Annotated in this window: 220 protein-coding genes, 1 tRNA gene, 4 pseudogenes and 1 riboswitch (1 of these 226 only partly in view); of the genes and pseudogenes, 122 read left to right on the top strand and 103 right to left on the bottom strand. The window is 64.3% G+C overall.

All coding sequences use genetic code 11. From position 1 onward, the window contains the following. Positions 1-478, bottom strand: the start of a protein-coding gene (locus tag ABIC09_RS19855; RefSeq protein WP_354110286.1) for a DUF1800 domain-containing protein. Its footprint begins 1076 nt before the window's first position; 478 of the gene's 1554 nt are visible here — the first part of the coding sequence; the start codon lies at positions 476-478; its stop codon lies off the left edge, out of view. A 114-nt stretch (positions 479-592) separates the two neighbouring features. On the opposite strand from ABIC09_RS19855, the gene ABIC09_RS19850 reads away from it, so the two are divergent. After that, positions 593-796 carry a cysteine-rich CWC family protein gene (locus ABIC09_RS19850; protein ID WP_354033011.1) on the top strand — a complete coding sequence of 68 codons (204 nt, stop codon included), beginning with the start codon at positions 593-595 and terminating at the stop codon, positions 794-796. Positions 797-887: 91 nt separating this feature from the next. Here the strand turns inward: ABIC09_RS19850 and ABIC09_RS19845 are convergent, their stop codons facing one another. The 3 genes from ABIC09_RS19845 to ABIC09_RS19835 form a co-directional block, all read right to left on the bottom strand. Beyond that, a complete protein-coding gene (locus tag ABIC09_RS19845; protein WP_354110285.1) occupies positions 888-1583 on the bottom strand; it encodes a glutathione S-transferase family protein in 696 nt (231 codons plus the stop codon). Positions 1584-1682: 99 nt separating this feature from the next. Then, the gene (locus tag ABIC09_RS19840) at positions 1683-1913 is read right to left on the bottom strand and encodes a hypothetical protein (protein ID WP_148751146.1); all 231 of its coding nucleotides are present in this window, start codon (positions 1911-1913) and stop codon (positions 1683-1685) included. After that, the gene (locus tag ABIC09_RS19835; protein WP_354110284.1) at positions 1910-2689 is read right to left on the bottom strand and encodes a TSUP family transporter; all 780 of its coding nucleotides are present in this window, start codon (positions 2687-2689) and stop codon (positions 1910-1912) included. Before ABIC09_RS19835 ends, ABIC09_RS19840 begins: the two co-directional genes overlap by 4 nt. Positions 2690-2959: 270 nt before the next feature. Between ABIC09_RS19835 and ABIC09_RS19830 the strand changes: the two genes are divergently transcribed. The 4 genes from ABIC09_RS19830 to uvrB all read left to right on the top strand — a co-directional run bounded on the left by ABIC09_RS19830 (position 2960) and on the right by uvrB (position 7721). Next, positions 2960-3874: a LysR substrate-binding domain-containing protein gene (locus ABIC09_RS19830; protein WP_354110283.1), complete on the top strand. Its 915-nt coding sequence runs from the start codon at positions 2960-2962 to the stop codon at positions 3872-3874. Positions 3875-4048: 174 nt separating this feature from the next. Beyond that, entirely contained in the window at positions 4049-4276 is a 228-nt protein-coding gene (locus tag ABIC09_RS19825) for a hypothetical protein (RefSeq protein WP_354110282.1), read from the top strand. Between the two features lie 59 nt (positions 4277-4335). Beyond that, positions 4336-4566, top strand: a complete 231-nt coding sequence (locus ABIC09_RS19820) for a hypothetical protein (protein ID WP_354110281.1) — start codon at positions 4336-4338, stop codon at positions 4564-4566. A gap of 107 nt (positions 4567-4673) precedes the next feature. Beyond that, complete coding sequence (uvrB, locus tag ABIC09_RS19815) at positions 4674-7721, top strand: excinuclease ABC subunit UvrB (protein ID WP_354110280.1); 3048 nt, start codon at positions 4674-4676, stop codon at positions 7719-7721. 80 nt (positions 7722-7801) lie between these two features. Here the strand turns inward: uvrB and ABIC09_RS19810 are convergent, their stop codons facing one another. Then, entirely contained in the window at positions 7802-8038 is a 237-nt protein-coding gene (locus ABIC09_RS19810; protein ID WP_148751140.1) for a hypothetical protein, read from the bottom strand. Between the two features lie 274 nt (positions 8039-8312). Here ABIC09_RS19810 and ABIC09_RS19805 point away from each other — a divergent pair, with 274 nt between their 5' ends. The 4 genes from ABIC09_RS19805 to ABIC09_RS19790 all read left to right on the top strand — a co-directional run bounded on the left by ABIC09_RS19805 (position 8313) and on the right by ABIC09_RS19790 (position 10910). Further along, positions 8313-8753, top strand: coding sequence for a nuclear transport factor 2 family protein (locus ABIC09_RS19805; RefSeq protein WP_354110279.1), 441 nt, complete (start codon positions 8313-8315; stop codon positions 8751-8753). A gap of 213 nt (positions 8754-8966) precedes the next feature. Beyond that, the gene (locus tag ABIC09_RS19800) at positions 8967-9884 is read left to right on the top strand and encodes a hypothetical protein (RefSeq protein WP_354110278.1); all 918 of its coding nucleotides are present in this window, start codon (positions 8967-8969) and stop codon (positions 9882-9884) included. A 172-nt stretch (positions 9885-10056) separates the two neighbouring features. Continuing rightward, entirely contained in the window at positions 10057-10479 is a 423-nt protein-coding gene (locus ABIC09_RS19795; RefSeq protein ID WP_354033002.1) for a hypothetical protein, read from the top strand. 293 nt (positions 10480-10772) lie between these two features. After that, complete coding sequence (locus tag ABIC09_RS19790; RefSeq protein WP_354110277.1) at positions 10773-10910, top strand: hypothetical protein; 138 nt, start codon at positions 10773-10775, stop codon at positions 10908-10910. Positions 10911-10951: 41 nt separating this feature from the next. On the opposite strand, the gene ABIC09_RS19785 is transcribed toward ABIC09_RS19790, so the two are convergent. The 3 genes from ABIC09_RS19785 to ABIC09_RS19775 form a co-directional block, all read right to left on the bottom strand. Beyond that, complete coding sequence (locus ABIC09_RS19785) at positions 10952-11098, bottom strand: hypothetical protein (protein WP_314951336.1); 147 nt, start codon at positions 11096-11098, stop codon at positions 10952-10954. A gap of 201 nt (positions 11099-11299) precedes the next feature. Beyond that, positions 11300-11779, bottom strand: a complete 480-nt coding sequence (locus tag ABIC09_RS19780; protein WP_354110276.1) for a MaoC family dehydratase — start codon at positions 11777-11779, stop codon at positions 11300-11302. Beyond that, positions 11779-12231, bottom strand: coding sequence for a MaoC family dehydratase (locus ABIC09_RS19775; RefSeq protein ID WP_148751135.1), 453 nt, complete (start codon positions 12229-12231; stop codon positions 11779-11781). Before ABIC09_RS19775 ends, ABIC09_RS19780 begins: the two co-directional genes overlap by 1 nt. Before the next feature lie 159 nt (positions 12232-12390). On the opposite strand from ABIC09_RS19775, the gene ABIC09_RS19770 reads away from it, so the two are divergent. Further along, positions 12391-12687 (top strand): DUF4282 domain-containing protein, encoded by a 297-nt coding sequence (locus tag ABIC09_RS19770; protein ID WP_045003742.1) that lies wholly within the window; start codon positions 12391-12393, stop codon positions 12685-12687. A 143-nt stretch (positions 12688-12830) separates the two neighbouring features. Here ABIC09_RS19770 and ychF read toward each other — a convergent pair whose 3' ends face one another. From ychF to ABIC09_RS19750, 4 genes are all read right to left on the bottom strand, one after another. After that, positions 12831-13928 carry a redox-regulated ATPase YchF gene (ychF, locus tag ABIC09_RS19765; protein ID WP_354110275.1) on the bottom strand — a complete coding sequence of 366 codons (1098 nt, stop codon included), beginning with the start codon at positions 13926-13928 and terminating at the stop codon, positions 12831-12833. A 5-nt stretch (positions 13929-13933) separates the two neighbouring features. After that, complete coding sequence (pth, locus tag ABIC09_RS19760) at positions 13934-14539, bottom strand: aminoacyl-tRNA hydrolase (protein WP_354082406.1); 606 nt, start codon at positions 14537-14539, stop codon at positions 13934-13936. Between the two features lie 58 nt (positions 14540-14597). After that, a complete protein-coding gene (locus ABIC09_RS19755; RefSeq protein ID WP_354082407.1) occupies positions 14598-15323 on the bottom strand; it encodes a 50S ribosomal protein L25/general stress protein Ctc in 726 nt (241 codons plus the stop codon). 183 nt (positions 15324-15506) lie between these two features. Continuing rightward, entirely contained in the window at positions 15507-15758 is a 252-nt protein-coding gene (locus ABIC09_RS19750; RefSeq protein WP_128953911.1) for an accessory factor UbiK family protein, read from the bottom strand. Positions 15759-15942: 184 nt separating this feature from the next. On the opposite strand from ABIC09_RS19750, the gene ABIC09_RS19745 reads away from it, so the two are divergent. Genes ABIC09_RS19745 through pgeF form a run of 4 tightly spaced genes read left to right on the top strand, consistent with a single transcriptional unit; the run spans position 15943 to position 19441 of the window. Further along, complete coding sequence (locus tag ABIC09_RS19745; RefSeq protein WP_148751131.1) at positions 15943-16680, top strand: dienelactone hydrolase family protein; 738 nt, start codon at positions 15943-15945, stop codon at positions 16678-16680. Between the two features lie 8 nt (positions 16681-16688). Then, positions 16689-17534, top strand: coding sequence for a prolipoprotein diacylglyceryl transferase (gene lgt, locus ABIC09_RS19740; RefSeq protein WP_354032997.1), 846 nt, complete (start codon positions 16689-16691; stop codon positions 17532-17534). 21 nt (positions 17535-17555) lie between these two features. Then, positions 17556-18677: a class I SAM-dependent methyltransferase gene (locus tag ABIC09_RS19735; RefSeq protein WP_354110274.1), complete on the top strand. Its 1122-nt coding sequence runs from the start codon at positions 17556-17558 to the stop codon at positions 18675-18677. Then, positions 18674-19441 carry a peptidoglycan editing factor PgeF gene (pgeF, locus tag ABIC09_RS19730; RefSeq protein WP_354110273.1) on the top strand — a complete coding sequence of 256 codons (768 nt, stop codon included), beginning with the start codon at positions 18674-18676 and terminating at the stop codon, positions 19439-19441. Before ABIC09_RS19735 ends, pgeF begins: the two co-directional genes overlap by 4 nt. 3 nt (positions 19442-19444) lie before the next feature. Here the strand turns inward: pgeF and ABIC09_RS19725 are convergent, their stop codons facing one another. After that, positions 19445-20017 carry a hypothetical protein gene (locus ABIC09_RS19725; protein ID WP_354110272.1) on the bottom strand — a complete coding sequence of 191 codons (573 nt, stop codon included), beginning with the start codon at positions 20015-20017 and terminating at the stop codon, positions 19445-19447. A gap of 93 nt (positions 20018-20110) precedes the next feature. On the opposite strand from ABIC09_RS19725, the gene ABIC09_RS19720 reads away from it, so the two are divergent. After that, positions 20111-20749: a hypothetical protein gene (locus ABIC09_RS19720; protein ID WP_502917680.1), complete on the top strand. Its 639-nt coding sequence runs from the start codon at positions 20111-20113 to the stop codon at positions 20747-20749. Positions 20750-20943: 194 nt separating this feature from the next. Continuing rightward, complete coding sequence (locus tag ABIC09_RS19715) at positions 20944-21897, top strand: ribose-phosphate pyrophosphokinase (protein WP_187434825.1); 954 nt, start codon at positions 20944-20946, stop codon at positions 21895-21897. A gap of 118 nt (positions 21898-22015) precedes the next feature. Here the strand turns inward: ABIC09_RS19715 and ABIC09_RS19710 are convergent, their stop codons facing one another. Beyond that, positions 22016-23104 carry a serine hydrolase domain-containing protein gene (locus ABIC09_RS19710; protein ID WP_354110271.1) on the bottom strand — a complete coding sequence of 363 codons (1089 nt, stop codon included), beginning with the start codon at positions 23102-23104 and terminating at the stop codon, positions 22016-22018. Between the two features lie 97 nt (positions 23105-23201). On the opposite strand from ABIC09_RS19710, the gene ABIC09_RS19705 reads away from it, so the two are divergent. Both ABIC09_RS19705 and ABIC09_RS19700 read left to right on the top strand, forming a co-directional pair. After that, positions 23202-23531, top strand: coding sequence for a PadR family transcriptional regulator (locus tag ABIC09_RS19705; protein WP_354110270.1), 330 nt, complete (start codon positions 23202-23204; stop codon positions 23529-23531). Next, positions 23528-24100, top strand: a complete 573-nt coding sequence (locus ABIC09_RS19700; protein WP_148751123.1) for a DUF1700 domain-containing protein — start codon at positions 23528-23530, stop codon at positions 24098-24100. The genes ABIC09_RS19705 and ABIC09_RS19700 overlap by 4 nt, the downstream gene beginning before the upstream one ends. Positions 24101-24213: 113 nt before the next feature. Here ABIC09_RS19700 and ABIC09_RS19695 read toward each other — a convergent pair whose 3' ends face one another. After that, on the bottom strand, positions 24214-24771 hold the full coding sequence (locus ABIC09_RS19695; RefSeq protein WP_354110269.1) for a 6,7-dimethyl-8-ribityllumazine synthase: 558 nt from the start codon (positions 24769-24771) through the stop codon (positions 24214-24216). A gap of 76 nt (positions 24772-24847) precedes the next feature. Next, positions 24848-25007: riboswitch (FMN riboswitch) on the bottom strand. Between the two features lie 405 nt (positions 25008-25412). Here ABIC09_RS19695 and ABIC09_RS19690 point away from each other — a divergent pair. Together ABIC09_RS19690 and proC are read left to right on the top strand one after the other, a co-directional pair. Next, positions 25413-25913 (top strand): type III secretion system chaperone family protein, encoded by a 501-nt coding sequence (locus tag ABIC09_RS19690; RefSeq protein ID WP_148751121.1) that lies wholly within the window; start codon positions 25413-25415, stop codon positions 25911-25913. 196 nt (positions 25914-26109) lie between these two features. Further along, positions 26110-26949, top strand: a complete 840-nt coding sequence (proC, locus tag ABIC09_RS19685) for a pyrroline-5-carboxylate reductase (protein ID WP_354110268.1) — start codon at positions 26110-26112, stop codon at positions 26947-26949. Positions 26950-26963: 14 nt separating this feature from the next. On the opposite strand, the gene ABIC09_RS19680 is transcribed toward proC, so the two are convergent. From ABIC09_RS19680 to ABIC09_RS19665, 4 genes are all read right to left on the bottom strand, one after another. Beyond that, a complete protein-coding gene (locus ABIC09_RS19680; RefSeq protein WP_354082417.1) occupies positions 26964-27356 on the bottom strand; it encodes a thioesterase family protein in 393 nt (130 codons plus the stop codon). Positions 27357-27468: 112 nt separating this feature from the next. Beyond that, the gene (locus ABIC09_RS19675; RefSeq protein WP_008144861.1) at positions 27469-27672 is read right to left on the bottom strand and encodes a tautomerase family protein; all 204 of its coding nucleotides are present in this window, start codon (positions 27670-27672) and stop codon (positions 27469-27471) included. Positions 27673-27793: 121 nt separating this feature from the next. Then, on the bottom strand, positions 27794-29293 hold the full coding sequence (gene hisS / locus ABIC09_RS19670; protein ID WP_354110267.1) for a histidine--tRNA ligase: 1500 nt from the start codon (positions 29291-29293) through the stop codon (positions 27794-27796). A 188-nt stretch (positions 29294-29481) separates the two neighbouring features. Next, positions 29482-30564, bottom strand: a complete 1083-nt coding sequence (locus ABIC09_RS19665) for a branched-chain amino acid aminotransferase (RefSeq protein WP_354110266.1) — start codon at positions 30562-30564, stop codon at positions 29482-29484. Between the two features lie 338 nt (positions 30565-30902). Here ABIC09_RS19665 and ABIC09_RS19660 point away from each other — a divergent pair, with 338 nt between their 5' ends. The 3 genes from ABIC09_RS19660 to ABIC09_RS19650 are packed head-to-tail and all read left to right on the top strand — an operon-like array spanning position 30903 to position 33581. Next, positions 30903-31445 (top strand): MarR family winged helix-turn-helix transcriptional regulator, encoded by a 543-nt coding sequence (locus ABIC09_RS19660; RefSeq protein WP_187434824.1) that lies wholly within the window; start codon positions 30903-30905, stop codon positions 31443-31445. After that, complete coding sequence (locus ABIC09_RS19655; RefSeq protein WP_148751115.1) at positions 31442-32173, top strand: response regulator; 732 nt, start codon at positions 31442-31444, stop codon at positions 32171-32173. Before ABIC09_RS19660 ends, ABIC09_RS19655 begins: the two co-directional genes overlap by 4 nt. Before the next feature lie 19 nt (positions 32174-32192). Continuing rightward, positions 32193-33581, top strand: a complete 1389-nt coding sequence (locus ABIC09_RS19650; protein WP_148751114.1) for an ATP-binding protein — start codon at positions 32193-32195, stop codon at positions 33579-33581. Between the two features lie 17 nt (positions 33582-33598). Here the strand turns inward: ABIC09_RS19650 and ABIC09_RS19645 are convergent, their stop codons facing one another. Both ABIC09_RS19645 and ABIC09_RS19640 read right to left on the bottom strand, forming a co-directional pair. Continuing rightward, complete coding sequence (locus ABIC09_RS19645) at positions 33599-34129, bottom strand: DUF3617 domain-containing protein (protein ID WP_354110265.1); 531 nt, start codon at positions 34127-34129, stop codon at positions 33599-33601. Positions 34130-34182: 53 nt separating this feature from the next. Beyond that, positions 34183-34476, bottom strand: a complete 294-nt coding sequence (locus tag ABIC09_RS19640) for a hypothetical protein (protein ID WP_148751112.1) — start codon at positions 34474-34476, stop codon at positions 34183-34185. 182 nt (positions 34477-34658) lie between these two features. Here ABIC09_RS19640 and ABIC09_RS19635 point away from each other — a divergent pair, with 182 nt between their 5' ends. From ABIC09_RS19635 to ABIC09_RS19620, 4 genes are all read left to right on the top strand, one after another. Further along, a complete protein-coding gene (locus ABIC09_RS19635) occupies positions 34659-35123 on the top strand; it encodes a hypothetical protein (RefSeq protein WP_354110264.1) in 465 nt (154 codons plus the stop codon). 118 nt (positions 35124-35241) lie between these two features. After that, positions 35242-35943, top strand: coding sequence for a ribonuclease T2 family protein (locus ABIC09_RS19630; RefSeq protein ID WP_354110263.1), 702 nt, complete (start codon positions 35242-35244; stop codon positions 35941-35943). 53 nt (positions 35944-35996) lie between these two features. Then, positions 35997-36863, top strand: coding sequence for a 23S rRNA (adenine(2030)-N(6))-methyltransferase RlmJ (locus tag ABIC09_RS19625; RefSeq protein WP_354110262.1), 867 nt, complete (start codon positions 35997-35999; stop codon positions 36861-36863). A gap of 252 nt (positions 36864-37115) precedes the next feature. Next, the gene (locus ABIC09_RS19620) at positions 37116-37331 is read left to right on the top strand and encodes a cold-shock protein (protein WP_027534220.1); all 216 of its coding nucleotides are present in this window, start codon (positions 37116-37118) and stop codon (positions 37329-37331) included. A gap of 86 nt (positions 37332-37417) precedes the next feature. On the opposite strand, the gene ABIC09_RS19615 is transcribed toward ABIC09_RS19620, so the two are convergent. Continuing rightward, a complete protein-coding gene (locus ABIC09_RS19615; protein WP_148751108.1) occupies positions 37418-38041 on the bottom strand; it encodes an outer membrane protein in 624 nt (207 codons plus the stop codon). Between the two features lie 251 nt (positions 38042-38292). Between ABIC09_RS19615 and uvrC the strand changes: the two genes are divergently transcribed. The 9 genes from uvrC (at position 38293) to ABIC09_RS19570 (ending at position 47081) form a co-directional block, all read left to right on the top strand. Beyond that, a complete protein-coding gene (gene uvrC / locus ABIC09_RS19610; RefSeq protein ID WP_354110261.1) occupies positions 38293-40365 on the top strand; it encodes an excinuclease ABC subunit UvrC in 2073 nt (690 codons plus the stop codon). Positions 40366-40465: 100 nt separating this feature from the next. Next, on the top strand, positions 40466-41083 hold the full coding sequence (gene pgsA, locus ABIC09_RS19605; RefSeq protein ID WP_148751106.1) for a CDP-diacylglycerol--glycerol-3-phosphate 3-phosphatidyltransferase: 618 nt from the start codon (positions 40466-40468) through the stop codon (positions 41081-41083). After that, positions 41080-41331 carry a molybdopterin converting factor subunit 1 gene (moaD, locus tag ABIC09_RS19600; protein ID WP_354110260.1) on the top strand — a complete coding sequence of 84 codons (252 nt, stop codon included), beginning with the start codon at positions 41080-41082 and terminating at the stop codon, positions 41329-41331. Before pgsA ends, moaD begins: the two co-directional genes overlap by 4 nt. Before the next feature lie 3 nt (positions 41332-41334). After that, positions 41335-41817, top strand: coding sequence for a molybdenum cofactor biosynthesis protein MoaE (locus tag ABIC09_RS19595; RefSeq protein ID WP_148751104.1), 483 nt, complete (start codon positions 41335-41337; stop codon positions 41815-41817). Further along, complete coding sequence (prmB, locus tag ABIC09_RS19590; protein WP_354032979.1) at positions 41817-42776, top strand: 50S ribosomal protein L3 N(5)-glutamine methyltransferase; 960 nt, start codon at positions 41817-41819, stop codon at positions 42774-42776. Before ABIC09_RS19595 ends, prmB begins: the two co-directional genes overlap by 1 nt. A 78-nt stretch (positions 42777-42854) precedes the next feature. Then, positions 42855-43442, top strand: coding sequence for a phage holin family protein (locus tag ABIC09_RS19585; RefSeq protein ID WP_354110259.1), 588 nt, complete (start codon positions 42855-42857; stop codon positions 43440-43442). Then, positions 43442-44572, top strand: a complete 1131-nt coding sequence (locus ABIC09_RS19580; protein ID WP_354110258.1) for a YihY/virulence factor BrkB family protein — start codon at positions 43442-43444, stop codon at positions 44570-44572. Before ABIC09_RS19585 ends, ABIC09_RS19580 begins: the two co-directional genes overlap by 1 nt. Positions 44573-44723: 151 nt before the next feature. Next, positions 44724-46211, top strand: a complete 1488-nt coding sequence (locus tag ABIC09_RS19575; protein WP_354110257.1) for an EAL domain-containing protein — start codon at positions 44724-44726, stop codon at positions 46209-46211. A 15-nt stretch (positions 46212-46226) separates the two neighbouring features. Beyond that, entirely contained in the window at positions 46227-47081 is an 855-nt protein-coding gene (locus ABIC09_RS19570) for a TIGR01459 family HAD-type hydrolase (RefSeq protein WP_148751099.1), read from the top strand. A gap of 141 nt (positions 47082-47222) precedes the next feature. On the opposite strand, the gene ABIC09_RS19565 is transcribed toward ABIC09_RS19570, so the two are convergent. After that, positions 47223-47618 carry a response regulator gene (locus tag ABIC09_RS19565; protein WP_007596883.1) on the bottom strand — a complete coding sequence of 132 codons (396 nt, stop codon included), beginning with the start codon at positions 47616-47618 and terminating at the stop codon, positions 47223-47225. A 228-nt stretch (positions 47619-47846) separates the two neighbouring features. Between ABIC09_RS19565 and ABIC09_RS19560 the strand changes: the two genes are divergently transcribed. From ABIC09_RS19560 to arfB, 7 genes are all read left to right on the top strand, one after another. Beyond that, positions 47847-48818 (top strand): bifunctional riboflavin kinase/FAD synthetase, encoded by a 972-nt coding sequence (locus ABIC09_RS19560; protein WP_354110256.1) that lies wholly within the window; start codon positions 47847-47849, stop codon positions 48816-48818. 203 nt (positions 48819-49021) lie between these two features. After that, positions 49022-52030, top strand: a complete 3009-nt coding sequence (gene ileS / locus ABIC09_RS19555) for an isoleucine--tRNA ligase (protein ID WP_354110255.1) — start codon at positions 49022-49024, stop codon at positions 52028-52030. A 9-nt stretch (positions 52031-52039) separates the two neighbouring features. Continuing rightward, positions 52040-52534, top strand: coding sequence for a signal peptidase II (gene lspA / locus ABIC09_RS19550; protein ID WP_148751096.1), 495 nt, complete (start codon positions 52040-52042; stop codon positions 52532-52534). A 110-nt stretch (positions 52535-52644) separates the two neighbouring features. After that, positions 52645-53376, top strand: coding sequence for a hypothetical protein (locus ABIC09_RS19545; RefSeq protein ID WP_148751095.1), 732 nt, complete (start codon positions 52645-52647; stop codon positions 53374-53376). A 193-nt stretch (positions 53377-53569) separates the two neighbouring features. Then, positions 53570-54961, top strand: a complete 1392-nt coding sequence (locus ABIC09_RS19540; protein WP_354110254.1) for a M16 family metallopeptidase — start codon at positions 53570-53572, stop codon at positions 54959-54961. Next, complete coding sequence (locus tag ABIC09_RS19535; RefSeq protein WP_502917679.1) at positions 54958-56349, top strand: M16 family metallopeptidase; 1392 nt, start codon at positions 54958-54960, stop codon at positions 56347-56349. The genes ABIC09_RS19540 and ABIC09_RS19535 overlap by 4 nt, the downstream gene beginning before the upstream one ends. Positions 56350-56467: 118 nt before the next feature. Next, positions 56468-56890, top strand: a complete 423-nt coding sequence (gene arfB / locus ABIC09_RS19530; RefSeq protein WP_354110252.1) for an alternative ribosome rescue aminoacyl-tRNA hydrolase ArfB — start codon at positions 56468-56470, stop codon at positions 56888-56890. A 65-nt stretch (positions 56891-56955) separates the two neighbouring features. Here the strand turns inward: arfB and ABIC09_RS19525 are convergent, their stop codons facing one another. After that, on the bottom strand, positions 56956-57369 hold the full coding sequence (locus ABIC09_RS19525) for a hypothetical protein (protein ID WP_354110251.1): 414 nt from the start codon (positions 57367-57369) through the stop codon (positions 56956-56958). Positions 57370-57737: 368 nt separating this feature from the next. Between ABIC09_RS19525 and mutL the strand changes: the two genes are divergently transcribed. Beyond that, positions 57738-59549: a DNA mismatch repair endonuclease MutL gene (gene mutL, locus ABIC09_RS19520; protein WP_354082428.1), complete on the top strand. Its 1812-nt coding sequence runs from the start codon at positions 57738-57740 to the stop codon at positions 59547-59549. Between the two features lies 1 nt (position 59550). Here the strand turns inward: mutL and rsmD are convergent, their stop codons facing one another. After that, the gene (gene rsmD, locus ABIC09_RS19515) at positions 59551-60108 is read right to left on the bottom strand and encodes a 16S rRNA (guanine(966)-N(2))-methyltransferase RsmD (RefSeq protein ID WP_354110250.1); all 558 of its coding nucleotides are present in this window, start codon (positions 60106-60108) and stop codon (positions 59551-59553) included. A 1-nt stretch (position 60109) separates the two neighbouring features. Beyond that, the gene (locus ABIC09_RS19510; protein ID WP_354110249.1) at positions 60110-62203 is read right to left on the bottom strand and encodes a pseudouridine synthase; all 2094 of its coding nucleotides are present in this window, start codon (positions 62201-62203) and stop codon (positions 60110-60112) included. Positions 62204-62322: 119 nt separating this feature from the next. On the opposite strand from ABIC09_RS19510, the gene ABIC09_RS19505 reads away from it, so the two are divergent. Next, positions 62323-62781, top strand: coding sequence for a nucleoside deaminase (locus ABIC09_RS19505; protein WP_354110248.1), 459 nt, complete (start codon positions 62323-62325; stop codon positions 62779-62781). Here the strand turns inward: ABIC09_RS19505 and ABIC09_RS19500 are convergent. Next, on the bottom strand, positions 62778-63683 hold the full coding sequence (locus tag ABIC09_RS19500) for an alpha/beta fold hydrolase (RefSeq protein ID WP_354110247.1): 906 nt from the start codon (positions 63681-63683) through the stop codon (positions 62778-62780). The two genes, ABIC09_RS19505 and ABIC09_RS19500, sit on opposite strands and share 4 nt — an antisense overlap. Before the next feature lie 135 nt (positions 63684-63818). After that, the gene (purD, locus tag ABIC09_RS19495) at positions 63819-65102 is read right to left on the bottom strand and encodes a phosphoribosylamine--glycine ligase (protein WP_354110246.1); all 1284 of its coding nucleotides are present in this window, start codon (positions 65100-65102) and stop codon (positions 63819-63821) included. Between the two features lie 282 nt (positions 65103-65384). Here purD and ABIC09_RS19490 point away from each other — a divergent pair, with 282 nt between their 5' ends. After that, positions 65385-65978, top strand: coding sequence for a hypothetical protein (locus ABIC09_RS19490; protein ID WP_354110245.1), 594 nt, complete (start codon positions 65385-65387; stop codon positions 65976-65978). 109 nt (positions 65979-66087) lie between these two features. After that, positions 66088-66561, top strand: a complete 474-nt coding sequence (locus tag ABIC09_RS19485) for a hypothetical protein (RefSeq protein ID WP_354110244.1) — start codon at positions 66088-66090, stop codon at positions 66559-66561. Positions 66562-66730: 169 nt separating this feature from the next. Here ABIC09_RS19485 and ABIC09_RS19480 read toward each other — a convergent pair. The 3 genes and pseudogenes from ABIC09_RS19480 to ABIC09_RS19470 form a co-directional block, all read right to left on the bottom strand. Further along, positions 66731-66820, bottom strand: a pseudogene (locus ABIC09_RS19480) (transcriptional regulator); the annotation flags it as partial. Positions 66821-67152: 332 nt separating this feature from the next. Continuing rightward, positions 67153-67959: a DUF8608 domain-containing protein gene (locus ABIC09_RS19475; RefSeq protein WP_354110243.1), complete on the bottom strand. Its 807-nt coding sequence runs from the start codon at positions 67957-67959 to the stop codon at positions 67153-67155. A 38-nt stretch (positions 67960-67997) separates the two neighbouring features. Beyond that, on the bottom strand, positions 67998-68297 hold the full coding sequence (locus ABIC09_RS19470; protein WP_354110242.1) for a hypothetical protein: 300 nt from the start codon (positions 68295-68297) through the stop codon (positions 67998-68000). A 66-nt stretch (positions 68298-68363) separates the two neighbouring features. Here ABIC09_RS19470 and ABIC09_RS19465 point away from each other — a divergent pair, with 66 nt between their 5' ends. Continuing rightward, entirely contained in the window at positions 68364-68957 is a 594-nt protein-coding gene (locus ABIC09_RS19465) for a hypothetical protein (RefSeq protein ID WP_247430805.1), read from the top strand. 710 nt (positions 68958-69667) lie between these two features. Here the strand turns inward: ABIC09_RS19465 and ABIC09_RS19460 are convergent. From ABIC09_RS19460 to ABIC09_RS19445, 4 genes are all read right to left on the bottom strand, one after another. Continuing rightward, positions 69668-69802 carry a hypothetical protein gene (locus ABIC09_RS19460; protein ID WP_354110241.1) on the bottom strand — a complete coding sequence of 45 codons (135 nt, stop codon included), beginning with the start codon at positions 69800-69802 and terminating at the stop codon, positions 69668-69670. 136 nt (positions 69803-69938) lie between these two features. After that, the gene (locus ABIC09_RS19455) at positions 69939-70241 is read right to left on the bottom strand and encodes a winged helix-turn-helix domain-containing protein (protein WP_354110240.1); all 303 of its coding nucleotides are present in this window, start codon (positions 70239-70241) and stop codon (positions 69939-69941) included. Between the two features lie 4 nt (positions 70242-70245). Then, positions 70246-70800: a hypothetical protein gene (locus tag ABIC09_RS19450; protein WP_354110239.1), complete on the bottom strand. Its 555-nt coding sequence runs from the start codon at positions 70798-70800 to the stop codon at positions 70246-70248. Further along, entirely contained in the window at positions 70797-71807 is a 1011-nt protein-coding gene (locus ABIC09_RS19445; RefSeq protein ID WP_354110238.1) for an alpha/beta hydrolase, read from the bottom strand. Before ABIC09_RS19445 ends, ABIC09_RS19450 begins: the two co-directional genes overlap by 4 nt. A gap of 119 nt (positions 71808-71926) precedes the next feature. On the opposite strand from ABIC09_RS19445, the gene xseA reads away from it, so the two are divergent. After that, positions 71927-73564 (top strand): exodeoxyribonuclease VII large subunit, encoded by a 1638-nt coding sequence (gene xseA / locus ABIC09_RS19440; RefSeq protein WP_354110237.1) that lies wholly within the window; start codon positions 71927-71929, stop codon positions 73562-73564. Between the two features lie 272 nt (positions 73565-73836). Here xseA and ABIC09_RS19435 read toward each other — a convergent pair whose 3' ends face one another. Beyond that, a complete protein-coding gene (locus ABIC09_RS19435; protein WP_354032957.1) occupies positions 73837-73986 on the bottom strand; it encodes a hypothetical protein in 150 nt (49 codons plus the stop codon). 43 nt (positions 73987-74029) lie between these two features. Beyond that, positions 74030-74860: a dienelactone hydrolase family protein gene (locus ABIC09_RS19430; protein ID WP_354082437.1), complete on the bottom strand. Its 831-nt coding sequence runs from the start codon at positions 74858-74860 to the stop codon at positions 74030-74032. Positions 74861-75040: 180 nt separating this feature from the next. Between ABIC09_RS19430 and ABIC09_RS19425 the strand changes: the two genes are divergently transcribed. After that, positions 75041-75268, top strand: coding sequence for a DUF2093 domain-containing protein (locus ABIC09_RS19425; RefSeq protein ID WP_354032955.1), 228 nt, complete (start codon positions 75041-75043; stop codon positions 75266-75268). 16 nt (positions 75269-75284) lie between these two features. Here ABIC09_RS19425 and ABIC09_RS19420 read toward each other — a convergent pair whose 3' ends face one another. The 7 genes from ABIC09_RS19420 to ABIC09_RS19390 form a co-directional block, all read right to left on the bottom strand. Further along, positions 75285-75593 (bottom strand): hypothetical protein, encoded by a 309-nt coding sequence (locus ABIC09_RS19420; protein WP_354110236.1) that lies wholly within the window; start codon positions 75591-75593, stop codon positions 75285-75287. A gap of 178 nt (positions 75594-75771) precedes the next feature. Beyond that, positions 75772-76788: a tetraacyldisaccharide 4'-kinase gene (gene lpxK / locus ABIC09_RS19415; RefSeq protein ID WP_354110235.1), complete on the bottom strand. Its 1017-nt coding sequence runs from the start codon at positions 76786-76788 to the stop codon at positions 75772-75774. After that, positions 76781-78097: a 3-deoxy-D-manno-octulosonic acid transferase gene (locus ABIC09_RS19410; protein WP_354110234.1), complete on the bottom strand. Its 1317-nt coding sequence runs from the start codon at positions 78095-78097 to the stop codon at positions 76781-76783. Before ABIC09_RS19410 ends, lpxK begins: the two co-directional genes overlap by 8 nt. Then, positions 78090-78803: a lysophospholipid acyltransferase family protein gene (locus ABIC09_RS19405; RefSeq protein ID WP_148755094.1), complete on the bottom strand. Its 714-nt coding sequence runs from the start codon at positions 78801-78803 to the stop codon at positions 78090-78092. The genes ABIC09_RS19410 and ABIC09_RS19405 overlap by 8 nt, the downstream gene beginning before the upstream one ends. After that, positions 78800-79045: a DUF4170 domain-containing protein gene (locus ABIC09_RS19400; RefSeq protein WP_128953976.1), complete on the bottom strand. Its 246-nt coding sequence runs from the start codon at positions 79043-79045 to the stop codon at positions 78800-78802. Before ABIC09_RS19400 ends, ABIC09_RS19405 begins: the two co-directional genes overlap by 4 nt. A gap of 57 nt (positions 79046-79102) precedes the next feature. Then, a complete protein-coding gene (locus ABIC09_RS19395) occupies positions 79103-79915 on the bottom strand; it encodes an inositol monophosphatase family protein (RefSeq protein ID WP_354110233.1) in 813 nt (270 codons plus the stop codon). Further along, complete coding sequence (locus ABIC09_RS19390) at positions 79902-81305, bottom strand: TldD/PmbA family protein (RefSeq protein WP_148755092.1); 1404 nt, start codon at positions 81303-81305, stop codon at positions 79902-79904. The genes ABIC09_RS19395 and ABIC09_RS19390 overlap by 14 nt, the downstream gene beginning before the upstream one ends. 278 nt (positions 81306-81583) lie before the next feature. Here ABIC09_RS19390 and ABIC09_RS19385 point away from each other — a divergent pair, with 278 nt between their 5' ends. Then, positions 81584-82102 (top strand): DUF6101 family protein, encoded by a 519-nt coding sequence (locus ABIC09_RS19385; protein WP_354032950.1) that lies wholly within the window; start codon positions 81584-81586, stop codon positions 82100-82102. Here ABIC09_RS19385 and ubiA read toward each other — a convergent pair. After that, positions 82099-83031, bottom strand: coding sequence for a 4-hydroxybenzoate octaprenyltransferase (gene ubiA / locus ABIC09_RS19380; protein WP_354082442.1), 933 nt, complete (start codon positions 83029-83031; stop codon positions 82099-82101). The genes ABIC09_RS19385 and ubiA overlap by 4 nt on opposite strands. Beyond that, positions 83028-83687, bottom strand: a complete 660-nt coding sequence (locus tag ABIC09_RS19375) for a hypothetical protein (protein WP_354082443.1) — start codon at positions 83685-83687, stop codon at positions 83028-83030. Before ABIC09_RS19375 ends, ubiA begins: the two co-directional genes overlap by 4 nt. Before the next feature lie 211 nt (positions 83688-83898). Between ABIC09_RS19375 and ABIC09_RS19370 the strand changes: the two genes are divergently transcribed. Continuing rightward, positions 83899-84654, top strand: coding sequence for a 16S rRNA (uracil(1498)-N(3))-methyltransferase (locus ABIC09_RS19370; RefSeq protein WP_354110232.1), 756 nt, complete (start codon positions 83899-83901; stop codon positions 84652-84654). 15 nt (positions 84655-84669) lie between these two features. Here the strand turns inward: ABIC09_RS19370 and ABIC09_RS19365 are convergent, their stop codons facing one another. From ABIC09_RS19365 to ABIC09_RS19355, 3 genes are all read right to left on the bottom strand, one after another. Further along, positions 84670-85485: a helix-turn-helix domain-containing protein gene (locus ABIC09_RS19365; RefSeq protein WP_354110231.1), complete on the bottom strand. Its 816-nt coding sequence runs from the start codon at positions 85483-85485 to the stop codon at positions 84670-84672. Positions 85486-85687: 202 nt separating this feature from the next. Then, a complete protein-coding gene (locus tag ABIC09_RS19360; protein ID WP_148755086.1) occupies positions 85688-86194 on the bottom strand; it encodes a hypothetical protein in 507 nt (168 codons plus the stop codon). 180 nt (positions 86195-86374) lie between these two features. Beyond that, positions 86375-87082 (bottom strand): GntR family transcriptional regulator, encoded by a 708-nt coding sequence (locus tag ABIC09_RS19355; RefSeq protein ID WP_354110230.1) that lies wholly within the window; start codon positions 87080-87082, stop codon positions 86375-86377. Between the two features lie 237 nt (positions 87083-87319). Here ABIC09_RS19355 and ABIC09_RS19350 point away from each other — a divergent pair, with 237 nt between their 5' ends. From ABIC09_RS19350 to ABIC09_RS19310, 9 genes are all read left to right on the top strand, one after another. After that, positions 87320-88894: a sugar ABC transporter ATP-binding protein gene (locus ABIC09_RS19350; RefSeq protein ID WP_354110304.1), complete on the top strand. Its 1575-nt coding sequence runs from the start codon at positions 87320-87322 to the stop codon at positions 88892-88894. Next, a complete protein-coding gene (locus ABIC09_RS19345; RefSeq protein WP_354110229.1) occupies positions 88891-90228 on the top strand; it encodes an ABC transporter permease in 1338 nt (445 codons plus the stop codon). The genes ABIC09_RS19350 and ABIC09_RS19345 overlap by 4 nt, the downstream gene beginning before the upstream one ends. A gap of 37 nt (positions 90229-90265) precedes the next feature. Beyond that, positions 90266-91189 (top strand): substrate-binding domain-containing protein, encoded by a 924-nt coding sequence (locus ABIC09_RS19340; protein ID WP_502917682.1) that lies wholly within the window; start codon positions 90266-90268, stop codon positions 91187-91189. A gap of 134 nt (positions 91190-91323) precedes the next feature. Continuing rightward, the gene (locus ABIC09_RS19335; RefSeq protein ID WP_148755082.1) at positions 91324-91917 is read left to right on the top strand and encodes a DUF1349 domain-containing protein; all 594 of its coding nucleotides are present in this window, start codon (positions 91324-91326) and stop codon (positions 91915-91917) included. A 216-nt stretch (positions 91918-92133) separates the two neighbouring features. Then, complete coding sequence (locus tag ABIC09_RS19330; protein WP_354110228.1) at positions 92134-93285, top strand: ATP phosphoribosyltransferase regulatory subunit; 1152 nt, start codon at positions 92134-92136, stop codon at positions 93283-93285. Positions 93286-93288: 3 nt separating this feature from the next. Beyond that, positions 93289-94266 (top strand): ATP phosphoribosyltransferase, encoded by a 978-nt coding sequence (hisG, locus tag ABIC09_RS19325; protein WP_148755080.1) that lies wholly within the window; start codon positions 93289-93291, stop codon positions 94264-94266. 88 nt (positions 94267-94354) lie between these two features. Continuing rightward, positions 94355-95401 (top strand): glycosyltransferase family 2 protein, encoded by a 1047-nt coding sequence (locus ABIC09_RS19320; RefSeq protein ID WP_148755079.1) that lies wholly within the window; start codon positions 94355-94357, stop codon positions 95399-95401. Beyond that, positions 95398-96243 carry a ChbG/HpnK family deacetylase gene (locus ABIC09_RS19315; RefSeq protein ID WP_354110227.1) on the top strand — a complete coding sequence of 282 codons (846 nt, stop codon included), beginning with the start codon at positions 95398-95400 and terminating at the stop codon, positions 96241-96243. Before ABIC09_RS19320 ends, ABIC09_RS19315 begins: the two co-directional genes overlap by 4 nt. A 125-nt stretch (positions 96244-96368) precedes the next feature. Beyond that, on the top strand, positions 96369-97187 hold the full coding sequence (locus ABIC09_RS19310) for a DUF2076 domain-containing protein (protein WP_354110226.1): 819 nt from the start codon (positions 96369-96371) through the stop codon (positions 97185-97187). A gap of 65 nt (positions 97188-97252) precedes the next feature. Here ABIC09_RS19310 and ABIC09_RS19305 read toward each other — a convergent pair whose 3' ends face one another. Further along, positions 97253-98068, bottom strand: a complete 816-nt coding sequence (locus ABIC09_RS19305; RefSeq protein ID WP_148755076.1) for a L,D-transpeptidase — start codon at positions 98066-98068, stop codon at positions 97253-97255. Between the two features lie 312 nt (positions 98069-98380). Here ABIC09_RS19305 and ABIC09_RS19300 point away from each other — a divergent pair, with 312 nt between their 5' ends. Next, positions 98381-99160: a protein phosphatase CheZ gene (locus ABIC09_RS19300; RefSeq protein ID WP_354032941.1), complete on the top strand. Its 780-nt coding sequence runs from the start codon at positions 98381-98383 to the stop codon at positions 99158-99160. A gap of 188 nt (positions 99161-99348) precedes the next feature. On the opposite strand, the gene ABIC09_RS19295 is transcribed toward ABIC09_RS19300, so the two are convergent. Next, on the bottom strand, positions 99349-99870 hold the full coding sequence (locus ABIC09_RS19295) for a hypothetical protein (protein ID WP_354032940.1): 522 nt from the start codon (positions 99868-99870) through the stop codon (positions 99349-99351). A gap of 319 nt (positions 99871-100189) precedes the next feature. On the opposite strand from ABIC09_RS19295, the gene ABIC09_RS19290 reads away from it, so the two are divergent. From ABIC09_RS19290 to ABIC09_RS19280, 3 genes are all read left to right on the top strand, one after another. Beyond that, complete coding sequence (locus ABIC09_RS19290) at positions 100190-100486, top strand: co-chaperone GroES (RefSeq protein WP_014491914.1); 297 nt, start codon at positions 100190-100192, stop codon at positions 100484-100486. A gap of 117 nt (positions 100487-100603) precedes the next feature. Continuing rightward, a complete protein-coding gene (gene groL / locus ABIC09_RS19285; RefSeq protein WP_148755073.1) occupies positions 100604-102232 on the top strand; it encodes a chaperonin GroEL in 1629 nt (542 codons plus the stop codon). Positions 102233-102375: 143 nt separating this feature from the next. Beyond that, the gene (locus tag ABIC09_RS19280) at positions 102376-103587 is read left to right on the top strand and encodes a hypothetical protein (protein WP_354110225.1); all 1212 of its coding nucleotides are present in this window, start codon (positions 102376-102378) and stop codon (positions 103585-103587) included. Positions 103588-103719: 132 nt separating this feature from the next. Here the strand turns inward: ABIC09_RS19280 and ABIC09_RS19275 are convergent, their stop codons facing one another. Then, positions 103720-104118 (bottom strand): META domain-containing protein, encoded by a 399-nt coding sequence (locus ABIC09_RS19275; RefSeq protein ID WP_354082452.1) that lies wholly within the window; start codon positions 104116-104118, stop codon positions 103720-103722. Between the two features lie 135 nt (positions 104119-104253). Continuing rightward, complete coding sequence (locus ABIC09_RS19270) at positions 104254-105918, bottom strand: L-lactate permease (RefSeq protein ID WP_354082453.1); 1665 nt, start codon at positions 105916-105918, stop codon at positions 104254-104256. A 314-nt stretch (positions 105919-106232) separates the two neighbouring features. Between ABIC09_RS19270 and ABIC09_RS19265 the strand changes: the two genes are divergently transcribed. Beyond that, complete coding sequence (locus ABIC09_RS19265) at positions 106233-107996, top strand: ABC transporter ATP-binding protein/permease (RefSeq protein ID WP_354110224.1); 1764 nt, start codon at positions 106233-106235, stop codon at positions 107994-107996. A gap of 76 nt (positions 107997-108072) precedes the next feature. Here ABIC09_RS19265 and ABIC09_RS19260 read toward each other — a convergent pair whose 3' ends face one another. The 5 genes from ABIC09_RS19260 to ABIC09_RS19240 form a co-directional block, all read right to left on the bottom strand. After that, positions 108073-109098, bottom strand: a complete 1026-nt coding sequence (locus ABIC09_RS19260) for a TorF family putative porin (protein ID WP_187435301.1) — start codon at positions 109096-109098, stop codon at positions 108073-108075. Positions 109099-109528: 430 nt separating this feature from the next. Beyond that, the gene (locus ABIC09_RS19255) at positions 109529-109921 is read right to left on the bottom strand and encodes a histone (protein ID WP_354110223.1); all 393 of its coding nucleotides are present in this window, start codon (positions 109919-109921) and stop codon (positions 109529-109531) included. A gap of 70 nt (positions 109922-109991) precedes the next feature. After that, positions 109992-111314: a glycolate oxidase subunit GlcF gene (glcF, locus tag ABIC09_RS19250; protein WP_354110222.1), complete on the bottom strand. Its 1323-nt coding sequence runs from the start codon at positions 111312-111314 to the stop codon at positions 109992-109994. Further along, on the bottom strand, positions 111311-112549 hold the full coding sequence (locus ABIC09_RS19245) for an FAD-binding protein (protein WP_354082455.1): 1239 nt from the start codon (positions 112547-112549) through the stop codon (positions 111311-111313). Before ABIC09_RS19245 ends, glcF begins: the two co-directional genes overlap by 4 nt. Positions 112550-112582: 33 nt before the next feature. After that, positions 112583-113272, bottom strand: coding sequence for an ArsR/SmtB family transcription factor (locus tag ABIC09_RS19240; RefSeq protein ID WP_354032932.1), 690 nt, complete (start codon positions 113270-113272; stop codon positions 112583-112585). A 334-nt stretch (positions 113273-113606) separates the two neighbouring features. Between ABIC09_RS19240 and ABIC09_RS19235 the strand changes: the two genes are divergently transcribed. Then, positions 113607-113942, top strand: a complete 336-nt coding sequence (locus tag ABIC09_RS19235; protein WP_354032931.1) for a putative quinol monooxygenase — start codon at positions 113607-113609, stop codon at positions 113940-113942. A gap of 51 nt (positions 113943-113993) precedes the next feature. On the opposite strand, the gene ABIC09_RS19230 is transcribed toward ABIC09_RS19235, so the two are convergent. Then, entirely contained in the window at positions 113994-115487 is a 1494-nt protein-coding gene (locus ABIC09_RS19230) for an FAD-linked oxidase C-terminal domain-containing protein (RefSeq protein WP_354032930.1), read from the bottom strand. Between the two features lie 254 nt (positions 115488-115741). On the opposite strand from ABIC09_RS19230, the gene cycA reads away from it, so the two are divergent. Next, positions 115742-116137 (top strand): cytochrome c-550 CycA, encoded by a 396-nt coding sequence (gene cycA / locus ABIC09_RS19225; RefSeq protein WP_148755061.1) that lies wholly within the window; start codon positions 115742-115744, stop codon positions 116135-116137. An 18-nt stretch (positions 116138-116155) separates the two neighbouring features. Here cycA and ABIC09_RS19220 read toward each other — a convergent pair whose 3' ends face one another. After that, positions 116156-117112: an alpha/beta fold hydrolase gene (locus tag ABIC09_RS19220; RefSeq protein WP_354110221.1), complete on the bottom strand. Its 957-nt coding sequence runs from the start codon at positions 117110-117112 to the stop codon at positions 116156-116158. 331 nt (positions 117113-117443) lie between these two features. Here ABIC09_RS19220 and ABIC09_RS19215 point away from each other — a divergent pair, with 331 nt between their 5' ends. After that, positions 117444-117626 (top strand): hypothetical protein, encoded by a 183-nt coding sequence (locus ABIC09_RS19215; RefSeq protein ID WP_148755059.1) that lies wholly within the window; start codon positions 117444-117446, stop codon positions 117624-117626. A 2-nt stretch (positions 117627-117628) separates the two neighbouring features. On the opposite strand, the gene ABIC09_RS19210 is transcribed toward ABIC09_RS19215, so the two are convergent. The 3 genes from ABIC09_RS19210 to ykgO form a co-directional block, all read right to left on the bottom strand. Then, positions 117629-117889, bottom strand: a complete 261-nt coding sequence (locus tag ABIC09_RS19210) for a hypothetical protein (RefSeq protein ID WP_354032927.1) — start codon at positions 117887-117889, stop codon at positions 117629-117631. Between the two features lie 125 nt (positions 117890-118014). After that, positions 118015-118653 carry a tetratricopeptide repeat protein gene (locus ABIC09_RS19205; protein ID WP_354032926.1) on the bottom strand — a complete coding sequence of 213 codons (639 nt, stop codon included), beginning with the start codon at positions 118651-118653 and terminating at the stop codon, positions 118015-118017. 135 nt (positions 118654-118788) lie between these two features. Then, entirely contained in the window at positions 118789-118914 is a 126-nt protein-coding gene (gene ykgO / locus ABIC09_RS19200) for a type B 50S ribosomal protein L36 (RefSeq protein ID WP_006611362.1), read from the bottom strand. A 305-nt stretch (positions 118915-119219) separates the two neighbouring features. Here ykgO and ABIC09_RS19195 point away from each other — a divergent pair, with 305 nt between their 5' ends. After that, positions 119220-120104, top strand: a complete 885-nt coding sequence (locus ABIC09_RS19195) for an amidohydrolase family protein (RefSeq protein WP_354110220.1) — start codon at positions 119220-119222, stop codon at positions 120102-120104. Between the two features lie 79 nt (positions 120105-120183). On the opposite strand, the gene ABIC09_RS19190 is transcribed toward ABIC09_RS19195, so the two are convergent. Then, on the bottom strand, positions 120184-121314 hold the full coding sequence (locus tag ABIC09_RS19190) for an alpha/beta hydrolase (RefSeq protein WP_354110303.1): 1131 nt from the start codon (positions 121312-121314) through the stop codon (positions 120184-120186). A 257-nt stretch (positions 121315-121571) separates the two neighbouring features. Between ABIC09_RS19190 and ABIC09_RS19185 the strand changes: the two genes are divergently transcribed. The 4 genes from ABIC09_RS19185 (at position 121572) to ABIC09_RS19170 (ending at position 124411) form a co-directional block, all read left to right on the top strand. Further along, positions 121572-122153, top strand: a complete 582-nt coding sequence (locus tag ABIC09_RS19185) for a TetR/AcrR family transcriptional regulator (protein WP_148753262.1) — start codon at positions 121572-121574, stop codon at positions 122151-122153. A gap of 93 nt (positions 122154-122246) precedes the next feature. Then, positions 122247-122978, top strand: a complete 732-nt coding sequence (locus ABIC09_RS19180) for a haloacid dehalogenase type II (protein ID WP_354110219.1) — start codon at positions 122247-122249, stop codon at positions 122976-122978. A gap of 56 nt (positions 122979-123034) precedes the next feature. Beyond that, complete coding sequence (locus tag ABIC09_RS19175; protein ID WP_354110218.1) at positions 123035-123502, top strand: YbaK/EbsC family protein; 468 nt, start codon at positions 123035-123037, stop codon at positions 123500-123502. 63 nt (positions 123503-123565) lie between these two features. Beyond that, entirely contained in the window at positions 123566-124411 is an 846-nt protein-coding gene (locus ABIC09_RS19170) for an adenylate/guanylate cyclase domain-containing protein (protein ID WP_354110217.1), read from the top strand. 59 nt (positions 124412-124470) lie between these two features. Here ABIC09_RS19170 and ABIC09_RS19165 read toward each other — a convergent pair whose 3' ends face one another. Both ABIC09_RS19165 and ABIC09_RS19160 read right to left on the bottom strand, forming a co-directional pair. Next, positions 124471-124836: a hypothetical protein gene (locus tag ABIC09_RS19165; RefSeq protein WP_354110216.1), complete on the bottom strand. Its 366-nt coding sequence runs from the start codon at positions 124834-124836 to the stop codon at positions 124471-124473. A gap of 98 nt (positions 124837-124934) precedes the next feature. Continuing rightward, positions 124935-125921, bottom strand: coding sequence for a tripartite tricarboxylate transporter substrate binding protein (locus ABIC09_RS19160; RefSeq protein ID WP_354110215.1), 987 nt, complete (start codon positions 125919-125921; stop codon positions 124935-124937). Between the two features lie 156 nt (positions 125922-126077). Here ABIC09_RS19160 and ABIC09_RS19155 point away from each other — a divergent pair, with 156 nt between their 5' ends. After that, complete coding sequence (locus ABIC09_RS19155) at positions 126078-126335, top strand: hypothetical protein (protein WP_148753256.1); 258 nt, start codon at positions 126078-126080, stop codon at positions 126333-126335. 119 nt (positions 126336-126454) lie between these two features. On the opposite strand, the gene ABIC09_RS19150 is transcribed toward ABIC09_RS19155, so the two are convergent. Next, complete coding sequence (locus tag ABIC09_RS19150) at positions 126455-127387, bottom strand: LysR family transcriptional regulator (RefSeq protein WP_354110214.1); 933 nt, start codon at positions 127385-127387, stop codon at positions 126455-126457. 117 nt (positions 127388-127504) lie between these two features. On the opposite strand from ABIC09_RS19150, the gene ABIC09_RS19145 reads away from it, so the two are divergent. Genes ABIC09_RS19145 through wrbA form a run of 3 tightly spaced genes read left to right on the top strand, consistent with a single transcriptional unit; the run spans position 127505 to position 129639 of the window. Further along, positions 127505-128257, top strand: a complete 753-nt coding sequence (locus ABIC09_RS19145) for an SDR family NAD(P)-dependent oxidoreductase (RefSeq protein ID WP_354110213.1) — start codon at positions 127505-127507, stop codon at positions 128255-128257. Positions 128258-128293: 36 nt separating this feature from the next. Continuing rightward, positions 128294-128992: a pirin family protein gene (locus ABIC09_RS19140; RefSeq protein WP_354032916.1), complete on the top strand. Its 699-nt coding sequence runs from the start codon at positions 128294-128296 to the stop codon at positions 128990-128992. A 47-nt stretch (positions 128993-129039) separates the two neighbouring features. After that, positions 129040-129639 carry an NAD(P)H:quinone oxidoreductase gene (gene wrbA, locus ABIC09_RS19135; RefSeq protein WP_354110212.1) on the top strand — a complete coding sequence of 200 codons (600 nt, stop codon included), beginning with the start codon at positions 129040-129042 and terminating at the stop codon, positions 129637-129639. A gap of 64 nt (positions 129640-129703) precedes the next feature. On the opposite strand, the gene ABIC09_RS19130 is transcribed toward wrbA, so the two are convergent. The 4 genes from ABIC09_RS19130 to ABIC09_RS19115 all read right to left on the bottom strand — a co-directional run bounded on the left by ABIC09_RS19130 (position 129704) and on the right by ABIC09_RS19115 (position 134425). Continuing rightward, positions 129704-130588, bottom strand: a complete 885-nt coding sequence (locus tag ABIC09_RS19130) for a protein-L-isoaspartate O-methyltransferase family protein (RefSeq protein WP_354110211.1) — start codon at positions 130586-130588, stop codon at positions 129704-129706. A 79-nt stretch (positions 130589-130667) separates the two neighbouring features. After that, positions 130668-131813 (bottom strand): GNAT family N-acetyltransferase, encoded by a 1146-nt coding sequence (locus ABIC09_RS19125; RefSeq protein ID WP_354032914.1) that lies wholly within the window; start codon positions 131811-131813, stop codon positions 130668-130670. Between the two features lie 152 nt (positions 131814-131965). Further along, positions 131966-133318, bottom strand: a complete 1353-nt coding sequence (locus ABIC09_RS19120) for an O-antigen ligase family protein (protein ID WP_354110210.1) — start codon at positions 133316-133318, stop codon at positions 131966-131968. Between the two features lie 39 nt (positions 133319-133357). Continuing rightward, entirely contained in the window at positions 133358-134425 is a 1068-nt protein-coding gene (locus ABIC09_RS19115; protein WP_354110209.1) for a glycosyltransferase, read from the bottom strand. Between the two features lie 306 nt (positions 134426-134731). On the opposite strand from ABIC09_RS19115, the gene ABIC09_RS19110 reads away from it, so the two are divergent. Next, entirely contained in the window at positions 134732-135628 is an 897-nt protein-coding gene (locus ABIC09_RS19110) for a glycosyltransferase (protein WP_354110302.1), read from the top strand. Between the two features lie 18 nt (positions 135629-135646). Here the strand turns inward: ABIC09_RS19110 and ABIC09_RS19105 are convergent, their stop codons facing one another. Beyond that, positions 135647-136675 (bottom strand): glycosyltransferase family 2 protein, encoded by a 1029-nt coding sequence (locus tag ABIC09_RS19105; protein WP_354110208.1) that lies wholly within the window; start codon positions 136673-136675, stop codon positions 135647-135649. Positions 136676-137066: 391 nt separating this feature from the next. On the opposite strand from ABIC09_RS19105, the gene ABIC09_RS19100 reads away from it, so the two are divergent. From ABIC09_RS19100 to ABIC09_RS19080, 5 genes are all read left to right on the top strand, one after another. Beyond that, positions 137067-137867, top strand: a complete 801-nt coding sequence (locus ABIC09_RS19100; protein ID WP_354110207.1) for a class I SAM-dependent methyltransferase — start codon at positions 137067-137069, stop codon at positions 137865-137867. Positions 137868-138164: 297 nt separating this feature from the next. Next, positions 138165-140459: a GumC family protein gene (locus tag ABIC09_RS19095; RefSeq protein WP_354110206.1), complete on the top strand. Its 2295-nt coding sequence runs from the start codon at positions 138165-138167 to the stop codon at positions 140457-140459. Beyond that, on the top strand, positions 140452-141258 hold the full coding sequence (locus ABIC09_RS19090) for a WecB/TagA/CpsF family glycosyltransferase (protein WP_354082473.1): 807 nt from the start codon (positions 140452-140454) through the stop codon (positions 141256-141258). Before ABIC09_RS19095 ends, ABIC09_RS19090 begins: the two co-directional genes overlap by 8 nt. A gap of 14 nt (positions 141259-141272) precedes the next feature. Beyond that, positions 141273-142265, top strand: coding sequence for a UDP-glucose 4-epimerase GalE (gene galE, locus ABIC09_RS19085; RefSeq protein ID WP_148753244.1), 993 nt, complete (start codon positions 141273-141275; stop codon positions 142263-142265). Between the two features lie 204 nt (positions 142266-142469). Continuing rightward, the gene (locus tag ABIC09_RS19080) at positions 142470-142811 is read left to right on the top strand and encodes a hypothetical protein (protein WP_148753243.1); all 342 of its coding nucleotides are present in this window, start codon (positions 142470-142472) and stop codon (positions 142809-142811) included. On the opposite strand, the gene ABIC09_RS19075 is transcribed toward ABIC09_RS19080, so the two are convergent. After that, the gene (locus tag ABIC09_RS19075; RefSeq protein ID WP_354110205.1) at positions 142785-146351 is read right to left on the bottom strand and encodes a bifunctional diguanylate cyclase/phosphodiesterase; all 3567 of its coding nucleotides are present in this window, start codon (positions 146349-146351) and stop codon (positions 142785-142787) included. The two genes, ABIC09_RS19080 and ABIC09_RS19075, sit on opposite strands and share 27 nt — an antisense overlap. A gap of 366 nt (positions 146352-146717) precedes the next feature. On the opposite strand from ABIC09_RS19075, the gene ABIC09_RS19070 reads away from it, so the two are divergent. Together ABIC09_RS19070 and ABIC09_RS37450 are read left to right on the top strand one after the other, a co-directional pair. After that, positions 146718-148085 carry an LLM class flavin-dependent oxidoreductase gene (locus ABIC09_RS19070; protein ID WP_354110204.1) on the top strand — a complete coding sequence of 456 codons (1368 nt, stop codon included), beginning with the start codon at positions 146718-146720 and terminating at the stop codon, positions 148083-148085. A 15-nt stretch (positions 148086-148100) separates the two neighbouring features. Then, positions 148101-148193: pseudogene (locus tag ABIC09_RS37450) on the top strand (Rv2993c-like domain-containing protein); the annotation flags it as partial. 52 nt (positions 148194-148245) lie between these two features. Here the strand turns inward: ABIC09_RS37450 and ABIC09_RS19060 are convergent. Further along, positions 148246-149166, bottom strand: coding sequence for a LysR family transcriptional regulator (locus ABIC09_RS19060; RefSeq protein WP_354082477.1), 921 nt, complete (start codon positions 149164-149166; stop codon positions 148246-148248). Between the two features lie 130 nt (positions 149167-149296). Between ABIC09_RS19060 and ABIC09_RS19055 the strand changes: the two genes are divergently transcribed. The 3 genes from ABIC09_RS19055 (at position 149297) to ABIC09_RS19045 (ending at position 151195) form a co-directional block, all read left to right on the top strand. After that, positions 149297-149695: a hypothetical protein gene (locus ABIC09_RS19055; RefSeq protein ID WP_246230054.1), complete on the top strand. Its 399-nt coding sequence runs from the start codon at positions 149297-149299 to the stop codon at positions 149693-149695. A gap of 40 nt (positions 149696-149735) precedes the next feature. Further along, positions 149736-150266 (top strand): DUF8737 domain-containing protein, encoded by a 531-nt coding sequence (locus ABIC09_RS19050; protein WP_354110202.1) that lies wholly within the window; start codon positions 149736-149738, stop codon positions 150264-150266. 89 nt (positions 150267-150355) lie between these two features. Then, entirely contained in the window at positions 150356-151195 is an 840-nt protein-coding gene (locus ABIC09_RS19045; protein WP_354082479.1) for a DUF8737 domain-containing protein, read from the top strand. 9 nt (positions 151196-151204) lie between these two features. Here ABIC09_RS19045 and ABIC09_RS19040 read toward each other — a convergent pair whose 3' ends face one another. Continuing rightward, positions 151205-151660, bottom strand: a complete 456-nt coding sequence (locus ABIC09_RS19040) for an Lrp/AsnC family transcriptional regulator (RefSeq protein WP_148753238.1) — start codon at positions 151658-151660, stop codon at positions 151205-151207. A 154-nt stretch (positions 151661-151814) separates the two neighbouring features. Here ABIC09_RS19040 and ABIC09_RS19035 point away from each other — a divergent pair, with 154 nt between their 5' ends. Both ABIC09_RS19035 and iaaH read left to right on the top strand, forming a co-directional pair. Then, complete coding sequence (locus ABIC09_RS19035; protein WP_354110201.1) at positions 151815-155264, top strand: indolepyruvate ferredoxin oxidoreductase family protein; 3450 nt, start codon at positions 151815-151817, stop codon at positions 155262-155264. A gap of 76 nt (positions 155265-155340) precedes the next feature. Continuing rightward, positions 155341-156764 (top strand): annotated as a pseudogene (gene iaaH, locus ABIC09_RS19030) (indoleacetamide hydrolase). Between the two features lie 177 nt (positions 156765-156941). Here iaaH and ABIC09_RS19025 read toward each other — a convergent pair. Further along, positions 156942-157853 carry a LysR family transcriptional regulator gene (locus ABIC09_RS19025; RefSeq protein WP_354110200.1) on the bottom strand — a complete coding sequence of 304 codons (912 nt, stop codon included), beginning with the start codon at positions 157851-157853 and terminating at the stop codon, positions 156942-156944. A 140-nt stretch (positions 157854-157993) separates the two neighbouring features. Here ABIC09_RS19025 and ABIC09_RS19020 point away from each other — a divergent pair, with 140 nt between their 5' ends. From ABIC09_RS19020 to ABIC09_RS19010, 3 genes are read left to right on the top strand one after another with little or no spacing between them, the layout of a single operon-like run. Beyond that, positions 157994-159145, top strand: coding sequence for an HlyD family secretion protein (locus ABIC09_RS19020; RefSeq protein WP_354110199.1), 1152 nt, complete (start codon positions 157994-157996; stop codon positions 159143-159145). 60 nt (positions 159146-159205) lie between these two features. Beyond that, positions 159206-160825: an MDR family MFS transporter gene (locus tag ABIC09_RS19015; protein ID WP_354110198.1), complete on the top strand. Its 1620-nt coding sequence runs from the start codon at positions 159206-159208 to the stop codon at positions 160823-160825. 27 nt (positions 160826-160852) lie between these two features. Further along, positions 160853-161314 carry a carboxymuconolactone decarboxylase family protein gene (locus ABIC09_RS19010; RefSeq protein WP_354110197.1) on the top strand — a complete coding sequence of 154 codons (462 nt, stop codon included), beginning with the start codon at positions 160853-160855 and terminating at the stop codon, positions 161312-161314. 142 nt (positions 161315-161456) lie between these two features. Here ABIC09_RS19010 and ABIC09_RS19005 read toward each other — a convergent pair whose 3' ends face one another. From ABIC09_RS19005 to ABIC09_RS18980, 6 genes are all read right to left on the bottom strand, one after another. Then, entirely contained in the window at positions 161457-162317 is an 861-nt protein-coding gene (locus ABIC09_RS19005; protein WP_354110196.1) for a D-amino-acid transaminase, read from the bottom strand. Positions 162318-162505: 188 nt separating this feature from the next. Next, on the bottom strand, positions 162506-163237 hold the full coding sequence (locus tag ABIC09_RS19000) for an amino acid ABC transporter ATP-binding protein (RefSeq protein ID WP_354082483.1): 732 nt from the start codon (positions 163235-163237) through the stop codon (positions 162506-162508). Positions 163238-163249: 12 nt separating this feature from the next. Further along, positions 163250-163942 carry an amino acid ABC transporter permease gene (locus tag ABIC09_RS18995; protein ID WP_354110195.1) on the bottom strand — a complete coding sequence of 231 codons (693 nt, stop codon included), beginning with the start codon at positions 163940-163942 and terminating at the stop codon, positions 163250-163252. Between the two features lie 4 nt (positions 163943-163946). After that, on the bottom strand, positions 163947-164678 hold the full coding sequence (locus ABIC09_RS18990; protein ID WP_148753227.1) for an amino acid ABC transporter permease: 732 nt from the start codon (positions 164676-164678) through the stop codon (positions 163947-163949). A gap of 156 nt (positions 164679-164834) precedes the next feature. Further along, entirely contained in the window at positions 164835-165746 is a 912-nt protein-coding gene (locus ABIC09_RS18985) for an amino acid ABC transporter substrate-binding protein (RefSeq protein WP_148753226.1), read from the bottom strand. Between the two features lie 84 nt (positions 165747-165830). Continuing rightward, positions 165831-167231, bottom strand: a complete 1401-nt coding sequence (locus ABIC09_RS18980) for a M20 family metallopeptidase (protein WP_354110194.1) — start codon at positions 167229-167231, stop codon at positions 165831-165833. A 240-nt stretch (positions 167232-167471) separates the two neighbouring features. On the opposite strand from ABIC09_RS18980, the gene ABIC09_RS18975 reads away from it, so the two are divergent. Beyond that, the gene (locus tag ABIC09_RS18975; RefSeq protein WP_354110193.1) at positions 167472-168851 is read left to right on the top strand and encodes an LLM class flavin-dependent oxidoreductase; all 1380 of its coding nucleotides are present in this window, start codon (positions 167472-167474) and stop codon (positions 168849-168851) included. 13 nt (positions 168852-168864) lie between these two features. Here the strand turns inward: ABIC09_RS18975 and ABIC09_RS18970 are convergent, their stop codons facing one another. Beyond that, positions 168865-170526 (bottom strand): thiamine pyrophosphate-binding protein, encoded by a 1662-nt coding sequence (locus ABIC09_RS18970; RefSeq protein ID WP_354110192.1) that lies wholly within the window; start codon positions 170524-170526, stop codon positions 168865-168867. A 145-nt stretch (positions 170527-170671) separates the two neighbouring features. On the opposite strand from ABIC09_RS18970, the gene ABIC09_RS18965 reads away from it, so the two are divergent. Beyond that, positions 170672-171097 (top strand): TfoX/Sxy family protein, encoded by a 426-nt coding sequence (locus tag ABIC09_RS18965; RefSeq protein ID WP_354110191.1) that lies wholly within the window; start codon positions 170672-170674, stop codon positions 171095-171097. On the opposite strand, the gene ABIC09_RS18960 is transcribed toward ABIC09_RS18965, so the two are convergent. The 3 genes from ABIC09_RS18960 to ABIC09_RS18950 form a co-directional block, all read right to left on the bottom strand. After that, positions 171051-171557, bottom strand: a complete 507-nt coding sequence (locus ABIC09_RS18960; protein ID WP_354110190.1) for a GFA family protein — start codon at positions 171555-171557, stop codon at positions 171051-171053. The genes ABIC09_RS18965 and ABIC09_RS18960 overlap by 47 nt on opposite strands. A 243-nt stretch (positions 171558-171800) precedes the next feature. Then, positions 171801-172928: an alkene reductase gene (locus ABIC09_RS18955; RefSeq protein WP_354110189.1), complete on the bottom strand. Its 1128-nt coding sequence runs from the start codon at positions 172926-172928 to the stop codon at positions 171801-171803. 120 nt (positions 172929-173048) lie between these two features. Beyond that, positions 173049-174545 carry an aldehyde dehydrogenase family protein gene (locus ABIC09_RS18950; RefSeq protein ID WP_354110188.1) on the bottom strand — a complete coding sequence of 499 codons (1497 nt, stop codon included), beginning with the start codon at positions 174543-174545 and terminating at the stop codon, positions 173049-173051. 192 nt (positions 174546-174737) lie between these two features. Between ABIC09_RS18950 and ABIC09_RS18945 the strand changes: the two genes are divergently transcribed. Beyond that, positions 174738-175583, top strand: a complete 846-nt coding sequence (locus tag ABIC09_RS18945; protein ID WP_354110187.1) for an SDR family NAD(P)-dependent oxidoreductase — start codon at positions 174738-174740, stop codon at positions 175581-175583. A gap of 9 nt (positions 175584-175592) precedes the next feature. Here the strand turns inward: ABIC09_RS18945 and ABIC09_RS18940 are convergent, their stop codons facing one another. Then, positions 175593-177290, bottom strand: coding sequence for a S53 family peptidase (locus tag ABIC09_RS18940; protein ID WP_354032885.1), 1698 nt, complete (start codon positions 177288-177290; stop codon positions 175593-175595). Between the two features lie 166 nt (positions 177291-177456). On the opposite strand from ABIC09_RS18940, the gene ABIC09_RS18935 reads away from it, so the two are divergent. Next, positions 177457-179016 (top strand): flavin monoamine oxidase family protein, encoded by a 1560-nt coding sequence (locus ABIC09_RS18935; protein WP_354110186.1) that lies wholly within the window; start codon positions 177457-177459, stop codon positions 179014-179016. A 5-nt stretch (positions 179017-179021) separates the two neighbouring features. Here ABIC09_RS18935 and ABIC09_RS18930 read toward each other — a convergent pair whose 3' ends face one another. The 4 genes from ABIC09_RS18930 to ABIC09_RS18915 form a co-directional block, all read right to left on the bottom strand. Then, positions 179022-179228 (bottom strand): hypothetical protein, encoded by a 207-nt coding sequence (locus ABIC09_RS18930; protein ID WP_148753217.1) that lies wholly within the window; start codon positions 179226-179228, stop codon positions 179022-179024. A gap of 73 nt (positions 179229-179301) precedes the next feature. Then, positions 179302-179715: a Rieske (2Fe-2S) protein gene (locus ABIC09_RS18925; RefSeq protein ID WP_148753216.1), complete on the bottom strand. Its 414-nt coding sequence runs from the start codon at positions 179713-179715 to the stop codon at positions 179302-179304. Between the two features lie 5 nt (positions 179716-179720). After that, positions 179721-180833, bottom strand: coding sequence for an amidohydrolase family protein (locus tag ABIC09_RS18920; protein ID WP_354110185.1), 1113 nt, complete (start codon positions 180831-180833; stop codon positions 179721-179723). 14 nt (positions 180834-180847) lie between these two features. After that, positions 180848-181909 (bottom strand): amidohydrolase family protein, encoded by a 1062-nt coding sequence (locus ABIC09_RS18915; RefSeq protein ID WP_354110184.1) that lies wholly within the window; start codon positions 181907-181909, stop codon positions 180848-180850. Positions 181910-182198: 289 nt separating this feature from the next. On the opposite strand from ABIC09_RS18915, the gene hydA reads away from it, so the two are divergent. Then, positions 182199-183653: a dihydropyrimidinase gene (hydA, locus tag ABIC09_RS18910; RefSeq protein ID WP_354110183.1), complete on the top strand. Its 1455-nt coding sequence runs from the start codon at positions 182199-182201 to the stop codon at positions 183651-183653. Between the two features lie 21 nt (positions 183654-183674). Here hydA and ABIC09_RS18905 read toward each other — a convergent pair whose 3' ends face one another. Next, a complete protein-coding gene (locus ABIC09_RS18905) occupies positions 183675-183815 on the bottom strand; it encodes a hypothetical protein (protein WP_187435070.1) in 141 nt (46 codons plus the stop codon). A gap of 392 nt (positions 183816-184207) precedes the next feature. Here ABIC09_RS18905 and ABIC09_RS18900 point away from each other — a divergent pair, with 392 nt between their 5' ends. The 4 genes from ABIC09_RS18900 (at position 184208) to ABIC09_RS18885 (ending at position 190588) form a co-directional block, all read left to right on the top strand. Continuing rightward, the gene (locus ABIC09_RS18900; protein WP_354110182.1) at positions 184208-185857 is read left to right on the top strand and encodes a S53 family peptidase; all 1650 of its coding nucleotides are present in this window, start codon (positions 184208-184210) and stop codon (positions 185855-185857) included. Between the two features lie 439 nt (positions 185858-186296). Beyond that, positions 186297-187448: a fructose-1,6-bisphosphatase gene (locus tag ABIC09_RS18895; protein ID WP_354110181.1), complete on the top strand. Its 1152-nt coding sequence runs from the start codon at positions 186297-186299 to the stop codon at positions 187446-187448. A gap of 49 nt (positions 187449-187497) precedes the next feature. Next, positions 187498-188685, top strand: coding sequence for a 6-phosphofructokinase (locus tag ABIC09_RS18890; RefSeq protein WP_148753210.1), 1188 nt, complete (start codon positions 187498-187500; stop codon positions 188683-188685). A 112-nt stretch (positions 188686-188797) separates the two neighbouring features. Beyond that, positions 188798-190588, top strand: a complete 1791-nt coding sequence (locus tag ABIC09_RS18885) for an adenylate/guanylate cyclase domain-containing protein (protein ID WP_354110180.1) — start codon at positions 188798-188800, stop codon at positions 190586-190588. 136 nt (positions 190589-190724) lie between these two features. Here ABIC09_RS18885 and ABIC09_RS18880 read toward each other — a convergent pair whose 3' ends face one another. Next, positions 190725-191702, bottom strand: coding sequence for an SEC-C domain-containing protein (locus ABIC09_RS18880; RefSeq protein WP_354110179.1), 978 nt, complete (start codon positions 191700-191702; stop codon positions 190725-190727). A 306-nt stretch (positions 191703-192008) separates the two neighbouring features. Here ABIC09_RS18880 and ABIC09_RS18875 point away from each other — a divergent pair, with 306 nt between their 5' ends. The 5 genes from ABIC09_RS18875 (at position 192009) to ABIC09_RS18855 (ending at position 197853) form a co-directional block, all read left to right on the top strand. Beyond that, positions 192009-192506: a hypothetical protein gene (locus ABIC09_RS18875; protein ID WP_354110178.1), complete on the top strand. Its 498-nt coding sequence runs from the start codon at positions 192009-192011 to the stop codon at positions 192504-192506. Positions 192507-192644: 138 nt separating this feature from the next. Continuing rightward, the gene (locus ABIC09_RS18870) at positions 192645-193577 is read left to right on the top strand and encodes an alpha/beta hydrolase (RefSeq protein WP_354082584.1); all 933 of its coding nucleotides are present in this window, start codon (positions 192645-192647) and stop codon (positions 193575-193577) included. A 244-nt stretch (positions 193578-193821) separates the two neighbouring features. Next, positions 193822-195276 (top strand): FAD-dependent monooxygenase, encoded by a 1455-nt coding sequence (locus tag ABIC09_RS18865; RefSeq protein ID WP_354110177.1) that lies wholly within the window; start codon positions 193822-193824, stop codon positions 195274-195276. Positions 195277-195456: 180 nt separating this feature from the next. Next, complete coding sequence (locus ABIC09_RS18860) at positions 195457-196680, top strand: ABC transporter substrate-binding protein (protein ID WP_354110301.1); 1224 nt, start codon at positions 195457-195459, stop codon at positions 196678-196680. Between the two features lie 81 nt (positions 196681-196761). Continuing rightward, entirely contained in the window at positions 196762-197853 is a 1092-nt protein-coding gene (locus ABIC09_RS18855) for an enolase C-terminal domain-like protein (RefSeq protein ID WP_354110176.1), read from the top strand. Here ABIC09_RS18855 and ABIC09_RS18850 read toward each other — a convergent pair. Then, positions 197850-199124 carry a lipase family protein gene (locus tag ABIC09_RS18850; RefSeq protein ID WP_354110175.1) on the bottom strand — a complete coding sequence of 425 codons (1275 nt, stop codon included), beginning with the start codon at positions 199122-199124 and terminating at the stop codon, positions 197850-197852. The two genes, ABIC09_RS18855 and ABIC09_RS18850, sit on opposite strands and share 4 nt — an antisense overlap. A gap of 181 nt (positions 199125-199305) precedes the next feature. Continuing rightward, the gene (locus ABIC09_RS18845; RefSeq protein WP_354110174.1) at positions 199306-200733 is read right to left on the bottom strand and encodes a sulfatase family protein; all 1428 of its coding nucleotides are present in this window, start codon (positions 200731-200733) and stop codon (positions 199306-199308) included. Between the two features lie 170 nt (positions 200734-200903). On the opposite strand from ABIC09_RS18845, the gene ABIC09_RS18840 reads away from it, so the two are divergent. The 4 genes from ABIC09_RS18840 to ABIC09_RS18825 are packed head-to-tail and all read left to right on the top strand — an operon-like array spanning position 200904 to position 204764. Beyond that, positions 200904-201659 (top strand): FadR/GntR family transcriptional regulator, encoded by a 756-nt coding sequence (locus tag ABIC09_RS18840; protein ID WP_354032873.1) that lies wholly within the window; start codon positions 200904-200906, stop codon positions 201657-201659. A gap of 32 nt (positions 201660-201691) precedes the next feature. Then, a complete protein-coding gene (locus tag ABIC09_RS18835) occupies positions 201692-203047 on the top strand; it encodes an ABC transporter substrate-binding protein (protein WP_354110173.1) in 1356 nt (451 codons plus the stop codon). Further along, entirely contained in the window at positions 203044-203940 is an 897-nt protein-coding gene (locus tag ABIC09_RS18830; protein WP_148753202.1) for a carbohydrate ABC transporter permease, read from the top strand. Before ABIC09_RS18835 ends, ABIC09_RS18830 begins: the two co-directional genes overlap by 4 nt. After that, positions 203937-204764 (top strand): carbohydrate ABC transporter permease, encoded by an 828-nt coding sequence (locus ABIC09_RS18825; RefSeq protein ID WP_148753201.1) that lies wholly within the window; start codon positions 203937-203939, stop codon positions 204762-204764. The genes ABIC09_RS18830 and ABIC09_RS18825 overlap by 4 nt, the downstream gene beginning before the upstream one ends. 96 nt (positions 204765-204860) lie before the next feature. On the opposite strand, the gene ABIC09_RS18820 is transcribed toward ABIC09_RS18825, so the two are convergent. Then, the gene (locus ABIC09_RS18820) at positions 204861-205106 is read right to left on the bottom strand and encodes a hypothetical protein (protein WP_148753200.1); all 246 of its coding nucleotides are present in this window, start codon (positions 205104-205106) and stop codon (positions 204861-204863) included. 444 nt (positions 205107-205550) lie between these two features. Here ABIC09_RS18820 and ABIC09_RS18815 point away from each other — a divergent pair, with 444 nt between their 5' ends. Then, entirely contained in the window at positions 205551-206837 is a 1287-nt protein-coding gene (locus tag ABIC09_RS18815) for a heme-binding protein (RefSeq protein WP_148753199.1), read from the top strand. A gap of 21 nt (positions 206838-206858) precedes the next feature. On the opposite strand, the gene ABIC09_RS18810 is transcribed toward ABIC09_RS18815, so the two are convergent. The 3 genes from ABIC09_RS18810 to cpdR all read right to left on the bottom strand — a co-directional run bounded on the left by ABIC09_RS18810 (position 206859) and on the right by cpdR (position 207772). Then, positions 206859-207074 (bottom strand): hypervirulence associated TUDOR domain-containing protein, encoded by a 216-nt coding sequence (locus tag ABIC09_RS18810; protein ID WP_148753198.1) that lies wholly within the window; start codon positions 207072-207074, stop codon positions 206859-206861. Between the two features lie 188 nt (positions 207075-207262). Next, positions 207263-207337 (bottom strand) — tRNA-Val (locus ABIC09_RS18805). Between the two features lie 75 nt (positions 207338-207412). Continuing rightward, a complete protein-coding gene (cpdR, locus tag ABIC09_RS18800) occupies positions 207413-207772 on the bottom strand; it encodes a cell cycle two-component system response regulator CpdR (protein WP_007597092.1) in 360 nt (119 codons plus the stop codon). A 337-nt stretch (positions 207773-208109) separates the two neighbouring features. On the opposite strand from cpdR, the gene ABIC09_RS18795 reads away from it, so the two are divergent. The 3 genes from ABIC09_RS18795 (at position 208110) to ABIC09_RS18785 (ending at position 211320) form a co-directional block, all read left to right on the top strand. Further along, entirely contained in the window at positions 208110-209000 is an 891-nt protein-coding gene (locus tag ABIC09_RS18795; RefSeq protein WP_354110172.1) for an N-formylglutamate amidohydrolase, read from the top strand. Positions 209001-209525: 525 nt separating this feature from the next. Then, positions 209526-210308 carry a histidinol-phosphatase gene (gene hisN / locus ABIC09_RS18790; RefSeq protein WP_354032871.1) on the top strand — a complete coding sequence of 261 codons (783 nt, stop codon included), beginning with the start codon at positions 209526-209528 and terminating at the stop codon, positions 210306-210308. A gap of 22 nt (positions 210309-210330) precedes the next feature. Further along, a complete protein-coding gene (locus ABIC09_RS18785) occupies positions 210331-211320 on the top strand; it encodes a Bug family tripartite tricarboxylate transporter substrate binding protein (protein ID WP_354110171.1) in 990 nt (329 codons plus the stop codon). An 81-nt stretch (positions 211321-211401) separates the two neighbouring features. Here ABIC09_RS18785 and ABIC09_RS18780 read toward each other — a convergent pair whose 3' ends face one another. Then, a complete protein-coding gene (locus ABIC09_RS18780) occupies positions 211402-212292 on the bottom strand; it encodes a LysR substrate-binding domain-containing protein (protein ID WP_148751794.1) in 891 nt (296 codons plus the stop codon). Positions 212293-212388: 96 nt separating this feature from the next. Here ABIC09_RS18780 and ABIC09_RS18775 point away from each other — a divergent pair, with 96 nt between their 5' ends. Then, complete coding sequence (locus ABIC09_RS18775) at positions 212389-213141, top strand: sulfite exporter TauE/SafE family protein (RefSeq protein WP_354110170.1); 753 nt, start codon at positions 212389-212391, stop codon at positions 213139-213141. 29 nt (positions 213142-213170) lie between these two features. Here ABIC09_RS18775 and ABIC09_RS18770 read toward each other — a convergent pair whose 3' ends face one another. Continuing rightward, positions 213171-213803, bottom strand: coding sequence for a LysE family translocator (locus tag ABIC09_RS18770; protein WP_354110169.1), 633 nt, complete (start codon positions 213801-213803; stop codon positions 213171-213173). A 225-nt stretch (positions 213804-214028) separates the two neighbouring features. Between ABIC09_RS18770 and ABIC09_RS18765 the strand changes: the two genes are divergently transcribed. Together ABIC09_RS18765 and ABIC09_RS18760 are read left to right on the top strand one after the other, a co-directional pair. Further along, positions 214029-215825 carry an adenylate/guanylate cyclase domain-containing protein gene (locus ABIC09_RS18765; RefSeq protein WP_354110168.1) on the top strand — a complete coding sequence of 599 codons (1797 nt, stop codon included), beginning with the start codon at positions 214029-214031 and terminating at the stop codon, positions 215823-215825. Positions 215826-216001: 176 nt separating this feature from the next. Next, positions 216002-218809 (top strand): di-heme-cytochrome C peroxidase, encoded by a 2808-nt coding sequence (locus ABIC09_RS18760; RefSeq protein WP_354110167.1) that lies wholly within the window; start codon positions 216002-216004, stop codon positions 218807-218809. 143 nt (positions 218810-218952) lie between these two features. On the opposite strand, the gene ABIC09_RS18755 is transcribed toward ABIC09_RS18760, so the two are convergent. Beyond that, positions 218953-219900, bottom strand: a complete 948-nt coding sequence (locus ABIC09_RS18755) for an alpha/beta fold hydrolase (protein WP_354110166.1) — start codon at positions 219898-219900, stop codon at positions 218953-218955. A gap of 222 nt (positions 219901-220122) precedes the next feature. Here ABIC09_RS18755 and ABIC09_RS18750 point away from each other — a divergent pair, with 222 nt between their 5' ends. Together ABIC09_RS18750 and ABIC09_RS18745 are read left to right on the top strand one after the other, a co-directional pair. After that, the gene (locus ABIC09_RS18750) at positions 220123-220584 is read left to right on the top strand and encodes an Hsp20 family protein (RefSeq protein ID WP_354110165.1); all 462 of its coding nucleotides are present in this window, start codon (positions 220123-220125) and stop codon (positions 220582-220584) included. A 147-nt stretch (positions 220585-220731) separates the two neighbouring features. Further along, positions 220732-221502 (top strand): alpha/beta fold hydrolase, encoded by a 771-nt coding sequence (locus ABIC09_RS18745; protein WP_354110164.1) that lies wholly within the window; start codon positions 220732-220734, stop codon positions 221500-221502. Positions 221503-221599: 97 nt separating this feature from the next. On the opposite strand, the gene ABIC09_RS18740 is transcribed toward ABIC09_RS18745, so the two are convergent. Then, positions 221600-222352 (bottom strand): hypothetical protein, encoded by a 753-nt coding sequence (locus tag ABIC09_RS18740; RefSeq protein WP_354110163.1) that lies wholly within the window; start codon positions 222350-222352, stop codon positions 221600-221602. Positions 222353-222841: 489 nt separating this feature from the next. On the opposite strand from ABIC09_RS18740, the pseudogene ABIC09_RS18735 reads away from it, so the two are divergent. Continuing rightward, positions 222842-223878: pseudogene (locus ABIC09_RS18735) on the top strand (glutamate synthase subunit alpha); the annotation flags it as partial.

Here is a 223878-nt window from a genome sequence, read left to right as displayed (position 1 = left end):
CCAGCGCTTCGGCGCGAAAGGTCTTCTGGATGACGTTGAGCGGCTGCGCCGGTTTTGCAACAGCAGGCGCGGCGGCATTGGGCTGCATGCCGTCAGGCTTCATCGCACTGTCGGCCGGCTTCGCCTCGGCCATCTGGCCGGCGGCGATCTCGGTCGCGACCGTGTTCAGCGAGAGATTGCGACGCAGCTTCTGATCGGCCGGCGCCTGCGGCGGCGCTTCAGCCGGCGCGCCGGCCTTCGCCGCCGCCTCGCGCGCCTGCTTGACCTGGTCCTGATAGGCGAACGTGGCTTGGCCTAGTTGCGGCGTCGATTGCAGGCCCGGCGCCTCCAGCAGCGCGCCAAAGGGCCGCGCCAGTTCAGCCTTCACGAAGCCGCGCGGATCGGAGGCCGCATTGATGAGATCGCCGGAGGCCCCGCCGCGGGCGCCGAAGCCGAAGCGGTTCAGCGCGACGAGGGCGGCTTGCGAATCGCGGGCCATCGATTTGTCCTCCGCGCGGTGCCAACCGCTTCCTTGCTCTGTGCGCGGCGCCTAATATACCGCAGCCGGAGATGAACCCGACATGAAAATGACGGCAAAGCTTTTGCGTAAATCATGACAAATCCGAAAGAAATCACGCTGACGCCACCGGCCCCGCGCCGCCTCGCCTGTTCCCGCTGCGGCACCGAGTTCGGCTGCGACCTCTCGGGCAATTGCTGGTGCGCGGAGGAGACGGCAAGACTGCCGATGCCGGTCAAGGGCGAGGATTGCCTATGCCGGGAGTGTTTGCGCAAGGCGGCGGCAGAGGCGGTTTCGTAGGGTGGGCAAAGCGGAAGCGTGCCCACCACTTTCATTGCATGTGAAGAGATGGTGGGCACGGCGCTTTGCGCCTTTGCCCACCCTACGAAGCCTAGACCGGACACCCCGGCGACTTCCGCGCCATGCCGTCGAACGCATCGAGCAGCTTTTCGCGCCAGGCATAGACGGGATCGTCGGCCTCGAGCAGCCTGAACGGGCTCACCACACGCGCCCACTGAAAACCGCCGAACACGATGTAGTCGGCGTAGTTCGGCGCGCTGCCGCCGAGATAGGGCTGGTGCTTCAACGTCTGCCGCATCGCCTCCAGCGATTTGCGGAACGCGATGACGCCGGTGTCGCGGCTCGCCTGGACTTCCTCCAGGGGCTTGCCGAACCGCGCCTCGCGCGACTTGCGGAAATAGGCGGCATCGACCTCGGCGAGATTCTTCGGAATGTCGGCGATGATCAGCGGAAAGATGCCGCCAATGATGGCCATGTCGCCCCACGCGTTCAGCATGCGCGCCATGGCGCGGCCGCCCTCGCCGCCGAACAGCGATGGGCGATCCGGAAAATGGTCTTCGAGATAATTCGCGATCGTCCAGGAATCGACCACCGGCTTGTCGTCATGCAACAGCACCGGGACCTTCTCCGAGCCGTGAGGCGCGATCTCGCCCTTCTCGGTGAAGCGCCAGGGCAGCGATTCCGCCGTCAGCCCCTTATGCGCCAGCGCCATCCGCGTGCGCCAGCAGTAAGGGCTGAAGGGGCGCGAGGCGTCGGTGCCAACGAGTTCGTAGAGTTTGAGCGACATATTGGAGTTCCGTCATTGCGAGCGCAGCGACGCAATCCAGTCTGCCGCTGCGGAGACATTCTGGATTGCTTCGCTCGCGCTCGCAATGACGTTGTGGCGTCACCGCCCGTTGGTTCGCAGCAGCCTTTCGCCGTCTTCCGTCACCGCGATGATCAGGCCGATGCCGGGCAGCGTCTCGCGCGCGACGAAACCGCGGTCGGCGGCGTCCTCCCAGATCGTGAGCCGCGGGCACGAGGTCTTCCAGGTCGCGATCACCTCGGCATAGGCGCGCGGCTCGCGCGCGATCCATTCGACGAAGTCCAGCACCAGCGGATCGGCGGTTTCGCTCATTGTAAACCTCCCTTGTCGAAAGTCGCCAGCACCGGCGTGCGAACCAGCAGCCAGCCGCCATAGGCGATGTAGTAGCAGGCGATGGTGGAGATCAGCTTGTTCGACCAGGCCACGAACTGCTGGTCGGTCATGGCTTCGAGAATGCGCCGCGCCAGCGTGGTGCCGAGCATCGAGGCTGCGATCGCGACGCCCGCGAGCACGGGATCGAGCGTGGCGGCCTGGTCGATGACGCCGCCGAAATAGATCAGCTTGGTGAAGTGACTGACGAGCTGGCACATCGCCTTGGTCGCGACCTTCTCGCGCCGGCCGAAATCGCCGCCGAGAAAGAAGGTGTCGAGCAGCGGACCGGAGACGCCGGTCATCAGCATCAGGCCCATGCAGATCGTGCCGTAAACGCTACCCTGCCAGAGGCTATCAGGATCGGGCTTGATATTGGTCGGCAGCAACCGTGCCATGAACGGCGTGGCGCCGAGCATCAGCAGCGCCATCGGCTTGTCCGGCACGTAGCGGGTGAGCGACCAGGCCGCCAGCGCGATGGCGGCGCCGACCATGTAGTTCGCGACCGGCCGCCAGCGGATATGCGCGCGCCACAGCAGGGCGCGCCAGCCATTCGAGGCCATTTGCGTGATCGCATGCAGCACCATCGCGGTCGGCAGCGGCATCAAGGCCAGCAGCACGCCGATCAGGATCAGCCCGCCCGCCATGCCGAACAGCCCCGACAGGAACGCGGTGGCGACCATCAGCAATCCAAGGGCAGCGATCATGATGGGCGTCACGAAGGGGTTCTCCTGTGGTGGGCGAGTAAGGGACGCAAGCTGTTCGTCTCCCTCGCCCCGCTTGCGGGGAGAGGGTGGGGTGAGGGGGAGTCTCCGCAAGGGAGCTGCCAGCTGGACTCGCGGAGGCTCCCCCTCACCCGGAATTTGCTATGCAAATTCCGGCCTCTCCCCGCAGGCGGGGAGAGGCGAAGGAGAGCGTGCCTCGCTTGCCCCTCCTTCGCAAACTGAGTTATCTTGGCCTGGCATCAGCTTTCCTGAGGGTGTTTGCATTTGCGGCGGCTGCTCTTTCTCAACGGCATCAAGGCATTCGAGGCGGCGGCGCGGACCGGCAGCTTTGCCGCTGCCGGCGTCGAGCTGAGCGTGTCGGCGGCCGCCGTCAGCCGCATGGTGCATCTGCTGGAAGAGCGGCTCGGCGTCGCGCTGTTCGAGCGCAAGGCCAACAAGCTCGTGCTGACGCCGGCAGGCCGCGCCTATCAGAGCGGGCTGACGCCGATCTTCGATGCGCTTGCGAGCCTCACCGCGCAGGTCACGGCGCCCTCCGGCGTCCGCGTGCTCACGATCGGCGTCGGCCACACCTTCGCGATGCGCTGGCTGATCCCGCGGCTGTCGGAGTTTCGCAGCGAGGAGCCCGACATCGAGGTGCGTTTCACCACCGGCGGCGCCGAGGTCGCATTCGGCGAGGACTGGAGCTGCGGCATCAAGCTTGGCACCGGCGACTGGCCGGGGCTGGTCGCCGAGCCGCTGTTCGCCGGCGACCTCACGCCGGTCTGCGTGCCCCGCCTCGCCGCCAGCCTGAAGCGCCCCGCCGATCTCAAGGGCCCGAGCCTGATCCGCGTCACGCATTCGCCGGAGGACTGGCCGCTCTGGCTCAAGGCGGCCGCCCTCCCCCGCATCAACGCGCGCGGGCCGGAGTTCCAGTTTTACGGCCAGGCGCTCCAGGCCGCCGTTGACGGGCTCGGCATCGCCATGGGCATCCGGCCCTATATCGACGACGACCTCGCCGCCGGACGCCTGATCGCGCCATTCGACCTCTCGGTGCCCAAGGGCATGCGCTGGTATCTGCTCTACCGCAGCTTTCAGACCGAGCAGCGCGACTTTGCCGCGTTCCGCCGCTGGATCATGCGGGCGGCGGCGGAACCCGCGGCCCGGCCGCGGCGGGCCGGGCGCGCCGCCGGACGGGGCTAGATTCTTGTTTTGACGCGTTTTCTTTACGCGAACCGGTATCCACTTCGCTCGAAAACGCTCTGGCCCATCACCTTTTCGGATGAAAAAGCCGGCCGCTTGTGAACGGCTTCACATCTCAAAATCCGCAAACGTGGTCGTCTAACCCTCCGACAAGAGAGCATTTGGGGACTACCAATGACGACCCTTTACGACGGCTTTGACATCGAATCCTTCGAAGCTGGCAAGGGACTGTGGCACGCCCGGATCCGGCGCGCCGATTTCAGCCCGGTTGCCATCGACGGTGTGCTGTTTCCGGCCATGGAAGTCGGCTTCGCCTGGCCCGATCCCGACGCCGCAATCGCCGATGCCAAGCATCACATCGACCGTTTCCGCCGGCGCGCCGACGAGGGCGACGACGATTAGACCCAGCGAGACGGCAACAGGCTGAGCGACAGCGTGGCGTAACAGGGGGACACCGGTTCATGTCAGTCATCGACGTCGAAGGCGCGCCGCGGCCGCGAATTTATTCGCGCAAGGTGCTGGCGATATGCCCGGAATGTGACGGCGATCTCACGGTGCTCCGTGTGATCGGCGGCCGCGCCGGGTGCGAGTACTGGACCATGCGCTGCACCGATTGCGGCGGGATCCATCTCGACATCCTCGAGCCGCGTCTTCCGGTCGTGGACGGCGAAGGACCGCTGCCGGCGGCGTGAGGCGAAACCGCTGAACGATGGCCCTGCTGCCAACCTGCTGTCAGCAGCCTGCGCACGGACGGGCATTCGCTCTTTTCTGAGGGGCGGACTCGTCCCATATTCGCGGCATGGCGAAGAAACCTGCTCCCCCAAAATCTCCTAAATCCAAAGCTCCGAACTCGAAGGCTCATCGGCCCGACGTGCAGCCGATCGGGCCGGCCCTGGCCGAATTGCTCAATCCCGCGATCAATCGCGGCGATGCCGGGCTTGGATCCGGCACCGGCCTGCAGCCGCCGCCGGACAATTCGCGCGACCGTCGCGCCGGAGGCGAGGCCGCCGCGCATCGGGCGCGCGCCTCGACGCCCAAAGACCTTCAAAAGCAGTTTCCGCAGGACATCGCGTCGGGCAGCGCGACTCGTGGTTTACCCCCCTCCCCAACCAAGGGGGGAGGGAGCGGAGAGGCCGATGCGTTTGAAGAGGCGCCGCAGGCCAATTACGGAACCGCGGCCACGATCCCGACGCTCGATCCGGAACTGGCCCGCCAGCTCGGCCTTCCCACCGAGGAGGACGACGCCGAGGCGCTGGCGCGCCCGCCGCGCAACAAGATGGAGGCGCTCGGCGTCAAGGCGACCGCGGAAGCGCTGGAATCGCTGATCCGCGAGGGCCGGCCGGAGTTCCGCAGGGATGACGGCTCCACCAAAGTGTGGACCCCGCACCGGCCGCCGCGGCCGGAAAAGTCCGAAGGCGGCGTGCGCTTCGAGATCAAGTCGGAATACGAGCCGCGCGGCGACCAGCCGACCGCGATCGCCGAGCTCGTCGAAGGCATCCAGCGCAACGACCGTTCGCAGGTGCTGCTCGGCGTTACCGGCTCGGGCAAGACCTACACCATGGCCAAGGTGATCGAGGCGACGCAGCGGCCCGCCATCATCCTGGCGCCGAACAAGACGCTCGCCGCCCAGCTCTATGGCGAGTTCAAGAGCTTCTTCCCCGACAACGCGGTTGAATATTTCGTCTCGTATTATGACTACTACCAGCCGGAAGCGTATGTCCCGCGCACCGACACCTACATCGAGAAGGACTCCTCGATCAACGAGCAGATCGATCGCATGCGCCACTCGGCGACGCGCGCGCTGCTCGAACGCGACGATGTCATCATCGTCGCGTCGGTGTCCTGCATCTACGGTATCGGCTCGGTCGAGACCTACACCGCGATGACGTTTGCGCTGAAGAAGGGCGAGCGCATCGACCAGCGCCAGCTCATCGCCGATCTCGTCGCGCTCCAGTACAAGCGGACGCAAGCCGATTTCACCCGCGGCACGTTCCGGGTGCGCGGCGACGTCATCGACATCTTCCCGGCGCACTATGAGGACCGGGCCTGGCGCGTCAACCTGTTCGGCGACACCATCGAGAACATCGAGGAATTCGATCCGCTCACCGGCCACAAGCAGGACGAGCTCGAATTCATCAAGATGTACGCCAACTCGCATTATGTGACGCCGCGTCCGACGCTGGTGCAGGCGATCAAGTCGATCAAGTCCGAGCTGAAGCAGCGGCTCGACCAGCTGCACGACCAGGGACGCCTGCTGGAAGCGCAGCGGCTGGAGCAGCGCACCACCTTCGACCTCGAGATGATGGAGGCGACGGGAAGCTGCGCCGGCATCGAGAACTATTCGCGCTATCTCACCGGCCGCCTGCCCGGCGAGCCGCCGCCGACGCTGTTCGAATACGTCCCCGACAATGCGCTGGTGTTCGCCGACGAAAGCCACGTCACGGTGCCGCAGATCGGCGGCATGTTCCGCGGCGACTTCCGCCGCAAGGCGACGCTGGCCGAATACGGCTTCCGCCTGCCCTCCTGCATGGACAACCGCCCGCTGCGTTTCGAGGAATGGGACATGATGCGGCCGCAGACGGTCGCGGTGTCGGCCACGCCCAGCGCCTGGGAGATCAACGAGAGCGGCGGCGTGTTCGTCGAGCAGGTGATCCGCCCGACCGGGCTGATTGATCCTCCCGTTAATATTCGTCCGGCCCGCACCCAGGTCGACGATCTCGTCGGCGAGGTCCGCGCCACGGCGCAGGCCGGCTACCGCTCGCTGATCACGGTGTTGACCAAGCGCATGGCGGAGGACCTCACCGAATATCTGCATGAGCAGGGCATTCGCGTGCGCTACATGCACAGCGATATCGATACCATCGAGCGCATCGAGATCATCAGGGATTTGCGGCTCGGCGCGTTCGACGCGCTGGTCGGCATCAACCTCTTGCGCGAAGGCCTCGACATTCCCGAATGCGCGCTGGTCGCGATCCTGGACGCCGACAAGGAAGGTTTTTTGCGCAGCGAAACATCCTTGATTCAGACCATCGGCCGCGCTGCGCGCAACGTCGACGGCAAGGTGATCCTCTACGCCGACCAGATGACGGGCTCGATGGAGCGCGCCATCGCCGAAACCGACCGCCGCCGCGAGAAGCAGGTCGAGTACAACACGGCGCATGGCATCACGCCGGAGAGCATCAAGAAGTCGATCGGCGACATCATGAACAGCGTCTACGAGCGCGATCATGTGCTGGTCGAGATCGGCGGCCACGACATGACCGACGACGTCATCTCGATCGGCCACAATTTCGAAGCCGTGCTCGCCGATCTGGAAACCCGGATGCGCGAAGCCGCCGCCGATCTGAACTTCGAGGAAGCCGCGCGCCTGCGCGACGAAGTCAAGCGCCTGCGCGCCACCGAACTCGCCGTCGTCGACGACCCCACCGTCAAGCAGCGCGCCGTCGCCGGCAAGGCCGGCGCCTATGCCGGAGCGAAGAAATACGGCGACGCCGCCAACTTGCCGGTCAGCGCGATGAAGAAGAAAACTGTTTCCGCTGCACTCAAGGCCAGCAGCGGTGCCTCCTCCCCCTCTGCCCGTTCTTCACGGGGAGAGGGTCGGGGTGAGGGGCGGTCCACGGGTGGTGCCGGTGGTGGCTCGAGAGTCCACAAGCCGCATCTCGACGAGATGCACGGGCCGGAGTCGCTGCCGTATCGTGCAGACCGCGCGCTGCCGGCGAAGCCGTTCGGCCGCGAGAGCCGGATCATCCAGCCGACGGATTCACGGCAGTCTGGGCCGGAGTTCGGGCCGGCGCCGAAGTCGACCGGTGGGATGCCGGGGCGGCGCGGGGGGTGGAAGAAGAGGTAGGCGACGGAGTATCGTCCGCGCTTGGTCGTGGCGATGGATTCCGGGCTCGCCGCTTTGCGGCGCCCCGGAATGACAACGGTTTACAGCTTGCCCTGCCCGTTCGCCTGGCTCTGCTGTTGCTGCTGCCTCTCCTGCTCCTTCGCATGGTGCCTGCCGTAGAGGCAGCCGGCGGCGGCGCCGAGGACGCCGTGGTGGCCGGCATAATGACCGGCGACGCCGCCGACGACGGCGCCCTTGATGCAGCCCTTGGCGTTGGCGCCGGAGGTTGCGCCGAGCACGAGAAGCGCGGCAGTGATGGCGATGAGGGGGGATTTCATGAGCGATGTCTCCGGATGCGGTGTCGGCGTCTCAACTGACGTGGCGGGTTCGGGTTCCCGACACGAGGACTGACCCGACTCCCGGTAAAATTACGGGGTTCTATTGTAAATCTCACAATGTGCGCTCAATTGTGCATTGCAAAATCGTGATTTGCATTTTCGCAGATCAAGTCTATTTTGTTCGTACACGAATGAATTGAGCAGCCGCCTCGCACCTTACTGTGCATGGGGTTGTTTTCCGTTTTTCTGCAAGCCAGTTTCAGGACGCCCCAAAATGACAGAGCACAGCCTCTGGCGTTTCTCGCGTGCGTTGCACCGCGCGATCAACGACCGGCATTTCGAGGACATCAAGGCCCTGATCGACGAGGACGTCGAGTGGGCGATCTATGGCCCGATCGACATGTTTCCGTTCCTCGGCGCGCGCCAGGGCAAGGCGGCCGTGCTCCAGGTCATCCGCCAGCTCGCCGACAATTTCCGCGTCCGCCGCTTCGAGCGCGAGAGCATCATGCTGGGCGTCGATTCCGCCGCCTCGATGCTGCGCTATTCGCTCACCGCGCTCGACTCCGACAAGCCGATCAGCTTGCGCGTCGCGCAGTTCGCCCAGTTCAGGGCGGACCGGCTCATCAGCATGCGCGTGCTGGTCGACACCTTTGACCTGGTCGAGCAGGCACTCGGCCGCGCCATTCATCTGCCAAGGATGACCGGCGTCGGCTGAGGGAAACACCAACGGGCTCCGCAATGCGGGACCGGTCGATTGATGCTCCCGCGACGCGTTCCGGCCTCCAGCCCCGCCGGACGCCCTCGTGGAGATGCTCGTCATCGGGCGCGCGCGTCTTGTGCGCGGCCCGTTGGTTCGGCATTCTTGGCGCCACAATTTTGCGACGATAGCGCCGCATCCTGTGCGCGAACTGGGCTCGCGGGCAAGGTCATGGAATTCTCGACAGGTTTTGGCTGGATCCGGCTGCCGCTGGCGGCCGCGTTCATTTTCGGCTCGGTTCTGACAGCCCCGGCACAGATCATCCCGCCCTTCTCCCCTGCCCCCGCTGCGGCCGCGCCAGACGAGGAGGCCGACGCCGCCGAGACCGCCGATGTCAACGACCCCGACGTGCTCAAAGGCATCGATGTCGACAAGCTCGACTGGAGCCAGCTCGCCATCGACGCCGGCACGCTCAACGACCTCATCGCCGCCAAGAAGCGCGCGCAGGCCGCCGCCAACAACGGCATCAACTGGTCGACCAATGCCAACGCGAACGGCTCCTCGGCCGTGACCGTGAAGCAGTCGGTGTCCTCGTTCTGGGACACCCGGATCGGCGCCGACATGACGGTGGCGAAAGAGCCGACCACGATGTCGGAGCTGATGGCGCAGAAGGCCGCGAATGGCGGCAACCTGCCGCAATCCTCCGGCAGTGCCTGGGCCACCGCGACCGCGCCGGGCGCAGGCCCCGTCTGGGACAAGACCGCGGTCGAAGCCCGCGTCGATCCCGGCGCCGAGCAGAGCAAGCTTGGCGCGTCGCTGACCAAATCGGTGCCGCTGTCGGGCGATTATGCGCTCACGCTCCAGAACGGCTACAGCGTCAACCAGCAAGGCACCACGGCGCTGCCCGGCGTCGGCGGCCACATCACCCGCAATTACGAGACTGACCAGTCCGCCAAGGTCACGATCGTCGACACCGGTACCAGCATCACCGCCGGCCAGACCATGTCGACCACCGACGACAAATGGCTGCGCAAGTTCGGCGCCGAGCAGAAGCTGTTCGACAACGTCACCGTCTCCGGTTCGGTCGGCGAGACCTCGCAAGGCGCGATCAACAAGAGCCTGACCGCGGGCTTCAAGAAGAGCTGGTGAGCCTTCTTTAGAATCCCGTAACCATACGCCACGGCAAAACCCCCGAATGGTCCGCCCTTGCCGCATCTCGGCCCCGTTGCGGTCAAAATCGGACGCCCTCATGCACCGGCCTGACACCCATCGTCGTGCGGGGGACACTCGCGCTGCGCTCAACGCGAACAGGGGAATAACGATGAACGCCATGCGTCCGGAAAAGACCGAGACCACCGAGACCGAGACGGTCGACACCAACCTCGCCGCCGTGACGGAAGTCGAAGCCGGCATCCGCGATTTCGTCCGCAACGACATCGCCTATCTGCGCCGGCCGGCCGCGACCACCACCGACGCGCCACCGCTCGATCCGAGCGCGGAAGCCACCGTCACCAACGTCAACTCGCTGATCCAGCGCGTCGCCGGCACCTCGCTCGCCGAGATCGAGAACCTGATCTCCGAGCTCGAGAGCCTGCGCGACCTGCTGCATGCCGAAGGCCAGCGCGTCCAGCGCGAGATCTCCGGCTACGCCCAGCTCAGCCAGGCCGCGATGAAGTCGACCCGCATGATCGCCGACAACGTCTCCCAGTGGAAACGCGCCGCCGACGGCCTGCGCAACAGCTGATCAGCAGCACCAGTCATCACAGCCGCCGCGTTCCGGACGGGACGCGGCGGTTTTGATTCGGGGGTGCCGCTCTCGTGCCCCGGACGCGATGCGGCACGCAGTGACGCGTCGCAGAGCCGGGGCCCACGTTAATACGGAACGCGCGTCACGATGGGTCCCGGCTCTGCGCAGCAGCGCTAAGGCGCTGCTGCGCGTCCGGGACACGAGAGTGCGCTATTGAACCCTCCCCGCCCTCGCACCGACCAATGCCAAGCGCCCGCAGCCTTTGCGGCCGGGCCCGGGGATATTTTCAGATGGAAAGCATTCGGCCCGAAAACACGGACCCGATACCGCTGCGGCCCGCGCCGAACCAGTTCGGAACCATCATGGTGCGCTTTGTCGGATTGCTAGCGGTTGCGATCGCGATATTGGCGTTCGTCTATAGCCGCTGAGGGCGGAGGCCGTGTCGCGGCCCGCGAAAGTTAACCAGCTCTTAACGGCTCGCGTCGATGCTCGAGGCTTCCAGGGTGTAGGCGCCGTCGGCATAGCCCTTCACCACCATGCCGGCAACCAGCATCACGGCCAGTGTCGCGGTCGCGAAGATAAATCCAACCAGCTTGAGTGCGCCGCGGTCTGCCATCGTGCTCGTCCCCTGTACTCCGCCCAGTTCGTTCAAATAGACAGCGACAGGTTCATAATTGGTTAGCAACTCGATGGTTCCGGTAACTGCTTCGCAAGGACCGGCCATCTCGCCGAGGCTTATGGCAGCAGCCCAGAATCGCGTCCATAGCGCGCGGGCAACACTCGCGAGCCGATTTCGGCCGTTCATCCTGGAACTGGTCTAACCGCCCTGCCGCATCGGCACGAAGGCGCTGGCGGTGATGGAATAGACCTCTTCGCCACGCTGGTTGGTGCCGGTGGTGCGGGCCGTCAGGATGCCCCAGCCGGGGCGTGAGGCGGAGGTGCGCTTGTCGATGACGACATTGGAATAGCTGATGGTGTCGCCGGCCAGCACCGGCTTGATCCAGCGCAGGTCGCGAAAGCCTGGTGACGGCCCCCATACCGCGACCTCCTCGCCACGCGCTGCGGCTTCACGCGCCAGGCGCTGGCCGTCGGCGACAAGCAGGCTCATGCAAGCCGAGCCGACATGCCAGCCCGACGCCGCAAGCCCACCGAACAGCGAGTTCTTGCCTTCCTCCTCGTCGAGATGGAAGCGCTGCGGATCGAATTTCGCCGCGAACGTCTTGATGGACTCCGCCGTGAAAGTGTAGGCGCCGATGTCGCGGCGATGGCCGATCTCGATCTCCTCGAAGAATGGCATCAGACCGCTCCCGCGCGCCGCTCGATCAGGATCGGCGAGGTCATCTCGCACAGGGCTTCGCCCCTGCCGTTGCGCATCGTGCATTTGAACTTGACGATGCCGAGATTCGGCCTGCTCTTCGAGGTCCGGGCTTCCACGACGTCGACATCGAGCATGAGGTCGTCGCCGGGCCTCAAAGGAGACAGCCAGCGCACCTCGTCGACGCCGGGCGATCCGAGCGAGGCGGCGCGGGTGATGAAACCGTCGGCCATCATCCGCATCATCAGCGAGCAGAGGTGCCAGCCCGAGCCGGACAGGCCGCGCAGCATGCTTTTGCTGGCGGCCTCTTCGTCCAGATGCATCGGTTGCGGATCGAACTCGGCGGCGAAAGCCAGGATCTCGTCGCGGGTGACATGGCGCGGGCCGAACGTTCCATACCGGCCGGTCGGGAAATCTTCGAAGGTCAGGGTCATCTTGGGAAAGCTTTGCGGGAATGACAGATTGTGGCCGCACTTTGCGGCAATCTCAACCCGCCGGCCCGCATGGCTCGTGCTACATTCGGCGAGTCGGGCCGGACCTGCCTCATTGTCGGATTGACGCAGTCGGGGGCGCCATTTGCCCGGGGGAGAGAGATGTTTTCATTCAGCGACCTGTTTCAATGGGACCGCTTCATCACGCCGACGATCATCAAGACCTTCTACTGGCTGGTGATCGGCGTGATCTGCCTGTTCGGACTCTCCGGAATTTTTGCCGGTCTCACCGCGATGGCGATCAGCCCGTTCGCCGGCTTCCTGGTCGTGCTGGAGTCGATCGCGGGCGTCGTCGTCGGAATCGTGTTCTCGCGCATCGCCGCGGAACTGATCCTGATCGTGTTCCGCATCAACGAGCATCTCGGCGCGATCCGGGACCAGGGCGGCGGGGTGCGGTGAGGCTCTCGTGTCCCGGACGCGGCGCGGCATGAAATGACGCGACGCAGTGCCGGGACCCATGCATCCGCAATCAAGATTCCTGGGCCCCGGCTCTGCAGCGCACCGCAAGAGCGCTGCGCAGCGTCCGGGGCACGAAACCCGCGCTAAGTATTAAACCGGAAATGCATCACGTCGCCATCGGCGACAACGTATTCCTTGCCTTCGAGCCGCAGCTTGCCGGCATCGCGGGCGCCGGCTTCACCGTTCAGCGCGACGTAATCCTCATACGCAATCGTCTCGGCGCGGATGAAGCCCTTCTCGAAATCGGTGTGGATCACACCGGCGGCGCCCGGCGCCTTGGTGCCGCGATAGATGGTCCAGGCGCGCGCTTCCTTCGGTCCCACCGTGAAATAGGTGATGAGGTCGAGCAACGTGTAGCCGGCGCGGATCAGGCGATCGAGCCCGGCCTCTTCGAGACCCAGCGTCTCCAGGAAGTCGGCGCGTTCGTCACGCGAGATCGTGGCGATCTCGGATTCGATCTTGGCAGAGATGACGACGGCGACCGCGTCTTCCTTGGCGGCCTGGTCCTGCACCGCCTGCGAGAACGAATTGCCGGTGGCGGCCGAGCCTTCCTCGACGTTGCAGACATAGAGCACCGGCTTCGACGACAGCAGGCCGAGCATGCCGAAGGCGCGCTCCTCCTCCGCCTTGCGCTCGACCAGGCGCGCGGGCTTGCCTTCGCGCAACAGCACCAGCGTGCGGTTGACGAGGTCGAGCTGCTCCTTGGCATCCTTGTCGTTGCCCTTGGCCTTCTTGGTGAGGTTGTCGACGCGCTTCTCGAGACTGTCCAGATCGGCGAGCATCAGCTCGGTCTCGATGGTCTCGATGTCGGCGAGCGGAGCGATCTTGCCCTCGACATGGGTGATGTCGGAATCTTCAAAGCAGCGCACGACATGCGCGATGGCGTCGACCTCCCGGATGTTGGCCAGGAACTGGTTGCCGAGGCCTTCGCCCTTGGAGGCGCCGCGCACGAGGCCGGCGATGTCGACGAAGGTCAGCCGGGTCGGAATGATCTGTCCCGATTTGGCGATCGCCGCCAGCTTGTCGAGCCGCGGATCGGGCACGGCGACCTCGCCGACATTCGGCTCGATGGTGCAGAACGGATAGTTCGCGGCCTGCGCCGCGGCCGTCTCGGTCAGCGCATTGAACAAGGTCGACTTGCCGACATTGGGCAATCCGACGATTCCGCATTTGAATCCCACGAGCGTTATTCCTTGCCGTTCTCGTCCTTGGTCAAAAATCCCTTCGCCTGCATCGCGAGATGCACCCTGTTGGCGAAGGTCGCGTCCGTGCCCTTGACGATCAGTGCGGCATGCTCGGCCACCGCGTCGCAGAGCGTCGTCACCCAGTCGTTGTCGGCCTTGGCGAAGTCCGACAGCACATGGCCGTGCACCATGTCCTTGACGCCGGGATGACCGATGCCGAGCCTGACACGGCGATACTCGTTGCCGATATGGGCGGAGATCGAGCGCAGGCCGTTATGTCCGGCAATGCCGCCGCCGATCTTCACCCGCACCTTGCCCGGCGGCAGTTCGATCTCGTCGTGAAACACCGTGGTGTCGCCCGGCGCGATCTTGAAGAAGCTCGCCGCCTCCTGAACGCTGCGGCCGGACTCGTTCATATAGGTCGTCGGCTTGAGCAGGATCACGCGCTCGGTGCCGAGCGTGCCTTCCGAGGTCTCGCCCTGAAAACGACGGCGCCATGGTGCGAAACCATGACGCCGCGCAATCTCGTCGACGGCCATGAAGCCGATATTGTGCCGGTTACGTGCGTATTTCGCGCCGGGATTGCCGAGCCCAACAAAGAGTCGCATGACGCGGCGCGCCCCTCGCTCGGCGCGCGATCAGAGACCGCGCGCCAGCTATGAGAGATTACTTCTTCTTGTCGCCGCCGGCGGGAGCCTTGGCAGCGGCCGCCGGAGCAGCAGCACCCGCAGCCGGAGCAGCACCTGCCGCCGGAGCAGCTGCACCAGCCGCCGGAGCCGCGCCACCAGCAGCAGCCGCAGCCGCGGCCTTCTGCTCTTCGGCGTAGCCGGACGGCGGCACGATGGTGACGAGGGTCGCGTCCTCGCGGGTCAGCGCCTTCACGCCGGCCGGCAGCTTGATGTCTGCCAGATGCAGCGAGTGACCGATTTCGAGCGAGCCGACATCCGCCTCGATGTATTGCGGGATGCTCTCGACGCCGCATTCGAGCTCGATCGCATGGGCGACGATGTTGACGGCGCCGCCGCGCTTCACGCCGGGCGAGCCTTCCGCCTTCACCACATGCAGAGGCACGCTGATGCGGATGGTGGCGCCTTCGCCGAGCCGCATGAAGTCGACATGGATCGGGAAGTCCTTGACCGGATCGAGGTGGTAGTCGCGCGGAATCACGCGGTGCTTCTGGCCTTCGAGGTCGATATCGACCAGCGTGGTCAGGAACCGGCCGGCGAGGATGCGCTGACGCAGCTCGCGATCGTCAACCGAGATCGGGAGCGGGGGCTGCTTGTTGCCATAGATCACTCCGGGCACTTTCCCGGCGCGACGCTCAGCCCGGGCGGCCCCCTTGCCGCTCTTCGGACGTGCGGTCGCCTTCAATTCCTTGACGGTCGTCGCCATAGTCTAAGTCCTTGTTTTTGCAAAAGTTAATGGGCCGCAGCGCGGCCCATGGCATCGTTCGCAGCAAGCCTCCAGGGGTGCGGGGGCCACGAACTGCCGGGCTTTTACCCGGAAGATGCAGAAATGACAAGGAGAATGGGCTGCCCGCCCGGGTTCCCACCCTTCAGGGGAGGGTAAGCGACCTCACCCGCCGAGCTTGGCCTCCAGCGCCGCGATACGCGCCTTCAGGGCCTCGTTCTCCTCACGAGCGAGGCGGGCCATGTCCTTGACCGCCTCGAACTCCTCGCGCTTGACCAGATCCATGTCGCGCAGGAATTTTTCGGCCTGATTGCGCAGCACCGTATCGAACTCCCGCTTGGCGCCCTGAGCAGCTCCGGCGGCGTCGTTCATCAAGCGGCCGATCTCGTCGAAAAACCGGTTGGTGGTCTGGGTCATGTCGGTCTCCTGATCAGTCTCTTGGCTGCCTGCGATAAACTTTGCGCGAACGGCGGATAAGACAATGGCAATCCGCGGAGGCCGGTTCAAGGGCCGCACGGCGGTAACCTTGTCATGCCCCGGTTTCCTTGCAATCGTATTCAACGTCCCTGCATAACAAGAATCACAAAGCGGAACGCAAGACATGATCGAGCAGCAGATCGCAATTCCCACCAGGGACGGCCACACCGCGACCTTCATCGTTCATCCCGAGCGCGCCGGACCGTTCCCGGTCATCCTGTTCTACATGGACGCGCCGGCGATCCGCGAAGAGCTGCGCGACATGGCGCGCCGGCTCGCGACATCGGGCTATTACGTGATGCTGCCGAACCTCTATTACCGCTCCGGCGTGATGGAGCTCGGCGCGCTGCCGGCCGATCCGAACGCACCGGAGCGCAAGCGCATGTTCGCGCTGATGGGCTCGCTCACGATTCCCATGATCATGGACGACACGCGTGCGCTGCTCACCTATGCCGAGGGTCAGACGGCCGCGAACACTGAGATCATCGGCACCGTCGGCTACTGCATGAGCGGCCGTTACGCCGTCAACGCCGCCACGCATTTCCCCGATCGCGTCAAGGCGGCCGCCTCGGTCTACGGCACGCAGCTCGCGACCGATCAGGACGACAGCCCGCATCTCGCCGCGAGCAAGACCAAGGCCGAGCTCTATTTCGCCTGCGCCGAGACCGACATCTACGCGCCGACCGAGATCATCGAGAGGGTCAAGCAGGGCATGAGCGGCGCGAAAGCCGAGGTCGAGATCTATCCCGGCACCCATCACGGCTTCGCCTTTCCCAAGCGCCCGGTCTATGACCGCGACGCCGCCGAGCGGCATTGGGAGCGCCTGCTGGCGCTCTATCGCCGCAATCTCGTCCAGTCATAGAAGGCACGATGCCCTTTCTGCTCATCGACTTTCCGTCCTTTAACCCGATCGCGGTCGCGATCGGGCCGTTCGCGATCCGCTGGTACGCGCTGGCCTATATCGGCGGCATCGTCATCGGCTGGCTGTATGCGCGCTCGCTGCTGAAGAACGAGCGGCTGTGGGACGGCCCCGCGCCAATGTCGCTGGTGCAGATCGACGACTTCATTCTGTGGGTTACACTCGGCATCATCCTGGGCGGCCGCACCGGCTACGTGCTGTTCTACAATCTGCCCTTCTTCATCAATAACCCCGCCGCGATCTTCAAATTGTGGGAGGGCGGCATGTCCTTCCATGGCGGCTTCCTTGGCTGCGTCGTCGCGGTGATGTGGTTTGCCTATCGCAACGGCATCTCGATCCTGTCGCTCGGCGACATCACCACCGCGGTCGCTCCCGTAGGGCTGCTGCTCGGGCGCATCGCCAATTTCATCAACGGCGAATTATGGGGCCGTGCCACCGATGCGAGCCTGCCCTGGGCGATGATTTTTCCCCACGATCCGACCCACCTGCCCCGCCATCCGAGCCAGCTCTATGAAGCCGGCATGGAGGGCATCCTACTGTTCACGGTGCTCGCGATCATGATCCGCTTCGGCGCGCTGAAACGGCCGGGTATGATCCTCGGCAGCTTCATCCTAATCTATGGGCTGACGCGGATCGCCGGCGAGCATTTTCGCGAACCGGACGAGCAGCTCGGCTTCCTCTGGGGCGGGTTAACCATGGGTATGCTGCTGTCGATCCCGATGCTTATCGTCGGAGGTATACTTATTGTATGGGCTGTCAGGCGCGGTGCGCCGAAGGCGCTCGATCCCATTCGTTAATTCATTTCGAGAAGACAGATCGTGACCGAACAGCCATTGCTCAACGAGATCAAGGCGCTGATCAAATCCTCAGGCCCCATGCCGGTCTGGCGATACATGGAAACGTGCCTGATGCATCCGCGCCACGGATATTATGTCTCGCGCGATCCATTGGGACGAGAGGGCGACTTCACCACCGCGCCCGAAGTCAGCCAGATGTTCGGCGAATTGCTGGGATTGTGGTCCGCCTCGGTCTGGAAGCAGATGGGCTCGCCGCAATTCCTGCGGCTGATCGAGATCGGCCCCGGCCGCGGCACCATGATGGCGGACGCGCTGCGCGCACTGCGCGTGCTGCCGCCGCTCTATCAAGGGCTGAGCATTCATCTGGTCGAGGTCAATCCGGTCCTGCGCGAGCGGCAGAGTGCGACATTGTCGGGCGTGCGCAACAATATCGCCTGGCACGACAGCATCGATGACGTGCCTGAGGGACCGAGCATCATCCTCGCCAACGAATATTTCGACGTGCTGCCGATCCACCAGATGGTGAAGCGCGAGACCGGCTGGCACGAGCGTGTGGTCGAGATCGACCCCAACGGCAAGCTTCAGTTCGGCGCGGCCGCCGAGCCGACTCCACGCTTCGACGTGCTGCTGCCGCCCCTGGTGCGCGCGGCGCCGGTCGGCGCGGTGTTCGAATGGCGGCCCGATACCGAGATCATGAAGCTCGCCACGCGCGTGCGCGACCAGGATGGTGCGGCGCTGGTCATCGACTACGGCCATCTGCGCAGCGATGCCGGCGACACCTTTCAGGCCATCGCACGTCACTCCTTCACCGATCCCCTGAAGGCGCCGGGCCAGGCCGACCTCACCGCCCATGTCGACTTCCAGGCGCTCGCGCGCGCGGCCGAGGACGTCGGCGCTCGCGTGCACGGACCGGTGACGCAAGGCGATTTCCTCAAGCGTGTCGGCATCGACACCCGCGCAGCCGCGCTGATGCAGAAGGCGACGCCGGAGGTGGCGACCGACATTTCCGTGGCACTGAAGCGGCTGACCGACACCGGGCGTGGCGGCATGGGCGCGATGTTCAAGGTGCTCGGCATCTCCGAGCCGCGACTGACGGGCCTTGCGGGCCTCAGCGATCTCGATCGGGCCGGAGGCCGTTCATGACTCTCACTTCGTCGCTGCTGTCGGCGGTGCCGGGTCTGCGCCATTGCTTTTTCACGCGTGAAGGCGGCGTCTCCAACGGTATCTATGCCGCGCTGAACGGCGGGCTCGGCTCCAACGACAATCAGGCCCTCGTTGCAGAGAATCGCCGCCGCATGGCCGAGCATGTCGGCGTCGCGCCGGAGCGCTTCCTCAGCCTGCATCAGATCCATTCGCCCGACGTCCTCGTCGCCGACGCGCCTTGGCCAGGCGGCCCGCGGCCGAAGGGGGACGCACTGGTGACCAAGACGCCCGGCTTAGCGCTCGGCGTCTCCACCGCCGATTGCGGTCCGGTGCTGTTCGTCGATCCCCATGCGCGCGTAATCGGCGGCGCCCATGCCGGCTGGAAGGGCGCGCTCACGGGCGTGCTGGAATCCACGATTCTGGCGATGGAGACACTTGGCGCCACGCGCAGCGGCATCGTCGCCGCGATTGGCCCGCTGATCCGGCAGGACAGCTACGAGGTCGGTAACGAGTTCGTCGCACGCTTCATCGAGGCCGATGTGGACAACGCTGTGTTCTTCATCCCGTCGGTGCGCGAGGGCCACGCGATGTTCGACCTCGCCGGCTTCATCCGTAGGCGTTTGGAAGCCGCCGGCATTTTGATGATCGACGATCTTGGCCTGGACACGTATGCGGACGAGCGCTTCTTCAGCTATCGCCGTTCAGTTCATCGCAAGGAGCCGGACTACGGCCGCCACATTCACGCGATCGCGCTGGAGGGGTAAGTGTCAGTCGTTACACTTCTCGAATAGCGGTGTTTGCTGCTGGGTGCGATCCCATTGCGTCGGCAACTCCTCGTACTGCTTGGAAGGTGGGGGCGGCGGCGGAGGTCGGACGTAAAAGCCTTCTTCGACGTCAAACTTCTTCCTGTCCTCGCGATGCGCGGAAAATGTTCGATATTTCTCGCCAGCCTTCAGCAGGACAATCTCCCAGGGCTCGCCAGGCTGACGCCACCACACCGCCGCGACGGTCGGCGGAGGATCCTGAACCGACACGAACTTGATCTTGTCGTCCGCGATGCGCGTCGCCGCATAGATAGTGCTGATGAATGTCCGCACCTGCCCGGGTGAAAACGTTCCTATCACGTTCCTGATTGTCGGCGATCCCGAGGACGGCACAATGTATGTCATCCGCGCGCCGCAGCCGTTGCTCGTGCAAGCCTGATTTGGATCCCGCTTGCAATCGACCGACCACGTCCCAACCAAACCGAAGGACCGAATCACCTCGGCAGCGCTCTCTGCGGCGGCGGCCGGGCCTGCGGCAAGGCATGCGATGATCAAGCCAAAAGCCGGGCCCCTCATCGACCGCTCCCCATCCACATCGGCCTGATCGGTTAAGCCCTGTGTTCTGCCTGCCCTAGACGTTAAGCGATTTTAACGATATCGCAAGGCGCAATGAGGGAAGCGTCAACCCGCCTGCTCCAAACCCGGATAATAATGCGCGCCGCGATCGCCGCCGCATCGATCGTGATCGCTTGCGCGCTTGGCGGCTGCGCCGGGGGTGGCAGTGCTGCCAATTCCTACGCGATGGCGCCGAGCGCCGGCTCCGGGGCGACGGTCGCCTTCGAGTCGATCGACGGGCCGCCGCCGCAGGTGTTCGACCGCATGGTCGGCGTGCTCGACAGCGAATCCAAGCTTCGCAGTCTGTCCGTGGTCTCCCGCGAGGCGACGGCTGCCTACCGGGTGCGCAGCTACCTCTCCGCCCAGGTGGTGCGCGGCAAGACCGTCATCGCCTGGGTCTGGGACGTTTATGACGCCAACCAGCAGCGGGCGCTGCGCCTCTCCGGCGAGGAACCGACCGCGGCCAAGGGCGGCCGGGACACGGCGCGTGATCCCTGGCGGGCGGCCGACGACCTCGTGCTGCGGAAGATCGCCCAGGCCGGATTCAGCGGACTTTCCAATATGATCAACGGAGCGCCGGCGGACTCGCCGGGCTCGGTTCCGGGCCTGCGCGGACCCGCCGTGGCAAGCGTGGCACCCGATGCTGGGGCGCCGGAGAGGCAGGCCTCGGCGCTCGGCTATGCCCAGCAATAACCACCGCTAAACCACGGGCCCAAGTACCAGCCAAGCCGTTGGCCCGACTCAGGATTTTCAGAGGGAAAACGTAGCATCCCGGGTTGCCATTGCGGGCTTTGGCCTGATATTTCCTCGCCCGTCGTAACCGTGCTGCCAGTGGGTATTCTCTGATGTTGAACGTCGTATCCAGCAAAGCGCGGGAGGAAGCGTCCATGTCGGCCAAAAACGGCTCCATCAAGCTCGTCGCCGGCAACTCCAATCCGGCTCTCGCGCAGGCCATCGCGCAGGGCCTCGACATGGCGCTGACCAAAGCGGTGGTCCGGCGCTTCGCCGACATGGAGATCTTCGTCGAGGTCCAGGAGAACATCCGCGGCTCGGATGCCTTCATCATTCAGTCGACCTCGTTTCCGGCGAACGACAATCTGATGGAGTTGCTGATCATCACCGACGCGCTGCGCCGCTCCTCGGCGCGCCGCATCACCGCAGTGATCCCCTATTTCGGCTACGCCAGGCAAGACCGCCGCTCCGGCTCGCGCACGCCGATCTCGGCCAAGCTCGTCGCCAATCTGATCACCCATGCCGGTGTCGACCGCGTCATGACGCTCGACCTGCATGCGGGCCAGATCCAGGGCTTCTTCGATATCCCGACCGACAATTTGTTCGCTGCCCCCCTGATGGTGCGCGACATCCGCGAACGTTTCGATCTCGGCAAGGTGATGGTGGTATCGCCCGACGTCGGCGGCGTGGCCCGCGCCCGCGGCCTCGCCAAGCGCATCAACACCCCGCTTGCCATCGTCGACAAGCGCCGTGAGCGTCCGGGCGAGTCCGAGGTCATGAACGTGATCGGCGACGTCGCCGGTTACAGCTGTATCCTGGTCGACGACATCGTCGACTCCGGCGGCACGCTGGTGAACGCAGCCGATGCGCTGATCGCCAAGGGCGCGAAGGACGTCTCCGCATACATCACCCACGGCGTGCTCTCCGGCGGCGCGGCGGCCCGTATCGCCGGCTCGAAGCTGAAAGAGCTCGTCATCACCGACTCGATCCTGCCGACGGAAGCGGTGACCAAGGCCCCGAACATCCGGACGTTGCCGATCGCGAGCCTGATCTCCGACGCGATCGCGCGCACCGCGGCGGAAGAGTCGGTGTCGAGCCTGTTCGACTGACTTTTGTTCGCTCTGTCTCGTAGGGTGGGCAAAGGCGCAAAGCGACGTGCCCACCATCTCTCCGCGGTTGCGATAGAAAGTGGTGGGCACGCTTCGCTTTTGCCCACCCTACCGCCCCTCACGCCGCAAAGCCCGGCAGCACCACCTCCTTCATCAGCGCGAGCATCACGGCGGTCTGCTCCTGGCCGGATCGCTGATAGTTTCCGCAGTGGATCACCACGACGAGATCGCGCGCCGGCATCACGAACAGATATTGGCCGCCCCAGCCGACACCGCCGAACCAATGCAGGGGTTGCGCCGTGGCGAAATCGCCCATGTACCAGTGATAGCCGTAATCGCGGCCAACCCGGGTCGGGACGACCGGTGTGGTCACGCGCTTCACCCAGTCGGACGGAGCGACGGACTTTCCATTCCAGCTGCCGTCCGCCAGCATGAGCTGACCAATCTTGACGAGATCGCGCGGCAGGAGACGCGCCCCTGACGCCGCACGCGGTTCGCCGTCACGGCCAACGTTCCAGTCGGACGGACCAAAGCCGAGGGGATCGAACAGCACGCGGCGGCAATAGGCCGGCAGGGCTTCGCCGGTACCCCTGGCAATGAGCCGGCCCAGCAGCGCGGTCGCGCCGCCGCAATAAGTCCATTTCGCGCCTGGTTCGCCGACGATCGGTCGCTCGAGGATGAAGCGGTAGCGATCGGGCGCGGCTTCCATCGCCGTCTCGGCGTTGCGTGGATCGCCGTAAACAATCGCAAGCTCCTCCCATTCCAAGCCGAGCGTCATCGAGAGCACATGGTGGATCGTGATCTTGTCGCGGCCGGGCTGCGCGGCGAGATCGGCATATTCCGGAAACTGCGCGTAAAGCTTTGCGTCCGGCGGCGGCACCTTGCCTTCCGCGAGCGCAATGCCATAGGCGAGACCGACGACGCTCTTGGAGACAGAGCGCAGATCGTGCAGCACGTTGGGGCCAAAGACGGTGTCGCCAAGCGGAGCGCCCAAGCGCTCGTCCGCGCCCTGCCCGTAATGCTCGAACACGAGCTTGCCGCCCTGGCTGACCAGGAACGCATGCAGACCGGGCACCTTTCCGGTCTGCATAAGCCCGGCGAGGCGCGAGGCGGTGTCGGACGATGCGGCGATCGCAGGCATGGCCCCCGGAAGGACGATGCTCGCACCGAGGGCTGCCAGCAGATGACGACGGTTGAGATAAGCCATGGTCGATTTCCTCCGGAATGGGGTATACACAGGTACCTTGTAATACACAGTACCTTGCTATATAAGCTCCCCCGAAAGCGGTGTAGTCAAGGAGGAAATGGCCGACTCGTCGAATCAGGTTCAGCTCAAGAAGGGTGCGCTGGAGCTCTGCGTGCTCGCCCTGCTCGCACGCGGCGAGAGCTATGCCTATGAGATCGCGAGCACGCTGTCGGCCGGCGTCGGCATGGGTGAAGGAACGATCTATCCGCTTATGCGGCGGATGCAGGATGATGGGCTGGTCGACACCCGCCTCGAGGAATCCAATAGCGGCCCGCCGCGCAAATATTACCGGCTGACGGCCGCCGGCCGCGCCGCCTTCACCGCGCAGAAGCGCGAATGGCGAACCTTTTCGGATGCCGTGGACCGGTTGCTCGGAGACGCCAAATGAACCGCGCCGACTTCCTTCAGATGCTCGGCGATGGGCTCGCGGGACTGCCCGCGGCCGAGATCGACGACATCCTGGCCGACTACGCCGCCCATTTCGAGGAGGCCCGCGCCTCGGGGCGGACGGAGCAGGAGGTCGCCTCCGCGCTTGGCGACCCCAGACGGCTGGCACGCGAGCTGCGCGCCGAGACGGGATTGCGCCGGTGGGAGAACCATCACTCCTTCCGCAACTCCACGGCCGCGCTGTTCGCGCTCAGTGGCCTCGCCGTGGTCGACATCGTCCTGCTGCTGCCGCTGCTGCTCGCCGTGCTGCTGATCCTGCTCGTGATCGCCTTCGTGATGTGCGTGCTGGGAATCGTCGGCATCGGCTTGCTCATCAGCGTCTACAAGCATTCCGGCGACGGGCGGATTGTCGAGCTGATCTTGCGCGGGCTCGCAGGCGTCGCGCTGGTAACCACGGGCGCAGGGTTCGCTGCGTTGCTGGCGCTGGGACTCAATGCCGCCGTCCGGTGGCTCGGCGGTTATGCCCGGCTGCATTACCGGCTGCTCAAGCCGGACCGGACCGAGCCGTGAGTTTCAGCCGGCTTCCGATCTTGCCGGCCGCCCCGTCTCAACACGGCCTCCTCCCGCCGCCGACCTGATGGAACGGCGGCGGGACTGACGATCAGCGGCGTGTGAAGGGACAGTTACACAATTCCCGCCGCGACCTGGCCGCGCAGGCGCTCCAGGCCGTGCAACGTCTCCGCACAAGCGGCCGCGACCTCGACGCCCTTGATCGCAAAGTGCCTGCGGAAGAAATCGTAATGCACCTCAGTCTCGTGGAATTGCTGCGGCGTCAGCACGGCGGAGAACACCGGCACCTCGGTGCGAAGCTGCACGTCCATCAGCGCCTTGATCACGGTGTCGGCGACGAACTCGTGGCGATAGATGCCACCGTCAACGACAAGCCCCGCCGCGACGATCGCGGTGTAGCGCCGCGTCTTGGCGAGGACCTGCGCATGCAGCGGGATCTCGAACGAGCCCGGCACCTCGAACACGTCGACATGAGTGAGGTGGCGCGCCTCCGCCTCCTTCATGAAGGCGATGCGGGCCTCCGCGACCACGTCGCGGTGCCAGCAGGCCTGCACGAAGGCTACCCGCTGCGGTTTCGCAAAGCGCGGATGCTCGGTCGCGGGGTCCTGTGGAACCGGCGGCGGTTGTGTCTGGGAGGTTTCGGTTTGGGGATCTTGCAACATCTGATTCATGGCTTTCCTCAGTTAAGGACCAGAATCAGGGCACACGGAACGACAGACAGCCGCATCTTGCGACGCGTCTGCCACCGACCGTTCTCTTTCATCCGGACTTTAACCGTCGGCTTCGGAGTTGCACCGAATCTGCTGACCCTTCCCTTTGGACAAAAACCTTGGGGAAGGCGCTCGCGGGCTTGGGCCTTTCAACCCTTACCGCCGGTGGGGACTTTCACCCCGCCCTGAGAACATCGGCCGCTCGGGATTGAGCGACCTGAGGGAAATATGACGCCGGTCCGGCGCCGCAGCAAGCGTGTTCCGCATGGGAAAACCGCATGGTCCCATGCCGCCCATGGCGGACTGGCCCTCGCGGGGCGGAATTAACGGTACGCGGTCCGGGAGTCCGATTCCGGTTTGTTCTTTTCGTTAATAATTGTGGCCGAGATGAGCTGTGGACGAACGAGTCCTGGCTTGTGGACGGACTCGGCAGCCGGTTGCGCAGATTCCGCAAATCACATCAGTTGATCCGCGACAAGCCCGCGCTGATCCCGAGATCGCGAGAGCGACTCCGAAGGGATCGCCTTAACGACATTAAGGGAGCGCGCCGGACCAACCGCGTGCGTATCAAAGACAACAAGAAGGCAAGAGGTCGAGACGGCATGTCCCTGCTCGAAGGCACCATCGATTCCAAAAGCCATCCGCTCGCGGTGGTCGAGGATATCGCTGCCAGCAACAACTGGCCGTTCGAACGTTCCGGCGAAGACGAGCTGACCATTGTCTCGAAGGGGCAATGGACCGACTACCAGATCTCGTTCACCTGGATGGGCGAGATCGAGGCGCTGCATCTGGCTTGCGCTTTCGACATGAAGATTCCTGTTGCACGCAGAGGCGAGGTGCAGCGGCTCGTCGCCGCGGTCAACGAGCAATTGTGGATCGGCCATTTCGACCTGTGGACCAACACCGGCATGATCATGCACCGTCAGGCGCTGGTGCTGCCGGGCGGACTCACCGCCTCGACCGCGCAATGCGAAGCCATGCTCGCCGGCGCCATTCACGCCTGCGAACGCTATTTTCCGGCGTTCCAGTTCGTGGTGTGGGCTGGCAAGACGACCGCGCAGGCCATGGACGCCGCGATGTTCGATACGGCGGGTGAGGCGTAGGCCGCGCCCTTCCTCTCCACCGTCGTCCCGGACAAGCGCAGCGAAGCGGAGCGCCGATCCGGGACCCGTACCGCGTGATGCCCGTGTGGCACGCGGCTTGTTGCCAACACCTCGATCCACTAGAACCACTCGTGGGATATGGGTCCCGGCCCCCCATGCGCAATTGCGCACTAGGCCGGGGACGACACCTTTGTTCATGGTGACCGCAGTGGCCAGCAACAACACTCTCCAAAACATCACCGGCACCATCCTGCTCGCCGGCGCCGGCAAGATGGGCGGCGCGATGCTGACCGGATGGCTGGCGGGCGGGCTCGATCCGCGCCGCGTCGCGGTGGTCGAGCCGCACATCTCGCCCGAGATCAGCGCGCTGGCCGCCAAAGGCGTTGCGCTCAATCCCGACGTGAAGGCGGCGGGCCGCGTCGAGACGATGGTGGTCGCGGTGAAGCCGCAGATGTTCCGCGAGGCCGGCGCCAGGCTGAAATCGTTCGTCTCGGAAAACACCTCGGTGGTCTCGATCATGGCGGGAACCACGATTGCCTCGCTCGAGGAGGTCTGCGGCGGCGCCGTGGTGCGCGCGATGCCGAACACGCCGGCCGCGATCGGCCGCGGCATCACCGTGGCCGTCGCTGCGAAGAACGTCAGCGCCGCGCAGCGCGCGGTGGCCGATGCATTGCTGCGCGCCACCGGCTCGGTCGAATGGGTCGAGGATGAAAGCCTGATGGATGCCGTCACTGCCGTCTCCGGCTCCGGGCCCGCTTACGTGTTCCTGCTCGCCGAAGAGCTCGCACGCGCCGGCGTCGAAGCTGGCCTGCCCGAGGCGCTGGCGACAAAGCTCGCGCGGGAAACGGTCGCGGGCTCCGGCGAGCTGCTGCATCAGTCGGATCTTCCCTCCAGCACGCTGCGCCAGAACGTCACCTCACCCGGCGGCACCACCGCCGCGGCGCTCGGCGTGCTGATGGGCGAGCCAGGCTTGCGCGATCTGATGATCCGCGCGATTGCGGCGGCGACGAAGCGGTCGAAGGAATTGGCGAAGTAGCGCAGCGTTTGCCGCTACGCTCCCAACCGCTTGTTGAACATCGCGACATTGACGAGCCCGCGCGCATGGCGGCCTTCGCCGAGCTTGCGCGTGCCCTCGAATGCCTCGACCTCGAAGCGGATGACGCGGCGCTCCACCGCGGTCACTTTCGCGGTGGTCCGCACCGTCGCGCCGACGAGGGCGGCGGCGAGATGGCGGATATCGACCTCGGTGCCGACAGTGACCCAGCCCGGCTGCAGCGCGGAGCGGATCGCATCGCCCGACGTCATCTCCATCTCCAGGATCATCATCGGTGTCGCATAGACCATCGGCATATCAGGCACGAAATGCCCAACCGTGCGCTCGGCCGGCACCACCAGCGTGCGCTCGGCGCTCATGCCGATTGTGATGAAGTCGCGTGCGTCCATGGTGTTTGCTCGTCATTCCGGGGCGCGCGAAGCGCGAACCCGGAATCCAGAAATTATCGATCGAGATTCCGGGTTCAGCCCCAAGGGGCTGCCCCGGAATGACGCTAACGCGTCACTTCTTCGCCGCCGCGGCGCGTTCCACGAAGGTCTTGCCGCCTTTCATCTTGTGGCGGAGCGGGGCTTCGTTGATCTGGATGACGACGGCATCGGCGTCGACGCCGAGATTCTTCACCAATGCCTGCGTGATGTCGCGCATCATGCCGGCCTTCTGCTCGTCGGTGCGGCCTTCGGCCATGCTGACGGTGATCTCAGGCATATTATCTCTCCCTCTCGCCTCTCCGTCATCGCCGGGCTTGTCCCGGCCATCCACGGACATCGCTATCAAACAAGACGTGGGTGCCCGGGACAAGCCCGGGCACGACGATCGAAACGAATGGCTAGCCCCAGCTGACGTCATGGCGCGCTAGCACCTCGCGCACTTTTGCGACGAGGTCGGCTTCGCTGCACGAGAACTGCGCGGGGCGCGTCTCGCGCCATTCCTGGTTGGAGGCGATGGCAGCGGCGGCCTTGGCGCCCTCGATCAGATCCTTGATCTGCAGCTCGCCGCGCGCCTTTTCATCCGAGCCCTGGATGACCACGCAGGGTGAGTTGCGGCGGTCGGCATATTTGAGCTGATTGCCCATGTTCTTGGGATTGCCGAGATAGAGCTCGGCGCGGATGCCCGCGGTGCGCAAGCTTGCGACCATCTTCTGGTAGTCGGCGACGCGGTCGCGGTCGAACACGGTGACGACGACGGGGCCGACTTCGGGCCGCGTGTCGAGCTTGCCGAGCAGCGTCAGCGCGGCCTGGAGCCGCGACACGCCGATCGAGAAACCGGTCGCCGGCACCGGCTCGCCGCGGAAGCGCGAGACGAGGCCGTCGTAACGGCCGCCGCCGCCGACGGAGCCGAAGCGCACCGGGCGGCCCTTCTCGTCCTTGGTGTCGAGCAGCAGTTCGACCTCGTAGACGGGACCGGTGTAGTATTCCAGTCCGCGGACGACAGAGGGATCGACCTTGATGCGGTCCGGACCATAACCGGAAGCTTTCACAAGCCGCTCTATTTCCTCCAACTCTTCGCGGCCTTGTTGACCGACTTTGCTGTCACGCAGCCGCAAGTCAATCTGAGCAATTTTCTCGTCGGCATCATCAACTTGCTCGATGACACTCGTGACCAAGACAATATCAGCAGGTTTTAGTCCCGCGCCCTTTGTAAAGTCACCAGACTCGTCCTTTCGACCTTCACCTAGCAGTTGCTGGACTCCGGCAAGACCGAGCCGATCGAGCTTGTCGATCGCGCGCATAATCGTGAGCCACTGGCTATCGTCGATAATCCCGAGCGCGTCGCGCACGCCGTCGAGCACCTTGCGGTTGTTCACCTTCACCACATACTGGCCGCGCGCGACACCAAGCGCTTCCATCGTGTCCGCGGCCATCATGCAGATCTCGGCATCCGCCGCCAGCGTCGCCGAGCCGACCGTGTCGGCGTCGAACTGCATGAACTGGCGGAAGCGGCCGGGGCCGGGCTTCTCGTTGCGGAAGACGTAGCCGACGCGGTAGCTGCGATAGGGCAGGACCAGGCCATCGGTGCCATAGCGCTCGCCGACATAGCGCGCGAGCGGCGCGGTCAGATCGTAGCGCAAGCTGATCCACTGCTCGTCATCGTCCTGGAACGAGAACACGCCCTCGTTGGGGCGGTCCTGGTCGGGGAGGAATTTGCCGAGCGCGTCGGTGTATTCCATCGCCGGCGTCTCCACCGGCTCGAACCCGTAGAGCTCGTAGACGGCGCGGATCTTCTCGACCATCTCGCGCGTCGCCCGGATCGCGGCGGGATCGCGATCCTCGAGCCCGCGCGGCAGCCGCGCCTTCAGCTTCTGGGGTTTTTTGGGTTTTTCGGCCATGCGGGCGTTTACCAGCCGAGGCGCGATGCGGCAACTGCCGGCTAATGGTGTTCCCCGGATGCTGCGCAGCGCGCCGCCTCTTGGCGGCGTGGTGCGCTGCTGATCCGGGGTCCATCCGCGGCGGCATGGGTCCCGGCTCTGCAGCGCACCGCTGAAGAAGCGCTGCGCCGCGTCCGGGACACGAGATCTCAAATCACCTTCTTGATCCAGCTGTGCGGATCGTTGGTGCGACCGTACTGGATGTCGACGAGCTGCTTGCGCAGGCCCATGGCGACGGGGCCGGCGGCGCCGCCGCTGATCTCGAAATCGCCGCTCACCGAGCGCACCTTGCCGATCGGCGAGATCACGGCCGCGGTGCCGCAGGCGAACGCTTCCTTCAGCTTGCCGCTCGCCGCATCCTTGCGCCACTGATCGATCGAATACGGCTCCTCGCGCACGGTCTTGCCGGCATCGCGGGCGAGCGTGATGATGGAGTCGCGGGTGATGCCGGGCAGGATGGTGCCGAGCGGCGGCGTCGACAGCGAGCCGTCCTCGAACACGAAGAACACGTTCATGCCGCCGAGCTCCTCGATGTAGCGGCGCTCGATCGCGTCGAGGAACACCACCTGATCGCAGCCGTGCTGGATGGCTTCCGCCTGCGCACGCAGGCTCGCCGCGTAATTGCCGCCGCATTTGACGGCGCCGGTGCCGCCGACCGCGGCACGCGTGTAATTCTCGGAGACCCAGATCGAGACCGGCGCGGGGCCGCCCTTGAAATAGGAGCCGACCGGCGAAGCGATCACCGCAAAGATGTATTCGGACGACGGCTTGACGCCGAGGAAGGTTTCGCTCGCGATCATGAAGGGGCGCAGATAAAGACTGCCCTCGCCGCCCGGGATCCAGGCGCGGTCGATGCGCACGACCTGCTCGACCGCCTCGATGAAGACGTCCTCGGGGAGCTGCGCCATCGCCATGCGATCAGCGGAGTCCTTGAAGCGCCGCGCATTGGCGTCGGGACGAAACAGATTCACCCCGCCGTCATCGCGCTTGTAGGCCTTGAGGCCTTCAAAGATCTCCTGGGCGTAGTGCAGGACCGCGCCGGCCGGATCGATCTGGAAATTGGCGCGGGCCTCGACGCGCGCCTCATACCAGCCGCCCTTGGCCTGGTTGTCGCGGACCACCGCCATGTGGTCGGTGAAAACGCGTCCGAAGCCGGGATCGACCAGCTTGGCGACCCGGTCCTTCTCAGGCGTCGGATTGGATGCGGGCTGGATGTCGAATTTCATGCTCATGTCCTTGGCTCCCGCTGCCGGTGGCTGCGCTGTTCCGCCGTCCGCCTGCCCGTTCCGGGCCCGGCTGACTTGATGTGGTTTCTGGCCGAACCACCGCCAGCCTTGTTACGGCCGGTTTCCGTGGCCAGCATGTCCGTCGAGGACATGCTTTTGCGGAAGGCGGAAGTCCAGTATGTTTTGCCGAAATGCCGCTCGACAATCGCACGGTAGATCTGATCCGGCCGTTGCCGCCTGTCCGGCTCGCTCCGGCCGCCCTTGAAAATGCCACCCGACACGAGACGATCTAAAATTTCGTGTGGGCCAATCGTTTTGTAACATTGAACCCAAGATACGTCAATATGCCTGACATAAATTTCGCGACTCCCTCTCAAGACGCTGCCGAGCCACGGCCGGCGGCAGGCGAAGGAGGCAATTTGCGCTGGGATATCATCGAGCTGCTGTTCTTCGCCTATCGCGATTTCGTCGGCGACCCCGACCAGGAGCTGGAGGCTTTTGGCTTCGGCCGGGCCCATCACCGGGTCATGCACTTCGTTTATCGCTATCCCGGCCTGAAGGTCGCCGATCTGCTCGACGTCCTGCGCATCACAAAACAATCGCTCGGCCGCGTGCTCAAGCAGCTCCTGGACGAGGGCTACATCTTGCAGAAGACCGGCGACAATGACCGCCGCCAGCGGCTGCTCTATGCGACGCCGAAGGGCGAGGCACTGGTGCAGAAGCTCGCCGGCCTGCAGACCACGCGCATCACCAAGGCGCTCGCCGAGCTGGCGCCGCAGGATGCCGAGACCGTCAAGCGTTTCCTGCGCGCGATGATCGACCGCGACGATCCGGACAAGGTGCTCGAGACGATCTTCGCCACCAGCCATCAAGACGAAAAGGAGTGACCGTGCCGCTCGCTGCCACGCTCGCCCGTCCGCCGGTAGAACCGGCTGACGACGCCCCGCATCTTCTGCTGGTCGACGACGATCGCCGCATCCGCGATCTCTTGTCGCGCTTCCTCGCGGCCGAAGGCTATCGCGTCACCACCGCTTCAAGCGCGGGTGATGCGCGTTCAAAGCTTTTGGGCCTGCATTTCGACTTGCTCATCCTCGACGTCATGATGCCCGGCGAGACCGGCTTCGATCTCGCCCGCTTCATCCGCACGTCTTCTTCGGTCCCGATCGTGATGCTGACGGCGCGCCATGAAGCCGAGGCCCGCATCGAGGGTCTTCAGATCGGCGCCGACGATTACGTGGCAAAGCCGTTCGAGCCGCGTGAGCTGGCACTGCGCATCAACAACATCCTCAAGCGCGCCGCGCCGCCGGCGCAGGCCGTGACGGTCGAGAAGATCGCATTCGGTCCGTACGTCTACCATCTCGATCGCGGCGAGTTGCGCCAGGGTGAGGAGGTCATCCACCTGACCGACCGCGAGCGCGAGATGCTGCGGATTCTCTCGGAGACGCCGGGCGAGACCGTGCCACGCAGTGCGCTGACCGGCAATGGCAGCGTCAACGAGCGCGCCGTCGACGTGCAGATCAACCGCCTCAGGCGAAAGATCGAAACCGATCCCGCCAATCCGCTGTTCCTTCAGGCGGTGCGCGGCATCGGCTATCGGCTGGTAGCCTCGCCATAAAAGCAGTGAAGCACGACCGATGAGCACGATCGATACCGGCCTGACGCTGCTCAAGAGCGCCGCCGGACGCGTCTCTGCCGCCAATGGCTGGATGGGCAACGCGTTCAAGGGCTGGATGCCGACCGGCCTCTATGCCCGCGCACTGCTGATCATGATCGTGCCGATGGTGATCCTGCAATCCGTCGTCGCCTTCGTGTTCATGGAGCGGCACTGGAATACGGTGACGCGCCGGCTGTCGGCCGCGGTGGTGCAGGACATCGCCGGGCTGATCGACGTCTACAAGGGCTATCCGCAGGACAAGGACCGCGACCAGATCCGCCGCATCGCGCAGCAGCGCCTCGGTCTCGTCGTCGACTTCCTGCCGGCCGGCGACATGCCGCCGCCGGGACCAAAGCCGTTCTTCTCGCTGCTCGACCAGACGCTGTCGGTGCAGCTCGGCCGCCAGATCGGGCGCTCGTTCTGGATCGATACGGTCGGCCGCTCCAACCTCGTCGAGATCCGCATCCAGCTCGACGATGCCGTGATGCGCGTGTTCGCGCAGCGCAGCGCCGCCTACGCCTCGAACTCGGAAATCTTCCTGTTCTGGATGGTCGGGACATCGTCGATCCTGCTGATCGTGTCGGTGCTGTTCCTGCGCAACCAGATCAAGCCGATCCTGCGGCTTGCGGACGCCGCGGAAAGTTTCGGCAAGGGCCGCGAGGCGCCGAACTTCAGGCCGCGCGGCGCGCGCGAGGTGCGGCGCGCGGCGGGCGCCTTCCTCGAGATGAAGTCGCGCATCGAACGTGCGATGGAGCAGCGCACCGCGATGCTCGCCGGCGTCAGCCACGACCTGCGCACCATCCTCACCCGCTTCAAGCTCGAGCTGGCGCTGATCGGCGACAGCCCCGAGATGGAGGGCATGCGCAAGGACGTCGACGAGATGTCGATGATGCTGGAGGATTACCTTGCGTTCGCCCGCGGCGATTCCGGCGAGCAGTCGCAGCCGACCGACATGGCGCAGGCACTCGAGGAGCTGCGCAGCGATGCCGAACGCCACGGCCACATCGCGACCGTGACATTCAGCGGCCTGCCCGTGGTGACGGTGAAGCCGGCCTCGTTCAAGCGCTGCCTCGCCAATCTCGTCACCAATGCCGCGCGCTACGGCAAGGCCATCGCCATCTCCGGCCAGCGCGATCACCGCTATCTCACCGTGACCGTCGACGACGACGGCCCCGGCATTCCCGTCCATCTGCGCGAGGAAGTGTTCAAGCCGTTCCTGCGGCTCGACAACGCCCGCAACCAGGACGAAGGTGGCACGGGCTTAGGCCTCGCCATCGCCCGCGACATTGCCCGCTCGCATGGCGGCGACATCACGCTCGGCGACAGCCCGATGGGCGGATTAAGGGCGAGCGTGCGGATTCCGGTGTAGCTGCAGCAGCCCCCCGCCTACTTCGGCAGCAGCGCTTTCAGCTTATCGACATCGCGGACGTTCATCTTGAAGCCGCCGGGCATCACGATGTCGCCGGGCTTCTGGTCCGGCTTGCAGGCGCCGAGCCATTTCGCTTCGAGCGTCATGGTGGAGTCACGCCCCGCGGCGCCGACCGCGCCACCTTGCGCATGCGACGAGGTCTTCACCGTGTAGGCCGAATTGAAATCGCCGGTGATCTCGGCGTGCGAAGTCGTGGACATGCCGGCGACGCTGCACTCGGAATCGCTGACATAGCCGGTCGCGGTCTTCTTGACGTCCTGCTTGGAGCAGGCCTGCTTGGCCATCGGCGAGATGTTGCTGTTCATCTGCTTGTCGACAGCCTCGTCGGTGCAGTGCTGCATGGTCATTTCCGGCATCGCCGAGCCGGTCCTGACCATCTTCAATTCCCAGAGACCGGCCTTGCGTACCGGCAAATCGTCGGCCGAGGCGCTAACCGCCGACAACCCGAGACAAGCGACTGATCCGAGCAAAGCAAGCTTGCGCGTCATGCGAGGGACTCCGGCTGAGATGTCGTGCGCAACCTCTGGCGTCCCGAAACGCCTCAGTAGAGCGTGCGGATCGGACGATCGGCGGCGCCATAAGGCACCCAGCGGCAGGCAAAGGAGAGGTAGCCGCCCTCGTAGGCCTGCACGGCGAGGAATTTCACCACCTTGCCGTAGCGCGCACAATGATCCACCGCGACCTGGCGCGCATCGGTCTGCGTCGCCATGGAATAGGCGATGATACCGCCGGTGTCGTTGCCCTTGAAGGGCGGCACCGGAAGGATGTCGGCGCGCGCCGACTGGCTCGCCATGATCCCCAAGGCAAGAAGGCCCGCGGCCGCAATGATTCGCATTCCCGTCACTCCGATTGGCTGGCAGCACTTTACGGTGCCGGACCGCCGGTGAAAAGAACGGATAGGCCGTTGGCTGCGACCTTATGGTCAACTCGTGGCCGAGTGTTGCCGCGCTGCACTTGACCTCTCCCGCCCTTCGCGTCACCGTCCTGCCTTCGCGGATCATGCTGTCTGGATTGCCCATGCGCGCCTCAACCTCCCTGAAATCGCTTCGCCTTGCCGCCGTTCTCGGCCTCATGTTCGGAGCGCTGTCGCTCGGTGAGGCAAGGGCCGCCAATCCGCTGGAGCTGAATTTCTGGCTGAGCGGGCCCCGTTATGACGGCAGCGTCGCCGATTGCGAGAAGGCACTGCCGACGATCGCGAACCAGTTCTGGGAGAAGGAAAGCTCGTTCTGGAATTCGCCTTTGAAGATCGAGGGCTTTTCGGCCGTTCACGAGACCGCGTTCCGGCCTTGGGCGTCCGACAACATTCCGCGCCGCTACTGCACCGGCGAGGCCATGCTCAACGACGGCAAGATGCGCAGGGTGCACTTCTCGATCGTCGAGGACGGCGGCTTTGCCGGTTACGGCCAGGGCGTGGAATGGTGCGTGGTCGGGCTCGACCGCAACTGGGCCTACAATCCGGCCTGCCGCGCCGCCAAGCCTTAAGTCGAAGATCCCTGATTCGAACGATCCAGCCGCCGATCGACGGCCGCCTGAATTTTGTTCTTGAAATGTTCTTGTTGCCTGCTAGGCTTATTGCACAGTCTAGTTGAGGGACGTCGCCATGTTTCATTTTAGATTGCATTCGTTCTCCCGCCTTGTGATCTCATTGACCCTTGCCGCGGGGCTGATCGCGCTGGCCGGCGGCGCGAAGGCGCAGGACAAACGGCAGAACGCGCCGGGCGAATTCGATTTCTATGTGCTGTCGCTATCCTGGTCACCGTCCTTCTGTGAGGAAGCGGCCGAGCGCGGCCGCGGCGGGGGACGCTCGAATATCCAGTGCGAGGGACGGCCTTATTCCTTCGTGGTGCACGGGCTGTGGCCGCAATATGAGAACGGCTTTCCGGAATATTGCCAGCGGCCGTCGCCGCGGCTGAACCGCAACATCGTCTCCTCGATGCTCGATCTGATGCCGGCGCCGGGGCTGATCTTCAACGAATGGGACAAGCACGGCACCTGCTCGGGGCTGACCGACCGCAGCTACTTCGAGACGATCCGCAGGGCGCGCGCCGCGATCAAGATTCCGGCCGAATATCTCGATTTGTCGCAGGCCAAGACCGTGGCGCCGGGCGAGGTGGAAGAAGCCTTCGTCAAGGCCAATCCGGGCCTGAGCAACGCAGCCGTCTCGGTCACCTGCAACCGCACCCGGCTCTCCGAGGTCCGCATCTGCCTCAGCAAGGATTTGCAGTTCCGCGCCTGCGAAGAACTCGACCGCCGCGCCTGCCGCCGCGACCAGGTGACGATGCCGCCGATCAGGGGTGGGTAGTTCGGGCTGTCGTGCCTCTTTGCTCAAGCCATCGCGTGGCGTAGTGCTCTTGCATGAACTATCGCCACGCCTTTCACGCCGGCAACTTCGCCGATGTCATCAAGCACATCGTGCTGGCGCGCATCCTGACCTATTTGCAGGACAAGCCGGCCGCCTTCCGCGTCATCGACACCCATGCGGGTGCCGGCCTCTATGATCTCGACAGCGACGAGGCCCGCCGCAGCGGCGAGTGGCTGACGGGAATCGCGCGGCTGATGCAGGCGCGCCTTTCGAACGAGACCGTCGCGCTGACCAAGCCGTACATGGACATCGTCCGCGCCGTCAATCCGAAGGGCGAACTCAAGGCCTATCCGGGCTCGCCCTTGATCGCGCGCGGCCTGATGCGGCCGCAAGATCGCCTCGTGGCCTGCGAGCTCGAGCCGAAGGCACGCAAGGCGCTGATCGGCGTGTTGCGGCGCGACGAACAGGCCCGCGTGGTCGATCTCGACGGCTGGATGGCGCTGCCGGCGTTCGTGCCGCCGAAGGAGCGGCGCGGGCTCGTGCTGATCGACCCGCCGTTTGAGGCGAAAGACGAGTTCGAGAGACTGGGCGAGGCCTTCTCCACCGCTTATGCGAAATGGCCAACCGGTATCTATGTAATCTGGTATCCCGCCAAGAGCCGGCGCGCCACCGACGCGCTGGCGCAACTGGTGGCGCGGATCGCGGCTGCAGCAAAGACTCCGGGAAAATGTCTGCGGCTCGAATTCAGCGCCGCGCCGCAGATGGACGGCGCACCTCTCACGTCCGCCGGGCTGTTGATCGTCAATCCGCCCTATACGCTGCAGGGCGAGCTCAAGACGATCCTGCCCGAGCTGGAAATGCCGCTCGGCCAAGGCGGCGCTGCCAGATTCCGATTGGAAGTACCAAAGCCTTACCCCTAAAGCGCCGCCATTCTTGGGAAAAAGATGCAGTAGCGGTAGTCAATCTGCAAAGAACCGTATTATGCTGTTGGCGTGACTGGCTTTACGTTCCGCTTCCGCGAATGGTTGCGGCGGAGTGAAGGCCTAACAAAGATCCAGTCGGACCGAAGGGTCTGCCCAAGGATGGCCAGCTCTCCCGGGCTACGTGATGCCCGGTCATGTCGCGACGCGCGTCTGCGTTGCGACGGAGGAGCAATGAGGGGGAGTTTCCCGATGGCCAATACGGGAACGGTTAAGTTCTTCAACGGCGAGCGCGGCTACGGCTTCATCAAGCCGGACGACGGCGGTCGCGATGTCTTCGTTCACATCACCGCGGTTGAGCGGGCGGGACTGAAGGACCTTGCCGAAGGACAGCGTATCACATTCGAAGTCGAACCGGACAAGAAGGGGAAGGGGCCGAAGGCGGTCAATCTCGTGATCCTTTCGTAGCGAACCTGCCCCAAGAAGCCTGGCGCAAAAAAGTCCCGGCCGCGAGCGGCCGGGAGGCTGTAGTCCGGTATTTTCTTATTTGGCTATCAGAAGTGATAGTTCACGCCTGCGCGAACAACGCTGGCGCTATAGCCGTTTGACACGCCTGTAATTGCGAACTGGCTCGACGACAGATCGATGTAGAGATATTCGAGCTTCGCGCTCCAATTCGGCGCGAAGCCGACTTCCGCGCCGACGCCGGCGGTCCAGCCGGCGGTGGTGTGCGATTCCGTCCAGCCGAAGGTCTGCGCGCGCAGCTCGCCGAAGGCGAGGCCGGCGGTGCCGTAGAACAGGATGTTGCTGAAGGCATAGCCGGCGCGACCACGCAGTGTGCCGAACCAGGGATTGGAGAACTTCCACGGCGCAAAAGTGTCGTCGGCGCCTGCGGCCTGGATGTCGCCCTCGACACCGAACACCCACGGGCCGTTCTGGAAATTGTAGCCGGCCTGCACGCCGCCGACGAAGCCGGAGGGCTTCACGGGCGTGTTGCTCACCGAGCCCCATTCATAGCCGAGATTGGCGCCGAGGTACGGGCCGGCCCAGCTGTAGCCATTGAGCGGCTGATTGACCGTATAGGGCGCACGCTGCCCGTAACTGAGATCGGCGGCCCCTGCCGAAGCCGCCCAGCCGGCTGCAACCAACGCGGCTGCGCCCACAACGAGCCCCTTCATCACACACTCCAACGCAACTGCCGCAACCGGGTGCGAGGCCCGCACCGCCGCGCAAGGCCAGACCGCATGGTTACGGAACCACCACTTTTTCGCGTAAGATTTATCGAGAGTTTTAAGTTAAAGGGCTGTTAAGACCCGTTACCGCGCTGTTAACAGACTTAAGGAAGCGTTACCGGGAGCTGCGCTGCCATTCTGTGCGTGCGGCACGGCCGGAACTTCAAATCGGCTCCCCCAGCGCCTAAATTCGCACCATGGTTCACGATTCCACCGACGATCCGGACGACGCACGCGCGCGCAAATCGCCGCGAGTTGCGACCGCCGACGCCCCGCTCCAACAGCCCCAGGAGACGGCGCCGCCCGACCTCGATCCCGCCACCATGGGCGGCGACGACGAGGACGATGCACGGCTGCCCGACATTCTGGAAGAGAGCGGCGCGATCGGCGAGGAGCCGCTGGCGACCGGTCACGAGGCGATCGAGCGCGCGGTCCGGCTCGCGCCGACCTCGCCCGGTGTCTATCGCATGCTCAGCGCGAATGCCGACGTGCTCTATGTCGGCAAGGCCAAGAACGTCAAAAAGCGCCTGTCCAACTACGCCCGCCAGGGTGCCCCGCTGCCGGCGCGCATCCTGCGCATGATCGCGGCCACGGTGACCGTGGAGATCGTCTCGACCACGACCGAGACCGAGGCGCTGCTGCTGGAAGCCAACCTCATCAAGCAGCTGCGGCCGCGCTTCAACGTGCAGCTGCGCGACGACAAATCGTTTCCCTATATTCTGATCACCGGCGACCATTGGGCGCCGCAGATCCTGAAGCACCGCGGGGCGCAGACCCGGCCCGGGCGCTATTTCGGCCCGTTCGCCTCCGCCGGCGCCGTCAACCGCACCATCACGGCCTTGCAGCGCGCATTCCTGATCCGCTCCTGCACGGATTCCTTCTTCGAGAGCCGCTCGCGGCCCTGCCTGCTCTACCAGATCCGCCGTTGCGCCGGACCCTGCACCCGCGAGATCGACTTCGGAGGCTATACGACGCTGGTGCGCGAGGCGACCGACTTCCTGTCCGGCAAGAGCCAGGCGGTGAAGCAGGAGCTCGCAGGCGAGATGGAGAAGGCTTCCGGCGAGCTCGAATTCGAGAGCGCGGCGCTCTATCGTGACCGCCTCGCCGCGCTGTCGGCGATCCAGTCGCAGCAGGGCATCAATCCGCGCACGGTGGAGGAAGCCGACGTGTTCGCCATCCACCAGGAAGGCGGCTTCTCCTGCGTCGAGGTGTTCTTCTTCCGCACCGGCCAGAACTGGGGCAACCGCGCCTATTTCCCGCGCGCGGAGAAGACCTTTACGCCGGAGGAAGTGCTGGGGTCCTTCCTCGCACAATTCTACGACGACAAGCCGCCGCCGAAGACCATCCTGCTCTCGCATGACATCGAGGAGAGCGACCTGCTCGCCAACGCGCTGTCGATCAAGGCCGGCCACAAGATCGAGGTCACCACGCCCAAGCGCGGCGAGAAGAAGGAGCTCGTCACCCACGCGCTGACCAATGCGCGCGAAGCGCTCGGCCGCAAGCTCGCGGATACTGCGACCCAAAGCCGCCTGCTCGACGCCATGGCCACGACGCTGAGCCTGCCGCATGCGCCCAAGCGCATCGAGGTTTACGACAACAGCCACATCCAGGGCACCAACGCTGTCGGCGCCATGATCGTCGCCGGCCCGGACGGTTTTGTGAAGAACCAGTACCGCAAGTTCAACATCAAGTCCGAAGGGCTCACGCCCGGCGACGATTACGGCATGATGCGCGAGGTGCTGGAGCGCCGCTTCAAGCGCCTGATCAGCCCGCCCGAAGAGAGCCCTGCCAAGGTCAAGGACGACGATTTCCCGCAATGGCCCGATCTCGTGATCATCGACGGCGGCCGCGGCCAGCTCAACGCCGTCAGGGAGATCTTCACCAATCTCGGCCTGACCCAGGTGTCGCTGATGTCGGTCGCGAAGGGGCCGGACCGGGATGCCGGCCGCGAGACCCTGTTCATGCCGGAGCGCGAGCCGATCAAGCTGGAGCCGCGCGACCCCGTGCTCTATTTCATCCAGCGCCTGCGCGACGAGGCCCACCGCTTCGTCATCGGCTCGCACCGCAAGCTGCGCAAGAAGGACATCCGCGAGGCCGGTTTGCAGGAGATTCCGGGCATCGGCCCGTCACGCAAACGTGCCCTGCTGCACCATTTCGGAACCCTGAAGGAGATCGAACGCGCCTCGATCGCCGATCTCGGCAAGGTTCCTGGGGTGAGTGCCGAGAGCGCCCGCAGGATTTTCGACTATTTCCATCCCCAGCCGGGGTGAACTAAAGGGGCCGAAGCTATAGTCATATGGTCGTCGCATCCCGCGCCCCAATTGGGGGCGGACGGTTGACCTTCAGGCTGGAGCGGTATTGGTAGGACCGATGAACATCGCCACGACACGAGGGACGACCAGCCGCGCGATGTCCCTCCCGAACATCCTGACCTATGGCCGGATCGCAGCGATCCCGGTCGTGGTCGGATGCATCTATGCGCAGTCGATCATGGACTACCCGTTGTGGCTGCGCTGGGTCGCAGTCGCGATCTTCATCGGCGCCGCGGTGACGGACTATCTCGACGGCTATTACGCGCGGATCTGGAATCAGCAATCGGCGTTCGGCCGGATGCTCGACCCGATTGCCGACAAGCTGCTGGTCGCCTCCTGCCTCCTGATGCTGGCCGCCGATGGTATCATCCATGGCTGGTCGCTGTGGGCCGCCATCGTGATCCTGTGCCGCGAGATCCTGGTCTCGGGCCTGCGCGAATACCTCGCCGCGCTCCGTGTCAGCGTGCCCGTGACCAAGCTCGCCAAATGGAAGACCACGGTTCAGCTCGTCGCGATCGGCTTTCTGCTCGCCGGTCCGGCCGGCGACGAGGTCGTTCCTATGGTCTCGCTGATCGGCCTCGTCCTGCTATGGGCCTCGGCGATCCTGACCATGTACACGGGCTACGACTATTTCCGCGCCGGCATCCACCACCTCATCAAGGAGGACGAGGGATGAGGGTGAAGTACTTCGCCTGGGTGCGCGAGCGCGTCGGCAAGGCCGAGGAGACGATCGAGCCGCCCGCGACGGTGCGCACCGTCGAGGAGCTGATCGCCTGGCTGTCCGGTCAAAGCGAGGCTCATGCCTATGCGTTCGAGAAGCCGAAGGTGATCCGCACCGCGATCGACCACGCCCACGTCAAGGCCGACGCCGCGATCGCTGGCGCCCGCGAGATCGCGTTCTTCCCGCCTATGACCGGCGGCTAGGCCATGACTCCCCCTATGACCAGCTGCCCCGTCACGATCCGCATCCAGCAAGACGATTTCGACATAGCGCGCGAGATCGCGGTCCTGACCGAGAGCCGCACCGATATCGGCGCGGTCGTCAGCTTCTCCGGCATCTGTCGCGCCGACGAGGACAGTTCGAAGATCGCGGCGCTCACGCTCGAGCATTATCCTGATATGGCGGAAGAAGAGATCAAGCGCCATGTCGACGAGGCGATCTCGCGCTGGCCGCTCAACGGCGTCACGGTCGTCCATCGCGTCGGGCGGTTCATGCCCGGCCAGAACATCGTGCTGGTGCTCACCGCCTCGCAACACCGCCGGGCGGCGTTTGAGGCGGCCGAGTTCTTGATGGATTATCTCAAGACCAGCGCACCGTTCTGGAAGAAGGAAGAGCGCGACACCGGCACCGGCTGGGTAGAGGCCCACGCCCGTGACGACGAGGCCGCCGCCCGCTGGACCCGATCCTGATGGCAAGAGCCGTGAGAAAGACCACGCGCGGCCGCGCTGCGCCAAAACTCACGAAGGTCGGCCGCGGCGAGCTGCTCACGCTGATCGATTTCGTCCGCTATGCGGTCAGCCGCTTCGTCGAGGCGAAACTTGCCTTTGCCCACGGCACGACCGATCCGGTGGCGGAAGCCGTCTTCCTGGTCTGCGAAGCCCTGCACCTGCATCCCGACCAGTTCGAGATTTTTGGCCATGCGCGCGTCACCGCCGCTGAAGGCAAGACCCTGCTCGATCTCATCCATAAGCGCGTGACCACACGCAAACCGGCGGCCTACCTCGTCAACAAGATCTACATGCGCGGCCTGCCGTTCTATGTCGACGAGCGCGTCATCGTTCCGCGCTCCTTCATTGGCGAGCTCCTGGATTCGCATTTCGGCGGCGACGGCGAAGCGGGTTCGCTGATCGACGATCCCACGGCCGTCGAGCGCGTGCTCGATCTCTGCACGGGATCGGGATGTCTCGCGATACTCACCGCATATCACTTTCCGAATGCCATGGTTGACGCCGTCGACATCTCCAAGGGCGCACTCGAAGTCGCGGCGCGCAATGTTGGGGAACATCGGCTGGATGAGCGGATCACGCTCCATCGGGGCGACCTGTTCGCGCCGCTCGGCGCCAACAAATACGACCTTATCATCACCAACCCGCCCTACGTCGACGCGGAAGGCATGGCGGCGCTGCCGCCGGAATGCCGGGCCGAGCCAAAGCTTGCCTTCGACGGTGGCGCCGACGGCCTCGACGTCGTCCGTCGCATCCTGCGCGATGCGCCAGACCATCTCACACCGGACGGCGGCCTGCTCTGCGAGATCGGCCGCGGTCGCGAGCTGGTCGACGAGGCTTTTCCGGAACTGCCCCTGCTCTGGCTCGACACGGAGGACTCCGAGGGCGAGGTGTTCTGGATCGCGGCCGCCGATCTCGGTTGATCGAGCACGCGGCGGAACAAGTCAAATTCCGCCACGTTCATCCCCCAACGAAGTTACGCGCTTTCGGAGGATATCCGCATGCTCGCGCCATCGGGCGAATTGCTGCGCGCCGGCATGGCGCTGAAACTCAATCATCTCAAGCGCGCGGCGCGGTCGTATCTGCGTGACCGCACCAGCCAGACCACCGGACGCGTGACGTCCTACGCGGTCGCGGTGGGACTGTTCGTAGTGGCCGGGCTGTTCCTGATTGCGGCCTTCTTTGTCGGCCTGATCGCTCTCTACCGGTGGGTTGCGATCACCTATGGACAATTCTGGGGGTTTGGGGCCGTCGGGGCGGTGCTCTTGGTACTGGCCGTCGCCTGCGCCGGCGTCGCCATGGTGCAGATGAAGCGCAAGCCCAAGCCGATCGTGCCACTCGCCAGCCGGCTTCGAGTGGCGATTGCCACCCCGCGCATTCCGCTCGGAACCGTCAAGGAGGCGGTAAAGGAGGTCGCGACGACGATTCCCCTAGTGCCGCTCGCGCCGGGCGAACGCGGCAATGGCGGCAAACCCAGCTCCATCCACACCAACCGACCGGTGCAGCTTGGCCTGATGCTCGCGGCGATAGGTGTCTTGGGGTTCACTGCCGCGCGGCGAAGGCGGCACGGGCATGGATCGGACGCGTGATGCCCGCGCGGCGCTCCGAGCAGTTCGATAAGTGGCTGCTGATGGCAGCCAGTGCCGTGTTCGTGCTGAGCGCGGAACGGTATTTCAAGGAGTCTGGCCTGATCCGGTCGGGGCCTCCGCAGGACCACCGCCATAACGAGGCGAATTCGCCGGAGACGAGCGCCGGGCGTGCGGCCGCGCAGCCCGGACGCGGCCGTCGCTCCAACGATCCGTTCGCAATTCCGTGGGCCGGCTGGAAGGATATTTTCTGGCGCACCTATCAGCGCATCGATGAAGATCGCTTGCTCGCGACCGCGGGCGGCGTCGTCTTCTTCGGGTTGCTGGCGATCTTTCCTGCGATAACCGCGCTCGTCTCGTTCTACGGCCTGTTCGCCAATCCCTCGACGATCGCCGGCAACCTGCAGACCCTCGCGATGATGCTGCCCGAGGGTACGTTCCAGATCATCCAGGACCAGGTCGTCCGCGTGGTGTCCAAAGGCAATACAGCACTTGGGGCCACGTTCCTGTTCGGCCTTGTGCTTGCGATCTGGAGCGCCAACGCCGGCGTCAAATCCGTCTTCGACGCGCTCAACGTCGCCTACGAGGAGCGTGAAAAGCGCAGCTTCATCCGCCTGAACCTGGTGTCGCTGGCCTTCACGGTCGGCGGCATCGCAGCGCTGCTGTTGATGGTCGGCGCCGTGGTCGCCTTCCCGCTCGCGCTGAACCATCTCGGGCTTGCGCCAGAAAGCAGGCTGGTCATCGCTCTCGCACGATGGCCGCTGCTGTTCGTCCTCCTGCTGGTAGCGCTTGCCATCCTCTACCGCTTCGCGCCCAGCCGGGATGCGCCGCGCTGGCAATGGCTGAGCCTCGGCGCAGTGACGGCCGCCATCCTCTGGATCGCCGGCTCGGCACTGTTGTCCTGGTACATGTCCGAATTCGCCAACTACAGCGCGACGTACGGCTCGCTTGGCGCGGCGATCGGCCTGATGATGTGGATGTGGATGTCGGCCATCGTCATCATGTTCGGGGCCGAGCTGAACTCGGAGGTCGAGCGGCAGACCCTGCGCGATACGACCACCGGACGGCCCAAGCCGCTCGGCAGCCGCGACGCCGTTTCGGCCGACACGGTCGGCGCCGCCGCGCCGTCCTGACCCGGCACTCGCCGCGTGCGGCCGCTATCCCCTCGAATCAACAATGATGTTAGGGTCGTGCATGCTTGGGAAGCATGAGGCGTGACGGGTGCGAATTGCGGCCCGTGTTTTCCCGGGTGAGGCAGTCAGCTCTTGAGGCATAACGCGCGGCATGATTCGCATTTCGACGATCTTCATCGCCATCTGCATGGTTTTGGTCGCGGCCTCGCTCGGGCTCGTGCTCTACGCGGTCGTCGGCATCAGCGGAACCGAATCCGCGATCGTGGCGCTGACCGCGCTGACCTTCCTGATCCTCTACAACGCAGTCTCGATGCGGCTGCGCGACCGCAGTGACGTCGGCGGGCAGATCGCCGACCTGTCGCGCGGCACCGCCGATCTCGCCCGCCAGGTGGCCGAGTACGGCCGCCGGCTCGCCGCGATCGAGGGCCGTATCGCCTCGTCCAATTCGACCAATTCCGATCGTGTCCAGTCGGTGGTCGGCGAGATCAACGAGCTCGGCGGGCTGGTCAGGCAGCTTGCCGCCACCGTGTCGACCCATGAGGACCTGCTGGCCGGTCACGCGCCGGCGCCGGCCCCCGCTCCGGTCGCCAGGCTGGAGCCGGAAGCACCGATCGACCTGATGGCGCCCTTCGAGGAACGTGCGGCCGCTCCTCCGCCGCTTCCCGCACCGCCGCGGCCGACGCCGCCGCCGGCCGTCCAGACCCACACCGCCAGTGCCGTTTCGACGGTCAATGGCCGCAACCAGACCCAGATGCTGGTGACGTTGCGCAACGCCATCGACGAGAACCGCATCGACATCTTCCTCCAGCCGATGGTGACGCTGCCGCAGCGCAAGGTCCGCTTCTACGAGGCCGTGACCCGGGTGCGCGACGAGCGCGACCAGCTGATTGCCGCGGAAGAGTTCATCAGCATCGCCGAGGTCTCGGGGCTGATCGGACGCATCGACAACATGGTGTTGTTGCGCTGTGTCCAGGTGTTGCGGCGGCTGATGGTGCGCAACAAGGATGTCGGCGTGTTCTGTAACGTCGCGGCTTCGACGCTCGGCAATTCCACCACCTTCGCGCAATGCCTCGACTTCCTCGAAGCCAACCGGGCGCTCGCGCCATCGCTGGTGCTGGAGTTCAAGCAGTCGACCTTCCGCGGCCTCGGCCCTGCAGAGACCGAGAATCTCGCGGCACTCGCGCAGCGCGGCTTCCGCTTCTCGATCGACCATGTCACCGACTTGCGGATCGAGCCGCGCGAGCTCGCCGACCGCGGCGTGCGCTTCATCAAGGTCCCGGCCTCGCTCCTGCTCGACCCCAAGCAGGCGTCGACCTCGGATATTCATCCCTCCGACCTGTCCGACCTGCTCGGCCGCTTCGGCATCGATTTGATCGCGGAGCGGATCGAGGGCGAGCGCGCGGTGATCGACTTGCTCGACTATGACGTGCGGTTCGGCCAGGGCTTTCTGTTCGCACCGCCCCGGCCATTGCGGCCCGAGGGGGCATCTGCTACCGGCGGGGCCGCGTCGAACCCGGCGCAGGACATTCAGGGATCCAATGGCTCCGGAACACCCAGCCCAGGCGCAACATCAGCTGCGGCGCCTGCCGCCCCGTCATCGCGCATCACCGGCAACGCGGCGCTGGCGCGCCGCATCTGATCGGCCGCACGCATCATGACCACGCTGCATTTCGCCCAAAGCCTGCGCGAGCTCGTGGGCGGGGTCGACGTCGTGCTCAGCGACATCTGGGGCGTGGTCCATAACGGGCTGGAATCCTTCCCCGAGGCCTGCGAGGCGCTGCACACCTATCGCAGCCGTGGCGGTACGGTGATCCTGATCACCAACGCGCCGCGCCCGGCCGCCTCCGTGCAGCGGCAACTGCGCAAGCTCGGTGTCGCCGACGAGACCTATGACGCAATCGTCTCCTCGGGCGATCTGACCCGGCACTATGTCGCCGAGCATCCCGGCCGCAAGATGTTCTGGCTCGGCCCCGAGCGCGACAACTCGATCTATCGCGGCCTCGATGCGAAAACCGCGCCGCTGGAAGAGGCCGACTACATCGTCTGCACCGGTCTCTATGACGACGAGACCGAGACCGCGGAAGATTATCGCGGCATGATGCTCAAGGCGCGCGAGCGCAAGCTGACGCTGATCTGCGCCAACCCCGACATCGTGGTCGAGCGCGGCGACCGGCTGATCTATTGTGCCGGCGCGATTGCCGAGCTGTATCGCGAGCTTGGCGGCGAGGTGATCTTCTACGGCAAGCCGCACCGACCGATCTACGAGCGCGCGATGGCGCTCGCCGGCGAACGCCAGGGGCATCCAATCGATCGGAAAAAGGTGCTGGCGATCGGCGATTCCGTCCGCACCGACCTGACCGGCGCACGTGAATTCGGCGTCGACTGCCTGTTCGTCACCCGCGGCATCCATGCCGAGGAGTTCGAGGGCCTCGACCAGCTCGATCCCAAGTCAGTGACGGAATTGTTCGGCCACCCGCCGAAGGCGCTGATGCGCGAATTGAAGTGGTAGGAACTATCGCGCCCCGGACGCAGCGCGAAGCGCTGCAGAGCCGGGGACCAGAAGCCGCAAGTGATGTCGTGGATGGACTGGGTCCCGGCTCAGCGTCGCGTTACTAATGTAACGCGCCTTGTCCGGGACACCAAAGTGCGCCTACGCGCTCGCCATGTCCGGGAAGACCGCCTCGATCTTGGTCTTCAGCGTCGCCGCATTGAACGGCTTGACGATGTAGTTGTTCACGCCGGCCTTCTTGGCCGCGATCACGTTCTCGGTCTTCGATTCCGCCGTGATCATGATGAAAGGCGTGGTGGCGAGATTGGGATCTGCCCGCACTTCGCGGAGCAGGTCGTAACCCGTCATCGGCTCCATGTTCCAGTCGGAGATCACGAGCCCGTACTTCTTGCCGCGCATCTTGTTCAGAGCCGCCGAGCCGTCGCTGGCATCATCGATGTTCTCGAAGCCAAGCTGCTTCAGGAGATTCCTGATGATACGGATCATGGTGCTGTAATCGTCCACCACCAGAACCGACATCGACAAATCAACCGCCATCTCGACTCCCCCAACGCAAACCCAGGAAATATTACGATCGGACCTGCCGGCCGTAGCCCGCGGTTCCACGTTTCAAGCACTAGCACCAAGGCGTTAAACAGCGCGTTAACTGGGGCCGCACCCGCTGAATTGAAATCGCCGTTCCGTGCATCCGCCCCTCCGGCTTGACTTCGCCGGTCGGGTCAAGCCACGGTCCCGGCCGGTCCCGCCGGCTCGAGAATTCCCCTGATGGCCCCGCAATTTACCGTTATCCGCGATACCACGCCGGATTCTGCGATCCTGAAGGGGGCCGTGGTCGCCATGGGCAATTTCGACGGGGTTCATCTCGGCCACCGGGCCGTCATTGCCGCAGCCCTGGAGATGGGCCGGGCGCATGGCCGCCCTGCGCTGGCGCTGACCTTCGAGCCGCATCCGCGCCGGTTCTTCAGCCCCAACACCCCACAATTCCGTCTGACGGACGAACGCGCCAAGCTGCGGCTTCTGGCCGGGACCGGGCTTGCCGGTGCCGTGGTCATGACCTTCGACAAGGCCCGCGCCGGCACCAGTGCGCAAGACTTCATTCACCATGACCTGATCGGGCGCCTCGGCATCGGTGGCATCGCGGTCGGCTACGACTTCCATTTCGGCAAAGGCCGCGTCGGCTCGCCCGGCCTTTTGGTGAACGAGGCACCCCGGCTCGGCATCGAGGTCGACGTCCAGCCGCATGTCGATATCGACGAACGCCCGGTCTCCTCCAGCGCGATCCGGATCGCGCTCGCCGAGGGCCAGATCGACGAGGCCACCACCATGCTGGGCGCGCCCTGGTTCATCACCGGCAAGGTCATCCATGGCGAGAAGCGCGGCCGCGACCTCGGCTATCCCACCGCCAACATCCGGCTCGACGCCAATTGCGGCCTGAAGCACGGAATCTACGCCGTGCGGGTCGGCCGCGGGCCTGAGCGTCTGAGCGGGGTGGCGAGCTTCGGCCGTCGGCCAACCTTTGATAATGGCGCGCCGCTGCTCGAAATCTTCCTGTTCGACTTCAAGGGCGACCTTTACGGGCAGGCGCTGGACTGCGCCTTTATCGGCTTCATCCGCGAGGAGCTGAAATTCGACAGCCTGGAGGCCCTGATCCGTCAGATGGACGACGATTCCGTCCGCGCCCGCGCCATGCTGGCCGCCGCCCCGGACGCGTTTCCGCGGCTCGGGACCGTCGATTGAGGGCCCAAAGCCGGCCCGCCGGACCTTTGCGCTTCCCTTAGCCCCCTGCTATGGAGAGCCCATGTTTGCGCGGCGCATCATAGGGATTAGCAGCCCGGCTTCCGCCTGAGCCTTCGGCTCGGCGCAAGACCGGGATTTTGTCGTTTCACCCCGCGATTCCGCATCGCCATCCGTTCCCGCGCCATTCCGAGCCAGTCAGCCTCATGTCCGAAAAGCCGCAAAAGTCCCAAAAATCCGAAGTCAAAGACTATTCGAAAACCCTGTTCCTGCCGCAGACCGAATTCCCGATGCGCGCCGGCCTGCCGCAGCGCGAGCCGGAAATCCTCAAGCGCTGGTACGAGATCGGCCTGTACGAGAAGCTGCGCGAGGGCGCGAAGGGTCGCGACAAGTTCGTGCTGCATGACGGCCCGCCCTATGCCAACGGCAACATCCATATCGGGACGGCGCTGAACAAGATCCTGAAGGATCTCGTCACCAAGAGCCAGCAGATGCTCGGCTTCGATTCCAACTACGTGCCCGGCTGGGACTGCCACGGCCTGCCGATCGAGTGGAAGGTTGAGGAAGAGCACTACCGCAAGAAGGGCAAGCAGAAGCCCGACTTCCGCGACTCAGCCGCGATGATCGATTTCCGCAAAGAGTGCCGCGCCTACGCCACGCACTGGCTCAACGTGCAGCGCGAGGAGTTCAAGCGTCTCGGTGTGATCGGCGACTGGGCTCATCCTTACGCCACCATGAACTATCCGGCCGAAGCCCAGATCGCGCGCGAGCTGATGAAGTTCGCTGCCAACGGCACGCTCTATCGCGGCTCCAAGCCGGTGATGTGGAGCGTGGTCGAGAAGACCGCGCTGGCCGAAGCCGAGGTCGAGTACGAGGACTACACGTCCGACATGGTCTGGGTGAAATTCCCGATCACCTCGCCCGCGCATGGCGCGCTGGCCTCGGCCAGCGTCGTGATCTGGACCACCACGCCCTGGACGCTGCCGGGCAACCGCGCGATCTCGTTCTCGCCGAAGATCGCCTATGGCCTCTACAAGGTGACGGACGCGCCCGCGGACAATTGGGCCAAGACCGGCGATCTCCTGATCCTGGCGGACGCGCTCTCTGAAGAAGTGCTCAAGCAGGCACGCGTCACGGCTTACGAGAAGGTGCGCGACATCCCCGGCGACACCATGGACGCGATCGAATGCGCCCATCCGCTCAAGGGGCTCGCCGGCGGCTACGAATTCATCGTGCCGCTGTTGTCCGGCGACCACGTCACCGACGACACCGGCACCGGCTTCGTGCACACCGCGCCCAGCCACGGCCGCGAGGATTTCGACGTCTGGACGGCGAGCACCCGCGAGCTCGATGCCCGCGGTATCAACAGCGCGATCCCCTACACCGTCGACGAGAACGGCGCCTATACCGACCACGCGCCGGGCTTTGCGGGCAAGCGCGTCATCACCGACAAGGGTGAGAAAGGCGATGCTAACGAGGCCGTGATCAAGGCGCTCGTCGACAAGGGCATGCTGCTCGCGCGTGGCCGGCTCAAGCATCAATATCCGCATTCCTGGCGCTCCAAGAAGCCGGTGATCTTCCGCAACACGCCGCAATGGTTCATCGCGATGGACAAGGACATTGCCACTGATGGCAAGACCAAATCCGGCGATACGCTGCGCGCCCGCGCGCTGCACGCAATCTCGGTGACGCAATGGGTGCCGCCGTCAGGCGAGAACCGCATCACCGGCATGATCGAGGCCCGCCCCGACTGGGTGATCTCGCGCCAGCGTGCCTGGGGCGTGCCGATCGCCGTGTTCGTCCGCGAGAAGGGCGACGGCTCCGCCGAGATCCTGCAGGACGAGGCCGTCAACACCCGCATCGGCGACGCCTTCGAAAAGGAAGGTGCGGACGCCTGGTATGCGACCGGCGCGCGCGAGCGCTTCCTGGGGCCGCGGGCCAACGAGGATTGGCAGAAGGTCGACGATATTCTCGATGTCTGGTTCGATTCCGGCTCGACACACGCCTTCGTGCTCGAGGACCCCGAGCAATTCCCCGGTCTCGCCGGCATCAAGCGCAAGGTCGACGGTGGCACCGACACCGTGATGTATCTCGAAGGCTCGGACCAGCATCGCGGCTGGTTTCATTCCTCGCTGCTGGAGAGCTGCGGCACGCGCGGTCGTGCGCCCTACGACATCGTGCTGACCCACGGCTTCACCCAGGCCGAGGACGGCCGCAAGATGTCGAAGTCGCTCGGCAACACCATCGAGCCGCAGTCCGTCATCAAGGAATCCGGCGCCGACATCCTGAGACTCTGGGTCGCGTCCTGCGACTACACCGACGACCAGCGCATCGGCCCCGAGATCCTGAAGAACACGGTCGAGACCTACCGCAAGCTGCGCAACACCGTGCGCTGGATGCTCGGCACGCTGCATCACTACAAGCCGGCCGACGCGGTCACGCCTGCCGAGATGCCGGAGCTCGAGCGGCTGATGCTGCACGAGCTTGCGCTCCGCGCCGAATTGGTCCGCAAGGCCTATGAGACGTTCGACTTCAAGAACGTGGTCGCAACGCTGTCCGCCTTCCTGAACAGCGAGCTCTCGGCATTCTATTTCGACATCCGCAAGGACACGCTCTATTGCGACCCGCCGTCCTCGCTGACGCGCAAGGCGGCCCTGACCACGATCGACCTGCTGTGCAATTCAATCCTGAAATGGCTGGCCCCGGTCCTGAGCTTCACCGCCGAAGAAGGCTGGCGGATGTACAGGCCGGAAGCCGAAGCATCGGTGCATCTGACGCTGTTCCCGGAAGGTCTCGAACAATTCCGCGACGACAAGCTCGCCGCCAAGTGGGAGACCATCCGCAACGTCCGCCGCGTCGTCACCGGCGCGCTGGAGCTCGAACGTGCCGCCAAGAACATCGGCTCCTCGCTCGAAGCCTCGCCGGTGATCTATGTCGCCGACCGCGACATGCTGGCAACGTTGTTCGACACCGATCTCGCCGAAATCTGCATCACCTCGAACTACGAGGTGCATGAGGGCGCGGCACCAGCCTCTGCATTCCGTCTCGATGCCGTGCCCGGCGTCGCGGTCGTCGTGGAGAAGGCCGTCGGCACCAAATGCGCCCGCTCCTGGAAGATCTCGCCGACCGTGGGTGAAGACCCTGAATATCCCGACGTCACCCCGCGCGACGCCAAGGCGCTGCGCGAATGGAAGGCGTTGGGCGTGAGCGTCTGATCCCCGGCCATGACCCCGCTCCGCGCCGGCATTCTCGCAGCCGTGGCCACGCTCGTGGCCGACCAGGCCTCAAAGCTCTGGCTGCTGAACGGGTTCGACCTTGCCCGTCGCGGCGTGGTGAAGGTGATGCCGTTCTTCGACCTGGTGTTGGCCTGGAACATCGGGATCAGCTTCGGCTGGCTCCAGAATGACGATCGGGCCGCGCAACTCGCGCTGATGGCGGTGAAGGTCGTCGCAGTGATTGCACTCGCGATCTGGATGGCGCGGTCACAGACCCGGCTCGCCACGGTGGCCCTGGGACTGATCATCGGCGGTGCCATCGGCAACGGCATCGACCGCCTGGCCTATGGCGCGGTGGTCGATTTCGCCCTGTTCCACATCGAAATCGCCGGAAATACCTATAATTGGTACGTCTTCAACCTGGCGGACGTGGCGATCGTTGCTGGGGTGGCGGCCTTATTGTATGATTCCTTCCTCGGGGTACCCGCCGCAAAAGCGCCCTGATCCCGGCTGATACGGACCGGAGGCGGAACCTTGCTTGGCGAGGGGTGGTCGCGCGAGACGCGGCGAGACCGGCACGATCAAGACTGCCACAGTATGGAACAGGTATAGGCATGGGTAGCTCCGAGACCAGCGGTTCGATCGGCCGAGACGCCCGGCGGGGACTTTGGCTGGCGCTGAAATTGTCAGCCGTCGCCCTCGGCATCGGTCTCGTGATGTCGGCAGGCCCGGTCCGCGCCGGTGACGACGGCGACGATGATGACGACATGACCTTCGAAGAGAAGCTCATCGACAATCTGATGTCCGGCATCGGCGCCAAGAGCATGGAAAAGAAGGGCATCGAGTACCGCGAGCGGTCGCCGCTGGTGGTGCCGCCCAAGCTCGACCTGCCGCCGCCCGCCAGCGCTGACGCCAAGGATGCGCCAAACTGGCCCAAGGATCCCGACGAGAAGCGCCGCAAGGAGGCCATCGCTCAGCGGAAGAAGGCGGGCAACAAAGCAGCGGAGTACTTGCAAAACGCCCGCCCGCTGTCGCCGGCCGAATTGGACGCCCATAAGACGGCCGCCCCGGACAAAACCACCAATGATCCGATCCAGCCAGGCAGCAACACCAACCACCCGACGATGAGCCCGGCCGAGCTCGGTTACACCGGCGGCCTGTTCAAGATGTTTTCGAACAACAAGGACGAGAGCAAGCAATTCACGTCCGAGCCGCCGCGCCAGTCTCTGACCGAGCCGCCGCCGGGATATCAGACGCCTTCGTCGAGCTATGCCTATGGTACCGGCGAGGATAAGTCGCGGCGGACCTATTTCGACGTCAGGTCGGGTAAGGAAAAGGAGCAATAAGCTCCTTGCCCGTCGCACGCAGGCGTGGACCCGCCGCAATCGTCCGGTGTAGGCCGGACGCGGCAGATGACCTATTTTTAAGTACAACTTGACCGCATTCTCTGCTTCGTGACCCGAAGCTCAAAGCCGCGCGGTGTAGCATGCCGTGCTTTCACGCCCGGACCTCAGGGTCCGGGCTTTCACAAGGATCGTGATGTCCTCACACCGATCGGTTGCCTGCCTCTTCGCCGCGCTGCTCTCGACATCTGCCCTCGACGTCGGCAGCGCAACCGCCCAGACGACGGTCACGTCGGCGCCGCCCGCCAGCTTCACGCTCAGCAACGGCCTCCAGGTCGTGGTGATCCCGGACCACCGCACGCCCGTGGTCACGGAGATGATCTGGTACAAGGTCGGCTCGGCCGACGAGACGCCGGGCAAATCCGGCCTCGCCCACTTCCTCGAGCACCTGATGTTCAAGGGCACCGAGAAGCACCCGGTCGGTGAGTTCTCGCAGACCGTACTCCGCGTCGGCGGCAACGAGAATGCCTCGACCTCGGTCGACTACACCAACTACTACCAGCGCGTGCCGCGGGAGCAACTGCCGAGCATGATGGAGTTCGAGGCCGATCGCATGACCGGCCTGATCCTCAAGGACGAGAATGTGCTGCCCGAGCGCGACGTCGTGCTCGAAGAGTACAACATGCGCGTCGCCAACAGCCCGGACGCACGGCTCAACGAGCAGGTCATGGCCGCGCTCTATCTCAACCATCCCTATGGCCGGCCGGTGATCGGCTGGCACCAGGAGATCGAGAAGCTCAATCGCGAGGACGCACTCGCCTTCTACCGCCGCTTCTACGCGCCGAACAACGCGATCCTGGTGATCGCCGGCGACGTCGAGGCCGCCGATGTGCGCCCGCTGGTCGAACGCAATTTCGGCCCGATCCCGGCCCAGCCGGCGATCCCCGCGCGGCGCATCCGCCCGCAGGAGCCGGAGCCGGCGGCACCGCGCACCGTCACGCTGTCCGACCCGCGCGTCGAACAGCCGAGCCTTCGCCGCTTTTACCTGGTGCCCTCGGCGACGACGGCTGCGGCCGGCGAGAGCGCCGCGCTCGACGTGCTGGCGCAGTTGATGGGCAGCGGCAGCAACTCCTATCTCTACCGCGCGCTCGTCGTCGACAAGCCGCTCGCGGTCTCCGCGAGCGCCAGCTACTCGAGCATCTCACTCGACCCGACCCAGTTCACGATCTCGGCTTCGCCGAAATCCGGTGTCACCTTCGCAGACATCGAGCAGGTCATCGACGGCGTCATCGCGGACATCGTTGCCAACCCGGTCCGCGCGGAGGACCTCGAGCGGGTCAAGACCCAGCTCATCGCGGAGGCGATCTACGCCCAGGACAATCAGGCGGTGCTGGCGCGCTGGTATGGCGGTGCGCTGACCACGGGCCTGTCGATCGAGGACATCCGAAGCTGGCCCGACCGCATCCGCGCCGTCACCGCCGAACAGGTCCGTCAAGCTGCACAGAAATGGCTCGAGAAGAAGCGCTCGGTGACCGGCTATCTGATCAAGGATACCGCTACCGCCAAGCGCGAGGAGAAGCGTTCGTGACCCATTCCTTCCTTCGCGCAAGACACTTCCTACGCACACGTCACTTCGTATTGTCCGTCGCCACCGGCGCTGCACTCGCGCTTGCCTCGGTCTCGCCCTCGCAGGCGGCGGCAAAAATCCAGCACCTGGTCTCGCCGGGCGGTATCGAGGCCTGGTTCGTCCAGGACGCAACCGTGCCGCTGATCGCCATGGAATATTCCTTTGCCGGCGGCTCGGCGCAGGATCCCAAGGACAAGCCCGGCGTCGCCAATCTGGTCGGCGACCTCCTCGACGAAGGCTCCGGCGATCTCGATTCCAAGACGTTCCATGAGCGGCTCGACCGCCGCGCCATCGAGCTCTCCTTCAGCGCGACCCGCGATACCTTCCGCGGCAGCCTCCGCATGCTGCGTGACAACAAGGACGAGGCCTTCGACCTGCTGCGCTCGGCCCTGACCTCGCCGCATTTCGACACCGCCGATGTCGAACGCATCCGCTCGCAGGTGATCTCGGGCCTTCGACGCGACACCACCAACCCGAGCTCGCTCGCGAGCCGCAAATTCCTGGAGATGGCGTTCGGCGATCACCCTTACGGGCAGCAGACCGCCGGCGCGCTGGAGAGCGTGCCGACCATCACGGTCGCCGACATGAAGGATTATGTCGGCCGTATCCTCGCCAAGGACACGCTGAAGATCGCCGTCGTCGGCGATGTCGATCCGGCCACCCTCGGCAAGCTGCTCGACCACACTTTTGGGAGCTTGCCTGCCAAGGCCACCCTGACGCCGGTCCCCGACGTCGAAGCCGCCAAGCCGCCGCAGCGCGCCTTCGTGCCGCTCGACGTGCCGCAGACCGTCATCACCTTCGGCGGTCCCGGCGTGATGCGCAGCGATCCGAACTTCATGGCGGCCTATGTCGTCAACCATATCCTCGGCGGCGGCGGCCTGTCCTCGCGGCTCTATCGTGAGGTCCGCGAGAAGCGCGGTCTGGCCTATTCGGTATTCGAATCCCTGCTCTGGATGGAGCATTCGGCGATCTTCATCGGTAACACCGGCACCCGCGCCGACCGTGCCGGCGACACCATGGATGCGATCGAGAAGGAGGTGCGCCGCATCGCCGACGAGGGCCCGACGCAGAAGGAGCTCGACGAGGCCAAGTCCTATCTCAAGGGTTCGCAGATGCTGGCGCTCGACACCTCCTCCAAGCTCGCGCAGGCGTTGCTGCAGTATCAGCAGGACAAGCTGCCGATCGACTATATCGAGAAGCGCAACGGTATCGTCGACGCGGTGACGCTGGACGACGCCAAGGCCGCCGCCAAGCGGCTGTGGGGCCAGGGGCTTTTGACCGTCATCGTCGGCCGCGCCCCGCAGGCTGCCGCACAGCCGGCTGCAGCACCGGCGACTAAGTCGGACTGACAAGTCGGACTGACGTCTCCTGAAATGGCCGGGCTCGCCCGGCCATTTGCATTTCCAGCTGCACCATTGCCGAAAATGGACGTCCGAGATATGTCCGGGCATCACGAATGGTGCCATCATGCTGCGGATATCCCGCGATCTCGTCATCGACGAGGACGACATCGAGATCGGCTTTGTCCGCGCCTCCGGCCCGGGCGGGCAGAACGTCAACAAGGTCGCGACCTCGGCCCAGCTGCGCTTCGACACGCGCAGGCTGACCATCCCGGAGGATGCGGCGATCCGGCTCGCCCGCATCGCCGGCCAGCGCATGACCAAGGACGGCGTGATCGTGATTCACGCCCAGCGCTTCCGCACCCAGGAGCGCAATCGCCAGGACGCCATTGACCGGCTTGTCGATATCCTGAGTGAGGCGATGATACGGCCGACGCCGCGGCGTGCGACAAAGCCGACGTTTGGCTCCAAGCAGCGCCGCCTCGAGGGCAAGAAGCGCCGCAGCGACATCAAGGCCGGACGCGGAGGCGGCCGCGGTTTCGACGATTAGCAAGACGGACGCAGCCTGAAGAAACTCCGGTCGCAGGGGCGCGACCGGAGTTCTACCGTCCTAGTCTAGTAACGCTTGCCCGTGGCTGCGCCGCCCGTCGCGGTATCGTCGGCGGTCCCCTTGTGCACAGCGTTGCCCGTCGTGCCGCCCGTACCTTTGGTGCTCTTGGTCGACTTCATTCCGGTCTTCTCACCCGCTGCGCCAGGCTGACCACTCATCTCCTCGTCGCCGCTGCCCATCGTGCTGCCTTGCATGGGCTTGCTTTGCACGGTGCCGCCTGTCTTGGCGGGCGGTGCGCCTTGCGCGAGTACGGGCGCGGCAACAAGAGCCGATAGAGCGCATGCGATCATCGAGGTCTTCACCAACTTCATCCATCTCTCCTGGATTTTTTCGCGATGAATGGCACGGCCGTTCCCTGCGCCGCTCGTCTGCACCGGGCCATTGCATCTCGCAAAGAAATCAAGCGACGCGATCGTCATGCAATCCGGATCATGTGGTCATCGTTTAGGGATTTGGCGGCGGTTTCGCGGAATTGTGCTCCGCATATAAGGCAACGCGGAACAGTCCGTAGACCGAGCACCTTCTCTTCCTGCAAAACAGCCCGCTACTACCGCCGCATCTTTGACGCCGCCTAGAATCTGCGCACGCCGCAGCACCTGCTCTCCGGGTCTCACAATCAGGACTGAGGGAGGAGGACGGCCCGCGCGCGATTTGCTCGAATGTCCAATGGCTTCAACACAATGGTCCACAACCTTCCCCACTGGATCACGATCCTGTTGCTTGGCACATGCTTTTGACGCAACACGGCATAGAATAGCGCGTCCAGCGAATCCCCAGACCGAGCCCCATGCCCGTCCGCCAATTGCCAGAGCAGGTCGTCAACCGCATCGCCGCCGGCGAGGTGGTCGAGCGACCGGCGAGCGTGGTCAAGGAACTGGTCGAGAACGCGATCGATGCCGGCGCGAGCCGGATCGACGTCTTCACCGATGGCGGCGGGCGGCGGCGGATCGGCATCACCGACGATGGCAGCGGGATGACGGCGAAGGATATCGCGCTCGCGGTCGAGCGCCATGCCACGTCCAAGCTCGACGATGAGGACTTGCTCCAGATCCGCACGCTCGGGTTCCGCGGCGAGGCGCTGCCCTCGATCGGCTCGGTCGCACGGCTGTCGATCACGACGCGGCATGCCAGCGAGCCGCATGCCTGGGCGCTCACTGTCGAGGGCGGCGAGAAATCCGAGATCATGCCGGCCGCGCTCGCGCACGGCACCCGCGTCGAGGTCAACGATCTCTTCTATGCGACCCCGGCCCGGCTGAAATTCTTGAAAACCGACCGCACCGAGGCGGAAGCGATCCGCGAGGTGGTGCGGCGGCTCGCCATGGCACGGCCCGATGTCGCCTTCACACTTGCGGGTGAAGAGCGTGCACCGGTGACCTGGGCCGCCGCGCTGCCCGGTGCCGCCGGGCGGCTGACGCGGCTCGGCGATATCCTCGGCACGGAGTTCCGCAGCCATGCCTTCGAGGTCCATGCCGAGCGCGAGGGCGTCGTCGTCGCCGGCTATGCTGCAGCACCTGCGCTGACGAAGGCCAACGCGCTCGGCCAATATCTCTTCGTCAACGGCCGTCCGGTGCGCGACAAGCTGATCTTGGGCGCTGTGCGCGGGGCCTATGCCGACTATCTGCCGCGCGACCGGCATCCGGTACTGGCGCTGTTCGTCACGCTGGATCCACGCGAAGTCGACGCCAACGTGCATCCGGCCAAGACCGAGGTGCGCTTCCGCAACGCCGGCCTCGTGCGTGCGCTGATCGTGCACGGGCTGAAGGAAGGTCTCGCGCGCGAGGGCCGCCGTACCGCCGCCAACAGCGGCGAGACCGTATTGTCATCGTTCCGGCCTGCTTTCACGCCGCGCCCCGCAAGCTGGGACTGGCGGGCTTCGCCATCCGCGCCGATCGCACCAATGCCGTCGTTCGAAGGCTCCGCTGCGCCCGCCTTCGCCGAGCGCACGCAGGCCGCGTTCGATGTTGGCGCGCCCAGCGCCGACGTTCGGTTCGAGGCGCAGCCCGTGGCCGATCTCGTCGACCGTCCGCTCGGCGCTGCACGTACGCAGCTCCACGAGACCTATATCGTGTCGCAGACCCGCGACGGTCTCATCATCGTCGACCAGCACGCCGCGCATGAACGCATCGTCTATGAACGGCTGAAGGCATCGCTTGCCGAGAACGGAGTGCAGCGGCAGATCCTGCTGATCCCCGAGATCGTCGAGATGGACGAGGCCACGGTGGAGCGGCTGCTTGAACGCAGCGAAGAGCTCGGATCATTTGGTCTTGCGATCGAATCCTTCGGTCCCGGCGCGGTGGCGGTGCGGGAGACGCCATCGCTGCTCGGCAAGACCAATGCGGGCGCGCTCTTGCGCGATCTCTCCGAGCACATGGCCGAATGGGACGAGGCGCTGCCGCTGGAGCGCCGCCTGATGCACGTCGCCGCCACCATGGCCTGCCACGGCTCGGTGCGCGCCGGCCGAAGGCTGCGGCCGGAGGAGATGAATGCGCTGCTCCGCGAGATGGAGGAAACGCCGAACTCGGGCCAGTGCAATCACGGCCGGCCGACCTATGTCGAGCTGAAGCTGGCCGATGTGGAGAAGTTGTTCGGGCGAAGGTGAGTTACGGGTTGCGCTTCAAAAACACGAACTCCGTGTCATCGTAAGCCCGCCGCTCCAGCTCCTCGAACCCGTCCGGCGTCGCGAACTGCGCGGCCTTGGCCTCTTCCACCACCAGCAGCGCGCCCGGCGTCAGCCAGCCGCCATCGCGCAAGGACGCGAGCGCCTTCTCCGCAAAACCCTTGCCGTACGGCGGATCGAGAAACACCAGCGAGAACGGCTCGACGGGATGTGCGGGACCGAGATCGGTCGCGTCGCGGCGATAGACTTTTGCGACGCCGCCGAGGCCGAGTGACTCGACGTTGTTGCGGAGCAGCGCGCGCGCCTCCGCACCGTTGTCAACGAACAGCGTGAACTTCGCCCCGCGCGAGGACGCCTCAATGCCGAGCGCGCCGGTGCCCGCGAAGAGATCGAGCACGCGTGCGTCCTCGATCGGATCGTCATAGGCGTGCACAAGAATGTTGAACACCGACTCACGCAGGCGATCCGCCGTGGGACGGATGTCACGCGAAGACGGTGAGGCGAGATTGCGCCCCTTCAAACGACCGCCGACGACGCGCAAGCTAGTCCTCCCGCGGCGTCAGATCGCGCTTGCCGTGATAGCCGCGCTTGGGACGACGCGGCGGGCCGTAGCCGCTCGCCTCGGCCTCGTTGCGCTCGCGCGCTTCGTCGCTGCCGGTGCGCTGCACCAGCACGCGGCGGCCCTTGCGGTCAGCGATCACATCGCGCTTGGCGGCAGGCTTCTTCTCGCGCGGCGCTTCGGCGTCGTCGCTCGACGATGACTTCTGCGGCACGTCGAACTGCGCGCCCGACTTCTCGATGATCTTTTCGCCGAGCTGATCGCGCAGCACGCGCGCGCGGATTTCCTCGACCTGGCCCTCGGGCACCTCGCCGAGCTGGAACGGACCGTAGGAGACGCGGATCAGCCGGTTCACCTCGAGGCCGAGATGAGCGCAGACGTTGCGCACCTCGCGGTTCTTGCCTTCGCGGATCGCAAACACCAGCCAGACATTGGCGCCCTGGTCGCGCTCCAGCGTCGCCTCGATCGGACCGTATTTGACGCCCTCGACCTCGATGCCTTCCTTCAACTGATCGAGCTGGGCCTGCGTGACGTCGCCATGGGCGCGAACGCGGTAACGCCGCAGCCAGCCGGTGTCCGGCAGCTCAAGCGTGCGTGCGAGGCCGCCGTCATTGGTGAGCAGCAAGAGGCCTTCGGTATTGAAGTCGAGCCGGCCGATCGAGATCAGCCGCGGCAGCCCTTCCGGCAGATTGTCGAACACGGTCGGACGGCCCTCGGGGTCGTCATGCGTCGTCATCAGCCCGCGCGGCTTGTGATAGAGGAACAGCCGCGTGCGCTCGCGCTCCGGCAACGGCTTGCCATCGACCAAAACGACGTCATTGCGCGTGATGTCGAGCGCCGGCGAGTTGATCACGCGGCCGTTGACGGTGACGCGGCCCTGCGTGACCATCTCCTCGGCATCGCGGCGCGAAGCGAGCCCCGCGCGCGCCAGCGCCTTGGCGATGCGTTCGCCGGCCTTCTTCGGCTTCGGCGCTTCTTCCCGGCGCGGCCGGCCCTCGAAATCGCGATCGCGCTGGCGATAGGCACCGCGGCCACCGAAGGCCGGACGCTTCTCGAAGATCCTGCTCTCGTCCTCGTTTTCACGACGCGGACGGTCGCCGAAGCGGCCTTCGTTGCGGGGATGCTCGTGCCAGTCGGAGCGGCCTTCGGAGCGCTCGCGCGGGCGGTCGAATTTCGGGCGGTCGCCGCCGCGCGCACCGCGGTCGCCATCGCCATCGCGCCGGGGCCGATCGAATTTCGGACGGTCCTCACGCGGGCGATCGAACTTTGGTCGATCGAACTTGGGTCGATCGAACTTGGGTCGCTCCCGGAACGGACGATCACCTGATGCGCGATCGTCGCGTGAGCGCGAGAAGCGCGGACGGTCCTCACCACCGCCTTCGCGCTTCTGCCAGGGCTTGTCCTCGCTGCGGTCACGCCCACCGAAATCCTTGCGGGGACCCTTGCCGAAGTCCTTGCGCGGCGGCCGGTCGCCGCGCGGACGATCATCGCGCTTTTGCCACGGCTTTGAATCGTCCCGCTCGCCGCGATCGCGCGAAAACTTCCGCTCGCCGTCGAACTTGCGCTCCGGACGATCGCCACGCGGCGCATACGGCCGCTTGTCGCCGAACTTCTTGTCGCCGAAGCGACCGGCGGGACGCGCGTCGTCGCGATCGCGGCTGCGCGGCGGACGGTCGTCGCGGCCGTGGGACGGACGGTCACCGCGCGGCTTGAACGGGCGCTTCTCGCCATCACGCGAGGGACGATCGGAAAACGGACGGTCGCCACGCGGCTTGAAGCTGCGCTCGCCGCGGCCCTCACCGCCGCGCTCGTCGCGCTTGAAGCGGGGACGGTCGGAAAAATCGCGGCGCGGCGCATCGCCATCCGCGCGGGGGCGGAACGGACGACTGTCACGGTCGCCACGGGGCGGGCGGCTGTCGCGGTCGCCACGGGGTGGACGCTTGTCGCCGTCGCCCTTGGTCTCAAAGCCGCGCTTGGCGAATTTCTTGTCGGGACCGCGCGGCTTGCCGCTGCGGCCGCCTTTGGCCGGGCCTCGCCGGCCGCGGGAATCGTTGTCTTTGTCGCTGTCGCGAGGCATGAATAATCTCACTCAGGGGGTGGCCAAAAAGCATTGTGCGCGCTCATGTCGAGCCGCATGCTCAGGCAAATTCAGTAAGCACTTCTGCTGAAGGCGCAGCTACTAGCAGGTTTCTTCGGATGATACGAGGCTTGAAAGCCCCCTCCTTCATGGATTTGGCGCTCAAAACGGCCGAAAATGCCGGAAAGGCGGGCGAAGTTCCGATCGGGTGCGTGGTGGTCCGCAATTACGAGGTGATCGCCGCCGCCGCAAACCGGACGCTGACCGATTACGACCCTACCGGCCATGCCGAGATCATTGCGCTGCGCGAGGCGGCCAGCAAAATCGGCAGCGAGCGCCTGGTCGACTGCGACCTCTACGTGACGCTGGAGCCCTGCACCATGTGTGCGGGCGCGATCTCCTTTGCAAGGGTCCGCCGGCTCTATTACGGCGCGGCCGACCCCAAGGGCGGCGCGGTCGAGTCCGGCGTGCGGTTCTTCGCATCGCCAACCTGCCACCACACCCCGGACGTCTATTCCGGGGTCGGCGAGAGCGAGGCGGCGCGGCTGCTCAAGGAGTTCTTTCGCGAGCGGCGCTAACCGCCCGCGAAAAACTCCCGCAGCGCCTTCGCGGTGACGTCCGGGTTCTCCTCGGTGAGGAAGTGGCCGGAGTCCACCGGCTGTCCCTCGACATTGGTCGCCCATTGCTTCCAGATGTCGAGCGGGGTCGCCGCGGCCTGGGCGATGCCGACGCCGCCCCACAGCGCCAGCATGGGAACGGTGATCTTCTTGCCTGCCTCGAAATCGGCCTTGTCGAGGTCGTAGTCGATATAGGCGCCGGCGCGGTAATCCTCGCACATCGCATGGATGCGAGCGGGATCGCGGAACGGGGCGATGTAGTGATCGAGCGCGCGCGTGTCGATCGCGTCCAGCGTCTTCGACTTGGTCTGGCTCGCCATCTTGAAGCGCAGGAAGAATTCGCCCTGGCCTGCGATCAGCGTCTCCGGCAATGGCGCGGGCTGGGCCAAAAACGTCCAGTGATAGATCTTCAGCGCATAGGTGCGGTTGATCCGCTCCCAGTAATTATAGGTCGGCAGGATATCGAGCACGGCGAGCTTCGACAGTCGGCCGGGATGATCGAGCGCCAGCCGATACGACACCCGGCCGCCGCGATCGTGGCCGGCGAGCGCGAAGTGCACGTGACCGAGCTGCTCCATCGCCTCGACCATGGCCTTGGCCATCGCGCGCTTGCTGTAGGGCATGTGCAGCGCGTCGCTCTCGGGCATGTCGGACCAGCCATAGCCCGGCAGGTCGGCGATGATCAGCGTGAACCGGTCGGCCAGCTGCGGCGCCACGCGGTGCCACATCACATGCGTCTCGGAGAAGCCGTGCAGCAGCAGCAGCGGCGGTCCCTTGCCGCCGACGCGGGCGAAGATGCGGCCGAACGAGGTGTTGATCCATTCGGAGGCGAAGCCGGGATAGAGATCGGCGAGATCGGACATCGGTTCCTCCCAGAATGTCGAAACAACCCCATGCACAGTAGCTAAGTTCAAGACCTGCCTGCACATTTTCGGAGCGCCGACGGGCAGCGGCCAGACCTTGCGCAGCGAACGGCAAAAAACGCTGTCAGCGCTTTATCAGCCCCTGCCCTTCTCCGCCTCCACCGCCTGCCAGCCGATATCGCGGCGGCAAAAACCTTCCGGCCAGTTGATGCGGTCGACGGCCTGATAGGCGCGCGCCTGCGCTTGCGTCACGGTCGCCCCCAGCGCGCAGACATTGAGCACGCGGCCGCCATTGGCGAAGATGGCGCGGTCCTTCTCGACCGTGCCGGCATGGAAGATCTCGACGGTCTCGACGTTGGCGGCGTCATCGAGCCCCTCGATCCGCGTGCCCTTCTGATAGTCGCCGGGATAGCCCTTCGCGGCCATCACCACGGTCAGCGCGGATTCCGGATACCAGCGCAGATCGAAATTCTTGAGCTGGCCATCACAGGACGCGAGGAACGCCGGCACGATGTCCGACATCATGCGCAGCATCAGCACCTGGCACTCGGGATCGCCGAAGCGGACGTTGAACTCGAACAGCTTTGGGCCCTGCGTCGTCAGCATGATGCCCGCGTAGAGAATGCCGCGGAACGGCGTGCCGCGCTGCTTCATGCCGGCGACCGTCGGCAGGATGATCTTGGCCATGATCGCGTCGTGGATCGCCGGCGTCACCAGCGGCGTCGGCGAATAGGCGCCCATGCCGCCGGTGTTCGGGCCGAGATCGTGGTCGAACACGCGCTTGTGGTCCTGGGCGGACGCCAGCGGAATGGCGGTCTCGCCGTCGCACAGCGCGAAGAAGCTGATCTCGCGGCCCGGCAGAAACTCCTCGATCACGACCTCAGTGCCGGCCTCGCCAAACGCGCCTTCGAACATCATGGCGATGGCGTCCTCGGCCTCGCGCACGGTCTTGGCGACGACGACGCCCTTGCCGGCGGCAAGGCCGTCGGCCTTCACCACGATCGGCGCGCCCTGGCTCTGCACATAGGCACGCGCGTCGCTGGCGTTGGTGAAGCGCTTGTAGGCGCCGGTGGGAATGCCGAATTCGGTGCAGAGCGCCTTGGTAAAGCTCTTGGAGCTTTCGAGCTGGGCGGGGATTTTGTTGGGCCCGAACGCCTTGATGCCGGCGGCGGTGAGATCATCGACGATGCCGGCCGCCAGCGGCGTCTCCGGGCCGACCACCACGAGCTCGACCGCGTTGGTCTTGCAGAAGGCGATCACCGCGGCATGGTCGGCGACATCGAGCGCCACGCATTCCGCCTCGCGCGCGATGCCGGCATTGCCGGGCGCGCACCAGAATTTGGTCACCAGGGGGGAGGCCGCGATTTTCCACGCCAGGGCATGTTCGCGGCCGCCGGAACCAAGCAGGAGAATGTGCATCGAAGGCTCAGAATGAGGGGTTTGGCTGGGCGCGGAGGTCGCACGAATCGCGGCGGGTCTCAAGGGGAAACGGCCCGAACTCCCGTCATTCGGGGGCGTGTCGAGGTCCTCTTCCGCCCCCCTCGCGGGAAAGTCAATGTTGGGAATTGCCGAGCAAAATCAATCGGCAATCGCCAGAGTGTATGGTCGGTGTAAAAACTAGAAATCCGCTGACACTGGCCTGGATAAGACCGGTGTCTCACTGCGGCGAATTCGGATTTTCGTGCAAACGAGCTTAGGTCGTTGGCGACCAAACCCGCGAGCTTTAGACGAATCGCTTATGTTGCCCCGATGGCCGAGGAAAAGCTCTACTTCACTGACGAGAAGCAGCCTCACGCGATTGAGCCGGGCGCATTCCTGCTGGACCTTTACCGACTCGTCTGCATGGTCTCAGCGTCACGCGACGTGGCGACGCTTGGCCTTACTTCGTCTGCCATCGCGATGATGCAGGCGGGCTACTTCAAGTCCGAGGCAACGCGAATTTTGATCTCTTGTGCGGCGGGCGTGCGAATCCAGTTCGATCAATCGCAGGGACCAGCAGACGAGGCGAAATCAGATTGCGGAATGCTGTTTCCAAACTGGGCGACTGATCGAGACCAGGCCGAGGTTCTCACCCTGCGCGAGGCCTGCAACAAGATCATTCACGCGACCGACATTCGGTTTGATGTTGAAATTCCCGATGCTGCCAACAACCCGGATGAGGAAGGCGTTTACTACCAACCGCGCCTCTACCTTTATGGAAGCAAGGGGCGCAATGGCTGGCGCGCCGAACTCTCGCTGATCGACTTCGCCCGATGGGCCGCAGTGGCGTTTAGGTGGTTTGCCGTTCTCAGATGACGTGTACACTGCGTTCGCTCTAAGTCTCAATCGGGGTTCAGCTTGTCCATCTCAACCTTCGCCAGTGCCGCAGCCCTGCCTTTGGACTGAACATCGGGATTTAACGTCAATGGGTGAGCTGAAACCTTATCGCGTGAAATCTGACGCACTGTTGACCGGTGGCGCGCGCTTCATTCGCGGCTTCACTCGGATCGGCGCGGTCGTTGCTGTGCTGATAGTGTTTACCGGGATCGCAATCGCAATTTTTGTCAGTGTCGATCGATACAATTCCGATGTTCGCAAACATGAAGATGCCCTGTGTGTCACGCGCCTCGCGCGTGCTGGCTGGACCTTCAAAAAGAAATACGATTACAGCAGCGACCTCGACTACAGCGTCGGTGGTTGTTCTGGGTGGAGTCTCTCGTATCAGTCGCTCAATGATGTAATTGCCATGGCGGACGCGCCGGCGCCGATGTTTCTGTCAAGCGAAGCTAGTTCCATCCTCGGTTGGGGGCTCGTGATCACCGGCGGGCTCGCGGTCGTGGCCTATCTGGCCTTCTGGTGTATCGGCTGGGTGTTCGCTGGATTTACAAGGGACGCATGAGGCAGCAACTTTCAGTTTCTCCCCTTGTGGAAGAAGGTGGTGCGAAGCGCCGGATGAAGGGCATGCATCCGCGGAGAAAGACCCCTCACCCAAGTGCGCTCGAGGCAGTCAGGGTTCATGCCCTCTCCCACAACAAGGGCAGAGGCACAGTACTCGGCATCACCGAAGATTACCCCTGCTTCCCCGCAATAATCTCCTGCAACGTCGCCACGTGCCTTGCAAACGCGCCGCGGCCGGCAGCCGTTGCGGGTATTACGGTGACTAATTTCCAAAGCCAGCGCGGTTGATATCATTTAGTTCACCGTAATTCCGGGCCTCAAGGGGGCTGGCCCCGAACTCCCCGTCATTCCGGGGCGCGGCGAAGCCGCCTTTTTCGTTCGGGGTGACGGCAACACAAACGGCCAAACACCTCCTGACACCCTTCCCGCGGCTCCGTTGTTGGACACGGTGGCCTGGTCTCAGCCTACGCCGGGGGAAATACCCTCGTCGCCGTTTCCCGACTTCGGACTTTCCTGTGCGGTGTGCTCGCTTGAGCAGGACGGCCCATTATACTCACAGCAGCCGCGGTCAAGACAACTCGTGATACGGCCTCTACTTAATTTTGCCCTTTGACTTAACCAATTTCTTTGTCAGCGCGGCGATCTTCTTTTTGTGGCCGCCAAACAGTTCCGCCAAGGCATGTTCGTATAATGTAAATGCAGTAAGCAGCGCGGTGCGGGAAACACTTGCGTGCGTACCTAGATTTCCGACGTGTCTCAGCGCAGTGAATATCCCCGACAAGTCGCTTCCTTTAGCCGTTTCGAAGAACGCTATTCTACGAGCCAGCGAAATGCTTACGCGTTTTCCTGTCTTATTGAATTTTTTGATGCCGACCACATCGAGCCCGCGCTCTAGGCTCGTGCGAAGCCTATTCGCGGAGGCGTTCAGGTCGGTCCAAAACAGAGCAAACGCCTGCTCTAGCTCGGATCGGACCTCATCAGGAATCTCTTCAGGCAACTCAATAATGTACGGCGCCGGGTACATACTCTTTGGCCGCAACTGTGACACCCAAACGCGTCCGAGATCTATGTCTTCTTCTTCATCAACCGTCGTATCACCGCTAACCACAACAAGCTCTCCGCAGCTAGCATTCGAACATTCCAAAAACAGGGAGAACCGCTCCTGGACCCAGGTCGGATCCCAATCTTCGTGAGTGCGCGCCTTCTTCGATCGCTCAGATTGAACAAGCTTTCGGCTGCCCTTTACTTCCGCTAACGACCCCTGATTGCAGGTCGGACAACGAAAGGGTGGAAGTCCGCCCTGACTAAACGTCTCCGCCCAGTGAGCAATATTCACGGCCATAAAGATCTCCAATTTCAACCATAGCGCGAAGCCAATACTCCAGAGCCGCAGCGCCATCCACTGCTTAAGCGCGGCTCCCCCGTGGTGCCACTTCATTACCGCAAAGTTTTCGGCGAATCGGGGTTGTTAAATTCGGTCTGTGAGCGCGCGATTCGCTGCCCGGATGGTTTTCGATGATGATTTGCGATGATCGCGCTACGTTTTGTATCGGTGTTATCCCGGTGTTTTACAGCGATGGTCGCTTCGATGTTCGTTTCATGTGAAACTTTCTGTGAAACTTTTTTTCCATTCAACCTATTGTAATAACTATCAAATGCCTCAATAAGTGATATCTGATATTTGCCAGAACGGACACGCGACAAGCCAATTTCACCTATCCCCGAAAAAATCTCCACCAAACCCTTGTGGACTCCGAGGGAACCCATTTAGATTGCGGCCAACTTCACCTGTTCGGATTTGCGATGCCTTCTGAGTTCGACCCAGCAATAGCCGCCATGGAGCGCCGCCGCGAGGAGGCGCTAGCGGGTGTTGCTGACCTGGAGCGGACCATCAACCACCTGTGCAAGGAGGCCGGCTACCCTCCCCGTTACAACGAGGCAACCGCCAGCAACGCCACCAAGGTGACGCAGATCAGCGACGACACTTTCTACGGCATGAAGCAGACGCCGGCGATGCGCGCGTATCTGGAGATGCGAAAGGCACAGGGCCTCGGTCCAGCCAACACCCGTGAGATCTACGACGCTCTTGTCCAGGGTGGCTATCAGTTCGAATCCAAGACGCCCGACATCGCCATGGTCGGCATGCGCGCCCTGCTGCGCACCCAACCGCTTGTCTTCCACCGGCTGCCGCAAGGAACCTGGGGCCTCGCCGCCTGGTACCCTGACGCGAAGAAGCCGAAGGAGGAGGCCAAAAAGAAAACGGCGCCGGCCAAGAAGGCCCGCGCCGCATCTAAACTTCGGAAGGCTCCGTCCCCTGCAAAGCGAAGGAGCAGTCCACAACACCCGAAGGGAGAGGAGGAGACTGATGTGGATCATCAGCCGGACATTACCGAATAGGTGACCTCGGTCACCCACCCCGTACTGCCCCCTTCCACAAGGGGTAAGAGCTGAAGCCCGTTCTCGAATCCAACCCGAGGCGGGCTTCAGTGCGTATATGGATAGTAATTACGGGGATTCCGGTCAACACCCCTTTGGGCGTAGCGCTACCATCAGCTATCGCAGCCCGTACTTGTACAGCAGCACAGCGACCGAACCGATGGCCATGCCCCACGGCCCCCGGCTCCTCATGATGGCCGCAAACACCAGGAAGCAGCCATACCGCGGGCCAGCAGCGGCGATAAGCTCAGGCGCCCGAGCCAGGATCTGGCTCAGCTCAGATTCAGGCCGAGTTTTATCACCCGCCCGTTGGGGCAGTTTCTCAGTCGCCATGTCCCTGTCCTCACAATGAGGGGTTCGAATGTTTGCTAATCAGCCTAAGGCAGAATGGTTAATATCCCGAGACTCGAACACCCCTTTAAAACTAGGGCAGTTTGAATCGCGTTAACTTCTTCAGCCTCTCAGAAGCTATTATAACGCAAAGATGGATACTTCCCCGCCCAAACGACAAGGGGCGGAACTAACGTCCCGCCCCTCTCTTTTCTATCTGAAATAGTTCAGGTTTTGCCTTGGTTGAGCAACGGGGTCCACTTCTGTCCCGTCTAGATAACGGCCCGCTCACCTACTTGCTGTGGCGGAAAGTAGATGAGAGCACCACGAACGGCGCCCCACTAGTGCCGCTCCTCGTCGAACGTGACGTACCCGGCGATAACGCCAACCGGCGGCACGAAGACCCCAAGCGCCCGAACAGCCTCAGCCTTGAACGGCTCCGCGAAGTCCAGCTTGCACAGCGCGACCACGTTCAAACCCCTCACCCGATTGAGTTTGTGGCACCGTCCTCACTGCCCCCTCCCACAAGGGGCAAAGGGGAGAGGGAACAGCAATCGGCGCCGCGATCTGAAGCAAGCGTCGCTACGCAACGCCCCGAGATGACGATCGGCGTTACCCCTGCTTCCCCGCAATGATCTCCTGCAGCGTCGCCACATGCCGCGCGAAGGCGCCGCGGCCGGTGGCGGTTGCGGTCACCGTCGTCTGCGGCTTCTTGCCGACAAAGGCCTTGTCGACCGAGACGTAGCCGGCCTTGGCCAGGGTCTCGATGTGCGCGCCGAGATTGCCATCGGTTGCGCCGGTCAGCTTCTTGAGCCGGGAAAATTCGAGACCCGCCGCCGTGGCCGGCAGCGAATTCAGCGCGGCCATGATCTTGAGCCGCAGCGGCTGGTGGATGATGTCGTCGAGCTCGGCCATGGCGCTAGCTCCGTCGCATCCAGAGGCCGCCGACGATCAGGCCGGCGCCGTTGACGACGGCCATCCACGGCAGGAAGGCGTCGCCGGTGACGAGGAAATAGCCGACCAGCGTCAGCGCAGTGATCGCGAGCGCGATCACGACGAAGGCAGTGCCGAACCACAGCCCCGCCAGCGCATAGAACAGCATAAAGTAGATCGTCCAGAACGTGCCCTGCTGGCGCGGCGTGAAATGGCCGAGGACGTGCGCGCAGAGGAAGCCGAAGGCGACAAACATCAGGAAGGCGAGCAGCATCCGCAGGTCGAAGCTGCGAACTCCCGTCGCGGTCTGGTTCGCCGAGCTGATCGCGAACGAGCCGGCGATGCCGAGGGCATAGACCGCGAGCCAGTAATAATAGGCTTCACGTGGCCAGAGCCAGGTCGCGATGTTGGCGACGAACACCAGCACGCCCCACATGATCATCATCTGGCTGGCGAGATCGTAGATGCGCGACTGCCGTACGCGCTGGACGATGTCGTCGATGTCGGCGAGCGCTTCGGAGGCCTGCTTGCTGTCGATCATGACTGCCCGCTCCCGCGCGTTGCCACGTCCTCGGCGATCACATTGACCGCCTTCGGGTTGGTGACCATGCCCATGTGGTTGACGCCCTCGATCAGCTTGACGTCGACGGACGGCTTGATGGCCTGCACGGTCTCGGCATATTTGTCGGAGATCATCATCTCGTCCTCTCCGCCGCCGAAGATCGTCATCGGATGCGTCACATCAGGCAGATCGAGGCGATAGCCGTGCGTGGCGAAATTGCGCATCAGGCGGTCGGAATAGGTCGCCGTCAGGATCCGCTCCGAATTCGCAGGCACCGCGAAGGCGAGCACCGGAAGCTGCGCGCAGCAATCGACGCCGAGCTTGCGCAGCGCGGCGAGCCCGAGAAAGCGCGGGATGTCGGCATTGGCCCAGCCGCCGGAATGCGGCTTGTTGGTCGGCGCGTCATAGCCGAGATAGGGCGCGACCAGCACGGTGCGCACGAACAGGTCCTGCACGATCGGCGTTGCGGCGACGCGCAGCGAGAAGCCGCCGCCGGCGGAATGGCCGACCAAAGTGAGCGGCAGATCCGGCGCGCTCTTGCGGACATGGGCGACGAAGTCGACGAGGTCGTCCTCGAGCTGGCCGACATAGCCGATGTCGCCGCGCGTGCCGGAGGCGCCGTGGCCACGCGTGTCGAGTGCCCAGGTCTCGACGCCGTGTGCCGCCATCGCCGCCGTCAGGGCGTGATTGACCGTGCCGGAGGAGCCGGACGAACCGTGGATGAAGATCGCGCCGCGGCCGGTGTCCGCCCCCTTCGGCGCGTAGCGCCGGAAGCCAAGCCAGGTGCCGTCGCGGGCCTGGAAGCGTTCGAGCGGCGGGAGAGTGGACCAGTCGATGCCCTTGGCGGAATCCGAGACGGAGCGCATCTCGGCGGGCCGCTCCAACGGAGTGGCGATCAAGGCGATGAAGATCAGCGCCACTGCGCCGGTCGCGCACAGACCCCATTTCAGCAAGCCCAGAGCACCTCGCAGCAACCGCATCGCCATGGTCCAAACTCCCTCACCAGATCATCAATAGAGAACTCTATACTACAGAGTACTCTCCAAATCAATCCCCGGATTGGCGCCGCGCGGCGAAAATCCTTAACGTCGGGCTAGATCCCAACATGCCGAATCGTTTGCCGATGCCTGCGGAACCCCTGCCCAATACGCCCGAATTCACCGTCTCCGAGCTTTCGCAGTCCCTGAAGCGGACGGTGGAGGACACCTATGGCCACGTCCGGGTCCGCGGCGAGATCTCCGGGTTCCGCGGCGCCCATTCCTCCGGCCATTGCTATTTCGCGCTCAAGGACGAGAGCGCCAAGATCGAGGCGGTGATCTGGAAGGGCGTGCACGGCCGGATGCGCTTCAAGCCCCAGGAGGGGCTCGAGGTCATCGCCACCGGCAAGCTCACGACCTATCCGGGCTCCTCGAAATACCAGATCGTCATCGAGGCGCTGGAGCCGGCCGGCATCGGCGCGCTGATGGCGCTGATGGAGGAGCGCAAGAAGAAGCTCGCCGCCGAAGGCCTGTTCGACGAGGCGCGCAAGCAGTTGCTGCCCTGGCTGCCGGAGGTGATCGGCGTCGTGACCTCGCCGACCGGCGCCGTGATCCGCGACATCCTGCACCGGCTCGAGGACCGCTTCCCCCGTCATGTGCTAGTGTGGCCGGTAAAAGTTCAGGGCGACGGTTCGGCCGAGCAGGTTGCAGCTGCGATCCGCGGCTTCAACGCGATTGCCCCGGGCGGCAAGATTCCGCGGCCCGACGTGCTGATCGTCGCGCGCGGCGGCGGCTCGCTGGAGGATCTCTGGTCGTTCAACGAGGAGATCGTGGTCCGCGCTGCGGCCGAGAGCATGATCCCGCTGATCTCCGCGGTCGGCCACGAGACCGACATCACGCTGATCGATTTCGTCGCCGACAAGCGCGCCCCGACGCCGACGGCGGCGGCCGAGATGGCCGTGCCGGTGCGCAGCGAATTGTTCGTCGAGGTCGCCGATCTGGCGCGGCGCACGCGCGCCTGTTGGCAGCGTGCCCACGAGAGCCGCCGCAGCGAATTGCGCGCCGCCGCACGCGCGCTTCCCGCCGCGTCCGATCTGCTCGCGATCCCGCGGCAGCGGCTGGATTCAGCCGGCGCCTCCCTACCCCGCGGGCTCAAGGCCAACACGCATGCGCATTTCCGCAGGTTTACCGCGGCAAGCTCAAAACTGACGCTGCGGGTGCTGCACGGCCAGATCGCACAAGCCAGCCACCGCCTCACCGTGTGCGGCGAACGGCTCGGGCTGTCGGCGCGCTCGCTGCTGCGGCGACGGCGCGACCGCTTCGCCGGGCTTGAAGTGCGCCTGCGGGCCTCGAAGCTCTCCAACGCGCAGGCCCAGCGCAACGCGATTGTCCGCCAGCGCGAGCGCACGCATCGCCTCACCGAGCGCGCCAACCGCGCACTCGTCACCTTGCTGCAGCGGTTAGACGCCCGCGTCGAGAACAGCGGCAAGCTGCTCTCCGCACTGTCCTATCGCGGCGTGCTCGCCCGCGGCTTTGCGCTGGTGCGGGATGACGCAGGGCATCCGCTGCATTCGGCTGATAGCGTCGGACCGAATGCGCGGCTCGCGATCGAGTTTGCGGATGGACGCGTGAACGCGACGGCGGATGCCGATGTCCCGGCGCCCGTGGCCAAGCGCGCACCAGCGCAGCCGAAGCCCGCGGCGCAGGAGACAAAGCCCGCGCCGAAGCGCGTGGGCAAGCCGGTGGATCAGGGCAGTTTGTTCTGAGGTGCGATGACGGCGCCTCGCCCCCGCTGTCATTCCCCGCGAAGGCGGGGAATCCAGTACGCCGCGGCTTCTCGGTGAATCACAGACGTCTCGGAATACTGGATCGTCCGGTCAAGCCGGACGATGACAGCGAGGATGTGGCGCGCGTGCAGCCCCAATCTCGTCATTGCGAGCGCAGCGAAGCAATCCAGAGTCCCTCCGTGGAAAGATTCTGGATTGCTTCGCTGCGCTCGCAATGACGATGTGGAGGCAGTGCGTAGTTCCCCCCGCCCCTACCGGCAGGACAAGCCCGCGTCGATCGTGGTCCAGAAGCCGCAATGGTCCGGGGCGAGCTGGGTCGAGCCGGCGTGGGCTTCGAACAGGAAGATCACGACGGTGAAGATCACCAGTGCGGAGGAGAAGAGAGCGAAGCGATTGCGCATGAGAGATGCGTTTAGCCGACATCATGGTCGAACTAAGGCACCACTATCGCGCCAGCCACTCCGCGACTTCCTTCTGCGAGTCCGCGCGCGCCTCGGAATCGGTGCCGAGATGGCCATGCTCGGGTGCGGCGGCGTCGGTGCTGCTGGCGGCCGCGTGCAGCGGCGTGTTGGCGCGGTCGAAATCGTGATAGGCGCCGGGATAGACCACAATGCGCGCGAGCGCGCTGCGGCCGTGCGCGCCATCCACCATCTGGCGGCAGGCCGGCGGCGAGGAGACGTCGTCATTGGCGCCGATCAGCACCAGCGTCGGCACCCGCGTGCTCCAGCCGAGACCGGCGGAGATCCGGCAATCCGGGTAGAATGCGATCGCGGCGCGGAAATCCGGTCCCGCATCACGGGCCACGCTCTGCGGACGCACCGCCCAGAGCAGCGCACTGGCCCCATTGGCCCAGCCCATCAGGCTGACACGGTTACGCGCCACCCAGCTCTGCTTCATCAGCCACGCCCGCGATGCCGCGATGTCGGTGACGCGCTCGCGCCGCGCCTTGACGTGCGTCTCCTTGACGCGGCATTGCGGCCCGAGCTCGCGCGAGCCGTAGCTGTCCGGCAGCAGCACCGCATTGCCCGCCCTAAGCAGGCGCTCGGCCCAATCGCGATAGCGCGGCTGCACGGAATCGGAATGGCTGCCGAGGCCGCCGCAGCCATGCAGCGCGATCACGGTCGGAAACGGCCCCTCGCCCTCGGGCTTGAACAGTTGCGCATGCAGGACGCCTGACGACAGCGGAATCTCGATCTGCGCAGGCGCAGGCGCCGGCGCGGCGTGCGCGGCGGATATCAGAACCGTCAGGAACAGGGCGGTCAGCGGAAGGCGCATCGGACTCTGTTGGAGGTGGCGCACGGCCTCAAGCACTATCATGCGGTAACGGCGGCAAAACATCACAAACCGGTGGGTTTAACGGGCGGACAAGCCACCCTATTTATGCTACATCCAGTCCAACACATCGTGCCCTGCAAGGTTTTTCCGAACAGGGCCCATCCACGGAGACTTTCGACCGTGCTGAACAAGTTCGGCCCTTCGGGCCATGGCGAAGCGCAGGTACAATATCTCGACGGCGATTTCCGCGTGATCTCGCCGGGGACATTCGTGCGCTGCGCCATCACCGACACGCGGATCCCGCTCGACGAATTGAAGTACTGGAGCGTGGATCTGCAGGAAGCCTACGCCACGCCCACCGCCGTGCTGCAGCGGCATTTCCCCAACGCGCCGAAGCCGCAGGCGTGAGGCCTCACCCGCGCGGCTATTCCTGTTCGGGACCATCCGTGCCCACGCAAGTCTTGATCGCACTCTTGCGCGCTTCGCCGACCACCTTCTGATCGATCGCCTGTTTCAGGCAATCGAGCCGCGCCTGCGCCATGCAGAGCTGCATCTGGTCGCGCTTGTCCTGCCCCTTGAGATTCTGCGTCGTTGCAAGACAGGTCACGCGCTTGGTCGCGGGAACCGGCACCGTGGCGGTTGGAGCCGCGGGCGGCGGTGTCGTCTGCGCAAACATGGGCGCAACGATCAGACACACAAGGCCGGCGGCAAGGGCCGCGAGAAGCAGTTTCATCGCATTCTCCGAGATCGGGTGGGATCGATAGAGGTTTTGCGATGAACGTTGGCTGAATGGCGGACTGCTGTAGGGTGGGCAAAGCGCAGCGTGCCCACCACCTCACTCCGGACGCGAACATAGAGGGTGGGCACGCTGCGCTTTGCCCACCCCTACGAGACGATCGTTCGCGGAAATTTCAGCGGCTTGAAAAGCGCCGCTCGCGGGCCTTGTAGAGATGGTCGCTGATCAATTGCTTGAGCTTGGCCGGATCGCCGAACTCGAGCTGGACGGCGAACGGCACGACACTGTCGGGCACGCCGTCGCGGCCGCGGAGGCGCGCGAGATCCTTTTCCGTCGTCACCAGGATGAGCTGCTCGCGCCGGGCCTCGGCTGCCAGCGCGGCAAGCTCCCCTCGCGAGAACATGTGGTGATCGGCGAAGGGACGCGCGCGTGCGACCTCGATGCCGCAGGCTGCCAAGCTGCGGAAGAAACGCTCGGGATCGCCAATGCCGGCGAAAGCCAAAACCCGCTTGCCGAACAGTTGCGCGACGGCAGCCGCGTCCGGCTTCAGGCGCGCGCGTAGCACCGGCTTGTCGCGCGCGGAGATCTTCGCCGCGACATCGTCCGCAGCATGGCCGTCGCCGATCAGCACCAGCGCGTCGGTGCGCGCAAGCTGCGCCTGCAGCGGGGCGCGCAGCGGACCTGCAGGAAACACCTTGCCGTTGCCGAGGCCGCGCGCGCTGTCGATCACGATCAGCGAAGCGTCCTTCAACAGAAGCGGGTTCTGGAAGCCGTCGTCCATCAGGATCACGGTGGCGCCTTGCGATTTGGCCAGCGCGACGCCGTCGAGGCGGTCGCGTGCGACGGCGACGGGGACGTCGCGCACCATCATCAGCGGCTCGTCGCCGATATCGGCGGCGGTATGACGTTCGCGATCGACCATCACCGGGCCGTGCAAGCGTCCGCCATAGCCGCGGCTGAGCACCACCGGCGTCTCGCCGAGCTCGCGCAGCAGCTTGGTCAGAGCCAGCACGGTCGGCGTCTTGCCGGCGCCGCCGGCGTGGTAATTGCCGACGCAGATCACGGGGATGCCGGCATCAAATCCATTGCGCGCCATGCGGCGCGCAGCGATGGCGCCATAGAGCACGCCCAACGGGCTGAGGAGATATGAGTTCGGGGAACGCGGCCGGTACCAGAAGGCCGGCTCACGCATTGGCGGCTCCCATCTCGATCCGCAACTGCATCAAATACGGCTCGAGCGCCGTCATGGTGCGATCGAGCGCGCCGCCGAGCTGCTCGACCACGCTTGTTCCTGCGCGCTGCATCTTGTCGCGTACGGCCGGATCGGCCAGCAGCTGGCCAAGCTGCTTGACCAGCGCCTCCTGCGTGTCGGCCTGGCGCGCACCGCCGCGGCCGTCGAGTGCCTCATAGACGTCGGCGAAGTTGAAGACGTGCGGACCATGGACGATGGCCGCACCGAGCTTGATCGCCTCGATCGGATTCTGGCCGCCATGGCGGATCAGCGATCCGCCCATGAAGACGATCGGCGAGAGACGGTAGAACAGGCCGAGCTCGCCCATGGTGTCGGCGACATAGATGTCGGTCGCGGCCGTCGGCAGCTCCTCGCGCGAGCGCAGGGCCGGCTTCAGGCCCGACGCCGTGATCAGACCTGATATCGACGAGCCGCGATCGGGATGCCGCGGCACGATCACGGTCAGAAGCTGCGGGAAGAAACCGACGAGGTTGCGATGCGCGGCGACCAGCATCTCGTCCTCGCCCGGATGGGTCGAGGCTGCGACGATGATCGGACGCCCCCGCGTCATCGTCATCAGCCGTTCGAGCCTTGCGGGATCAGCCGGCGGTGCTGGGACGTCGAGCTTGAGATTGCCCGTGGTGACGACGTCGCGGCTGCCGAGCGCAGAGAAACGTTCGGCATCGGTGTTGGATTGTGCGAGACAAATGTCGAACCGCGACAGCAGCGCCGAGATGGTGCCGTGCATCCGGCGCCAGCGCGGGAAGGAGCGCTGCGACATCCGCCCGTTGATCAGCACCATCGGCACCCGGCGCGCCGCGCCTGCTAAAATCAGGTTCGGCCACAGGTCGGATTCGATGAACAGTGCCAGCGAGGGCTTCCAATGGTCGAGGAAGCGCGCGACGTAGCGCGGGGAATCATACGGCACGTATTGATGGATGACGTCGGGCGGAAAACGCTTTGCCACCACGGCGGCCGAGGTGACCGTGCCGGAGGTGAGCAGGATGCGCAAATTGAGGTCGCGCAAGCGCTCGATCAGCGCGGCCGCGGCCAAAACCTCGCCGACGCTGGCGCCGTGAATCCAGACCAGCGGGCCATGCGGACGCACGTCCCGGCTGAGCCCCCGCCGTTCGCCAACGCGCGCGGGATCTTCCTTGCCCTGCTTCAGCCGCCGCTTGATCAGCGCAGGCGCGAGCGGCACCAGGCCCGTGGCCAGGCGCTGATACATCCGCAGCGTCATCGGCAGCCCATGAGGCAGCGAATTAGCCATCTGCAGGTCCCGGACGACCAAGCTGCGCATAGGCGCGGCGGGTCGCTTCGTTCAGCGTGTCTTCCAGCTCCTGCCGCAGCGCTTCCATGGTGGCGGCATCGGCATCCGGCGGCACGTGGATCTCCTTGATGCCGACCAGAGCGCCCCGCCCGAACGGCAGGTTGATGGTGGTGCGGTCCCAGTTCTTGAGCCGGATGAAGCGGCTGGTCGCCATTGCGAAAGGCATGATCGGCCGCCCCGATTCCCGTGCCAGCATGATGATGCCGAGGCCGGCCACGCGCGAACGCTTGGGGACATCGGCGGTCAGCGCGACATTACAACCGTCCTGGAGCGTGTACACCATTTCCCTGAAGGCGCCGACGCCGCCTTTGCGGTGGAAAGCGCCGCCGTGGTCCCCGGAACCCCGGATCAGGCCGATGCCGAGCCGCTCGACGGCGATCGCGTTGAACTCGCCGTCGCGATGCCGGGAGATCAGCACCTTGGCCCGGTAGGAATCCTTGTTCTTGATGAACGGGGTGAGGAAATGCTGGCCGTGCCAGAATGCGAAGATCGCCGGGATCTGCGGCTCGACGATGTCATAGACGTCGGGCGGATCGAACGTGAACCTGTTGGTCCGCCAGACCAGACGCAGATATTCGGCCGCCAGGACCCCGACGGCACGCTGAAACCAGCTGCTTCGTAGCGTATTGCGAAGCAGTTTTTTCAACGCGCCTTCGTTTCTTGATTCGGGTCGAGCAGCCGGTGGAGATGGACGATGAAATAGCGCATCTGCGCGTTGTCGACCGTGCTCTGCGCCTTGGCGCGCCAGGCGGCGTGGGCGGACGCATAGTTCGGATAGAGGCCGACGATCTCGACGTCGTCGAGATTCTTGAAGGTGTTGTGCTCGAGGTCGAGCAGCTCGCCACCGATGACGAGATGGAGCAGTTGTTGCGGGGCACTATCAGACATGGGTTCTCCTAACGGGCTGCCCGGCAAAGCAGTGTTCGAAAAGCATAACGGACGCGCTCAGGGCAAGGGGCGATTTCGAAAATGCGCGACAATGCTCGCATGACGATCGCGTCCCGCTGCCACCAGCACCCCGTGCGTCACTTCCCGACGATTATAGAGGATGGGATCTCCGGAGAGGTCGCTCATCCTACCATCCGCTTCCTGCACGATCAAATCGGCCGCCGCAAGGTCCCAATCATGGCTGTTGCCCCCCGCAAAAGCCGCATCCAGCCCGCCATTGGCGACCCGGCAGAGCCGGAGCGCCAGCGACCCGACTCGCGGATGCAGCTTGATGTCGCCGCCGCTTGTATTGAGTCGCTCGACCATCGGCTTCGGGCCGGCGACCCGGGCGAAGTCGAGCGCGGTCCCTTCCGTCGCCCGGACCGGCTTGCCGTTGAGCATCGTGCCCTGGCCGCGGACGGCGAAAAAGAACTCGTTGCTAACAGGCGCGAACACCGCGGCCAGCACGGGGAAGGCATCCTCGACCAGCGCGACGCTGACGCACCATTCGTCATGGCCGTTGAGATAATTGCGGGTGCCGTCGATGGGATCGACCACCCAGGTCAGCCGCCGCGACAGCCGCGTGGCATCGTCGGCGCTCTCCTCCGAGAGCCAGCCATAGTCCGGCGTGGCGCCGCGCAGGCGCGCTTCCAGGAGGTCGTTGACGGCGATGTCGGCTTCCGAGACCGGCGAGGACGCGCCCTTGATCCACTTCTTCAGCTCGGTGCGGAACATCGACTGCGCGAGGTGACCTGCCTCCCGCACCGTGTCCTGCAGCAGCGCCGCGTCGCGCGTCAGAACGTTTGCGTCGAGACTGTCAGCGTCCGCCAAGCGTCAGTCCTTCGATGCGCACCGTCGGCGCATTGATGCCGTAGCGGAACTCGAGATTGTTGGCCGGCTGCATCGACTTGAAGATCTCGAACAGATGGCCCGCGATCGTCACCTCGCTCACGGGATAGGTGAGCTCGCCATTCTCGATCCAGAAGCCGGAGGCGCCGCGGCTGTAATCGCCGGTGACGCCGTTGACGCCGGAGCCGATCAGGTCGGTGACGTAAAAGCCCTGCTTGATGTCCGAGATCAGCTCGGCCGGCGTCGGCGTGCCCGGTTCGAGATGCAGATTGTACGGCCCCGGCGACGGCGAGGACGACACGCCGCGATGGGCGTGGCCGGTGGTGGTGAGGCCGAGCTCGCGCGCGGTAGCGCAATCGAGCAGCCAGGTCGTCAGCACGCCCTCGTCGATCAGCGCGGTCTGCTTCACGGCGACGCCCTCGGCGTCAAACGTCTGCGAGCGCAGGCCGCGCTTGCGCAGGGGGTCGTCGATGATGCGGATGTTTTTCGCAAACAGCTGCTGACCGAGCTTGTCCTTCAGGAAGCTGGTCTTGCGCGCGATCGAGGCGCCGTTGATGGCGCCGACGACATGGCCGACCAGCGAGCCCGCGACGCGCGGATCGAACACGACGGGCACCTTGCAGGTCTCGACCTTGCGCGGATTGTAGCGCGCCACGGTGCGCTCGCCGGCGGAACGGCCGACGATTTCCGGCGACAGCAAATCGGCACCGTGCGGCGCCGAGGTGAAGTCGTAGTCGCGCTCCATGCCGGTGCCTTCGCCGACGATCGCGGTCGCCGAGATGCCCTGGCTGGAGCGCAGATATGAGCCGTGGAAACCGGTCGAGGTGACGAGCACCATGCCGCCCATGCCGGCGGAGGCCGAGGCGCCGCCGGATTTCGACACGCCCTTGACGGCAAGTGCTGCGGCTTCGGCTTCGAGCGCGCGGCGCTCGAGCTCTGATGTCGCGGGAACATCGGGATCGAGCAGATCGAGATCGGGGAAATCGCGCGCGAGCAGCGCGGGATCGGCGAGCCCGACATATTTGTCGTCGGGCGCAACACGCGCCATCGCCACCGCACGCTCGGCAAGCTTGGTCACGGCATCGCCGCTGGCGTCATTGGTCGACACCACGGCCTGGCGCCGGCCGACCAGCACGCGCAGGCCGACATCGTCGCCCTCAGACCGCTCGGACTCCTCGACACGGCCGTCGCGCACCTCGACGCCCTGCGAGATGCCGCGCACCGCGACCGCGTCGGCCGCATCCGCGCCGGCGCGCTTCGCCGCCTCGACCAGACGCTGAGCAAGATCCGAGAGCGCGGACTGATCGAACAGGTCGCGATTGGCTTTGGACGTTTCCTGGGGCAAAAGCGTCGAGCTTGGTGAAGGGTTCACAAACGAAATCCTGTTGGGACGCGGGAGGTTTCGGGGCGATCGGGGCCCTGAACACCAGATGTGCCCAAATGGTGCGGACTTCAAGCATTATCAGCCTGCAGAAGGCTCAGATTCGCGGCTTCTGCGCAACGTCTCGTCAATCATGCGCGCCAAGGTCTTGTCAATCATGGCGGGCGGTGACGCCGGATTAACCAGGCTTTTTAAGCGGTTTCGGAAACGAGCGCGCTAAGGTCCTCGCATCGACCGGGAACATAATCCTGGCGGGGAGAACTAAAGCCGTGAGGCGTCAAACAGCAACATGCGGGGCCAACCCCGCCGGGTCGAGCCGCAGCTTGCGGCTCGACCCTCTTTCCCTTCCGGTCCGCTTCGATGCGCATGATCCGCGTGCCGACGGCTACACCAGGCAAATCGAGCTTCATCGCGAGCGTGTCGTGCTGCGCCGTGCCGTCCGCGGCATGCAGATGGCGATCAACGTCCGCGTCAGCGACTTCACCGGCGTCGCGCTGCGCGGCAATGACGAGGCGCAGACCCTCGTCCTGGTGCATCGCGATCCCTCGCTCTCCGTTCCACTGCTGGTCAGTGCCGATGGCGACGATCTCGCTGAGGCCTGGGCGATCTGGAGCGAGATATTTGCGCTGCCGCAGCTCGACGAAGGTGCCCGCAAGCCCGCACCGCGCCGTCGCCGCCGCAACGCGATCCGCGACCGCCGTCCGAAATTCCTGATGCGCCGCCGCACCGCCATGGCGCGCGAGCTGCCGGTTCATCGCGGAGAACGCGAGATCACTGCAAGGAACTAAGCCGCGCGGATCACCGCGTCGGCCAGCAATCCCGCGAACAGCAGCGCCCCCGCATATTTGTTCGAATAAAACAGCCGCCTGCAAAGCTCGGGATCCTCGATCCGGAGCCGCGCGATCTGCCAGCCTAGATGCACGGCGAAGGCGGCAAGCCCGATCCAGGCCGGCCAGCGCGCATCCCCTGACGCCAGCGCGACCCCGATCAGCATCACCGATAACCCGTAGAACAGGATCAGCGCCTGGTGCGTATGTGCGCCGAACAGGCGCGCGGTGGACTTGATGCCGATCAGCGCGTCGTCCTCGGCGTCCTGATGCGCATAGATGGTGTCATAGCCGATCACCCAGGAAATCGCGCCGGCGTAGAGCACCAGTGCGGTGACGTCGATGCGCCCGAAGGTGACGGCGAATCCCATCAGGGCGCCCCAGGAGAAGGCGAGCCCGAGCACGATCTGCGGCCACCAGGTGATGCGCTTCATGAAGGGATAGATCGCAACGATCAGAAGCGAGGCGATGCCGGTCAGAACCGCGAAGCGGTTGAACTGCAGCAGCACGACGAGCCCGATCAGGGCCTGCGCGACCATGAAGGCGAGCGCCTGCCTGGTGGTCACCTGCCCCGACGGCAGCGGCCGCGAGCGGGTGCGCTCGACCTTGTCGTCGAGGTCGCGGTCGGTGATGTCGTTCCAGGTGCAGCCGGCGCCGCGCATCACGAAGGCGCCGATCAAGAACAGCACGATGACAAGCGGCAGGCGATGGACATCATGCGCCATGCCGCTGGCGAGCGCGGCCGACCACCAGCACGGCATCAACAGAAGCCAGGAGCCGATCGGACGATCGAAGCGAGACAAGCGCAAATAAGGCCGCGCCCATTGCGGCGCGAGCGTATCGACCCAGTTGCCGGTGGAATCGGCAACGCGGGCGGATGTGTCGCTCATCGGGTCAGGACGTTGCCGTTGAGTGTGTCGAAGGTGCTGCCGCCCTTCTTGCCGGCATTGGCTTCCGGGGCCGATCCCGAACCGACCACCTCGCTCAGCGACGGGCCGGTCGGACGCGCCTGCTGCTGCTGCATCTGCTGCGCAACGTTGCAGACCTTCGTCGCCATGGCCTCAGTGTTCTTGTGGCCGTCCTTCATCTGGGCGCCGACGTTCGGCGGGATTCCGCATTTGGCGGCATGAACCTCGATGTATTTGATCATCTTGGTCTCAGCCTGGCTGAAATTGCGGATCAGCTTGCAGGCCTCATCCGGCGGCGCATGACGGCTGCTCGCGGCCTGGATCAGCTTGCCGCGCTTCTCGGCCTCCTCGCGGAGCGGCATGAAGGCCTTCATGCAGTCCTCGCCGGAACCGCCTTGCGTCGGCGGCGCCGCGCTGAAGGCGCCGGCACCGCCGATGGGAGCTGCGCCGTTGGTCGGGAACGAGGCTTGCGGTGCACCGCCGACGGAGGCGACCGGCGCCGAACCGTTCACTGGCGGAAACGCGGGATCGGGTGCGGACCGGCCCGGCAGCGGCGCCGGGAACCCCTGGGCGTAGGCGCCAGCAGCACCCATGGTCAGCATGGCGGCAGTGATCGGAACCATCAATCGACGGATCATCAAGATAGTCTCTCCGGCAGGAGCTTACGGGGTTCGGCGTCTTCCCAATTGAAGCGCAACCAGCGCGCCCGCGATTTTACGATTCCCGCCGGCGCTTAACAACCCGTCGAATAGGGCAAGAGCGCGGCGCGCCGACGCACCAATTCGGCAATATTTACCCCCGAAACGGCTGGTTTCGGTTAAGAACGGCGGCAAATCGGACTTTTGATCGATGCCCTCCCACGATTTTCGCGCCCCCCGCCTGTTCGTCGAGCCCTCCCTGGCCCTGGATGCCAGGGTTCCGCTCGACCGGGACCAGAGCAACTATCTCGGCAATGTGCTGCGGCTTGCCGCCGGGGCGGAGGTTTTGGCCTTCAACGGCCGCGACGGCGAATGGCAGGCCGCGATCGAAGGCCGCAAGCGGCCCGACAACCTCGTCATCCTCCAGCAAGTCCGCCCCCAGGATCGGCTGCCCGACCTCGCTTACGTGTTTGCGCCGCTCAAGCATGCCCGGCTCGATTATACGGTCCAGAAGGCCGTGGAGATGGGCGCCGCCATCCTGCAACCGGTCCAGACCCGGTTCACCCAGGCCTCCCGCGTCAACACCGAGCGTATGCGCGCCAATGTCATCGAGGCCGCCGAGCAATGCGGGATCCTGAGCCTCGCCACCGTGGCCGAGCCCGCGCCGCTTGAGCGCTACCTCAGCCAGCGCCCCGCCGATCGCCTGCTGGTGTTCTGCGACGAGGCGGCCGAGGTCGAGAATCCGATCCAGAGCCTGCAACAGGCGCGCGCATCCGGGCATGGTATCGACGTCCTGATCGGCCCCGAGGGCGGCTTCGCCGAAGAAGAGCGGGCCCTGCTGCTGCGCCAGCCCAGGATTCTGCGGCTGGCGCTGGGCCCGCGGATCCTGCGGGCCGACACGGCCGCGGTGGCGGCGCTGGCGCTGGTGCAGGCGGTGCTGGGCGATTGGGGCGGCACGGCCGGTTAGGTCGCGATCTCCCTTCTAGCTGCACTCCCGCACAGCTCGATGCAGGGTCTCGGACGGCAGCTCGCCGAACGCCGCCCTGTAGCTCGCCGCGAACTCGCTCAAATGCCAGAAGCCATGGGCAATGGCGCAGGCCTTCACGCTGCGCCGTCCCGGGCCGGTGCGCAGTTGCCGGCGCACCGACCAGAGACGCAGGACCCGGCTATAGCGATTCGGGCTCATGCCGCAGATGGCCTGCGTCGCACTCTGCAAGGTCCGAACCGACACGCCCACCCGCTCGGCCATTTCGGTCGTCTTGAGCCAGATCGTCAGATCGTGCCGGATCGATCTTTCCATGTCGGCGACGATCCGCAGATAGCTCTCTGTCGTGGCATGCACAGACCTGCTGTCCACGCTGGTCCGGATGGCGCAGTCGATCGCGCCGAGCAGGGATTGTTCGACAGCCGCTCGCGAAATCGGCCCGTTCAGGAAGTCCGGATCGTTGGCGGCGGTTTCAAGCGTTGCCGAGATCAGGCACTGCAGCGAGGCGAGCACGTCCGCTGCCGGGCTCAGCAAATGATAGCCATCCAGTCGAGACCAGGGCCCGCACGCGGGCGGCGTGAAGTAGACCACACCGATCAGACGGCCGACCGGCTCATAGACCAGGCAATCGGACGCGCCCTTCAAGATGACAATCGAACTACCGATTGACTGCCCATTGATGCGGGTCGAGGTCACATGATCCATCGGCACCACCACGGCGGCGGCATGCGCCAGCTGATAGCCGCGAATGATCCGCGGGAAGGTCCTCACCAGCGACAGGCTCAGGGTCGGCAGACTGAGCCGCGCGCGCATGATCGCGGTCGACCCGGCAGACAACGGCATGCTGGACGCACCGGCATATCTCTCGCTGTCGCCGAAATGATCGATGTCATACGACCGGAGCTCGAGCGCTGCGGATGGCTTGAGACCCTGGAACGACAACAAGCGCTCAGCAGCGCTTTTTTGAACTCCATCGCCAGCAATGTTGAGATGGCTTTGATCCATGTCCTGCCGCTTACTTCGCCTTCTTCGTCGCCACGACCAGTTTGGCGGCACTCAGATCATCCGGTCCGTTGATGCCGGCGCGCTTGAGATCGCGAAGCAGCTTCGTCAGCAGCAGCATGTTGGTCTTCTGTAGCTCGTGGTTGTTGCCAAACTTGAATGCATTCTGCTCGGTCACGATCAGCCCGGCCTTGGTCTCGGCGAGAACCTTCCGCCTCTTCAGTCCCGCCACGCGACGACGAACCGTCTCCAGCGGCAGGCGGAGGAAGCGAGACAGTGCCGCGCGGGACACGCCCTGCTTGATCGTATCCGGCTCGACCGTGTGAATGCTGGAAAACCTCTCGTCCAGTGACGGATCGTTCATCACATTGATGACGTTCGCATTGAGAATCGCGTGCACGATCAGAAGGTCCATCGGATCGAATTCGTCGTAATTCCGGAACATCTCGCTGATCGAAAACAGCATATAGGCCAGCGTGTGCCGCGAGACCGTCCGGATGATATCAGAAGCATTGCGCATGAATCGGAAACCAACCTTCATCTTGTAAACGAAGGCAGCAGCGAACGTCTCATCCGCCATACCCAAAATGAGTATGCGACGACTCGTCAGCCGTACTCAATCTCATTGTGACGTCAGGGGGTGCAGGCGCGTCGGGTCGCGAAAGCGAGATAGTTCTGCGACTGGCTGGGCCCGCGGGTGCTAGTCTTCGAAGAAGCCGGGATGCTTCACGACAAAAGACTGCAGCTCGCGCGACACGCGATCGAGATGGTTCGCCATTTCGTTCTTTGCCTGGTCAGGCTCATGCGCAGCAATCGCTCGAAATATCGCTTCGTGCTCGCGGAAGGTTCCCTCGGGCCGTCCCGGCTCCGGCAGAAGCGTCCGGCGAACGCGCTCCAGATGAGTTCGGATCGGATCGAGAACCTCGCCAAGCCGCCCCAGACGCAAGCCCTCAGTCATCTGGCGATGAAATCGGGTGTCGAGTTCGTGGAAACCCTGGAGGTCACCGCTGGTGATGGCGGCCATTTGGTAGGCGACGTTCTGACCAAGCGCAGCAATCGCATCGTCCGGCATGTCGGCCGCGCAGACCCCGACCACCTCTATCTCCAGCGCACGCCTCATCAACATCCATTGCCTGACATCCTCAAGGTGGATCTTGGCCACGTAAGAGCCGCGCTGCGGCTCAACCACGACAAGCCCCTCAAAAGCCAGCCGATTGATCGCGGTCGTTATGGAAAGTCGAGACACTTCGAAAATTGCACACCACTCGTTCTTGTCGATTGGGGCGTCGGGCGCGAGCGCACCCGAAACGATGGCCCGCTTGAGCGCCAAATAGGCCTGGTCGACTTTCGACCCGCCCGCCCGACGTGCGGCGGCCGTTCCTCCGCTAAATCCGCCGACTGAATGCATGCTGTGGTCCTGTGGCTGACGTTCACATTTCCAGTGGTGCGGAAGCCAATTGTGGACAGCAAGAGGCTTGACGAGCGGCAACTGATATAACTAGCATATCAGAAAAATGACGAACGAACAGCTGGCGCGCGACGTCTCCTGAGACTTTGAGCGCGCTGGGAGGAGAGTAGCCCGATGGAGACACGCTTCGGCGCCCTCGGAGAAGAGGATGATCGGGCCGCGCACCGCTCCCCGCGTATGGTCGAGCTGGGCCGGGCCTGCGCGCCGACCGGGCAAATTGTGCTTTCTGCGGAGCGCGTCTCGAAGTCTTTTGCCGGTGTAAAGGCGCTCAGTAGCGTCGACTTCGATCTGCGCTGCGGCGAGGTGCACGCACTGATGGGCGAGAACGGTGCCGGCAAGAGCACCTTGATGAAAATTCTTGCGGGCGTGCATACGAGTTACCTGGGGACGATCGAGGTCGGTGGCCGGGCCGCCGCATTTGCCGGTGTGCGCGATGCTGAAGAGGCCGGCGTCGCGATCATCCACCAGGAGCTCAATCTCGTTCCCGAGCTGAGCATCGCCGACAATATCTTTCTGGGTCGCGAGCCGCTGATCGGCGGCGTGCTCATCCACCGCCGCCGCATGGTCAAGGCGGCGGAGCGCCTGCTTCACCGCCTCGGCGTCCGGATCGCTCCCGAAAGTCGACTCGCCGACTTGCGCGTCGGCGAGCAGCAATTGGTGGAAATCGCCAAGGCGCTATCGCTCGACGCCCGCATCCTCATCATGGACGAGCCGACCTCTGCATTGTCGTCGTCGGAATGCGAGACCCTGTTCAAGATCGTGCGGCAACTCGCGAGCGAAGGCGTCGCGATCATCTACACCTCGCATCGTATCGAGGAGGTGCTCGATCTCGCCGACCGGGTGACGGTGCTGCGCGACGGCAGGCACGTTGTCACGGCTCCGATCGGTGACTTGTCGCGGGGCGCGATCATCTCGGCGATGGTCGGCCGCGACATGGTCACAAGCGATCGCGGGGCGGCCGTGCAAGACGGCGCGAACGTCCTTTCGGTGGATGACCTGACGCTGGACACGCTTGGTCCGCATGGCTGGCGCCGGATGTTGCACGGCGTCAGCTTTCAGCTCGGGCGCGGCGAGGTCCTGGGCATCGGCGGCCTGCTCGGTTCCGGCAGGACGGAGATCCTGGAGTCTATCTTTGGTGTCGCGAACGGTTGGCGGGGCGGCGCCATCGCGATCGATGGCGCGACCGTCGATATCAGCTCGCCAGCGGAGGCCTACCGCCTCGGTGTCGCGCTCGTGAGCGAGGATCGCAAAGAGCGCGGCCTGCACCTCGCGGCCTCGATCTGCGACAATATCGCCCTGCCCTCGATCGGCGCGCTATCGCGCTTCGGCCTGCGCGCCGTCGCGCGTGAACGCGCGCTGGCGGCCGACATGGTAGGCCGGCTCTCGGTCCGCTGCACCGGCATCGATCAGACGGCAGCTGCGCTCTCCGGCGGCAATCAGCAGAAGGTCGTGATCGGCAAATGGCTCGCCACCGAACCACGGATTCTGCTGCTCGACGAGCCGACCCGCGGCATCGATATCGGCGCCAAGCAGGATATCTACCGGCTGATCTTTGATCTCGCCGCGCAAGGCCTCGGCATCGTCGTGGTCACCTCCGAGATGCCGGAGCTTCTTCTGCTGTCCGACCGCATCCTGGTGATGTGTGAGGGGCGGCAGACCGGAATCCTGCGGCGCGAAAGCGCGACGCAAGAGACGGTGATGCGCCTTGCAGCGCCGGGCATGGCAGCGTGGTCGCAGGAAACATTGTCATGAAGGCGCTTCTTCGGCTGTTGTCCCGGACCAAGCTTTACTGGGGCTTGCTGCTCATCTGCCTGGTCGGCGCCCTCACCTCGCCGCATACGTCGTCCGGTAACAATATCTTCCTGTCCTACGGCAACCTGACCGATGTCCTGCGGCAGGTCTCGATTACGGGCCTGGTCGCCACCGGCATGACGATGGTCATTCTGCTCGGCGGCATCGATTTGTCGGTCGGCTCGGTCATGGGCTTTTCGACGGTGATCTGCGCGATGCTGCTCACCAAGCCCGGCTGGACCGCGGCCGCTGTGATCGGCGTTCCGGCGGCGACGCTTGTCAGCGGTGTTGCCGTTGCCCTTGCTGCGCGCTTCATCTTTGCCGGTCTCGCCCGTGGCCGTGATGTCAGCGCGGGGCGACGCCGCGAGATCGCGCTATCGTCATGGCGCAGCACGGGGCTTCCAGGATTGCTCGGCCTTGTCGTCGCGATCGCGGTGGCATGGTGGACGGGGAACCAGGTCGCGACCAAATTCGGCGTTCTCGGCGTTCTGCTCGTCGCGCCCTGCCTCGCCTTGATGCTCGGGGCGATCAACGGCGTCCTGATCGTCACCGGGCGCTTGCAACCCTTCATCGTCACGCTGGCGATGATGGTCAGTGCGCTCGGCATCGCCCGTCTCACCGCCGGCCAGGACAATGCCGTCGTGCCGGTCTACACCGGCACCAACGCCACCGAAGCATTCGAGCTGCTCCGCTCGATGCTGTGGGGCGTGCTGCCGGTGCCGAGTGTTTTCTTCCTCGCGGCGATCGTCCTGTTCGGCGCGATCCTGCGTTTCACGACCTTTGGACGCTACGCCTATGCGATCGGCGGCAACATCGAGGCCGCCAAGCTTTCGGGCATCAAGGTCGCCCAGGTCCAGCTCACCGCCTATCTGCTGTCCGGGCTCCTGGCGGGAATTGCAGGGGTCCTGTTCGTCGCGCAGTACCGGCAAGGCAAGCCCGATGCCGGCGCCGGGCTCGAGCTCGACGCCATCGCCGCGGTCGTGATCGGCGGCACCAGCCTGATGGGCGGCCGAGGCGGTCTCGCCGGCACCTTCGTCGGCGTCCTGATCTTCGGTTTGCTCTCGGACATCCTGCAGCTTCAGAACATCGACTCCAACGTCCAGCTGCTGATGAAGGGGTTGATCATCGTCTGCACCGTGCTGGTGCAGGAGCAGAATCTCGGCCAGCTCATCGCGCGATGGCGGTTCAGCCGATCGCCGGAAGCCAGCGCCGATCCGAAAACAGCCGAATCCTGTCGGCTGCCAAGCGCCGCCAAGGCGCAATTTGCAAGGGAGGATTTCGATGAAGCGTCGTGAATTCCTAAAATTGTCGACCACCATGGCCGGCGCCGCGATGACGATCTACGTGCCGGCCGGCTGGAGTCCCGCCAAGGCCGCCGCGAAATGGAAGGTGGGCTTCAGCCAATGCACCACGCTCGAGCCGTGGCGCGTGCAGTTCAACAAGGACATCCAGGCCGAGGCAAAGAAGCAGCCCGACGTCGAGCTCGTCATCACCGACGGCCAGGACAAGACCGAGAAGCAGGTCGCCGATTGCGAGAACCTCGTTGTCCAGCAGGTCAACGTCCTGTTGATCTCACCCAAGGAATCGGCGGGCCTGACCGGCGTCGTCGAGAAGGCGATCGACGCCAAGATTCCAGTCATCGTGCTCGATCGCAACGTCGACACCAAGCGGATCACACAGTTCATCGGCGGCGACAATGTCGCGATCGGCAAGGCCGCCGGCGAATATGCAGTGAAGCTGCTCGGCGGTCCCGGCAAGGCGGCCGGCAACGTCGTCGAAATCTGGGGCGGCATGGGCACGCAGCCCGCCCACGACCGGCACGACGGCTTCCATGCTTTCACCGACAAGGAGCCGGGCATCAAGAACCTGCTCAACAACCAGTCGGGCGACTGGAAGCAGGACAAAGCCTACAACATCATGACGACCGCGCTGCGCAATAACGAGAAGATCGACCTGGTCTATGGCCATAACGATCCGATGGCCTACGGCGCCTATCTCGCGGCCAAGGACGCCGGCCGCGACAAGGATATCAAGTTTATTCTTGGCATCGATGGCCTGCCGGATGAAGGCGTGACCTGGGTTAGCAAGGGGCAGCTCACGGCGACTTTCCTCTATGCGACCCCCGGAGCCGAAGGGCTGCGGCAAGCTGTCAAACTCTTGAAGGGCGAGAAGCTGGAGCCGGTCATCACCTTGCCCACAATGTTGATTACGAAGGACAACGCATCGGAGATCCTGAAGAAGAACGGGCTGCTTTGACCTCCTGATCTTCAGGCTGACGCAGGAGTAACAGAGTCTGGTTCGACCTGGTCGAACCGGACTCTGCATTCGTTTGGGTTGTCCTCCTTGTGGGATGGCGCTGGACCGGCTGCCAATGCTGATCGAGGTTTGACATGAGCGATCCGATCTTCCGCAGAAGCGACGGTGTGTGGCTGAATGAACCGGAACGGTGGACCGCGCGCGGCGACGGCCTCGAGATGGTCACTGATCGAGCCACCGATTTCTGGCGCGAAACCCATTACGGCTTCAGTCGGGACAGCGGACATTTCCTGGGCTTCCGCACCGCCGAGGCATTCACCGCCGAATTGCGCGTCCAGGGCGACTTTCGGGCGCTCTACGACCAGGCGGGCATCATGGTCCGTATCGACGCGCAACGTTGGGTCAAGGCCGGAATCGAATTCTCCGACGGCCGCGCCATGCTTGGCAGCGTTCTGACCGACGGACGATCAGACTGGGCGACAGCCCCCTATGGGCACGACGCCGGCGACTTCTGGATGCGCGCAACCGTGACCAATGGTGTCCTTCGCTTGCAGGTTTCGGCCGATGGCAAGCTTTGGCCGCTTGTGCGATTGGCGCCATTCGCCAAGGCAGACTCGTACCTTGTGGGGCCGATGGCCTGCACGCCCGAGCGGGCCGGATTGAAGGTCGTTTTTTCGGCGTTTCGCCTGACGCCGCCGCTCGGCAAGGATCTGCATGATCTCGGCTGAGGCGCGAGCATCAGCTCTGTCGTATGCGCATCCCGGCCACCAGTGGCTTTCCCAGGACATCTGGGGCACGACAGAAGACCGTTAAGCGATTGATCCTTTGGAGGTCGAAACCGCTTTCAGGCCATGCTAAGGGCTGCGCCAACTGCTTGCCTCCCCTTGGCCTCCTCTTGGCCTCCCCTTGCCCTGCCCGGTTCCGCCGGGACGATGGACCCCGAGATGACTGCGACTGCCACCTCAAATGCTGCCGGCTCCGCCGCCTGGGCGGATACGCTGCTGTTGTCCTTTGCGCAAGCCGGCTATGTCAGGGCCGAGCCCGCCATCCTGCAGCCGGCCGAGCCGTTCCTCGACCTGTCCGGCGAGGACATCCGCAAAAGCCTCTATCTGACGACCGACCTGTCCGGCGACGAGCTCTGCCTGCGCCCCGACCTGACGATCCCCGTGGCGCGCGACTATCTCGCCTCCAGCCGCGCCGGCCAGCCGGCCGGGTTCAGCTATCTGGGTCCCGTGTTCCGCTACCGCAGCGGACAGGCCAGTGAATTCCTCCAGGCCGGGATCGAGTCGTTCGGCCGCCAGGATCGTGCCGCCGCGGATGCCGAGACGCTGGCGCTGGCGCTGGAGGCGACCGCGGCTTTCGGCGTGCGCGACGTCGAGATCCGCACCGGCGACGTGGCGCTGTTCAACGCATTGCTCGACGCGCTCGACCTTTATCCGGTCTGGCGCCGCCGCTTGGTCAAGGACTTCCATCGCAGGATCAGCCTGGAGCAGGATCTGGAAGGGCTGGCCCGCACGACCGCAACCACGCGCAGCGAATATGAGGGCGTGCTGGCGGCGCTCGCCGGCTCCGATCGCAAGGCGGCGCTGGCCTTCGTCACCGATCTGATGTCGATCGCCGGCACCACCAATGTCGGTGGCCGCACCACGGCAGAGATCGCCGACCGCTTCCTCGAGCAGTCGACGCTGAAGGGCGGCGCGCTGCCGCGCGAGGCGATCACCGTGCTGAAGCGCTTCCTGTCGATCTCAGGCAATCCGGACGATGTCATTGCCGCGCTGCGCGCGCTGACCGCCGACGCAAAGCTCGACCTTGCCGGCGCAATCGACCAGTTCGAGAGCCGGATCGGCTTCATGGCGGCGCGCGGCATCGACGTGAAGGCCACGCGCTTCTCGACCGCGTTCGGGCGCGGCCTCGATTACTACACCGGCTTCGAATTCGAGCTGCATCACAGGGGCAACGGCGCCGAGCCACTGGTTGCCGGTGGCCGCTATGATGGACTGATGACCCAGCTCGGATCGCCGGCGCCGATCCCGGCCGTCGGCTTCTCGGTCTGGGTGGACGCGCTGACCAGGATCGGCCGCAAGGTGGGAGCTTAAGTCATGAGCGCGCCATTCGTTCTGGCCGTTCCCTCCAAGGGTCGCCTCCAGGAAAACACCGAGGCCTTCTTCGCCCGCGCCGGGCTCAAGCTGTCGAAGGCCGGCGGCGCCCGCGACTATCGCGGCACGCTTGCAGGCCTCGACAATGTCGAGGTCGCCTATCTCTCGGCGAGCGAGATCGCATCGCAGCTCGCCCGCGGCGTCGCGCATCTCGGCGTCACCGGCGAAGACCTGGTGCGCGAGAATATCGCCGACGCCGACAAGCGCGTGTCGCTGATCGACGGGCTCGGCTTCGGCTATGCCGACGTCGTGGTCGCGGTGCCGCAGGCCTGGATCGACGTCCGCACCATGGCGGATCTCGACGACGTCACCACCGGCTTCCGCGAGCAGCATCACATGCGGATGCGGGTCGCGACCAAGTTCGTCAACCTCACGCGCAGCTTCTTCCAGAGCCACGGCATCACCGATTACCGCATCGTCGAGAGCACTGGCGCGACCGAGGGCGCGCCGGCGGCCGGCAGCGCCGAGCTGATCGTCGACATCACCACGACAGGTGCGACGCTCGCCGCCAATGGCTTGCGGGTGCTCGACGACGGCGTGATCCTGCGCAGCCAGGCCAATCTGGTCGCCTCAAAGGAGGCCGACTGGTCGCCGCAGGCCCGCGAGACCGCCCGCGTCATCCTCGACCACATCGCCGCCCGGGCCCGGGCCAACAAATATCGCGAGGTCCGGACCCGCTTCCGGCAATGCGACGCCACCCTGCTCACTGAGGCCCACAGCCGTTTCGGCGTCGAGGCTCCGTTCGGCGGACCGACCTCGTCGGGCATGCTCACGCTGCACTGCCCACCCGGACAGCTCTACGCGCTCGCGAGCTTCCTGCGCGAACATGGCGCCGAGACCGTCTCGGTGGTCTCGCTCGACTACGTGTTCGACCGGGAGAACCCGCTGTTCGCCAAGCTCGAAACGTTCCTGCGGCAGTGAGCCTCAGGTCCGTTCAGCGTAGCGACAGCAAGCAGCAGCTACCATATGCTGTTGAGATGACTTTGAACGCCCTCTGGAACCTTGATCGATGACGCTGGGCTCTGACGTTTCCGGCCTGACCGCCACCGCAGCGAGTGCCGCTGCGAAGGGGCTGTCGATTGTCGTCCCCGTCTATAACGAGGCGGCGGGCCTCGCCGTCCTGCATCAGCGCATCTGCGATATCGCCAAGACCTTGCGGCAACGCTACCGGCTGTCCTGCGAGGTCATCTACGTCGACGACGGCAGCGCGGACGCGACGCTGTCGATCGCCCGCAGCCTGCCGGCCGATGCGGTCGATGTCCAGGTGGTGTCGCTGTCGCGCAATTTCGGCAAGGAGGCTGCACTGATGGCCGGCCTCGACCACGCCCGGCTCGGCGCGGTTTTGTTCATGGACGGCGACGGCCAGCACCCGCCGACGCTCGTCGAGCAGCTCGTGCGGCACTGGATCGAGGACGGCTATGATGTCGTCTACACCGCCAAGGCCCATCGCGACAACGAGCCCTTCCTGCGCCGGGTCGCCGTGCACGGCTTCTACGCGCTGATCAACTGGGGCGCGCGTCAGAAGATCCCGGAGGATGCCGGCGACTTCCGCCTGCTGTCGCCGCGCGCGGTCGCAGCGCTGCGGCAGCTGCCGGAGCGCAACCGCTTCTTCAAGGGCCTGGCAAGCTGGATCGGCTTCCGCCAGATCCGCGTCGACTACGAGCCGGCGCCGCGCACCCACGGCGTGACGACCTTCAGCGCGGCGCGTCTGCTTGGCCTGTCGATCGAAGGCGTGACCTCGTTCTCGGTGGCGCCGCTGCGTTTTGCGAGCCTGCTCGGTGTGATCCTCGCCGGCGGCGCCTTCCTGTTCGGCCTGTCGATCCTGTGGGAGGTCTGGACCACCGGCAAGCAGGTACCCGGCTATCCTTCGCTCGTGATCGGCCTGATGACGATCGGTGGCGTGCAGCTCATCATGATCGGCATCGTCGGCGAATATATCGGCAAGATCCTCTCGGAGCTGAAGGCGCGTCCGATCTACTTCGTCGCCGAGCACAGTGAAAAGCATTTCGAGACCGGCAAGGCCGACGACGCGTCGAAGAGGACGGCGGCCGAATGAGTGCGGCGGCAGCGCCGCGGCCGATCTGGCTCTGCGCCGACGATTACGGCATCAGCCCGGGTGTCAATCGCGCCATCCGCGACCTGGTCGCGCGCGGCCGCCTCAACGCGGCCTCGGTGATGATGGTGGGCCCCGCGATCGAGCGTGGCGAGATCGATACGCTCCAGGCCGCAGCGAAGACGAGCCCGCGCTGCGCGATCGGATTGCATGTGACGCTGTCGGCGCCGTTCCGCCCCCTCACCATGCATTTCCGGCCGCTCGACGGCGACATGTTCATGGCCTTTCCAAAACTGCTGCGCGCCGGATTTCTGCGGCGGCTCGACCGCGAATTCTTTCGCAACGAGGTGAGAGCGCAGCTCGCAGCTTTCGCAGAAGCCTTCGGCCGCGCGCCCGATTTCGTCGACGGCCATCAGCATGTGCAGCTGTTTCCGCAGGTGCGCGACGGCTTCCTCGATGCCGTCAGCGAAGCGGCGCCCAACGCGTGGGTGCGCCAGGGCGGACGCGACCTGCCGCTGGCGCAACGGCTGGCGTCGCCGAAAGCGATGGTGCTCGATGTCCTCAGCGCGCAATTCCGCCGCCGGGCCAGGCGCGCCGGTCTTGCGTTCAATCCCGCATTTGCGGGCGCCTATGATTTCACACGCGCGGCCGATTTCGGCGATCTGGTGCGGCAGTTCCTGGAAGGTCTTCCCGAGGGCGGCCTCGTGATGTGCCATCCCGGCTTCGTCGACGAGGTCCTCACCGGCCTCGACCCGATGACGGATGTCAGGGAACGCGAGCATGCCTATCTCGCTAGCGACGCCTTTGCGCAGCTTCTCACGACCAACCATGTGACATTGCAATGAAACCGGCGAAATCGAGCCCGCGGGGCAGTCTGTCGCATACCGAAATTTAATCCGGCCGCCACTGTTGGGGCCACAATGGAACCCTACATCTGGCTCGCGCTTGTTTCGCGCAAGGGAGACAGATCATGACGCCGCAGGAACGTCAGCTCGTTGACGAGCTTTTCGACCGGCTTTCGAAACTGGAGAATGCACCGCGCGATCCCGACGCGATCGCCGCGATTTCGGACGGCTTACGCAAGGCGCCGGGCGCAGTCTATGCGCTGGTGCAGACCACGCTATTGCAGGACGAAGCGCTGAGGCGCGCGCATGACCGGATCCAGGAGCTGGAAGCGGCCCATGCGCCGGAGCAGTCCCAGTCCGGCGGCTTCCTCGACACCATGCGGGACACGCTGTTCGGCTCGAGCCCGTCGCGCGGCTCGGTTCCGAACGTGCCGCCGCGTGACGCGCGGCCGGTCTGGAACAGCGGCCAGGCGATGCAGCAGGCCCAGCCGGGCTACGGCCAGCCGCCTTATGGTCAGGCCTACGGACAGGGACCAGGGCAAGGCTATGGCGCCCCGCCGGTCGGTGGTGGCGGCGGCTCCTTCCTGGGCACGGCAGCCGCGGCCGCGGCCGGTGTGGTCGGCGGCTCGCTGCTGCTCTCCAGCATCCGCGGCATGATGGGCGGACCGCATCAGCAGGCGTTTGGCGACACCAACGCCCTAGGTGACCGCAGCCCGTGGGGCGGCAGCGACCAGTCGGGCGGCTCACTTGCCCGCGATGCCGGCCTCAACGACATCGGCTCGAACCGTGATCGCGACGACTCGCGTCAGGGCTTCCTCGACCAGGCGTCGAACGATCGGGATAACAACGATCAAAGCGACGACGACAATAGCGACAGCAATGTCGACCTCGCCGACGACAGTGACTTCGGCGGCGGAGACGATGGCGGCAGCGATTACGCGTAAGGCTGCTACTTCAAACCAAAACGGCCACCTAAAGGGTGGCCGTTTTCATTTCGAATGTCAGGCGCTCACATCACCACGACCTTGGTGCCGACATTGACGCGGCCGTAGAGATCGATGACGTCCTCATTGCGCATGCGGATGCAGCCGGAGGAGACGTTGGTGCCGATGGTCCAGGGCTCGTTGGAGCCATGGATGCGGTAGAGCGTGGAGCCCAGATACATCGCGCGCGCACCGAGCGGATTTTCCGGGCCGCCTTCCATGTGCCGCGGCAGATCGGGGCGGCGTGCGATCATCTCCGCCGGCGGCGTCCAATCCGGCCATTCGCGCTTGGCCGTGATCGACTTCACGCCGCTCCAGGTGAACCCCTCGCGTCCGACGCCGATGCCGTAGCGCATCGCCCGGCCGTTGCCCTCGACGAGATAGAGAAACTTGTTGTTGGAATCGACCACGATCGTGCCAGCGCTTTCCTTGCCGCTATAGTCAACAAGCTGTTTCTCGAATTTCGGATCGAACGAACGCTGCCGCGGATCGATTGCCTCCTGCTGGAGACCTGCGCCTTGCTGATATCCGCCCTGCATCTGCGGCTCGCCCATCGGCGGCAGGCGGCGTGGATCGTTGTAGGCGGGCTGCTGCTGATAGATCGGCTGCTGCGGCGCATAGGCCGGACCGCGGCCGGGCCCATCGCCGAACAGGAACTCGATGAAGCCGCCGCCCATATTGGCATTGGAGGCGACGCGCACCGGCGCCGGCGGCACATGCGGCTGGTAGAGCACCGCGGGCGGATCGTTCGGCACTGTATTGTCGAACGCGCTGGCGCGATCGGCGCCGACAAGGAAGGCGCAAGCGCTGCCGAGCAGCGCGACAGACATTTTCTTGAACATCGACGTACTCTGTACTGTTTCGTCTAGTTGCATTCGCCGCCGAACGCGGCTTGCTGTCCGCGTCCTCGACGTGGTCAATAAAGAGCAAACTCCGTTTCGTTTGGTAAACAGAATCGACGTTTCGATTCACCACGTCGCGCGCGGCGGGACAATTTGGCGGTCAGCGTTTATTTTCGATGAAGGGCGGAGCCTCATGGTTAATCGCCCGTTTGCATGTCGTCGCGCGCGGCCGCACGACAGTTCCTGCCGTGAACCTCGTGTTAAATTGCTTCTGCCTACAAAGACGCGTGAGTGAGGTGGGGGGAGTTCCTGATGGCTGTTCACCGCAAGCGTTTTCGTGTCGAGGATATCGCCGGTGGCGAGATGCCAATTCTTGACGTAGCAGAAGAGGCAGGCCCGATGCATACCGAGATTATGGCGGAGCTGCGCGCGATCCGCGCACAGATGGCAAGGGGCACTGTGCCCATGTCCGGCAGCGCAGCCATGGCGGCGATCGACGCCTCCACGAACCAGGAGCTTTCCGACGCACGCACGATGCTCGAGACCTATCGGGCCCAGATCGAGCAGTGCGAGAAGCTGAAGGTCGAGCTCGACCTCATCCATGACGCCATCGACCGCACCAAGCGCGAGATCGCGACGCTGCACGGCAAGAGCTTTGACGGCGGCGAAATGGCCAAGGTCAATGGCGAGCTCGGCGCGGTGGTCGGCGGCACCGAACAGGCGACCCAGCAGATCCTCGAAGCCGCGGAGTCGATCGACCAGGCGGCCAGCGCGATGTCCAAGGTGCAATCGGCCGATCAGCAGAAGCGGCTCGCCGACGACATCCAGGAACGCGTCATCTCGATCTTCGAGGCCTGCAACTTCCAGGACCTGACCGGCCAGCGCATCAGCAAGGTCATGGGCACGATGAAGTTCATCGAGCAGCACATCAATGCGATGATGGAAATCTGGGGCGGCGTCGACGCGATCAAGGCCCACGTGCCGGCGCAGGTGGATACCCGCAGCGAGGACGACAAGCTGCTCAACGGCCCGAAGCTCGCCGGCGACGTCGGTCACGCCTCGCAGGACGATATCGACGCGCTGTTCGACTAAGCGACGCGACAGACGGAAAGCAAACGCCGGCGAGAAGCCGGCGTTTTTTCGTCATTGCGAGCGCAGCGGAGCAATCCAGAGTCCCTCCGCGGAACCAGTCTGGACTGCTTCGTCGCACCAGCGCAAAATTGCTTCGCAATTTTGTCGCGGGCTCCTCGCAATGACGAGCGGTTAGAGCTCGGCCCGCCTCACGCCCTCGGCGCGCAGCGGACGTAGACCATGTTGCCGTAGCGGGTGGCGGCGTCCTTGTCGACGAAGCGGGTGATCATGACGCGGCCGTCGAAGGAGACGATCTCGCGGTCCTGCTCGCCCGGCGTCGGGCCGGGGGGGCCGATATAATTCTTGCCGCCCGGCGAGCCCTTCAGCCGCAATTCCTGCGGCGTGGCCTGGTCGGCGAGATGCATGACCACGCCGCCGGAGGTGCCGGCGCCGATCACGTAGGGATTCTTGCACTGGGCGCGCGCGGCCGCCTCGGTGCGGGCGCGGTCGGCCGGGTTCTGGAACGAGGCGAGACCCCAGCGGCCGACGATCTCGTCGCCGCGGATCGAGGCTGGCATTTCCGGCCCGGTGCCCGGCTCGGCCTCGGGCGCCGGCTGGGACGAGGAAAAGGACGGCAGGCTCATGCCGCCGCCGCAGGCGCCGAGCAGCAGCGCCAAGCAAGAGGCCGCCGCCAGATTGGCAACCGTGCGCGCGTGAGCTGAACTGATCATGGCATTCCCCCGAACAAGACCATGGCCGCATCCCTCCCGCAGCCAAGCGCAAAACCGCAGCCGTAGCAATGACGTCTTAATATACGCCCGCGCCGGAATCGAGTTTCCGTAGACACCATCCTATATCCGCCTCACCAATCGCTTAACCACCTTTGCTTGACAGGATCGCAGTCAAGCCATATCCCCTGCGCACTATTAGCACTCGGAAAGACCGATTGCTAAGGGGCGCCGTTTGATCCTCGGGCAGAGGATGGACGGGAGCGCCGCCCTCACCCACTTCCGCTACTTTCGGAAAACTGAGCCTCCAAAGGGAAACGTCATGGCTAAGTCCAAATTTCGTCCGCTGCATGACCGTGTCGTGGTCAAACGTATCGATGCCGAGGAAAAGACCAAGGGCGGCATCATCATCCCCGACACCGCCAAGGAAAAGCCGTCCCAGGGCGAAGTCGTCGCCGTCGGCCCCGGCGGTCGTGACGAGGCTGGCAAGCTGATCCCGATCGACCTCAAGGTCGGCGACCGCGTGCTGTTCGGCAAGTGGTCGGGCACCGAGGTCAAGATCGACAACGAGGAGCTCCTGATCATGAAGGAGTCGGACATCATGGGTGTGATGGCCTAAGGCCAGACGCCTGAACAGCCGCTGAATGCCATGCCCGGATCATCAGGTCCGGGCATCCATCATTCCGCAGCACAGCATCAAACAAGACACATCACGACATAACAGGGATTGCAGACCATGGCTGCCAAGGAAGTCAAGTTTTCCGGAGACGCGCGCGATCGCATGCTGCGCGGTGTCGACATTCTCGCCAACGCCGTCAAGGTGACGCTCGGCCCCAAGGGCCGCAACGTCGTCATCGAGAAGTCGTTCGGCGCACCCCGCATCACCAAGGACGGCGTCACCGTCGCCAAGGAGATCGAGCTCGAGGACAAGTTCGAGAACATGGGCGCCCAGATGGTGCGTGAGGTCGCCTCCAAGACCAACGACCTCGCCGGCGACGGCACCACCACCGCGACCGTGCTGGCCCAGGCCATCGTGCGCGAAGGCGCCAAGGCGGTTGCCGCCGGCATGAACCCGATGGACCTCAAGCGCGGGATCGATATTGCGGTGACGGCCGTGGTCAAGGACATCGAGAAGCGCGCCAAGCCGGTCGCCGCTTCCTCCGAGGTCGCCCAGGTCGGCACCATCTCGGCCAACGGCGACGCCGCCATCGGCAAGATGATCGCGCAGGCGATGCAGAAGGTCGGCAACGAGGGCGTCATCACCGTCGAGGAAAACAAGTCGCTCGACACCGAAGTCGACATCGTCGAGGGCATGAAGTTCGACCGCGGCTATCTCAGCCCCTACTTCGTCACCAACCCCGAGAAGATGACCGCCGAGCTCGAGGACGCCTACATCCTCCTGCACGAGAAGAAGCTCTCAGGCCTGCAGGCCATGCTGCCGGTGCTGGAAGCCGTGGTGCAGTCGGGCAAGCCGCTCGTCATCATCGCCGAGGACGTCGAGGGCGAGGCGCTGGCGACCCTGGTCGTCAACCGCCTGCGTGGCGGCCTCAAGGTTGCGGCCGTCAAGGCGCCGGGCTTCGGTGACCGCCGCAAGGCCATGCTGGAAGACCTCGCGATCCTGACCGGTGGCCAGCTGATCTCCGAAGATCTCGGCATGAAGCTCGAGAACGTCACGGTGAAGATGCTCGGTCGTGCCGGCAAGGTCGTGATCGACAAGGAGAACACCACGATCGTCAAGGGCGCCGGCAAGAAGCCGGAGATCGAGGCCCGCGTCGGCCAGATCAAGGCCCAGATCGAGGAGACCACCTCGGACTACGACCGTGAGAAGCTTCAGGAGCGTCTCGCCAAACTCGCCGGCGGCGTCGCGGTGATCCGCGTCGGCGGCGCGACCGAGATCGAGGTCAAGGAGAAGAAGGACCGCGTCGAGGACGCGCTCAACGCCACCCGCGCCGCGGTGCAGGAAGGCATCGTCCCCGGCGGCGGCGTGACGCTGCTGCGCGCTAAGAAGGCTGTGGGGCGTCTCACCAACGCCAATGCCGACGTGCAGGCGGGCATCAACATCGTGCTGAAGGCGCTGGAAGCTCCGATCCGCCAGATCTCGGAGAATGCCGGCGTGGAGGGCTCGATCGTGGTCGGCAAGATCCTCGAGAACAAGTCCGAGACCTTCGGCTTCGACGCCCAGACCGAAGACTATGTCGACATGATCGAGAAGGGCATCATCGATCCCGCCAAGGTGGTGCGCACCGCGCTGCAGGACGCCTCCTCCGTGGCCGGCCTGCTGGTGACCACCGAGGCCATGGTCGCCGAAGCGCCGAAGAAGGAAGCCCCGCCCGCGCCGGCCGGCGGCGGCATGGGCGGCTTCTGAGCCCATCCTCACCCGACAGCATTGAGAAGGCCGCCTCCGGGCGGCCTTCTTTTTTGCCGATCATGCTGCACGCTTTCCGATTCAACCGGCGGCCAAAACCCACTACGGTGACGCCGATTCCATTCTTTCGAGGACTTTCGTCAATGCGCGCGCTTCTGGTTTGTTCGACCGCCCTTTTGGCGGCCCTGCTCGCCGTCTCTCCCGAGGTCGCCTCCGCCCAGATGAAGCTGTCGCCGAAGGCCACGGCGCCCGGCGGCATGGAGACGCGCTATTTCACCTCGATCGACGGCCTGATGGATGGCAATGCCGACGTGATCCTGAAGGAGACGCGGCAGGGCAAGACGGTCACCGCAGCCGTGCTCGACGTCTGCTACCCCGTCGCCAAGAACTCCGACCGCAAGGACCGCTTCGTCGTCAATCTCCAGATCGCAGGCCAGACGCTGAGCGGCACAACGTCGAGCCTCGGCGCGAAAGCGCCAGTCACGGTCAAGCTCACGCGCAAGCCGACCGGCGACACCTTCGAGTTCCGCGGCCAGATCGGTATCGGCCAGGCCGTGACCGAAGTGACCTCGCCTGACAATGCCGATCTCAGCGAGAAGGAATTTTTGGACAACCAGACCACCGACGACGGCATTACGCCCCAGCCGAAGGATTTTACCGAAGTCTCGCCCGAAGCGATCGCGGTCAAGGTCAAGCTGGATAACGCGACCGACTTCCTGAAGAGCCTCAAGGGCCAGGACGTCGAGGTGACGCTGGCAAGTCTCAGCGTCGGCTGCGACGCGCTGCGCGCCGGCGAGCAGACCATCAACATGTCGGTCGACCCGGAGCGCTCGGCCGCACTGCTCGCGAAATTCAAGGCGATGCCGGGTGTCACCGCCGCCGGCTGGACCGCAGGGCTGGCGGAGATGGACCGCACCATCCGCATCCCCGGCGCCGACTGGCGCGACGGCGACAAGATCAACCGCGACAAGCTTGCCACCGCGGTGGCTGGCGTGCTGGGCAAGACGCTTGCGGCAAAGCCGGTCTCGCAGAGCTTCAACGCCGCCACCGGCAAGCTCAAGCTCGTCTTCAAGCGTCCGAACCAGGATTTCCCGGCGCTCGATCTCACCGACACGATCGAGGTTTCGGGCCTCGTCTCCGCCGACAAGCCGGGGCCGACCGACAGGCTGATGGTCTGGATCGGCAGCCCTTCGACCACGACCGCCGATGAGAGCAGCGGCGCGAAGCTCAACGTGTCGGATGAGGCGAGCGCCGATGAGGAAGGCGACCAGCCCGACGACAACGGCTCGATCGAGGCGCTCGCCAGGGAGCTGAAGGGCCAGCGCTGGGACGCCGACAAGTCGGTGTGGAAGTAGGGCGCACACAACAACGCGCTGTCATCGCCCGGCTTGGCCGGGCGATCCAGTACTCCGAGACGATTGTGATTGAATAGATAGGCCGCGGCATACTGGATTCCCCGCCTTCGCGGGGAATGACCAGAGCGGGCCTCAATTCCCGTTGGTACGAAAACGCAGTGGCTTCGGGCCGATCAGCGTGAGCACGTCGCCCTGACGCTTCCAGGTCTCGGCAGCGGCGAGAGCGGCGACGAGATCGTCATCGGCCTGGGCCTTTGCCGGCGGACAGGAGCGATCCTGAATTGCGCCTGGAACGAAAATCACGGTGTTGCCGGCCACCGAGAACTGTCCCTTGCCGCCCTTGCACCAGAGCTCGATCACGACCTCGCCATTGTCACCGATCTCGATGTTCGGAATTCGTTTCGAACCGGGCTGCGGCACGGCCTCCAGCGTCATCTCGGTACCGAAGGGAAAGCCCTCCTGCGCATGCGCGACTGTGGACATCGCAAGCACCGCGGCCGCCGCACATACCATCCGCTTGAACGAAACCATGAGACCTCTCGATCGACCTGACTCACCGGGTCTTCTATAAGACAGCGAAGCCTTTGAGAAGATTCGTCGATCCAAGACACAAAAAATCCCCGCGAGCCGAGACCCGCGGGGATTTCATTGTAACACGCCTCCCCGTTACTTCAGCACCAGCGCGGTGAACGGCCAGACGTAGGCCTGCAACGTCACGAGCACGCCGACCAGGCAGGCCAGCACGATCGAGTGCCAGAACACGAAGCGCAGGATCGTGCCTTCGTGGCCGTACCATCTGGTGGCGGTGGAGGCGACAACGATCGATTGCGCGTCGATCATCTTGCCCATCACGCCGCCGGACGAGTTCGCCGCCGCCATCAGGATCGGCGACAGGCCGATCTGCTGCGAGGTGATTTTCTGGAGGTTGCCGAACAGGATGTTCGATGCGGTATCCGATCCGGTCAGCGCCACGCCCAACCAGCCGAGCAGCGTGCCGAAGAAGGGATAGAGCACACCGGTCGCGGCGAAGGCGAGACCGAGCGTGGCGTCGACACCGGACAGGCGGGTGAGCGTGCCGATCGCGAGCATCGCTGAGATCGTGATCAACGAGATCGCACACAGCCGGATGGTGCGGCCGTACTCGGTCAGCAACCTGCCAGGACCCACGCCCATCAGGAAGCCGGAAATGATCGCCGCGATCAGCATGCCAGTGCCGGTGAACGACAGGTAGGTGAAGCTGAACACCGCACTCTCCTTGGTCGGCCCTGGCGCGACCGGCGGCATCTTGTTGATCATCTGGTGCAGTTCGGGAACGGCGTAGTTCCAGGTGAAGATCCCGTTCGCCCAGGTCTTGAAGGCGCCGTTACCCCAGATCAGCATGACGATGCAGACGATGATCCACGGCAACAGCGCGCTCCACAGCTCGGCCTGCGTGAGCGGAGTTTTGTCGAGCGGCGTTGTCGTGCCCATATGCGATACCGATTCGTCGCGGCCGCGCAGCGCAGCCGAGAGCCACAGCTGCTTCGGCTGCCACACCTTCAGGAACAGGATCAGCGCGCCCATCGAGATCAGCGACGCCCCGATGTCGACGATCCAGGGATTGATGTAGTTCGAGATCACGAATTGCGGGACCGCGAACGACACGCCGGTGACTAGGATCGCCGGCCAGATGTCCTTCATGCCCTTCCAGCCCGCGAACGCCCACACCACCCAGAACGGTACGATCAGCGAGAAGAATGGCAATTGCCGTCCGACCATGGCGCCGAGGATGTAGGGATCGAGCCCCGTGACCGAGGCAAGGCCCTGGATCGGCGTGCCCAGCGCGCCATAGGCGACCGGCGCCGTGTTGGCGATCAGCGACAGGCCGGACGCCGCGAGCGGCGAGAAGCCGAGCCCGATCAGCACGGCGCCGGTGATTGCGACCGGTGTGCCGAAGCCCGAGGCCCCCTCGAAGAAGGCGCCGAACGAGAAGGCAATCAGCAGCAATTGCAGGCGCCGGTCCTCGGTGACGCCGCCGACCGCGCGCTTCAACAGCTCGAACCGCCCGGTCGTCACCGTGACCTGGTAGAGGAAGATGACGTTGAGAACGATCCAGCCGATCGGGAAGAAGCCGGTCACAATGCCGAGGATCGAGGCGCGGATCGACATGTTCACCGGCATGGTGAAGATGAAGATCGTGATCAGGTTGGTCACGATCACGGCGATAACAGCTGCGATATGGGCCTTGACGCGCCCGCTCGCGATCAGGACCAGCAGCGTGACGACGGGTATCGCCGCCGCGATCGTCGACAGCACGGGGCTGTGCAGCGGATCATAGATTTGATTCCACATGGTCTTCCTCCCCCACGCGTTTATGTGGCAGGCCGGCCAGCGTGGGCGGCGGGCCTGCTCGACGTTGGAAGCGATAACCCCCGAGTTGGACGCGAATTCCTCGCGAAAGCCGCGGTTCCCGCCTGCTCACAAGCTCGCGAAAATCTGGCAGCCCCCACCCCACGCCGTTATGCCCATGCTAGGGTTGCAAGCCGCGGCTAGCCAACGCAAATTGCAGAACTTGCGACTTTAGTCTAAGCGCACCCATTTTCTGCCATGCCCTCAGCCGCTTGGCTTTGGCGCCGCTGTGCATATCCGTCAGGAGATCGCCCTCTGTGAGAAACATCAGCGCCACGCTCGCGACCGTCTGGCGAATCGCCGGCCCCTATTTCCGATCGGAGGACAAATGGGCCGGCTGCGGCCTGCTCGGCGTCGTCGTCGCAATGGAGCTGGCGCTCGTCGCGATCAATGTGCTGCTCAATCAGTGGCAGAACCGGTTCTACAGCGCGCTCCAGGCCTACGATCTGAATGAGTTCGTCATGCAGGTCTGGATCTTCCTCGGCCTTGCCTTCACCTACGTGGCGCTGGCCGTCTACAAGCTCTACCTGAACCAGTGGCTGCAGATCCGCTGGCGGCGATGGCTGACCCAACATTATCTCGGCGAATGGCTCGACGGCGCCACGCATTATCGCATGCAGCTGAAGGGCGACGCCGCCGATAACCCGGACCAGCGTCTCACCGAGGACGTCACCAACTTCGTCGAGCAAACGCTCGTCCTCGGTCTCGGCCTGCTGTCGTCGATCGTGACGCTGGCATCGTTCATCGTCATCCTCTGGGGTCTGTCCAACAGGGCGCCCCTGCATATTTACGGCACCGATATCGTCATCCCGGGTTTCCTGGTCTGGTGCGCGCTGGCCTACGCGCTCCTGGGTACGGCACTGACGCACTGGATCGGCGCGCCGCTCATCAATCTTTATTTCGAGAAGCAGCGCTACGAGGCCGACTTCCGCTTCAACCTGATCCGCGTGCGCGAAAATTCCGAGCAGATTGCACTCTTGAAGGGAGAGAGCGCGGAGCGAGGTCATCTCCTTCAGCGCTTCGGCTACGTCATCGGCAACTGGTATGCGATCATGAGCCGGACCAAGCGCCTCACCGCCTTCACGGCGAGCTACGGTCAGGCTGCGACGATCTTTCCCTATGTGGTGGTCTCGCCCGCCTACTTCGCCAAGAGCATCCAGCTCGGCGACATGATGCAGACCGGCTCGGCGTTTGGCCAGGTGCAGGATGCGCTGTCCTTCTTCGTCACGGCCTATCGAACAATCGCGGAATGGCGCGCGATCGTCGCGCGTCTCGACGGCTTCGAGATGTCGGTCGATGCCGCGGCAAACCTGCCGGCGCATGAGGCGACGATCGAACTCAGAGCGGCAGGCGGCAGCCGCAATATCGGCCTCGAGAAGCTCTGCGTGTATCTCCCCAACGGCACGCCGCTGGTCGCAGCCGACGGCTTCGCCATCCAGGCGCCCGAGCGCGTGCTCGTGACCGGGCCGTCGGGCTCCGGCAAGTCGACCCTATTTCGCGCCATCGCCGGCATCTGGCCGTTCGGCACCGGCACCATCGCCATCCCCGCGCAGGCGAAGCTGATGATGCTGCCGCAACGCCCCTATTTCCCGGTCGGCGCGCTGGGTGACGCAGTGATCTATCCCGCAGCACCCGGCGCATTCCAGGCCACCCAGATCCGGGACGCGTTGATCGCGGTCGGCCTGCCCGACCTCGCCGAACGGCTCACTGAGGACGGCCACTGGAACCGGATGCTGTCGCTCGGCGAGCAGCAGCGCCTCGGGCTCGCCCGCGCGCTGCTGCATGGGCCGGACTATCTCTTCCTCGACGAGGCCACCGCCTCGCTCGACGAGCCATCCGAGGCGCGGCTCTACCGGCTGCTGGCGGAAAAGCTGCCGCAGGCCACCATCGTCTCGATCGGCCATCGCTCGACGCTCGACGCCTTCCACACCCGCAAGGTGGCGATGGCAAAGGACGGCGCGATCCATGTGCTGGGCAATGGCAGTGCGCCGGCCGAGCCAGAGCCGAGCGCGGCGCGCTGAGCGCGCAGGAAGCGGCGCCCAAAACAAAAGGGCGGCAGATTGCTCTGCCGCCCCCGTTAGTCGTCTCGGGACAAACTTACTTCAGGTTGGTCATCGCCGTCAGGTCGAAGGACAGCTTGGCGATACCGGCCGTGCCGCACCAGTTGGAGCCGACGCCGGTCGGGTTGATCGCAGTGACGTTGGTGGTACCGGAGCCGTTGAAGGCGCTGGTGAAGGCGTTGCAATTGCCCTTGTTCAGGTCGGTGTCGGAGTAACGCAGGTCCAGCGTGAACACCTTGTAGGTGAAGCCGATGCCGACGTTCCAGGTGTTGTAGTCGGCGTATTTGATGCCGTTCGGGAACGGCCCGGCAAAGCCGGGATTGGTGAAGGTCGTGCCGTAGAAGGAGTCGCTGGTGCCGAGGAACTGGCGACCGAACTCGCCCGACACATACATGCCGACGCCGCTCGAACCGAAGATCGTGCTGGGCGCAGTGTACTTGGCGGTGATCGAGGCGTAGTCGCCCCATGCGCCGGAGTTCAGGAAGTTCGGCGAGTAGTACTCGTTCAAGCCGACCGACCAGTTGTCGTTGATGGTGTAAGTGACCTTGCCGTAGACTTCGAAGAAGCTGACATCCTTCTTCATGACGTTGCCGTTGGGAAGGAAGTTCGCGAAGCATTCCGCGCTAATCGGGTTACCGCCCGCGTCGACAGCCAGGCCGCCGTTGCCGCCGTTGTAGCAGGTTCCGCCCGGATACAGGTAGCCCCAGACGCCGATGTCGAAGGCGAACGCGCCGAAGGTCGGGCGGATACCGCCATAGACGTCGATTTCGGCCGCAGCGCGGTTGGCGAAGGAGATGCTCTCCCCGGACACGCCGATATAGAGCTGGAGGTCCTTGTTGATGTTGTAGCGGGGCTCGAAATAGGCGGCGACCGACGGCTTGTGGTTCGACTGGGTCACGCCGCGGAAGATGTAGTCGCTCATGATCGCGCCGCCGAAGGCGATATCCCAGGGATCAAACGCGGGCGGCGGCGGCGCCTTCAGTGCCTTCACGTGCAGATCTGCCGCGAAAGCCGAACCCGTCACCATTGCCAGCGCCGTTGCTAACAAAGTCACTTTTTTCATTTCGATCCCCATCACCAGTTCTAGACCCCGGTCGAGTTCCGGAAGCCCCCCGGGGCCACCCGACCTGATTGCAAATTTCGTTACCGCCGCAATCTGGATTGAGGGATGTGAACCGTGAAGCAAAAAACACGGGCATCTGCCGACTTTTTGGGCGTTCTGACGATTCCACGAAAGGTTGTTGGCCGGTGTTGCTTCCCGATCACATTATTTTCACTCCAAAGTGCACAGAGCCGTCCGGGATACTACGTAGGTCCGCGGCACCGTGGCGCGCGTGCCACGAATCAGCTGACTCAAAAAAGGGCAGCCTCCGGCCGCAGCCGGAGCGGCGATGCAAAAAGGCCGCAGCGTTACCGCCGCGGCCTTCCTGTTGTCGATCATGGTCGGGGAATGAAGTCGGCCCTTGGGCTGAGCTTGGGCCCAACCTTGAGGCCTAACCTTGTCCTTCGGCCGGCGTCGGTTCCGCAGAAGACGAAGGCATCGCCCAGCTTGTCTCGGCGGCAGGCTCGGGTGCCGGTGCTGCCACTGGAGCTGCCGGCTTCGGCGCGGGAGCTGCCTTCGCCTTCTTCGGTGCGGCTTTCTTGGCGGCCTTCTTCGGCGCGGCCTTCTTCACGGCCTTCTTGGCCGCAGCCTTCTTTGCCGTCTTCTTGGCTGCCTTCCTCGGCGCAGCCTTCTTGGCCGATTTCTTCGCAGACTTCTTAGCGGATTTCTTGGCAGACTTCTTGGCGGACTTCTTGGCCGCCTTCTTCTTCGTCGCCCTCTTCGCCGCTACAACCTTCTTGGCCTTTTTGGCCTTCTTGCTTTTTTTCTTACTCGATTTCGCCATCGTGATCCTCCTGTTGCCGCCGTACAATGGTCGATCGGGCGCCCTTCAGCCGTCACCTCCGGACGAAAGCTCAGCGCGACGCATCCAGTGCCGGTCGCGCCCCGCCCGTAGCCCAATCGAGAAGCTCAATCGTGTGTACGACCGGGACTGACGTGCCACTGGCAATCTGCACCATGCAACCGATATTGCCCGCGGCAATCATGTCCGGCTTGACGCTCGCGATGTTGGCAACCTTGCGATCGCGCAACCGGCCCGCAAGCTCAGGCTGGAGAATGTTGTAGGTCCCAGCCGAACCGCAACACAAATGGCTCTCCGGGACATCTTTCACCACGAATCCATTCTTGGAAAGCAATTCTTTCGGAAGCCCCGCGATTTTCTGCCCGTGCTGCAACGAACACGCGGAATGATAGGCGACGACGATGTTGTCTTGCCGTGCAGTCGTTTGCAATCCGAGGCCCGCGACGTATTCGGTGATGTCCTTCGCAAGCGCGGACACCTTTGCCGCATCGGCTGCGAACGCGCCGTCCTCGCGCAGCAGATAGCCGTAGTCCTTGATCACCGTGCCGCAGCCGGACGCCGTCACCAGGATGGCGTCGAGCCCCTCGCCAGCGGCTTCCTTCTGCCATGCCGTGACGTTGGCCCGGGCCCGGCCCAGCGCGTCATCGTCGTGACCGAGGTGATGGGTCAGCGCGCCGCAGCATTGCTCGTCCCTGACCAGGACGACCTCGATGCCGTGACGGGTCAGCAGGCTGATGGCGGCCTGGTTGATGCGCGGCGCCAACACCTGCTGGGCGCAGCCCTGGAGCAGCGCGACCCGGCCGCGCTTCTTGCCAAGCGCAGCGAACACGCTGCCCGGACGCGCGCCCGGCGCCGGCAGCCGCCCTGGGGCCAGCGCCAGCATCGCCTTGAGGCGCTGGATCAGGCCGGGCGTGGCCGAGGGCCGCGGGGTCGGCAGGAAGACGGCAAAGGGCCGGGCCAACTGTGCCAGCCGCATGCTGATGCGAAACCGCTGCGGGTCGGGCAGCACGAAGGCCAGCACCTGGCGCAGCAGCCGCTCGGTCAGCGGCCGCTGATAACGCTGCTCGATCCTGACACGGGCCTGATCGACGAGGTGCATGTAGTTCACCCCGGAGGGACAGGTCGTCATGCAGGCCAGGCACGACAGGCAGCGGTCGACATGCTTGACCACCTCGGCCGTCGGCGCCTGGTCCTTCTCCAGCATCTCCTTGATCAGATAGATGCGGCCGCGCGGGCTATCGAGCTCGTCGCCGAGCAGCACATAGGTCGGACAGGTCGCGGTGCAGAAGCCGCAATGAACGCAGGCGCGCAGGATCTTGTCGGCTTCCGCGATGTCGGGGTCGGCGAGCTGCGCGAGTGAGAATTCGGTCTTCATGCCGCAGTGCCCCGCGTCAGCCGTCCCCGGTTCAAAATGGATTTTGGATCGAAACTGGTGCGGACCCTATCGCTCAGCGCGGCAATGCCGGGCGATTGCGGATGGAACACGTCGACGCTGCGCCTGACGTCGTCAGCGGCCCGGATCAGCGTGGCATGCCCGCCGAACGCATTGGCCCGCTGGCGCACGGCCTGGGCATGCGCGTCGGCCGTCGGCGGCAGTGCCGCCCAGATCAGCCCGCCGCCCCAGTCGTAGATGACGTCGCCGCCGGTCTCGCGCGCCAATTGCGTGCCGAGCGCCGCGCCCGAAGCCGGCGGACAGACGATCCGCCACACCGGCCAGCCGCCAAGCGCGCCGCCGGCCGCGAACGGCAGCACGTCGCGGATGGTGGCCCACAGCGTGGATGACGCTGCGTCCTCGATCAGCGTTGCGGTTCCGAACGGCGCCAGCAATTCGAGGAGCGAGCCGGCGCGATGGGCGGCGGAGGCCGTGATGCCCTCGAGCCGCAGCACCGTCAACGCCTCGCCCTGGCCGGCGATATCGCCAAGCCCGTCGGTCTTGGCGCGGTAGGCCGATTTCGGCAGATGCGCGGCGGCGGAGACGTCGAAGGGCGAGCCGAGGGCCGCAATCATCGCCTTGTTAGCGGCGGCATCGTCGAGCCCGCGCAGCAGCAGCGTCCGCTCGGCCTCGGGCTTTGGCATCACCTTCAGCGTCACTTCGGTCATCACCGACAGCGTGCCCCAGGAGCCAGCAAGCAGCTTGCAGAGGTCGTAACCTGTGACGTTCTTCACCACCTTGCCGCCGGTCTTGAAGCTGTCGCCGAAACCCGAGACCGCATGCGCCCCCAGGAGATGGTCGCGCGCCCCGCCCGCCTTGATCCGGCGCGGGCCGGCCAGCCCGGCCGCGATCATGCCGCCGATGGTGCCTGATACGGGCGTGCCGAGCAGCGGCGCCGTGTTGATCGGCTCGAAGGCGAATTGCTGGTTCTTGGCATCGATCAGCGACAGCACGTCGGCCAGCGGTGCGCCGGCCTGGAGCGTCACGATCAATTCATTGGGCTCGTAGGAGGTGATGGCGTTGAGCGCGGAGACATCGAGCACGGCGTTGGTCGCCATCGCATGCCCGATGCTGCGCTTGGAGCCATGACCGATGATCTCGAGCGGCTGCTCATTGGCAATCGCCGCGCGCACCACCTCTTCGACGTCTTTGGCGTCTCTGACCCTGAGCGTGTCCACGCGTCTAGCGGGTAACGAAATTTGGTCCCAAAATCAAATGCGGACACCGAACAGGGAGCGAAATGCGTCAAGCCCGGTATCGGTGATCTCGACCGAGCGCCCCTGCGGCCTGCGGCGGATCCAGTCCCGCTGGAACGCCAGCTCAGCGAGCGCCGCACCTGCCCGTCCTGCCAGATGCGGCCGGCGTTCGCTCCAGTCAAGACAGGGCCGGCACAGCACCCGCCGATGCCGCGACGACGGGCGGAGATCAATACCGAAACTGCCGAGGAACGCCGTGCCCGCTTCCGTCAGCTCACCAACCTCCTGGTCGAGAACCAGATATTCGCGCTCCCGCAGCGCGTCCGCGAGGGCGACACCGAGCTCGCCCGCGAGGTGATCGTAGCAGGTCCTCGCTTGCCGCATCGCGGCATCGATCCGTGCCGGCGGCCGCGTGGCTTGCGGACCTGTTACGGCGACCGTCATCATGCCCTCCAGGACCTGCGCGACGAGCGGTGTGGCCAGCCGGTACAACCGGCGCGGCCCCCGCCGCTCGACTTTCAGAAGCGCGTGCTGCACCAGCCGGCCGAGATGCCAGCTCGCCGTCTGCGGCGTGACGCCGGCGACCAGCGCCAGCTCGCCCGCGGTCTGCGCGCGTCCGTCCATCAGTCGCGACAGGATCAGGGCCCGGCCGGGATCGGCGATCAGGGCCGCTAGGTCGGCGAGCTCGCGTGCGATGGTCGGCATGGCCAGCTCCGGCATGTGACGAAAACCCATCCTGCTTGTCGCACCGGACGTCGCCGCAACGTTTCGATCAGGATCGAAATGTTCACGACATCGACACTTCGATCACCGGCGAAGCCAACCGGCAAGACATCGCGAGATGGTCGCAGCGATCGCGATCGAAGACGAAGCAAGGGAGGCACAGATGGAGCGATCGAGACATGCGCGGCCGGCACCGCGCACACATGGAGCGTTCAGCCGCAGGTCAGTGATCCGCGCCTGCGGCACCGTCCTGGCGATCCATCTCTCGCCATGGACGGCGGCGTCATCTCAGGCACAGGAGCAAGGAGCAAAGACAATGAACCACTATGCAACACAGAAATCCATCAGCGACGCTGTCGACGGCGGCGGCCTGCTCGTGGTCGCGCAATGGGAGGCCAAGCCCGGCGAGGCCGACAGGATCGCAGCCATCCTCGATCGCTTCCTGCCGGAGGCGCAGCGCGAGGACGGCGTCAAGCTGTTCCTGATCTCGCGGGCTACGGACAATCCGGCGCAGTTCCTGTTCTACGAGCTGTTCCGCGACGAAGCCGCGTTCAAGGCACACCAGGAGAGCGCGCATTTCAAGACCTACATCGCCGGCGAAGCGCTGCCGCTGCTGGCGAAGCGTGAGCGCGCGCAATACGGGCTGCTGTAAACGCTCGTGGAGGGAAGCGCTCGCGTCGCAAGCTCTTCCCTCCATAAGATCCTAGAACCGCGGAATGTCCGGGAACGCAACTTTACCGGCATGCACATGCATGCGGCCGAGCTCGGCGCAGCGGTGCAGGGTCGGAAACACTTTTCCTGGGTTGAGCAGGCCCTGGGAGTCGAAGGCGCATTTCAGCCGCTGCTGCTGGTTGAGGTCGATCTCGGTGAACATGTCGGGCATGAGATCACGCTTCTCGATGCCGACGCCATGCTCGCCGGTGAGCACGCCGCCGAACTCGACGCAGGCGCGCAGGATGTCGGCACCGAAGGCTTCGGCGCGCTCGATCTCGCCGGGCTTGTTGGCATCGTAGAGGATCAGCGGATGCAGATTGCCGTCACCGGCGTGGAACACGTTGGCGCAGCCGAGCTGGTATTTTTCCGAGAGCGCGCGGATGCGGGCGAGCGCCTTCGGCAGCGCGCCGCGCGGGATCGTGCCGTCCATGCAGAGATAGTCGGGCGAGATGCGGCCAACGGCAGGAAACGCAGCCTTGCGGCCGGCCCAGAACAGATTGCGCTCGGCCTCCGAGGTCGAGATCTGGCAGGTGGTCGAGCCGCAGCCATTCGCAATGGTCTCGACGCGCGTGATCAGCTCGTCGACCTCGATCTTGGGACCGTCGAGCTCGATGATGAGCAGCGCCTCGACGTCGAGCGGATAGCCGGCATGGACGAAGGCTTCGGCGGCATGGATCGCAGGCTTGTCCATCATCTCCATGCCGCCGGGAATGATGCCGGCGCCGATGATGCGCGCCACGCATTCGCCGGCCGCCTCGACCTGCGCGAAACCGACCATCAGCGCGCGCGCCGTCTCCGGCTTCTGCAGGATGCGCACCGTGATCTCGGTGATGACGCCGAGCAGACCTTCTGAGCCGGTAATGACGCCCATCAGGTCGTAGCCGGAATTTTCGCACCCCTTGCCGCCGATGCGCAGGATCTCGCCGCTCATCAGGACAAATTCGCAACCGAGCACGTTGTTGGTGGTCATGCCGTATTTGAGGCAGTGCACGCCGCCGGAATTTTCCGCGACATTGCCGCCGATCGAGCAGGCGATCTGCGAGGACGGATCGGGCGCGTAATAGAAGCCGGCATGCGCGACCGCCTGGCTGATCGCGAGATTGGTGACACCGGGCTCGGTGACGACGACGCGATTGTCGAAATCGATCTCGCGGATGCGCTTGAACTTGCCGAGACCCAGCAGCACGCCGTCCTCCAGCGGCAACGCGCCGCCGGATAGCGAGGTGCCGGAACCGCGCGGCACCACCTTGATGCCGTGGGCGGCACAATATTTCAGGACGAGCGAGACCTGCTCGGTGGTGTCGGGCAGCACCACGACCATCGGCGGCTGCCGATAGGCGGTCAGCCCGTCGGATTCATAGGCCCGCATCTCGGCAGGCGTATCGATCACGCCCTCGCCGGGCACGATCGCGCGCAGTGCAGTAACGATCTCGGCGCGGCGCGCGAGCACGGCCTGATCGCTCGCAGGCATCATGATGGCCATGACTTGTCCTTCCGGCTCACGCCGCAGTGTCGATTTGTCGCGACAAATCAACCACGTCCGGGGCCGTTTGGGTAGGCCATCCGAAAGTCGGAGCAACGATCTTCCGGCGAGTTCGCTCTGGGACAAGTGGGAAATCATGAAACCTGTCATGGTTTCGCGGCTTGTCCAAGCCGAGCGGGCCGTGCCAAAACCGGCAGGGTTCGACGATCGCCGACCGAATAAGACCCCACCGGGAAAGAGACGAAGAGCACCCTATGAAAAAACTGACTTTTGGCGCGCTGATGATCCTCACCGTCACTGCCACGGCCACCAGCGCGATGGCGCAGGATGCCGCGGCCGGCAAATCGTCGTTCAACAAATGCCTGGCCTGCCACGCCATCGGCGAAGGCGCCAAGAACAAGGTCGGCCCCGAGCTCAACGGCCTCGACGGCCGCAAGTCCGGCACCGCGCCGGATTACAGCTATTCGGACGCGAACAAGAATTCCGGCATCACCTGGAACGAGGCGCAATTCAAGGAATACATCAAGGACCCGAAGGCCAAGATCCCCGGCACCAAGATGGCGTTCGCCGGCATCAAGAACGAGACCGAGATCAACAATCTGTGGACCTATGTGTCGCAGTTCGACAAGGACGGGAAGATCAAGCAGTAAGCGGGTGAGCGGCGGCCGCTAATCCGCGGCCGCCTGCGCCGCGGCGACTTGACCGATCATTGTCTCGATCTCCGTCTTCACGAGATCCGGCACCGCGTTCTGCACCATGTGGCCGAGATCGGGCAGCACGATCAGCTTTGCGTTCGGCACCGCCGCTGCGAAGGGGCGCGCGTGGATGTCGGTCTTTACCGTCTTGTCGGGCTCGCCGGCGATGATCGTGACCGGCACCCTGATCTTGCCGTAGCGTGGAGCCTGCTCGGCCACCGACGCCTTCAGCGTCACCAGATCATAGGCATTGGCGATGAATTCGCGCGGACGCAGCAACAGCGGCGTCGCGGACTCCTTCACGAAACCGTCCGGCATCGTCTGCGGCAGGAAGACGCTGCGCGCGCCAGACTCGGCGACGAAATAGCCCAGTGGCAGCGTGATGGTGTAGGCGAGCAGCGGCCCAATCACCGGCATTGCGATGATCTCGTTGTAGCGGCCGACGCCGCCGCGCCAGGGATGGGTCACCGGCGCCAGCATCACGAGGCCGGCGACGCGGCTTGCGTGATCGAGCGCCAGCCGCGCGCCGAGCGCCCCGCTCCATGAATGCGCGACGAAGACGGCGCGATCGATCCCGAGCTTGCCAAGCGCCTCGTCGATCATCCGCGCCTGGATGTCCGGCGTCGAATCCTGCCGTCGCGCGCGCGTGCTCCAGCCATGGCCGGGACGGTCGATCAGGATGACGCGATGCTGCTTGGCCAGGAGGTCGCCGAGCGGATGCCGCATCACTTCGAGGTTGGAACTCGCGCCATGCAGCATCACGATCGGAGGGCCGGCATCGCGCGGGCCGATGTCGACGACATGGAGCACAGCACCGTCGACCTCGATCATCCGGCCCTGCGGTGGAAAGCTACGCTGCACGGCGACGATTCCGGCCTGCGTGACCACCGCCAGCAGAACCAGCGCGGTCGCAATTGACATCGCGATCATGGAGAAAGTCCGGGCAATCCAGGGCACATGGCAGCTACGGGTCTTAGCACACGGCAGTTTCGCCCGGTGGGCGTCAGCGCTTCCACCGGAAATGCCGGGGCTGTGGATATGTGCATAATCTCAATCTACAAAAACGGAATGAAATCAATGGCCTTCGCAGGCGACCCACAAGCCTCGGATCAGCTTCATGCAGTCGTCATGGCGGCTTCCTTATAATCGCCACGGTCGGTTCCGCCATCTAGGCGCGGGTGGGCGCCGATCCTCCTCGCAACCTCACGGCTGCGGGAAAGGCCGGCAGGATTTGTCCTGGCTTGAACCGGAGGATTTTTCGATGAGCTTGAGATCGAACGATACTGCAATCGACGAGATCGTCGCGAGCTGCAACGGCGACCTGCGCGGTGCCGTGCGGGCGCTGCTCCTGATCAATGAGCATCTCGAGACGGAGCTTGCAAAGGCTTACGCAGCGGCCGTCGATCGCGGTCTTGCCGAACGCGGCGGCAGCGTTCTGCACTAGGCCTAGCCTGCGCCGTCCTCGGCCTTTTGCTCATCGGGCGTGAGTGCGGGACAGGCGCGAATGGTCGAGCGTGCCAGCTTGGCATCGTCCTTGGATTTGTAAGGACCGTCGCCGAACCAGATGTCGCCGTTGATGACCGGATTGCTGGTCACGATGTTGCATTTGCCGGTGGCGCGATTGCCGACCACCCAGAACAGCCCGTCGGCAAGGCTGATCGTTCCCGACGCCAGCAGCAAGCTGCAAGCAAAGATCAAACGCTTCATGGCTTTTGCTCCTGCCATGCAGGTAGGCCTGCGCCGGCGCCGGCAATAGTCCTTGCGACGTTGCGCCTCCGATCGTGGTTAATCGGCGGGCGCCACAACCGCTCAAGAAATGATCGAGTTAGAGGCTAGATGTCGCGGCCTTCAACCTTCTCGGTCAAAGCCTTTACCTGATCGGGAATCTTCTCGAGGTGCGGATTGACGGCGAGCGCCTTGCGATAGGCCTCGAGCGCGCGCTTCTCGTCGCCGACGTCCTGCATGATCATGCCGAGCCCCGCGAGCGCGCCGAAATGACGGGGCTCCCTGGTGAGCACCTCGCGGATGTCGGCGAGCGAGCGGGCATAATCGTTCTGCATGTAATAGAGCGTGGCGCGCCGATTCCAGGCTTCGATGTAGTCGGGGCGGAGCTTGATGACCGAATCCAGCAGCTTGATCGCGACGTCGATCTTCTTCGCATCGACGGCCGCCTTGGCCCGCGCCATCAACAATGCTGCGGTGTCGCTCGGGGTCTGGAGCCAGATCGCCCAGATCCGCGCCTCGACATGCTTGGCGCTGTCTTCGTCGGGGGCGGCCTTCAGCGCGCCGAACAGGAAATCGAGATTCTTGGTGCGCTCGGCCTTGGGCAGCTTGGCCGGCGCTTCCGGCAGCTTCTTCTGCTGCTTCGCCGGAGGGGCCGGATCATCCTGCGCCAACACGGGCGCGAAGCCGGCGGTCCCGAGAACCAGAGCCAGGCACAGCGTGCGCGCGAAAGGGAATCTCACTGCCATCATCAAAGTCTAAACGCGTAAAGCCGCCCTTGCAAAGCAGGGCGGCGTCAAACTCGTGTGAGACCGTGGTCTTGCGGGGCGCGTGCGCGAGGCGAGCGCGAAGGCGATCAGCCCGCCCGGATCAGCCCGCCCGGATCAGCCTTGGCGAGCCTTGAAGCGGCGCTGCACCTTGTTGATCACATAGACCCGGCCCTTGCGGCGGACCAGGCGGTTGGCGCGATGGCGACCGCGCAGCGACTTCAACGAGTTACGGACCTTCATGGCAGAATCCTGAACGTTCGAAAGGCCGTGTTCGGCACTACCGTTTCGGCACGCGCGAATGTGGCAAAATGAGATCTTTCCCGCTGGCAGACTGACCGCCCGGGACGGGGCGGTTCTTAAGGCATGGCGGGAGGTGATGTCAATGTTAACTGCCCGGTTCCGAACCGGCAAATTCGCGAAAACAACCCCATGCACAGTAGAAACGGCCGGACCGGCCCGATTCTGACCGCTCCGCCCAACCAAGGTTCGCTTGCCAAGTTCGTTATATCATATAATCAATTTGGCAACCCGTCGGGAGGACCCCCATGCCCAAGCTGAAGCTGCCGAACATTGACGATGTCGTCGCCATCGACATCCACACCCATGCCGAGGAGCCCTGCGGCTGCCATCCCGACGACGGCTACGACGATTTCCAGGCGCAGATGGCCGACTACTTCAAGTCGCCGAACAAGCATCCGCCGACCGTGCCGGAGACCGCGGCCTACTACCGCTCCAAGAACATCGCCGCGGTGATCTTCCCGGTCGATGCCGAGCGCGAGACCGGCTTCCGCCGCTACAACAATTACGAGATGATCGAGGCCGCCTCCGACCATCTTGACGTCCTCATCCCCTTCGTCTCGATCGACCCGCACAAGGGCAAGCTCGGTGCCCGCGAGGCGCGCAAGCTGATCGAGGAATACGGCGTGCGCGGATTCAAATTCCATCCGACCATGCAGGGCTTCTACGCCAACGACCGCATGGCCTATCCGCTCTACGAGGAGATCAACAATGGCGGCGCGATCGCGCTGTTCCATACCGGCCAGACCGGCGTCGGCTCGGGCATGCCGGGCGGCATGGGCATGCGGCTGAAATATTCCAACCCGATGTACATGGACGACGTCGCAGCCGACTTCCCCGACCTCAAGATCATCCTCGCCCACCCCTCCTTCCCCTGGCAGGAAGAGGCGCTGTCGGTCGCGACCCACAAGCCGAACGTCTACATCGACCTCTCCGGCTGGTCGCCGAAATACTTCCCGCCGATCCTGGTGCGCTATATCAACTCGATCCTGCAGGACAAGATGCTGTTCGGCTCGGACTGGCCGGTGATCACGCCGGACCGCTGGCTGTCGGACTTTGCCAAGATCGACATCCGCGACGAGATCCGCCTGAAGGTGTTGAAGGCCAACGCGCGCAAGCTGTTGGGAATTTAGCCGCGTATTCATCGCCACAGCGCATCGAGGGCTTCGAGCGCTATCGAAGCCCTCACGCTCAAGACTTGTGCCAGGCCTCCTAACGGCTGGTGTGATCCGCCCCACCCACCTCCTTGATGAAGGCGAGCAGGAGCGTGCTGAGCCGAGCCGGTTGCTCCTGTTGGATCCAGTGACCGGCGCCGTCGATCAGCTCGATGTCACGCATCCTCGTCGCCGCCTTCGTCCTCATGAGATCGATCGCGCCCGGCGCCGCATAGGTGCCCCAATCGCTTTTCCCGCTGATGAAGAGCGACGGGACGTCGATCGTCTTGCCCGAAAACAGGCGCAACTCAGCGTTCAGGTCGGGGTCGGAAAAGACGCGATAAGCCTGCAGGGCGCCTTGAAACCCGGTGCGGCCATACTCCTCCGTGTACACGGCAAGCTCCGGCTCGGTGAGCCATTTGCTGGCCAAAACCTCGGCGGCGGAAGGCTGGAATGGAGCGACGGTCTGCGACATCGTCTTGCCGAGATCCATGACGTAGTAGGTGGGCATTTGTGCAAGTTCGATGGCGGTCGGCGCCTTCAACGGATGCGGCTTATTTCCCGGCCAGTCAGCGCTCTTGGCGTAGAAAAATGCACGAAGAAACGCGTGTAAGCCTTGAGGCGGGTGCCACAGATCATCGTTCGCCTCCCGCGTGCTCAGATATTGCTGATAATGCTTTCGCGGCGGATCGAGCGCCGCCAGCGCGGCCGCCAACTTTTGATTTCCAGTGTTCGGTTGAGCCGACGATGCCTCGCTTTCCGCAATGTTGAACGGAAACGCCGGCGGACCGGGGAACGGTGCGCTCATCAGCACCACCGAGGGAAAGACGTCGGGTCGGGCCAACGCACAATAGGCCGCCACGGGTGAGCCGAAGTCGTGCCCGACGAGCATTGCCGTGTTTCGATACCCCAACGCCGAAACCAAACCGAGGGCGTCACGCGTCATATTCAACAGGCTGAAAGGCTCTAGCGGGGCGTCATAGCCGTTCACCCAACCGGTGGTGCGGCCAAAACCCCGCTGGTCGGACGCCACGACATGGTACCCGGCGTCAGCCAGAATTGGGATCAGGTGTCGCCAGCCGTAAGCCAAATCCGGAAAGCCGTGCAGAAGCAGCGCGAGCGGCCGGCCGGAGCTTTCGTAACCGGCTTCGAGAATATGTACATCGAGGCCGTTGACCCCATGGATCATGCGCGAGCGCACCCCCTTGGGAAGCGTTCCCCCGCCGTATGATGATGTGGTCAAATCACTTCCTCCAATAGGGTTTGCGCGGGCCGGGCAAAGCGAAGCCGCAATCAGGCTGGCGCGCCCATCGCTAAGACGGCTCGTCGGGACACTGATGGCTTGAAACTGCATGGACGACTCATCAGCCGGGCCCTTTCTATGGTGATCGCCATAGTATGGCGATCACCATAGTCGCGTCAAGCGGATCGTGTTAGGTTCACGGCATGCCACGTAAGACTGATGCCCGCGCTCGCGCGATTGCCACGGCCGAACGCCTGTTTCGCATCCAGGGCTACACTGCGACTGGATTGACCCAGATCATTGAAGAAAGCGGCGCGCCCAAAGGATCGTTCTACTTCCACTTTCCACGCGGCAAGGCACAGCTCGCAGAGGAGGCCATCGATCATTACGTTGCGACTAGAATTGCGGTATTGCGGACTATCTCGGCGAATACGACGGGCGATGCTCTGAATTTCGTTCGCCAGATTTTCGGTACATTCGCGGCCGAAATGGTCGCCTCTGATTTCCAGTATGGATGTCTGATGCAAAATCTGGCGAATGAGCTGCCCGCGCTCGACGCTGAGCTGACCAAACGGGTAGCGCGCGGATTTGCCGATTCAACCGAGATTGTTGCGGAGCATTTCAGGGGGTGCGGTTTCGCTCCCGCGCGCGCATCCTCTACCGCAGCCGCATTGGTAGCCGCCGTCGAAGGCGCGCGAACGATCGCCCGCCTCGAGCGCACGCCGGCTGTATTCAAGGCGCTGGCGGATGTCAGCGTCCAGAGGTGGGCCGCCCCCGAGGGGTGATCCGGGTTCAATGTTGTCGCCCCGGGCGCATGGATCGCCATCCGGACGCCTTGTATAGTCCTTGCGCCCCTACGACCCCGGAGGACCGGTCAATTGAGCCTCAAAGCCGTCGTCTTCGATGCCTACGGGACGCTCTACGACATCCAGTCGGTCGCAGAGATCACCGAGGATGCGTTTCCGGGCTATGGCGAGATCATCACGCAGGTCTGGCGGATCAAGCAGCTCGAATATACCTGGTTGCGCTCGCTGATGCGGCGCTACCAGGATTTTTCTGCCGTCACGCGCGACTCGCTGGCCTATACGCTGCGCGTGCTCGGGCTTACCTACGAGCGCGAGGCCTTCGAGCGCGTGATCGAGAAATATCTGCATCTCGATCTCTATCCGGATGCGACCGCAGCGCTTACCGCGCTGAAACCGCGAAAGCTTGCGATCCTGTCCAACGGCAGCCCGGACATGCTGACTACGCTGGTGCGCAACTCCGGCCTCGACCGCCTGCTCGACGCCACCATCAGCGTGGACGCGAACAAGATCTTCAAGCCGAGCCCGCAGGCCTATGAGCTGATCGGCGAGGTGCTCGGCACCAAACCAGACGAGGTGCTGTTCGTCTCCTCCAATCCCTGGGACGTGGCCGGCGCGAAAGCGTTCGGGCTCAACGTTGCCTGGATCGAACGGGTGACGCCGGAGGCCATGGCGTTGGCTTGCGTCGAGAACGAACTCGTGGCACCGCTGACGCTATTCAAGGCGATCCGCACCCAGATGGACGAGCTCGGCTTTGCGCCGGATCATCGCGTCCGCTCGCTCTCGGAGCTGGCAAGAATCGCCTGAATCAAGCATCGCCTGAGTATCGCCGCCCCCCGTAAGTCCTCGATGAGCTGACTGGAATGAGCCTGGAATCCGTTCGCGCCTTCTTCGCCAAGAAAGCCCCCGACATCACCGTGATGGAATCCCCGATCAGCTCGGCGACCGTGACGCTGGCTGCCGAAGCCTATGGCGTCGAACCCGGTATGATCGCCAAGACATTGTCGCTACGCGTCGGCGAGCGCGTGATCCTGATCGTCGCCGCCGGCACCTCGCGGATGGACAACAAGAAGGTCAAGGCAGCGTTCGGCGGCAAGCCGAAGATGCTCGGGCTGGAAGAGGTCGCCGAGATCACCGGCCACGAGGTCGGCGGCGTCTGCCCGTTCGGGCTGAAGTCGCCACTGCCGGTCTATTGCGACGTCTCGCTGAAAGCGTTCGACGTGGTGGTGCCGGCCGCAGGCTCGACCCACAGCGCCGTGCGCATCACGCCGGGGCGGATGGCCGAGCTGACCGCGGCCGAATGGATCGATGTCTGCGAGGTCAGGCCGTAAAGCGGCTACAGCCTGTACTGATGCCTGATGCATTTGCCGGTCAGGGAGGCTAATGTCTGGACCATGCCCGACGACAAGGTGAAACGACGACTGACCACTGTGCTGTGTGCCGATGTGCACGGCTATTCTCGCCTCATGGAAGCAGACGAGGCGGGAACGCTGGAAACGCTCCGCCGCTACCGCACGGCCATTGCGGGATTGGTGGAGCGTCATGACGGCCGCATCGTGAATACCTGGGGCGATGCTATCATCGCCGAGTTCGCCAGCGTCGTCGAGGCCGTGCAATGCGCGGTCGAGATTCAGCAGGAAATTTCCAACCAGGATTCGGGCCCACCTGACGCAAACCCGATGCGGTTTCGCATCGGCGTCAATCTCGGCGATGTGATGGTGGATGGTTCCGATCTTTATGGAGACGGGGTCAATATCGCGGCGCGTCTGCAAGAACTCGCCGAACCCGGCGGCATCGTGATCTCCAGCTCCGCCTATGACCAAGTGCACAACAAATTATCTGTTGGCTTCGACTGTCTCGGCCAGCGTCCCATGAAAAACATTGCTCCCATGACCAGCTATCGTGTGACCATGAGCGGCCAAACCGCTCAAGCACGGAGCTTTCCGCCTGGCGAAGGCCTGACGTCTCAGGGCGCTGTTGCGGGTTCGGAAACTGACGCCGCACGCCGCGACAGATACCAGCAATCCACGTGGATGCGCTTCGTTTCAGATGGGCTGGCGAAGCTGCCCCGCCCGGTCGCAGTGGCCCTCACGGTGTCGGCCTTCCTGATCCTGATCAATGTTTTCACTGGGATGCACAGGATCTGGTTCCATTGGCCAGTTGCAGCGATACTCTTCGGCGTCCTCATGCGGACAGCGCTCGGGCGTCGACCTGAGTCAGACAGCAAGAGGAACCGCTGAATGAGGCGGCATGACCGCGTCTTCACGCCTGCCGCTGCGCATCTTTCCGGATCATGTTCTCAGAAGCGCTGATTGTCGCCATCGTCATAGGGCCGCGGCTGCGCCTGCGGAGGTGGCGGCGGCGCATTGTTATAGCGAGGCTGCGGCACAGCCCGGCCGCGCGGAACCGGCTGCTGTGGTGGCATCTGGTTGTTGGACTGGAACACCGCGCGACAGCCGCTGGAGAGTTGCGGCGTGTTCTGCCGCAGGCAGGCGGTGATGCGGCTCACATCCGGGATCTGATCGCTGCACAGGCGCCAGACATCCGGCGTGCAGGCCATCTGCTGCTCCATGGTGCCGCGATATTCCTCGGCGGACGCGGCGCTTTGCGCGACGATGCCGCTGATCGCAAGCGCCGCACCCAGCGCAATTCGCTCTGTTCGCATGGTCCCAATTCCTTCTCGAATCCCTCGATTTGTCCTGAATCAATGAGACGCGGTCAGGTTCTGGCCCAACAAAAAAATGTGAAAATTCGGGTAGGAACCTACTCGACCCTGCCGATCTTCCTGACCGCCGCGATCAGCCGCGCACTGTCGGTCGCCACGAAATCGGAGAACGCTGGCGCATCCTGATAGGCGACCAGACTGCCCGAAGCATCGAAGGTCTTGAGCACGTCAGGGCTCGTCATCACCTGCGCCATCGCCTCGCGCAAGCGGCTTGCGATCGGCGCGGGAAGAGCGCTCTGCGCAAACAGCCCGGCCCAGATGTACATCTCGACATCCTTGTAGCCGAGCTCCTGGAAGGTCGGCACGTCGGGAAAGCTCGCAACACGTTGCGCACCGCAATTGCCGAGCACGCGCAGCTTGCCGTCGTCGACCTGCGGCTTCAGCGTGCCCGGTGCTGCTGCGATCGCCTGCACGGTGCCGCTGAGCAGCGCGGTCAATGCCGGCCCCGCGCCGCGAAACGGCACGTGCAGCAGCTTGATGGCCGCGCTGTTGGCGAACATCTCCATTGCCACATGCAGCGTGCCGTAAGGTCCGGATGAACCATAGGTGATCTGGCCCGGGCGCTTCTTCGCGTCCTCGACGAATTCCTGCGCCGTCTTCCATGGCGCCGAAGTCGGCACCGCAAGCAGCGTGGGATCGGCCAGCACGCGCGCGATCGGCATGAATTGCGCCACTTCATACGCGACCGGACGATCGAACAGCCGGTCGGCCTCGGGCAGCACCGCGAGCGAGGACAATGTCATCAGCAGCGTGTAACCGTCGGGCTCGGCGCGCGCGGCTGCAGCGTTGCCGACCGATCCGCCGGCGCCGCCGGCGCGGTTGTCGACGATGACGGACTTGCCGAGGATCCGCTCCAGCGCCTGCGCGACGGGACGTGCCGCAAGATCGGCCTGGCCGCCGGCCGGGAACGGCACGATCATGGTGATGTTGCGGGCGGGGTAGCTTTGCGCGAAGGCCTGTTCTGGCAACGCGCCCCGCAACAACGGCAATGCGGCAACGGCGCGCAAGACGTCGCGTCGATCCATGGCAGCCCCTCCTCTTATTTTCTTGTTTCCCTCCGAGCCTAGCGCGGCGATCGGCAAGAACAAGCTGTTTACGAAGCGTTATCCATGTTCGCCCCGCTCCGGAACGCATCGCGGCACCCTCCGTTGCCTTCAGAAGGTCTTGCCAGGGAGAGTGCCATGGGAAAATTCGCGACCATCGACGTGGCGCTGGACGAGATGCTGGTGAACCTCGCAGCGATCGTCCTGCGGCTTTCAAAGCCCGAAGTGACGCGAACGCCGGAAGCGCGGCGTGCCCTGGCGCAATCGGTGCATCAATACGCAGTGTGCGCCGCACGTTCGACCGACCCGCGTGTTCACGATTTGAAGTCGCAGCTCGAGCAGACCGTGAAGCCGAGCTTGCGCATTGTCGCAATCGACGGCGTGAAGGTGTCGTAGTCCGACGCCGTCATTGCGAGCGTAGCGAAGCAATCCAGAGTGTCTCCGCGGAAAGATTCTGGATTGCTTCGCTGCGCTCGCAATGACGAGCGGATGAAGCCGTGCCCATCTTACGATGGCTACAACGCTTTCCCACCTTTCGGCCGCCGCTTGCAGGTGCCCGGCAGCTTCGCTGCGAGAAAGTCGCCGAGCGCTTCGACGCGCGCGGGGCGGGGGCCGCCCGGTGGGGTCACGAGGTGCACGGCGCCTTCGGCCTGCTTCCAGTCCTTCAGGATCACTTCGACTTCACCGGACGAAATGGCATCGCCGACGATGAACTCTGGGAGCTCGGCGATGCCGAGGCCGGCGATCAGCGACGGCATCACGGCTTCGCCATTGTTGACGCGAAGCAGGCCGCCGGGGCGGACGCTGGCCTGCTCGCCGGCGGAATTGGTGTAGTGCCAGACGTTCGCCGTCGAGAGATAGGCGTAGCTGAAGCATTTGTGCTCGGCGAGATGCATCGGATGCGTCGGCCGGCCGTGCTTCCTAAGGTAGGACGGCGCGGCCACGGTGAAGCGCGGCATGGTGAAGAGCCGCCGCGCGATCAGTGACGAGTCCGGCAGCCGCGCGATCCGCACCGCCATGTCAAAGCCCTCGCCGATGAGGTCGATGGTCGCGTCGCTCAAATGCAGATCGACCGAGACCTCCGGATAGGTTTCGAAAAACTCCGGCAGCAGCGGCGCCACCGCCTTGATCCCGAACGTCATCGGCACCGCGAGCCGCACCAGGCCGCGCGGCGCCACCGATTGCGCCAGCGCCTCGTTCTCGGCCGCCTCGCCGTCGGCGAGCAGGCGCGTCGCGCGGTCGGCGAGCTTGTGGCCGGCATCGGTCAGCGCCAGGCGACGCGAGGTGCGGTTGAACAGGCGGGCGCCGAGCCGCTCCTCCAGGCGGGTCACGGCCTTCGACACCGTGGCCTTGGACATCGTGAGCTCGCTTGCAGCCCCCGCAAACGACCGCAATTCCACGACTTTTGCGAAAATCGCGAGCGCCTCGAAATCGGGGAGTTTTGCCATGGCAGCGGTCCCAATCAGGGTATTTAGGGAAACAATGTGTTTCGACAGTTTCTATTTCTATACCACAGGCGGAGGCTTATCCAAGGGTCATCAGAAATTCAGGACTGGAGAAATCCAATGACCAAGAAGCTCTCAGGCAAGGTTGCTCTCGTCACCGGCGGTTCGCGCGGCATCGGCGCGGCCTCGGCCCGCGCTCTCGCCGATGAAGGCGCGGACGTCGCCATCAGCTACGTCGCCTCGTCCGAAAAAGCCGAAGCCGTCGTCGGCGAATTGAAGGCCCGAGGCGTTAAAGCCCGCGCCTTCAGGGCAGACCAGGCCTCCGCCAAGGACGTGACGAAGCTCGTCAACGATGTCGCCAGGGAATTCGGCCATCTCGACATTCTCGTCAACAACGCCGGTGTCGCCAACGGCGGCGCGATCGACGACGCCAACGCCGACACGGCCGCGCTGGAGCGGCAGGACCAGGTCAACGTGCATGGCGTGATTGCGGCGATCCGCGCCGCCTCGCAGTTGATGGGTGAAGGCGGCCGCATCGTCACGGTCGGCTCGATGCTCGCCGACCGTGCCTCGTTCCCCGGCCTGGCCGACTACGTCGCCACCAAGTCGGCGGTCGTTGGTTACACCAAGGGCGCGGCGCGCGACCTCGGCCCGCGCGGCATCACCGTGAATGTGGTGCAGCCCGGCTCGATCGACACCGACATGAACCCGAAGGACGGCGGCGAATTCGCCGAGACGCAGCGCAAGCAGCATGCGCTGCAGCGCTTCGGACGGCCTGAGGAGGTTGCCGCCGGCGTGGTCTTCCTCGCAAGCCCGGAAGCCTCCTTCGTCACCGGCACCGTGCTCAACGTCGACGGCGGGTTTGGCGCATAACGCCAAACCCGCCCCTCCAATCAGGGAACCACTTCCATGATCGAACTCAGACCTTTTGCAAAACTCGGCGGCGCCGATCACGGCTGGCTCAAGGCCAAGCATCATTTCTCGTTCGCAAGCCATTATGACCCGAGCAACATGGGCCACGGCGCCTTGCGGGTGTGGAACGACGACGAGATCGCGCCGAACACCGGCTTTCCCGCCCATCCCCACGCCAACATGGAAATCATCACCTATGTGCGCGAGGGCGCGATCACCCATCAGGACAGCCTCGGCAACGAGGGCCGCACCGAAGCGGGCGACGTGCAGGTGATGAGCGCCGGCAGCGGCATCCGCCACTCCGAGTACAATCTCGAGCCGACCAAGACGCGGATCTTCCAGATCTGGATCGAGCCGACGCTGCGCGGCGGTCAGCCGACCTGGGGCTCAAAACCGTTTCCGAAGTCGGATCGCTCCGGCAAGCTCGTCACCATTGCGAGCGGCATCGAAGGCGACACCGACGCGCTGCCGATCCGCGCCGATGCGCGGGTGCTCGCCACCACGCTGAAGGCCGGCGAGAGCGCCGAGTACGAGCCGCAAAAGGCGCGGCACCTCTACCTGGTGCCTGCGGCGGGCGCGGTCGAGATCAACGGCGTGCGCGTCAACGCCCGCGACGGCGCCGCGATCCGCGACGAGGCCAGGCTGAAGATCACGGCGCTGGAAGACACCGAGCTCGTGCTCGTCGACGCCGCGTAACGCTTCCAAGCAACCCATCATCTCAATCGATCCCAACGGAGACCACCATGACCAAAGTTCTCGTCCTGTATTATTCCGCCTATGGCCACATCGAAGCGATGGCCAATGCGGTTGCCGAAGGCGCGCGCGAAGCCGGCGCCACCGTCGACATCAAGCGCGTGCCAGAACTCGTTCCGGCCGAAGTCGCAAAGGCCTCGTATTACAAGGTCGATCAGGCCGCCCCGGTCGCCAAGATCGAGGACCTCGCCAATTACGACGCGATCATCGTCGGCACTGGCACCCGCTTCGGCCGCATGGCTTCGCAGATGGCGAACTTTCTGGACCAGGCCGGCGGACTCTGGGCCAAGGGCGCGCTGCACGGCAAGGTCGGCGGCGCCTTCACCGCGAGCGCAACCCAGCATGGCGGCCAGGAGACCACGCTGTTCTCGATCATCACCAACCTGCTGCATTTCGGCATGGTCGTGGTCGGCTTGAACTATGGCTTTGCCGGCCAGATGAAGCTCGACGAGGTCACCGGTGGCGCGCCCTACGGTGCCACCACGATCACCGGCGGCGACGGCAGCCGCCAGCCCAGCGCCAATGAGCTGGCCGGCGCGCGCTATCAGGGACGCCAGATCGCGGAGACCGCCAAGAAGCTGCTCGGCTAAGCTGCACGGTTAAGCTTCAGCTGCACAACCAGCTGCATGGCTGGTGCGATTAGGCCGGCATCGGTCAAGCCTGCGTGATGTCTGCGTGCGGCGGGATGGTAACCGCCGGCGCCGATGCGGGCGCCGTTGAAAGCCACCAGCCGTCGCCGGCGAACCAGCAGGTATCGTCGGGCACGTCTCCTCGCCGCAGCGATTGCACGCTCTCCCATCCCTTCGCGAACGCCTCGGCCAATCGGCGGCCGGCATCTGCGTCCTGAAGTCCGGCGCAACCGATGAACTGGGCTCGCCCCAGGAATTTGGCCGGCCAGGCCGCGCGCTGCTCCGGGCGCGTGATCATCAGCATGCCGCCGAGCACGCCCTCCGGCGCCAGCGGAAACACCAGCCGCCCGCCGGGCCGCAACGCCGCGAGCCATTCCGTGGCCGGCTGCGCGGCGCCCGCGCAGACATAAATCACGTCGACATCAGGCAGATCGGACGCAATGCCCGAGCGCTCGCGCAGCTCGACTGTGGCGAAGTGCTTTAAATTCTCGCGTGCAAGCGCCGCCAGGCGTTCGTCGATCTCATAGGCATAGACGCGGCCATTGCGACCGGCGAGCTCGGCGAGAATGGCGGTGTAATAGCCGCTGCCCGCGCCGATCTGCAGCACGGTCTCGCCTTCCCTGACGCCGCAGCCACTGAGCCAATAGGCGTGCGCGCCGGGCATGCCGATGTTGACGCCACGCGCCGAATCCAGCGCCAGCAGCGCATTCTGATAGAGAAAGGCGGGATCGTCGTCGGGCGTCTCGACGTAACGATGGCCGCCGAACGAGATCGACCACGGCCCGGGCCCGGCGAAGGGTTCGCGCCTCACGTTGCGAAACGCCTGCTCGAGACGCGGGTCCGTGGTCTTGGCTGCAGCGCAGATCAACTGCGCATAGAACGCGCGAAATTTGTCCGAACGATCGTCCATGTCGCCTCCTGGCGGCGGCGACGATAGCACAATCATTGCGATATTCGAGTGACCGTGCAACCCGCGAACGTGGACGGCTCTAGCGCGTACCCTTGCCGATCGCCCGCGCCGCGAAGGCGGCGAGCCTCGGATGGCGGCGCAAGCCCTGGGCAGCATGGTCGCGCAGCACATAGGGCAGCCCGCGCCATGACAGGGCGACGCTGACATCGGTCAGGGCGACCTGCTCCGCGCCGAAGCGGCGCTTGTAATCGTGATTGCCGATGCTGAGATCGAAGCGCCGCACGCCCTGCGCATGCAGCGCTGCCATGGTGCGCTCGGTCACGAGCAGCCCCGGCGAGCAATTCGCCCACGTCTTGCCGGCATGGCCGATCCGCAGCAAATAATAGGTCGCACCATATCTGACGCCGAGCGTGGTGGCGACGACGCCCTCGTCGCAGACCAATGCCGAGATCACGGCATAACCTTCCACAACGCCTTGGCGAGCCACCTCGCGATAGAAAGCAGCATGGGCCTCGTCGTTGAGGACGAACCGCGAGCCGAGCTTCTGCATGCGCTCCTGCTGCTGGACGTCCATCACGTCGAGAAGCTCGTGCGCGCGGGCAACATCGTTGGCAATCTCGAACCGCGCGCCGGCATGACGGCTGAACACGCGCCAGCAGCGCGGCATCTGCATGCGCTTGATCGACGCCTGATAGTCCGCATAGTCGTCGCCGGTCAGCACGAGATTGCCGTTGAGCGAGCAGGAGCCGGAACGGCCGAGCGACAGCAGCGGGTTCGGCTTGGCGCCGACATAGGCCGGCATCTTCTTCAGCCGCAGCAGGTCGAAGCCGTCAGGCAAGGCGCGCAACGCATCCACCAGCGCCGCGCCGATCGCCTGCGCGCCGACCGCATCGAAGGTTGCATCGCAGGCCAGGATCGGAGCGTTGTTGTCGGAGACACCGAGATCGGCAAACTCGACGACGCGGATGCCGCGCCTGACGTGGCTGAACATCGGCACCATCGCGATGTCCTTGCCGGTCGCCGGATCGGTGATGATTGCGATCAGCGGCGCTACGCCATGAAAGGCTTCGTACCAGGCACCGAGCCAGTAACCATGCTGGAATGCGGTGCGATGGCCCGCATTCAGGCGCAATGCGGCCTGTCGCCAGTCACGCAAGAAATCGACTGAGATTCCCGACGTGCTGGACACCCGACCATCTAGTTGCTCGAGGCTGAGAAACGCCATTTGCGGGGGCATACAGTTACTGAACGTGTCCAGATAGATTATGTTTTGTCGCAGACCACAAGTTACGTCGATGCTTATCGTTAAGCCGATACCGTCGCAGCGCGCGCAACGCCCCCGTGTCCCGATATGAAACGCACGACTGCGACAAGCTGTCAGCGATCGGGTTCCATTTGCGCGACGCATTGGAACCGGGCCAGGAAATGCAACCCGGCGGCCGCGAGCGCGAACATGAACCAGACCGGGTTCTGCCGCTCGAGCAAGAAGGTCTCGGTCGTCCCGAAATACAGGCCGAACAGCCAGATCGTCAGGAACAGCTTGCCCAGCGCGTTGCTGCGGTTGTGAGCCTGGGTCTCCTGGAAATTGCGAAGCGGCGCCAGGACGAAGATGAGGACGACCAGCAACAGGCCCGGCAGGCCGATGGTGACGGCGAGATCGAGATAGCTGTTGTGGCTGTGCGCCGCAGTCACCGCCCATTCGGAGCCTTTTGCGGTCTGCCGCGCGGTCACGTCGTCCCAGAATGCCGCATAGCCATGGCCGGTGATCGGCTTTTCCGCCACCGCTGCCAGCGCGAATTCCCAGATGTCGGAACGGCCGGTGAAGGTGGGATCGACCGGAAGCGCTCGCGTGATGCTGCCAAGCGCCGGGCTCAGGACGCTGCCGACCGTCAGCAGATTCATCACGATCAGCGGCGCGAAGCAGATGATCCGCTTTAGCCACAGGCTGCGCGTGACGTAGACCAGCGACGCCAGCGCATAAATCGCCAGGCACAGCACCGACGATGTCTTGCCGCCGGTGAAGATCAGGAAGATGCCGGCCAGCAGGGCGACCGCGGGCCCCATCACGAAGGAGCCGACGGCAGACAGGTAGATACCGACATAGACCAGGATGGTCATCACCGGCGAGGCGACGTTCTTGTGGCCAAAGCTGCCGCGCCAGTCGCCGGCGAGCTGCGGCTCGGTGATGTCGAGCGCGCTATGGATCGAATATTGCGGGGCGAGAAAGACCCCGAGAAAGCACAGCGCCAGCAGCACCAGCGCGGCGCCGCCGAGGCAGAGGTTAAAGCTCCGCTGCGTCGGCGGCAGCAACGGCAGGATCACCGCGAGCGAGGTGACGCTGGCTGCGAGCACGAAGCGCTGGATCGAGACCTCGCGGCTCTCCGACAAAACGACGTTGATCAGCATCCAGCCGACCAGGGAGAGATGCAGCGGCGTCACCAGGGTCTTCAGCGAAGGCGCATCGGTGGTGAGAACGAGCATCACGCCGATTGCGCCGAGCAGGCCGAAGGTAATGTAGTTCAGCGCCATGCGCCCGCCGACGACGGTGGCGACGTCCTCGCTGCGCAGGTCCGGAAACGGATCGAGCGTGATCATGACCAGCAGCAGGGCCGCCACCATAATGAGGCAGCGCGCCACCTGGACGACATTCAGCTTGGCGAGCTCGTCGCGCAGCGCATGGCCGAGCGAACGGGCCTCGACGTCAGTCATGTCTGCGGCGCTGCGATCCATGCCTCTAGGCCGGGTGGGAGGATGGGGGACCTCAGAGGTCTAGCCCATCCCCGTTAACCATCCGTCAACCAGCATGCCGGAGGTGGCGGCGACCCGCTGCTGCCGCGCGACGCTGCGCGCGATCTCGTAATATTGCAGCGCGCGCTGCTCCAGCGTCAGGTTGTCCATGATGTAGCCGCGCGGATCGAATTTGCCCGAGGTGCAGCCGGCCCAGAAATCGGTCCAGCGGTCCTCGAAGCCGGCGCGGTCCGTGAATTTGAGACCGCAGCGATCGTCCCAATAGGGCACCGACGACACCGGCTCGAACTGGACGCGGTGCGGATAATAATCGGGATCGGGCCAGGGGCCGCCGGGATCCCAGGCAAACACCGGCACGCCGCAGGACAGCGCCTGCTGATAGGCGATGCCCTGGCTCTCGTTCTGGCACAGGAAGATCATCGCGCGCGAACGTGCCAGCGCGGCCTGATAGTCTTCCTCGTTGTAGCTGCCGTAACGCAGCTCGGTGAACGACCGGCCTTCCTTGATCAGCCGCGCGCGAACCGGCTCGACCAGCTCCGGCACGTAGCGGTCACGATCCCAGCTCACCTTGTCATAGATGAGAACGTCGACGGTCTTGTCGCGCGGGCGCGACGGCGCCCACAGATCGGTGTCGATGCCGACCGGCCAGGCTTCGGTCTCCGGCCAATAAGGCCGGTACATGTCGGCATACCAGTCGCCGGGCACCACGACCTTCTTGACCGGAAGGCGCTTGAACAGATCGGGATCGTCGAGCGGATGATTGTGGGCGGCAACGCCAAGCAGGATCGGGTTCTTCCACGCAAACTTGTCGAGCAGGAAGGTGCGGCCGATGATGCAGGCGACTTCCTCGGGATGCTGCCCGATGTAGCCGTAGTCGTTGACACGATAGCGGATGCCGAGCCGGTCGAGCCCGGCGCAGAGATTGAGGAACACGCGCAGCTGTCCGCTCATGCGCGGCTCTCCGAACAACATCTTGCGCGCCATGCGCCGCAGATGCCGGTCGCCGGGAACCCAGCGATCGTCCTTATCCTCGTAGAACAGGTTGAGGATCATGTCGTCGGGATCGTAGTTGAATGTCTTTGCGGGCACTGGATCCATCCGCGGCAATCGGGCCTGCATTCTCGCATGAGACCCGCTGTCGCACCTCTGAAAATGCAGCGACAGACTTAACGCAGCAGGTTTAACGCTAATCTACGAAACCGACGACGAGACGGCCTTCGCAGCAACGATTTGATCGTTATGCGGGTATCATCCGCGCCAGCTCAGACCGCGATTGCCGACGGCCTGGTTAACAGATTCTTAAACACGACGAGCCATCGCTTGACCCTCACCGACGCCACGCTCGATGCACCGGCCGCCGCGCCCGCGGCCGCGGATGCGCGCGCAACGTCGCCTGTGGTTTCCGTGATCGTCCCTGCGAAGAATGCAGCGGCCTATATCGGCGAGACCATCGCAAGCGCGCTGGCGCAGGCCGATGTCTCCGAGGTGATCGTCGTCGATGACGGCTCGACCGATGATACTGTGGCGATCGTCCAGGCCATCCGCGATCCACGGCTCTGCCTGATGATGAACGACGCCAGCGGCGTATCGGCTGCGCGAAATCTCGGCGCACGAAGCGCGCGCGGGGACTGGTTGATGTTCCTCGATGCCGATGATCGGCTGCGGCCCAATGCCGTGACGACGCTGCTGACGGCGGCGAAGGCTGCGCCCCGCGCGATGCTGGTCTATGGCGACTACAACACGATCGACAGCGCGGGACAGACGATCGGCCGCCGCGGCCTCCTGAAGGAACGCCGCAAGCCGTCCGGCAACGTGCTGGAGCGGCTCGCCGGCGGCAATTTCATCGTCAACGGGGGCATCATGCTCATCAAAGCCGACGCCTTCCGCGCCACCGGCGGCTTCGACGTCTCGCTCCGCTACTGCGAGGACTGGCATTGCTGGTGCCGCCTCGCCGCACTCGGTGACTTCGCCTACGTGCCAGAACTCTTGCTCGATTATCGCCTGCACACGGCCAACACGATGAACGCGGCGGTGCGGACGCCGCAAGACTTCTTTCCAGCGGTCGCGCGCGTGTTCGACGATGAGTTGATCCTCGGCAAGCTGCCGGCCGGCACTGCGCCCCGTTTGCGGCAGGCAGCGGAAATCCACCTCGTGACCTATGCGGCGACGCAAGCCGTCCGCTTCGGGAGATATCGCGAAGCGCTCGGTTATCTCGGCATGGTCGGCCGGCGCTCGCTCAAGGCGATGCCGCGGTCCGCGATCAGGATCGCTCTGTCATATTTTGGAATCTGACGCCCCGGCGCGAACACGTCAGGAGACGGTCGTCGAGGCCTTGTAGGGCTTCGGATCAAAGCCAAAAGCCGCGAGCGCGGAACCGACGGCCACCAATACGGGGTGCATCGCGACGACGGCTTTCGATGACGTCAGCAGGCGAGCCGAGCGGACCAGCGACAGCGGCAACCGCCCGAGCATCCGCGCAAACATCCGCGCCCGCGCCGCCGCGCCTGGCGCAGCCTTGATCTGCACACGATAGTTGATCGCGCCGATGCGCAGGCCGCGCCTGGCAATCCAACCGAGGCTGGTGCGGTCTTGCGGCACGGTCTCGGTGATGACGGCCTCCGCGGTCCAATGGAAATTCATGCCGGCATTGCGGCCGCGATAGAAGAAGTCGCAGTCTCCGCCGCCAAGGAAATTGAATTGTAGATCGAAGGCAGGGCTGCCGAGCCGCTCGAACGCCGCGCGGGTGATCAGGCAGTTGCCGCAGCCGTAGATCAGCGGCACCGCACCGGTGTAGTCATAAGCGGGACAGAAGGCGGGATGGCGAGCCAGCCAGGGCTGGCTGTCGTCGTCGAACACCGGAAGCACCGGACCGCCGACCACGTCGGCACCGGTCGCCTCCGCAGTGCGAACCATCAGCTCGAGCCAGTCGGGCGACGCGATCTCGTCATCATCGATCATCAGGAAGCGGGTCGCAGCCGGAAACAGCGCCTGCGCCGTCTCGAACGCGGCGTTGATCGCCTGGCAATTGCCCTGCCGCTTCTCGACCAGGCAGATGCCCTGGAGCTTGCCGGAAGTGAGATACTCCGCGGCCACTGGCGCGCTCGCGCGCCCGGCCGCGTCGTTCTCGACCATGACCACCGCAAAGGCGCGCGAGGTGCGCTGGTTGACGATCGAGTCCAGCGTCAGCCGCAGATGGTCGGGGCGACGGAAGCAGGGAATGCAGACGACGATGCCGACCGAGAGATCGATGACGCGCGAGCTCGCGGCGATCTCCCGGTTGGGATCGCGCACGGCATCCGAGATCCGGCTGGCGGACAAATCGATCGGGATCAGCGTCATGGCGTTCTAGATGACCGAGATATGTTGAAAAAGCCCTGCGTCCATAGTCCCAAGGCGACACGGCCGCGCGGGACAGATACGTCCCAAGATGAACGGCCTGCTGCAGCGCTCAAGCTGCACCGCGACGCTAGTGTGCCCGCTATGACGCGTCCTATCATGCGCTTAACCGCTTTCGCGTGTTTTTCCTGCGAATTCCTGCGCGCGTGGTACTGCAATTTGCAGTCCATCACCTGCCAACAGCGTAACATGGACAATGCCGTAGTTAACGCATGACCGGATTAACCCGGCCGTAAGCACCGCGACCGGTGAAGGCGTGCGGCATCAGATTTGCTCTTCGGGCACGAGATACTTTTCCTGTAAATTTGAATCGAACAAGCGCGGTCAGAAAAACATGAACAAGTCAGCCACGATCGATCTCGCGACGGCTACCAGTGCCCAAGACCTCACAAGTCCCGCGCACACCCAGGCTCTGCTCGACCTCGTCGCCGGCGAAGCCCGCGACAGCCTGCTCGGCGTTCACGAGGTGCTGCGCCGCGAGCTGCCGCAGGGCCGGCTTGCAATCTACGAGGCCGGCGGCGGCTCCTCGAGCTTCCTGCCCATGGACGTGCTCGGCCGCAGCCGTGTGACCGTCGTCGATATCGACGAAGACCAGGTCCGCAACAACACCTACGCCGACGAGGCGATCCTCGGCGACGTCCAGACCTATCGTTTCGGCCCGGAAACGTTCGACGTCGTGATCTGCTACAACGTGATCGAGCACTTGCCCGACGTCGAGGCGGCGCTCCTGAACTTCCGCGATGCGCTCAAGCGCGGCGGCATGATCCTGATCGGGGCGCCCAATCCACGCTCGCTGTCCGGCGTCGTCACCAAATATTCGCCGCACTGGTTTCATGTCTGGTTCTACCGCACTATCCGCGGCATCAGGACCGCTGGCCTGCCCGGCGAGGCGCCGTTCCCGACCTTCTTCCACCCGCTGGTGACGCTGTCGAAACTCGAAGCGTTCGCCGTGGACCACGGCCTGGAGACGATCTACCGCCGGGAGGTCGAGAGCCCGCGCTATCCCGAGATGCGCCAGCGCAAGCCGCTGTTCGCCGCCCTCGTCGACGCCGGCGCCGCGATGATGAACGCCGTGCTTCCTCGCGGCACCGACGTCCGCCGCGGCGACTATCACGTCATCCTGCGAAAGCGCTGACGGTCATGCGCGCGCTGGCCGGCTGTCACGCTGCGAAGCCGCACGCGCGCGCGCCGCGAGGTACGCACGGTAACGAACCGTTAATCACTGAGGGAGCGCTGCCGCCGGGGCGTCACGACGACGCGGCAAATGGCGACCTGCGCTTAAACGCTTTGTTTGCCATTTCGGTGAATAGTCCCTCAATGAGTATGGTTAATTTTCCCTGTTGCGTTGATTGCGCACCTATTTCCCCGGTGCGAGGCGTAAAGCGAAGAGTAACCCCTCAGCGCGCGGGCGTTGGAATGAAAGCTGGGGATTATGCTTGACTATAACCAGCCGATCGACCGGGCCAGACATCCGACCATGTCGGAGGCCCCGCAGCGGACATCCGAGGCCAGCTTCAACGTGCTGGAGCTCGTCCGCCTGCTATGGCGGCGCAAGATTGCGATTGCTTCTGCGGCGCTGATCGGCGCATGCCTCGCCGTCACCGTCGGCAAGAGCCTGACGCCCCGCTACACCGCGACCGCCCAGCTTTACGTCGACCCGCGCGAGCTCCAGCTCGTCGATCGCGAGCTCACGCCGCGCGCGCAAGATCTCTCCGGCATGTCGATGGTGATCGAAAGCCAGGCACGCCTGATCACGTCCAACAGCGTATTGCTGCGAGTGATCCAGCAAGCCAATCTCGACAAGGATCCCGAATTCGGCAGCGGTGGTGATGGCAAGAGCCCGATGTCGTCACTGCTCGGCCTGATCGGTCTCCAGCCCCGCGCTCCCTCGGCTGCGGACATCAAGGACGTGCAACTCGCCGCCCTCGACGCGCTGAACAAGCACATCACCATCCGCAAGACCGAAAAGAGCTTCATCGTCGATATCGAGGTCTGGTCGACCGACCCCGCCAAAGCGGCGATGCTCGCGAACACCTTGACCAACGTCTATCTGACAGAGTCCCGCAACTCGCAGGCCCTGGCGGCGCGGCGCGCGACCAGCGAACTGTCCGGCCGGCTGAAAGAGCTGCGCGAACGGCTGCGCAACGCCGAAACAGCACTTGCCACCTACAAGGCGCAGAACAATTTTGTCGGCACCCAGGACGCGCTGATATCTGATCAGCAGCTCTCCTCCAGCAACCAGCGGCTGTCCGCGGCTCGCGCGGCGACGATGGACGCCCAGGCACGGCTGGACCAGATCGAGGCAAACAAGCGGACCGCCGCGGATGCCGGCGCCATTCCCGAAGCGCTGCAATCGCCGACGATCGCGAACCTGCGCGCGCAATATGCCGACGCCCGCAAGAAATATGCGGAGCAGACCGCCGAGCTCGGCCCGCGCCACCCGGCACTGCGCCAGACCGAAAAGCAGGTCGAGGATCTCAAGCGCACCATCAGCGAGGAGATCGAGCGCTTTGCGCAATCGGCCAAGAACGATCTGACTCGTGCCCGCGACTACGAGGCGTCGCTCAACCGGGCGCTGGAGGTGCAGAAGCGGCAGAGCGTACAGCTCAGCCAGGCCGCCGTGCGCCTGCGCGAGCTCGAGCGCGAGGCCGAAGCCAGCCGCGACGTCTATCAATCCTTCCTCAAGCGCTCGCGCGAGACCGAGGAGCAGGAGACCCTGAACACCTCCGCGGCCCGGGTTATCGGCGAGGCCACGGTGCCGCAGCGGCGCTCGTTCCCGCCGGCGATGAGCCTGTTCGCCATGATCGGCTTCATCTTCGGTGCACTTGCCGCCGCCTCCTGGTTCGTCGCGGCCGAGCATCTGTTCAACGGCGCGACCGCGCCCGAACCGAGCCGCCGCGAGCGCACGCCCGCGCAGGATCTTACGAGGCCTCAGCCTGAGGCCGCCGCGCCTCCACCTGCACTCGCGCTGGTCGAGAAACCGCTGATCGCCCGCCTTCAGGAAGCCGACGTGATCCGCACGCTCGGCGCCATTCTCGCCACCGGCGGTGGCGTCGATCTGACCCGCGTCGGCTGGCCGACGCTGCGCCCCGGATTTCCGCTGACGACGCTGCTCAACGCCTTGCGCGATATGAGGGCGGCGATGGCTCGTCGTGCCGGCGGCAAAACCATGCCGGTGATGGCGCTAGTCGGCGGCGGCGACACCACCGGGCGCAGTGTGGCCGCACTGAATTTCGCGCTCGCAGCCGCGCGCGACGGCAGCCGCGTGCTGATGATCGACGCGGACCATCAGGCGCACACGCTCTCGAACAAGGTCAATCGTCCCGGCAAGAGCGAGCCGAGCAAGCTTGGCTGGCTCTCGATCGGAGCCAAAACTGCGCGCGAGATCAAGACCGTCAACGGCATCTCGGTCCTGCCGGCGGCCGAGAGCGATGCCGGCAAGGCCGCTGATGCCATCCGCAAGGCGATCGCGCAGGCGCGCTCGGCCGGCGGTTATGACGTCGTCATTCTCGACGGCCCCGCGATGCCGCTTTCTGCCGCCGGCCGCAAGCTGCTCGATAGCGCCGATGCGCTGGTGGCGGTGCTGCCGACCAGCCTCGACATCAATGACAGCATGGAAGAGATTCTGGCCGCACTCGGCGGTGCCCAGCGCAAGCTCGTCGGCGTGGTGCTCGACGAGCTCGCCCCCGCGACCCAAACGCGCCAGCGAGGCAAACAATATGCTTGAGCGCCGCGTCAATCTGGACGGCCGGGCCGCGACTGCCGAGGTGCCACGGATCACCGTCGGCGGCCTTCGCATGGCCGCACTCGACCTGGAAGCCACCGCCGATTTCATGATCGAGGCGACGGATCCGCGTCATCGCATTGGCCGCCCGTTGTATCTAACGTCGGCCAATGGCGAGGTGCTGGCGCGCTGCTCGACCGAGCCGCAGACCGAACGCCTGTTCCGCGCCGCCGATCTGATCAATGCCGACGGCCAGCCGCTGGTGGCGGCGTCAAAGCTGCAGTCCTGGTTTCCGCTGCCGGAGCGCGTTGCCACCACGGACCTGTTCCATATCGTCGCGCGCAAGGCTGAGGTTGCCGGCCGCACATTCTACATGCTCGGCGCCAGCGAGGAAGAGAACGCTGCGGCGGTCAGACGGGTCCAGAACATGTATCCGAAGCTCAAGATCGTCGGGCACAGTCACGGCTATCTCGATGGCGACGCACTGCGGGCCAAGGTCGAGGAGATCAACGCCCTCGCGCCGGATTGCCTGTGGGTCGCGCTCGGCGTACCTTCTGAACAGGCCTTCGTCGAGAAATACACGCCGCTGCTGACCAATGTCGGCGTTATCAAGACGTCAGGCGGCCTGTTCAATTTCCTGTCGGGCAGCCGCTCGCGCGCACCGCAATGGATGCAGCGGATCGGACTCGAATGGGCTTGGCGCACCTGGCTCGAGCCGCGCCGCCTGTTCTGGCGCTATTTGACCACCAACCCCCGCGCGATCTATCTTCTCTTCAGCCGCAATCGGCCGTTCAATCGCTGAGAAGGTAGAACGACATGAATGACCAGCCGACTGTCCTCGTCACAGGAGGCGCGGGCTATATCGGCTCGCATGCCTGCCGTGCCCTTTCCGCTGCCGGCTATCGGCCCGTCGTCTATGACAATCTCACAACGGGTCATCGCAGCTTCGTGGCCGGGGAGCTGGTGACGGGCGATCTGCTCGACGGCGCGACGCTGGCGCGCGCCTTTGCCGACCATAAGGCGACGGCGGTGATGCATTTCGCGGCGGCGAGCCTTGTCGGCGAATCCATGACCGACCCGCAGAAATATTACATCAACAACGTCCAGGGCACGCTGTCGCTACTCCAGGCGATGCGCAACGCCGGCTGCCACCGCATCGTGTTCTCCTCGAGCGGCGCGGTCTATGGCAACGCCGATTCCAAGGCGCTGCCGGAGGATTTTCCCTGCGCGCCGATCAATCCTTACGGTGCTTCGAAGTGGATGATCGAGCGCATGCTCGCCGATTATCGCGCGGCCTACGGCTTCGGCGCGTTCTGCCTGCGCTATTTCAATGCCAGCGGCGCCGATCCGGCCGGCGGCATCGGCGAATTGCGTGACAACGAGACGCATCTCATTCCGCGCGCCATGATGGCGCTGCAGGGTCATGTCGAGTTCGCCGTGTTCGGCGGCGACTATGACACACCCGACGGCACTGCGATCCGTGACTATATCCACGTCACTGATCTCGCTGCTGCGCATGTCGCGGCTTTGAAGCTGCTGGAAACGGGACATACCGGCGGCAGCTTCAATCTCGGCACCGGCGCGGGCTTCTCCGTGCGCGAGATCCTCACTGCTATCAGGCAGGAAACCGGGCGCGAGGTGCCGCACACTGTCAAGCCGCGCCGCGCCGGCGATCCCACCTATCTGGTCGCCGACCCCTCGGCCGCCCGAAAAGTGCTGGACTTCGTGCCGCGCCATTCCGACCTGCCGACCGTGATCCGCACCGCCTGGGCCTGGCACCAGAAGGCGCATCCGCTCAAATCGCGCTAGGCGCCGTATTATCTTGCCGACCGGAACCCCGAGCGGCTAAAGAGATTGTTACAGTCAGCGGCGGCGACCAAGCCGGCCGCCGCATGGCCGCCAATGGAAGCGGCGCACGTGGCTCGACCGACAGCGCGAGCCGATTTTTCACAGCGAAGGCGACAATCGAGTCCGCGCATCGGCCCGCTATCTGGCGCGGTCCAAGGAGCACGAATGCATCAGGCCGCAAGCCTGCAATTCGAGCGCGTGATGGGCGAGCTCGTCCTCTGGCACGCCGTGCCGGAGGACGAACGCTCGCCGGCACCGGCCTGGTGGTGGGGACCCGCGATGGCCGTGCTCGACGCGCACGAGCCGATGCGACACGCGTGGTGTTGCGAGCTGGGCCTCGGCGACGGCTCGAGCTTCGCCGAAGGCGCACATGCCATTTTCGAGCTGTTCGCCGAGCAAACCTCGCCGTCCTGGCCGGATAATTTTCCGCGCAAAGCGAAAGTGAAGGAAGCGGACATCCGCGAGCTGCACCCGCAGCCGTCAGACGACAGCGCGTTTCAGCCGTAGTGCCGCGGATTCGTCCGCAGTCGGATCCGCCTGCGGTTGGAGCGGCGGCGCGACGAGCGCCTCCGTCGGCCGCAGCAGCTCGGCCATCTGCCGCGCCGGCACCGGCTTGGAGATCAGAAAACCCTGCATCTCGTCGCAGCCATGGGTCCGCAGGAAGGCCTCCTGCTCGGCGTTCTCGACGCCCTCGGCAACCACGGTCATGCCGAGCGCCTTGCCCATGCTGATGATCGCCTGCGCGATCGCCTGGTCTTCCGAATCCTGCGGCAGGTCGCGCACGAAGGAGCGGTCGATCTTGATGGTGTCGATCGGAAAATGCTTCATCAGCGACATTGACGAATAGCCGGTTCCGAAATCGTCGATGGCAAGCCGGATGCCGCGGCTCTGGATGGCGTCGAGCACCTTCAGCGCGCGTCCGACGTTGCGCATCATCATGCTCTCGGTGACCTCGAGCTGGAGCAGCACCGGCGACATGCCGGAGGCCGCCAGCGCCTCGTCGACGTCCTGCAACAGATGCTCGTCGACGAACTGCCGCGGTGACAGATTGACCGCCATCGACACCGGCAGCAGGCCGCGGCGCTGCCAGGCCATCGCCTGCGCGCAGGCCTCCTTCACCACCCAGCGGCCGATCGGCACGATCAGACCGGTCTCTTCCGCAAGTGGAATGAACTGCGCCGGCGAGATATTGCCGAGATCGGGATGGCTCCAGCGCAACAGCGCTTCCACGCCGGTGATCTGTCCGGTCTCCATGTCGACCTTGGGCTGATAATTCAGCGAGAACTGCTCGCGCTCCAGCGCCCGGCGCAGCGCGCTTTCGAGCGACAGCCGTTCGATCGACTGCGTCTTCACTTCCTTGGAGAAGAAGCGATAGCCGTTCTTGCCGTCTTCCTTGGCGAGATACATCGCCATGTCGGCGTTCTTGGTCAGCGTCTGCGCGTCGGCGCCGTTGGCCGGATACATCGCGATGCCGATCGAGGCGGTGGTGTGGCACTCATGGCCGGCGAGCTCCATGGGCTCGGCGAGCGCCGTCAACAGTCCGGTGGCGATGCGCTGGACGTCGTCGATCTCGCCGCACTGGTCGAGGATCACCACGAACTCGTCGCCGCCGAGGCGAGCCACCACGTCGCTTTCCCGCAGCGCGCCGCGCAAGCGGTTCGCCACCTCGAGCAGGAGCAAATCGCCAGCCTCATGACCCAGCGAATCGTTGATGACCTTGAAGCGGTCGAGATCGATGAACAGCACCGCGAAGCGGTGATCGTGGCGTTGCGCCGCGTCGATCGCCTCGCGCAGCAGCCCGTTGAAGGTCTCGCGGTTCGGCAGATCGGTCAGACTATCATGCGACGCCAGATATTCGATGCGCTCGTCCGCCTCGTTCTTCTCGTCGGCGCGATCGAAATTCTCGATCGCAAAGGAGACGTTGTCGGCGAGACGCTGCAACAGCTCGACGAACTCGGATGTGAAGGTCTCCTGCTCGGTCGACATGTAGATCATGACGCCGACCGGCTTGTCGTGCGTAATCAACGGAAACGCCGCGCCGGATCGCGCGCCATCGCCCTGCACCACGCCATGGAAGGCGCTCACACGGTTGTCATTGACATAGTCGTTGCTGACACAGGGCTGCCGGGTGCGGAACGCGGTGCCGCTCATGCCGCGGCCTTCGGGCCGGTCGGCATCGATGGAGAGACGAACGTTCCGCGTGGTCTCGGCCGACGGCCCCGCGGCCGCGACGATCTCGAGCTGGTCGCTGTCGGCCTTGGCGAGCGCAATGGTCGTCGAGGTGAACTTGCCGCCGGTGGACGCGGCCTGACACACGAGCTCAAACAGCTCGGTGCGTGACTTGGCGCGCACGATCGCTTCGTTGGTGGCGCTCAGCGCCGCGAACATGCGCGTCAGGCGCTCCTTCTGCTCCTCGGTCCGCGACCGCTCCTCGGCCCGGTCGAAATTGTCGAGCGCGAAGGCGACATTGGCCTGGAGCCGTTGCAGCAGCTCGACGAATTCCGGCGTGAACGTGCCGCACTCCGGCGAGTTGAAGAGAAATACGCCTTCGACGCGGTCGCCGTTCAGCAGCGGCAGCGCCGCGGAGGATCCGATACCGTTGCTGCGGGCGTTGGCTACCCAAGGCGTGATCCGGTGGTCGGACAGCACGTCGTTGCTGATGCAGGGCTGGCGCGTGCGGAAGGCCGTTCCGGTCAACCCGCGCCCTTCGGGCACCTGGTCGGAGGTGGAGAATTTGAAGTTGCGGACCGTATCCGCGTTTGGCCCGTAGCAGGCGGTAACGCGGAGCAGCTCGGCTTGATGATCGACCAGCGCGATGGCGGCGGACGTGAACTTCGCGCCCTTCGCCGTTGCTTCGCAAACGAGGTCGAACAGCTCGGCCCGCGAGTGTGCGCGCAGGATCGCCTCGTTGGTCGCGCTCAGCGCCGCATACATGCGCGCCAGGCGCTCCTCTTCCTCGGCGATCCGTGCCTTCTCAGCCTCGCGGTCGAAATTGTCGATGGCAAAGCAGACGTTCTCGGCGATGCGCAGCATCAGCCCGACGATTTCCTCGTCCTTGGCCCAGGACTGGCTGAGGAAGGCCAGGATCACGCCAATGCTTTGGCCGTGCTTGATCAGGGGGGCCGCGACACAGGCGGCGACGCCGGTGTTGACGTTGGCCTGCTCCCACGGCGTACCCCTGGTGCGACGCGCGAGATCGCGCTCGACGATGGGCTTCTGGGTCCGAAACACCTCGCCGGAAATACCACGGCCATAGGGGTTCTCGGGATCGACCGAATAGCTCGTCTGGGCGACGATCTCCACGTTCTCACCGGTACCGGCGACAGGCTTGAGCCAATCCGAGCCCCGCTCCTTCAGCAAGACGAATGTCACCAGCGACTTGCCGCCGTGTACGGAGGCATCGCACACAAGCTGGTACAGCTCTTGCTCGTTTTTCGCACGCAGAATGGCTTCGTTGGTCGCGCTGAGCGCGCCGAACATTCGGTTGAGACGTCGTGTCGCCCGCTCGCTGGTCTGCCGCGCGGTCTCGCGCGTGAAATTCTCCAGCGCATAGGAAATGTTGGCCGACATGCGCTCGAACAGCGACACCATCTGCTCGGTCAGCGAGCCGGCCTCGCTGCGGGTCACGAACAGGACGCCGACGCTCTTGCCGTTGCACAGCAGCGGCAGGGCCGCGGCCGCGCCGATATGCGCCTTGGCCGCCCCCTCGCGCCACGCCAGCGAGCGCGGGTCGTTCAAATAGTCATTGCTGATGCAGAGCTTCTGGCTGCGAAACGCTTCGCCACCGACGCCCATGCCTTCGGGGGTGCCGGCTTCCGTGGTGATCTCGATTGCGCGCAGCCGCGCCACGTCGTCGCCGCAGCCGGCCGCAAAGCGCAAGCGCTGGCCATCCGGCTCCACTAGGAACACGGCAACAGCCATGAAGTCTCCACTCGCGAACCCGGCGTCGCAGACCTTCTGGTACAGCTCGTCCGGCGATTTCGCGTAGAGGATCGCTTCGTTGATGGCACTCAACGCTGCAAAGGTGCGCGCGAGGGTCGTCTGCACGATCTTAACTCCCGGGCATTTCTGCCGATTTCTCCCGGGTGCTTTATGAACGGGGATCGGCTAAGTGGTCGTTATTGCGCACGGGAAACCGCCGATCAAAGTGAACGAGCTGCGAATGACCGCCACGAAACTGTCGGGAATACCGCTGCGCGGCACGCAAGGACGCATAGTCGTTCGACGAAAGGCGGTTCTCTTAACGAATTTGCAGCCCTGTATTGGTTTACGGGAGATTGATATCGGCGTGGGGCTTTGAAACGATGGCTCCCAACAACCGCCCGCCCAAGGGCGATGACCGAGGGAACGCCATGCGAATACAGGCTCGACACCGTCCTTGATCTCGCCTGACCCAATTCGGAGAACAGCAGCATGAATCGGCAGATGGTCCTGGTCGGCTTCCTTCAGGCGCAGAACTGCACGAACCTGCCAAGCTCGTGGCGGCATCCGGACTCGCGCTCAGATTCGATGTCGGCGGATTATTACCAGGAGATCGCCAGAATCCTCGAAGCCGGCAAACTCCACATGGCGTTCTTCGATGATCGGCTGGCGATGCCGGACCGCTACGGTAACGACCACGCCCACACCGTCGAATACGGCATCCGTTGCGTGAAGATGGATCCGCTGATCGTGCTGACCACGATGGGCCTGGTCACCGACAAGCTCGGGCTGGGCGCGACCTGCTCGACCACCTATTACGAGCCGTTCGACGTGGCGCGCCGATTTGCCACGCTCGACCTGATGTCGGGCGGACGCGCGGGCTGGAACGTCGTGACGTCGCTGAACGACGGCGAGGCGCTCAACATGGGGCGCGACTCCCATCCCGAACACGATTCCCGCTACGACAAGGCCGACGAATTCATGGAGGTCGTGCTCGGCCATTGGGACACATGGGAGGACGGCGCGCTCATCATGGACAAGACGAGCGGCCGCTTCGCCGATCCGAGCAAGGTGAAGCGGCTCGATCACAAGGGGCCAGCCTACAAATCGCGCGGGCCGTTCACGGTGCCGCGCTCGGACCAGGGCCATCCCGTCATCATCCAGGCCGGCGCATCCGGCCGCGGCCAGCGCTTTGCAGGATGTTGGGGCGAGGTGATCTTCACCGCCGCGCGCAATCTCGCCGGCGCCAGGGAAGGCTATGCGTCCGTGCGCAACGAGGCGGCAAAGGCCGGCCGCGATCCCGACCAGATGCGACTTTGCAATCTGACCACGCCGGTCTGCGCCGCGACCAAGGCGGAAGCCGAGGACAAGATGGCGCTGATCAACAAGCTGCCGCTGGAGATCGACGCGCTGTCGCTGCTCGCCGAAGCGCTCAATTACGACTTCGCCTCCAAGGATCTCGACGAACCTTTGACGACGGACGACTTGAAGAGCATGCAGGGCATCCTGGGCATCCGCGACGGCGTGCTGAAGAATTCCGGCAAGAGCAATCCGAGCGCGCGCGACTTCGTCACCTTCTCCGGCCGCGGCCAGGTGCACGACGCCATGGTCGGCGGCCCCAGGGAGATCGCGGACAAGTTAGAGGAAATGTTCGTCGAGCGCGGCTGCGACGGCTTTGTCATTGCCGCGACCTACGTGCCCGGCTCCTACGCGGACTTCGTGCAACATGTCGTGCCGGAATTGCAGCGGCGCGGGCTGTTCCAGAAGGAATATCGCGGCAAGACACTGCGGGACAATCTCGGGCTGAAGCGGCCGGCCGCCGGCGCCTGGAAAGTACAGCCGCGCGACGCCGCGGAATAACAACGAGGACAAGACATGCGGTGGCTGAAATTCACCGCCTCCGGCAAAACCTCCTGGGGCCTGGTCGAAGGCGATCCGCTCAGTGAATGGCAGTGGACGTCGCGCACACGCTCGGCATTGGCACGGCTGCGCAATCGGTTTGTGCGGGAGGAGCGGTAGATCAGCTTATGGCGCCTGAGCGGCCCTTCACATGGTCGATAAAGGCCCGCAGCTTCGGCATGATTTGTCGGTGGCCGGGATAGTACAGGAACACACCCGGTGTCATCGGCGCGAATTGCTCCAGCACATGGACGAGCTTTCCGGCCGCCATGGCGCCGGCGGCCAGTGGTGCGGGCACTTGCGCAAGACCCACACCTTCGACGGCGGCCCCGAGCATCGTGGGAAAGTCATAGGCGATAAAAGGTCCCGAAACGGCAATCTCGATCGAACGGCCGTTGTCGTTGAGCGACCATGATGCGAGCGCTCCGTTCGATCGTCGCAGTCTCAAGCAGGCGTGCTCGCGCAGATCGTCCGGGCGCTCGGGCCGGCCGCGGTGGGCAAGGTAAACCGGGCTGCCGACGATGATGAGGGGTAGCGGCTTCGTCAACCGCACCGCAACCATGTCAGGTGTGATGAACTGCCCCATCCTGATGCCGGCATCAAAACCTCCGGCTGCGAGGTCGACCAGCTCTTCGCTTGCGGCAAGCTCCACCTCAATCTCGGGAAACGCCCGGCAGAACGACGCGACCACCGGCTCGAGCAGGATCGGCACGACCGAGCGCGGTACGGTGAGACGCAGGAGACCGGCCGGCCGCTGTCCGAGCTCACGGGCCGCCCCGCTTGCCGCGATCAGTTCCTCGAAGGCCGGTCTTGCGCGCGCAAGGAATCTCTCGCCGGCTTCGGTCAGCCCGACGCTGCGCGTCGTGCGGATGAACAGCGCTGCGCCGACGCGCGCCTCGAGCGCTCGTATCGCCTGACTGATGGCCGATGGCGTTACCCCGAGTTCAGCGGCCGCCCGGCGGAAACTGCGATGCTGGGCGACACTCAGAAACGCCTCCACCCCGTCGAGCGCGCCGTGCCTGACTGTGAAGTTCTGCTTCATAGCCCGTCAACATTATCGCGAATAGTCGCGCGCGGGAAGCGGGCTTACATCCGAATTGCAAATGAGCCGCACTGCGGCGTGCGCCCGACACCTGCGACATCGCGGCGACCGCCGTGATCGGAGAAAACCGATGAAGGCAATCCGCAACGTCATCCTGGCACTCACCCTCACACTGACAGGCGCTATTTCCATGGCCGATCCATCCCTTGCCCAAGCACAAGCCACGCCGCCGACCTCCGGGGTCATGGTCATCCTGACCGTCAAGGCCGGCGTCACACGCGAACAGGTCATGGCCGTCATGCCCGATGAAATCAGGCAGACCGTGCAGCTCTATCTCAACGGAAAAGTTCGCGAATGGTATTCGCGGTCCGATGGGCGCGGAACCGTCTTCCTGCTGGATGTCAAGGATGTCGCCGAAGGGCACGCGATCATGGATGGCCTGCCGCTCGCCAAGCAGGATCTCATCGACCACGAATACATCGCGGTCGGTCCGCTCATGCCACTCCGCCTGCTCATGACCAAACCCTGAGCACCCGCCGGCGCAGAACCGGATTCGAACCCCACCCGACATGTCGGACAATCAAGGACACCCGAACGTGCCACCGAGCTTCAACCTTCCGTTCGTCCTCAGCGTCGCCGGCGCCTTCCTGGCAAGCTCGGTGGTGGCCATCACCTATGTTTGGCCGGTGGTCCGCACGATGCCGCGTCATGACGCCTTGAGACTTCTCGCGGCTTTCCATGCGTTCAGGTTCTTGGGGATGAACTTCCTGGTTGCCGGGTTCGTGTCTTCGGAGTTGAGCCCGGATTTCGCCAGCGAAGTCGGATGGGGAGACCTCATCGCCGCCACTCTCGCGCTTGTTTCAATGGCGGCGCTCTCCTGGCGATGGTCCATCGCCGTTCCGATGGTCTGGATATTCAACGTCTGGGGCACGCTGGATCTTCTGAATGCGTACTACATGGGCGCGACGAAGATCCAGAATCCCGGCCTCTTCGGCGCCGGCATTTATATCCCGGCCCTTTATGTGCCTCTGCTGCTGGTCAGCCACGTTCTGGTCTTCATGATTCTGTTGAGGTCCGGACCGGAAGAACAGACACCGTGACACCGCGAGCGGATCGCAATCCGCGACATGCCGTCCGAGATGCCTTGCGTCTGTCCGCGACCGGGATCTCCTCTCCCGAAGGAATGCCAATGAACACCGATGCTGTTTCCGTTGCTGTGATCGTCCCGCGTCCCGTCCGGCTCAGCCTGATATGGACCGTTTCATTCGCGATGCTGTGGACCTGGTTGATCTACTCGCTACCCGCACTTGCGGAGAGCGGCTTTCCTGCGCTGGGCGTTCGGCTGATGGCTCATGGGCTCATAGCGATTGGCTTGTGGCTCGGCCTCGAAGGCACCAACTTGACAGCAAGGCAACGCCAAGCGACCTGGCTGGTCTTCATGGTGCCTTTCACGCTCTGGGCTGCCGTCGCCTGGACGGCAGCCATCAACGGCGCATTTCGCACGGGCACCTCTCCCTTGCCGCTGCTGCCAGTGGCGATCCTGCTGCCGGTGATCTTCGGTGCTCCGGTGCTGCTGTGGTCAAAACGAGTGGGGCAGCTGCTTGATGCGATGCCGCCGACCTGGCTCATTGCCCTTCAGGTTTACCGCATTTTTGGCACCCAATGGCTCGTCTACTGGCTGAGTGGGATGCAGCCAGGCCTATGGGCGCTCCCGGCAGGAATTGGCGATGTGCTGACCGGTCTCTTCGCCGTGCCGGCGGCCCTTGCGCTCGCAGCTGGAACGGCTGCGGGGCGGAAAGGGGCTATCCTTTGGAACATCTTCGGCCTCGCAGATCTCGCCGTCGCGATCACCCTGGGAATGATCATGTCGCCCGGCCCGTTCCAGCTGATCGTTCCATACGGCCCGAGCATGGCCCTGGACACCTTTCCGAACGTGCTGACCCCCGCCTTCGTCGTGCCAAGCTCGATCCTGTTGCACGCGCTGTCGCTGCGCCAACTGATCCGGCGCAGCCGGGCGGAGACGGTGTAAGCCGCGGTCTCAAAACGGAAGCGCCACGCTGGTCTTGATCTCCTTCAGCACCACATTGCTGCGGACATAGCGGATGCCGGGAATGCGGAACATGAACTCATCGAGGAAGCGGTTGTAGGCCGCCATGTCCTGCACGACGACGCGCAGATGATAGTCGGCGTCGCCCGTCGTCGCAAAACACTCCAGCACCTCACGGCGGCCGGTGACGCGGGACACGAACTCGTCGACGAATTTAGCGTCGTGCCGCTCCAGCGAGACGTGGAGGATGGCGGACATTGCGAACCCTGCCTGCTCGCGCGCAACCAGTGCCGCATAGCCACGAATAACTCCGCTGTCCTCGAGTGCACGCACCCGGCGCCAGCAGGCCGAGGTTGACATGCCGACCTCGTCAGCGAGCTGCTGGTTGGTGGCGCGGCCGTCCTTCTGGAGGTGGGCGAGAATCCGCGTGTCCTGATCTTCGATCATCGGTACCTCAAAAAACGATTAAATCTACCAGATTCTCGCTTTCATTGCAAAATTCTACCGAATTAACGCCCACCGCGGGGATGAATAGGTAAGACCTACCAACGCCCCAAGCCTAACCTTGGCCTATTCGGCAGGATGCCGCGCGAGGCCCGCCATGGACGCCATTCCGTCACTCGACAGTTACGAGCTCTCAGACCGCTACGAGCGCGAGGACGGCCGCGCCTTCCTCACGGGCACGCAAGCCATCGTCCGCATCGCGCTCGACCAGATCAGGCGCGACCGCGCCGCGGGGCTCAATACCGCCGGCTTCATCTCCGGCTATCGCGGCTCGCCGCTCGGCGGCATCGATCTCGAGCTGTGGCGCATCCAGGAGCGCCTCAAGCGCGACCACATCGAATTCCTCCCCGCCGTGAACGAGGACCTCGCGGCAACCGCGGTGCTCGGCTCGCAGCAGGTCGAAACCCAAGCCGACCGCGAAGTCGATGGCGTGTTCGGGCTCTGGTACGGCAAGGGCCCCGGCGTCGATCGCTCCGGCGATGCGCTCAAGCACGGCAATGCCTACGGCTCGTCGCCGCATGGCGGCGTGCTGGTGGTTGCCGGCGACGACCATGGCTGCGTGTCATCCTCGATGCCGCACCAGTCCGACGTCGCCTTCATGAGCTGGTTCATGCCGACGCTGCATCCCGCAAGCGTCAGCGAATATCTGGAGTTCGGCGAATATGGCTACGCGCTGAGCCGCTTCTCCGGCATGTGGGTCGGCTTCAAGGCGATCTCGGAGATCGTCGAGTCAGGCGCATCCGTCGCGCTGCGCCCACCGCGCATGTTCCGCACGCCCGACTTCACGCCACCACCAGGCGGACTGCACTATCGCTGGCCCGATCTGCCGGGCCCGCAGATCGAGGAGCGGCTGGAAGCGAAAAAGCACGCGGTCTACGCCTTCGCCAAAGCCAATCCGATCGATCGACATATCTACGACATTCCAAACGCCACCTACGGCATCGTCACCACAGGCAAGGCGCATCTCGATCTGATGGAAGCCCTGCGGCTGATGGGCCTCGATGAAGCCGCCTGCCGCAGCATCGGCATCGACATCTACAAGGTCGGCATGGTCTGGCCGCTGGCACTGCACGACGCCATGGATTTCGTGAAGGGCAAGCGCGAGATCCTCGTGGTCGAGGAGAAGCGCGGCATCATCGAGAGCCAGTTCAAGGAATATTTTTACGACTATCCCGGCGCAAAACCCGAGCGCATGGTCGGCAAGCACGACGAAACCGGCGCGCGGCTGATCTCCTGGATCGGCGAATTGTCGCCGCGCGCCTTGGCGTCCGTGCTCGCCCGCCGGCTCGATCCGATTTTTCCGGGCCTCAATCTTGCCGCGCGTGCAGCCGCACTGCTGCCGGAAGCCGAGCGCACGATCAACGTCGCAGGCGCCACGCGTACGCCCTATTTCTGCTCCGGATGCCCGCACAACACCTCGACAAAGGTGCCCGAGGGATCGAAGGCGCTGGCCGGCATCGGCTGCCATTTCATGGCGAGCTGGATGGACCGCGAGACCTCCTCGCTGATCCAGATGGGCGGCGAAGGCGTGAACTGGGCCGCCTCGTCTCGCTTCACCGGCCACAAGCACGTCTTCCAGAATCTCGGCGAAGGCACTTATTATCACTCCGGCTCGATGGCGATCCGGCAGGCGATCGCCGCCAAGGCCAACATCACCTACAAGATCCTGTTCAACGATGCGGTGGCCATGACCGGCGGCCAGCCGGTCGACGGTCCCATCAGCGTGCATGCCATCGCGCACAGCGTCCGCGCCGAAGGCGTGGCCCGCATCGCGCTGGTGTCGGACGATCCCGCGCAATTCCTGCCCGCGGATCTGCCCGGCGGCGTCACCATTCATCCACGCGAGGAGATGGACGCCGTGCAGCGCGAGCTGCGCGACATCTCCGGCGTATCGGTGCTGATCTACCAGCAAACCTGCGCAACCGAGAAGCGGCGCCAGCGCAAGCGCGGACAGATGGCCGATCCCAAGCGCTTTGCCTACATCAACGATCTCGTCTGCGAGGGCTGCGGCGACTGCTCGGTCGAGTCCAACTGCCTCAGCGTCGAGCCGAAGGAGACGCCCTTCGGCCGCAAGCGCCAGATCAATCTGTCGGCGTGCAACAAGGATTTCTCCTGCCTCAACGGCTTTTGCCCGAGCTTTGTCACCGTCGAAGGCGCGACGCGCCGGAAGAAGAGCGCGAGCGAGATCGATGCAATCGGTCGCGCGGCCACGCTCCCCCTCCCCGCCCCCGCCACGCTCGACCGTCCCTACGATCTGCTCGTGACCGGCGTCGGCGGCACTGGCGTGATCACGGTCGGCGCGCTGATCGGGATGGCCGCGCATCTCGAACGCCGTGGTGTCTCGGTGCTGGATTTTACCGGCTTTGCGCAGAAGTTCGGCCCGGTGCTGAGCTACATCCGCCTCGCCTCGAGTCCCGAGGCGCTGCACCAGGTCCGCATCGACCAGGGCGCGGCCGATGCGCTGATCGGTTGCGACCTCGTCGTCAGCTCCTCGCCGAAGGCGTCCGGCACCTATCGCCGCGGCACGCGCGCGGCCATCAACACCGCGGAGATGCCGACCGGCGACGTCGTCCGCGTCCGCGACGCCGACCTCGCTTCCCCTGCCCGCCTGCGCGCGATCGGCCGTGTCATCGGCAACGATAACCTCGACAGCATCAACGCCAACGCCCTGGCCGAGCGGCTGCTTGGAGACGCCGTCTATGCCAACATCGTCATGCTGGGCTTTGCCTGGCAGCGCGGACTGGTGCCGGTTTCTCTCTCGGCGCTGCTGCGCGCGATCGAGCTCAATGGCGTCGCGATCGAACGCAACAAGCAGGCTTTTGCCTGGGGTCGGATCGCCGCTGCCGATCCGGACCTCTTGCCGGAGACGAACGAGACGCCAAAAGTCGAGACGCTCGACCAGCTCATTGCTCGCCGGGGCGATTTCCTCACCGCCTATCAGGATGGGGCTTATGCGGCGCGCTATCGTGCACGCGTCGCAAAAGTTCGTGCTGCCGAAGCCGCGCTGAACAGCGAGGCCCTGACCGAGGCCGTCGCCCGCGCACTCTTCAAGCTGATGGCCTACAAGGACGAATACGAGGTCGCGCGCCTGCACATGCAGACCGGCTTTCTCGACGAATTGAAGCGCGAGTTCGAGGATGGCTTCAGCGTCCAGTATCATCTCGCGCCGCCCCTCCTGCCGTCCGACCGCGACGCGCGCGGCCGCCCGCACAAGCGCGCCTTCGGTCAATGGATCCAGGCGCCGCTCGCCATGCTGGCGCGGCTGAAGAGATTGCGCGGGACGCCGTTCGATCCGTTCGGCTACACAGCCGATCGGCGGGCCGAGCGGGAGCTGATCGTCTGGTATGAAGGCTTGATCGAACGGATGCTCGGCGGGCTCGACGCGACACATCTCCCCGATCTCATCATCATCGCGAAGGCCCCGATGGAGATCCGCGGCTACGGCCCGGTGAAAGATGCCGCGATCCACAAGGTGCGATCCGAGACCGAAACGCTGCTCACGGATTTGGCAAATTCAGCGTCGCCAAAGATGCACGCTTACGGTTGACGTGGCTCCGGCAAGGCTTCAGCCTCCAGGCCTAAGTGGGTGCCCTGTTGGCGCCCCTGCAATCAGGTGACGCATCATGGATTTCGACCAGTTGACCCTGATCCAGGCCGTGGCCGAGCTCGCCGCCGGAAAAAGCACGAGCCACGCGCTCACCTCCGAGGCGCTCGCCCGCGCCAAGGCCAATGCCGACCTCAACGCCTTCGTCACCCTGGACGAAGAAGGCGCCCTAAAGGCTGCCGTCGCGTTCGATACGCAAGGTGCGGGCGCCGGGAGCAGGCCGCTCGGCGGCGTCCCCATCGTGATCAAGGACAATATCGAGGTCGCAGGACTGCCCTGTAGCGCCGGCACGCCTGCGCTGAAGGATTACGTTCCGAAGGCCGATGCACCCGTGGTCGCAAGCTGCGCGCCGCCGGCGCGGTCATCATCGGCAAAACCAGCATGCACGAGCTTGCGTTCGGTATCTCCGGCTACAACACCGCATTCAAGACCGGCGCGGAGTTCGGCGTACGTAACGCCTACAATAACGCGCTCATCGCTGGCGGCTCCTCCTCGGGAACGGGCGCCGCGATCGGCGCCCGGATTGTGGCGGGCGGGCTCGGCACCGACACCGGCGGATCGGTGCGCGTCCCCGGCGCACTGAATGGCTGCGCCTCGCTGCGGCCGACCGTCGGACGCTATCCGCAAGCCGGCATCGCGCCGATCTCGCATACCCGCGATACCGCAGGGCCGATGGCGGCGACGATGGCAGACGTTGCGCTGCTAGACAGCGTTATCGCGGGCGGTGATATCGTTCGGCCGGCCGATCTGCGGCGGGTCCGTATCGGCCTCGTGAAGAGCATGCTGGCGAACCTCGACGGGGATACTGAAACCGCCTTTCAGGCCGCGCTCGCCCGATTGAAAGCGCAAGGCGTGACCGTGGTCGACATCGAGATGCCTGAGCTGGCCCAGCTCAACGGCCGGGTCGGATTTCCGGTCGCGCTCTACGAGGCCTATGACGACATGGTTGCCTATCTCAACCGCACCGGCACAGGCGTGACCATCGAGGCCATGGTCGCGCGGATCGCGAGCCCCGACGTCAAGGGCACCTATGAAGGGTTGGTGCTGCCGCGCAAATTGCCGGCGGCCGACGGCAGCCTTGTCGATGCAAAGCCGCTTTACGTCGAAGCCATCAATGTCGCGAGGCCGGCGCTTCAGGCGCTCTACCAGCAGACCTTTGCGAGCAACAGGATCGATGCGATCGCGTTCCCGACCACACCCAGGGTTGCGATCGCTTCGAATCCGGAATCCAGCAGTCTCGAGAATTTCGGCCTGTTCATCCAAAACACCGATCCCGGCAGCAATGCCGGCATTCCCGGGATCCAGATTCCGATTGCGCTTGGCGAGACCAGCAAACTGCCGATCGGACTGGAGCTCGACGGCCCCGCGGGCAGCGACAAACGGCTGCTCGCTATCGGCATCGCGCTCGATGCCGTGTTTGGGCGGCTTCCCGCGCCGCGTTGACGCGATCGTAGCTTCTTGCCTAGACCAAAGACCCTCGTCATTGCGAGGAGCGCTTGCGACGAAGCAATCCAGAGTCTTACTGCGGAAAGATTCTGGATTGCTTCGCTTCGCTCGCAATGACGAAAAGTGGTGGGCACAGCGCTACGCGCTTTTGCCCACCCTACGGCACCGCGCTAGCTAAGAATACGGATTGATCAGCTTCTGCTGCTCGGCGCTGTGATGCACGAGCATGTCAATGAAGGTCCTGACCTTGGCCGACAGGTGATGGCGATGCGGATAAACCGCGTTCATCGACATCTCGACCGGCCGGTATTCCGGCAGCAGGCGCACCAGTCGGCCGGCATCGAGATCGTCGCTCACCAGGAATCCTGCGAGCAGGCCGATGCCGGCGCCCTCGATCACCATCCGTCGCAGCGCTTCACCGCTGTTGGTGACAAGGCTACCCGAGATGCGCACCGATGCCGGCGCACCCCTGCGATCGAAGAAGCGCCACTCGTCGCCGAAGGGATAGTTGAGGTGACGGCCGCAATTGTGGCCGGTGAGCTCGGCGAGTTGCTGCAGCCGTCCGTGCTTTTCGAGATAATCGTGCGAGCAGCACAGCACGTGACGCCAGGTGGCGAGGCTGCGGACGATCAGGCTTGAATCCGGCGGCGGGGTCATGCGCAGCGCAACGTCATACCCCTCCTCGATCAGATCGACATTGGCTTCGCCCATGCGCAGATCGACCTTCACGTCCGGATAGGTCGACAGCAGCTTTGCCACCACGCCGGCCACGAAAGGCACCATGTGCGTGGCGGAATGAATCCGCAGCGTGCCCCGCGGCACCGACTGCAAGGCGCCGGCGATGTCGTCGGCCTGCTCGATGTCGGACAGGATCTGGACGCAGCGGTCGTAATAGGCCCTGCCGATTTCCGTGACGCTGACCTTGCGGGTGGTGCGATTGAGCAGCCGCGCACCGAGCCGCTCCTCGAGCGCCTGGATGTGGTTGCTGACCATCGTCGTGGACATGTTGAGCTTGCGGGCGGCGGCGGAGAATCCGCCGGTATCAACGACCCGGACGAAAGCGGTCAGGCTAGTCAGCCGGTCCATGGGGCGCCTCGGATTATGCAGTATGAGTGGACAATCATTTTGCTTTTTGGCGGATTATCACAAGCGCCGGGACAGCGCATCTTCTGCCCAGACAACAGCGCCCCTTCGGAACGGGACGTCTGGGGAATCCGGAGGATGTCATGTCGAACGCGGCTTATACTGCTGAAACTACTGATAAAATCAGCCTGAAGCCGTCCCGGCAGGCGATCAAGCGAGCGGCGCTCGGGCTGGCGCTGGCCCTTGGCGTCGCTGTGGCCGGCGACTTTGGCTACGATTACCTGACGACCGGCCGCTACCTGGAATCGACCGATGACGCCTATGTGAAGGCCGATTCCACCATCATCGCCCCGAAGGTGTCAGGCTACATCGCCCAGGTGCTGGTCGGCGACAACGAAAAGGTGAGAGCGGGCCAGGTGCTGGCCAGGATCGACGACCGCGACTTCAAGGCCGCGCTCGGCCAGTCCCGCGCCGACGTCGCCGCAGCCGAAGCCTCGGTTCGCAACCTCGATGCCCAGCTCCAGCTGCAACAGCCGATCATCGAGCAGAGCACCGCCGACGTCACGGCTGCCGACGCCAATCTGAAATTCGCGCAGGAAGAGCGCGCCCGCTACGACGACCTCATGAAGTCGGGCTCAGGCACGATCCAGCGCGCACAGCAGACCGATGCGGCGCTCCGCGCCAGCAACGCGCAATTGCAGCACGCCAAGTCGGGCCTGGTCGCCGCGCAGCGCAAGATCGACGTGCTGACCACCCAGCGCGCGCAGGCTACCGCGCAGCTCGATCACGCTCGCGCGGTCGCGGACCAGGCTGAGCTGAACCTGTCCTACACCGAGATCACCGCGCCGGTTGACGGCACGGTCGGCGCCCGCAGCTTGCGAGTCGGCCAGTACGTGCAGGCCGGCACGCAATTGATGGCGGTGGTGCCGCTCGATGCGGTCTATGTGGTCGCGAATTTCAAGGAGACCCAGCTCACGCATGTGAGCGCCGGCCAGCCGGTCGAGCTGCGTGTCGACAGTTTTCGCAATCGCACGCTGCACGGTCATGTCGACAGCCTTTCGCCGGCCAGCGGACTTGAATTCGCGCTGCTGCCTCCCGACAATGCAACGGGTAACTTCACCAAGATCGTGCAGCGCGTGCCGGTGAAGATCGTGCTCGACGATCACAGCCTCGCGGGCCTGTTGCGGCCCGGCATGTCGGCGGTGCCGACCGTCGACACCAAGGCAACCGTGGTGGCCGAACGCGAGGCAACCAGGCGCGTCGCCGACAGCGCGACGCGACCGAACGGCGGCTGACGCTGATTATCCAAACCATCCGCCTAATGCATCCTGTCTCTGTAACCGAGAGAGGCTTCCATGAGCACGCTTCAACCGACCCTCAACGCCGCTTCCGCCGCCAATCTCCCCGCTCTGGCTGCAGCTCCCGCAGCGCCGGCCGTCTCTGCCAAAACCTGGATCGCGGTGGTCGGTGCCACGCTCGGCGCCTTCATGGCAGTGCTGAACATCCAGATCGTCAACGCCTCGCTCGCCGACATCCAAGGCGCGATCGGCGCCGGCATCGACGACGGCGGCTGGATCTCGACCTCCTACCTGATCGCCGAGATCGTGGTGATCCCGCTGTCCGGCTGGCTCGCGCAGGTGTTCTCGATCCGGATCTATCTGCTCACCAACGCGATCCTGTTCCTGATTCTCTCCGCAGCCTGCGCGCTGGCGCAGGACCTGCCGCAGATGATCGTGCTGCGCGCCGTGCAAGGCTTTACCGGCGGCGTGCTGATCCCGATGGCTTTCACGCTGATCATCACGCTGCTGCCGCGTGCCAAGCAACCGGTGGGTCTTGCGTTGTTCGCGCTGTCAGCGACGTTTGCGCCGGCGATCGGCCCGACTATCGGCGGCTATCTCACCGAGAATTTCGGCTGGCAGTACATTTTCTACGTCAACCTCGCGCCCGGCGCGATCATGGTCGGCATGCTCTGGTACGCACTCGACGCCAGGCCCATGAAGCTGTCGTTGCTCGCGGACGGCGACTGGGCCGGCATCATCACCATGGCGATCGGCCTGTCCGCGCTCCAGACCGTGCTGGAGGAAGGTAACAAGGACGACTGGTTCGGCTCGCCCTTCATCGTCAAGCTGTCCGTCATCGCAGTCGTGGCGCTAGGCGCGTTCCTGATCATCGAGCTCACGGTCAAGAAGCCGCTGTTGAACCTGCGCCTGCTGGTCCGCCGCAATTTTGGCTTCGGCATGCTCGCCAATTTCCTGCTCGGCGTCGCGCTCTACGGTTCGGTGTTCATCCTGCCGCAATATCTGTCGCGCATCCAGGGCTACAATGCCGAGCAGATCGGCGCAGTGCTGGCCTGGACCGGATTGCCGCAGCTCGTGCTGATCCCACTGGTTCCGCGCCTGATGCAGAAGTTCGACGCGCGGATCATCATCGGCGTCGGCTTCGTGCTGTTCGCAGGCTCAAACTTCATGAACATCTATATGACCAACGACTACGCCGCCGACCAGCTGTTGTGGCCCAACGTCGTACGCGCCATCGGCCAGGCGCTGGTGATGGCGCCGCTGTCGGCCGTGGCAACCGCCGGCATCGAGCCGGAGAACGCGGGATCGGCCTCCGGCCTGTTCAACATGATGCGCAATCTCGGCGGCGCCGTCGGCATAGCGCTGCTCCAGACCGTGCTGACCAAGCGCGAGCAGTATCACTCCAACGTGCTGATGCAGTCGGTTTCGGTGTTCGAGCAGGCCACCCGCATGCGGCTGGAACAGCTCACGCAGTATTTCATCAACCACGGCGTGCTCGACCGTGCCGACGCAGCGCATCGCGCCTACGTCGCGATCGGCCATACCGTGCAGAAGCAGGCTTACATCTTTGCCTTCAGCGACACCTTCTACCTGCTCGGCATGGCGCTGATCGTGGCCCTGATCGCCGTATTCTTCCTGAAGAAGCCCGGCCAGACCTCGGCCGGTGGAGCCCACTGACCTCAAGCCCAACCAAGGAGAACGACCATGAAGCCCCGCATGAATTTCTACCAGGCCGCCCCCGACACGATGAAGGCGCTGATGGCGCTGGAAGAGCAGATCCAGTCGACGGGTCTGGAGAAATCGCTGATTGAGCTCGTCAAGATCCGCGCCTCGCAGATCAACGGCTGCGCCTTCTGCATCAACATGCACACCGAAGATGCCCGCAAGCGCGGCGAGACCGAGCAGCGCATCTATCTGCTCGACGCCTGGCGCGAATCCCCGCTCTATACCGACCGCGAGCGCGCCGCGCTGGCCTGGACCGAGTCGGTGACGCTGATCGCGGAAACGCGCGCGCCCGACGACGTCTACGCCGAGGTCCGCGCGCAGTTCTCCGACGCAGAGACGGTGAACCTGACCATGCTGATCGGCGCCATCAATGCCTGGAACAGGCTGGCGATCGCATTCCGCGCGGTTCATCCGGTGAAGGTGAAGGCGTCGGTGGCGTAGGGGTGCGACACGCCCTCGCGGGCAACTGTCATGCCCCGCGAAGGCGGGGCATCCATTATTCCAGAGACAGCGAAGTCTATAACAACCGCCGCGGCGTACTGGATCGCCCGCCTTCGCGGGCGACGACGGCAGTGGGTGTGGCTCAGACCGCCGTCGCCCTGGCGAACTCCACATAAATCTCGCGAAGCCGCGCGGCAAGCGGGCCGGGCTTGCCGTCGCCGACCTTTTTGCCGTCGATCGCCACCACCGGCTGGACAAACAGCGAGGCCGACGTCGCAAAGGCTTCCTTCGCGGCCAGCGCCTCTTCGACGGTGAAGGAACGCTCCTCGACCCGGAGCTGACGCTCTTCGGCGAGCGCGACCACGGCCTTGCGGGTGCAACCGGGCAGGATCGCGTTGGAGTTCTTGCGGGTGACGATGATGTCATCCTTGGTGAGAATGAACGCTGACGACGAGCCACCTTCGGTGACGTAGCCGTCTTGCAGCATCCAGGCCTCGCCGGCGCCGGCTTCGGCCGCCGCCTGCTTCGCCAGCACCTGCGCCAGCAGCGCCACGCTCTTGATGTCCCGCCGCTCCCAGCGGATGTCGGGCACCGTGATCACGTTGATGCCGGTCTTGGCGGAAGCTGCGTTGATGATGTCCTTTTCGGAGGTGAACATCACCAGGCTCGACTTGACGTCGCCCTTGGGGAAGGCGAAGTCGCGGCCCTTGTCGGCGCCGCGGGTGACCTGGAGATAGACCAGGCCGTTCACGACCTTGTTGCGGGCGATCAATTCCTTCTGGATCTCGGTGATGCGCTCGACCGTCTCCGGCAGCCTCAAGCTGATCTCGCCGACCGAGCGCTCCAGCCGCGCCAGATGCGAGGCGTTGTCGACCAGCTTGCCGTCGAGCACGGCCGAGACCTCGTAGATGCCGTCGGCAAACAGGAAGCCGCGGTCGAGCACCGAGATCTTCGCGTCCGAGAGCGGGACGAATGAGCCGTTGACGTAGGCGGTCGAATCCAAGGCTGGTCTCCTGGCGGGAAAGGGGGATTTATCGACCGGTATAGGGGATTTGGTGAGCGCGATAAACCCCGCTCTTCGTCATCCCGGGGCGCGCGTAGCGCGAGCCCGGGATCCATCTCACCTCATGTACTGCGGCCCGATGGATTCCGGGCCTGGCCCTTCGGGCCATACCGGAATGACGGCGGAGATTAGTGCGACAAGATCTTCGACAAGAACTTCTGCGCACGGTCGCTGCGCGGCTTGCCGAAGAAATCGTCTTTCGGGGCATCCTCGACGATCTCGCCGCGGTCCATGAAGATCACGCGGTTGGCGACCTTGCGGGCAAAGCCCATTTCGTGGGTCACCACCATCATGGTCATGCCTTCGCGGGCGAGGTCGACCATGACGTCGAGCACCTCGCTGACCATTTCAGGGTCGAGCGCCGAGGTCGGCTCATCGAACAGCATCACGATGGGATCCATCGCGAGCGCGCGCGCGATCGCGACACGCTGCTGCTGACCGCCTGACAGCTGCGCCGGAAATTTCTGCGCCTGCTCCTTCAGGCCGACGCGGTCCAGGAGCTGCATGCCCTTCGTCACAGCCTTGTCGGACGACCGGCCCAGCACCTTCTGCTGGGCGAGGCAGAGATTGTCGATGATCTTCAGATGCGGGAACAGCTCGAAATGCTGGAACACCATGCCGACGCGCGAGCGCAGCTTCGGCAGGTTGGTCTTGGGGTCGTTGACCTTGGTGCCGTCGACGCTGATGTCGCCTTCCTGGAACGGCTCCAGCGCGTTGACGCATTTGATCAGCGTCGACTTGCCCGAGCCGGAGGGTCCGCAGACCACCACGACCTCGCCCTTGGTGACACTGGTGGTGCAGTCGGTCAGCACCTGGAAGGTCGGGCTGTACCATTTGTTGACGTGGCTGATTTCAATCATGACCGACTTGCTCTAGCGGATGATGGCGATGCGCGCCTGGAGGCGGCGCACGCCAAAGGATGCGATACAGGAAATGGTGAAGTAGACGACGGCGGCAAACAGGTACATCTCGACCAGACGGCCGTCGCGCTGCGCGACCTTGCTGGCCGCACCGAGGAAATCGGTGATCGACAGCACGTAGACCAGCGAGGTGTCCTGGAACAGCACGATGGTCTGCGTGATCAGCACCGGCAGCATGTTGCGGAACGCCTGCGGCAGCACGACGTAGCGCATGGTCTGCGCATAGGTCAGGCCGAGCGCATTGGCGGCGGCCGGCTGTCCCCGCGAGATCGACTGGATACCGGCGCGCATGATCTCGGAGAAATAGGCCGCCTCGAACATGATGAAGGTGATGAGCGAGGAAGCGAACGCACCGACGCTGATCGGGCGCGAGGCACCCGTCACCCATTGTCCGATATAAGGCACCAGGAAGTAGAACCAGAAGATCACCAGCACCAGCGGCAGCGAGCGCATGAAGTCGACATAGACGCCGGCGATGCGGCCGAGCGTCTTGTACCCGGACAGCCGCATCAGGGCGATCGCGGTGCCGAAGACGAGGCCGCCAAGTGCCGCGAGCCCCGTCAGCATCAGCGTGAACGTCATGCCCTCATAGAACAGATAGGGCAACGCGCGGATGATAACCCCGAAATCGAAATTGCTGAACATGGCGCTATTTCCCCGTGATGTAGCCGGGGATCGCGACCCAGCGCTCGAGGAAGCGCATCGCGGTCACGACGACGGCGTTGACGAGGAGGTAGAGGAGCGTTGCAGCGGTAAAGGCCTCGAACACCTGAAAAGAGAACTCCTGCATCGAGCGCGCCTGGCCGGTCAGCTCGAGCAGACCGATGGTGATGGCGACCGCCGTGTTCTTGATGGTGTTGAGGAACTCGGAGGTCAGCGGCGGCAGGATGATGCGGAATGCCATCGGCAGCAGGATATATCGATAGCCCTGAAAGGTCGTGAGACCGAGCGCCGTTGCCGCCATCTTTTGACCGCGCGGCAGCGAGCCGATGCCGGCCTGCAATTGTATCGCGACGCGGGCTGACATGAAAAATCCGATGCCGATGGCCGCCGTCCAGAACGGCGCGTTCGGCAGTTGCTTCAGCCAGGTGCCGGTCGACTTCGGCAGCAATTCCGGCAGCACGAAGTACCACAGGAACAGCTGCACCAGCAGCGGCATGTTGCGAAAGAACTCGACCCAGCAGAAGCCGAACCAGCCGGCGGCCTTGGACGGCAGCGTCCGCATGACGCCGACGATCGAGCCGAAGACCAGCGCGATGATCCAGGCGAGCACCGCCGTCTTCAGGGTCAGCACCAGTCCCGACAGCAGCATGTCGAGATAGGTGCCGGTCCCCATCGGGTTCGGCTCGAAGAAAATTCCCCAGTTCCAGTGGTAGTTCACGTGTCCCCCGCGCGAACGCGCCAATCACAGGCGTCTTGAGTAGGTCTCGAAAATAGGTCTTGGCCGTGTATGCAAATGTCCGGCCACTCTCCTGCGGAATTCAAGCTGCGCTTGAATCCGGCCTCTCCCCGCAAGCGGGGAGAGGCAAATAGCATCCTACTTATAGTCGTCCGGGTTCGGTGAGTCCGAAGGCTTGGCAAATTCGTTCTTCAGCTCGGCCGAGATCGGCGTGTTGAGGTTGAGGCCCTTCGGCGGGATCTTGGCGGTGAACCACTTGTCGTAGATCTTCTGGGCCTCGCCGGAGGTGTAGACCGCAGCGGTCGCCGCATCGACCACCTTCTTGAACGGCGCATCGTCCTTGCGCAGCATGATGCCGTAGGGCTCGGGCTTGGAGAACGCATCCTTGGAGATGACGTAGTCATCCGGCGACTTCGAGCCGGCAACGAGGCTCGCGAGCAGAACGTCGTCCATCACGAAGGCGACCGCGCGGTCGGTTTCGACCATCAGGAAGGCCTCGGCATGGTCCTTGGCCGGGATGATGTTGGCACCCAGTCCCTTCGCGACATTGGCCTCGGTGAGCTGCTTGATGTTGGTGGTGCCGGCGGTGGAGACCACCGTCTTGCCCTTGAGATCGTCGATCGACTTCAGCCCGCTCGACTTCTTGAAGACGTAGCGGCTGGCGGTCAGATAATGGGTGTTGGTGAAGGCGACCTGCTTCTGGCGCTCGGCATTGTTGGTGGTGGAGCCGCATTCGAGGTCGATGGTGCCGTTGGCCATCAGCGGGATACGGGTCGCCGAGGTGACCGGATTGAGCTTCACCTCGAGCTTGTCGAGCTTGAGCTCCTTCTTCACGGCATCGACGATCTTGTAGCAGATGTCCATCGCGAACCCGACGGGCTTCTGATTGTCGTCGAGATAGGAGAACGGGATCGAGGAATCGCGGAAGCCGAGCGTGATGGCGCCGGTGTCCTTGATGTTCTTCAGCGTGCCGGTCAGCTCTTCGGCGCCGGCCTGGCTGACAACAAAGGTCGCAGCGAGCGCAAGGCCGATGTAACGGAAATGTTTCACTTTTTCTCCCCTTTCAGGATGATGCGGCCGGATGCAAGCACATCTCGGCCCGGATTAGAATGTGACTTTCGGCTGGATGCCGGCTCAGGTTAATTGGCCTCGGGTCAGCGGCTTTGGCAATTCCCCGAGATCCCAAAACAGCCCGGCCATCACCGTCAAGGCCTCTTCAGTCAATGGCAGCAGGATGTGCTCATTGGGCGCATGCTGGGAGCAGCCGGGATAGGAGTGCGGGACCCAGATCGTCGGCAGACCCAGAATCTCGGAAAATACGTCGTTCGGCAGCGAGCCGCCGAAGTTCGGCAGCACGGCCGGCACCTTGCCGGTGGTGTTTTGGACTGAATCCGCCGCCCATTTGATCCAGGGGCTGTCGAAATCGGTGCGCGAGGCGGCAAAGCTCTGGGCCGCCCGCACCTCGACCATCGGAAATCCCTTTGCGACCAGATGGGCGCGGACGGCGTCGACCAGGCCATCGACCTTTGTGCCGACCACGAAACGCAGTTGCAGCACGGCGTTGGCGTGGCCGGGAATGGCGTTCGCCGGCTTCTCGATATTGCCCGACGACACCGCCAGCACCTCCAGCGTGTTCCAGGCATAGAGCCGTTCGGCCGCGGATAGACCGTCCTCACCCCAGTTCTCCGCAAGCGCGGGCTCGTCCTCGGTCGGCACCACCTGCACATCAGCAAGATAGCTGCGGATCTGGTTAGTGAGCCGCGGGGGCTTCAGCGCGTCGAGCTGAAGCCGGCCGTGGCCGTCGACCAGCGTCGAAATCGCATTGACCAGAATGGTCGCGGGGTTGGCGAGCACGCCGCCCCAATTGCCGGAATGATGGCCGCCGTCGCGCAGGTTCACGTCGAGATGGATGCGGATGCCGCCACGGCAACCCAGGAACAGCGTCGGCCGATCGGCGGACAGCCGCGGCCCATCGGAGGCCATGAACAGATCGGCCTTCAGCGCGTCGCGGTTGAGGTCGCAGACCTTGCCGAGATCAGGCGAGCCGATCTCCTCGCCCATCTCGACGATGAATTTGGCATTGAAGCCGAGCTTGCCGCCGCGGGCCTCCCGCACCGCGCGGAGCGCGGCCATGTTGATGCTGTGCTGCCCCTTGTTGTCCGCGGTGCCGCGGCCATAGAGGCGCGTGCCCACAACCGTCGTGCGCCAGGGATCGCGGCCATCGCGCCACTCGCCCTCCATGCCGTCGACGACGTCGCCATGGCCATAGACCAGCACAGTCGGCAGCGACGTGCTCTCGATATGCTCGGCAAACAGGAACGGCGCCTTGCCGCTGGGGGATTCGACGATGCGGCTGGTGAAGTCGAGCGCGGCAAAAGCCGGTTGCATCTCCTGCTCCAGATAGGCGCGCAGCTCGGGGCCGCGCGATGGATTCTGGCTTTCGGTCTTGAAGGCGACGCGACGATCGAGTTCGGCGAGGAACCCGCCGGATTTGAAATCGTCGCGGGCGCGGGCGATGGCGTCGGCTCTGGTCATGACTTGCTTTTTCAAGGTCTCGAGGCGGGCGAGCTTAGCGGGCTACACTGGCGCTCGGAAGTGGCGGGGCTTGGATCGCTCTTGGGATTTGCTTCTTGCTCTCTTGAGATTGGCTTGCCAAGGGCGGCAGCGCTGCTGATTTTGGCCTTGCCAAGGTCGCGATATATGCAAGAACTTCGCCAAGTTGGGGCGCACATCTATCATTCGAAGAGCGCTCAGTACAGGGCGCCGGGAGACCATATGGCCAAGCAGATCAGGCTCAACGCCTTTGCGATGAATTGCGTCGCGCATCAATCACCGGGCCTGTGGACCCATCCGCGTGACCGCACCGCCGAATATAACCGCCTGCCCTACTGGATCGATCTCGCCAAGACGCTGGAACGCGGCCGTTTCGACGGACTGTTCCTGGCCGACGTGCTCGGCGTCTACGATGTCTATGGCAACAGCCCCGACGCAGCCTTGCGCAATGCAGCGCAGACGCCGTCGAACGAGCCGCTGCTTCTGCTCTCGGCGATGGCCGCGGTCACCAAGAACCTGGGATTCGGCGTCACCAGCAATCTCTCGTTCGAGCCGCCCTACCCGTTCGCGCGGCGGATGTCGACGCTCGACCATCTGACCGAGGGTCGGATCGGCTGGAACGTCGTCACCGGCTATCTCGACAGCGCCGCGCGCGGCGCCGGCAAGGACAAGCAGGCCGGGCATGACGACCGCTACGACATCGCCGATGAATATATGGAAGTGGTCTACAAGCTCTGGGAAGGAAGCTGGGAGGACGGCGCGATGCTGCGGGACCGCAAGCGCGGCATCTTCACCGATCCCACAAAAGTTCATCGCGTTAATCATGAGAGTGCGAATTACCGCATCAACAACACCATTCACCTCAGCGAGCCGTCGCCGCAGCGCACGCCGGTGCTGTACCAGGCCGGCACCTCGCCGCGCGGGCGGCAGTTCGCGGCCAAGCATGCCGAATGCGTGTTCATGTCGGGACCCTCGGCCAAGATCATTGCACCGCGCGTCTCGGCGATCCGCCAGGAGGCCGCAGCGCTCGGCCGCAACCCGGCAGAGATCCTCATGTTCAACATGATGACGATCATCCTCGGCAATACCGAAGCCGAAGCCGCGGCGAAATACGCCGACTACCGGTCGCATATCAATCCCGAAGGCGCGCTCGCGCTGATGTCGGGATGGACCGGCATCGACTTCTCCGGCTACGAGCTCGACCAGCAGGTCCGGCACGTTCAAAACGATGCCGGTCGCAGCGCACTCGACAACGTCACCCGCGGCGACCCCGACCGCGTCTGGACCGTGCGCGACGTCATCGAGCATGTCGGCATCGGCGGCGCCGGCCCGGTCGTGGTCGGCACGCCGGGGAGCGTTGCTGACAAGATCGAGGATTGGTTCGAGAAGACCGACGTCGACGGCCTCAATGTCGCGTTTGCGATCTCGCCCGGCGATTTCGAGGACATCGCCGACATGCTGGTGCCGGAGTTGACCAGGCGCGGACGGTACAAGCCGGAATATGCCGAGGGCACGCTGCGGGAGAAGCTGTTCGGCGGCGGCCGCGCGAGGCTCGACGCGCCGCATCCGGCGGCGGGATATCGGGTGGGGACAAAGGGGTAGGCCCGGGGTCGCCCTACACCTTCCCGTCCATCATCACCTCGATCAGCTTCGTTCCGGGCCGGCCAAACGCCGATGCCAGCGTTGCCTTCAGCTCGCGGGGATCGCTGAGCTTGATCGCCTCGCAGCCGAGTGCCTTCGCCACGCCGGCGAAATCCACGGGCGGATCGACAAAGTCCATGCCGACATAATTGTCGTCGCCATGGAAGGCGAGCAGGCGCTGCTTGATGATGCGATAGCCGCCATTGTTGGCGATGACGACGTTGAGCGGCAGCTTGTGATGTGCGGCCGTCCACAGCGCCTGGATCGAATACATCGCGCTGCCGTCGCCGGAGAAGCACACGACGGGCCGATCCGGATTGGCGATGCTGGCGCCGACCGAGGCCGGCAGGCCCCAGCCGATGCCGCCCGAGGCGAGACCGTGATAGCCATAACGGTCGCGGTGCGGACGCAGCGCCGTGATCTGGCGGCTGGAGGTGAGGCCTTCGTCGACCAGGATCGCATGGTCCGGCATGGCTTCGACCATTTGCAGCACCAGATAGTCCGGATCGATCGGCGCGCGACCGGCGCTCTTGCCGATCTGCTCGACCAGCGCAGCGCGGCGCGCGCTCCAGTTCTTCGGCGCAAGTTCGGCGAGCCGCTGTTTTGCGCGTTGCGCCAATGCGGCACCACCCATCTCCTTCAGCACCGGGATCAGCGCGCGCAGCGTCTCCTTCACATCCGCCTTCAGCGCTATCTCGGCGGCATAGTTCTTGGCGATCTCCCAATCGGCGAGACCGAGCTGCACAATGCCGAGTCCGTCAGGCAGCGCATCGACCTCACTATAGACCGACATCCGCAGGGGATCGCCGCCGAGCGCGACGAGGAGATCGTAAGGCGCGAGCGTATCCCGCGCGACCTTCTGCACGCGGGCCAGCGCACCGATGAAGCTTGGGCTCTCCGAAAGGAAGTGCGAGCCATAGGGCGTCGAGGATTGATAGGCGGCAGCGCCGAGCAGTTCGGCAAGTTCGGCTGCCTCCTTCAACGCATCGCTCTTGACGACCTCGTCCATGGTGACGATCACCGGGCGCTCGGCCTTCAGCAGGCGCGCAGCAAAAGCCCTGAGCGCCTCATCCGACGGTTTGGTGCGCGCGTCGATGCGGGTGGAGCGGCCGAGATCAATGCCGGCCTCGCTGTTCAGGATATCGCCCGGCAGCGAGATGAACACCGGCCCGGTCGGCGGCGTCATCGCGACCTTGGCGGCGCGGCGCACGATCCGCGGCAAATCCTCCAGCCGCGTCACCTCGACCGCCCATTTCACCAGCGGCTCGGCCATGCGCACCAGCGGGCCGTAGAGCACCGGCTCCATCAGCCCGTGGCCCTGCTCCTGCTGACCCGCAGTCAGGATCATCGGCGTGCCCGTGAACTGGGCGTTGTAGAGCGAGCCCATCGCGTTGCCGAGGCCGGGCGCGACATGGACGTTGCAGGCGACGAGCTTGCCGGAGGCGCGGCTGTAACCGTCCGCGATCGCCACCACCAGGCTCTCCTGCATCGCCATCACATAGGTGAGATCGGGATGTTCCTTCAGCGCATGCATGATCGGCAACTCGGTGGTGCCGGGATTGCCGAACAGATGCGTGATGCCCTCGTCCTTGAGCAGCGCGAGAAAGGCGGAGCGGCCGGTGATCTTGTTCTTCATGTTTCCTCCAGGCCTCGCAGGCGCTGCCGCGGGGGGAGCCGCATGATGACCGAAGTCGGAGGATGCGCGCAAGGAAGCGCGCTCATGGCTGCCTTGCGCGCGCGAGGAGAAGCTGGAAAGATAGGTCGAAGCCGGAGGGACCGTCATGGCCTACGACGAAGGCACCGCCGCACGGGTTCGCAGGTTGCTGGCGGGCCAACGCCACGTCGCGGAGAAGAAGATGATGGGCGGGCTTTGCTTCATGGTGGACAACGTCATGTGCTGCACCATCAGCGGCCGCGGCGGCATGCTGTTTCGCGTCGGCCCCGAGGCGCATGCGCGGATGCTGAAGGAGCCACACACGAGTCCGATGGAAATGCGCGGGCGCATCATGACCGGGTTCGTGCGGGTCTCTGATGAGGGCACGCGAACCGATGCCAGGCTCAAGCTCTGGGTGAAGCGCGCGCTCGATTTCGTGGCGACGATGCCGACCAAGCCGCCAGCGAGGAAGGCTGCGCCGCGCACGGCGGCGGCCAACGCGAAGGCTAAAGCGCCTCCTCGCGGCCAAGCTCGAACGGGTCCTCGCCGCTAGCGCGCTTCTTCTTTTTTGAGCGCTGCCAGACCACGCCCGGAAAACCTTTCAGCGGCACCAGCGGCTCGCCGGTATAGGCCCATTCCTGCAGCTCCTCGATGGCGATGTGATAGAGCGGCTGGCGCCCCGTGCGCTCCTTGAACAGCGCACGGGGAATGTTGACCATGTGCGGGCCGCGTGGGCGCTCATAGGCGATCGGCGTGCCGCAATGGGCGCAGAAGCTGCGCGCGGTCTTGGTCGCCTTGTCCTCGTAGCGGGTGAGCGCGGTCTTGCCCGAAGTGATGCGAAAGCGCTTCTTCCAGCTGCCGACATAGGTGGCGTAGGCCGCGCCATGGGCGCGGCGGCTATTGGCAGAGTGATCGTGCCAGGCCCAGCGCGCGGGGACGTCGATCTCGAAGGTGACCTTGCCGCAAAGGCATTGGCCGGTGGCGATTCCTGCGGCGACTGCGGCTTTGGCCATTGTCTCTCTCCGGCGTCATTGCGAGCGTAGCGAAGCAATCCAGACTGCCTCTGCGGAAAGAGCCTGGATTGCTTCGCTACGCTCGCAATGACGGAGTTTGTGGTGCGATCGCGTGACAAATCAAGCTCGTCATTCCGGGACGCGCCGAAAGGCGCGGGCCCGGAATCCATCGAGCGGCAAGCCAGGACGTGAAATGGATTCCGGGTTCGATGCTTCGCATCGCTCCGGAATGACGGAAAGAGCCTACGCCGGCGTCAGCTGGTCATAAACAGGATAATCAGTATACCCCTTCTCCTCGCCGCCATAGAAGGTCGCGCGGTTGTACGGGGTGATGGGGTGGTCGTGCTCGAGCCGCCGCGGCAGATCGGGGTTGGAGATGAAGATGCGGCCGAATGCGATGATGTCGGCGTGACCGCCGGCAATCGCGGCATTCGCAGTCTCGCCGGTGAATCCGCCGGCGGTCATCAGCACGCCGCTGTAGTGCGGGCGGAACAGCACCATGGCCGACGGCACGTTCTCCCAGTGAACATCGGCACGGCCCGCGCCACTGGAGCGCGGCTCGATGAAGTGCAGATAGGCAAGGCCGAGCTTGTCGAGCGCCTTCACCACGTGGGTGTAGAGCGGCATCGGATCGGGCTCGCCGGAATCGTTGGCGATGCCGTGCGGCGACAGTCGCACGCCGACGCGGTTGGCGCCCCAGATCTCGATCGCGGCCTGCGTGACGTCCATCAGAAGCCGCGCGCGGTTCTCGATCGGGCCGCCGTATTGATCGGTGCGCTGGTTGCTGCGCGACTGCAAGAACTGCTCGAGCAGATAGCCGTTGGCACCGTGGATCTCGACGCCATCGAAACCCGCGGCCTGTGCGTTCTTCGCGGCCTGCCTAAAAGCCTCGACGATGCCCTTGACCTCTTCCGTCTCCAGCGCGCGCGGCGTCTCGTAGTCGGCGAGCTTGCCGTCGGCAGTCATCGCCTTCATGCCTTCGGCCTTGATCGCGATCGCCGAGGCCGAGACCGGCAGCGCACCACTATGATAGGTCGAATGCGAGACGCGGCCGACATGCCAGAGCTGGAGGAAGATGATGCCGCCCTTGGCGTGCACGGCATCCGTCACCTTGCGCCAGCCGGCAATCTGCGCCTCCGAATAGATGCCGGGCGTCGCCGGATTGCCGCGGCCGTGCGAGAGCACGGGCGACGCTTCAGCGATCAGCAGACCGCCCGGCGTGGCGCGCTGGCCGTAATATTCGGCATTGAGCGGCCGCGGCGAAAAGCTCTCGCGCTCGGCGCGCATGCGCGTCAGCGGCGCCATCGCGACGCGATGCGCGAGCTTGTACGGACCGACCTGCAACGGTCTAAACAACGCCTCGAATTTCATGTGGGCCCCGGATGTCTTTGAAAGGATGCGGATCATATAGCGAGGGCGGCCGCCGGAAAAAGGCGCCGCCCCCTCTAAAAGCAGATATTCCCCAGCGCGGAACGCGGCAGAGGACAGATGTTACGCCGTCTTGATCCAGACGGCCTTCACGTTGAGATATTCCTCGACGTGCTGCTTGCCGGACTCGCGGCCGTAGCCGCTCATCTTATAGCCGCCGAACGGCACGGCGGGGTCCATCGCCTGATAGCAATTGACCCACACCGAGCCGGCGCGCAAGCGTTTCGCGACCGCATGCGCCTTGGTGACGTCCCGCGTCCACAGGCCCGAGCCGAGTCCGAACGTGGTGTTGTTGGCGCGCTTGACCAGCTCGTCCATGTCCTTGAACGCGATCGCGGAGATGACCGGACCAAAGATCTCCTCCTGCGCGATGCGCATGTTGTCCTGGACGCCCGCGAACACCGTCGGCGAGACGAAAAAGCCCTTCGACAACGCACCTTCGGTGACGCGGCCGCCGCCGGCAAGTGCTCGCGCGCCTTCCTTCTGGCCGATGTCGAGATAACCGGTGACGCGCTCAAGCTGTTGCTCGGAGACCAGCGGGCCGATCTGGGTGTTCGGATCGAGGCCGTTGCCGACCTGCAGCTTCTTGCCGAATTCGGCGACACGGCCGACGAATTCCTCGTAGATCGACTGCTCGACGAACAGCCGCGTACCGGCGCTGCAGATCTGGCCGGAGTTGGCGAACACCGCCATCGCGGCACCCGGCACGGCGGCATCGAGGTCGGCGTCGGCAAACACGATGTCCGGCGACTTGCCGCCGAGCTCGAGCGACACGCGCTTGAGGTTGCCGGCCGAGGCACGGATGATCGACTGACCCGTGACATGCGAGCCGGTGAAGGCAACCTTGTCGACGTCATGATGCGAGGCCAGCGCAGCACCCGCGGTCTCGCCATAGCCGGGGACGACGTTGACGACGCCGGGTGGAATGCCGGCTTCCATCGCGAGCTCGGCGATGCGCAGCGAGGTCAGCGGCGCTTCTTCGGCAGGCTTGAGCACCACGGTGCAGCCGGTCGCGATCGCCGGGCCAATCTTCCAGAGCGTCGCGGTGAGCGGGCCGTTCCAGGGAATGATGGCGCCGACGACACCGACCGGCTCCTTCAGCGTGTAGGAGAAGATCTCGCCGGGCAGCGAGTTCTCGATGGTCTCGCCGTGGATCGCGGTGGTCTGGCCGGCGTAGTAGCGCAGCATGCCGACCGCGCGCAGGCGATAGGCGCGGGTGCGGCTGAGCGGTGCGCCCATGTCGAGTGTGTCGAGCTGCGACAATTCGTCGAAATTCTTCTCGACAAGCTCGGCGAGCTTGAGCAGCAGGTTCTGCCGCTCGAACGGCTTGACCTTGCTCCAGGGACCCTCGAAGGCACGGCGGGCGGCGGCGACCGCACGGTCGATGTCTTCCTTGTCGCCCTCGGCAACGGTCGCGAGCAGTTCCCCAGTCGCGGGGTTGTGGGTCTCGAAGCGCTTGCCGGACGCGGCATCCACCCACTTCCCGTCGATCAGCATCTGCTTGTAGGACCCGTTGGCGAACGGATGGCGCGTGATCGGAATAGCCTGCGACACAGCCATGGCTGCACTCCCTAGGTAGGTGATTGATTGGGTTCGATCTGGGCGGGATCGTTAGGTCAAACAGAATACAGCGGCGCCGGAAGGGCGTAAAGTCGGCGTAGAACGAAGCCCTGCCATGCCGACTTGTGCAGGGTCGCGCGAGCGCCATGTTATAGCTCGACCGAGCGCAACGCCCCTTCCCGGAGAATAGCCATGCCGCATCCTGTCATCGCCAAGGGCAATGTCGCCGTGATCACCGGGGGTGCCTCCGGCATCGGTCTTGCGGCGGCAACAGCGTTTGCGCGCGCCGGCATGAAGGTATGCATCGCCGACGTCGACGAGGGACGGCTGGCAGAGGCCGCAACAAAACTGTCATCCGTTACAGCTGCCACAAATGTGATGACATCAGTTGTCGACGTCAGCCGGGTCGAAAGCGTGACGGAACTGGAACGCGCCGTGGGCGCGCATTTCGGCGGCACGGACCTGCTGATGAACAATGCCGGCATCCAGCCGGGCAGCACATTGTTCGGCGTATCAGACAATTGGCAGCGCGTCATTGGCGTCAACATGTGGGGCGTCATCAACGGCGCGCGCATCTTCGCGCCCAACATGATCGCGCGCGGCAAAGCCGGCTTGATCATCAACACCGGCTCCAAGCAGGGCATCACCACCCCGCCCGGCGATCCCGCCTACAACGTCTCCAAGGCCGGCGTGAAGGCGTTTACCGAAGCGCTCCAGCACGAGCTGCGCAACACCAGGGATTGCCACGTCACCGCGCATCTGCTGATTCCCGGCTTCGTGTTCACCGGGCTCACCGCCAAGGGCCGCACCGAAAAGCCGGCCGGCGCGTGGACACCGGAGCAGACGGTCGATTTCATGCTTGCGCGACTCGAGGCCGGCGACTTCTACATCCTCTGCCCGGACAACGACGTGCCGCGCGCGCTCGACGAGAAGCGCCTGCTCTGGGCCGCCGGCGATATCGTCGAGAACCGGCCGCCGCTGTCGCGCTGGCATCCGGATTACGCGGATGCGTTCAAGAAGTTCGTCGATCGGAGCTAACCGAGACGATCAGCTCAGCGCAAGCAGGAGCGCGGTGCCGATCGGCGCGCCCCAGCCGGACACCGCATCGAACCCGCGCCGCGCTTCGTATCCGACGCCGGGCTTTGGCTTGGACGCGTTGTGGCCGATGGTGATGTCGTAGCAGACAAGATCTCCTATCGGCCGGCCAAGCGGCGATTTGCGATAGAGCAATGGAGCGAGGAAGCGCTGCCGCTTCTCCGACGGCAGAAGCGCATTGACGCGCGCGATGAGCGCAGCCAGGAGCGGCGCAGACGCGCTGGTCCCGCCGCCATAATCCGGCTTGCCGCGGAAGATCATCGCGTAGCCGGGTGGGCCGGCAAGCGCCGCAATATCAGGCACGATGCGCCCCCAATGACCGGAGCCGTTCAGGGAAGCAATATCGATTCCGCGCTGCCACGCAGGACGACGAAATACCTCACTGACGCCTCCACCCGTTGCCCCTCCTCCCGCTTTCATGCGCCGCCCCGGCGTCTCCCACCACACTTGCTCCGTGACCTCACCGCCGAGCCGCATGATCATCGTGCCGCCGACCGCGAGAACGAACGGGCTGCAGCTCGGAAAGTCCACATGGGCAGCGCCGTCCGTCTCCTCGTCGCCGGCGCCATCGTCGCCCGAGGCGCCGCAGATCGTGATGCCCAGCGCGGCAGCCGCCTGGAGCCGCTCGTTGATGGCCGTGCGTGCCGCGGGCGACCAATCACTGGAATCCTCTGCAGACCCCCAGCTCACCGACAGTGCCACCGGCCTGTCCTTGATGACGCGGTTCAATAAATCGACCCAGCCTTTCTGATCGAAAGTCGCAAAATAGACGGACAGCTTGGCACCGGGAGCCAGGCCTGCAGCCACCTCGACGTCCATCATCACTTCGCCGGTATCGTCGAGTGCGTCCTGACGATCGTCCTTTGGCAATTGCTCGATTTGCCTGCGGTTGCGTACCGGCCAGTTGATCGAGACGATCTCAACCTTGGGCCTCTTGCGACCGAATGTCTTGCAGTGGAGTGCGAGGTCCCCTGCAAAATAGCCGCCACCGAACTCGGCAATTGCGATCTTCTGTCCGGCGCCGTCCCCGGGCGGAAAATGATACAGCGCTTCCAGGGAAGACGGGCTGAGCGGCGTCAAGCCGGCACCGATCCTCGCCCTGCTCCGCCACATGACACGCCGCTGGCCGAATCCGATCAACGCAGTGACGATCTTCTTCAGCGAAGCGGGAATCTTGTAGTCGTCCTCCCGATCGCGGAATTGCCCCTGATCCTCGCTCCAATAGACGCCGAGGCGCGGCTGAAACGCCTTCTCCATCTGCGCGACAGTCCCGCTCACGCGCATGCTGCGCGTCTCAAGCGACACATCCACGACCTTGAGGCCGAATTTGCGCAGGACCTGTGACACCTTGTCGGCGTCGCTCTTCGAGGCGCTGTACCGTGCCCTGAACCGGGCTCGCGACAGCGCTCGACCTCCGAGCTTGTCGGCGTCCGGCAACTTGGGTCCACGCAATGTCAGCGTGATCTCGACATGCTGACGCGGATTCTCGTCGCGCAGACGCCTGGCCCCCGCCGTGGGTGGACGCGCGCTGCCGGACACAACGACAGGGCGCTTTGCCGCGCCTGCCGATCCGGTCTTGTCGTCACGCTTTGCTGCCTTGCGATTGGTGGCCGCCCTGCGGCCGGTACGCGCCTTAGCCTTTGATGCCATAGCCGGGCCCCCGCCCTCGACACGACCAAAGGTTGCAGGTTATCGTCGATCCCCGGACCCGTCAAATCTGAGGCCCGCCCGGCGACTTTCGCCGCTCGCTTGAGACCGGTCCTCGACCGTCCGAGATTGTTTTTCGATTTTTGATTTCAATCCGAGGATTTCGATCATGCGCTCGATTTTCGCACGGCTCAATCGCCGTTACGGCAGGAAGTTCATCGGCTTCGACCGTCAGAAGCTCGTCAGCTCGACCCTCGCCAACGCAATGGTCGTCGCGGCGGCCACACCTCCCCGCGACATGCCACGCCCTGCGCGGGCGGTACGACGGCCGCGTGTCACGATCGTCGGAGCGGGACTCGGCGGCCTGATGGCCGGCTACACGCTCGCTCATTGCTGCGACGTGACGATTTTCGAGGCGCGCGAACGCGTCGGCGGCCGTGTCTGGAGCAAGAACAAGTCGAGCGGCGTGGTCGAAGCGGGCGGCGAGCTGATCGGCTACAATCATCCGCTGTGGCTGGCCCTGGCGCGCCAGTTCCGGCTGGGACTCTCGCTGTTCACGCTGGACTCGAATTTCGACGCGCTCGATCTCGATATGCCGATCTATCTCGACGGTCGAAAGATCTCGAACCCGTTCGCGCTCAAGACCCTGTTCGAGCAGATGGAGGCGGCCTTCGGGCGGATGGCAAGGCGCGCGCGGCACGTGCACAAGCATGCGCCCTGGCTCACGTCCGACGCCGACGCGCTGGACCGGCAATCCATGGCGGACTGGATTCGGGACGAACCTAGCTCGCGTCTCGCCAGGCTCGCAATGAAGGAGCAGTTCAGCAACGACGCGGGCCAGCCCGTCGAGCGACAAAGCCTGCTCGCCAATTTCGCGGTGGTCCATGGCGGCGCACTCAAGGGACACCCGGCCGCCTACTTCACCCAGACCGAGACGCTACGCTGCTCGGAGGGCAATCAGTCGCTGGCCGAGCACCTCGCCGAGGAAATCAGGAAGGTCGGAGGAGTGGTCCATCTGTCCTCGCCCGTCGTCGCGATCGACATCGACAAGGAGGGCGTGACGATCACGCCGGAGGGGGCTGCTTCCCATCTCGCCGATTACGTCGTGCTTGCGATTCCGCCGAGCCTGTGGCCGGGCGGACGCTTTGCCAAGATCGAGATCACGCCGCAACTCACGCCCGACCATTACATCTCGATGGGGACGGCCGTGAAATACCTCAGTCCGGTCAAGCGACGTTTCTGGATCGACCATGGGCTGGCGCCGGCCGCGACCTCGAGCCGCTTTGGCGTCACATGGGAAGGCACCGACAATCAGATCGCGCCGCGCGGCCGCGAGGTCGAGCTCAGCCTGTTCGCCGGCAGCAAACCGGCGCAGCAGGCCATTCGACAATGGGAGCGCGGCGGCAAGACCGCCGTCGATGCCTTCTATGCGTCGCGGATCGGCCAGGTCTATCGCGGCTATGAAGACAATCTGTCCCAGCCGCCGGACTTCATTGCGTGGCCCGCCGATCCCTGGACCGGTGCCGGCTATTCCTGTCCCGCGCCCGGCGAAGTCACGCGCGCCGGGCCGCTGCTCAACAGCGCATTTCACAAGCGGATGTATTTTGCCGGCGAGCACACCTGCTTTGCCTATTACGGCTACATGGAGGGCGCGTTGCAGTCCGGCCTGAAGGCAGGGTCGGCGATCCTGAGGGCGACCAAACGCGCCGGCCGGCGCAAGTCGGCCTGAGCGCCTTACAGCGTCTCTTGCTGGTGCCCGCAATTCTTGCAGGCGAACTTGACGCGGCTCTGGCCTTTTTCCGCCTGAACCCGGTTCGGCGCGCCGCACTTGCCGCAGACGGCCTCGATGCGGGTCGTGCCGTGCTTGACGACGATGGTCTTCTTTTCCATCGACTCGCGGATCAGGCGCTCGGCCTCCTCACGCAGGGATTGTTTCGACAAAGCTCGTCTCCGCCTTTAGAAAGCGCGAGAGCCATATCGCACCTGCGGTGGAATCTCAATCGGCAATGCCGGCTCAGACCTCGACAATCACATAACTATCCTCGACATGCACCGGAAACGTCTCGGCGACATACGGGCCTTTCTGCAATTCGTCGCCGCGTTCCACCGCGACCGGATATGACCGGATCCTGACGCGCTTCGGATCGAACCAGGACTGGCCGTTGCGCATGTCGAATTCCCAGCCGTGCCAGGGACAGCGCAGCATCTCCCCGACCCGAGAGCGCTCATAGACGCCGGGCTCAGGCGAGGTCAGCCGCGCCACGCAAGCGGCCTTCTCCAGCGGTGCGCCTTCATGCGGACAGCGGTTCAGCAGCGCAAAGAACTCGCCATTGACATGGAACACGACGATATCGCGGCCCGCGACGTCGACGACCTTGTTGCCGCCGGGCGGGATCTCGGTCGTTCGCGCGACAATGTGACGGGCCATGTTGATCAGAACTTGTAGACCGCACGCGCATTGGTGCTGAAGATCTTTGTCCGCTCGGCCTCCGTCAGCGGTGTCTTGAAGGCGAAGCGCGGATCGTCGAAATCCCAGTGCGGATAGTCCGACGAGAACAGGAGGCGATCGACGCCGACCCATTCGATCAGCGAGCGCAGATGCCGCGCCTCATCGGGCTCGTCGATCGGCTGGGTCGTGAACCAGAAGTGCTCGCGGACGTATTCCGACGGCTTGCGCTTGAGATGCGGCACCTCGCTGCGGAACCGCTCGAAATGTTGGTCCATCCGCCACACCGCCGACGGGATCCAGCCGAAGCCGCCTTCGATGAAGACGATCTTCAGTTTTGGGAACCGCTCCGGCACACCCTCGATCACGAGGCTGGCAAGCTGCGCCGCGATGGTGTGCGCGTTGGACTGGTGCTCCTCGACATAGTAGGACGGCCAGCCGCCGCCTGTCGGCGCGTGGCCGCCATAGCCGCCGACATGGATGCCGAGCGGCAGGTCCAGCGCCTGCGCGCGCTCATAGATCGGCCAGTAGCGGCGGCGGCCGAGCGGCTCGTTGGCGCGCGGCGAGACGTTGATCTGGATGTACTCGCCGCTTCTGGCGCAGCGCTCGATCTCGGCGATCGCGAGATCCGTGCCGTCCTGCCCGACCAGGATCGAGGCCTTCAGGCGCGGATCCCTGTGCGACCAGAACGCCAGCTGCCAATCGTTGATGGCGCGCTGGATCGCCGCGCCGAATTCCAAGTTCTGCTGCGAGAAGATGAAGAGATCGAGCACCTGCAAGATCCCGAACTCGACATCGAGCGGATCGAGATGCTGCTTCTGCATGAAAGCAAGGTCGGAGCCGGGCGGCCCTCCGGTCGGCGGCCAGGCATCGCGCCGCGCGATCAATGGCGAGGACCGCGGATAGGGCGTCGTGAACAGATAGGGCGTGCGAAGATGGCTGCCATATTCCTTCAGATGCCGCTGCCAGCGTTTCGGCAAGAACTCGTTGAGGTCGTCGAGCGAATGCAGGCTCGGGTGCACGTCGCAATCGACGATGCGCAGCCGGCTCGCGGCGGGCTTCTCGTCGTCACGCAGCGGACGGTCGATGACTTCACTCATGCGAACCTCCAGGATTAGTTGATCGACAACCGCGGAAATGTCTCCAGCGGATTATCGACGCACATCTTTGCGATGATGCTCTTCGGCAGGTTCGGCGGTATCGGATCGTCGCCGTCGAACTGCCAGTGTGGATAGTCGGACGCGAACAGGAACATCTTGTCGGAGCCGATCTGGTCGATGATCTCCTCGACGCTTTTGGCATCGCCCGGCGCATCGAACGGCTGCATGGTGACGCGAAAATTGTCGCGGACGATCGCGGCGGGCTCGCGCCCGACCCAGGGCACCTCGACGCGCACGCCGCGCCAGGTCTTGTTGGCGCGCCACATGAAGGCCGGCAGCCAGCTCACGCCGGATTCCATCAGCACGACCTTGAGGTCCGGATATTTGCCGAACACGCCCTCATAGATCAAGCTCAGAATCTGCGCCTGAAACGCCTGCGCTTCGACGAAGTAATATTCGTAGCGGTGCGACGGCCAGCCAGCCGAGCTTGGCGCCTGCCGATATTGCGTGCCGGCATGGATCGCGAGCGGCAGCTTGTGCTTTTCGGCGAGCTGGTAGACCGGCCAGAAATGCCGTCGCCCCAGCAGCGTCTCGCCCTGCGCCAGCACCAGGATGGAGACGAAGCGATTGTCGCTCGCGCGGCGCTCGATCTCCTCGATGGCGAGATCCGGCGCCTGCATCGGCACCACGATAGAGGCGCGCAGGCGCGGGTCACGCGATAGCCATTCGGCGGCAATCCAGTCGTTGATCGCCTTGCAGAAGTCCGCCGCCATGTAGGAATCGAACACGGCTTGCGCGCCGTAGAGCACGTTGAGGATCGCATGGCTCGCGCCCAATTGGTCGAAGGCGCCCTTCTGCACCATCGCCAGATCAGAGCCCGGCTTCGTGCCATTGGCCGACCGCCAGTCGGCGCGGCCAGAAAACGGCATGCTCGGCGGATAGGAGGTGAGGTCGAGGCCGTCGATAGCACGGCTCACCACCTGCTCTTTCCAGTGATCACTGAGATAAGGAAGCAGCGTCGTGCGCGTGCCACCAACCGCCGAGTGGATGTCGCAGTCGATCCGCGTCACCGCCATGGATGCTTCCTCGCCAAGATCTTGTACGTACGCCTTATTGGCGGCGTTCTTTGTGCGCCGCCCACACAGAGTGCGCCGGCCTATGCCGACGCGCAAGGGCGCAGACCAGCGCGATCCGTCATGGCTCGGTTGCATTTCGCAGGCGCGATATCAGGTCGGGCCGATGCATCCAGCGCAATCGCGGTCTCGGTGGCGGGATCGGCGGCTGATTAAAATTTCGTCTATCGCATCGCAGCCGACACGCTTAGCTTCGGCTGCGTACCGTCCTCTTTGCTCTTCCGGAGTTCCCATGTCCCTCCTCATCCGCGGCGGCACTGTCGTCAATCATGATCATTCGCGCCGTGCGGACGTGCTGATCGAGGGCGACACCATCGTCGCTGTCGACGCAGCGATCGCAGCGCCAACGGGGGCGGAGATCATCGATGCGGGCGGCGCCTATGTCATTCCGGGCGGGATCGATCCGCACACCCATCTCGAAATGCCGTTCATGGGCACGGTTACCGCGGATGATTTCGAGTCCGGCACCAAAGCGGCGCTGAGCGGCGGCACCACCATGGTGGTGGATTTCTGCCTGCCCGATCCCGGCCAGTCGATGCTCGCGGCCTATCAGGAATGGCGCCACAAATCCGAGAAGGCGGCGACCGACTACGGCTTCCACATGGCGGTGACGTCATGGTCGAAGCAGATCCATGACGAGATGGCAACCGTGGTCAAAACCTACGGCATCAACACCTTCAAGCATTTCATGGCCTACAAGGGCGCGTTGATGGTGAACGACGATGAGCTCTACAACTCGTTCGCGCGCTGCGCCCATCTCGGCGCGATGCCGGTCGTGCACGCGGAGAATGGTGACGTCGTTGCCCTGATGCAGGAGGCGCTGATCGCGCGCGGCGTCACCGGCCCCGAGGGCCACGCCTATTCGCGACCGCCGGAGGTCGAGGGCGAAGCCACCAACCGCGCCATCATGATCGCTGATATGACCGGCACGCCGGTCTATATCGTGCACACGAGCTGCCGCGAGGCGCATGAGGCGATCGCGCGAGCGCGGGCCGCGGGAAAACGCGTCTATGGCGAGCCGCTGATCCAGCACCTGCTGCTCGATGAGCGTGAATATCAAAACAAGGACTGGAATCATTCCGCACAGCGCGTGATGTCGCCGCCGTTCCGCGACAGATCGCACCAGGATAGTCTTTGGGCTGGCCTGCAATCCGGCTCACTGCAAGTGGTCGCGACCGACCATTGTGCCTTCACCACCGAGCAGAAGCGGTTCGGCCTCGGGGACTTCAGGAAGATCCCGAACGGCACCGGCGGCCTGGAAGATCGCCTCGCGCTGCTGTGGACCGCGGGCGTCGCGACGGGGCGGCTGACCAAGGAAGAGTTCGTCGCGGTGACCTCGGCGAATATCGCCCGCATCCTCAACATCTATCCGCGCAAGGGCGCGGTCGCCGTCGGCTCAGACGCCGACATCGTGGTGTGGGATCCCAAGGCGACGAAGACCATCAGCGCGAAGCGGCAGATGAGCCGGATCGACTACAATGTGTTCGAAGGCTTTGCCTGCACCGGCGGGCCCGCCGCGACGCTCTCGCGCGGTCGTATCGTGTGGAAGGATGGCGATCTCCGCGCCGAGGCGGGCGACGGGCACTATGTCGAGCGTCCGGCGTTCTCACCGGTGCATGTGGCGAATTCCACCTGGAAGGAGCTGACCGCTCCGCGCGCGGTCGCACGCGGCGCGGTGACGCCGTAGGCGCGCCGCAACACGCGATGCCTAGATCGCAAACACCCAGGCGGCGACGATGGTGCCGATGGTGATGAGACCGGCGATGGTCCAGCCGGCGGCATATTCCAGCTCAGGATGACCGGTTGCCCGCATGATCTCTGCCGGATCGGCGGTATGCTTCTCTGCCATGACGGCCTCGCATGTTACGTCCCGCGTCATGGATAAGTCGCTTCAGCCGCCATTAGGTTCCATCACGGAAATGCGAGGGACACAAAAACGCGAAAACAACCCCATGCACAGTAGAACGCCGGCCTCGGCATGAGGCGCAGCCGCGCGTGACCAAGCTTTGACGCGATCGTGAGAGGCGCGCGGCGTGATCGGCTTTGCCGCAGCGGCACCCCGCTGTTAGGATGCATCGCCGGCATTTTTCTATTTTAGGTTTGGTTTACTGACGTATCGGCAATTTTCTTGCCGGCACACCACAATTGATTTTCGAACACCTGAACAGTTTCGGACAAACAGCACCTACCATCGCAATTCCAGCTTTCCAGCGCGCCAACCCCGTACAAGGAGGAAATACTATGTCCCCTAGTGCAACACCCCACATGGTCGAACTTCCCAACTCCGTCCATCAACTGCCGACAGGCTCGAAGGCGATGCGCCGAACCAACGGCCAGCGCTGGATCGAGCTGACGCTCGGCGTCAAGCGATCCGCCGATCTGCCTGATCTGTCCGACTTGGACAACAAGCTCCCAAAGGCGCGCACTTACATGACGCGCGACCAGCTCGAGAGCCAATACGGCTCCGATCCCAAGGCCATCAAGTCGATCGAGGATTTTGCCAAGGCGCACAAGCTCGTCGTCACCCGCAACGAGCCCGCCGCCGCGCGGCTCGGAATCGCAGGCACCGTCGACGACGTCAGCGACGCCTTCGGCGTCACGCTGTTCGACTATTCCCATCCGCATCTCGGCGACTTCCACGCCCGTACCGGCCCGGTGCACATTCCGACCGAGGTCGGCGATGCCATCACCGGCGTTTTCGGCCTGAACAACCACCGTGTGCTCAGGCGCTCGCGCCATTCGGCACGCGCTGCGGCGCCGGATTTCGCAAGCTCGGTGCGGCGCTGGTTCGTTCCGACCGAGCTCGGCGCCATCTACAAATTCCCCCAGGTCGACGCGAGCAAGCAATGCATCGGCCTGCTCGAGTTCGGCGGCGGCGTGGAGACCCCTGATGTCGCGGCCTATTTCAGCAAGATCGGCGTTCCCGCGCCGGAGGTTGCCGTCATCGCGGTCGACGGCGTCTCGACGGATCCGGCCGGCGACCCGGAATCGACCGGCGAGGTGATGCTGGACGTCGATGTCGCCGGCGCGCTCGGCGGCGGCGCCAGGATTGCCACCTATTTCTCGACCTTCGACGAGAAAGGTCTGGTCGACTGCCTCGCCAAGGTCGTCAGCGACTCCGTCAACGATCCCTCTGTCGTCTCGATCAGCTGGGGCTGGGACGAGAACCAGGCCTTCAACAACAGCGGCGTGATCTGGTCGCCGGCTGCGATCGACCATTGCAACCACAGCTTCCTCGCGGCGGCCCATCTCGGCATCACGTTCTGCGTGTCCACCGGCGACGACGGCTCGGAGGCGCAGATGCAGGACGGCCGGGCGCATGTGAACTTCCCAGCAACCAGCCCCTACGTGCTGGCGGTAGGCGGAACGACCCTGCACGCGCGTGCGAACGCCAAGAAGCAGGTGCAGATCACCGAGGCGGTCTGGAATGACGGACCGGGAAGCGGCACCGGCGGTGGTGTCAGCGACATCACTCCGGCCCCGGCCTGGCAGAAAGGCATCGTGCCGAAGTCGATCAATCCCAGGCATTTTGCCGGACGTGCAATTCCGGACGTTGCGGCCAATGCCGATCCGGCAACGGGCTATCTGACGATGTCGGGTGGCAAGCTCGGCATCGTCGGCGGCACCAGCGCCTCCGCACCGCTCTGGGCAGGCCTGATCGCCCGGATCAACGCCGCGCTCGGCGCCCGCTCCGGCAATTTCAACGCCCTGCTCTATTCCAAATTCGGCCCGGCCGGCGTGCTGCGCGACATCACGGTCGGCAACAATGACACCGACGGTCTGCTCGGCGGACAATACAAGGCGGGTCCTGGATGGGACGCCTGCACCGGCTGGGGCGTGCCGGATGGCGGCAAGCTTCTCGTAGCGCTTCAGGGCGGCCCGTCGAGCTAGCCGATCCGCGCTTGCACAGGCGGGCGATCATCCGCCTGTGCGAGACGGGGAAACCCGACAGAGACACCCGGCCGCGTCCGTCCGACGCGGCCGGTCGCGTCTTGGCGGCGCCAGAATGGGAGTGAAAAACGAAAGCAATCGGCGCAGATCACCGTTGGTGTCCGCTTGTCCCCCAACAGCGGCGCAATAGCAGAGATGCCGGGAGGTCCATTGCGGGCCAACACCGGACTCGTGCACCGCAGCCAATGAGGGCGCATCGCTTCTGGCGGAACATTTGCGGTGGATCGATGATGCCGGCTACCGAATGAGCCCGAGCTTTTCGAGAAAGAAAGGCAGTATGGAACGTAACGGAACATCAGACGTTCTTTTCCGCGAGTGAGCAGCGCCGTCGCCCCGGCGCAGCAACCGCCGAGGCGCGGAGCTGCGCTGATCGGAGGGAATGCTCATGAGACTCACCCTTTCAGTCATCAAGGCTGACGTTGGCTCCGTCGGCGGGCACACGAAACCGTCTACACGCATGATGGCGGCTGTCGAGGGCGAGGTCGCGAAGGCGATCTGCAATGGTCTCTTGATCGACGGTTTCATCTGCCACACCGGCGACGACATTGCGATCATCATGACGCACACACGGGGCGAGGGGAGCTCCGAGGTACATCAATTCGCCTGGAAGGCGTTTCTTGCGGCCACGGCGGTTGCGAAAAACTCTGGCCTCTACGGCGCCGGCCAGGATCTTCTGGTCGACGCGCCTTCCGGAAACGTTCGCGGCGCCGGACCGGGCGTCGCGGAGCTCAGCTTCGACCACAGCCTCTCGGGTTCGAGGCCCGCGGAGTCCTTCATGGTGTTCGCCGCCGACAAGTGCGGCCCCGGCGCCTACAACCTGCCGCTCTACCTCACCTTTGCCGATCCCATGTACTGCGCCGGGCTGATGCTGCCTCCGATGATCAAGGGTTTCCGTTTTCATGTCATCGACATGGACCACACGGCTGGCGACAGCGTGATCGAACTCGACGCGCCCGCGGACGGCTACCACATTGCCGCGCTGCTCCGCGACAATGAGCGCTTTGGGATCGATCGCATCGTTTCCCGAACGTATGACGAGGTTGCCGTCGCTGTTTCGGCGCAGCGTCTTCACTCGATCGCAGGCAAGTACACCGGCAAGGACGATCCGGTCGCGATCGTCAGGAACCAAGGGATTTTCCCAGCGCCGGAAGAAATCGTCTCGCCGTTCGCGAAGGCGCACTTCGTAGGCGGCGATGCGCGCGGCTCGCACGTGATGCCGCTCATGCCGGTGCCACTTAATACACCGGTGACAGGCATGTACTGCCTGCCAATTGTCTCCTGCGCTGGCTTTTCGATCGACAAGAACGGCCGTTTTTCGGAGTCCTATACCGATTTCTTCGACAACCCGGCGTGGGACGAGGTCCGCCGGCGCGCCCAGCGCAAGGCAATCGAGATGCGCAGCCAAGGCTGGTCTGGCGCCGCGATGCTGCCCTATTCCGAGCTGGAGTATGGCGGCTTCCGCGACACCGTGTCCGCACTGCTGAAGCGTTTTCGGCTGCGCGGGGAGCGCAAACCGGAAGCGGCCGAGTAGAGAACGTGCGACGCGGGCGCTATTGACATGCCAATACTGGGAGGTAGGTGTGGCGAGGAAACGCATAGGCATTCTCACTGGCGGTGGCGACGTCCCCGGCCTCAACGCGATCATCAAGACCGTGACCTATCGCGGCAGCGAGGACGACATTGAGGTCGTCGGTCTGCGCCGCGGTTGGGAAGCCCTCACGCACCTTGACCTCGACGCCCCCGCCAGCAAATCGCACTACCTTATCCCGCTCAACCGCGAAAACACGCGCATCATCGACCGACGCGGCGGCACCGTGCTGCACTCGAGCCGCACCAATCCCTCCAAAATGAAGAAACTGCCCGATCATCTCGCTGGCGAAGACCTTCCAGTCTCGGAGAGTACCAAGAGCGGCATCGCAACCAAGACTTGGGATCTCACCGGCCAGGTATTGGCGAACCTCTCCAGGCTGGGCATCGAGCACCTCATCGCCATCGGCGGCGACGACACACTCAGCTATGCGGACAAGCTCAACGGGCTCGGCGTCAAGATTATCGCCATCCCGAAGACGATGGATAACGACGTCCGCAACACCGAATACTGCATCGGCTTCTCGACCGCGATCACCCGCGCCAGCGATGCAATCCAGCGGCAGCGCACCACTGTCGGCTCACACGAGCGAATTGGCATTTTCCGCATCTTTGGTCGCGATGCCGGATTTACAGCTCTCTACACCGCGTACGTGACCTCGATACGGTGCGTCATACCGGAGTACAAGGTCAACCTCGACAAACTGATCCAACTGCTCATCGAGGAGAAGCGTGCGAACCCAAGCAACTACGCGCTGATCGTTCTCAGCGAAGGTGCCGAGTGGGAGGGCTTCAGGCTGCAGGAATACGGCGAGCCTGACGCCTACGGTCACCGAAAGAGGACGAGCGTGGCCGAAGTGCTTGCCGACGAGATCAAGCTGCGCGCCGGCGAGGAGACCATCGTCTCTGATCTCACCTACGACCTGCGATCGGGCGATCCGGACTTTATCGACAAGCTTGTGGCCCTGACTTTCGGTAACATGGCATACGATGCCATCCTGGAAGGCAAGACCGGCCTTATGTCGGCGCTGGTAGAGGGCCGCTACGACCTGGTGCCCATCCCTGACGCCAAGCTCGGCCCCCGCAAATTGGACGTCGCCAGCACGTACAACACGGAGCGCTACCGCCCCATCTACGCCAACAAGCGGGGGCTGCCGATCTTTCTCAACCGCGCGTCATAGGGGGGTGGCAGGTGGCAACCCCAAGAACGTCTCCTATGGGGCAGCAGGCGACATCCGAGTGGGCACACTAGCGGGTTTGTCGTATAAGTCGAAGCTGAGAGGTCTGAATGCTATGGGCCAAGAACGACCAGCCCGGGTCGAGCGGAGGTTGTCGGCGATATTGGCCGCTGACGTGGCAGGCTATTCGCGGCTCATGCACCATGACGAAGAGGCCACCCATGCCAAACTGACAGCGCTCCTCGCGGACGATGTCACGCCCGCGATCTCCGAACACGGCGGCCGCATCGTCAAGAACACCGGCGACGGGTTCTTGGCAGAGTTTCCGAGCGCGGTGCAGGCGGTTCGCGCTGCCGTGCAGTTCCAGACCCGTATCACAGAACTTGCAGTCGCCGACGCGGAAGACAGGCGTATTGCTTTCCGTGTCGGCATCAATGTCGGCGACGTGATTGTCGAACCGCATGACATTTTTGGCGACGGCGTAAATATCGCGGCACGGCTTGAGAGTCTCGCAGAACCCGGGGGCATCTGCATCTCGTCATCTGCCTACGAGCATATTCGGGGCAAGGTCACCATTGAGTTCGCCGATCTGGGTGAGCAGAACCTTAAGAATATCGCCCGCCCGGTCCGCGCCTACGCAGCGGTCGGACATGGACGTAACCTGGCAACATTGGCTGACGGTCTCAGGCCGATCGCGTATTCGCCACCTCGTCTTTCCATTGTTGTGCTGCCATTCGTTAATCTCAGCGACGATCCCGAGCAGGACTACTTCGTTGATGGCGTGACCGAGAGCCTGACGACGGACTTGTCGCGCATCAGTGGCTCGTTTGTGATCGCCCGTAACAGCGCGTTTTCATATCAGGGAAAAACAATCGACGTGCAGCACGTCGGCCGCGAATTGAATGTCCGCTATCTACTAGAGGGCTCGGTGCAGCGCAGTGGTAAACGAGTTCGGGTGAATGTCCAACTTCTTGACGCCGAGACCACCAATCACCTGTGGGCCGAACGCTTCGATAAGCCAATCTCCGACCTTTTTGATATGCAGGACGAAATTGTATCGAGGCTCGCCCGCACGTTAGATGCCCAACTTATTGTAGCGGAAGCCCAACGAGCGGAACATTCACTCGAGCCAAATGCCACAGATTTGTATTTTCAAGGCAGGGCTTGGGCAAACAAGGGGGCAACTTCCGAGCACTTGACCAAAGCGCGCGGCTATTTCGAACGTGCCCTCGCCATTGACCCCCGAAGCGTCGGGGCGATGGTAGGCATGGCAGGCGTCGATGTGACAATGGGCGCTGATCTGCTAACGGACCACCGAACTGAGCTCCTTTCGGCCGCCGAAACGAACGCGATCAGGGCGCTTTCATTGGTCTCTGACAATGCAATGGCCCACTTTATGCTGGGCTCCGTCTACATTTGCACAAATCGTGCTGCCCAAGGGATTGCTGAATGCGAGCAGGCATTAGCGCTTGACCGCAATCTGGCTAATGCACATGGAGCTATTGGTTTGGCCAAATTCTACATGGGGCGGGCTTCCGAGACCGAAGGTCATATACTTGAGGCATTCCGCCTTTCCCCGCGCGATGTCCACGCCTACCGCTGGATGCATTCTCTCGGCGTGGCCAAGCTACAACTCGGCGCGGATGCCGAAGCCTCCGGTTGGTTAAGACGAAGCATTGAGGCCAACCGCAATCTTCCTCTCACGCATTTTGCACTCGCTGCTACATTGGGCTTGCTGGGCGCGCTGGATGAAGCGCAAACCGCCGCGAAGATGGGGCTTGCGCTCGTCCCAAGCTTTACCATCCGTCGCTTGCGCAACGGGAAACCAAGTGACAATCCGACGTATCTTGCAGGGCGGGAGCGGTTCTGTGAGGGCCTACGTTTGGCAGGCGTGCCTGAGGGGTGATGTCCGAGATGGGTCAACAGCGTCGGTTTGATTGGCGCTTTGTTACTTCCGGTCTCCCCCGATCAGCAGACCATTTCTGAGGGGACCGAACTTCGCCATCGGGCCAAACTCGGACATTCAGACCGAAGGCACCTTGTCAGCGAAATGCGCTCGATACGCGGAAACAGCGTCCGCTCGCAAGGCTAGGAACATCGTCCGGCAACAATTGCATGGCACCCCACGGCAACGGTTCTCGGAACATTGGTAATTTTGCGTACACGCTCCCTAACGTCTTTTTGTGACAGTGCTTGAAGCGCTTCCCCGAACCACACCAACATGTCTGATTACTTCGAATCGGCGGTCCAGAGAGCATACCCGCGCTCATTATCTCAGGACCTGCAATCGCCCAAGGGCCGCACGAAAGCGCAAAGACAACGTCCGCTCCATACGCTCGCTGCGTAATGTGCGCAGAATGATACGTGCTTGTGACGACAGTATCGGCGTCCCCCGGAATAACAGCACTGTTGCATTGTTTTCCGATAAGCCCATTAGACGCCGCTAACCTCTGGATGAGGCGCACCGCCTTGCGTTCAATGGCATCGCCTGCCACATCGGACTGCAGGATTTCTTCAACGGCAGCAAGATCCGACTCTGACAGTGATGACAAGCATCCGGCAGCCTTAACAAACACTCGCCGTTCTGGAAACATTTCGATTGTGAACCTGGCGTACGGCGTATCGAAGTTGCTCATACAAAAAACGATACTCGAACGCGCCCCTTGCCGGTAAACGAACCCAGTAACCAAGATTGCTAATCGCCGATCTGAAAGGGGCAGATTAGAGATCGGGGGCCTAGAAAAAGCGGATGTCGCTTTGCTCTCTAGAACTTTCAGCACGCTGTGAATCTCGTGTTGGGTCTTTCCAATCTCAGACAGAGCCTCCCACAACCAAGTTCGCGTGTTGAACCCCGAGCAGCAGGCAAGGCCAGTGAAGGCCAGCGCCACTCGCGCGTCATCACAGAACAAGACCGTGACCTTATTGAACTCATCGTCCTGGACCAGGCCGTTGCTCGTTACGCGGCGGTCGGCCACCAAAAAGGAATGCCTCTCATTGGACAACGCTAAGAGTAGGGTCATCTTCTGTCCCCAATTTGCCGGTCCAACTCTACTAACGATTGAATTTCGGTCAAAGTCAAAGCTAACGGTGAATGGCCGCAATGGGTCAAAGGCCGAAGAATTCACTTTGAGCACAATTGGTCCGCTGCGCTCTCGGAAGCGGACTTTCGTCGGCCCCTCATGAGTACACGTTCTTATACATCAAGTGACTTCGCCGCGTTCAACTCTCCCGAGACTATGACTATAGCCCTCCCCCTGATGGGAAATCTGTCATAGGCTGCGACTGTCATGTGGCGCCAAAGCCGTGACCTTCGAGGAGAGACGCCCATGAAACTCACGATATCGGCCTGGCTCGCCGGCGCCATGCTTGTGGCCGGTGCGTCCCCTATCGCGGGCGCATCCGGCGCCACGCCTTCGAAAATCTCGGGGTCCACGGCGCTGGCGCTGGCGGGGGTGATCGCGCCGCTGTCGCCGATCCTGTCGGGCGCCGAGAAGAAGGCGGTTGCGATGCTGTTCGCCGTCAACGCCGACATTCCCTACAAGAAGCCGATCGTGGTGACCGCGGACAGGATCGTCTGCCGCACCAGCAATGTCGACATCACCTTGCGCAACTGCGAGGTCACGTTCGGCAAGAAGGTCAAGACCGTGAACGGCTCCACGGCCAACGAGATTTTCGCGACCGAGGCGCTGGCCGGCATTCCGCCCGACGGTGCGGCGGGATCGAATTTCGAGAGCCTGAGCAAGCTGAGCTGCACGATCGACCCCAATGCCGTCAGGCAGAAGGACGGCAGCGGGGCGGATTGCACGTTCCAGCCGGCGGATTGATTGGGGCGTGCGAGGGCGAACGAAGGGTGCCGTGAAATCGCCGCAAGATGAACTGACAAGACCAGGTAGCAAGGCGAATTGAAAAGACAGGCCAAATCGGCGCACCAAACCGAAGCGCTCAAGGCCGGCACCACGATGATGAAGAATTGTCTCGCATTTTTGCTTGTTCTGAGCGTGACAGCGGCCTCCGCACATGGCCCGTTGCCGGCGCGACTGACCGCGCCGTCCGATCTCGTGCCGGTCGGCCTCACCGATAACGACACGACCGCCGGCGGCGTCGTGCGCCTGTGCGAGCAGGTCACCTTCTCGCGCGGCCTGCGCTATGGCGACGGCGAGGCCAATGTGCTCGACGTCGCGATCAGCGAGACCACCAAGGCGGATACGCCGCGACCGGTGCTGCTGTTCGTGGCGGGCGACACGTTTACCGGTGACCGCGGCGCTCCGGACCTGTCCCGCGACATCCAGGACGAGGCGATGTGCTTTGCCGCGCGCAACGGCATGATCGGGGTGCGCGTGAACTACCGCCTGGCGCCCGCCGCGACCTGGCCGATGGGCGCAACCGACGTCGCAGCGGCGCTGTCCTGGATCCACGGCAATATCGACCTGTTCAACGGCGACGCCCGCGAGATCGTCGCGGTCGGCTACGGCGCCGGCGCCTTCCATGTCGCGAGCCTGCTGGCGCATCCCGAGCTCCAGGCCGACCGCGCCGATGTCGCGGCGGTCGTGCTGGTATCCGGTATCTACCGCGCCGGCAAGGACGCCAGCGACAGCGAGAAGGCGTATTTCGGCACTGACGCCGCTCAATATGACAAGCGCTCGGTGTTTCCCGGCATCCTCAATGTCGATGCGCCGATCGTGCTGGCCTGGGCCGCCAACGATCCCGCAAACCTCGTTGCCCAGGGCGAGACCCTGAAGAAGACGCTGTGCGGCGCCGGCCACTGCCCGCGCACCACGCTGCTGCGCAGCCGCGACGGCATCGCTGCCGCATTTGGGCTGGACGGCTCCGGTGACAGCCTCGCCGAGCCGACGCTGCTGCTGGTGCATCAGCTGGAGGCGCGCGGGCTGCCGTAAGCATCAGCGGGACGCCCGAATTCGTCGCCAAGCCAATATGCCGGACGATGATGGACTCACGCCGCCTGTGTCGGGGCGGCACGACGCCAGAGAAGCACAATACTATCGGGAGCGATGCAGCGGGCGAAGGCGCGTGCCAGGCCATGCGCTGCTTTCAGTTCATATATGTGGCGCGCAACGCTCTTGCTTCAAGACCCCGCCTCCCCCGTAGAAGTCAGGCCTCCTACCGAATCTGAGGTGGCAAATGACGGAACACGACGTGATCATCGTCGGCGGCGGTCCAACTGGATTGATGCTTGCCGGGGAGCTGGCCGTGGCCGGCGTGAACGCCGCGATCGTCGAGAGGCGTCCGAACCAGGACGTGGAGGGCTCGCGCGCGAGCGGTCTGCATCCACGGGCGATCGAGCTTCTCGATCAGCGGGGCATAGCGGAAAGGTTCCTGCCGCAAGGGACCAAGCACTACGCCGTCGCGCTCGCCGGCATCGTCCTCGAGGCCCGCGACCGGCCTAGCCGCCACAACTACACGCTCGGGCTCTGGCAGGAAAAAATCGAGCGCGGTCTCGCCGACTGGGTCTCTGAACTCGCCGTGACCTTCTATCGAGGCTGCGAGATGGCGACCTTTGTCGAAACTACGGAGCGGGTCGACGTTCACCTGACGGACGGGCGCAGGCTCGGTTCACGCTATCTCGTCGGCTGCGACGGCGGCCGCAGCCTCGTGCGCAAGACCGCGGGCATCGGGTTTCCCGGATCGGAGCCGCAGGCGAGCTATCTCATCTTCGAAGCGGACATGACGGACGAGCCGCCGCTTGGCATCCGCTACAGCAACCGGGGGCTGTATGCCCTGGGACGGCTCGACAGCGGCCCGCGCGTGCGCGGCATCGTGACGGAGCAGCGGCTCGAGCGGGGCGGCAGCCCCACCGAAGCAGATCTCAGGGCAGCGCTCCAAACCGCCTACGGATCGGATCTGGGCATCCATGAGGTCACGTGGATGTCGCGGTTCACGGACGCTGCGCGGCAAGCGGAAGCGTATCGGAAGAGCCGCGTCCTGCTCGCGGGCGATGCCGCGCACATCCACTCCCCCGTGGGAGGACAGGGCCTGAACGTCGGGCTGCAGGATGCCGTGAATCTCGGGTGGAAGCTCGCCCAGGTCGTGAAGGGGATCTCACCCGATGCCCTGCTCGACACCTATCACGCGGAGCGGCAACCGGTTGGGGCCGCGCTGCTCGAGTTGACGCTGGCGCTCACCACTCTCAACCGTGGCGACGAGCACACCACGGCGCTCCGCGGGTTCGTCGCCAACACCATGAAGATGGATGAGCCGAGGAGATGGTATTCCGCCAAGGTGTCGGGCCTCGACATCCGCTATGGCGAAGAAGGATGCCACCCTCTGCTCGGCAGGCGCATGCCCGACCTGGACCTTGTCACCGCTGATGGCCCGACGCGCGTATTCGAGCTGATGCGAGATGCGCGGCCGCTCTTCCTCAATCTCGGCCCGCCCGGCTGCGCTGTCCCCGAGCGATGGGACGAACGCGTCAGGCAGGTCAGCGCGACGTTCGCGGGCATCTGCGAGATGCCGGTAATCGGTGTCGTTCCGACCCCTGCCGCCGTTCTCGTCCGGCCCGACGGGCATGTCGCCTGGGTCAGCACGGGCAAATGCGAAGGTCTCGTGGAGGCTCTCACGACCTGGTTCGGAGATTAGGCCGCCATGGCCATGTTGCGGGCGACTTGGGACGGCTAGGCAAGCGCAGCGCGTCAGCACGCCTGCCGCTTCTATCGCGCCGCCCAGCCACAGGATTGCCAAACGCTTGACGTAGATTAACTCCCTTGGGTGCAGAACGAGCCGAGTTCGTTGGGGGCCAACAACGACAAGGTGTCGAGCATGCGCGTCACCGGCAGGCTGCTGTTCGTTTTGATCGTCGCTCTCGCCTCGCTCGGGGCGATGTCGGAGCAGCGTTCGGATCAACCCACTCCCGACAGCGAAATCCGCATCGGCAATCTCATGCCGTATTCGGGACCGCTCTCGGAATTCGGCGCGATAGGCCAGGCCGAGGCCGCCTATTTCGACATGGTCAACGATCATGGCGGGATCAACGGCCGCAAGGTCCGCTTCATCAGCCGCGACGACAATTCCGATCCCACGGTCGCGCTCGATCTGACTCGCAATCTCGTCGAGAAGGACGACGTGCACCTGATGTTCGGATCATTCGGCACGCCCGGCAATCTCGCCACGCGCTGGTACCTGAACGAGAAGAAGGTCCCGCAGCTGTTCGTCGCCTCCGGCGACGAGGAGCTGAGCCAGGCCAAGGCGTTTCCCTGGACCATGGGCTGGCAGCCGCCGTTCCGGTCGGAAGGGCGCATCTACGCCAACTACATCCAGGCCTATTATCCGCATCGCAAGATCGTGGTGCTGTGGCAGAACGACCAGTTCGGACGCGCGCTCCTCAAGGGTATCGAGGAAGGTCTTGGCAACCTGAACCGCCTGATCCTCGTCGACATCGCCTTCGACATCTCAGATGAGCATCTCGAAGGGCACGTCTCGATCCTCAAGCGCGCGGGTGCCGATGTTTTCGTCTTTCTCGGCGTGCCGTCGACGGCGGCCCAGGTGATCAAGCTGGCCGCCTCGCTCAACTGGCACCCGGTCGTGATCGTGAACGATGCCTCCGCCTCGATCGCCAACGCGATGGCGCCTGCCGGCCTGCAGAATTCGGCCGGGGTGATCTCGACGGCTTTTCTGAAGGATCCGAGCGATCCGGCATGGAAAGACGATCCTGCCATGAAGGACTGGTTCGCCTTCATGGATAAATATCATCACGTCGAAAGCACGAACAACAGTGCCGCACTCTATGGCTATGCCGCGGCCGAGGCGCTGACGCAGGTGCTGAAGCAATGCGGCGACGACCTTTCGCGCGAGAACATCATGCGCCAGGCAGCGTCGCTGCAGGATTATCACCCCTCCGTTGCGCTGCCCAATATCGGGATGAATACGTCGCCCGACAGCTATCTGCCGATCAAGCAGATGCGGCTGGTCCAGTTCGACGGCCGCTCCTGGCAGCCCTTCGGCGCGGTGATCGAGACGGCGTTTTCAGAAGGTGCGGGGCGGTGAGCGGACTCAGGCCATCTTTTCGTTTCATGGCGAATGTTTAAGATCGGGCTTGAACCTGCATTCGCTCCGCCGGGAGATCCCATGACCGAGACCATCCGCATCAAGCGCTTCAACGCGCGCCCCGTGATCGTGCCGATGAATTTGCCGCTCAAGACCTCGACCGGCGCGGTCGGGAAAGCGCCGCTGGTGCTGATCGACTGCGAGACGGACCAGGGGGCGGTGGGGCACGCCTATCTGTTCTCGATCACGCCGTCGGCCCTGAAGCCGCTGACCGCGATGGTCACGGAAATGTCGGAGCTGCTCGCCGGCGACGAGCTGCTGCCGTTCGAGATCGAACGCAAGCTGACCCAGCGTTTCACGCTGCTCGGGCTCGCCGGACTGCAACGGCTGGCGCAATCCGGCATCGACATGGCGGCGTGGGACGCGCTGGCCCGCGCGCGCGGCCTGCCGCTAGCCCGCCTGCTCGGCGGCGCGCCGAAACCGGTGAAGGCCTACAATTCGAAGGGGCTCGGCATCATGCCGGCGGGCGCCGCGGTGGAGGAAGCCCACAAGCTGCTGGCCGAGGGTTTTCATGCCGCAAAAATCCGCGTCGGCCGGCCCGATGCGCGGGACGACCTCGCCGTGGTGCGCGCGGTGCGCAAGGCGGTTGGCGACGAGGTCATGCTGATGTGCGACTACAACCAGGCACTGACGGTGACCGAAGCCATTCGCCGCGGCGAGATGCTCGACGATGAAGGCCTGACCTGGATCGAGGAGCCGATCCGCCATGACGACTATGAGGGCTGCGCCCGCATTGCGGACGCGCTGCGCACACCGGTCCAGATCGGTGAGAATTTCGACAGCGCGTTTTCGATGCAGGCCGCACTGTCAGCGGAGGCCTGCGACTACGTGATGCCCGACGTGCAGCGCATCGGCGGCGTCTCCGGCTGGCTGCGCGCCGCCGCGCTCGCGCACGCCGCCGGCATCGAGATGTCAACCCATCTGTTCTCGGAGGTCAGCGCGCACCTGCTCTGCGTGACGCCGACCGCGCATTGGCTGGAATATGTCGACTGGGCCGACGCGGTGCTTTCAACGCGGCTCAAGATCAAGGACGGCTTTGCGTTGCCGGGCGAGGAGCCCGGCAACGGGATCGAATGGGACGAGGCGGCGGTGAGGAAATATCTGGTCGGCTAGTCGTTGAAGGCTACCCCTTGCGCGACTTCACCGGGCGCGCCGGGCTCCGTGATCTCGGCGCAATTGCTCTGCGGCTTCTGGCCGGCGAGCATGCCGCGGAAAAAGGCCAGCGCATCCGGAAAAGCGGCGTTCAGGCCACCATTATGCGTGGCGCCGGGATAGGTCTTCCAGACCAATTCGTTTCCAGCGGCGCAGAGGGCCGCGACTTCCGCATATTGCCGGGTCGGGACCAGCGTGGAATCGGCAAGGCCGGTGCCGAGCAGCAACGGAACCTTGAGCCGCACCGCCTTCATGTCCGTGACCGCAGTCAACCGCGTCAGCACCTTGTCGATCGGTTCGACATAGACGTTATCGACAGTGATGTCGTCCCTACGTGCCAAATTGCGCATCTCGGTGGTGCAGCTCTCGCGCGCCGCCTTCAGGATCGGCTTGCCCTTTTCGGAGACGAGATCATCAGCGGAGGGTGCGCCGTCGGGCAGCGAACCGCCCAGCAGCATGAGCGACGTGTAGATCGGTGAACCGATCGAGGTGGTCTGCGGCGGCTTGTAAGGACCGTCCGGGAAGGTCGAAACCAGCCCCGTCGCGACGGTGGCGACGAGTGGCACCTCCGGCGCGTAGCTCTCCGCAATCACGGTCGCGCCCATGGCGGCACCCGAGCCCTGCGACTGCCCGGTGACGAAGACTTTTGACGCGAGCCTGTCCCGATACGCCGAGAGCGCGGCACGCACGCCGTCGAGCACCGAGCGGCCTTCCGCCTGCCAGATCAAATACGGATGCGGGCCAGGTCCGCCGAGTCCTTGATAATCGGTGGCGACGACCGCGAAGCCGTTCTCCAGCCAGCGCTGGATGTAGGTGGCATCGCGCGGCTTGTGACCGGTCCAGGACGGCGCACATGCATCCGAAATGCCGAGCGTGCCGTGCGCCCACGCGACCAAGGGCCAGCCTCCGGCCGGCGGCTCGCCCTTGGGCAGATAAAGCGTGCCGCTGACCGGTACGATGCCGGCGTGCCAGCGCAGATCGCTCGATGTGTAGAGAATGCGTTCGGCGAGGGCTGCGCTCGTGATCTCGGACTGCGCGAGCATCGGCTCCTTGCGCAGCATCACGCCGGGGCTCTCGGGCAAGGTTTCGGACCAGCGATAGAATGGCGACAGGGCCTGGTCGCCCTCCTTCGGTCCGACCGGCAACAACGAATCCGCGCGGGCCGTCGAGGCCGCGAGGCCGACGACAACGGCGAGCGCTATCAACGACCTTGTCATCAGGCTTCCAGACATCAGGCTTCTCCATCCCTGGCGCTTTTGGATTGGCTGGCTGTCGCAGCAATCCTGTTTCTGCGCCGATTATGGAGCCCGTCGCGCCAACGTCCATGTCTTTTCGCACATGGACCGATGCCGATCTCACATGGACTTGGAGGGGGGCCTGCGCCAACCCGGCTCGCCCGATGTCAGGGTCCGTTCACCGCGCCGCGGCGTTCAAATCCATCGTCTCCAGCAGGCTGTTCTGGCGCCAGTCGATGAAGGCGTCCTTGAGGCGGTTGATCTCGCCAGCATACTCGGGCACGCCCCAGAGATTGTGCTGCTCGAGCGGGTCGCTGGCGAGATCGAACAATTGGCCGTCCTCGGCGCCGTGAATGAACACGACCTTCCAGCGGTCATCGCGCACCATGGTGATCAGCCGCGCCCCGGTCATGGCAACGTCGCCGGCCTGTTCGGAGAACACGAAGCCGCGGCCGGCCCACTCCTCGCCTTTCAGCGCCGGCAGCAGGCTGCGGGCCTGGAACGGCTTTGGATGCTCTGCGCCGGCGAGATCCAGAATGGTGGGCGCAAGATCGAACAGCTGGCACTTTTCGCGGATGCGGTGGCCGCCGGAGAACAGGCCGGGCGACCAGAACAGCAGCGGGATGCGGGTGACGGGCTCGTACATCGACCATTTCTGGCTGAGGCCGTGCTCGCCGAGATTGTCGCCATGGTCAGACATGAAGATGACGACGCAATTGTCGAGATATCCCTTGTCCTCGAGCGTCTGCAGCAGGCGGCCGATCTGCTCGTCGATCATGGTGACGTTGGCATAGTAATGTGCGCGCAGGCGGCGCATCTCTTCGTGCGTCGGCGCGAGCTTCCATGACACGGCATCGTGGTCGACCTCGGTGTCGTGGCGTCGCTTCTCTTTGAGGTACGCCGGCAAGCCCTTGATCTCGGCCTCGGTCGGTTGCGGCACCGGCAGGTCGTTGCGGGCGAGATAGTGCTCGAGATATTCGGGCAGCGGATCATAGGGTGGATGCGGGCCGGGGAGGCCGATCTGCATGAACAGCGCGTCGGGCCTGGGGCGGGTCTCGAGCCACCACATCGCGGTTTCCGCAACGAAGATGTCCGGGTGCAGCGATCTCGGCATCTCCCAGGTGAAGGCGCCCATGCGGTCGCCATAATCAGGCAGGTTGCGATAGCCGGCGCGCGACGGCTTTGTCAGCTTGTGCGCGGCAAAGGCCTTGTCGAGTTCGTCGGCGAACCAGCGCCCCTCGAGGAAGCGGTCCTTGTTCTCGACCACGAAGCGCTCGTGGAAGCCGGCCTTCGCGTCATAGGGGATGGTGTGCATCTTGCCGACATTGACGCAGTGATAGCCGGCGTCGCCGAGCTTGCTCACCCACGTCTTCTGCCAGTGCTGCCCGTTCTTCAGCACGCCCGAGGCATGCGGGTAGAGGCCGGAGAACAGTGCCGCGCGCGAGGGCACGCAGCTCGGCGCGTTGATGAAGCAATTGTCGAAATAGACGCCCTCGCGCACCAGACGATCGAGATTCGGCGTCTTCATGTAGGGATGGCCCGTTGCCGCGATCGTGTCGAAGCGTTGCTGGTCGGTCATGACCAGGATGATGTGGGGCTTTGTCACGGTTGTTTTGTCCTGCGCGGAATTCGCTCAGGAGGAAATATGTCTGACATAATAATTCTTGTCAAACAGGACCGGATTTGATTAATTGCGATCAGTGGCCTAATTCAGCGCATACTTTCGTCAGCATCCGCGATAAATCAGACATTTTGTTCTACGAGACCGGGATCAACGTGGCAAAATCGGCTAGCAAGGACAGCCCGCAATCGATCGCCCGCGAGGTGGCGCGGCTGATCCTGACAGGCGTCTGGCGCGAGGGCACGACGTTGCCGCGCGAGATCGAGCTGGCGTCCCGCTTCGATGTCAGCCGCGCCTCGATCCGCGAGGCGCTGTCGCTGCTCAAGGGCAAGGGGCTGATCGCCTCGAAGCAGAAGGCCGGCACCCATGTGCGCGCGCGCTTCGACTGGAACATGCTCGACGAGGAATTGCTGAACTGGACGCTGGCGGCACTGCCGACGCAGGAGTTCGCCAAGCAGATCACGGAGGTCCGCCGCATCGTCGAGCCGGAGGCGTGCGCCATCTGCGCGGTGCGCGGCACGGACGAGGATTTCGCGCGGATCGAACGCGCCTATCGCGGCATGGATGCGGCCGGCATGGACCGCGTCGCCTATGCCGAGCCCGATCTGCAATTCCACCGCGGCATTCTCATCGCTACCGGCAACGATTTCCTGATCGCCTTTGGCGCGACGGTCGCAGCTGCCTTGCGGATGTCGTTCAACCTGTCGAGCACAAATCCGGGCGCGCCGCGGAAGAGCCTGCCCTATCACCGCGCCGTGCTCGACGAGATCTGGGCGCGCAATGCCGACGGCGCGCGCCAGGCCATGCACAAGCTGATGGATCTCACCGAACAGAACATCGTCTCGGCCATGTCGCGCCAAAAGAAAAAGGACGCCGAGGACGAGAACGTTCGCACCAGACGGACGCGTTGAAGCCTGCAAAACAATAGTGAGGGAGGTTAAAGATGATGAAGACCGCATCGCGCGCGAGCTCGATCACTCGTCGCAAACTGCTGAAAACAAGCGCCGCAGGCGCGGCGCTCGCGACATTCCCCGCGCCGCTGATCGCGCAGACCAAGCCGTTTGCCGGCGTGACCCTGCACGGCGCCTCGTTTCAGCACCGCTTCTTCACGCTGCTGCAGAAATATATTCCCGAGTTCGAGGAAAAGACCGGCATGAAGGTCGACCTCCAGCTCTCGGCCCTGCCGGTCTACAACCAGCAGGCCAATCTCGAACTGTCCTCGGGCGGCTCGGCCTATGACTTCGTCAATGTCACCTTCACGCTCGCGACCCGCTGGATCGCGGCGGGCCTGCTCGCCAATCTCGACGAGTTCACGGGTGATGCCAATTTGACGCCGGTCGAGTGGAATCCGAAAGACTTCGTCGACGGCGCGCAGGTGCCCTATCGCGACGGCAAGGGGGCGACCTACGGCTATTCCTGGGAAGGCGGCGCGATGCTGATGGGGCTGTCGCGCATGGATCTGATGGAGAAGAAGGGGCTGAAGATCCCAAAGACCTTCGCCGAGCTTGCGCAGGTCTGCGCCGAAATCAACGGCACCGACGGCGTCAACGGCATGGTGTCGTGGTTCCTCCACAACTGGAATCTGCCGCCCTATATCCAGGGCTTTGGCGGCAACGTCTTCAAGAATCCGCCCGGCGACGTCATGCCGGCGCTGAATACGCCCGAGGCGATCCAGGGCGTCGAGTTCTATGCGAACCTGCTGAAGAGCGCGCCGAAGGGCGTCCTGACCTACACCGAGGACCAGGCGCGGCAGTCGATGCTGACCGGCCGCTCCAACATCTTCATCCACTCCAGCGCCTGGGTGACGCCGATCCTGCTTTCCGACGAGAGCAAGGTGAAGGACACCTCGCGCGTGGTGCGTTCGCCTGCCGGTCCGGTGCATGACTACCCGGCCTCGAACAGCCAGGGCCTCGGCATCCCCAGGAACGCCAAGAATCAGAAGGCCGCGTGGGAATTCATCAAATGGGCGCTCAGCCCTGAGATCTCGATGAAGCTTGTGAGGGAGCACGGACACTCCTCGGTGTGCCGCCGCTCGATCATCACCAGCGAAGACTATCGGAAGCTCAACACGGTGAACGGCCAGGACCTCGGCGCGCTCTATCTCGAGGTGCTGGAGCTGCCGGGCAAGGGCGAGAACTACATGGCCTATCGCACCTCGAAGGAGTTCCCGATCGTCGGCGACGTCCTCAACAAGGCGTTCGAGCAGGTCGCGACCGGCCAGCTCCCCGCCAAGGACGCGATGAACGCGGCCCAGGACCAGGCGATCGCCGCACTCCGCCGCGCCGGGACAAAACTTTGAGCGAGAGCGGAATTGACGGAGAGCGCCGCAGGTTCATCGCCTTCGCGCTCACACCGAGCCTGATCGTGCTGTTCGCAGTCGCCGTGCTGCCGGCGATCTATCTCATCGTGACCAGCCTGACGCCGTTCCAACTGACGACGCCGGGCTCGGCCACCGATTTCAGCGAGCCGTTGCGCAATTATGGCCTGTTGCCGGGCGACCCCCGCTTCGTCAACTCGCTGGCCGTGCAGGCCAAGCTGTCGGTCGCGAGCGTGCTGTTTCAGGTGCTGCTCGGCATGGGGCTGGCGCTGCTCCTGAACGTGCCGTCGCGCTTCGTCGAATTCGCGCGAACCTTCTTCCTGATCCCGATGGTGCTGCCGCCGATCGTGGTCGCGGTGATCTGGAAGCTGATCTACGCGCCCGACATCAGCCCGCTCTACTACGCCGCGCAGGCGCTGCATGTCACCCTGCCGGCGCTGACCTCCAGCGTCGATTTCGCGCTGACCTCGATCGTCATCGCCGACACCTGGGAGTGGCTGCCCTTCACCTTCCTGATGGTGCTGGCGGCGCTGCAGACGATTCCGGACGAATATTCGGAAGCGGCCCTCGTCGACGGCGCCAGCAAGCTGCAGATCTTCTGGTACGTGACGCTGCCTTTCATCACACCGATCCTCGTCATTTCAGGCATGTTCCGCCTGATCGACAGCGTGAAGGCGTTCCCGCTGATCTTCCTCCTGACCGGCGGCGGCCCCGGCACGCTCACCGAGGTGACGAACTACTATGCGTACCTCCTCGCTTTCGACACCAACGAGATCGGCTATTCCAGCGCGGTCACCGTGGTGATGCTGCTCCTGGTCTGCGGCATCAGCTTAGGGTTGGTCTGGATGGGCCAGCGCAAGAAAGCACTGGCATGAGCGAGTCGTCCCTCCGCAAAGCCACGCCGGGCCGGCTGGTCGCGATCACGCTGACGCTGATGATCCTGCTCTCGCCATTCCTCTGGCTGTTGCAGATGAGCTTCAAATCCAACGACCAGATCTTGCAATTCCCGCCGCCTTTGATCTTCACGCCGACGCTGGAGAATTACATCTCGCTCTGGCACAGCGCGTTCTCGGCCTCCTTCGTCAACAGCCTGTTGAGCGCCTCGCTCTCCACCGCTCTCGCGCTGCTGTTCGGCGTGCCAGCGGCCTACGCACTGTCGCGCTGGGCCGGACGCGGCAAGCATGCGCTCTCCTTTGCGATCCTGGTGACGCGCATGGCGCCGCCGATCGCGTTCACCATCCCCTTTTTCCTGTTCTATCGCTGGATCGGCCTGCTCGACACCATCACCGGCCTGGTGCTGGTCTACACCAGCTTCAACCTGCCGCTGGTGATCTGGATGATGCAGCCGTTCTTCGACACCATCCCGGTCTCGCTGGAAGAGGCGGCCCTCGTCGACGGCGCGCGGACGCGCACAGTGTTCACCAGGATCGTGCTGCCGATGGTGACACCTGGCATCGCCGCGACCGCGATCCTCTGCTTCCTCTACGCCTGGAACGACTTCTTCTTCGCGCTGATCCTGACCCGCACCAATGCGCGCACCGCGCCGGTCGCCGTCGTCAACTTCATGAACTACGAGGGCTGGGAATGGGGCAAGATCGCCGCCGGCGGCTCGCTGGTGATGGCGCCGGTGCTGATCTTCTCGCTCGCGGTGCGCCGCTATCTCGTCTCCGGGCTCACGGCCGGCGCCGTCAAAGGCTGACATCATGAAGCTTCCGACCCGCGCCTCGATTCTGGATTGCTTCGCTGCGCTCGCAATGACGGGGTGTGGAGCTGCGACGCGGGTCTCACGCCGGCCTTACCACGTCTCCGCGCCGGGGATTTTCTTGCGCACGGCGATGCGCTGTATCCAGATGCAGCGACGGACGGATCGATTGGAGCGCCCCACCGCGGAGATCCCCTCGCCGGCCTGAAGCAGCGGCGCCACGCTCTCGCGCAGCGCGCGGCAGCGTTGCAGCTCGGCCTGCCAGTCGATGATCGCAGCGTCGGCGCCCGATACCATCAGGGCCGATACCGCCACGGCAAGACTAATCGTCCGCATCATTCACTTTCCCTTCCCTTTGACCTATCCGCAACGCGCCGGTGCAGATCATGCCGTTCACGCCGATCGTTTGCGTAACAGCGACTCTTTCGCTTGTGAAATGGAACACACTTGAAACACCCTTCAGGTTGTATCATTCTCAAGATGTAACCAAGGCGAATGGGGCGTACGACCCCATATCTTTTGATCATTTCATTTTTGAACACCCTTACAAAGCGTCGTTTCGCGCAGGGGTGACGCGGACGATCCCGCGACGGACGACGAGCTTAGATATCGCAATCGGTTTCAAAAATCTCCGACGTCTCGCCGAACCAGGCGATGCGACAGCGACCTCGCGCGTGCGCGTCGCACGGCCTGACACGGAGAGGCCATCGATCAGCCCGGAACGCCGGCCCGGGAGTGCACCGGCAGCGACGGTCTCGCCTGCAGCCATCGAAAGGAACGCCCATGGACGAACCCAAGCCGCTTACCAGCGCCTTCAACAGAACCGCAAACTTCTCCATCCACCAGGTCGACACCGTGTTCAGGGCTGCCGCACATGCTGCTGCCGTCCCCGCTGCCGTGCCGGTCACCGTGCCCCCGACGCTCGGGCCGCTGTCGGCCTTCACCGGCACGTTCACTGGACAGGGCTTCAACACGATCTTCCGGCCCGACAGCGCGACGACGCCGACCCAGATGCCGGGGCCGATCAACACCACCGACCCGCCCGACAATGTTCTGGAGTTGAACCTCACCGACGAGACGCTGTCGTTCTCGAACAGTCTTGGCTCGATTCCCAATCGCGGCTCGGGGCCGCAGGCGGATGCCTTCCTGGACGGCGTGCCCTATCTGCAGACCATCAACGACGTGACCACGGGGACGCCCGTCGGCATTCACTTCGAGCCCGGCATCTGGCTCGCGGTGCCGTCCAGCACCAATCCGCACGAACCGTTCACCGTGGCGCGCATGGCCTCGATCCCGCACGGCACGACGATCACGGCGCAAGGCACCGCGCTGCCGGCCGTCGCCGGCAAGCCGACCATCGCGGCGGTCGACATCACGCCGTTCTTCGGCGGCAATCCGGCCAACAAGTTCACGTTCCAGAATCAGACCGCGGCCAACAAGACAACGCGAAGGCTGCCGCAGGATCTCACCACGCTGATCGCCTCCGGCAAGCTCACCCAGGCCATGATCACCGATCCGAACACGGTGCTGCGCAACCAGATCGCGCATCAGACCATCAGCCAGACCATCATCATCGAGACCTCGACCAGGCCCGGCACGCCGCTGTCAGGCGGTCCGTTGCCGGCCGTCGCTTCGGCCGGACCGCATCCGCAGGCGCCGAACTTCGCCGGTGGTACCGCGAACATCGCATTCCTGCTGGGCGTGCCGGTGCCGCCGCCGGGCGGCAATGGTGCCAACGCCAATGCATTGCAGATGGATGCCGTGTTCTGGATCGAGACGGTCATCTACGACATCGACGTGCCGCGCATCGCGTCGGGCGAGCCGCCGATCATCCTCCAGCCGCTGCAGAAGGGCACGGTGCCGCTGGTGCCGAGCTTCGTCGCCACGCTCCCGTTCGTACCGAACAAGGCTTTTGCCGGCGGCCGCGTCCGGGTGGCAACGACGCAGATCCAGTATTCGCAGAAGGTGATGCTGGATTTCAACGGCCTGACCTGGCCACACGTCTCCGTCGCCTCGCTGGTGCCGGCAGCCCCGGTGCCGATCCCGGAGCATCTGTTGCCGCTGACGTGAGTGGCGCGCGGCTGTGTGAGATCAGGAGCGCAGCAGCCGCAGTGCCCGGCCCTTATGCAGAGCGACGTGATCGGTCTTGTCGCTCTTGATCTCGTATTGCGGATCGTCCGCCGTCGCGTGGTGGACGTATCCTTTGTAGTCGACGTCCTTGACGTGCACGCGCAGGATATGGCCGCTCACGCGGCCGGCCTCGGAATTCCAGCTGACGTGATCGCCGCGCTTGAACATCTTGGGCATAGCGAACCAATGCCGAGCGGCATCCGGACGTTCCAGGCTCAAGTTGAGCCCTACACGCTTCGCCGAGATGGATTTGACTGCCGCGAGAGAATATCGTGGCTTACTGAAGCCGTAGCTCGCGGCGGTAGCCCGCCTGCGCCCTTTGGGCTTCGGCGCGGCATCCGTCTCTCGCTGTCGCGAGCGAAGGATGGTGGGCACGACAGGGATCGAACCTGTGACCCCTACCATGTCAAGGTAGTGCTCTCCCGCTGAGCTACGTGCCCTAATAGTCCACTTGCGTCGGGTGGGGTCCCTATAACGGCTCGGGGGAGCCGGTGCAAGGACGGAAGGGGGCCAATTTAGGCCGCCAGCATCTTGTTCACTTCGCTCACCAATTCGCGCAGGTGAACGGGTTTCGACAGCACCTTGGCGTTCTTGGGGGCGTCCGAATCCGAGTTCAGGGCGACCGCGGCGAAGCCGGTGATGAACATGATCTTGATGTCGGGGTCGAGTTCCGAGGCCCGGCGGGCGAGCTCGATGCCGTCCATCTCCGGCATCACGATGTCGGTCAGGAGCATCTCGAACGGCTCTTCCCGCAACCGCTGATAGGCGGCCATGCCGTTGTCATGGGACGAGACCTGGAAACCGGCGTTTTCCAGCGCCTTGACCAGGAAACGGCGCATGTCGTTGTCGTCTTCGGCGAGCAGGATTTTTGGCATGGCAGGAACGTCGAATCCCCAAAGGATATGCAGAGGTCACTAAGCCCGACAGAGGGTAAATTTCGGGTGAAAATCTTTACCATGGGCCCGACCGGTGCGGCCCCTTGTGAACCCGAATGCGGCATGAATCAATCGAGACGCGTCTGCACATCCCCGTCTCCCTGCCCGCACGGTTAAGACATGTTCCAGCGCCGATCGCATCTTTTCGCTTGGCAGAATGGTTGCGATTCCGGACAATGACGACACATAAGAGCCGCTCGATCGGCCGAATCACTCGATCTGGGGCTTGCTGGATTTTGGCCGGATCTTGCGGCGTGAAGGGACGAAGCCTGAGAAGATGACCCGGTTTGACGGCGCGGTGTCGCCAGCGTTCGAGATCGTGGAGCCCGCCGAGTGGCGCGCGCCTGTTATCTTCAACTCGCCCCATTCCGGCTCGACCTATCCGGACGAATTCCTCGCAGCGGCGCGGATCGACGTGCCGCAGCTTCGGCGGTCCGAAGATTCCTTCATGGACGAGTTGATCGGCCATCTGAGCGATCACGGCTTTCCGACCGTGCGGGTGAACTTTCCCCGCTCCTATGTCGACGTCAATCGCGAGCCTTATGAGCTCGATCCCCGCATGTTCACCGGCCGGCTGCCGAGCTTTGCGAACACGCGCTCGATGCGGGTCGCGGGCGGGTTGGGCACCATTCCGCGCGTGGTCGGCGACGGCCAGGAGATCTATCGCGAGCGCATCCTGGTCGACGACGCGCTGGCGCGGATCGAGACGCTGTACAAGCCCTATCATCGCGCGCTGCGCCGGCTGATCAACAAGGTGCACCAGATGTTCGGCACCGTGGTGCTGGTCGACTGCCACTCGATGCCGTCGGTCGGCGTCTCTCGAGACGAGCCGCGCCGCCCCGATGTCGTGATCGGCGACCGCTACGGCACCAGCTGCGCACCGCTGCTGCCCGACCGCGTCGAGGAGACCATGACCGGGCTCGGGTATTCGATCGGCCGCAACAAGCCCTATGCCGGCGGCTTCATCACCGAGCATTACGGCAACCCGGCGAGCGGCCTGCACGCGGTGCAGCTCGAGCTCAATCGCGCCATCTACATGGACGAGCGACGCCGCGAGCGCGGCCCGCGCTTTGCGCAGGTGGCGCGCGACTTTGGCGTGCTCGCCGATGTGCTGGCGACCACGATTCCGTTCGGCGATCTCGGCCCGTTCCAGGCCGCGGCGGAATAGACGCGACTCTTTCCCGAAAGATCGGCCTCTTCCGCGAGAGGCGCGAATGCGTTTTCGCTTCGCAAGCTACGCGCGCTCAACTGAAAACAGAGGCCAAAGAAAAAAGGGCCGCTTCTGATGAAGAAGCGGCCCAAGTCTAGGGAGGAAACGCCCAAGGAGGGCAGCGGTAACGCGAGAAGCGCTACCGCACCGCAACAATATGCGGCCGCGTCGCACAAAGTGCAAGGGCTTTTGAGCCGTTTCCCATGCAAAAACACATAGCTCATTTGCTTCCAGCGAAATCCAGATTCAGTTTCTTTGATAAGGAATTTCAATGGGTTGATAGTCATTTGCATGCGAACGAGGCATACAAGGAACTAAGTTCTCAACACTGTGATCGATATTTGGCCAGCATATGGCTCGCCTGGGGCAGGCGGCCTCCGCATCCAAAATACCAGGGTGCAAATCAAGACAGCGCTGCACGCGAGAAGCGAATTGAGCTAGGCAGATGAAAGCTTCACCCGAGTTTCGTTTTGAGGATGCGCCGTGACGGTGATCGACTTCTCAGCCTTCATCGGGCGGCTTGCCACCGCCTCCGGCGAAACCATCCTGCCGTTCTTCCGGACCTCGCTGTCGATCGACGACAAGAGCAAGACCAAGGATTTCGATCCGGTGACGGAAGCCGACCGCGCGGCGGAAGCGGTGATGCGGCGGCTGATCAAGGCCAGCTTCCCCCAGCACGGCATCGTCGGCGAGGAATTCGGCAATGAGCGCGACGACGCCGACTATGTCTGGGTGCTCGACCCCATCGACGGCACAAAGTCCTTCATCGGCGGCTTTCCGATCTGGGGCACGCTGATCGCGCTGCTTCACAAGGGCACGCCGGTCTACGGCATGATGCACCAGCCCTTCATCGGCGAGCGCTTTTCCGGCGACAACGGCTCGGCCAACTATAAAGGCCCGTCCGGCGAGCGCCGGCTCCAGGTCCGCCGCTGCGCCTCGCTGTCGGAGGCGACGACCTACACCACCAGCCCGCTGCTGATGAACGAGCGCGACCGCGCCATTTTCGGCCGGATCGAGCAGGGCGCGCGGCTGTCACGCTATGGCGGCGATTGCTATTCCTATTGCATGCTGGCGGCCGGCCATGTCGATCTCGTGGTCGAGACCGAACTGAAGCCTTATGATATCGCAGCCCTGATCCCGATCGTGACCGGCGCCGGCGGCGTCGTCACCACCTGGGAAGGCAAGCCGGCCCAGGGCGGCGGCCGCATCGTCGCGGCCGGCGACGCCAGGGTTCACGAAGAAGCACTGAAACTGCTCAACCCATAACAAGCGCTCGCGGGAGGCTTGCATGACCATCTCACGCAGGCTTCTCGCTAAATTGTTCTTTAGATTGTTTTTGGGATTGTTTCTGCTGCTGCCGTCAGTGGCGGCGGCGCAGATCTTTCCGGCAAAACCGATCAAGCTGATCGTGCCGTTTCCGGCCGGCGGCCCCAACGACATCATCGCCCGCGTGGTCGGCCAGCGCATGTCGGAACTGGCGGGCCAGCCGGTGCTGATCGACAATCGCGGCGGCCAGGGCGGCGTGCTCGGCACTGATGCGGTCGCCAAGAGCGCGCCCGACGGCTACACCATCGCCATCTCCTCTGCCGGCGCACTTGCGATCAGCCCGAGCATGGAGAAGGTCGCCTACGACACGCTCAATGACCTGACTCCAGTGACGCTGGTTGCGACCGTGCCGGAAATGCTGGTCGTGGCGGCCAATTTGCCCGCCAAGGACATCGGCGAATTGATTGCGCTTGCGAAAGCGCAGCCCGGAAAGCTCAACTTCGCATCCTCCGGCCCCGGCAGCTTGCCGCATCTCGCCGGCGAGCTGTTCAAGCTGACAGCCAGCATCGACATCGTGCACGTGCCTTATCGTGGTGCCGCGCCCGCGGTGAACGATCTCCTGGGCCAGCAGGTGCAAATGACGTTCCTCGACCTCCCGGTGCTGTTGCCGCAGGTCAAGGCCGGCGCGCTGAAGCCGATCGCGATCGGCTCGGCGGAACGCGCCCCGACCGCGCCCGACGTGCCGACCACGCAGGAAGCAGGCTTTCCGGATCTGCGCATCGAGAACTGGTACGGCATGGTCGCGCCCAAGGGCACGCCGAAGGAGATCGTCACCGCGCTGCATGACCTCGCGACCAAGGCGATGGCGGATCCCGCGGTGAAGGAGAAGCTCGCCGCGCAAGGCGCGACGCTGATCGGCGACGAGCCGGAGCATTTTCGCGCATTCATTGCGGACGAGACCGCGAAATGGGCGAAGGTGATCAAGGACGCCGGCGTGGAGACGGCGAAGTAACCGGTTTACACCTCTCCCGCTTGCGCCCCGCAAACGGGAGAGGGAGCCGATCGCCCGCATGGAAGTACGTCGCATTCACCCTCACACCGCAGCTGCGCGCAGATGCTCTACCAGCATCTTGGCCGGCCGCGGCAGCGCCTTGAAGCTCCGCGCGCAGATCACGAGCTTGCGGTTGGCCCAGGCGTCGCGCAGGCGGACCATGGCGAGTGGCATCAGCTTGGCGCAGCGGCGGGCGGCGGCTTCGGGCACCAGCGCGACGCCGACATCGGCTGAGACCAGCTGGCAGATCGCATCGAAGTCGCGCAGCCGCGCCCGGAAATGCGGGCGCATGCCGAGCCGGGCGGCATGCTTTGAAATATGCATCTGAAGCGCGGTGGCGCTGGTCAGGCCGACGAACTCGCAGGCGTTGGCCTCCTGGAAATCGATCTGGCGGCGGCCGGCGAACGGGCCGCGCTTCGATGTCACCAGCGTCAGGCGGTCCTCGCTGAACACGAAGCGCTCGATATGATCAGGCAGCGCGTGCTCGGCGGCGAAACCGAGATCGGCGGCGCCGGCGGTGATCGCGGCTGCGATGTCGGTGCTCTCGCGCTCCTCGATGTCGATGGCGACGTCGGGATGCTCGCGCAGGAAGCCGGCCAGCGCCTTCGGCAGATGCTCCGACAGGCCCGACGTGTTGGCAAGGAAGTGCACGCTGGCGCGCACGCCGCTGGCAAAGCCCGCGAGGTCGCCGCGCATGGCGTCGATCTGGTGGATCACGAGCCGCGCATGGTCGAGCAGGCTCTCGCCGGCCGCGGTCAGTTCGACACCGCGGCGCCCGCGCTTGAGCAGCGCGACGCCAAGCGCGTCCTCGAGCCCCTTGATCCGCGCGCTGGCGGAGGCCAGCGCCAGATGCGAGCGCTCCGCGCCGCGGGTGATGCTGCGCTGGTCGGCGACCGCAATGAAGAGCTGGAGATCGACAAGGTCGAAACGCATTGTTGCCTCCTCCAAACCTAGCTTTCGTCGTGGACGAAGGCTGTCTCCGTAACCTCCAGATTGTGCGTGGGCGCGGCTTCGGTCAATGTGCAGGTCATGATTGACCCGCTTCTCATTCTCATCGCCGCCGTCTTTCTTGTCGCCGGATTCGTCAAGGGCGTCGTCGGGCTCGGCCTGCCGACGGTCTCCATGGGCCTGCTCGCGGTGAACATGGCGCCCAGCCGCGCGATCGCCATCGTGATCGTGCCCGCCATTGTCACCAACATCTGGCAAACCTTTGTCGGCCCCCATCTGCGCGACATCCTGAGGCGGTTGTGGCCGCTGATGATCGGCACCGTGATCGGCTGCTGGCTCAACGCCGGCGCGCTGACCGGACCCTACGCGCGCTACGGCACGGTTGTGCTCGGCATCCTGCTGGTGATCTACGCCATCATCGGCCTCAGCACATTCAAGTTCCACGTCGCACCGCAGAACGAGAAATGGGTCGGCGGCGTGGTCGGCGTGATCACCGGCGTGATCTCGGCCTCAACCGGCGTGCAGGTGATCCCCTCGATGCCGTTCATGCAGGCGATCGGCATGGAGAAGGACGAGCTGGTGCAGGCGCTCGGCGTGTTCTTCACCACCGCAACGCTGGCACTCGCCTTCAACCTGACCGCCGGCGGCCTGCTGACCCCGGCCAATGCCGTGCCGGGCGCCGTCGCCATGGCCATGGCGTTTGGCGGCATGTTCATCGGCCAGTCGGTGCGGGCGCGGATGCCGGCGGAAGCGTTCCGCCGCTGGTTCCTGGTCGCGATGATCTTGCTCGGTGTCTATTTGGCCGGCAGCGCGCTGCTGAAGGAATTCGCCTGACGCGAGATCCACTCATCCGTTCGGATGAGCTACCGCGTCTCCAGCATCGCGACGCGGATGCCGAGATAGATGAAAAGGCCGCCGAGGGTCCGGTTGACCCAGGCGATCACGCCCTCGGACTGCCGCAACCGGCGGGCCGCCTTGGCCGCGAACGCCGCCAGCACCAGGCACCACAGCGTCCCCGTGCAGATGAAGATCAGGCCTAGCGTCAGGAAGGCGAGCGGCTTGTGCACGGAATCGGCTGCGACGAATTGAGGCAGGAAGGCCAGGAAGAACAGCGCGACCTTGGGATTGAGCGCGTTGGTGAGGACGCCCTGGAGGAAAACCCGCCGCAGCGAGCTCCGCTCGGCCTCGTCCTTGACCGCCACCAGCGCCGGGCGCGACCACAGCATTAAAAGGCCGGTCAGGACGAGATAGGCCGCGCCGACCAGCTTCAGGATCGAGAACGCGGTGGATGAGGCCATCAAAAGCGCCGAAAGGCCGATCGCAGCGCCCGCGACATGGAAAAGGCAGCCGCAACTGATGCCGAAGGCCGCCGCTGCCCCGCCACGCCAGCCCATCTGCATGCTGCGGCCGATCACATAGACCGAATCCGGCCCCGGCATGACGTTGAGCAGCACACCCGACAGGACGAAGAGCCAGATTTCATGAATGCCCAGCATGTGAGAGGCTCCGCCGCCCGGTCGGGCGGTCCCAGGGGATTGGCCTTAATCGGTCCGCACCCCGCCGTCCACCGCCGGAATTGCGTGGGATTTGCATCGAATTTGCAATGCGGATCATACTTTCGCTCGGCCTCATCTGCTCTATAAAGGCAGGGTTTTGAAAATGCGGGATTCGAGGCGACTGCCACGCGGTGGCTGTCCCCTCTCCCTTGGAGCTCCGAGGATATGGAAAGACGTCTGGCCGCCATCGTCTGCGCCGATGTCGCCGGCTATTCGCGGATGATGGGCACTGACGAGGCCGGCACCCATGCCGCCTTCAAGGCCCATCGCAGCGCGATCCATCCGATCATCCTCAATCACGGCGGCCGCGTCGTCAAGAACACCGGCGACGGCTTCCTGCTGGAATTCCCCTCCATCGTCGGCGCCGCCGAGGCCGCGATCGCGATGCAGCTGCTGATGGCGGAGCGCAATCACCATCTGCCTGCCGAACGCACCATGCAGTTCCGGCTCGGCATCCATATGGGTGACGTCATCGCCGACGAGGACGAGGTGTTCGGTGACGATGTCAACATCGCCGTCCGGCTGGAATCGGTGGCGAGCCCCGGCGGGTTCGCGATCTCGGCCAAGGCCTACCGCGAGGCGAGCAAGCATCTCACCGTGCCGCTGGTCGACGGCGGCAACCACCGCTTCAAGAACATCAAGGATCCGGTCGGGGTCTGGACCTGGACGCCCGACGGCGCGACTGCGCTTGCGCCGGAGCTGAAGGAAGGGTCCGCACTCTCGCAGCAATACCGCACTGCCATCGTCGGCGTGCTGCCCTTCGCCAATCTCAGCGACGCCCAGGACGAATATTTCTCCGACGGCCTGACCGAGGACCTGATCCACGCGTTGTCGCTGCAATCGTTCTACCGCGTGCTGAGCCGCAACTCGACCTTCGCCTTCAAGGGCAAGAATGTCGGCACCCGCGTGATCGCGCGCGAGATCGACGCCACCTATCTGATCCAGGGCTCGGTGCGGCGCGCCGGCGCCAAGATCCGCGTCACCGCCGAGCTGATCGCGCCGGAGACCGGCGAGCAGCTCTGGACCGGCCGTTACGACCGCGACATCGGCGATCTCTTTGCGATGCAGGACGAGATCACGACCAATCTGTCCGCCGCCATCGCCACCGAGATCGTCCGCGCCGAGGCCTCCGCGCCCGCGCGCCCGACCAATGACATCACCGCCTGGGACCGCTTCCTGAAGGGCCTGTCGCATTATTACCGGCAGACCAAGGAGGATCTGAGCACGGCCGTCGACCTGTTCCGGGAAGCGATCGCGCTCGATCCCAAGCTGTCGATCGCGCATGCCTATCTGGCGACGATCCAGATCCAGAGCATCCAGTTCGGCTGGGTCAAGGGCACGCGCGAGATGTGGGCCGAGGCGATGAGGCTTGCCGAAACCAGCGTCCGGCTCGACCCGCGCTCATCGTTCGCGTTCTCCGTCCTGTCCTGGGCGCACGCATTGGAAGGCCATGACGAGGCGGCGATGGACGCCGCCAAGCGCGCGGTCGCCCTCAACCCCTACGACATGGGCGCGCGCGGCGTGCTCGGCATCTGCCACTTCGTCGTCGGCGAGCACCGGCAAGCGATTGAGCTGTTCTCGATGGCCGCCCAGCGCGACAACAGCGACCCGCGCTATCAATGGGCGGCGCTGAATGCCTTCAGCCACTATCTCGTTGGCCAGTATGACGCGACCCTGTCGTGGGCCCGCGAGCAGCTCTACGTCAATCCGAACCACATGCAGGCGCTCGCGATCCGCGCCGCGGCGCTGGCGCAGCTGGGACGGACCGGCGAGGCGATCGAGGCGACAGGCATGCTGATGGGCAACTACCCGACCCTGAATGTCGACCGCCATTTGCGGAATTTTCACTGGAAGCGGGCCGAGGACATCGCGCATTACCGCGACGGGCTCCTGAAGGCGGGCGTCCCGGCCAGCAAGCTCACCCTGGTCCAGAGCGACGTCAGACGCGCCGCCGAATCCTGAAGGCGAGCCTGCGCATGCGCTGCAATCTCACCTCCGGCTTTATTGACACGACAGTGAATTCAACCACACTTCTCCACACGCTGAAGTAGTATAGATTGCTGCCGGTTTGTTAGCACTTTCCGCGCTTGATCGGCGCGTCTGTATTTCACGATTCGCTGTTTTCAGGATTTTGGGCCATGAACGACTCCGTCTCGAAGCCCCCCATCGATCCATCGATCCAGGTCTCGCCGGACAATCCCTGCCCGTTCCTCCGGGGCCTTGTCGGCGAGGGTTTTGTCGACGGCGGCGCGGTCCCGCTCCGGACGCTGTCGCAGACCATCGCAAATGCAAGCGGCGAGACTGGAGCGAAAAAGACGCTGGCCCGCATCCAAGTCCGCGGCGTTGCGCTGATCGCCAATGGCGCCTGTCACATCCTGCAAAGCATCTTCTGGGGCGCGCAGCTCAATGGCTTGCGCGGCGGCCCGCTCGACAAGCTCGGTGCCGGCTCGCGCATCCTCGGCGTCGACGGGGGCGTCAACGAGGACGAGATTGCGCGGCTCGCGAGTTTCGGCGGCACTTATGCCGATCCCAATGGCGGCACCGAGACCGGGCTCAACGCCTCGCAAATCCAGACCTTCATGAACGACAATCTCAAGCGCGCCGGCAATCAGTCGCGCTGGTATTACCCAATCCTGATGAAGTTCGAATGGCCGGTCCTGCTCAAGATCATGGGCAAGGGTCAGGGTGATGACCGCTATCTCAGCGTGGCCGAGGTGAGGACATTGTTCAACAAGCGCAAATTCCCTGACAGGATCACCCAGCGGGTCGTCAGTCAGCCGGTTACCCCGCCCTCGCTTATATTGCGCGTTGCCGGCGGACTAGCCGCCGCGCTCCTCGTCTTTGGCATCGTGGCGCTGCGCTTTCCCGATCAATTCCAGCCGATGCTTCCCAGCGTCATCGGGCAGTTCGTGGCCCCGTCGTTACCACAGCACGTCGAACCCCGGGCCGCGTACTGGCTCGAGCAAAACTGGGCGCTGGAGGACCGGCACTGGTTTCATCACGCCAGCCAAGGCACGGCGACCTTCCCGGTGCCCTATAGCTGGTTCATGGCGCTCGAGCAGCCGCGGCTTCATTTCTTCGCAAAGCCGGGGATGCTGCATGACAGCGACCATCTGCAGCGCTTCGGCTTCATCCCCAGCCCGCAGACGCTCAACACCGACGACGCCACGCTGCGCCGGTTCGGCTATGCCAACGTCTACGACAAGACGAGGCCGGTGCCGGCACGGCTTTGGGATCCGCCGGTCAACTGGGGCGCCCAGGCTGAAAACGTCGACGGCCTGCCGGTCGGCTTTGCGCGCATGACCGGCGTGCCCGATCCTGCGACCGGCCAGGTCGGCGAGGACCGGATCGGCCTGACCTGTGCCGCCTGCCACACCGGCCAGATCCACTACAAAGGCATCGACATCCGTTTCGACGGCGGCCCGGCGATGACCGACCTCAGGAAGCTGGAGGTCACGACCGGCCTGTCCATCGCCTACACGCTCCTCGTGCCGGGCCGCTTCACACGCTTCGCCGACCGTGTGCTCGGCCCCTCCGCCAGCGATGCGGACCGCGATGCGCTGAAGCAGAAGCTGAGTGCGATCGGCACGTTCCTGGTCGACTGGGAGAAGACCTACAAGAAAACCATCGACGGCAAGACGAGGTTCAACGAGAAGACGAAGCGGGAAGAGCAGCAGCAGGACACCGAGGAAGGTTACGGCCGCCTCGACGCACTCAACCGCATCGGCAATCAGGTCTTCGCCCAGGACATGACGCTGAGCGGCCTCAGCGGCTTCGAGAAGAATCTGCATGCCAAGGACGCGCCGGTCAGCTTCCCGCCGATCTGGACCGTGCCTTGGCTCAAATTCGCGCAATATGACGCTTCCATCGAACAACCGCTGATCCGCAACGCCGGCGAAGCGCTGGGCGTCACCGCGCTGCTCAACTTGTCCGACAATGCACCCAAGGACACGCTGTTCGGCTCATCGATGGACATCAAGAATCTGAACTGGATCGAGGATCTGCTGAAGGGGTCGCCGCCCTATCCGAAAAAGCAGCTCTCCGGACTGACATCACCGAAATGGCCGTCGGACATCTTTGGCAATGCCGCCTGGAAGATCGATGGCGACCGCGTCAAGAATGGCCGTAAGCTCTACGCGCAGATTTGCGCCGAATGCCATCTCGGGCCGGTCAACGATCCCGTGTTCGACACCGAATTTCCCGACCAGAGCATCTGGTCTTCGTCGCGCTGGGAGACCATCGGCAACGACAAATTCCTGAACGAGGTGCAAAAGAGCGTCAAAGGCATGGGGACCGATCCCGCTCAGGCCGGTGTGCTGGCGACGCGGACGGTTCAGGTGCCGGGCTTTCTCAAGCTCGATCCTACGCAGAAGCTCAATGCCTGGTGGAGCTGCAATCTGCCGGATATTTCTTCGACCGACATGCCTTACTCGGTCGGCTTGATGGTGCTCGTCGACATCGTCAGCCGCAAAGCGATGGACGATGCGAAGATCGACCCGAAGGCTCAGCAGATCTGGTGGGGTGCGCGCCAGAATTGCCCGAATCCCGGTCCGCAGCCGCCCGACAAGAAGGAGCCGCCGCCCTGGTATCGCGCGCGCCCGCTCAACGGCGTCTGGGCCACCGCGCCTTACCTGCACAACGGATCGGTACCCTCGCTCTACTGGATGCTGAGCCCCGCGGCCGAGCGCCCCCAATCGTTCTGCATGGGTGGCGGTCGCGACTACGATCCGAAGCAGGTCGGCTTCGCAGTCGTCGATGGCGAGAGCTGCAAGACCGGGCAGTCGCGCTTCTCGACGCGAGCGTCTGATGGCACCGAGATGTTCGGCAACAGCAATGCCGGCCACTCGTTCGATGGCACGCCGGGCCCGGGCAAGGACGGCACCATCGGCCGCGTGCTGAAAGAGCAAGAGCGCTACGATTTGATCGAGTATCTGAAGACGCTGTAGTCAAAGCCCTCGCCGTCATGGCCGGGCTTGTCCCGGCCATCCACGATCTTTACCGCGGCACTGAGAACGTGGATGCCCGGGACAAGCCCGGGCATGACGGAGATTGCGGAACGCTCAGTGGCTCTGGATGCTCCGGGTCTTCATCACTTGAACAGCGGCGTGCCCGGCACGAACGCATCAAATGCGGCCCAGAACTGGGAGCGGTAGCGGTCCTGCTCCTGCAGGATCTCGTGCTTCGAGCCGACGATCACGAGATGGGAGCCGGCGCGCAAATGGTAGGCGAACTCCTCGATCGCCGCGGTCGAAACCACGCTGTCGTTGGAGGCCGCCAGCATCAGGATCGGCTGGCGGATCTCGGACGGGTAGTTCATGCCCTTGAAGACGTTCATCGCACGGAACGCGGTATCGGCCCAGGCGACCGTCGGTGACGCCAGGCCGAGCGTGGGGTCCTCCTCCAGGATCGCGGCGTTGCGCGCATAGCGCACGGGATCGCTGGTCAGGGGATTGTTGATGAAGGGCGACAGCCCGGTGAGGTGGTCGCTGCCGCCGGGAATGTACCCGCCGCCCCGCCCCAGCAACCGCATCGTCTTCAACAGCGCCCGCACTGGAAACGAGGTGGCGCGGCCCGGCAGGTCGATCATCGGCGCCGACAGCACCATGCGGTCGAACCAGCGCTTTTGCGCATGCGCCAGCCGCAACAGCACCGCGCCGCCCATGGAATGGGCCAGCGCGAAGAACGGCGGCGGGCAATCCGGCAGCACCACCTGCTGAACGAAAGTCTCGACGTCGATCTCGTAGTCGGCGAAGTTGCGCACGTAGCCCTTGCGCGGATCGCGCAGGCGGCGCGAGGAATGTCCCTGCCCGCGCCAGTCGAACATCGCCACCGCAAAGCCGCGGTCGCGCAAATCGCGCACGGTCTCGAAATATTTCTCGATCTGCTCGCTGCGCCCGGTGAAGACGCAGACGGTGCCCTTGCGGTTCGCCGGCGGCGCCCAGCGCGCAAAGCGCAGCTCGACGCCATCGGGCGTCTTGATGGTGCCGCTGACGACGTCTTCGGGAACGGGATTGGACGGGATCGAGACCAGCGTCATGATTGGGAGTGCGTGGGCGCCAAGTGCTGCAAATCAGGGGGGCGGGAGCGCCTAAAAGGCGCCATTGCCGCCCTCTTGAACGCTGTCTGGACTCACCCATATCACCTCAGTGCAGGCCGCTACCAGTGTTTCGGAACCGGAACATCAGGCTGCACACAGACTAAAGCCCGGCCCGATTGGCGGGCGGGTTACCCGAACAGTCGCTCAATGGAGGACTTGACCATGCGTACCTACGATCTCACCCCGTTCTATCGTTCCACCGTCGGCTTCGATCGCCTCTTCAACCTGCTCGACCAGACGAGCTCTGACGGCAGCCCCGGTTATCCCCCCTACAACATCGAGCGCACCGGCGAGAACACCTACCGCATCACTGTTGCGGTCTCCGGCTTCGCCAAGGATGAGCTCTCCCTCGTCGCGAAGGAAAACACGCTGACGATCAAGGGCGAGAAAGTCGCCAGCGAGAACTCGAAGTCCGAAGTGCTCTATCGCGGTATCGCCGCCCGAGCCTTCGAGCGCGCCTTCCAGCTTGCCGACTTCGTGCAGGTGAAGGACGCCTCGCTCGAGAACGGCCTGCTCCACGTCGACCTCGTGCGCGAGATTCCCGAAGCCAAGAAGCCGCGCCAGATCGCGATCAACACCGGCGCAGCAAAGGCGCAGGTGATCGAGAGCTCAGTCGCCGCCTAAGCAGCACATAACCTTCAAGGTTGCGAAAACGCCCCGGTGCCCCGGGGCGTTTTTTGCGCTGCATCACAGAGTGGTGAGGATGCGTAACGCCGCGACCTTACGCTCCGTCCTTTGGGCATCGCACCCAAAACAAGACGGAGAACGATCATGACTTTCTGGCGCAGCCTTTTCGTCGCCGCGAGCCTGCTGGCGGCCCCCATCAGCCTTGCCCATGCGCAGACCCCGCAGACGGTGAAGGCGAAGAACGTCGTGCTGGTGCATGGCGCCTGGGCCGATGGCTCGAGCTGGTCGGAGGTGATCCCGATCCTTCAGGCCGCAGGCCTCAACGTCACCGCCGTGCAGAATCCGCTGGGATCGCTCGCCGAGTCGGTCGATGCGACCAAGCGCGCGCTGGCCGAGCAGGATGGTCCGACCGTGCTGGTCGCGCATTCCTGGGGCGGCACCGTGATCAGCCAGGTCGGCACCGATCCGAAGGTCACCGGCCTCGTCTACATCGCCGCGCGCGCCCCCGATGCCAACGAGGATTTCGTCGCGTTGTCGAAGCAGTTTCCGGCGGGACCCGCGCGTGCCGGCGTCGTCGAGCGCGACGGCTACACAAAACTTTCCGAAGATGCCTTCCTGAAATATTTCGCCAACGGCGTCGCGCCGGAACGCGCCAAGGAGCTCTACGCGGTGCAGTGGCCGACGGCCGCCTCGATCTTCGCCGGCCGCACCACTGAAGCCGCCTGGCATTCGAAGCCGAGCTGGTACGCGGTGTCAAAGAACGACGGCACCATCAACCCCGATTTCGAACGCTTCCTCGCCAAGCGCATGAACGCGACCACGATCGAGCTCGATGCCGGCCACCTCTCGCTGGTGTCGCATCCGAAGGAGGTTGCGAATTTGATCCTGGAGGCGGCCGGGTATCCGCGCAGCTGAGCGGCGATCGCTGAAAATGCAAAAGGCGCCTGAGCATTTCGGGCGCCTTTTGTTTTGCTCAGCTGTCTCCGCGCTGTCGCGTCAAGCGCGCGTCGCTCTAATCCAGCCCCTGTGCCGCCGGCATCTCTTGCGTCGGCAAGATCGTTGCCGGCGGCTTCGCCTGACCAATGGTGGGTGCGGCAGCCTCGGCCGGCTTTGCCTGCACGGCGGCCGTCTGCTGCGCCTGCGATGCCTGGACCTGCTGCGCCGTCTGCTCGGCAGGCTTCACTGCCGCGACCGGTGTCTCGACCCGCTGCGGAGCCGCCTTGGGCAGCGGAACGGCGCGGCTGGCGACATGCGGGATCGGCGCCGGCGGGCGCGGCGGGCCACCGCGGACCATGGTCGGCGGCGGCAGGGCGCTTTGCGGCCGGTAAGGTGCAACCGAAGGCTCCTCATAGGCCGGCGCCATGCCATAGGCATCAGCCGCCGGCATGAAGCGGATAATCCGCCCGTCGCGGGCATCGATCACGAGCCGGCCGTCGTCGCCGCGACGGTCGATCACTGCGATGGTGTAGACGGCGCCACGCAGGCGCGGGATGCCGAGCGGCGAGAAGCCGTTTTCGCGCAACACCGCGTAAACCTCGGTGGGCGGCAGCAGCGCCGGCGCCGGGCCGCGCTCCTCATAACCATAACCATAGCCGTAGCGCGGCGGCAGCGGTGGCGCGGTGTCCGGTGGCCCGTAGGGTCCCTCGAAATCCGACACCGCGATCATGGCCCCGCCGGAAAGACCGCTCGCCGGAATCTGAGCCTGAGCAGCGGTTGCGGCTAGCGCCAGGGTGGCCGCGGCCACACATCCTGTGAAAAACTTCATGGTCGACACGCTCCTGTCAGGCCCCCGGATGGTCGCGCTCTTTCGCTTCTTGCGGCGTGGCGCGCCTTTCGAAGGGGCGATCCGAAGCTTCATTCGGGATTTCGGCGTCGGCAGGGCCGGATCAGGGCGCGTTTGCTTCAAAACCGGGGCCGCGCGCCATTCAGAAAGCGGCGATTGACGCTTTGGGAATCGGGACTTTCGCGCGCTTGTGTGATAGACAAAAATTTGGCAAGGTGATGTTTAGGACAGGAAGACTGTCTCAATTTTGCTTGCGGTTCCGGCATAGGGATTGCAACAAAAATCGGTGCTCTCGAGCGCCGCGAAGGTACCAGGCAAAGCCGTTCTCGGGGACGAAGAGCGCCTTGGCCTGAATTTAAGAAAATGCGGCTCGCAGAGGACGAGCGGTGGCCCAAAACCGGGTGCCGCGGGACGCCCAAGGTGCGCCGAAGATGGCGGTGAGGCAGCTTGCCGCATGGAGAGGACGAGGACATGAACGGGTCGCAATTCGAGCGCGCAAACATCGTGGCAGAAGAGCTGTCGGCGACGGTCGCCTCGAAAACGACCGATCCGATTCAGGAACACAATTCGCGCCCGCCGGCCGAAGGTCTCTACGATCCGAGCCTGGAGAAGGATTCCTGCGGCGTCGGCTTCATCGCCAACATCAAGGGCAAGAAGTCCCACGAGATCGTCTCGGACGCGCTCAGCATCCTCTGCAACCTCGAGCACCGCGGCGCCGTCGGCGCCGACCCGCGCGCCGGTGACGGCGCCGGCATCTTGGTCCAGATCCCGCACGCCTTCTTCAGCCGCAAGGCCAAGGAGATCGGCTTCGCGCTGCCCGCGCCCGGCGAATACGCCATCGGCGCGCTGTTCATGCCGCGCGACACCGCCTGGCGCAACGTCATCAAGAGCATCATCGCCGACCAGATCAAGGCGGAAGGCCTGACCCTGCTCGGCTGGCGCGACGTGCCGACCGACAATTCCTCGCTCGGCGTCACCGTGAAGCCGACCGAGCCCGCCTGCATGCAGGTGTTCATCGGCCGCAACGGCACCGCCAAGACCGAGGACGATTTCGAGCGCCGGCTGTATATCCTGCGCAAGTCGATCTCGCAGGCGATCTACCAGCGCCGCGACCGCGGGCTCGCAGGCTATTACCCCTGCTCGATGTCCTGCCGCACCGTGATCTACAAGGGCATGTTCCTCGCCGACCAGCTCGGCAAATACTATCCCGATTTGCACGAGAAGGATTTCGAGAGCGCGCTCGCGCTCGTTCACCAGCGCTTCTCGACCAACACCTTCCCGGCGTGGTCGCTGGCGCATCCCTACCGCATGATCGCGCATAACGGCGAGATCAACACGCTGCGCGGCAACACCAACTGGATGGCGGCGCGCCAGGCCTCGGTGAGCTCCGAGCTGTACGGCAAGGACATCAACCGGCTGTGGCCGATCTCCTACGAAGGCCAGTCGGACACCGCCTGCTTCGATAACGCGCTCGAATTCCTGGTGCAGGGCGGCTACTCGCTGCCGCA

It is taken from the genome of Bradyrhizobium sp. S3.12.5, from assembly GCF_040548225.1.
GTDB classification, from domain to species: domain Bacteria; phylum Pseudomonadota; class Alphaproteobacteria; order Rhizobiales; family Xanthobacteraceae; genus Bradyrhizobium; species Bradyrhizobium cytisi.
This window is presented reverse-complemented; position numbering and strand designations above follow the sequence as displayed.

Bases quoted from the DNA above. Each gene is read 5' to 3' on its own strand.
- ABIC09_RS19850 (WP_354033011.1), top strand. From the start codon at position 593: ATGACAAATCCGAAAGAAATCACGCTGACGCCACCGGCCCCGCGCCGC.
- ABIC09_RS19845 (WP_354110285.1), bottom strand. From the start codon at position 1,583: ATGTCGCTCAAACTCTACGAACTCGTTGGCACCGACGCCTCGCGCCCC.
- ABIC09_RS19840 (WP_148751146.1), bottom strand. From the start codon at position 1,913: ATGAGCGAAACCGCCGATCCGCTGGTGCTGGACTTCGTCGAATGGATC.
- ABIC09_RS19825 (WP_354110282.1), top strand. From the start codon at position 4,049: ATGACGACCCTTTACGACGGCTTTGACATCGAATCCTTCGAAGCTGGC.
- ABIC09_RS19820 (WP_354110281.1), top strand. From the start codon at position 4,336: ATGTCAGTCATCGACGTCGAAGGCGCGCCGCGGCCGCGAATTTATTCG.
- uvrB (WP_354110280.1), top strand. From the start codon at position 4,674: ATGGCGAAGAAACCTGCTCCCCCAAAATCTCCTAAATCCAAAGCTCCG.
- ABIC09_RS19810 (WP_148751140.1), bottom strand. From the start codon at position 8,038: ATGAAATCCCCCCTCATCGCCATCACTGCCGCGCTTCTCGTGCTCGGC.
- ABIC09_RS19805 (WP_354110279.1), top strand. From the start codon at position 8,313: ATGACAGAGCACAGCCTCTGGCGTTTCTCGCGTGCGTTGCACCGCGCG.
- ABIC09_RS19800 (WP_354110278.1), top strand. From the start codon at position 8,967: ATGGAATTCTCGACAGGTTTTGGCTGGATCCGGCTGCCGCTGGCGGCC.
- ABIC09_RS19795 (WP_354033002.1), top strand. From the start codon at position 10,057: ATGAACGCCATGCGTCCGGAAAAGACCGAGACCACCGAGACCGAGACG.
- ABIC09_RS19790 (WP_354110277.1), top strand. From the start codon at position 10,773: ATGGAAAGCATTCGGCCCGAAAACACGGACCCGATACCGCTGCGGCCC.
- ABIC09_RS19785 (WP_314951336.1), bottom strand. From the start codon at position 11,098: ATGGCAGACCGCGGCGCACTCAAGCTGGTTGGATTTATCTTCGCGACC.
- ABIC09_RS19780 (WP_354110276.1), bottom strand. From the start codon at position 11,779: ATGCCATTCTTCGAGGAGATCGAGATCGGCCATCGCCGCGACATCGGC.
- ABIC09_RS19775 (WP_148751135.1), bottom strand. From the start codon at position 12,231: ATGACCCTGACCTTCGAAGATTTCCCGACCGGCCGGTATGGAACGTTC.
- ABIC09_RS19770 (WP_045003742.1), top strand. From the start codon at position 12,391: ATGTTTTCATTCAGCGACCTGTTTCAATGGGACCGCTTCATCACGCCG.
- pth (WP_354082406.1), bottom strand. From the start codon at position 14,539: ATGCGACTCTTTGTTGGGCTCGGCAATCCCGGCGCGAAATACGCACGT.
- ABIC09_RS19755 (WP_354082407.1), bottom strand. From the start codon at position 15,323: ATGGCGACGACCGTCAAGGAATTGAAGGCGACCGCACGTCCGAAGAGC.
- ABIC09_RS19750 (WP_128953911.1), bottom strand. From the start codon at position 15,758: ATGACCCAGACCACCAACCGGTTTTTCGACGAGATCGGCCGCTTGATG.
- ABIC09_RS19745 (WP_148751131.1), top strand. From the start codon at position 15,943: ATGATCGAGCAGCAGATCGCAATTCCCACCAGGGACGGCCACACCGCG.
- lgt (WP_354032997.1), top strand. From the start codon at position 16,689: ATGCCCTTTCTGCTCATCGACTTTCCGTCCTTTAACCCGATCGCGGTC.
- pgeF (WP_354110273.1), top strand. From the start codon at position 18,674: ATGACTCTCACTTCGTCGCTGCTGTCGGCGGTGCCGGGTCTGCGCCAT.
- ABIC09_RS19725 (WP_354110272.1), bottom strand. From the start codon at position 20,017: ATGAGGGGCCCGGCTTTTGGCTTGATCATCGCATGCCTTGCCGCAGGC.
- ABIC09_RS19720 (WP_502917680.1), top strand. From the start codon at position 20,111: ATGAGGGAAGCGTCAACCCGCCTGCTCCAAACCCGGATAATAATGCGC.
- ABIC09_RS19715 (WP_187434825.1), top strand. From the start codon at position 20,944: ATGTCGGCCAAAAACGGCTCCATCAAGCTCGTCGCCGGCAACTCCAAT.
- ABIC09_RS19710 (WP_354110271.1), bottom strand. From the start codon at position 23,104: ATGGCTTATCTCAACCGTCGTCATCTGCTGGCAGCCCTCGGTGCGAGC.
- ABIC09_RS19705 (WP_354110270.1), top strand. From the start codon at position 23,202: ATGGCCGACTCGTCGAATCAGGTTCAGCTCAAGAAGGGTGCGCTGGAG.
- ABIC09_RS19700 (WP_148751123.1), top strand. From the start codon at position 23,528: ATGAACCGCGCCGACTTCCTTCAGATGCTCGGCGATGGGCTCGCGGGA.
- ABIC09_RS19695 (WP_354110269.1), bottom strand. From the start codon at position 24,771: ATGAATCAGATGTTGCAAGATCCCCAAACCGAAACCTCCCAGACACAA.
- ABIC09_RS19690 (WP_148751121.1), top strand. From the start codon at position 25,413: ATGTCCCTGCTCGAAGGCACCATCGATTCCAAAAGCCATCCGCTCGCG.
- proC (WP_354110268.1), top strand. From the start codon at position 26,110: ATGGTGACCGCAGTGGCCAGCAACAACACTCTCCAAAACATCACCGGC.
- ABIC09_RS19680 (WP_354082417.1), bottom strand. From the start codon at position 27,356: ATGGACGCACGCGACTTCATCACAATCGGCATGAGCGCCGAGCGCACG.
- ABIC09_RS19675 (WP_008144861.1), bottom strand. From the start codon at position 27,672: ATGCCTGAGATCACCGTCAGCATGGCCGAAGGCCGCACCGACGAGCAG.
- hisS (WP_354110267.1), bottom strand. From the start codon at position 29,293: ATGGCCGAAAAACCCAAAAAACCCCAGAAGCTGAAGGCGCGGCTGCCG.
- ABIC09_RS19665 (WP_354110266.1), bottom strand. From the start codon at position 30,564: ATGAGCATGAAATTCGACATCCAGCCCGCATCCAATCCGACGCCTGAG.
- ABIC09_RS19660 (WP_187434824.1), top strand. From the start codon at position 30,903: ATGCCTGACATAAATTTCGCGACTCCCTCTCAAGACGCTGCCGAGCCA.
- ABIC09_RS19650 (WP_148751114.1), top strand. From the start codon at position 32,193: ATGAGCACGATCGATACCGGCCTGACGCTGCTCAAGAGCGCCGCCGGA.
- ABIC09_RS19645 (WP_354110265.1), bottom strand. From the start codon at position 34,129: ATGACGCGCAAGCTTGCTTTGCTCGGATCAGTCGCTTGTCTCGGGTTG.
- ABIC09_RS19640 (WP_148751112.1), bottom strand. From the start codon at position 34,476: ATGCGAATCATTGCGGCCGCGGGCCTTCTTGCCTTGGGGATCATGGCG.
- ABIC09_RS19635 (WP_354110264.1), top strand. From the start codon at position 34,659: ATGCGCGCCTCAACCTCCCTGAAATCGCTTCGCCTTGCCGCCGTTCTC.
- ABIC09_RS19630 (WP_354110263.1), top strand. From the start codon at position 35,242: ATGTTTCATTTTAGATTGCATTCGTTCTCCCGCCTTGTGATCTCATTG.
- ABIC09_RS19625 (WP_354110262.1), top strand. From the start codon at position 35,997: ATGAACTATCGCCACGCCTTTCACGCCGGCAACTTCGCCGATGTCATC.
- ABIC09_RS19620 (WP_027534220.1), top strand. From the start codon at position 37,116: ATGGCCAATACGGGAACGGTTAAGTTCTTCAACGGCGAGCGCGGCTAC.
- ABIC09_RS19615 (WP_148751108.1), bottom strand. From the start codon at position 38,041: ATGAAGGGGCTCGTTGTGGGCGCAGCCGCGTTGGTTGCAGCCGGCTGG.
- uvrC (WP_354110261.1), top strand. From the start codon at position 38,293: ATGGTTCACGATTCCACCGACGATCCGGACGACGCACGCGCGCGCAAA.
- pgsA (WP_148751106.1), top strand. From the start codon at position 40,466: ATGAACATCGCCACGACACGAGGGACGACCAGCCGCGCGATGTCCCTC.
- moaD (WP_354110260.1), top strand. From the start codon at position 41,080: ATGAGGGTGAAGTACTTCGCCTGGGTGCGCGAGCGCGTCGGCAAGGCC.
- ABIC09_RS19595 (WP_148751104.1), top strand. From the start codon at position 41,335: ATGACTCCCCCTATGACCAGCTGCCCCGTCACGATCCGCATCCAGCAA.
- prmB (WP_354032979.1), top strand. From the start codon at position 41,817: ATGGCAAGAGCCGTGAGAAAGACCACGCGCGGCCGCGCTGCGCCAAAA.
- ABIC09_RS19585 (WP_354110259.1), top strand. From the start codon at position 42,855: ATGCTCGCGCCATCGGGCGAATTGCTGCGCGCCGGCATGGCGCTGAAA.
- ABIC09_RS19580 (WP_354110258.1), top strand. From the start codon at position 43,442: ATGCCCGCGCGGCGCTCCGAGCAGTTCGATAAGTGGCTGCTGATGGCA.
- ABIC09_RS19575 (WP_354110257.1), top strand. From the start codon at position 44,724: ATGATTCGCATTTCGACGATCTTCATCGCCATCTGCATGGTTTTGGTC.
- ABIC09_RS19570 (WP_148751099.1), top strand. From the start codon at position 46,227: ATGACCACGCTGCATTTCGCCCAAAGCCTGCGCGAGCTCGTGGGCGGG.
- ABIC09_RS19565 (WP_007596883.1), bottom strand. From the start codon at position 47,618: ATGGCGGTTGATTTGTCGATGTCGGTTCTGGTGGTGGACGATTACAGC.
- ABIC09_RS19560 (WP_354110256.1), top strand. From the start codon at position 47,847: ATGGCCCCGCAATTTACCGTTATCCGCGATACCACGCCGGATTCTGCG.
- ileS (WP_354110255.1), top strand. From the start codon at position 49,022: ATGTCCGAAAAGCCGCAAAAGTCCCAAAAATCCGAAGTCAAAGACTAT.
- lspA (WP_148751096.1), top strand. From the start codon at position 52,040: ATGACCCCGCTCCGCGCCGGCATTCTCGCAGCCGTGGCCACGCTCGTG.
- ABIC09_RS19545 (WP_148751095.1), top strand. From the start codon at position 52,645: ATGGGTAGCTCCGAGACCAGCGGTTCGATCGGCCGAGACGCCCGGCGG.
- ABIC09_RS19540 (WP_354110254.1), top strand. From the start codon at position 53,570: ATGTCCTCACACCGATCGGTTGCCTGCCTCTTCGCCGCGCTGCTCTCG.
- arfB (WP_354110252.1), top strand. From the start codon at position 56,468: ATGCTGCGGATATCCCGCGATCTCGTCATCGACGAGGACGACATCGAG.
- ABIC09_RS19525 (WP_354110251.1), bottom strand. From the start codon at position 57,369: ATGACGATCGCGTCGCTTGATTTCTTTGCGAGATGCAATGGCCCGGTG.
- mutL (WP_354082428.1), top strand. From the start codon at position 57,738: ATGCCCGTCCGCCAATTGCCAGAGCAGGTCGTCAACCGCATCGCCGCC.
- ABIC09_RS19510 (WP_354110249.1), bottom strand. From the start codon at position 62,203: ATGCCTCGCGACAGCGACAAAGACAACGATTCCCGCGGCCGGCGAGGC.
- ABIC09_RS19505 (WP_354110248.1), top strand. From the start codon at position 62,323: ATGATACGAGGCTTGAAAGCCCCCTCCTTCATGGATTTGGCGCTCAAA.
- ABIC09_RS19500 (WP_354110247.1), bottom strand. From the start codon at position 63,683: ATGTCCGATCTCGCCGATCTCTATCCCGGCTTCGCCTCCGAATGGATC.
- purD (WP_354110246.1), bottom strand. From the start codon at position 65,102: ATGCACATTCTCCTGCTTGGTTCCGGCGGCCGCGAACATGCCCTGGCG.
- ABIC09_RS19485 (WP_354110244.1), top strand. From the start codon at position 66,088: ATGGGTGAGCTGAAACCTTATCGCGTGAAATCTGACGCACTGTTGACC.
- ABIC09_RS19475 (WP_354110243.1), bottom strand. From the start codon at position 67,959: ATGGCGCTGCGGCTCTGGAGTATTGGCTTCGCGCTATGGTTGAAATTG.
- ABIC09_RS19465 (WP_247430805.1), top strand. From the start codon at position 68,364: ATGCCTTCTGAGTTCGACCCAGCAATAGCCGCCATGGAGCGCCGCCGC.
- ABIC09_RS19455 (WP_354110240.1), bottom strand. From the start codon at position 70,241: ATGGCCGAGCTCGACGACATCATCCACCAGCCGCTGCGGCTCAAGATC.
- ABIC09_RS19450 (WP_354110239.1), bottom strand. From the start codon at position 70,800: ATGATCGACAGCAAGCAGGCCTCCGAAGCGCTCGCCGACATCGACGAC.
- ABIC09_RS19445 (WP_354110238.1), bottom strand. From the start codon at position 71,807: ATGGCGATGCGGTTGCTGCGAGGTGCTCTGGGCTTGCTGAAATGGGGT.
- xseA (WP_354110237.1), top strand. From the start codon at position 71,927: ATGCCGAATCGTTTGCCGATGCCTGCGGAACCCCTGCCCAATACGCCC.
- ABIC09_RS19435 (WP_354032957.1), bottom strand. From the start codon at position 73,986: ATGCGCAATCGCTTCGCTCTCTTCTCCTCCGCACTGGTGATCTTCACC.
- ABIC09_RS19430 (WP_354082437.1), bottom strand. From the start codon at position 74,860: ATGCGCCTTCCGCTGACCGCCCTGTTCCTGACGGTTCTGATATCCGCC.
- ABIC09_RS19420 (WP_354110236.1), bottom strand. From the start codon at position 75,593: ATGAAACTGCTTCTCGCGGCCCTTGCCGCCGGCCTTGTGTGTCTGATC.
- lpxK (WP_354110235.1), bottom strand. From the start codon at position 76,788: ATGCGTGAGCCGGCCTTCTGGTACCGGCCGCGTTCCCCGAACTCATAT.
- ABIC09_RS19410 (WP_354110234.1), bottom strand. From the start codon at position 78,097: ATGGCTAATTCGCTGCCTCATGGGCTGCCGATGACGCTGCGGATGTAT.
- ABIC09_RS19400 (WP_128953976.1), bottom strand. From the start codon at position 79,045: ATGTCTGATAGTGCCCCGCAACAACTGCTCCATCTCGTCATCGGTGGC.
- ubiA (WP_354082442.1), bottom strand. From the start codon at position 83,031: ATGAGCGACACATCCGCCCGCGTTGCCGATTCCACCGGCAACTGGGTC.
- ABIC09_RS19375 (WP_354082443.1), bottom strand. From the start codon at position 83,687: ATGATCCGTCGATTGATGGTTCCGATCACTGCCGCCATGCTGACCATG.
- ABIC09_RS19370 (WP_354110232.1), top strand. From the start codon at position 83,899: ATGCCCTCCCACGATTTTCGCGCCCCCCGCCTGTTCGTCGAGCCCTCC.
- ABIC09_RS19365 (WP_354110231.1), bottom strand. From the start codon at position 85,485: ATGCGCGCGCGGCTCAGTCTGCCGACCCTGAGCCTGTCGCTGGTGAGG.
- ABIC09_RS19360 (WP_148755086.1), bottom strand. From the start codon at position 86,194: ATGCGCAATGCTTCTGATATCATCCGGACGGTCTCGCGGCACACGCTG.
- ABIC09_RS19355 (WP_354110230.1), bottom strand. From the start codon at position 87,082: ATGCATTCAGTCGGCGGATTTAGCGGAGGAACGGCCGCCGCACGTCGG.
- ABIC09_RS19350 (WP_354110304.1), top strand. From the start codon at position 87,320: ATGGTCGAGCTGGGCCGGGCCTGCGCGCCGACCGGGCAAATTGTGCTT.
- ABIC09_RS19345 (WP_354110229.1), top strand. From the start codon at position 88,891: ATGAAGGCGCTTCTTCGGCTGTTGTCCCGGACCAAGCTTTACTGGGGC.
- ABIC09_RS19340 (WP_502917682.1), top strand. From the start codon at position 90,266: ATGACGATCTACGTGCCGGCCGGCTGGAGTCCCGCCAAGGCCGCCGCG.
- ABIC09_RS19335 (WP_148755082.1), top strand. From the start codon at position 91,324: ATGAGCGATCCGATCTTCCGCAGAAGCGACGGTGTGTGGCTGAATGAA.
- ABIC09_RS19330 (WP_354110228.1), top strand. From the start codon at position 92,134: ATGACTGCGACTGCCACCTCAAATGCTGCCGGCTCCGCCGCCTGGGCG.
- hisG (WP_148755080.1), top strand. From the start codon at position 93,289: ATGAGCGCGCCATTCGTTCTGGCCGTTCCCTCCAAGGGTCGCCTCCAG.
- ABIC09_RS19320 (WP_148755079.1), top strand. From the start codon at position 94,355: ATGACGCTGGGCTCTGACGTTTCCGGCCTGACCGCCACCGCAGCGAGT.
- ABIC09_RS19315 (WP_354110227.1), top strand. From the start codon at position 95,398: ATGAGTGCGGCGGCAGCGCCGCGGCCGATCTGGCTCTGCGCCGACGAT.
- ABIC09_RS19310 (WP_354110226.1), top strand. From the start codon at position 96,369: ATGACGCCGCAGGAACGTCAGCTCGTTGACGAGCTTTTCGACCGGCTT.
- ABIC09_RS19305 (WP_148755076.1), bottom strand. From the start codon at position 98,068: ATGTTCAAGAAAATGTCTGTCGCGCTGCTCGGCAGCGCTTGCGCCTTC.
- ABIC09_RS19300 (WP_354032941.1), top strand. From the start codon at position 98,381: ATGGCTGTTCACCGCAAGCGTTTTCGTGTCGAGGATATCGCCGGTGGC.
- ABIC09_RS19295 (WP_354032940.1), bottom strand. From the start codon at position 99,870: ATGATCAGTTCAGCTCACGCGCGCACGGTTGCCAATCTGGCGGCGGCC.
- ABIC09_RS19290 (WP_014491914.1), top strand. From the start codon at position 100,190: ATGGCTAAGTCCAAATTTCGTCCGCTGCATGACCGTGTCGTGGTCAAA.
- groL (WP_148755073.1), top strand. From the start codon at position 100,604: ATGGCTGCCAAGGAAGTCAAGTTTTCCGGAGACGCGCGCGATCGCATG.
- ABIC09_RS19280 (WP_354110225.1), top strand. From the start codon at position 102,376: ATGCGCGCGCTTCTGGTTTGTTCGACCGCCCTTTTGGCGGCCCTGCTC.
- ABIC09_RS19275 (WP_354082452.1), bottom strand. From the start codon at position 104,118: ATGGTTTCGTTCAAGCGGATGGTATGTGCGGCGGCCGCGGTGCTTGCG.
- ABIC09_RS19270 (WP_354082453.1), bottom strand. From the start codon at position 105,918: ATGTGGAATCAAATCTATGATCCGCTGCACAGCCCCGTGCTGTCGACG.
- ABIC09_RS19260 (WP_187435301.1), bottom strand. From the start codon at position 109,098: ATGAAAAAAGTGACTTTGTTAGCAACGGCGCTGGCAATGGTGACGGGT.
- ABIC09_RS19255 (WP_354110223.1), bottom strand. From the start codon at position 109,921: ATGGCGAAATCGAGTAAGAAAAAAAGCAAGAAGGCCAAAAAGGCCAAG.
- glcF (WP_354110222.1), bottom strand. From the start codon at position 111,314: ATGAAGACCGAATTCTCACTCGCGCAGCTCGCCGACCCCGACATCGCG.
- ABIC09_RS19240 (WP_354032932.1), bottom strand. From the start codon at position 113,272: ATGCCGACCATCGCACGCGAGCTCGCCGACCTAGCGGCCCTGATCGCC.
- ABIC09_RS19235 (WP_354032931.1), top strand. From the start codon at position 113,607: ATGAACCACTATGCAACACAGAAATCCATCAGCGACGCTGTCGACGGC.
- ABIC09_RS19230 (WP_354032930.1), bottom strand. From the start codon at position 115,487: ATGGCCATCATGATGCCTGCGAGCGATCAGGCCGTGCTCGCGCGCCGC.
- cycA (WP_148755061.1), top strand. From the start codon at position 115,742: ATGAAAAAACTGACTTTTGGCGCGCTGATGATCCTCACCGTCACTGCC.
- ABIC09_RS19220 (WP_354110221.1), bottom strand. From the start codon at position 117,112: ATGATCGCGATGTCAATTGCGACCGCGCTGGTTCTGCTGGCGGTGGTC.
- ABIC09_RS19215 (WP_148755059.1), top strand. From the start codon at position 117,444: ATGAGCTTGAGATCGAACGATACTGCAATCGACGAGATCGTCGCGAGC.
- ABIC09_RS19210 (WP_354032927.1), bottom strand. From the start codon at position 117,889: ATGAAGCGTTTGATCTTTGCTTGCAGCTTGCTGCTGGCGTCGGGAACG.
- ABIC09_RS19205 (WP_354032926.1), bottom strand. From the start codon at position 118,653: ATGGCAGTGAGATTCCCTTTCGCGCGCACGCTGTGCCTGGCTCTGGTT.
- ykgO (WP_006611362.1), bottom strand. From the start codon at position 118,914: ATGAAGGTCCGTAACTCGTTGAAGTCGCTGCGCGGTCGCCATCGCGCC.
- ABIC09_RS19195 (WP_354110220.1), top strand. From the start codon at position 119,220: ATGCCCAAGCTGAAGCTGCCGAACATTGACGATGTCGTCGCCATCGAC.
- ABIC09_RS19190 (WP_354110303.1), bottom strand. From the start codon at position 121,314: ATGATCCATGGGGTCAACGGCCTCGATGTACATATTCTCGAAGCCGGT.
- ABIC09_RS19185 (WP_148753262.1), top strand. From the start codon at position 121,572: ATGCCACGTAAGACTGATGCCCGCGCTCGCGCGATTGCCACGGCCGAA.
- ABIC09_RS19175 (WP_354110218.1), top strand. From the start codon at position 123,035: ATGAGCCTGGAATCCGTTCGCGCCTTCTTCGCCAAGAAAGCCCCCGAC.
- ABIC09_RS19170 (WP_354110217.1), top strand. From the start codon at position 123,566: ATGCCCGACGACAAGGTGAAACGACGACTGACCACTGTGCTGTGTGCC.
- ABIC09_RS19165 (WP_354110216.1), bottom strand. From the start codon at position 124,836: ATGCGAACAGAGCGAATTGCGCTGGGTGCGGCGCTTGCGATCAGCGGC.
- ABIC09_RS19160 (WP_354110215.1), bottom strand. From the start codon at position 125,921: ATGGATCGACGCGACGTCTTGCGCGCCGTTGCCGCATTGCCGTTGTTG.
- ABIC09_RS19155 (WP_148753256.1), top strand. From the start codon at position 126,078: ATGGGAAAATTCGCGACCATCGACGTGGCGCTGGACGAGATGCTGGTG.
- ABIC09_RS19150 (WP_354110214.1), bottom strand. From the start codon at position 127,387: ATGGCAAAACTCCCCGATTTCGAGGCGCTCGCGATTTTCGCAAAAGTC.
- ABIC09_RS19145 (WP_354110213.1), top strand. From the start codon at position 127,505: ATGACCAAGAAGCTCTCAGGCAAGGTTGCTCTCGTCACCGGCGGTTCG.
- ABIC09_RS19140 (WP_354032916.1), top strand. From the start codon at position 128,294: ATGATCGAACTCAGACCTTTTGCAAAACTCGGCGGCGCCGATCACGGC.
- wrbA (WP_354110212.1), top strand. From the start codon at position 129,040: ATGACCAAAGTTCTCGTCCTGTATTATTCCGCCTATGGCCACATCGAA.
- ABIC09_RS19130 (WP_354110211.1), bottom strand. From the start codon at position 130,588: ATGGACGATCGTTCGGACAAATTTCGCGCGTTCTATGCGCAGTTGATC.
- ABIC09_RS19125 (WP_354032914.1), bottom strand. From the start codon at position 131,813: ATGGCGTTTCTCAGCCTCGAGCAACTAGATGGTCGGGTGTCCAGCACG.
- ABIC09_RS19120 (WP_354110210.1), bottom strand. From the start codon at position 133,318: ATGGATCGCAGCGCCGCAGACATGACTGACGTCGAGGCCCGTTCGCTC.
- ABIC09_RS19105 (WP_354110208.1), bottom strand. From the start codon at position 136,675: ATGACGCTGATCCCGATCGATTTGTCCGCCAGCCGGATCTCGGATGCC.
- ABIC09_RS19100 (WP_354110207.1), top strand. From the start codon at position 137,067: ATGAACAAGTCAGCCACGATCGATCTCGCGACGGCTACCAGTGCCCAA.
- ABIC09_RS19095 (WP_354110206.1), top strand. From the start codon at position 138,165: ATGCTTGACTATAACCAGCCGATCGACCGGGCCAGACATCCGACCATG.
- ABIC09_RS19090 (WP_354082473.1), top strand. From the start codon at position 140,452: ATGCTTGAGCGCCGCGTCAATCTGGACGGCCGGGCCGCGACTGCCGAG.
- galE (WP_148753244.1), top strand. From the start codon at position 141,273: ATGAATGACCAGCCGACTGTCCTCGTCACAGGAGGCGCGGGCTATATC.
- ABIC09_RS19080 (WP_148753243.1), top strand. From the start codon at position 142,470: ATGCATCAGGCCGCAAGCCTGCAATTCGAGCGCGTGATGGGCGAGCTC.
- ABIC09_RS19070 (WP_354110204.1), top strand. From the start codon at position 146,718: ATGAATCGGCAGATGGTCCTGGTCGGCTTCCTTCAGGCGCAGAACTGC.
- ABIC09_RS19060 (WP_354082477.1), bottom strand. From the start codon at position 149,166: ATGAAGCAGAACTTCACAGTCAGGCACGGCGCGCTCGACGGGGTGGAG.
- ABIC09_RS19055 (WP_246230054.1), top strand. From the start codon at position 149,297: ATGAAGGCAATCCGCAACGTCATCCTGGCACTCACCCTCACACTGACA.
- ABIC09_RS19050 (WP_354110202.1), top strand. From the start codon at position 149,736: ATGTCGGACAATCAAGGACACCCGAACGTGCCACCGAGCTTCAACCTT.
- ABIC09_RS19045 (WP_354082479.1), top strand. From the start codon at position 150,356: ATGAACACCGATGCTGTTTCCGTTGCTGTGATCGTCCCGCGTCCCGTC.
- ABIC09_RS19040 (WP_148753238.1), bottom strand. From the start codon at position 151,660: ATGATCGAAGATCAGGACACGCGGATTCTCGCCCACCTCCAGAAGGAC.
- ABIC09_RS19035 (WP_354110201.1), top strand. From the start codon at position 151,815: ATGGACGCCATTCCGTCACTCGACAGTTACGAGCTCTCAGACCGCTAC.
- ABIC09_RS19025 (WP_354110200.1), bottom strand. From the start codon at position 157,853: ATGGACCGGCTGACTAGCCTGACCGCTTTCGTCCGGGTCGTTGATACC.
- ABIC09_RS19020 (WP_354110199.1), top strand. From the start codon at position 157,994: ATGTCGAACGCGGCTTATACTGCTGAAACTACTGATAAAATCAGCCTG.
- ABIC09_RS19015 (WP_354110198.1), top strand. From the start codon at position 159,206: ATGAGCACGCTTCAACCGACCCTCAACGCCGCTTCCGCCGCCAATCTC.
- ABIC09_RS19010 (WP_354110197.1), top strand. From the start codon at position 160,853: ATGAAGCCCCGCATGAATTTCTACCAGGCCGCCCCCGACACGATGAAG.
- ABIC09_RS19000 (WP_354082483.1), bottom strand. From the start codon at position 163,237: ATGATTGAAATCAGCCACGTCAACAAATGGTACAGCCCGACCTTCCAG.
- ABIC09_RS18995 (WP_354110195.1), bottom strand. From the start codon at position 163,942: ATGTTCAGCAATTTCGATTTCGGGGTTATCATCCGCGCGTTGCCCTAT.
- ABIC09_RS18980 (WP_354110194.1), bottom strand. From the start codon at position 167,231: ATGACCAGAGCCGACGCCATCGCCCGCGCCCGCGACGATTTCAAATCC.
- ABIC09_RS18975 (WP_354110193.1), top strand. From the start codon at position 167,472: ATGGCCAAGCAGATCAGGCTCAACGCCTTTGCGATGAATTGCGTCGCG.
- ABIC09_RS18970 (WP_354110192.1), bottom strand. From the start codon at position 170,526: ATGAAGAACAAGATCACCGGCCGCTCCGCCTTTCTCGCGCTGCTCAAG.
- ABIC09_RS18965 (WP_354110191.1), top strand. From the start codon at position 170,672: ATGGCCTACGACGAAGGCACCGCCGCACGGGTTCGCAGGTTGCTGGCG.
- ABIC09_RS18960 (WP_354110190.1), bottom strand. From the start codon at position 171,557: ATGGCCAAAGCCGCAGTCGCCGCAGGAATCGCCACCGGCCAATGCCTT.
- ABIC09_RS18955 (WP_354110189.1), bottom strand. From the start codon at position 172,928: ATGAAATTCGAGGCGTTGTTTAGACCGTTGCAGGTCGGTCCGTACAAG.
- ABIC09_RS18950 (WP_354110188.1), bottom strand. From the start codon at position 174,545: ATGGCTGTGTCGCAGGCTATTCCGATCACGCGCCATCCGTTCGCCAAC.
- ABIC09_RS18945 (WP_354110187.1), top strand. From the start codon at position 174,738: ATGCCGCATCCTGTCATCGCCAAGGGCAATGTCGCCGTGATCACCGGG.
- ABIC09_RS18940 (WP_354032885.1), bottom strand. From the start codon at position 177,290: ATGGCATCAAAGGCTAAGGCGCGTACCGGCCGCAGGGCGGCCACCAAT.
- ABIC09_RS18935 (WP_354110186.1), top strand. From the start codon at position 177,457: ATGCGCTCGATTTTCGCACGGCTCAATCGCCGTTACGGCAGGAAGTTC.
- ABIC09_RS18925 (WP_148753216.1), bottom strand. From the start codon at position 179,715: ATGGCCCGTCACATTGTCGCGCGAACGACCGAGATCCCGCCCGGCGGC.
- ABIC09_RS18920 (WP_354110185.1), bottom strand. From the start codon at position 180,833: ATGAGTGAAGTCATCGACCGTCCGCTGCGTGACGACGAGAAGCCCGCC.
- ABIC09_RS18915 (WP_354110184.1), bottom strand. From the start codon at position 181,909: ATGGCGGTGACGCGGATCGACTGCGACATCCACTCGGCGGTTGGTGGC.
- hydA (WP_354110183.1), top strand. From the start codon at position 182,199: ATGTCCCTCCTCATCCGCGGCGGCACTGTCGTCAATCATGATCATTCG.
- ABIC09_RS18905 (WP_187435070.1), bottom strand. From the start codon at position 183,815: ATGGCAGAGAAGCATACCGCCGATCCGGCAGAGATCATGCGGGCAACC.
- ABIC09_RS18900 (WP_354110182.1), top strand. From the start codon at position 184,208: ATGTCCCCTAGTGCAACACCCCACATGGTCGAACTTCCCAACTCCGTC.
- ABIC09_RS18895 (WP_354110181.1), top strand. From the start codon at position 186,297: ATGCTCATGAGACTCACCCTTTCAGTCATCAAGGCTGACGTTGGCTCC.
- ABIC09_RS18885 (WP_354110180.1), top strand. From the start codon at position 188,798: ATGGGCCAAGAACGACCAGCCCGGGTCGAGCGGAGGTTGTCGGCGATA.
- ABIC09_RS18880 (WP_354110179.1), bottom strand. From the start codon at position 191,702: ATGACCCTACTCTTAGCGTTGTCCAATGAGAGGCATTCCTTTTTGGTG.
- ABIC09_RS18875 (WP_354110178.1), top strand. From the start codon at position 192,009: ATGAAACTCACGATATCGGCCTGGCTCGCCGGCGCCATGCTTGTGGCC.
- ABIC09_RS18870 (WP_354082584.1), top strand. From the start codon at position 192,645: ATGAAGAATTGTCTCGCATTTTTGCTTGTTCTGAGCGTGACAGCGGCC.
- ABIC09_RS18865 (WP_354110177.1), top strand. From the start codon at position 193,822: ATGACGGAACACGACGTGATCATCGTCGGCGGCGGTCCAACTGGATTG.
- ABIC09_RS18860 (WP_354110301.1), top strand. From the start codon at position 195,457: ATGCGCGTCACCGGCAGGCTGCTGTTCGTTTTGATCGTCGCTCTCGCC.
- ABIC09_RS18855 (WP_354110176.1), top strand. From the start codon at position 196,762: ATGACCGAGACCATCCGCATCAAGCGCTTCAACGCGCGCCCCGTGATC.
- ABIC09_RS18850 (WP_354110175.1), bottom strand. From the start codon at position 199,124: ATGTCTGGAAGCCTGATGACAAGGTCGTTGATAGCGCTCGCCGTTGTC.
- ABIC09_RS18835 (WP_354110173.1), top strand. From the start codon at position 201,692: ATGATGAAGACCGCATCGCGCGCGAGCTCGATCACTCGTCGCAAACTG.
- ABIC09_RS18825 (WP_148753201.1), top strand. From the start codon at position 203,937: ATGAGCGAGTCGTCCCTCCGCAAAGCCACGCCGGGCCGGCTGGTCGCG.
- ABIC09_RS18820 (WP_148753200.1), bottom strand. From the start codon at position 205,106: ATGATGCGGACGATTAGTCTTGCCGTGGCGGTATCGGCCCTGATGGTA.
- ABIC09_RS18815 (WP_148753199.1), top strand. From the start codon at position 205,551: ATGGACGAACCCAAGCCGCTTACCAGCGCCTTCAACAGAACCGCAAAC.
- ABIC09_RS18810 (WP_148753198.1), bottom strand. From the start codon at position 207,074: ATGCCCAAGATGTTCAAGCGCGGCGATCACGTCAGCTGGAATTCCGAG.
- cpdR (WP_007597092.1), bottom strand. From the start codon at position 207,772: ATGCCAAAAATCCTGCTCGCCGAAGACGACAACGACATGCGCCGTTTC.
- ABIC09_RS18795 (WP_354110172.1), top strand. From the start codon at position 208,110: ATGACCCGGTTTGACGGCGCGGTGTCGCCAGCGTTCGAGATCGTGGAG.
- ABIC09_RS18785 (WP_354110171.1), top strand. From the start codon at position 210,331: ATGACCATCTCACGCAGGCTTCTCGCTAAATTGTTCTTTAGATTGTTT.
- ABIC09_RS18780 (WP_148751794.1), bottom strand. From the start codon at position 212,292: ATGCGTTTCGACCTTGTCGATCTCCAGCTCTTCATTGCGGTCGCCGAC.
- ABIC09_RS18775 (WP_354110170.1), top strand. From the start codon at position 212,389: ATGATTGACCCGCTTCTCATTCTCATCGCCGCCGTCTTTCTTGTCGCC.
- ABIC09_RS18770 (WP_354110169.1), bottom strand. From the start codon at position 213,803: ATGCTGGGCATTCATGAAATCTGGCTCTTCGTCCTGTCGGGTGTGCTG.
- ABIC09_RS18765 (WP_354110168.1), top strand. From the start codon at position 214,029: ATGGAAAGACGTCTGGCCGCCATCGTCTGCGCCGATGTCGCCGGCTAT.
- ABIC09_RS18760 (WP_354110167.1), top strand. From the start codon at position 216,002: ATGAACGACTCCGTCTCGAAGCCCCCCATCGATCCATCGATCCAGGTC.
- ABIC09_RS18755 (WP_354110166.1), bottom strand. From the start codon at position 219,900: ATGACGCTGGTCTCGATCCCGTCCAATCCCGTTCCCGAAGACGTCGTC.
- ABIC09_RS18750 (WP_354110165.1), top strand. From the start codon at position 220,123: ATGCGTACCTACGATCTCACCCCGTTCTATCGTTCCACCGTCGGCTTC.
- ABIC09_RS18745 (WP_354110164.1), top strand. From the start codon at position 220,732: ATGACTTTCTGGCGCAGCCTTTTCGTCGCCGCGAGCCTGCTGGCGGCC.
- ABIC09_RS18740 (WP_354110163.1), bottom strand. From the start codon at position 222,352: ATGAAGTTTTTCACAGGATGTGTGGCCGCGGCCACCCTGGCGCTAGCC.